The sequence below is a fragment of the Pigmentiphaga sp. NML080357 genome (assembly GCF_002188465.1).
Taxonomy (GTDB): domain Bacteria; phylum Pseudomonadota; class Gammaproteobacteria; order Burkholderiales; family Burkholderiaceae_B; genus Pigmentiphaga.
Genome location: NZ_NINW01000022.1, coordinates 1 through 226292, shown reverse-complemented (window position 1 = coordinate 226292; position 226292 = coordinate 1). Strand labels below are relative to the sequence as shown.

General features: G+C 66.9%; 199 protein-coding genes, 1 other RNA gene, 3 pseudogenes and 1 riboswitch (1 of these 204 running past the window's edge). Of the genes and pseudogenes, 107 read left to right on the top strand and 96 right to left on the bottom strand.

Going from position 1 to position 226292, the window contains the following annotated elements; all coding sequences use genetic code 11:
* The 6 genes from CDO44_RS06730 to cadR all read right to left on the bottom strand — a co-directional run.
* Window positions 1–931, bottom strand: partial view of an efflux RND transporter permease subunit gene (locus CDO44_RS06730; RefSeq protein WP_012202405.1) — the beginning only. The gene continues 2240 nt to the left of window position 1, outside the view; 931 of the gene's 3171 nt are visible here — the first part of the coding sequence; the start codon lies at window positions 929–931; its stop codon lies off the left edge, out of view.
* Window positions 928–2565: an efflux RND transporter periplasmic adaptor subunit gene (locus tag CDO44_RS06725; protein WP_012202406.1), complete on the bottom strand. Its 1638-nt coding sequence runs from the start codon at window positions 2563–2565 to the stop codon at window positions 928–930. The genes CDO44_RS06730 and CDO44_RS06725 overlap by 4 nt, the downstream gene beginning before the upstream one ends.
* 20 nt (window positions 2566–2585) lie before the next feature.
* The gene (locus CDO44_RS06720) at window positions 2586–3899 is read right to left on the bottom strand and encodes a TolC family protein (protein ID WP_012202407.1); all 1314 of its coding nucleotides are present in this window, start codon (window positions 3897–3899) and stop codon (window positions 2586–2588) included.
* 134 nt (window positions 3900–4033) lie between these two features.
* Window positions 4034–4507 (bottom strand): hypothetical protein, encoded by a 474-nt coding sequence (locus CDO44_RS06715; protein WP_012202408.1) that lies wholly within the window; start codon window positions 4505–4507, stop codon window positions 4034–4036.
* Window positions 4504–5025: a MerR family transcriptional regulator gene (locus CDO44_RS06710; protein WP_012202409.1), complete on the bottom strand. Its 522-nt coding sequence runs from the start codon at window positions 5023–5025 to the stop codon at window positions 4504–4506. Before CDO44_RS06710 ends, CDO44_RS06715 begins: the two co-directional genes overlap by 4 nt.
* 163 nt (window positions 5026–5188) lie before the next feature.
* Complete coding sequence (gene cadR, locus CDO44_RS06705) at window positions 5189–5596, bottom strand: Cd(II)/Pb(II)-responsive transcriptional regulator (protein WP_016451579.1); 408 nt, start codon at window positions 5594–5596, stop codon at window positions 5189–5191.
* Window positions 5597–5915: 319 nt separating this feature from the next.
* Here cadR and CDO44_RS06695 point away from each other — a divergent pair, with 319 nt between their 5' ends.
* The 4 genes from CDO44_RS06695 to CDO44_RS06680 all read left to right on the top strand — a co-directional run bounded on the left by CDO44_RS06695 (window position 5916) and on the right by CDO44_RS06680 (window position 12303).
* The gene (locus CDO44_RS06695) at window positions 5916–8735 is read left to right on the top strand and encodes a heavy metal translocating P-type ATPase (RefSeq protein ID WP_012202411.1); all 2820 of its coding nucleotides are present in this window, start codon (window positions 5916–5918) and stop codon (window positions 8733–8735) included.
* Window positions 8725–9231: a signal peptidase II gene (gene lspA / locus CDO44_RS06690; protein ID WP_016451581.1), complete on the top strand. Its 507-nt coding sequence runs from the start codon at window positions 8725–8727 to the stop codon at window positions 9229–9231. The genes CDO44_RS06695 and lspA overlap by 11 nt, the downstream gene beginning before the upstream one ends.
* A gap of 87 nt (window positions 9232–9318) precedes the next feature.
* Window positions 9319–10122, top strand: coding sequence for an undecaprenyl-diphosphate phosphatase (locus tag CDO44_RS06685; protein ID WP_012202413.1), 804 nt, complete (start codon window positions 9319–9321; stop codon window positions 10120–10122).
* A gap of 231 nt (window positions 10123–10353) precedes the next feature.
* The gene (locus CDO44_RS06680) at window positions 10354–12303 is read left to right on the top strand and encodes a cytochrome c/FTR1 family iron permease (protein ID WP_012202414.1); all 1950 of its coding nucleotides are present in this window, start codon (window positions 10354–10356) and stop codon (window positions 12301–12303) included.
* A gap of 63 nt (window positions 12304–12366) precedes the next feature.
* Here CDO44_RS06680 and merA read toward each other — a convergent pair whose 3' ends face one another.
* Genes merA through merT form a run of 3 tightly spaced genes read right to left on the bottom strand, consistent with a single transcriptional unit; the run spans window position 12367 to window position 14708 of the window.
* Window positions 12367–14055, bottom strand: coding sequence for a mercury(II) reductase (gene merA, locus CDO44_RS06675; RefSeq protein WP_012202415.1), 1689 nt, complete (start codon window positions 14053–14055; stop codon window positions 12367–12369).
* A gap of 11 nt (window positions 14056–14066) precedes the next feature.
* Window positions 14067–14345: a mercury resistance system periplasmic binding protein MerP gene (gene merP / locus CDO44_RS06670; protein WP_012202416.1), complete on the bottom strand. Its 279-nt coding sequence runs from the start codon at window positions 14343–14345 to the stop codon at window positions 14067–14069.
* 12 nt (window positions 14346–14357) lie between these two features.
* Window positions 14358–14708: a mercuric ion transporter MerT gene (merT, locus tag CDO44_RS06665; RefSeq protein WP_012202417.1), complete on the bottom strand. Its 351-nt coding sequence runs from the start codon at window positions 14706–14708 to the stop codon at window positions 14358–14360.
* A 71-nt stretch (window positions 14709–14779) separates the two neighbouring features.
* On the opposite strand from merT, the gene merR reads away from it, so the two are divergent.
* The 8 genes from merR to CDO44_RS06625 all read left to right on the top strand — a co-directional run bounded on the left by merR (window position 14780) and on the right by CDO44_RS06625 (window position 19460).
* Entirely contained in the window at window positions 14780–15187 is a 408-nt protein-coding gene (merR, locus tag CDO44_RS06660; protein ID WP_012202418.1) for an Hg(II)-responsive transcriptional regulator, read from the top strand.
* 175 nt (window positions 15188–15362) lie between these two features.
* The gene (locus CDO44_RS06655) at window positions 15363–15692 is read left to right on the top strand and encodes a helix-turn-helix transcriptional regulator (protein WP_016451582.1); all 330 of its coding nucleotides are present in this window, start codon (window positions 15363–15365) and stop codon (window positions 15690–15692) included.
* A 12-nt stretch (window positions 15693–15704) separates the two neighbouring features.
* On the top strand, window positions 15705–16175 hold the full coding sequence (locus CDO44_RS06650; protein WP_012202420.1) for an ArsI/CadI family heavy metal resistance metalloenzyme: 471 nt from the start codon (window positions 15705–15707) through the stop codon (window positions 16173–16175).
* A gap of 12 nt (window positions 16176–16187) precedes the next feature.
* Window positions 16188–16685 carry an arsenate reductase ArsC gene (locus tag CDO44_RS06645; protein WP_012202421.1) on the top strand — a complete coding sequence of 166 codons (498 nt, stop codon included), beginning with the start codon at window positions 16188–16190 and terminating at the stop codon, window positions 16683–16685.
* A gap of 10 nt (window positions 16686–16695) precedes the next feature.
* The gene (arsB, locus tag CDO44_RS06640) at window positions 16696–17781 is read left to right on the top strand and encodes an ACR3 family arsenite efflux transporter (RefSeq protein ID WP_012202422.1); all 1086 of its coding nucleotides are present in this window, start codon (window positions 16696–16698) and stop codon (window positions 17779–17781) included.
* A gap of 14 nt (window positions 17782–17795) precedes the next feature.
* The gene (gene arsC, locus CDO44_RS06635; protein ID WP_012202423.1) at window positions 17796–18218 is read left to right on the top strand and encodes an arsenate reductase (glutaredoxin); all 423 of its coding nucleotides are present in this window, start codon (window positions 17796–17798) and stop codon (window positions 18216–18218) included.
* Window positions 18211–18933: an arsenical resistance protein ArsH gene (gene arsH, locus CDO44_RS06630; RefSeq protein WP_012202424.1), complete on the top strand. Its 723-nt coding sequence runs from the start codon at window positions 18211–18213 to the stop codon at window positions 18931–18933. Before arsC ends, arsH begins: the two co-directional genes overlap by 8 nt.
* A 95-nt stretch (window positions 18934–19028) precedes the next feature.
* Window positions 19029–19460, top strand: a complete 432-nt coding sequence (locus CDO44_RS06625) for a hypothetical protein (RefSeq protein ID WP_012202425.1) — start codon at window positions 19029–19031, stop codon at window positions 19458–19460.
* An 83-nt stretch (window positions 19461–19543) separates the two neighbouring features.
* Here the strand turns inward: CDO44_RS06625 and CDO44_RS06620 are convergent.
* The 4 genes and pseudogenes from CDO44_RS06620 to CDO44_RS06605 all read right to left on the bottom strand — a co-directional run.
* Window positions 19544–19690: pseudogene (locus tag CDO44_RS06620) on the bottom strand (transcriptional regulator); the annotation flags it as partial.
* On the bottom strand, window positions 19690–20214 hold the full coding sequence (locus tag CDO44_RS06615) for an AlpA family transcriptional regulator (protein ID WP_012202427.1): 525 nt from the start codon (window positions 20212–20214) through the stop codon (window positions 19690–19692). The gene CDO44_RS06615 and the pseudogene CDO44_RS06620, both read right to left, overlap by 1 nt.
* A gap of 4 nt (window positions 20215–20218) precedes the next feature.
* Window positions 20219–20497 (bottom strand): hypothetical protein, encoded by a 279-nt coding sequence (locus tag CDO44_RS06610; RefSeq protein WP_012202428.1) that lies wholly within the window; start codon window positions 20495–20497, stop codon window positions 20219–20221.
* Between the two features lie 175 nt (window positions 20498–20672).
* Window positions 20673–21872: a site-specific integrase gene (locus CDO44_RS06605; RefSeq protein WP_016451583.1), complete on the bottom strand. Its 1200-nt coding sequence runs from the start codon at window positions 21870–21872 to the stop codon at window positions 20673–20675.
* Between the two features lie 337 nt (window positions 21873–22209).
* Here CDO44_RS06605 and CDO44_RS06600 point away from each other — a divergent pair, with 337 nt between their 5' ends.
* Complete coding sequence (locus CDO44_RS06600) at window positions 22210–23202, top strand: tripartite tricarboxylate transporter substrate binding protein (RefSeq protein WP_144389482.1); 993 nt, start codon at window positions 22210–22212, stop codon at window positions 23200–23202.
* A gap of 6 nt (window positions 23203–23208) precedes the next feature.
* Here CDO44_RS06600 and CDO44_RS06595 read toward each other — a convergent pair whose 3' ends face one another.
* Complete coding sequence (locus CDO44_RS06595; protein WP_198951312.1) at window positions 23209–24537, bottom strand: carbohydrate porin; 1329 nt, start codon at window positions 24535–24537, stop codon at window positions 23209–23211.
* 126 nt (window positions 24538–24663) lie between these two features.
* Between CDO44_RS06595 and CDO44_RS06590 the strand changes: the two genes are divergently transcribed.
* Entirely contained in the window at window positions 24664–25266 is a 603-nt protein-coding gene (locus tag CDO44_RS06590) for a UbiX family flavin prenyltransferase (protein ID WP_087779516.1), read from the top strand.
* A gap of 152 nt (window positions 25267–25418) precedes the next feature.
* On the opposite strand, the gene pobA is transcribed toward CDO44_RS06590, so the two are convergent.
* Window positions 25419–26588 (bottom strand): 4-hydroxybenzoate 3-monooxygenase, encoded by a 1170-nt coding sequence (gene pobA, locus CDO44_RS06585; protein ID WP_087779515.1) that lies wholly within the window; start codon window positions 26586–26588, stop codon window positions 25419–25421.
* Window positions 26589–26711: 123 nt separating this feature from the next.
* Between pobA and CDO44_RS06580 the strand changes: the two genes are divergently transcribed.
* From CDO44_RS06580 to CDO44_RS06570, 3 genes are all read left to right on the top strand, one after another.
* On the top strand, window positions 26712–27632 hold the full coding sequence (locus CDO44_RS06580; protein ID WP_087779514.1) for a helix-turn-helix domain-containing protein: 921 nt from the start codon (window positions 26712–26714) through the stop codon (window positions 27630–27632).
* Between the two features lie 129 nt (window positions 27633–27761).
* Window positions 27762–29147: an APC family permease gene (locus CDO44_RS06575; protein ID WP_087779513.1), complete on the top strand. Its 1386-nt coding sequence runs from the start codon at window positions 27762–27764 to the stop codon at window positions 29145–29147.
* A 37-nt stretch (window positions 29148–29184) separates the two neighbouring features.
* Window positions 29185–29742: a cyclopropane-fatty-acyl-phospholipid synthase family protein gene (locus tag CDO44_RS06570; RefSeq protein ID WP_087779512.1), complete on the top strand. Its 558-nt coding sequence runs from the start codon at window positions 29185–29187 to the stop codon at window positions 29740–29742.
* A 222-nt stretch (window positions 29743–29964) separates the two neighbouring features.
* On the opposite strand, the gene recQ is transcribed toward CDO44_RS06570, so the two are convergent.
* The 3 genes from recQ to CDO44_RS06555 all read right to left on the bottom strand — a co-directional run bounded on the left by recQ (window position 29965) and on the right by CDO44_RS06555 (window position 33789).
* Window positions 29965–31788: a DNA helicase RecQ gene (gene recQ, locus CDO44_RS06565; protein ID WP_087779547.1), complete on the bottom strand. Its 1824-nt coding sequence runs from the start codon at window positions 31786–31788 to the stop codon at window positions 29965–29967.
* Complete coding sequence (gene metC, locus CDO44_RS06560; protein ID WP_087779511.1) at window positions 31781–32965, bottom strand: cystathionine beta-lyase; 1185 nt, start codon at window positions 32963–32965, stop codon at window positions 31781–31783. The genes recQ and metC overlap by 8 nt, the downstream gene beginning before the upstream one ends.
* Before the next feature lie 149 nt (window positions 32966–33114).
* Window positions 33115–33789 (bottom strand): gluconokinase, encoded by a 675-nt coding sequence (locus tag CDO44_RS06555; RefSeq protein ID WP_369824542.1) that lies wholly within the window; start codon window positions 33787–33789, stop codon window positions 33115–33117.
* 108 nt (window positions 33790–33897) lie between these two features.
* Between CDO44_RS06555 and CDO44_RS06550 the strand changes: the two genes are divergently transcribed.
* The 4 genes from CDO44_RS06550 to CDO44_RS06535 are packed head-to-tail and all read left to right on the top strand — an operon-like array spanning window position 33898 to window position 38168.
* Window positions 33898–34686 (top strand): hydroxypyruvate isomerase family protein, encoded by a 789-nt coding sequence (locus CDO44_RS06550; protein ID WP_087779509.1) that lies wholly within the window; start codon window positions 33898–33900, stop codon window positions 34684–34686.
* Window positions 34687–34732: 46 nt separating this feature from the next.
* Entirely contained in the window at window positions 34733–36043 is a 1311-nt protein-coding gene (locus tag CDO44_RS06545) for a Rieske 2Fe-2S domain-containing protein (RefSeq protein ID WP_087779508.1), read from the top strand.
* Between the two features lie 40 nt (window positions 36044–36083).
* Window positions 36084–37064, top strand: coding sequence for a tripartite tricarboxylate transporter substrate binding protein (locus CDO44_RS06540; RefSeq protein WP_087779507.1), 981 nt, complete (start codon window positions 36084–36086; stop codon window positions 37062–37064).
* A 24-nt stretch (window positions 37065–37088) separates the two neighbouring features.
* Window positions 37089–38168, top strand: coding sequence for a tartrate dehydrogenase (locus CDO44_RS06535; protein ID WP_087779506.1), 1080 nt, complete (start codon window positions 37089–37091; stop codon window positions 38166–38168).
* On the opposite strand, the gene CDO44_RS06530 is transcribed toward CDO44_RS06535, so the two are convergent.
* Together CDO44_RS06530 and CDO44_RS06525 are read right to left on the bottom strand one after the other, a co-directional pair.
* A complete protein-coding gene (locus CDO44_RS06530; protein ID WP_087779505.1) occupies window positions 38159–39055 on the bottom strand; it encodes a LysR family transcriptional regulator in 897 nt (298 codons plus the stop codon). The two genes, CDO44_RS06535 and CDO44_RS06530, sit on opposite strands and share 10 nt — an antisense overlap.
* 75 nt (window positions 39056–39130) lie before the next feature.
* Complete coding sequence (locus CDO44_RS06525) at window positions 39131–39712, bottom strand: Spy/CpxP family protein refolding chaperone (protein WP_158213214.1); 582 nt, start codon at window positions 39710–39712, stop codon at window positions 39131–39133.
* Between the two features lie 152 nt (window positions 39713–39864).
* Between CDO44_RS06525 and CDO44_RS06520 the strand changes: the two genes are divergently transcribed.
* The 6 genes from CDO44_RS06520 (at window position 39865) to minE (ending at window position 46421) form a co-directional block, all read left to right on the top strand.
* Entirely contained in the window at window positions 39865–40611 is a 747-nt protein-coding gene (locus CDO44_RS06520) for a response regulator (protein ID WP_087779503.1), read from the top strand.
* Window positions 40608–42107, top strand: coding sequence for an ATP-binding protein (locus tag CDO44_RS06515; RefSeq protein ID WP_087779502.1), 1500 nt, complete (start codon window positions 40608–40610; stop codon window positions 42105–42107). The genes CDO44_RS06520 and CDO44_RS06515 overlap by 4 nt, the downstream gene beginning before the upstream one ends.
* A gap of 303 nt (window positions 42108–42410) precedes the next feature.
* Window positions 42411–44174, top strand: a complete 1764-nt coding sequence (locus CDO44_RS06510; RefSeq protein ID WP_087779501.1) for a glutamine--tRNA ligase/YqeY domain fusion protein — start codon at window positions 42411–42413, stop codon at window positions 44172–44174.
* Window positions 44175–44523: 349 nt separating this feature from the next.
* The gene (gene minC, locus CDO44_RS06505; protein WP_087779500.1) at window positions 44524–45321 is read left to right on the top strand and encodes a septum site-determining protein MinC; all 798 of its coding nucleotides are present in this window, start codon (window positions 44524–44526) and stop codon (window positions 45319–45321) included.
* Window positions 45322–45341: 20 nt separating this feature from the next.
* A complete protein-coding gene (gene minD, locus CDO44_RS06500) occupies window positions 45342–46157 on the top strand; it encodes a septum site-determining protein MinD (protein WP_087779499.1) in 816 nt (271 codons plus the stop codon).
* 3 nt (window positions 46158–46160) lie between these two features.
* Entirely contained in the window at window positions 46161–46421 is a 261-nt protein-coding gene (gene minE / locus CDO44_RS06495) for a cell division topological specificity factor MinE (protein ID WP_087779498.1), read from the top strand.
* On the opposite strand, the gene CDO44_RS06490 is transcribed toward minE, so the two are convergent.
* The gene (locus tag CDO44_RS06490; protein ID WP_087779497.1) at window positions 46393–47346 is read right to left on the bottom strand and encodes a LysR family transcriptional regulator; all 954 of its coding nucleotides are present in this window, start codon (window positions 47344–47346) and stop codon (window positions 46393–46395) included. The two genes, minE and CDO44_RS06490, sit on opposite strands and share 29 nt — an antisense overlap.
* A 115-nt stretch (window positions 47347–47461) precedes the next feature.
* Between CDO44_RS06490 and CDO44_RS06485 the strand changes: the two genes are divergently transcribed.
* Window positions 47462–48631: a mandelate racemase/muconate lactonizing enzyme family protein gene (locus tag CDO44_RS06485; protein WP_087779496.1), complete on the top strand. Its 1170-nt coding sequence runs from the start codon at window positions 47462–47464 to the stop codon at window positions 48629–48631.
* 69 nt (window positions 48632–48700) lie between these two features.
* Here the strand turns inward: CDO44_RS06485 and CDO44_RS06480 are convergent, their stop codons facing one another.
* From CDO44_RS06480 to CDO44_RS06470, 3 genes are read right to left on the bottom strand one after another with little or no spacing between them, the layout of a single operon-like run.
* Window positions 48701–50068, bottom strand: coding sequence for a HAMP domain-containing sensor histidine kinase (locus tag CDO44_RS06480; RefSeq protein ID WP_087779495.1), 1368 nt, complete (start codon window positions 50066–50068; stop codon window positions 48701–48703).
* Window positions 50065–50730, bottom strand: a complete 666-nt coding sequence (locus CDO44_RS06475; RefSeq protein ID WP_087779494.1) for a response regulator transcription factor — start codon at window positions 50728–50730, stop codon at window positions 50065–50067. The genes CDO44_RS06480 and CDO44_RS06475 overlap by 4 nt, the downstream gene beginning before the upstream one ends.
* Window positions 50731–50733: 3 nt before the next feature.
* Window positions 50734–51078 (bottom strand): PepSY domain-containing protein, encoded by a 345-nt coding sequence (locus CDO44_RS06470; RefSeq protein ID WP_087779493.1) that lies wholly within the window; start codon window positions 51076–51078, stop codon window positions 50734–50736.
* 116 nt (window positions 51079–51194) lie between these two features.
* Here CDO44_RS06470 and CDO44_RS06465 point away from each other — a divergent pair, with 116 nt between their 5' ends.
* Complete coding sequence (locus tag CDO44_RS06465; protein WP_198951310.1) at window positions 51195–51491, top strand: PepSY domain-containing protein; 297 nt, start codon at window positions 51195–51197, stop codon at window positions 51489–51491.
* A 47-nt stretch (window positions 51492–51538) separates the two neighbouring features.
* Complete coding sequence (locus tag CDO44_RS06460) at window positions 51539–51871, top strand: hypothetical protein (protein WP_087779492.1); 333 nt, start codon at window positions 51539–51541, stop codon at window positions 51869–51871.
* On the opposite strand, the gene CDO44_RS06455 is transcribed toward CDO44_RS06460, so the two are convergent.
* The gene (locus tag CDO44_RS06455; RefSeq protein ID WP_087779491.1) at window positions 51856–52656 is read right to left on the bottom strand and encodes a ferritin-like domain-containing protein; all 801 of its coding nucleotides are present in this window, start codon (window positions 52654–52656) and stop codon (window positions 51856–51858) included. The genes CDO44_RS06460 and CDO44_RS06455 overlap by 16 nt on opposite strands.
* A 237-nt stretch (window positions 52657–52893) precedes the next feature.
* Here CDO44_RS06455 and CDO44_RS06450 point away from each other — a divergent pair, with 237 nt between their 5' ends.
* The gene (locus CDO44_RS06450) at window positions 52894–53121 is read left to right on the top strand and encodes a glycine zipper 2TM domain-containing protein (RefSeq protein WP_087779490.1); all 228 of its coding nucleotides are present in this window, start codon (window positions 52894–52896) and stop codon (window positions 53119–53121) included.
* Window positions 53122–53234: 113 nt separating this feature from the next.
* Here the strand turns inward: CDO44_RS06450 and CDO44_RS06445 are convergent, their stop codons facing one another.
* The 4 genes from CDO44_RS06445 to CDO44_RS06430 all read right to left on the bottom strand — a co-directional run bounded on the left by CDO44_RS06445 (window position 53235) and on the right by CDO44_RS06430 (window position 57538).
* Entirely contained in the window at window positions 53235–54233 is a 999-nt protein-coding gene (locus tag CDO44_RS06445) for a tripartite tricarboxylate transporter substrate binding protein (protein ID WP_087779489.1), read from the bottom strand.
* 43 nt (window positions 54234–54276) lie between these two features.
* The gene (locus CDO44_RS06440; protein WP_087779488.1) at window positions 54277–55482 is read right to left on the bottom strand and encodes an NAD(P)/FAD-dependent oxidoreductase; all 1206 of its coding nucleotides are present in this window, start codon (window positions 55480–55482) and stop codon (window positions 54277–54279) included.
* Window positions 55483–55577: 95 nt separating this feature from the next.
* Window positions 55578–56636: a gentisate 1,2-dioxygenase gene (gtdA, locus tag CDO44_RS06435; protein ID WP_087779487.1), complete on the bottom strand. Its 1059-nt coding sequence runs from the start codon at window positions 56634–56636 to the stop codon at window positions 55578–55580.
* Window positions 56637–56665: 29 nt separating this feature from the next.
* Window positions 56666–57538: a fumarylacetoacetate hydrolase family protein gene (locus CDO44_RS06430; RefSeq protein ID WP_087779486.1), complete on the bottom strand. Its 873-nt coding sequence runs from the start codon at window positions 57536–57538 to the stop codon at window positions 56666–56668.
* Between the two features lie 225 nt (window positions 57539–57763).
* Between CDO44_RS06430 and CDO44_RS27825 the strand changes: the two genes are divergently transcribed.
* Window positions 57764–58762: a hypothetical protein gene (locus tag CDO44_RS27825; RefSeq protein WP_198951309.1), complete on the top strand. Its 999-nt coding sequence runs from the start codon at window positions 57764–57766 to the stop codon at window positions 58760–58762.
* Between the two features lie 119 nt (window positions 58763–58881).
* Entirely contained in the window at window positions 58882–59022 is a 141-nt protein-coding gene (locus CDO44_RS27580; protein ID WP_233146063.1) for a hypothetical protein, read from the top strand.
* A 78-nt stretch (window positions 59023–59100) separates the two neighbouring features.
* Here CDO44_RS27580 and ettA read toward each other — a convergent pair whose 3' ends face one another.
* Together ettA and CDO44_RS06415 are read right to left on the bottom strand one after the other, a co-directional pair.
* Window positions 59101–60774, bottom strand: a complete 1674-nt coding sequence (gene ettA, locus CDO44_RS06420) for an energy-dependent translational throttle protein EttA (RefSeq protein ID WP_087779485.1) — start codon at window positions 60772–60774, stop codon at window positions 59101–59103.
* Between the two features lie 25 nt (window positions 60775–60799).
* Window positions 60800–61768 (bottom strand): tripartite tricarboxylate transporter substrate binding protein, encoded by a 969-nt coding sequence (locus tag CDO44_RS06415; protein WP_087779545.1) that lies wholly within the window; start codon window positions 61766–61768, stop codon window positions 60800–60802.
* Window positions 61769–61919: 151 nt separating this feature from the next.
* Here CDO44_RS06415 and CDO44_RS06410 point away from each other — a divergent pair, with 151 nt between their 5' ends.
* On the top strand, window positions 61920–63506 hold the full coding sequence (locus CDO44_RS06410; protein ID WP_087779484.1) for a gamma-glutamyltransferase family protein: 1587 nt from the start codon (window positions 61920–61922) through the stop codon (window positions 63504–63506).
* A 227-nt stretch (window positions 63507–63733) separates the two neighbouring features.
* Here the strand turns inward: CDO44_RS06410 and yccS are convergent, their stop codons facing one another.
* The gene (gene yccS / locus CDO44_RS06405) at window positions 63734–65911 is read right to left on the bottom strand and encodes a YccS family putative transporter (protein WP_087779483.1); all 2178 of its coding nucleotides are present in this window, start codon (window positions 65909–65911) and stop codon (window positions 63734–63736) included.
* 152 nt (window positions 65912–66063) lie between these two features.
* Between yccS and CDO44_RS06400 the strand changes: the two genes are divergently transcribed.
* Window positions 66064–67035 (top strand): thymidylate synthase, encoded by a 972-nt coding sequence (locus CDO44_RS06400; protein WP_087779482.1) that lies wholly within the window; start codon window positions 66064–66066, stop codon window positions 67033–67035.
* 87 nt (window positions 67036–67122) lie between these two features.
* On the opposite strand, the gene CDO44_RS06395 is transcribed toward CDO44_RS06400, so the two are convergent.
* From CDO44_RS06395 to CDO44_RS06370, 6 genes are all read right to left on the bottom strand, one after another.
* Window positions 67123–67791, bottom strand: a complete 669-nt coding sequence (locus CDO44_RS06395) for a dienelactone hydrolase family protein (protein ID WP_087779544.1) — start codon at window positions 67789–67791, stop codon at window positions 67123–67125.
* Window positions 67792–67973: 182 nt separating this feature from the next.
* Complete coding sequence (locus tag CDO44_RS06390; protein WP_087779481.1) at window positions 67974–69026, bottom strand: ABC transporter substrate-binding protein; 1053 nt, start codon at window positions 69024–69026, stop codon at window positions 67974–67976.
* A 40-nt stretch (window positions 69027–69066) separates the two neighbouring features.
* Window positions 69067–70185 (bottom strand): ABC transporter ATP-binding protein, encoded by a 1119-nt coding sequence (locus CDO44_RS06385; protein WP_087779480.1) that lies wholly within the window; start codon window positions 70183–70185, stop codon window positions 69067–69069.
* Window positions 70186–70225: 40 nt separating this feature from the next.
* Entirely contained in the window at window positions 70226–71974 is a 1749-nt protein-coding gene (locus tag CDO44_RS06380) for an iron ABC transporter permease (protein ID WP_087779479.1), read from the bottom strand.
* Window positions 71975–72052: 78 nt separating this feature from the next.
* The gene (locus tag CDO44_RS06375) at window positions 72053–72745 is read right to left on the bottom strand and encodes a class II aldolase/adducin family protein (protein ID WP_087779478.1); all 693 of its coding nucleotides are present in this window, start codon (window positions 72743–72745) and stop codon (window positions 72053–72055) included.
* A gap of 11 nt (window positions 72746–72756) precedes the next feature.
* On the bottom strand, window positions 72757–74004 hold the full coding sequence (locus CDO44_RS06370) for an aromatic ring-hydroxylating dioxygenase subunit alpha (RefSeq protein ID WP_087779477.1): 1248 nt from the start codon (window positions 74002–74004) through the stop codon (window positions 72757–72759).
* 285 nt (window positions 74005–74289) lie between these two features.
* Here CDO44_RS06370 and CDO44_RS06365 point away from each other — a divergent pair, with 285 nt between their 5' ends.
* Genes CDO44_RS06365 through CDO44_RS06350 form a run of 4 tightly spaced genes read left to right on the top strand, consistent with a single transcriptional unit; the run spans window position 74290 to window position 77479 of the window.
* On the top strand, window positions 74290–74808 hold the full coding sequence (locus tag CDO44_RS06365; RefSeq protein WP_087779476.1) for a MarR family winged helix-turn-helix transcriptional regulator: 519 nt from the start codon (window positions 74290–74292) through the stop codon (window positions 74806–74808).
* Window positions 74809–74810: 2 nt separating this feature from the next.
* The gene (locus CDO44_RS06360) at window positions 74811–75983 is read left to right on the top strand and encodes a Gfo/Idh/MocA family protein (protein WP_233146062.1); all 1173 of its coding nucleotides are present in this window, start codon (window positions 74811–74813) and stop codon (window positions 75981–75983) included.
* A 20-nt stretch (window positions 75984–76003) separates the two neighbouring features.
* Window positions 76004–76954 carry a PDR/VanB family oxidoreductase gene (locus CDO44_RS06355; RefSeq protein WP_087779474.1) on the top strand — a complete coding sequence of 317 codons (951 nt, stop codon included), beginning with the start codon at window positions 76004–76006 and terminating at the stop codon, window positions 76952–76954.
* A 30-nt stretch (window positions 76955–76984) separates the two neighbouring features.
* Entirely contained in the window at window positions 76985–77479 is a 495-nt protein-coding gene (locus CDO44_RS06350; protein ID WP_087779473.1) for a dihydrofolate reductase, read from the top strand.
* Window positions 77480–77500: 21 nt separating this feature from the next.
* Here CDO44_RS06350 and CDO44_RS06345 read toward each other — a convergent pair whose 3' ends face one another.
* The 8 genes from CDO44_RS06345 to CDO44_RS06310 all read right to left on the bottom strand — a co-directional run bounded on the left by CDO44_RS06345 (window position 77501) and on the right by CDO44_RS06310 (window position 87948).
* A complete protein-coding gene (locus CDO44_RS06345; RefSeq protein WP_087779472.1) occupies window positions 77501–77833 on the bottom strand; it encodes a hypothetical protein in 333 nt (110 codons plus the stop codon).
* 10 nt (window positions 77834–77843) lie between these two features.
* Window positions 77844–80336, bottom strand: a complete 2493-nt coding sequence (locus CDO44_RS06340) for a penicillin acylase family protein (protein WP_087779471.1) — start codon at window positions 80334–80336, stop codon at window positions 77844–77846.
* Window positions 80337–80736: 400 nt separating this feature from the next.
* On the bottom strand, window positions 80737–81081 hold the full coding sequence (locus CDO44_RS06335) for a P-II family nitrogen regulator (RefSeq protein ID WP_087779470.1): 345 nt from the start codon (window positions 81079–81081) through the stop codon (window positions 80737–80739).
* 166 nt (window positions 81082–81247) lie between these two features.
* Window positions 81248–84349: an efflux RND transporter permease subunit gene (locus tag CDO44_RS06330; protein ID WP_087779469.1), complete on the bottom strand. Its 3102-nt coding sequence runs from the start codon at window positions 84347–84349 to the stop codon at window positions 81248–81250.
* A 5-nt stretch (window positions 84350–84354) separates the two neighbouring features.
* Window positions 84355–85503: an efflux RND transporter periplasmic adaptor subunit gene (locus CDO44_RS06325; RefSeq protein ID WP_087779468.1), complete on the bottom strand. Its 1149-nt coding sequence runs from the start codon at window positions 85501–85503 to the stop codon at window positions 84355–84357.
* Window positions 85500–86744: a TolC family protein gene (locus tag CDO44_RS06320; protein ID WP_087779543.1), complete on the bottom strand. Its 1245-nt coding sequence runs from the start codon at window positions 86742–86744 to the stop codon at window positions 85500–85502. The genes CDO44_RS06325 and CDO44_RS06320 overlap by 4 nt, the downstream gene beginning before the upstream one ends.
* An 88-nt stretch (window positions 86745–86832) precedes the next feature.
* On the bottom strand, window positions 86833–87264 hold the full coding sequence (locus tag CDO44_RS06315) for a hypothetical protein (protein WP_144389480.1): 432 nt from the start codon (window positions 87262–87264) through the stop codon (window positions 86833–86835).
* 243 nt (window positions 87265–87507) lie between these two features.
* Window positions 87508–87948 carry a MarR family winged helix-turn-helix transcriptional regulator gene (locus CDO44_RS06310; RefSeq protein ID WP_087779542.1) on the bottom strand — a complete coding sequence of 147 codons (441 nt, stop codon included), beginning with the start codon at window positions 87946–87948 and terminating at the stop codon, window positions 87508–87510.
* Window positions 87949–88104: 156 nt separating this feature from the next.
* Between CDO44_RS06310 and CDO44_RS06305 the strand changes: the two genes are divergently transcribed.
* Window positions 88105–89592, top strand: a complete 1488-nt coding sequence (locus CDO44_RS06305) for a DHA2 family efflux MFS transporter permease subunit (RefSeq protein ID WP_233146061.1) — start codon at window positions 88105–88107, stop codon at window positions 89590–89592.
* Between the two features lie 31 nt (window positions 89593–89623).
* Here CDO44_RS06305 and gcvP read toward each other — a convergent pair whose 3' ends face one another.
* The 4 genes from gcvP to CDO44_RS06285 form a co-directional block, all read right to left on the bottom strand.
* Complete coding sequence (gcvP, locus tag CDO44_RS06300) at window positions 89624–92491, bottom strand: aminomethyl-transferring glycine dehydrogenase (protein ID WP_087779466.1); 2868 nt, start codon at window positions 92489–92491, stop codon at window positions 89624–89626.
* A gap of 107 nt (window positions 92492–92598) precedes the next feature.
* On the bottom strand, window positions 92599–92979 hold the full coding sequence (gene gcvH / locus CDO44_RS06295) for a glycine cleavage system protein GcvH (protein ID WP_087779465.1): 381 nt from the start codon (window positions 92977–92979) through the stop codon (window positions 92599–92601).
* 63 nt (window positions 92980–93042) lie between these two features.
* A complete protein-coding gene (gene gcvT, locus CDO44_RS06290; protein WP_087779540.1) occupies window positions 93043–94143 on the bottom strand; it encodes a glycine cleavage system aminomethyltransferase GcvT in 1101 nt (366 codons plus the stop codon).
* Window positions 94144–94183: 40 nt separating this feature from the next.
* A complete protein-coding gene (locus CDO44_RS06285; protein ID WP_233146060.1) occupies window positions 94184–95035 on the bottom strand; it encodes a class I SAM-dependent methyltransferase in 852 nt (283 codons plus the stop codon).
* A gap of 252 nt (window positions 95036–95287) precedes the next feature.
* Between CDO44_RS06285 and CDO44_RS06280 the strand changes: the two genes are divergently transcribed.
* Window positions 95288–96286, top strand: a complete 999-nt coding sequence (locus tag CDO44_RS06280) for a tripartite tricarboxylate transporter substrate binding protein (protein ID WP_087779464.1) — start codon at window positions 95288–95290, stop codon at window positions 96284–96286.
* Window positions 96287–96334: 48 nt separating this feature from the next.
* Here CDO44_RS06280 and CDO44_RS06275 read toward each other — a convergent pair whose 3' ends face one another.
* From CDO44_RS06275 to CDO44_RS06265, 3 genes are all read right to left on the bottom strand, one after another.
* Window positions 96335–97180, bottom strand: a complete 846-nt coding sequence (locus CDO44_RS06275; protein ID WP_087779463.1) for a class I SAM-dependent methyltransferase — start codon at window positions 97178–97180, stop codon at window positions 96335–96337.
* Window positions 97181–97259: 79 nt separating this feature from the next.
* Window positions 97260–97811: a DUF3016 domain-containing protein gene (locus tag CDO44_RS06270; protein WP_087779462.1), complete on the bottom strand. Its 552-nt coding sequence runs from the start codon at window positions 97809–97811 to the stop codon at window positions 97260–97262.
* 78 nt (window positions 97812–97889) lie between these two features.
* On the bottom strand, window positions 97890–98810 hold the full coding sequence (locus tag CDO44_RS06265; protein WP_087779538.1) for a LysR family transcriptional regulator: 921 nt from the start codon (window positions 98808–98810) through the stop codon (window positions 97890–97892).
* Window positions 98811–98931: 121 nt separating this feature from the next.
* On the opposite strand from CDO44_RS06265, the gene CDO44_RS06260 reads away from it, so the two are divergent.
* From CDO44_RS06260 to CDO44_RS06245, 4 genes are read left to right on the top strand one after another with little or no spacing between them, the layout of a single operon-like run.
* Window positions 98932–100002 carry a tripartite tricarboxylate transporter substrate binding protein gene (locus CDO44_RS06260; protein ID WP_158213212.1) on the top strand — a complete coding sequence of 357 codons (1071 nt, stop codon included), beginning with the start codon at window positions 98932–98934 and terminating at the stop codon, window positions 100000–100002.
* A 2-nt stretch (window positions 100003–100004) separates the two neighbouring features.
* Window positions 100005–100640, top strand: a complete 636-nt coding sequence (locus CDO44_RS06255) for an RraA family protein (RefSeq protein ID WP_158213211.1) — start codon at window positions 100005–100007, stop codon at window positions 100638–100640.
* Window positions 100641–100693: 53 nt separating this feature from the next.
* Window positions 100694–101965: an aconitase family protein gene (locus tag CDO44_RS06250; RefSeq protein WP_087779459.1), complete on the top strand. Its 1272-nt coding sequence runs from the start codon at window positions 100694–100696 to the stop codon at window positions 101963–101965.
* Window positions 101966–101975: 10 nt separating this feature from the next.
* On the top strand, window positions 101976–102581 hold the full coding sequence (locus tag CDO44_RS06245; protein ID WP_087779458.1) for a hypothetical protein: 606 nt from the start codon (window positions 101976–101978) through the stop codon (window positions 102579–102581).
* Here CDO44_RS06245 and CDO44_RS06240 read toward each other — a convergent pair.
* From CDO44_RS06240 to CDO44_RS06225, 4 genes are all read right to left on the bottom strand, one after another.
* Complete coding sequence (locus CDO44_RS06240) at window positions 102527–103744, bottom strand: NAD(P)/FAD-dependent oxidoreductase (RefSeq protein WP_087779457.1); 1218 nt, start codon at window positions 103742–103744, stop codon at window positions 102527–102529. The two genes, CDO44_RS06245 and CDO44_RS06240, sit on opposite strands and share 55 nt — an antisense overlap.
* Complete coding sequence (locus tag CDO44_RS06235; protein ID WP_087779456.1) at window positions 103744–106005, bottom strand: arginine/lysine/ornithine decarboxylase; 2262 nt, start codon at window positions 106003–106005, stop codon at window positions 103744–103746. The genes CDO44_RS06240 and CDO44_RS06235 overlap by 1 nt, the downstream gene beginning before the upstream one ends.
* Before the next feature lie 458 nt (window positions 106006–106463).
* Window positions 106464–107027, bottom strand: coding sequence for a dCTP deaminase (gene dcd, locus CDO44_RS06230; RefSeq protein ID WP_087779455.1), 564 nt, complete (start codon window positions 107025–107027; stop codon window positions 106464–106466).
* A gap of 91 nt (window positions 107028–107118) precedes the next feature.
* Window positions 107119–107787 (bottom strand): TetR/AcrR family transcriptional regulator, encoded by a 669-nt coding sequence (locus tag CDO44_RS06225; protein ID WP_087779454.1) that lies wholly within the window; start codon window positions 107785–107787, stop codon window positions 107119–107121.
* A 154-nt stretch (window positions 107788–107941) separates the two neighbouring features.
* Here CDO44_RS06225 and CDO44_RS06220 point away from each other — a divergent pair, with 154 nt between their 5' ends.
* The 3 genes from CDO44_RS06220 to fahA are packed head-to-tail and all read left to right on the top strand — an operon-like array spanning window position 107942 to window position 110771.
* Window positions 107942–108514, top strand: coding sequence for a cupin domain-containing protein (locus CDO44_RS06220; RefSeq protein ID WP_087779453.1), 573 nt, complete (start codon window positions 107942–107944; stop codon window positions 108512–108514).
* A gap of 26 nt (window positions 108515–108540) precedes the next feature.
* Entirely contained in the window at window positions 108541–109494 is a 954-nt protein-coding gene (locus tag CDO44_RS06215) for a tripartite tricarboxylate transporter substrate binding protein (protein WP_087779452.1), read from the top strand.
* Window positions 109494–110771 (top strand): fumarylacetoacetase, encoded by a 1278-nt coding sequence (fahA, locus tag CDO44_RS06210; protein WP_087779451.1) that lies wholly within the window; start codon window positions 109494–109496, stop codon window positions 110769–110771. Before CDO44_RS06215 ends, fahA begins: the two co-directional genes overlap by 1 nt.
* A gap of 10 nt (window positions 110772–110781) precedes the next feature.
* On the opposite strand, the gene CDO44_RS06205 is transcribed toward fahA, so the two are convergent.
* A complete protein-coding gene (locus CDO44_RS06205) occupies window positions 110782–114897 on the bottom strand; it encodes a translocation/assembly module TamB domain-containing protein (protein ID WP_087779450.1) in 4116 nt (1371 codons plus the stop codon).
* Window positions 114894–116789, bottom strand: coding sequence for an autotransporter assembly complex family protein (locus CDO44_RS06200; protein WP_087779449.1), 1896 nt, complete (start codon window positions 116787–116789; stop codon window positions 114894–114896). Before CDO44_RS06200 ends, CDO44_RS06205 begins: the two co-directional genes overlap by 4 nt.
* 399 nt (window positions 116790–117188) lie before the next feature.
* On the opposite strand from CDO44_RS06200, the gene CDO44_RS06195 reads away from it, so the two are divergent.
* Both CDO44_RS06195 and CDO44_RS06190 read left to right on the top strand, forming a co-directional pair.
* Entirely contained in the window at window positions 117189–118502 is a 1314-nt protein-coding gene (locus tag CDO44_RS06195; RefSeq protein WP_087779448.1) for a hemolysin family protein, read from the top strand.
* Window positions 118503–118691: 189 nt separating this feature from the next.
* Window positions 118692–119000, top strand: a complete 309-nt coding sequence (locus tag CDO44_RS06190; protein WP_087779447.1) for a hypothetical protein — start codon at window positions 118692–118694, stop codon at window positions 118998–119000.
* A gap of 88 nt (window positions 119001–119088) precedes the next feature.
* Here CDO44_RS06190 and CDO44_RS06185 read toward each other — a convergent pair whose 3' ends face one another.
* The 6 genes from CDO44_RS06185 to CDO44_RS06160 all read right to left on the bottom strand — a co-directional run bounded on the left by CDO44_RS06185 (window position 119089) and on the right by CDO44_RS06160 (window position 125664).
* A complete protein-coding gene (locus CDO44_RS06185) occupies window positions 119089–120054 on the bottom strand; it encodes a tripartite tricarboxylate transporter substrate binding protein (protein ID WP_158213210.1) in 966 nt (321 codons plus the stop codon).
* Window positions 120055–120076: 22 nt separating this feature from the next.
* Window positions 120077–121036, bottom strand: a complete 960-nt coding sequence (locus tag CDO44_RS06180) for an amidohydrolase family protein (protein WP_087779445.1) — start codon at window positions 121034–121036, stop codon at window positions 120077–120079.
* Window positions 121037–121151: 115 nt separating this feature from the next.
* Window positions 121152–122153, bottom strand: coding sequence for a tripartite tricarboxylate transporter substrate binding protein (locus CDO44_RS06175; protein ID WP_087779444.1), 1002 nt, complete (start codon window positions 122151–122153; stop codon window positions 121152–121154).
* A 133-nt stretch (window positions 122154–122286) separates the two neighbouring features.
* Window positions 122287–123318, bottom strand: coding sequence for an esterase (locus CDO44_RS06170; RefSeq protein ID WP_087779443.1), 1032 nt, complete (start codon window positions 123316–123318; stop codon window positions 122287–122289).
* Between the two features lie 185 nt (window positions 123319–123503).
* Entirely contained in the window at window positions 123504–124484 is a 981-nt protein-coding gene (locus tag CDO44_RS06165; RefSeq protein ID WP_087779442.1) for a tripartite tricarboxylate transporter substrate binding protein, read from the bottom strand.
* Window positions 124485–124584: 100 nt separating this feature from the next.
* Window positions 124585–125664 carry a 4-oxalomesaconate tautomerase gene (locus CDO44_RS06160; RefSeq protein WP_087779441.1) on the bottom strand — a complete coding sequence of 360 codons (1080 nt, stop codon included), beginning with the start codon at window positions 125662–125664 and terminating at the stop codon, window positions 124585–124587.
* Between the two features lie 60 nt (window positions 125665–125724).
* On the opposite strand from CDO44_RS06160, the gene CDO44_RS06155 reads away from it, so the two are divergent.
* Complete coding sequence (locus tag CDO44_RS06155) at window positions 125725–126633, top strand: LysR family transcriptional regulator (protein WP_087779440.1); 909 nt, start codon at window positions 125725–125727, stop codon at window positions 126631–126633.
* A 300-nt stretch (window positions 126634–126933) separates the two neighbouring features.
* Here CDO44_RS06155 and CDO44_RS06150 read toward each other — a convergent pair whose 3' ends face one another.
* A complete protein-coding gene (locus CDO44_RS06150) occupies window positions 126934–127266 on the bottom strand; it encodes a thioredoxin family protein (RefSeq protein WP_087779439.1) in 333 nt (110 codons plus the stop codon).
* A 115-nt stretch (window positions 127267–127381) separates the two neighbouring features.
* On the opposite strand from CDO44_RS06150, the gene metG reads away from it, so the two are divergent.
* A complete protein-coding gene (gene metG, locus CDO44_RS06145; protein WP_087779438.1) occupies window positions 127382–129445 on the top strand; it encodes a methionine--tRNA ligase in 2064 nt (687 codons plus the stop codon).
* Window positions 129446–129499: 54 nt separating this feature from the next.
* Here the strand turns inward: metG and CDO44_RS06140 are convergent, their stop codons facing one another.
* Complete coding sequence (locus CDO44_RS06140) at window positions 129500–129751, bottom strand: DUF6356 family protein (protein ID WP_087779437.1); 252 nt, start codon at window positions 129749–129751, stop codon at window positions 129500–129502.
* Window positions 129752–130028: 277 nt separating this feature from the next.
* Between CDO44_RS06140 and CDO44_RS06135 the strand changes: the two genes are divergently transcribed.
* The 8 genes from CDO44_RS06135 to CDO44_RS06100 all read left to right on the top strand — a co-directional run bounded on the left by CDO44_RS06135 (window position 130029) and on the right by CDO44_RS06100 (window position 134684).
* Window positions 130029–130220, top strand: coding sequence for a DUF3460 family protein (locus CDO44_RS06135; protein ID WP_087779436.1), 192 nt, complete (start codon window positions 130029–130031; stop codon window positions 130218–130220).
* 11 nt (window positions 130221–130231) lie between these two features.
* Window positions 130232–131113, top strand: a complete 882-nt coding sequence (locus CDO44_RS06130; protein WP_087779435.1) for a ScpA family protein — start codon at window positions 130232–130234, stop codon at window positions 131111–131113.
* A gap of 68 nt (window positions 131114–131181) precedes the next feature.
* Window positions 131182–132024: a pantoate--beta-alanine ligase gene (gene panC, locus CDO44_RS06125; protein WP_087779434.1), complete on the top strand. Its 843-nt coding sequence runs from the start codon at window positions 131182–131184 to the stop codon at window positions 132022–132024.
* 134 nt (window positions 132025–132158) lie between these two features.
* A complete protein-coding gene (locus tag CDO44_RS06120; protein WP_087779433.1) occupies window positions 132159–132461 on the top strand; it encodes a hypothetical protein in 303 nt (100 codons plus the stop codon).
* Entirely contained in the window at window positions 132448–132750 is a 303-nt protein-coding gene (locus CDO44_RS06115) for a cell division protein ZapA (RefSeq protein WP_087779432.1), read from the top strand. Before CDO44_RS06120 ends, CDO44_RS06115 begins: the two co-directional genes overlap by 14 nt.
* Before the next feature lie 52 nt (window positions 132751–132802).
* A non-coding RNA gene (gene ssrS, locus CDO44_RS06110) (6S RNA) lies at window positions 132803–132983 on the top strand.
* A gap of 79 nt (window positions 132984–133062) precedes the next feature.
* Complete coding sequence (locus CDO44_RS06105) at window positions 133063–133884, top strand: sulfite exporter TauE/SafE family protein (RefSeq protein WP_087779431.1); 822 nt, start codon at window positions 133063–133065, stop codon at window positions 133882–133884.
* Window positions 133885–133946: 62 nt separating this feature from the next.
* Entirely contained in the window at window positions 133947–134684 is a 738-nt protein-coding gene (locus CDO44_RS06100) for an SIMPL domain-containing protein (protein WP_233146059.1), read from the top strand.
* 19 nt (window positions 134685–134703) lie between these two features.
* Here CDO44_RS06100 and lgt read toward each other — a convergent pair whose 3' ends face one another.
* Entirely contained in the window at window positions 134704–135489 is a 786-nt protein-coding gene (lgt, locus tag CDO44_RS06095) for a prolipoprotein diacylglyceryl transferase (RefSeq protein WP_087779537.1), read from the bottom strand.
* Between the two features lie 201 nt (window positions 135490–135690).
* On the opposite strand from lgt, the gene CDO44_RS06090 reads away from it, so the two are divergent.
* From CDO44_RS06090 to CDO44_RS06080, 3 genes are all read left to right on the top strand, one after another.
* Entirely contained in the window at window positions 135691–136020 is a 330-nt protein-coding gene (locus CDO44_RS06090) for a c-type cytochrome (RefSeq protein WP_233146058.1), read from the top strand.
* A gap of 183 nt (window positions 136021–136203) precedes the next feature.
* On the top strand, window positions 136204–136749 hold the full coding sequence (gene msrA, locus CDO44_RS06085) for a peptide-methionine (S)-S-oxide reductase MsrA (RefSeq protein ID WP_087779429.1): 546 nt from the start codon (window positions 136204–136206) through the stop codon (window positions 136747–136749).
* A gap of 13 nt (window positions 136750–136762) precedes the next feature.
* Window positions 136763–137758 (top strand): tripartite tricarboxylate transporter substrate binding protein, encoded by a 996-nt coding sequence (locus CDO44_RS06080; protein WP_087779428.1) that lies wholly within the window; start codon window positions 136763–136765, stop codon window positions 137756–137758.
* 141 nt (window positions 137759–137899) lie between these two features.
* Here CDO44_RS06080 and CDO44_RS28355 read toward each other — a convergent pair.
* Window positions 137900–138052 (bottom strand): annotated as a pseudogene (locus CDO44_RS28355) (response regulator transcription factor); the annotation flags it as partial.
* Between the two features lie 318 nt (window positions 138053–138370).
* On the opposite strand from CDO44_RS28355, the gene CDO44_RS06070 reads away from it, so the two are divergent.
* The 3 genes from CDO44_RS06070 (at window position 138371) to CDO44_RS06060 (ending at window position 141453) form a co-directional block, all read left to right on the top strand.
* Complete coding sequence (locus CDO44_RS06070) at window positions 138371–138835, top strand: tripartite tricarboxylate transporter TctB family protein (RefSeq protein ID WP_087779426.1); 465 nt, start codon at window positions 138371–138373, stop codon at window positions 138833–138835.
* Window positions 138836–138847: 12 nt separating this feature from the next.
* Window positions 138848–140350: a tripartite tricarboxylate transporter permease gene (locus CDO44_RS06065; RefSeq protein ID WP_087779425.1), complete on the top strand. Its 1503-nt coding sequence runs from the start codon at window positions 138848–138850 to the stop codon at window positions 140348–140350.
* A gap of 203 nt (window positions 140351–140553) precedes the next feature.
* A complete protein-coding gene (locus CDO44_RS06060) occupies window positions 140554–141453 on the top strand; it encodes an NAD(P)-dependent oxidoreductase (protein WP_087779424.1) in 900 nt (299 codons plus the stop codon).
* 163 nt (window positions 141454–141616) lie between these two features.
* On the opposite strand, the gene mobB is transcribed toward CDO44_RS06060, so the two are convergent.
* Genes mobB through mobA form a run of 3 tightly spaced genes read right to left on the bottom strand, consistent with a single transcriptional unit; the run spans window position 141617 to window position 144028 of the window.
* Window positions 141617–142144, bottom strand: coding sequence for a molybdopterin-guanine dinucleotide biosynthesis protein B (gene mobB, locus CDO44_RS06055; protein WP_087779423.1), 528 nt, complete (start codon window positions 142142–142144; stop codon window positions 141617–141619).
* The gene (glp, locus tag CDO44_RS06050) at window positions 142144–143436 is read right to left on the bottom strand and encodes a gephyrin-like molybdotransferase Glp (RefSeq protein ID WP_087779422.1); all 1293 of its coding nucleotides are present in this window, start codon (window positions 143434–143436) and stop codon (window positions 142144–142146) included. Before glp ends, mobB begins: the two co-directional genes overlap by 1 nt.
* A gap of 4 nt (window positions 143437–143440) precedes the next feature.
* On the bottom strand, window positions 143441–144028 hold the full coding sequence (mobA, locus tag CDO44_RS06045) for a molybdenum cofactor guanylyltransferase MobA (protein ID WP_087779421.1): 588 nt from the start codon (window positions 144026–144028) through the stop codon (window positions 143441–143443).
* Between the two features lie 115 nt (window positions 144029–144143).
* Here mobA and apbC point away from each other — a divergent pair, with 115 nt between their 5' ends.
* From apbC to CDO44_RS05985, 12 genes are all read left to right on the top strand, one after another.
* Window positions 144144–145232 carry an iron-sulfur cluster carrier protein ApbC gene (apbC, locus tag CDO44_RS06040; RefSeq protein ID WP_087779420.1) on the top strand — a complete coding sequence of 363 codons (1089 nt, stop codon included), beginning with the start codon at window positions 144144–144146 and terminating at the stop codon, window positions 145230–145232.
* Window positions 145233–145245: 13 nt separating this feature from the next.
* The gene (locus CDO44_RS06035; RefSeq protein WP_087779419.1) at window positions 145246–145803 is read left to right on the top strand and encodes a DUF3305 domain-containing protein; all 558 of its coding nucleotides are present in this window, start codon (window positions 145246–145248) and stop codon (window positions 145801–145803) included.
* A 49-nt stretch (window positions 145804–145852) separates the two neighbouring features.
* Window positions 145853–146542 carry a DUF3306 domain-containing protein gene (locus CDO44_RS06030; RefSeq protein ID WP_087779418.1) on the top strand — a complete coding sequence of 230 codons (690 nt, stop codon included), beginning with the start codon at window positions 145853–145855 and terminating at the stop codon, window positions 146540–146542.
* Window positions 146543–146560: 18 nt separating this feature from the next.
* Window positions 146561–148657, top strand: a complete 2097-nt coding sequence (locus CDO44_RS06025) for a 4Fe-4S binding protein (RefSeq protein WP_087779417.1) — start codon at window positions 146561–146563, stop codon at window positions 148655–148657.
* Window positions 148654–149283 (top strand): molecular chaperone, encoded by a 630-nt coding sequence (locus CDO44_RS06020; protein WP_087779416.1) that lies wholly within the window; start codon window positions 148654–148656, stop codon window positions 149281–149283. The genes CDO44_RS06025 and CDO44_RS06020 overlap by 4 nt, the downstream gene beginning before the upstream one ends.
* A 144-nt stretch (window positions 149284–149427) precedes the next feature.
* Complete coding sequence (locus tag CDO44_RS06015) at window positions 149428–149634, top strand: formate dehydrogenase (RefSeq protein ID WP_087779415.1); 207 nt, start codon at window positions 149428–149430, stop codon at window positions 149632–149634.
* Window positions 149635–149649: 15 nt separating this feature from the next.
* Entirely contained in the window at window positions 149650–152622 is a 2973-nt protein-coding gene (locus tag CDO44_RS06010; RefSeq protein ID WP_087779414.1) for a formate dehydrogenase subunit alpha, read from the top strand.
* A 10-nt stretch (window positions 152623–152632) separates the two neighbouring features.
* Window positions 152633–153277 (top strand): formate dehydrogenase FDH3 subunit beta, encoded by a 645-nt coding sequence (gene fdh3B / locus CDO44_RS06005; RefSeq protein ID WP_087779413.1) that lies wholly within the window; start codon window positions 152633–152635, stop codon window positions 153275–153277.
* A complete protein-coding gene (locus CDO44_RS06000; protein WP_087779412.1) occupies window positions 153277–153510 on the top strand; it encodes a hypothetical protein in 234 nt (77 codons plus the stop codon). The genes fdh3B and CDO44_RS06000 overlap by 1 nt, the downstream gene beginning before the upstream one ends.
* Before the next feature lie 12 nt (window positions 153511–153522).
* Window positions 153523–154689 carry a formate dehydrogenase subunit gamma gene (locus CDO44_RS05995; RefSeq protein WP_087779411.1) on the top strand — a complete coding sequence of 389 codons (1167 nt, stop codon included), beginning with the start codon at window positions 153523–153525 and terminating at the stop codon, window positions 154687–154689.
* A 28-nt stretch (window positions 154690–154717) separates the two neighbouring features.
* Entirely contained in the window at window positions 154718–155092 is a 375-nt protein-coding gene (locus tag CDO44_RS05990; RefSeq protein ID WP_087779410.1) for a hypothetical protein, read from the top strand.
* Window positions 155089–155970 carry a formate dehydrogenase accessory sulfurtransferase FdhD gene (locus CDO44_RS05985; RefSeq protein ID WP_087779409.1) on the top strand — a complete coding sequence of 294 codons (882 nt, stop codon included), beginning with the start codon at window positions 155089–155091 and terminating at the stop codon, window positions 155968–155970. The genes CDO44_RS05990 and CDO44_RS05985 overlap by 4 nt, the downstream gene beginning before the upstream one ends.
* A 10-nt stretch (window positions 155971–155980) precedes the next feature.
* Here the strand turns inward: CDO44_RS05985 and CDO44_RS05980 are convergent, their stop codons facing one another.
* Window positions 155981–157090: a substrate-binding domain-containing protein gene (locus CDO44_RS05980; RefSeq protein ID WP_233146057.1), complete on the bottom strand. Its 1110-nt coding sequence runs from the start codon at window positions 157088–157090 to the stop codon at window positions 155981–155983.
* Window positions 157091–157436: 346 nt separating this feature from the next.
* Between CDO44_RS05980 and CDO44_RS05975 the strand changes: the two genes are divergently transcribed.
* The 8 genes from CDO44_RS05975 (at window position 157437) to CDO44_RS05940 (ending at window position 166053) form a co-directional block, all read left to right on the top strand.
* Window positions 157437–158180: an ABC transporter permease gene (locus CDO44_RS05975; RefSeq protein ID WP_087779408.1), complete on the top strand. Its 744-nt coding sequence runs from the start codon at window positions 157437–157439 to the stop codon at window positions 158178–158180.
* Window positions 158177–158965 carry a phosphate ABC transporter ATP-binding protein gene (locus CDO44_RS05970; protein WP_233146056.1) on the top strand — a complete coding sequence of 263 codons (789 nt, stop codon included), beginning with the start codon at window positions 158177–158179 and terminating at the stop codon, window positions 158963–158965. Before CDO44_RS05975 ends, CDO44_RS05970 begins: the two co-directional genes overlap by 4 nt.
* Window positions 158962–159786: an extracellular solute-binding protein gene (locus CDO44_RS05965; protein ID WP_087779407.1), complete on the top strand. Its 825-nt coding sequence runs from the start codon at window positions 158962–158964 to the stop codon at window positions 159784–159786. The genes CDO44_RS05970 and CDO44_RS05965 overlap by 4 nt, the downstream gene beginning before the upstream one ends.
* A 185-nt stretch (window positions 159787–159971) precedes the next feature.
* Window positions 159972–162074: a TonB-dependent siderophore receptor gene (locus CDO44_RS05960; RefSeq protein WP_087779406.1), complete on the top strand. Its 2103-nt coding sequence runs from the start codon at window positions 159972–159974 to the stop codon at window positions 162072–162074.
* Between the two features lie 129 nt (window positions 162075–162203).
* On the top strand, window positions 162204–162857 hold the full coding sequence (locus CDO44_RS05955) for an isochorismatase family protein (protein ID WP_087779405.1): 654 nt from the start codon (window positions 162204–162206) through the stop codon (window positions 162855–162857).
* 1 nt (window position 162858) lies between these two features.
* The gene (locus tag CDO44_RS05950; protein ID WP_087779404.1) at window positions 162859–163824 is read left to right on the top strand and encodes a tripartite tricarboxylate transporter substrate binding protein; all 966 of its coding nucleotides are present in this window, start codon (window positions 162859–162861) and stop codon (window positions 163822–163824) included.
* Window positions 163825–163901: 77 nt separating this feature from the next.
* Window positions 163902–164831, top strand: a complete 930-nt coding sequence (locus tag CDO44_RS05945) for a LysR family transcriptional regulator (RefSeq protein WP_087779403.1) — start codon at window positions 163902–163904, stop codon at window positions 164829–164831.
* 127 nt (window positions 164832–164958) lie between these two features.
* Complete coding sequence (locus CDO44_RS05940) at window positions 164959–166053, top strand: helix-turn-helix transcriptional regulator (RefSeq protein WP_132978966.1); 1095 nt, start codon at window positions 164959–164961, stop codon at window positions 166051–166053.
* A 6-nt stretch (window positions 166054–166059) separates the two neighbouring features.
* Here CDO44_RS05940 and CDO44_RS27820 read toward each other — a convergent pair whose 3' ends face one another.
* From CDO44_RS27820 to CDO44_RS05920, 4 genes are all read right to left on the bottom strand, one after another.
* Window positions 166060–166995: a hypothetical protein gene (locus CDO44_RS27820; RefSeq protein ID WP_087779401.1), complete on the bottom strand. Its 936-nt coding sequence runs from the start codon at window positions 166993–166995 to the stop codon at window positions 166060–166062.
* A gap of 113 nt (window positions 166996–167108) precedes the next feature.
* Window positions 167109–167888: an SDR family oxidoreductase gene (locus CDO44_RS05930; protein ID WP_087779400.1), complete on the bottom strand. Its 780-nt coding sequence runs from the start codon at window positions 167886–167888 to the stop codon at window positions 167109–167111.
* An 11-nt stretch (window positions 167889–167899) separates the two neighbouring features.
* Entirely contained in the window at window positions 167900–168802 is a 903-nt protein-coding gene (locus CDO44_RS05925; RefSeq protein WP_158213209.1) for a polysaccharide deacetylase family protein, read from the bottom strand.
* Between the two features lie 31 nt (window positions 168803–168833).
* A complete protein-coding gene (locus CDO44_RS05920) occupies window positions 168834–169805 on the bottom strand; it encodes a tripartite tricarboxylate transporter substrate binding protein (protein WP_087779399.1) in 972 nt (323 codons plus the stop codon).
* A gap of 148 nt (window positions 169806–169953) precedes the next feature.
* Between CDO44_RS05920 and CDO44_RS05915 the strand changes: the two genes are divergently transcribed.
* The 3 genes from CDO44_RS05915 to CDO44_RS05905 all read left to right on the top strand — a co-directional run bounded on the left by CDO44_RS05915 (window position 169954) and on the right by CDO44_RS05905 (window position 174048).
* The gene (locus tag CDO44_RS05915) at window positions 169954–170679 is read left to right on the top strand and encodes a GntR family transcriptional regulator (RefSeq protein WP_087779398.1); all 726 of its coding nucleotides are present in this window, start codon (window positions 169954–169956) and stop codon (window positions 170677–170679) included.
* 67 nt (window positions 170680–170746) lie between these two features.
* Window positions 170747–170849: riboswitch (TPP riboswitch) on the top strand.
* Between the two features lie 120 nt (window positions 170850–170969).
* Window positions 170970–172883 (top strand): phosphomethylpyrimidine synthase ThiC, encoded by a 1914-nt coding sequence (thiC, locus tag CDO44_RS05910; protein ID WP_087779397.1) that lies wholly within the window; start codon window positions 170970–170972, stop codon window positions 172881–172883.
* Between the two features lie 379 nt (window positions 172884–173262).
* The gene (locus tag CDO44_RS05905) at window positions 173263–174048 is read left to right on the top strand and encodes a thiazole synthase (RefSeq protein ID WP_087779396.1); all 786 of its coding nucleotides are present in this window, start codon (window positions 173263–173265) and stop codon (window positions 174046–174048) included.
* 12 nt (window positions 174049–174060) lie between these two features.
* Here the strand turns inward: CDO44_RS05905 and CDO44_RS05900 are convergent, their stop codons facing one another.
* From CDO44_RS05900 to CDO44_RS05870, 7 genes are read right to left on the bottom strand one after another with little or no spacing between them, the layout of a single operon-like run.
* Complete coding sequence (locus tag CDO44_RS05900) at window positions 174061–175728, bottom strand: thiamine pyrophosphate-binding protein (protein WP_087779395.1); 1668 nt, start codon at window positions 175726–175728, stop codon at window positions 174061–174063.
* 28 nt (window positions 175729–175756) lie between these two features.
* Complete coding sequence (locus CDO44_RS05895; protein WP_087779394.1) at window positions 175757–177208, bottom strand: aldehyde dehydrogenase family protein; 1452 nt, start codon at window positions 177206–177208, stop codon at window positions 175757–175759.
* Window positions 177181–178395 carry an alpha-hydroxy acid oxidase gene (locus CDO44_RS05890; RefSeq protein ID WP_087779393.1) on the bottom strand — a complete coding sequence of 405 codons (1215 nt, stop codon included), beginning with the start codon at window positions 178393–178395 and terminating at the stop codon, window positions 177181–177183. Before CDO44_RS05890 ends, CDO44_RS05895 begins: the two co-directional genes overlap by 28 nt.
* Window positions 178396–178414: 19 nt before the next feature.
* On the bottom strand, window positions 178415–179851 hold the full coding sequence (locus CDO44_RS05885) for a UbiD family decarboxylase (RefSeq protein ID WP_087779392.1): 1437 nt from the start codon (window positions 179849–179851) through the stop codon (window positions 178415–178417).
* A 57-nt stretch (window positions 179852–179908) separates the two neighbouring features.
* A complete protein-coding gene (locus CDO44_RS05880; protein WP_087779391.1) occupies window positions 179909–180892 on the bottom strand; it encodes a tripartite tricarboxylate transporter substrate binding protein in 984 nt (327 codons plus the stop codon).
* 37 nt (window positions 180893–180929) lie between these two features.
* A complete protein-coding gene (locus CDO44_RS05875) occupies window positions 180930–182108 on the bottom strand; it encodes a mandelate racemase/muconate lactonizing enzyme family protein (protein ID WP_198951308.1) in 1179 nt (392 codons plus the stop codon).
* Window positions 182105–183091 carry a tripartite tricarboxylate transporter substrate binding protein gene (locus CDO44_RS05870; protein WP_087779390.1) on the bottom strand — a complete coding sequence of 329 codons (987 nt, stop codon included), beginning with the start codon at window positions 183089–183091 and terminating at the stop codon, window positions 182105–182107. The genes CDO44_RS05875 and CDO44_RS05870 overlap by 4 nt, the downstream gene beginning before the upstream one ends.
* Window positions 183092–183363: 272 nt before the next feature.
* Between CDO44_RS05870 and CDO44_RS05865 the strand changes: the two genes are divergently transcribed.
* The 5 genes from CDO44_RS05865 to CDO44_RS05845 all read left to right on the top strand — a co-directional run bounded on the left by CDO44_RS05865 (window position 183364) and on the right by CDO44_RS05845 (window position 193857).
* Window positions 183364–184296 (top strand): LysR family transcriptional regulator, encoded by a 933-nt coding sequence (locus CDO44_RS05865; RefSeq protein ID WP_087779389.1) that lies wholly within the window; start codon window positions 183364–183366, stop codon window positions 184294–184296.
* 201 nt (window positions 184297–184497) lie between these two features.
* Window positions 184498–186279 carry a hypothetical protein gene (locus CDO44_RS05860; RefSeq protein WP_087779388.1) on the top strand — a complete coding sequence of 594 codons (1782 nt, stop codon included), beginning with the start codon at window positions 184498–184500 and terminating at the stop codon, window positions 186277–186279.
* Window positions 186263–189652, top strand: coding sequence for a CapA family protein (locus CDO44_RS05855; RefSeq protein WP_144389478.1), 3390 nt, complete (start codon window positions 186263–186265; stop codon window positions 189650–189652). The genes CDO44_RS05860 and CDO44_RS05855 overlap by 17 nt, the downstream gene beginning before the upstream one ends.
* Before the next feature lie 39 nt (window positions 189653–189691).
* A complete protein-coding gene (locus tag CDO44_RS05850) occupies window positions 189692–192934 on the top strand; it encodes an ATP-grasp domain-containing protein (protein WP_087779386.1) in 3243 nt (1080 codons plus the stop codon).
* A 23-nt stretch (window positions 192935–192957) separates the two neighbouring features.
* Window positions 192958–193857, top strand: coding sequence for a S9 family peptidase (locus CDO44_RS05845; protein WP_144389477.1), 900 nt, complete (start codon window positions 192958–192960; stop codon window positions 193855–193857).
* A gap of 37 nt (window positions 193858–193894) precedes the next feature.
* On the opposite strand, the gene CDO44_RS05840 is transcribed toward CDO44_RS05845, so the two are convergent.
* The 4 genes from CDO44_RS05840 to CDO44_RS28020 form a co-directional block, all read right to left on the bottom strand.
* The gene (locus CDO44_RS05840; RefSeq protein WP_233146055.1) at window positions 193895–195124 is read right to left on the bottom strand and encodes an HlyD family type I secretion periplasmic adaptor subunit; all 1230 of its coding nucleotides are present in this window, start codon (window positions 195122–195124) and stop codon (window positions 193895–193897) included.
* 7 nt (window positions 195125–195131) lie between these two features.
* Complete coding sequence (locus tag CDO44_RS05835) at window positions 195132–197327, bottom strand: type I secretion system permease/ATPase (protein ID WP_087779385.1); 2196 nt, start codon at window positions 197325–197327, stop codon at window positions 195132–195134.
* The gene (locus CDO44_RS05830; RefSeq protein ID WP_158213208.1) at window positions 197320–198771 is read right to left on the bottom strand and encodes a TolC family protein; all 1452 of its coding nucleotides are present in this window, start codon (window positions 198769–198771) and stop codon (window positions 197320–197322) included. Before CDO44_RS05830 ends, CDO44_RS05835 begins: the two co-directional genes overlap by 8 nt.
* A gap of 514 nt (window positions 198772–199285) precedes the next feature.
* Complete coding sequence (locus CDO44_RS28020) at window positions 199286–201091, bottom strand: BapA/Bap/LapF family large adhesin (protein ID WP_233146054.1); 1806 nt, start codon at window positions 201089–201091, stop codon at window positions 199286–199288.
* Between CDO44_RS28020 and CDO44_RS28015 the strand changes: the two genes are divergently transcribed.
* Entirely contained in the window at window positions 201077–201982 is a 906-nt protein-coding gene (locus CDO44_RS28015; RefSeq protein WP_233146053.1) for a hypothetical protein, read from the top strand. The genes CDO44_RS28020 and CDO44_RS28015 overlap by 15 nt on opposite strands.
* Window positions 201983–202078: 96 nt before the next feature.
* Here the strand turns inward: CDO44_RS28015 and CDO44_RS28350 are convergent.
* Window positions 202079–202246 (bottom strand): annotated as a pseudogene (locus tag CDO44_RS28350) (BapA prefix-like domain-containing protein); the annotation flags it as partial.
* A gap of 744 nt (window positions 202247–202990) precedes the next feature.
* Here CDO44_RS28350 and CDO44_RS05820 point away from each other — a divergent pair.
* Window positions 202991–203842, top strand: coding sequence for an OmpA family protein (locus CDO44_RS05820; protein ID WP_087779383.1), 852 nt, complete (start codon window positions 202991–202993; stop codon window positions 203840–203842).
* A 34-nt stretch (window positions 203843–203876) separates the two neighbouring features.
* On the opposite strand, the gene CDO44_RS05815 is transcribed toward CDO44_RS05820, so the two are convergent.
* Window positions 203877–205469 (bottom strand): Mur ligase, encoded by a 1593-nt coding sequence (locus CDO44_RS05815; protein ID WP_233146052.1) that lies wholly within the window; start codon window positions 205467–205469, stop codon window positions 203877–203879.
* 233 nt (window positions 205470–205702) lie between these two features.
* Between CDO44_RS05815 and CDO44_RS05810 the strand changes: the two genes are divergently transcribed.
* Window positions 205703–208753 (top strand): CapA family protein, encoded by a 3051-nt coding sequence (locus CDO44_RS05810; protein ID WP_087779381.1) that lies wholly within the window; start codon window positions 205703–205705, stop codon window positions 208751–208753.
* 18 nt (window positions 208754–208771) lie between these two features.
* On the opposite strand, the gene thiD is transcribed toward CDO44_RS05810, so the two are convergent.
* Window positions 208772–209596, bottom strand: coding sequence for a bifunctional hydroxymethylpyrimidine kinase/phosphomethylpyrimidine kinase (gene thiD / locus CDO44_RS05805; protein WP_087779380.1), 825 nt, complete (start codon window positions 209594–209596; stop codon window positions 208772–208774).
* 186 nt (window positions 209597–209782) lie between these two features.
* On the opposite strand from thiD, the gene CDO44_RS05800 reads away from it, so the two are divergent.
* Window positions 209783–210082 (top strand): antibiotic biosynthesis monooxygenase, encoded by a 300-nt coding sequence (locus tag CDO44_RS05800; protein ID WP_087779379.1) that lies wholly within the window; start codon window positions 209783–209785, stop codon window positions 210080–210082.
* Window positions 210083–210094: 12 nt separating this feature from the next.
* Here CDO44_RS05800 and CDO44_RS05795 read toward each other — a convergent pair whose 3' ends face one another.
* Window positions 210095–212413, bottom strand: coding sequence for a bifunctional diguanylate cyclase/phosphodiesterase (locus tag CDO44_RS05795; protein WP_087779378.1), 2319 nt, complete (start codon window positions 212411–212413; stop codon window positions 210095–210097).
* A 132-nt stretch (window positions 212414–212545) separates the two neighbouring features.
* Between CDO44_RS05795 and CDO44_RS05790 the strand changes: the two genes are divergently transcribed.
* Complete coding sequence (locus CDO44_RS05790) at window positions 212546–213226, top strand: protein-L-isoaspartate O-methyltransferase (protein ID WP_087779377.1); 681 nt, start codon at window positions 212546–212548, stop codon at window positions 213224–213226.
* A 16-nt stretch (window positions 213227–213242) separates the two neighbouring features.
* Window positions 213243–214553: a TolC family outer membrane protein gene (locus CDO44_RS05785; protein WP_087779376.1), complete on the top strand. Its 1311-nt coding sequence runs from the start codon at window positions 213243–213245 to the stop codon at window positions 214551–214553.
* Window positions 214554–214557: 4 nt separating this feature from the next.
* Here the strand turns inward: CDO44_RS05785 and CDO44_RS05780 are convergent, their stop codons facing one another.
* Together CDO44_RS05780 and waaC are read right to left on the bottom strand one after the other, a co-directional pair.
* Window positions 214558–215865, bottom strand: a complete 1308-nt coding sequence (locus tag CDO44_RS05780) for a 3-deoxy-D-manno-octulosonic acid transferase (protein ID WP_369824550.1) — start codon at window positions 215863–215865, stop codon at window positions 214558–214560.
* An 11-nt stretch (window positions 215866–215876) separates the two neighbouring features.
* Window positions 215877–216818, bottom strand: coding sequence for a lipopolysaccharide heptosyltransferase I (gene waaC / locus CDO44_RS05775; RefSeq protein ID WP_369824549.1), 942 nt, complete (start codon window positions 216816–216818; stop codon window positions 215877–215879).
* A 128-nt stretch (window positions 216819–216946) separates the two neighbouring features.
* Between waaC and CDO44_RS28345 the strand changes: the two genes are divergently transcribed.
* The 6 genes from CDO44_RS28345 (at window position 216947) to CDO44_RS05745 (ending at window position 221575) form a co-directional block, all read left to right on the top strand.
* Window positions 216947–217261 (top strand): type II toxin-antitoxin system HicA family toxin, encoded by a 315-nt coding sequence (locus CDO44_RS28345; protein WP_369824522.1) that lies wholly within the window; start codon window positions 216947–216949, stop codon window positions 217259–217261.
* A gap of 17 nt (window positions 217262–217278) precedes the next feature.
* Complete coding sequence (locus tag CDO44_RS05765; protein WP_087779372.1) at window positions 217279–217698, top strand: type II toxin-antitoxin system HicB family antitoxin; 420 nt, start codon at window positions 217279–217281, stop codon at window positions 217696–217698.
* A gap of 169 nt (window positions 217699–217867) precedes the next feature.
* Entirely contained in the window at window positions 217868–218551 is a 684-nt protein-coding gene (locus tag CDO44_RS05760) for a GntR family transcriptional regulator (protein WP_087779371.1), read from the top strand.
* Window positions 218552–218729: 178 nt separating this feature from the next.
* Window positions 218730–219635 (top strand): TauD/TfdA family dioxygenase, encoded by a 906-nt coding sequence (locus CDO44_RS05755; RefSeq protein ID WP_087779370.1) that lies wholly within the window; start codon window positions 218730–218732, stop codon window positions 219633–219635.
* A 31-nt stretch (window positions 219636–219666) separates the two neighbouring features.
* Window positions 219667–220653 (top strand): tripartite tricarboxylate transporter substrate binding protein, encoded by a 987-nt coding sequence (locus tag CDO44_RS05750; RefSeq protein WP_087779369.1) that lies wholly within the window; start codon window positions 219667–219669, stop codon window positions 220651–220653.
* 61 nt (window positions 220654–220714) lie between these two features.
* Window positions 220715–221575, top strand: a complete 861-nt coding sequence (locus tag CDO44_RS05745; protein ID WP_087779368.1) for a fumarylacetoacetate hydrolase family protein — start codon at window positions 220715–220717, stop codon at window positions 221573–221575.
* Window positions 221576–221593: 18 nt separating this feature from the next.
* On the opposite strand, the gene pgi is transcribed toward CDO44_RS05745, so the two are convergent.
* Window positions 221594–223186 (bottom strand): glucose-6-phosphate isomerase, encoded by a 1593-nt coding sequence (gene pgi, locus CDO44_RS05740; protein ID WP_233146051.1) that lies wholly within the window; start codon window positions 223184–223186, stop codon window positions 221594–221596.
* A 13-nt stretch (window positions 223187–223199) separates the two neighbouring features.
* Complete coding sequence (locus CDO44_RS05735) at window positions 223200–224606, bottom strand: phosphomannomutase/phosphoglucomutase (RefSeq protein ID WP_198951307.1); 1407 nt, start codon at window positions 224604–224606, stop codon at window positions 223200–223202.
* 369 nt (window positions 224607–224975) lie between these two features.
* Between CDO44_RS05735 and CDO44_RS05730 the strand changes: the two genes are divergently transcribed.
* Window positions 224976–226073: a glycosyltransferase gene (locus tag CDO44_RS05730; RefSeq protein ID WP_087779366.1), complete on the top strand. Its 1098-nt coding sequence runs from the start codon at window positions 224976–224978 to the stop codon at window positions 226071–226073.
* Window positions 226074–226292: the final 219 nt, after the last annotated feature.

The window sequence follows — 226292 nt, the reverse complement described above, 5'->3', positions numbered from 1 at the left end:
GGCCCTGGAGCTTGCCCTTGACCGCAGCAATGGTCTGCAGCGCGTTCTTTCCCGAGCGCATCACGATCACGCCGCCGACGGCCTCTCCCTCGCCGTTGAGTTCGCCGATGCCGCGCCGCATTTCCGGACCGATCTGCACCCGCGCTACGTCGCCCAGACGCACCGACACGCCGGCGGCTGTCGTCATGAGCGGCACCTTCCTAAAATCTTCCAGGCTCCCCAGGTAGCCCGAGGCGCGCACCATGTACTCGGCCTCGCCGAGTTCGAGCACCGAGCCGCCCGTCTCCTGGTTCGCGCGCTGGATCGCCTCCACGACCTTGGTGTGCGGGATGCCGTAGGCCGCAAGCTTGTCCGGATCGAGCACGATCTGGTACTGGCGCACCATGCCGCCCACGGAAGCGACCTCGGCCACGTCGGGCACGGTCTTCAGCTCGTACTTGAGAAACCAGTCCTGCAGCGCGCGCAGTTGCGAGATGTCCATCTTGCCGCTGCGGTCGATCAACGCATACTCGTAGATCCAACCGACGCCGGTCGCGTCTGGACCCAATGAGGCTTTGGCCTGGGCGGGCAATCTCGACTGCACCTGGTTCAGGTATTCGAGCACCCGGGAGCGCGCCCAGTATGGGTCGGTTCCGTCCTCGAACAGCACGTAGACAAAGGAGTCGCCAAAGAACGAGTAGCCGCGCACCGCCTTGGCCCCCGGCACCGAAAGCATCGTCGTGGTCAGCGGGTACGTGACCTGGTTCTCGACGATGCGCGGCGCCTGACCCGGATAGGTGGTGCGGATGATGACCTGCACGTCCGACAGGTCGGGCAGCGCATCCAGCGGTGTGCGTTGCACCGCATAGATGCCCCAGGCGCTGAGCGCCACGGTGGCCAGCAGCACGAGGAAGCGGTTGGCGATGGACCAGCGGATCAGCTTGGCGATCATGGCTTGCCTCCGGCCGCCATCGGCGTGACGCGAGTGAGTTGCGGCAGGTCGTCCGCGCCCATGAAGAACTCGAAGCTCACGCGGTCGCCGACCTGCACCTTGGGTGCCGAGCCGTCAGGCGGCAGCTTGAAATCCATCGTCATCGGGCCCCATTTCAGCGTGGGGATCGCACCGTGCGACAGGGTCAGCGCGTCCTTGCCGATGCCGACGACCTTGGCCTCACCGGAATGCCGCGGCGCGCTGGCGGCCATCGGGACCGGCGGTGAAGCTGCTGCCACCGCCGACGGCGCGCTGTTCAGGCGGGCTTCGACGCCCTTGAGGCTGGCCTCCGAATCGATCAGGAATTGCGACGACACGACCACGCGCTGGCCGGCCGAGAGGCCGTGCTTGATCTCGGTCTGGCCACCGCTCTCGATACCGGCATCGACTTCGGCGGGACGGAAGCGCCCGTTGTCTTCGGCCACGATCACGACCGTGCGTTTGCCGGTCTGGATCACCGCCTCGGTAGGCACGAGCAGCGTCTTGTCGGGGCGCATGTCCACGAAGTTCATCGTCACGAACATGCCCGGCACCAGCCGGCCGCCCGGGTTGGCAAGCTCCATGCGCGCCTTCAGCGTGCGCGTGCTCGGGTTCACCTCGGGCAGGATCGCCTGCACCTTGCCATCGAAGCTGCTGCCGGGCGCGGCCGGGCTTCTGGCCTGCACCTTGGCGCCCGGTCGCAGCAGCGCGGCCTGGCTCTCCGGCACCTCGGCGTTGGCCCATACGGTGGAAAGGCTGTTGATGCGGAACAGCGTCGCACCCGGCGCCACCGTCATGCCTTCGCGCGCCAGCACTTCGACCGCCACTCCGCCGAGGGGCGCGCTCAGCGTGATGCGCGGCTGGGTCTGGCCGCTGCGCTCGACCAGCGCGATCTGGGCATCGTCCATGCCAACCTGACGCATGCGCTGGCGCGCACCGTCCACGAGTCCACCCAGGTCCGTGCCTTTCATGCGCCGTACCGACAGGAACTCTTCCTGCGCAGCAATCCAGTCCGGGACATAAAGGCTGACCAAGGGCTGCCCTTTGGCAACCGGGTCCAGCGTGGCGCGCACGTGCAGGCGCTCGACATAGCCGGTGGCACGCGCCTGCACGATCGCCTGGTCGCGCTCGTTGAAAGCGATGCTGCCAACAGCGGACAGCTGCGGCGACAGCGTGCCTTCGGTCACTTCAGCGGTTCGCACGCCGAGGTTCTGCTGGATGCGCGAGCTGACGGTGACCTTGCCCTGGTCCGCATCGCCGTCGGCGTAGACCGGCGACATCATCATGTCCATGAAGGGTGACTTGCCCGGCTTGTCGAACTTGTTCGCCGGTACCATGGGATCGTTGTAGTACAGGATCTTCTTGCCATTGGCGGGATCGACGTCGCCGGCCTTGAGGCCGGCCGCGATATGCCGCCGCGTGGCGTCCTCGCCCGACTCATTGGCAGGCGCAGCAACAGCGGGAGTCGCCGCTTGCGGCGATGCCATGCCACTGGGATTCGAAGGCGTGGCCGGCATGTCGGCTCCGTGGCGCATGCCGAGGGTGTAGAGGCCGTAGCCGGCGGCGCCCAGCACGCCGGCGGCGACGAGGGCCATCACGAGGTTTTTGGTTTTCATGGGAGGTCTCTCGGTTGTGCTCAGGGGCGGGGTGCGGCCGTGTCGTGACCAGCCGGCACCAGGTAGTTCAGTTGTGCCCACAGGCGCGCCGCGCCCATTTCCAGGCGCAAGCGTTCGACGCGCGTGTCAATCTCGGCGCGGCGTGCCTCTAGCACCGCGGTCAAGGTGCCCGCGTTGCCGCGGTAGGCGGCGATCGAGGCGCGCGTGCGCTCGGTGGCCAGTGGCAGCAGCGAGCTGTCGTAGCGCGCCAGGCGCTCTCGGTCGCTGCGCCATTCCTGCAGCATCGCCAGTGCCTCGGCCACATGGGCGCGCGTGGCTTCCTCGCGCTCGGCGCGCTTTTGCTCGACACTGGCGAGCTTGGCGGCCAGCTCGCGGTCCTGGCGGTTTTTCTGGTCCCACTGCAGCGGGATCGAAACATTGAGCGAGACCATGTTCGAGTAGGCCGGGCCGCGCTGGCTGTACATCAGCTCGACGCTCACATCGGTCTTCTTGTTGGCTTGCGCGATGTCGGCTTCGGCCTGCGCGACCTCTTCCTGCTTTTGCATCACGGCGATTTCAGGGTGGTGGGCCAACTGGGCTTCCAAATCCTGCGGGCTCAGGCGAACCATATCCAATGCCGGAACCGAGCCCAGGGGATCGCTTGCGACGGAGCCAATCCAGCGCGCCAGTTGCGTGCGGGCCGTGGCGACCTGGCGCTCGGCCTGCTCGATGCGGTCGTCGATCTGGGCGACCGCCGAACGGGCGGCGAACACATCGGCTTGCGTGCCGCGCCCGCCCCGGTAGGCGGCATCAGCGGCGTCGATCTGCAGGCGCGCTTCGTCGCGCTGGGTCACCAGCATGTCGCGCACACGCTCCTGGAAGAGACGGTCCAGCCAGGCCAAGGCGGTGTCGCGCTGCAGGTTGGCGAGCGCCAGGCTGCGCCCGGCCTCGGCGACTTCGGCCTCGCGCTCGTAGCGCCCGGCACGGGCCTTGAGTTTGTCTTCGCGTGTGAACTCCTGCATCACGCCGATGGAGCGCATGGTCATGAAGTCGCGCGTCGGGCTGAACCGATCCGCGCCGTTGACGGGCAGGTTGTTGATGCCGAGCTTGAGGGTGGGGTCTGGCCGCTGTCCGGCGGCGACCGCCATGTCCCGTGCGGCCGATGCCGTCGCATCCTGGGCCACGAGCGCGCGAGAACGGGTTTGTGCCAGGCGCAGCGCCTGATCCAGCGTCAGGCCGTCGGCGGCATGGGCTGCACCGGCGCCCATGGCGAATGCCGCAACGATGCCGGCAGCAAGCCTGCGCCATGGCACAGCGCCGCCCGGCGTGCGGAAAGAAAAAGAGTCGATGAACATGGGATCTCCAGTTGACGAATGCCATCAGGTCGAATGGAGCTTGGCGGGGGCGAGCGGAAACTCGCGGACACGCGCAAGCGCGACCGATCGGTCTGGTTCAGCCGGCTCAGGCCGGCCGCACCAGCGTCAGGAGATCAAATGCGAAAACAGCAGTGCAGGATGGCGTGCGGCGGAGACGCCGCGACGCGCCGGAATATCACGTCGGCCGAAGGCCAGCCATGCCCGAGAGGCTCGGGTTGCACCGGAAGGGTGTAGAGGGTCGTCAGCAGCGCCGCGGGTACGGTCGGGGCCGACGCATGGTCGGCGCTTTGCTGGCCGAAACGGCAGTGCTCTACGCACAAGTTGGCGGCGTTGTCGTCGATTTGGTCGCAGCTCGCCATGGCGGCCATGTCTGACGTTGCGACCATGTCGGGCGACACGGCCATCGCAGCACCGGCCTCATCACCGGGCATCGCCGCGGCCGACGCATTCAGGGCCATCGTCGGAAGCGACTGCGGCATGCCCGACAGTGCGGGGCAGGCGTAGGCAGCGATGGCCAACTGGCCGAAGACCAGCACACCGAGCATCAGCCGGCAGACGAATCGCCTGAACATGCGCGTCATCGTCATGCGGCCACCCCATCAGTGCGGTGATAGGCTTCAGCGCCCGGCCGCACGGATCTGCGTCGGCCGGCAACGCTTGCCTGCGCAACGAGGCTCGGATCGGCGATGGCCGGATCTAAGTCCTGCTCCCCGGTCAGCGCGGCGATGATCGAACAGGCCGAACCTTCTGGCGCTTTGGCGCAGCAATCGGCCAGATTTTCCAGCGCCGAGGCCATCGACTGCAGGTCGGCCACGCGCTCCCGGATCTCCGCGATGCGTTCGCGGGTGATTTCCCGCACGCGCAGCCGATCACGCTTGGTACTCAAGGACATCAGTTCGGCGATGTCCTCCAGCGAGTACCCCAATGCCTGAGCCCGCTTGATGAAGCGCAGACGACGGACATCGTCCTCCGAATACTGCCGGAAGCCGCCGTCCACGCGATCCGGCGCAGCCAGCAATCCACCGCGCTGGTAATAGCGCACCGCCTCCACGCCAACGCCTGCCGCGTCGGCGAGTTTGCGTATGGTGAATGCATGGGTCGGCATGGGGAAAAGAATGGCTCAGGCGATCGAACGACGAAAAGACTCTATGTCTGTTGTTTGGTACGTAGTTTAGGCGGTCTTGCCGGCGCATGTCAACACAGCCTTCGCCTGCTGCCAGTGCTTGCGCACAGGCGTCTTGCCCTGCGCCATCGATAGATCTGTTTGACTACGCTTCCCGCTGCGCTGCAGAGACCAGCTCGCCAAGGATGCCGCACTCTTTCGCTTGATGTCCTGCGGAGCAGCGGGCGCGCAGCGTCGTCAGTTGCCTTTCCAGTGCTTTCAAGCTGGTCAGGCGGGCACGCACCCTCGCAATCTGCTCGTCGACCAGCCGGTTGATGTCCGCGCAATCCTCATCCGGACGGGATGTGAAGTTCAGGAGCCGCCTGACATCGGCCAGAGGAATGTCCAAGGCCCGGCAGTGGCGGACAAAGGACAGTCCATCGATGTGTTCCGTCCCGTATACCCGGTATCCATTGGTCTGCCGAGCTGGCGGCGGCAACACCCCCGTCCTCTCGTAGAACCGGATCGTGTCGGTGTCCACGCCGGTGGCGTGGCTCAACTCGCCAATTTTCATCGCAGAACACTCACATGTTGTCAGGACATGCATCGTAGCCGCTTGACCTTGGAGCTACTCCAAGGTGTGAAATAGCCCTTGTAAATGAAAGCACAAGGGGAACGGCACCTGTCGCAACGCTGTCGGCGTCTGCGCTTTGGCTCTCCTGCGCGGAGACTGGCAAAGCTGGCCCGTCTCACCACCTGACTCTTGAAGAAGAACGGATCGATCCATGAAAGCAGACACCGAAACCTCCTGCACCACGGCGTGCTGTTCAGCGAGCGCCATGAGCGCAGCGGCGACCGTTGAGCCACTCGTGACCCACTTCGGGATAGCCAACATGGATTGCCCCAGCGAGGAGGCTCAGATTCGCAAGCGCTTGGCGCAGGTCGATGGCGTCCGGGATATGGCTTTCGACTTGACCCGTCGCCGCCTTGAGGTCACACGCGAACCAGCTGGACAGAACGCCATCCTGCGCGCGCTGCACGACATCGGCATGCGGGCGGTCGTGGAACCCGCGCCGCAGCAGGTCATCTACTTCATCAAGGAGATGGACTGTCCCAGCGAAGAGCGCCAGTTGCGCTCGATGCTGGAGCCACTGGCGGGCGTGCAGGCGGTGGACTTCGATCTGAAGGCCCACACGCTGACGGTGACCCATTCGCTGACCGATACAGCCCCGATTGCCAGGACCATCGAAGGCCTGGGAATGAAGCCGGTGGAAAAGACGGCGGGCAGCATGCCAATCGCTGTCGAAGCCCTCATCCCCAGCACGGCGGCGTCGCAAACCCCGGCACCGGCGACAGGGAACGGTACACGCTTCCTTATTCCGAACATGGATTGCCCTACCGAAGAGGCAACGATCCGCAAGCGCCTTGGTGCGGTCGATGGCATCGAACGGCTGGATTTCGACCTGATGGGGCGACGGCTCGATGTCCAGCACCGTCTGCCCGACCCCGCGCCGATCCTCAAGGCCCTGAACGATGTAGGCATGAAGGCCAGCATTGAGCACGCTGACGACACCGGGCCGCAGGGCCAGGCCGTGTACCTGATCGAAAAAATGGACTGCCCGACCGAGGAGGGCCTGCTGCGCAAGGCGCTCGAAGGCATGCCTGGGGTGAAGGCCCTGGATTTCAACCTGATGGGCCGCACGCTGACCGTGAGCCACGAGCTTGTCGATCTGGCTCCGGTGACCAGCGCGATCGAGCGGCTCGGCATGGCTCCAGTGCTCCAAAGCGCCTCCGACCCGGCGCCATCCGCTCCCCGTGAGTTCGGCACCGGCATCTCGCGCGGGCAATGGATTCGGATGGCGGTCTCCGGCGTGCTGGCGCTCGGCGCGGAGGCCATGGTCTTCGCGGGTGCTCCCGAGGCCTCCTGGCCCATCATTCTTGCTTGCCTCGCGGCCATCGGCCTGGGTGGGGTCGAGACCCTCAAGAAGGGCTGGATCGCGCTGAAGACGCGTTCGCTGAACATGAACCTGTTGATGACGGTCGCCGTCATCGGCGCGGCGCTGATCGGCCAGTGGCCCGAGGCGGCGGTGGTCATCTGGCTCTTCGGCATCGCCGAGATGATCGAGGCCTTGAGCCTGGATCGGGCCCGCAATGCCATCCGCAAGCTGATGGACCTGGCGCCAGAGAACGCATTGGTGCGCCAGCCCGACGGTCAATGGCGCGAGGTCAAGGCGGATACCGTGCCACTCGGAAGTGTTGTGCGGGTGCGTCCGGGCGAACGCATCGCACTGGATGGCGAAGTCGTCGCGGGACAGTCGTCGGTGAACCAGGCGCCGATCACCGGCGAAAGCATGCCGGTGGAGAAGACCGCCGGTGCCACGGTCTTCGCCGGCACCATCAACGAGCGCGGCACGCTGGAGTTCCGCGTTACCTCGCGCAAGGGCGAAACCACCCTCGACCGCATTGCACGATCGGTCCAGGAAGCGCAGGGACAACGCGCGCCCACGCAACGCTTCGTGGACAAGTTCGCCGGCATCTATACACCCGCGGTGTTTGCGCTTGCCCTTGCCGTGGCGGTCATTCCTCCGCTCGCTTTCGGGCAGCCCTGGTTCGAATGGGTCTACAAGGCGCTGGTGATGCTGGTCATTGCCTGCCCCTGCGCATTGGTGATCTCCACGCCGGTTACCGTGGTCAGCGGCCTGGCAGCTGCCGCACGCCGAGGCATCCTGGTCAAGGGCGGTCTTTACCTCGAACAAGGGCGGCACCTGAAATCGGTGGCCCTGGACAAGACCGGGACCCTGACCCATGGGCGCCCCGCACTGACCGATGTCATATCGCTGCGCGGCCTGCCGAAGGAAGAAGTTCTGCGCATTGCAGCGAGCATCGATGCTCTGTCGGAGCATCCTGTGGCCACCGCCATCGTGGCGGGCTACAACCAACCGCATGCCCAGGTGGACAAGTTCGAGGCGATCCCTGGACGCGGCGTCAAAGGCAACGTCGATGGAGATGTCTATTACGTCGGCAACCACCGGCTGATCAAAGAGCTGGGACTTTCAACACTTGAGGTCGAGACTCAGCTCGATGCGTTGGAGTACCAGGCCAAGACCGTTGTGCTCCTCGCCACGGACCAGCAAGTACTCGCCCTGCTGGCCGTGGCCGACACAGTGCGCGACACCAGCCGGCAAGCGATCGCCGAACTCAAGTCGCTGGGAATCGAACCAGTCATGTTGACTGGCGATAACGCGAAAACCGCGCAAGCCGTGGCTGCCCAGGTCGGCATCACCAGCGCCAAGGGCGAGTTGCTGCCGCAGGACAAGCTGCAGGCAATCGAAGAACTGCTCTCACGCGGGCCAGTCGGCATGGTGGGCGACGGCGTCAACGACGCACCGGCATTGGCCAAGTCGAGCATAGGCTTCGCAATGGGCGCAGCTGGCACCGACACGGCAATCGAAACGGCCGACGTCGCATTGATGCAGGACAACCTGCGCAAGCTTCCAGAGTTCATCCGGCTGTCACAGCGCGTAGCCGGCATCCTGACGGCCAACATCGTCTTTGCGCTTGGAACAAAGGCGGTGTTCATGGCCTTGGCCTTTACTGGACATGCAAGTCTGTGGCTGGCGATTCTGGCCGACATGGGTGCCAGTCTGGCGGTCGTTTTCAATGGGATGCGCTTGCTGCGGTCGTCTGAGGACATCAAGCCACATGGCCATTGATAGGGCTGTCTTGCGGATGTACCTGTTGGCCGTGACGGTGCTTGCCGCCGACGTAGCGACCAAGGCGGCCATCGTCGCGTGGATTCCCTTGTATGGCTCCCATGAAATCACGCCATGGTTCAACATCGGGCATTGGCTGAATCCAGGCGCGGCCTTCAGCTTCTTGGCGCAGGCGGGTGGGTGGCAACGCGGCTTTTTTATTGTTATTGGCGTCGCTGCTTCTGCCTTTCTCACCTGGCTCATTGCCCGCGAGAAGACTGCAACACCTGAGGCCGTGGGCTATGCAGCAATTCTCGGCGGCGCGCTCGGCAATGTTCTTGATCGAGTGCGGCATGGGGCCGTGGTGGACTGGCTCGATTTTCATTGGGGCGATTGGCACTGGCCTGCGTTCAATGCAGCCGACGTTGGCATCACCCTGGGAGCGGGGCTTCTGCTGATCGCCGCGTTTCGCGGCCGCGGCCGAAACGGCGCAGATTCCCATTCGCCAGCACGATGATCCAGATTTTCATTGACACATGCGGAGCCGTGAGCACGGCTTCGGAGAAACCGATGTCCCACTCGGCGCTACCACTGCCGCCTGCAAATGCACGCTGAACTCGTTCTCAAGACGCTAATGATGGGCGTCGTCGAAGGCATCACGGAATTCTTGCCAGTCTCCTCGACGGGGCATTTGATCCTAGCGGGCAATGCGCTCTCATTCCTTGCGAAAGAGAAGCGCGACGTCTTTGAAGTGTTCATCCAGTTCGGCGCGATGCTCGCGGTCATCTGGGAATATAGGGCTCGTCTGGCAAGCGTTGTTGTCTCAGCGCATGCCGACCAAGGCTCCCGCCGGTTTTTAGTGAACCTTGCCATTGCATTTATGCCCGCGGCAGTGCTCGGACTGCTGATTGGATCTCATGTGCAGAGGCTGCTTTTCAGTCCGGGGCCGGTGGCCGTCGCACTCGTTGTCGGTGGCATCGCGATCCTGTGGGCTGAGCGACGCCCCGTGCAAGTGAAGGCTGAGCGTGCCGAACAGATCAGCCGAATCGACGCACTGAAGATTGGTTTCGTGCAGTGCCTTGCGCTCTGGCCGGGTACTTCGCGCTCAGGCGCGACGATTATCGGCGGGCTATGGTTCGGGGCTTCGCGGCAGGCTGCGACGGAGTTTTCGTTTTTCCTCGGCATTCCAATCTTGGGGGCCGCCTCGGTATACAACCTCTTCAAGCACTGGGGCGCATTGTCGAGCGACGACATCGGCGTTTTTGCAATGGGTTTCATTGCTTCTTTCGCATTTGCGCTGCTTGCGATACGCCTTCTGATGCGTTATTTGACCGGACATGGATTTGGAGTTTTTGCGTGGTATCGCATTGCACTGGGAACGCTAATCTTGGTAGCGGTCGCCACGTAACCTTTCACTGGCGATGACGACGACCCATGTGGACGCTGTTGAAGGCCTTCTGCACAACAGGCCGTGGCGCAGGGCCATACGTGCAGCGAAAGGTGCGCGGCGTAGTTAGCCCCATCATTTTTCGCCGGCAACAGGCAAATCTTCGTTTTAGAACCTTCGCTCGCACTGCATCGTGCAACGCCCAGTGGTCCGAGTCATCGATAAAATGAGAATCAATAACATTTATACATCATGAAAATGCTTTCTCTTTGCGCCAGGCGATTCCTGGCAATAGCCGCGTTGTTCGCACTCTGGTCGGCTTCTCCCGCCTGGGCTGCCGCCCCTGCCGCCAGCGACCAGGCCAAGCAGACCTGGCAATTGCTGGACTACCTCGCGGTTGACTACGGCGGCGCGGTGAGCAACGGCCAGATTCAAAGTGCCAGCGAGTACGAGGAGATGAAGGAGTTCGCGGCAACCGCCGCACAGCAGCTTGCCGCACTGCCGAGCACTGCGGCGCTGCCCGAGTTGCAGCGGCAGGCCAAAGCGCTCGGAGACCTCATCGCCGCAAAGGCGGACGCCAAGGCCGTGGCCGACAGCGCCCATTCGCTGGCCGCAGCGCTGGTCAAAGCCTATCCGTTTCCGCTCTCGCCGACCCAGCCGCCGGATCTCGCACGCGCCAAGGTGCTGTTTGAAGCCAACTGCGCGGCATGCCACGGGGCAACCGGTGCAGGCGACGGCCCGCTCGGCGCCAAGCTCGAACCGCCGCCGATCGCCTTCACCGATCGTGATCGTGCCCGTTCGCGCAGCGTGCTCGCGCTGTACCAGGTCATTTCTCAAGGCGTGACCAGCACGTCGATGCCCAGCTTCGCCACGCTCTCCGACGAGGATCGGTGGGCATTGGCATTTTTCGCCGGCACACTGTCGCATGACGATGCCATGCGCGCACGCGGCGAACAGTCCTGGGGGCGAGACGCCAGCGCCAAGGCTGTCTTTCCCGACCTGGCTGCTGCCGCCACCTTGACCGAAGCCGCCTTGTCCGAGCGGATGCCCCCGGACGCAGCCCGCGACCTCACCGCCTATGTTCGCCGCCACCCGGAAGTCACCGCTGCCGCGAGCGGCTCGGGCGGACTGGCCTTGGCCCGCACACGCCTTCAGGAGAGCCTTGCCGCGGCGCGCGCGGGCGACCGGGCCAGCGCAACGCGCCTGGGCCTGTCGGCCTACCTGGATGGATTTGAGCCTCTGGAGCCGGCATTGCGCGCACGCAACCAGACACTTCTCACGGAAGTCGAAAACGCCATGCTGGCCTATCGCGGCGCGCTCGCCGGCGGGAAACTGGAACAAGCCGATGCCACGGCGCAGAAGCTGGACTATCTCTTTGCCCAGGTGGACGCCGAACTCGGCGCGGACAAGGCAGACCCGCTGACCACGTTCATCGCCTCCCTCACCATCCTGCTGCGCGAAGGGGTTGAAGCGCTGTTGATCGTCGTGGGCATGCTGGCCTTCCTGAAGAAGGCAGAACGGCGCGATGTGCTGGGCTATGTGCATGGCGGCTGGATGGCCGCACTGGCTTGCGGTGGCCTGACCTGGGCGGTGGCCACCTACTTCGTGAGCATCAGCGGCGCAAGCCGTGAGGTGACCGAGGGGGTTTCATCCCTGTTTGCGGCCGTTGTGCTGCTGAGCGTCGGGCTCTGGATGCACCAGAAAAGCACGGCGGGCAAGTGGCAGGCCTACCTGAAGGAAAAACTCTCCGCAGCCATGACGCGGCGTTCGGCATGGGCATTGTTCGCCTTGTCGTTCATTGCGGTCTACCGCGAAGTTTTCGAGACGGTGCTTTTCTATTCGGCCCTGGCCGGCGACGGCAACAATGGAGCCCTGCTCGGTGGATTGGTGGGCGGAGTGGCCGTTCTGGCCGTCCTCGCATGGTTCATGCTGCGCACCAGCGCCCGCATGCCGATCGGCAAATTCTTCAGTCTCAGCTCGATCCTGGTAGCGGTGCTCGCGGTCGTGCTCGCCGGCAAGGGGGTTGCCGGCCTCCAGGAGGCCGGCCGGTTGAGCGCCAGCCCGATCCATTGGCCGCGCATCGAAGTGCTTGGCATCTATCCGTCAGCGGAAACCGCCATTGCGCAAGCCGTGGTGCTTGCCGTTGCTCTGGCAGGCTTTGCCATGAACGCCGTGAAGGCGCGAAATCCCCGGCCCGCGTGAAACAAGCCGGCGTCACTGCCGAGCGTGACTCCTGGAAAAAATCGCGCTCAGCAAGAGATGACGCTATCCGGCACAGCAGGACAGCTGCTTCACGTCCTTGCTGAAGGTCTGCGCCGCGAGCTTCAGGCCCTCGACCATCGTCAGGTAGGGGAATAGCTGATCGGCCAGCTCCTGCACGGTCATCCGGTTGCGGATCGCCAGCGCCGCCGTCTGGATCAGTTCGCCCGCTTCCGGCGCGACCGCCTGCACGCCGATCAGCCGTCCGGTGCCGGCCTCGGCAACCAGCTTGATGAAGCCGCGCGTGTCGAAGTTGGCCAGCGCCCTCGGCACGTTGTCGAGCGTGAGCGTGCGGCTGTCGGTCTCGACGCCGTCGTGGCGCGCTTGCGCCTCGCTGTAGCCCACCGTCGCCACCTGCGGATCGGTGAACACCACGGCCGGCATCGCCGTCAGGTCCAGCGTCGCGTCGCCGCCGGTCATGTTGATGGCGGCGCGCGTGCCGGCCGCCGCCGCGACGTAGACGAATTGCGGCTGGTCGGTGCAGTCGCCGGCCGCGTAGATGTGCGGCGCGCTGGTACGCATGGTGTGGCTGACGAGGATGGCCCCCTGGGGATTGACCTCGATGCCCGCCGCTTCGAGGTTCAGCGTGCGGGTGTTCGGCGCGCGCCCCGTGGCAATGAGCAGCTTGTCGGCGCGCAGCTCGCCGCGATCCGTCGTCAAGATGAACTCTTCCTCTGCATGGGCGACTCGACTGGCCTGGACATGCTCCAGCACCTCGATGCCCTCGGCACGGAACGCGGCCGTGACGGCTTCGGCGACGGCGGGGTCTTCGCGAAAGAGCAGTGTGCTGCGCGCGAGGATCGTGACCTGGCTGCCCAGCCGGGCAAAGGCTTGCGCCAATTCGACTGCCACCACCGACGAACCGATCACGGCCAGCCGCGAGGGAATGGCATCGCTCGCCAGCGCCTCGGTGGAGGTCCAGTAGGGAGTGCCCTTCAAGCCAGGAATCGGCGGGAGCGCGGGGCTCGCACCAGTGGCGATGAGACAGCGGTCGAAGGCCACCGTGCGCTCACCGCCTTCCGCCAGTTGCACGGTCAGGCAGTTTTCATTCATGAAACGGGCCTCGCCATGCAGCACGGTGATAGCCGGGGTGCTCTGCAGGATGCCTTCGTACTTGGCATGGCGCAGCGCATCGACGCGGCCTTGTTGCTGGGCCAGCAGCCGCTCGCGCAGAATGGACGGCGGCGTGGGCGGCAGGCCGGCATCGAACGGGCTTTCCCGGCGCAGATGCGCAATGTGCGCGGCGCGGATCATGATTTTGGACGGCACGCAGCCGACATTGACGCAGGTGCCGCCGATGGTGCTCCGCTCGATTAGCGTCACGCGCGCGCCTCGCTCGACCGCCTTGAGTGCCGCCGCCATCGCCGCGCCGCCACTGCCGATCACGGCCACATGCAGCGCCCGCTCGCCACCACCGTGACTCGGTTCGCTGCCCAGCCAGCCCAGCGCCTTGCCCAACAAGCCCGCAGCCTTGTTCGGCGTGTCGGACACCCGTGCGCGGTAACCGAGCGCGGCCATCGCCGCGACCAGCGGACCATGGTTCATGTCCGCATCCGCCTCGACCTCGGCCCGTCGCCGCGGATAGGACACCGAGGCCGAGCGCACCCCGGGCACCTTCTCCAGCGCCTCTCTGACGTGCTCGGCGCACGACGCGCAGGTCATGCCGTCGATGTGCAAGGCGATCGCTTCGGCCATGGCGGGCAACCTCACTGCTTGACGGTGGCGGGGTAGCCCGCGTTTGCGGTGGCCTTGGCCAAGGCCCCGGCGTTGGTCTTGGCATCGTCGAAGGTCACGACGGCTTCCCGCTTTTCATAGCTGACCTCGGTCTTCTGGACCCCGGCCACCTTGAACAGGGCCATCTTGACCGTGATCGGACACGACGCGCAGGTCATATCGGGCACCGACAGTGTGACGGTCTTGGTGGCGGCCCACGCCGGAGCGCCCAGGGTAACGGCCAGGGCAATAGCGGTGGCAAGTTTCTTCACGGTGGATTCCTCTCAATAGAACAACGGCAGGACGTACGGAAAAGCGAGGGCAATCAAGACCAGCGCGACCACGATCCAGAAAATGATCTTGTAGGCCGTCCGCACGCGGGGCACGGCGCAGACCTCATCCGGCTTGCAGGCGTGAACCGGCCGGAAGATGCTGCGCCAGGCGAAAAACAGCGCCATCAGGGCCGCGCCGATGAAAATCGGCCGGTAGGGTTCCAACACGGCCAGGTTGGCGATCCAGGCGCCCGAGAAACCGAGCAAGACCAAGATGAGGGGGCCGAGGCAACAGGCCGACGCAAGAATGGCGGCGAGGCCGCCAGCGGCCAGGGCGCCACGCCCGCTCTTGGGTTCCGACATATGGTTTTCCTTCCGGGACTTCGCTTGATGCTGTAAGGTTACTTCCGTAGTCAACTACGGAGTCAAGCGTCATGGAAAGCGCCTCGGACAATCTGACCATCGGCGCCTTTGCCAAGGCGGCCACAGTCAATGTGGAGACGATCCGGTTCTATCAGCTCAAGGGCTTGTTGCCCCAGCCGGAGCGGGCCTACGGCCGCATCCGCCGCTACGGGCCGGCAGATGTGGCGCGGGTGAAGTTCGTGAAGTCAGCCCAGCGCCTGGGGTTCAGCCTGGATGAAATCGGCCAGCTTCTGAAACTTGAGGACGGCACCCATTGCAATGAGGCGGCGGAGCTGGCCTCGCTGCGGCTGGCCGATGTGCGCGCCCGCCTGGTGGACCTCACACGGATTGAGGCGGCATTGTCGAAATTGGTGGGTGAATGCGACGCGCACCATGGCAATGTGTCCTGCCCGCTGATCGCGGCATTGCACTGCTGTTGAGCGGAGAAGTTCGGCCGTTCACCTCGCGGCGAAGGGGCGGACAGGCAAGCGCGGCGCGCGAACCAGATTTAAGGTATTGAGCCGGAGGCGCGATGGGATCAAGACCGGATGGCCACAATTCGGCGCGATAGTGCCCTTTTGCACATTAATTCAATAAATGTTGTATTATCGAAATATGAAAGAGACCCAAGCCGTTTCCGCCCTCGGCGCCCTGGCCCACACCCAGCGCCTGCGGGTTTTCCGCGCCCTGGTGGTCGCCGGCCCCGAAGGGCTGACACCCAGCGCCCTCGCCGACCAGCTCGACGTGGCCCGCAATTCCCTGTCCTTCCACCTGAAGGAGCTGGCCCATGCCGGCCTGGTCACCATCGAGCAGCAGGGCCGCAACCTGATCTACCGCGCCGACTTCACCCAGATGAACGGACTGCTCGGCTACCTGACCGAGCACTGCTGCCAAGGCAGCACATGCGAGGTCAGTGATTCCTCCTCTGCCTGTACTTCCTGCTGAAAGGATCTCCCCATGAAGCGCTTTCACGTTCACCTGCACGTCGATGACCTGAACCGCAGCATCGGCTTCTATTCCCAACTGTTCGCCGCGCAGCCCGCGCGTGTCGAGGGCGACTACGCCAAGTGGATGCTCGAAGACCCGCCGGTCAACTTCGCTATCTCCACACGGGGCAACAAACCAGGCATCGACCATCTGGGCATCCAGACCGACGATGCGGAGGAATTGGCCGTGCTGAAGGCACGCGCCGAGGCGGCCGACATGGCGCTGCTCGACGAAGGCACCACCACCTGCTGCTACGCGCGCAGCGAGAAGCACTGGATCACCGATCCGCAGGGCGTGGCCTGGGAACACTTTCATACGCTGGGCAGCATCCCGGTCTTCAACGAAGCGGCGCCTGCAACGGGTTCTGCCGCAGCCTGCTGCGCCCCGGCGCGCGGCAAGCCGGTGGGCGTTGCGGTGAAGCCGGCTTCGTCCTGCTGCTGATGTGAGACATCCATGACCACCAACAAGACCTACAACGCCCTGTTCATCTGCACGGGTAACTCGGCCCGCTCCATCCTGGCCGAAGGCATCCTCAATGAATTGGGCCAGGGGCGCTTTCGCGCCTACTCGGCGGGCAGCCACCCCAAGGGCGAAGTCCACCCGCTGGCGCTTGCCACGCTGGAACGGCTGCATATGCCGATCGTCGGCTACCGCAGCAAGAACTGGGACGAGTTCGCGGCGCCCGGTGCACCGGAGCTGGATTTCATCTTCACGGTGTGCGACAACGCCGCCGGCGAGGTCTGCCCCGTATGGCCTGGGCGCCCGATGTCAGCGCATTGGGGTGTGCCTGATCCTGCAGCCGTTGAAGGCACCGACGAGCAGAAGCGCAAGGCGTTCACGGATGCGGCGCTGACCTTGCGCCGGCGCATTGAGCTGTTCCTGTCGCTGCCATTGCAGCGGCTCGATGCCATGTCGCTGCAGCACGAGCTGCGCAGCATTGGTACGAAGTGAGGTCTGCGCGATGAGTGTTGGAACCCAAACGGCCGGCCGCGTGCCGGCCACCTCCACCATGAGCGTCTTCGAGCGCTACCTGAGCGTGTGGGTGCTGCTGTGCATCGTCGCCGGCATCGCGCTGGGCCAGTTCGCACCCAACGTATTTCAGGCCATTGGCCGCATGGAGATCGCCCAGGTTAATCTGCCGGTCGGTCTGCTGATCTGGATCATGATCGTGCCGATGCTGCTGAAGGTGGACTTCGGTGCGCTGGGCCAGGTCAAGCAGCACTGGCGCGGCATCGGCGTGACGCTGTTCGTCAACTGGGCGGTCAAACCGTTCTCGATGGCGCTGCTGGCCTGGATCTTCGTCCGCCAGGTCTTCGCTCAGTGGCTGCCGGCCGACCAGCTCGACAGCTACGTTGCCGGCCTCATCCTGCTGGCCGCCGCGCCCTGCACGGCGATGGTGTTCGTCTGGAGCCGGCTGACCGGGGGCGATCCGGTATTCACGCTGTCGCAGGTGGCGCTGAACGACACCATCATGGTGTTTGCCTTCGCGCCCATTGTCGGCCTGCTGCTGGGCCTGTCGTCCATCACGGTGCCGTGGGCCACGCTGCTGGTATCGGTCGGCCTGTACATCGTGATTCCGGTCATCCTGGCCCAGCTCTGGCGCCGTGCTCTGCTGAACAAGGGCCAAGCCGCCTTCGACCGGGCGCTGGAGCGCATCGGCCCGCTGTCGATCGCGGCGCTGCTGCTCACGCTGGTGCTGCTGTTCGCCTTCCAGGGCGAGGCCATCATCCGCCAGCCGCTGGTCATCGCCATGCTGGCGGTGCCGATCCTGATTCAGGTGTTCTTCAACTCCGGCCTGGCCTATTGGCTCAGCCGCAAGGCCGGCGAGCAGCACAGCATCGCTTGCCCCTCGGCGTTGATCGGCGCCTCCAACTTCTTCGAGCTGGCTGTAGCGGCCGCCATCAGCCTGTTCGGCTTCCAGTCCGGCGCGGCGCTGGCCACCGTGGTCGGCGTGCTGATCGAGGTGCCGGTGATGCTGCTGGTCGTTCGGATCGTCAACCAAAGCAAGGGCTGGTATGAGTGCGGCCCGAACCCTGCCCGCAGATAAGCAAGGCATTTCCCATGAGCAGTATCACGATATATCACAACCCCGTCTGCGGCACGTCGCGCAACGTGCTGGCCCTGATCCGCAACAGCGGCGAGGAACCCACGGTCATCGAATACCTGAAGACACCGCCCGACCGCGAAACCCTGCAACGCCTGATCACGGACATGGGCGTGCCGGTGCGCGCGGTATTGCGCGAGAAGGGCACGCCCTACGCGGAACTCGGCCTCGATGACCCGAAGTGGAGCGATGCGCAGTTGATCGACTGCATGCTCCAGCATCCCATTCTGATCAACCGCCCTATCGTGGTGACGCCGCTGGGCACGCGGCTGTGCCGGCCTTCGGAGGCCGTGCTGGACATCCTGCCGCAATCACAGCGCGGCGCGTTCAACAAGGAAGACGGCGAAGCGGTCGTGGACGCGGAAGGCCGCCGTGTCTGAATCCAGAATCGACCTACCCAATATCGACACCGCGCTATTCCAACTGCCCGATACCCAACGGCTGCTGACACCCGAGCGCGCCACGCACGCGCCGCGCTTCCTATTGCTCTATGGCTCGCTACGCGAGCGCTCGTTCAGTCGCTTGGCCGCTGAGGAAGCGGCTCGCATCCTGCGCGCGCTCGGCGGTGAGACGCGCATGTTCAATCCCTCGGGCCTGCCACTGGTGGACGATGCACCCGCCGACCATCCCAAGGTCAAGGAACTGCACGAGCTGGCCCAGTGGGCCGAAGGCATGGTGTGGAGTTCGCCCGAGCGCCATGGGGCCATGACGGGGTTGATGAAGACGCAGATCGACTGGATTCCGCTGTCGGCCGGCGCAGTGCGCCCGACGCAGGGCAAGACGCTGGCGGTGATGCAGGTCTCGGGCGGCTCGCAGTCCTTCAACGCCGTCAACCAGATGCGCGTGCTGGGCCGCTGGATGCGGATGCTGACCATCCCCAACCAGTCCTCGGTCGCCAAGGCGTACCAGGAGTTCGACGAGGCCGGGCGCATGAAGCCCTCGGCCTACTATGACCGCATCGCGGACGTGATGGAGGAGCTGATGAAGTTCACCCTGCTCACGCGCGATGCGGCGCCGTACCTCGTGGACCGCTACAGCGAGCGCAAGGAAAGTGCGGAAGCACTGAGCCGGCGCGTCCAGCAGACGGCTATCTGAACACTCCCCCTAAAAAACAAGCACTTCACTCACCAATCCGTCGTGACGCTAATCTGATGCGCCATCGCAGCGACAGAAACGGATCGGAGAACAGAATGGGAATTTCCAGCAGCAAGGTCTACAAGCAGGCCGATGAGGCCGCTGCGTTTGCGCATATCAGGGAGCTCGCAGAAAAGGAACCCGTCGATGACGAGACGGCTTCGGAATTGTGGCTTGAGGCAGAAGCCATCGTGGACACCTACATCGAGGCCGCTGAGTCGCGGTCCATAGAGGACTTGCCCTCCAGGCAGGAACTGGGCGAGTCCTGCTTTTGGCTGTTGTTCCAGACGAAAGTTTTGCGGGAGGACGAGCATTACCGGCTGATCGTCGAACTGCTGTCGCCACAGCTCGGGCTGTCCCTGTTCGATTTGCTGCCCCGCGTCCGAAAGCTCCGCGAAGCGGCCCTTGACGCACTGGAGGCCATGGTCAAGAAGCCATCAATGGATCGTCCGACAGCGCCGCAAGCGTGCGAGGACGACCTTTTCTGATGGGAAGCTGGTGGCACCTCCGAGCCGAAATTCTCGTATCAGCGATACGAGAATTCATCGGCTGCGGAAGATCGAGCGTCAGCACCGAACGTCCGCGCCATCTGGCGCAGCACAGTCGGCAGTTCGGCCTGGTCGCCGTCCTCCAGAACACCGTTGATGACTTCGAGCGCGAGCGCCGGGTCGCTGCGGTACAGCTCGGCCATCGCTTCGTCATGGGGTCTGCTTTTCATCAGCCCACCAGCGCTTCCAGTTCCTCGAACGCCAGGCGCGGCAAGCGCCGGCCTTCCTTGGCCACGTTGACCTGCAGGGCGGCCCGCGCCACGTCCAGCACCTCCCGCGCCAGGGCATAACCGCCCTTGGCCTGCATCCAGCCCAGCACATCCGCCAGATGCCAGATCGACGCGCTGCCCTCATGCACCGGCGCCGGGAAGCTACCCGGATGGGCCAGCATCAGCTTGCGCATATTCTGCCGCGACACGCCCACGATGTCGGCCACATCGGTCAGCCCAACCAGATCAGGCGCCACTTCGATCAGCCGGGCCGAGGGTGCGGCACGGCGCACATCGGCCAGCGCGCTGCGCACTGCCTCATCTGCATCCACCGCCTCGCGGGTAAATTCCAGCGCCAGCCGCCCCGGCTGCCCGATGCCGACCAGGGCATCGTCGCAGCCGGCTTCACCCAGGCGCTCGACCAGTGTCTGCGAATCGCGGTCGTCATCGGTGAGCTGGTATTTGAGGGTAAAGGTGTATTCCATCGCGCTATTCCTGGGTGCCATCGTCATCCGCCTCGCGCTGCTGGCGGTCCATGGTGCAGTTGTCCACGGCGCGCCGTAAGGCGCGGGCATGGTTGCCGGGGTTCTTCGGCGTGCTCCATACACTGGTAATGCAGAACTCGCCGCAACGGCATTCCTCATCGTTGTACGGGCAGTACATCCGCCCCCAGGCATGGCTACCGCCGACTTCGACACGCCAGCCTTGCCCTTCGGCGTGTCGCAGCGCATCCTCGACCTCTTTCTTCGGGTGAGAGGAACGGGCCATCAGCGACCTCCAGTATGGGGATGATGCGCAAGGTTGTCAAGTGACAACCTTGCTGCAAGGCTTGGTGACCCACGCTCGAATTGTCGCGACAGCGTCGCGACAATTCGGCGGGCCTGATTTCCGACACGAAAGGCTGGCAACGCCGCGCCTGCCGCAGCCGACGGCATCTTGCCGTTCATGCGGACGCCTGCTCGGTGCGTTGCGCCCCGGTGATCGTCTTGCGCCGGTTCGCCACCAGCTCGGCGGCCTGCCGCACCGGATCGTCCTCCGTGTGGACGTACCGCATGAACATCGCCACGGTCTTGTGCGCCGTCAGCGCCATGCCCACCTTCACCGGAATCCCCGAGTTGGCGATGTCAGTGGCCGAACGGTGGCGGATGCCATGCGTGCCCACGTGCGTAGCGCCCGCCGCCTTCAGGATGCGGCACCAGGCACCGTAATACTCGCCCTCGGTGAGATGCTTGGCCGGGTCGTTCGGCGACGGCAGCACGTAGGGGCAGCCGTCCCGGCGCGGCGCGGTGGACAGCAGCCGGTAGGCTTCCTCGCTCAAGGGCTTGGACATGCCACCTGTCTTGCTATCGGGCCAGACCACGCGGCGGTTGTCCAGATCCACCCATGCCCATTCCAGCGAGATGATCTCGGAGCGCCGCCCGGCAAACTCGAATTGCAGGCGGATCGCCAGCGGGATGACGTAGTTCTCCAGCCCTTCGGCCTCGATACCGTCAAGGTGCCGGAACAGCTTGCCCATGTCCTCGTCGCTGATGAGGTGGGTGGCCTTGCCGTCGGGGTACACCGGGACGTGGCGGCATGGGTTGGTGCCGTCCGGCCGATAACCCCAGACCTCGGCCAGGTTGAACATCTTGCGCATGACGCTGAAAGCGCGGTTCGCCTCGGCGGGCTTGTGCGCCATCTTCTTCATCGCCCCGGCCACGTCCGGGCGCTTCACGTCCTGAACCTTGATGCGGCCCAGGAAGGGGACGATGCAGCGGTCGATGACGCCCTGGTAGCCCCGGCGGGTGCTGGGCTTGTTGCGTTGCTTGGAGTGATCCTCCATGAACTTCACGCACAGTTCCGTGACCGTGGGCGCCTTGCGCGCCGCCGCCTTGTCGGCGGCCGGGTCGCCGCCCCGGCGTACCTGGGCCAGCCATTCCTGGGCCAGCGAGCGGGCCTGCTCGACGGTCAGTTCGCCATACAGGCCCAAAGCGGGTTTGCGGCGCTCGCCGGCGTTCGTGCGGTACTGGAGCATGAACACCTTGCGGCCCGCTGGTGTAATCTTGCACAGGAAGCCGGGCACCAGCGTGTCCCGCAGTTCGACGGCCTGCGCCTGGGGTTGTGCCGCATCCACTGCGGACTTGGTGAGCTTGATTTTTGCCACGATGACTCCTCGGAAAGACCCGGTTTCCAGGGGCCACATGGGAGCCACGAGGCAGGAAGCCGGATCAGGTTTCAGAAAGCACCGGCATATGATGAACGCGCCTAAGTTATTGATAAACCTGCTGTATCTGGCTTCGGCGTAGTCCAGCGAATTACGGTACTGAAGTCAGTGTGAAATGAAAAATGCCCCCACGCTTGCCGCTACGCGGCTGCGCTGCCCCCCGAGGGGGCGCTTTTCATCTTGGGACGGCCCGGCGATGAAAAATGCCCCCACGCTTGCCGCTACGCGGCTGCGCTGCGCCCCGAGGGGGCGCTTTTCATCTTGGGGCGGCCCGGCGATGAAAAAACCCGCCCTGTCGCCCGCCCGCTGGTCGATTTCCGCCTGCATCGCCGCCGCGGCTTGCCTGCACGCGCCCGCCTTCGCCGCCGATGCCTGGCCCTCCCGCCCCATACGCGTGGTGGTCCCCTACGCCCCCGGCAATACCGGCGACATCACCCTGCGCTTTGCGCAGTTGCAGCTCGAGAAGAAGTTCGGCGTACGGGTGCTGATCGACAACAAGAGCGGCGCCTCCGGCAATATCGGCGCCGACGAAGTGGTTCGCGCGGCGCCCGATGGCTATACCTTCCTGCTCGGCGCCACCAACAACTTCGTCACCAACCAGTATCTGTTCAAGAACATGCGCTTCGATCCCGTCAAGGATCTGGTGCCGGTATCGCTGTTGAGCAACGGACCGTCGGTGCTGGTGGTCAACGGCTCGTCCGACATCCGGACGCTGTCGGACCTGACCGCCGAGGCCAAGAAGAACCCGGGCAAGCTCAACTTCGGCTCGCCCGGCAACGGCACGCCCCCGCACCTGGCCGCCGAGCTCTACAGCCAGCTCGCCGGCGTGCAATTGACCCACGTGCCCTATCGCGGGTCGCCTCCCGCGGTCCAGGCGCTGATGGCCGGGGAGATCCAGCTCTACGTCACCGCGCTCAGTTCGGTGGCCGGCCACGTGGCCAGCGGCAGGCTGCGCGCCATCGCGGTGGCGGACAAGGAACGGCTGCCCATCCTTCCGGCGGTGCCGACGACGGCCGAACAAGGGCTGCCCGGCCTCATCACCGGCAACTGGTGGGGGCTCGCGGCGCCGGTCGGTACCGATCCGCAAGTCATCGAGAAGTTCTCCGCCGCCCTGCGGGAGGTCTTGAAGGATCCGGCCGTGCGCAAGCAATACACCGATATCGGCGTCGCCCCCATCGGCAGCACGCCGGCCGAATTCGCCTCGCGGATCAAGGAGGAGGCCCAGGCCTGGAAGGCCGTGATCGAGAAGGCGAACATCCAGCCGGAATAGCGGCCTTCAGAACTCGGTGTGCAGGCGCACCGAGAACACCTTGGCCGGACCGCGATCGCGGTTGTACCCCGGATGGCGGATGTACTGCGCATCCGCCGATATCCATAGCCGCTTGAACGGACGCCAGCTGTAATAGGCTTCGGCTATCTGCTCCACACCGTAGTTCAGCGAGCCGTCGCCCAAGAACGCCCCCAGCCCGCCGCGGCGCAAATACTCGCGGTGCGATGCGCTCAACGCGTTGAACGCCACCGCGGCGCCGGCGGTGTCGCCCGCCCTGCCCCAGGCGGCGCCGTCGAAGACCACGCCGCCCGACACCGACCGGTCGATCTCGGTGAAGGCATAGGTCTCGGTCTTGCCGTCCGCCCAGCTGGCGCGGAAGAAAGCGGTGGCATGGTCTGCCACGGCCTGCTCGACGCTGACGCCCAGGCCGGCCTTCGCATGCTCCCTGCGCACCGCCGCCAGGTCCGGCGTGCCGCCCCGCGCGGCGGCGAGCGCGTCGTCGTAGCGCCCCATGCGCGCCTTGTTGCGGAAGGCCAGCACGCGCAGGGTCCCGGGGCGGCCCAGCGCGGCATAGGATTTCTCGAATTCGATCTGGTCCCCATAGTGGCGCGCCAGGCGCTTGTCCAGCGGCAGCCCGTTGGATTCCTTGGGCTGCATGAAGCGGCCGACCCGTAACGCCCAGCCGTCGTCGACGTACTCCAGGGCCGCGCCCCAGGTATAGCCACGGGCGTCCGCGGCATAGTCGTAGGCGCCGTGCGCCATGAAGGCCCAATTCATGAACTGGGTGCGCGGATCGTGACTGACCGAAACCGCATCGAACACGTCCAGCACCGAAATGTTGCCGGCCGTCAGCACGATGCGGCGCTTGTCGACGAAACCGGCGAGCTGGTTCATGTCGGCTTCCACCGCCTCCTGGCCTCCGCCCAGCCCCCAGGTCTGGCGCAGGAAGGCGCGGGCCCGGTAGAACGTCATGTCGGAGCCGGCGGTCTTGGCCAGTTCGCCGTTGGTCAATCCGCCCAGGCCGTGCAGGCCGGAAAACGCAATGCCTTGCGCGCCCTCGCCGTTGAGGTGGATTTCGGCGCCCCGCCACAACCGCGCGCCGAGGTCCACGGTGGCGGTCAGCGAGTAGCTCCTGGCACGCTGTCCCGATAGAGAGTTCTCCCCTTCGTACGGCGAGGCGAACGAGGGCTTGCGCTGCCAGACATAGGTCGACTGGGCATGGACTGCGAAGGGCTCGTCGCCCTGCGCGGGCGGCTCCTGGGCCAGGGCCGGCAAGGCCAGAATGCCGGCCGCCGCGAGCAACCCGCGGATTCGCGGCCGGAGGAACTCAACCATGATTCTTTTTATGCGCGCCATGCGGAAAGCCAACATACAATTGTGCGGCCCGGACGTGACACCGCAGTGACGTCCGGCCGCCGCGAACCGGGCGGTGCACACGCCCCCTTTCCCTAAGGAGAATCCATGACCTCATCGCCGGCCGACCGGCCGCGCCAGCGCCTGATCGTGGCGATAACCGGCGCGAGCGGCTCCATCTACGGCCTGCGCCTGCTCGAGGTGCTGCGCGACCTGCCCGACTGGGAAAGCCATCTCGTCGTTTCCGAAGCCGGCGTGCTCAATACCATGCACGAACACGGTCTGGGCCGCAAGGATCTCGCGGCGTTGGCCGATGTGGTGTACCACCCCGGCGACGTAGGCGCTGCGATCGCCAGCGGGTCGTTCCTGACGGCCGGCATGGTGATCGCGCCGGCTTCGATGAAAACGCTGGCGGCGGTGGCGCATGCGTATGCGGACAACCTGATCACGCGGGCCGCGGATGTGGTGCTGAAGGAACGGCGGCGGCTGGTGATGCTGACGCGCGAGGCGCCGCTCAATCTCGCGCACTTGCGCAATATGGTCGCGGTAACGGAAATGGGCGCTATCGTTTTCCCGCCGGTGCCCGCATTCTATTCAGGCATCCAGAGCGTGGACGACCTGGTCAACCATACGGTACTGCGCACGCTCGACCTGTTCGGCATCCATTCCGACCGACTCAAGCGATGGAAGGGACTAGGCGGACGGTCCTGAGACTGCCGCAGCACCGCCCCCAAACAACAGCGCAAGCCAAGAACGCCGTCCCCCATCAGCCGGGCAGTACCCCAGGATGCGGCGGATCTGGCTCCGCCAGTCCGCCCGCATCGCCCCCTGGGGGGCGCGCGTAAGCGCGTAGGGGGGTCCTATCAATACGGCAAACCGACGTAGTTCTCCGCCAGCGCCGTCGATGCCGCCTGCGACCCCACCAGATAGGCCAGTTCTGCGTGCTGGATCTTCTGGCCGAACTCGCCGTTCTCAGGGAACTTGTGCATCAGCGAGGTCATCCACCACGAGAAACGCACGGCTTTCCAGACGCGGTTCAGGCAGCGTTCGGAGTAGGTCTCGATGCCTTCCTGGTCGCCGCCATAGTGGCGGATGATGGCGTCGGACAGGTAGCGCACGTCGGAGACGGCCAGGTTCAGGCCCTTGGCGCCCGTCGGAGGGACGATGTGGGCGGCGTCGCCAGCCAGGAAGAGGCGGCCGAACCGCATGGGTTCGGCCACGAAGCTGCGCAGCGGCGCGATGCTTTTCTCGATGGAGGGACCCGTCACCAGCGACGCGGCGGCTTCGTCGTCCAGCCGGCGGCGCAGTTCGTCCCAGAAGCGGTCGTCGGACCAGTTCTCGACCTTGTCGTCGAGCGGGCACTGCACGTAGTAGCGGCTGCGGGTATGCGAACGCATGCTGCAGAGGGCGAAGCCGCGTTCGTGGTTGGAATAGATGAGCTCGTCGGAGACCGGCGGCGTATCGGACAGGATGCCCAGCCAGCCGAACGGATAGATCTTTTCGTAAGTCTTGATGGCCGAGGCCGGCACACTGGCGCGGCTGACGCCATGGAAGCCGTCGCAGCCGGCGATGAAATCGCACTCCACCACGTGCTCCACGCCATCCTTGCGGTACGTGACCTTGGGCCGGTCGGTATCGAAATCGTGCACGCTGACGTCCTGAGCCTCGTAGACCGAGGCGTAGCCGGCGGCTTCGCGCGCGTCCATCAGGTCGTGGGTGACTTCGGTCTGTCCATACACCATGACGGTCTTGCCGCCGGACAGGTTCTTCAGGTCGATGCGATGGCGCTGGCCGTCGAAGCAGAGTTCGATGCCCTCGTGGACCAGCCCTTGTTCATGCATGCGGCGATTGACGCCGAGCTCGTCGAGCAGGTTGACGGTGCCCTGCTCCAGGACGCCGGCGCGGATGCGGCCCAGCACGTATTCCTTGCTGCGCTGCTCGATGATGAGGGTTTCGATGCCCGCGCGGGAAAGGATCTGCCCCAGGAACAGACCGGCCGGCCCGGATCCGATGATTGCGACTTGGACCCTCATGGCGCGTCTCCTTCGAATGTTCTGACTGCTGGGGATGTTACGAGCCGCACACCGAACGGTGAATAGATTTTGAGCACATTTTCATGGATAATCGGAACATTTGCCGCTCCTCGAACGCCAGCCATGAAAAGCAGCGTCCCCACCTATGCCCTCTATGGGGAACACGGCAAGAACCTTGTTCCTGAAAGCCTGCATTGCGAATCCATCCCGCAGCGCAGCCGCTTGTACGATTGGGAGATCAAGCTGCACCGGCATGACCTGTTCGTGCAAATTCTGTACATACGGTCAGGCATCGCCCACATCCAGTTCGAGGACCGCCGCTTCTCGGTCCATGGACCCTGCGCCCTATTCGTCCCGGCCCTGCACGCGCACGGGTTCCGCTTCTCGGAGGACATCGACGGCGCGGTCATCACGATCGTCACCCAGCAGATGGAAAACCTGCTGGCGCACCACGCCGACCTGCTCGCCCATTTCCAGTCGCCCCGCCACGTGCCCCTGGAGCCCGGCGAGGCCTCGTACCGTGCGTTCTCGCAGTCGATCGAGCTGCTGCTGGCCGAGTATGACGAAGCCCACGCCTGGCGCCTGCCGCTGCTCGAATCGCTGCTCGGGACAGTGCTGGTCCTGCTCGCGCGCAAGATCGCCACGCTGGCCCACGTGGAGCCGGGCAAGCGCAGTTCGCGCGGCGTCATGCACCTGCACCGGTTCAAGACCTTGCTCAACCGCAGCTTCCGCGAGCAACGCGGCATTTCCTACTATGCGGAGCGCCTGGGCATCACGCCCACGCAATTGAACCGGATCTGCCGCGACGAACTGGGCCTGTCGGCCTTGGGCGTCATCAACGACCGGCTGCTGACCGAAGCCCGGCGCGACCTCGCCTATTCGTCACTAAGCGTAAAAGAAATCGCCCTCACGCTCGGGTTCTCCGACCCCAGCTACTTCTCGCGCTTCTTCACCAAGCACGCGGGAGCGTCGCCCAGCGACTTCCGCACCATGGTGCGCGACCAGTTCGACCGGGGCCGCACCTCCGCCTTGCCGGGGGCTTGACCGTCTTCGTCTTTCGCCGGTACTTTCAGCAACTTGTAAGCATGCGCGGGCCTGCGGTTCACCGGCCCGCCGCGCCTGCCGCCGTCGGCCGAGTACGCATTCCTGCCCTGCATCGAGGACCTCCCCGTCATGAGCAACGCGTTCCCCGCATCGAACAAGCCCGTGTCCGGAGCCGGCACGCCGGCGGCAGCCCATGCGCCACGGCCCATGCTGGGAACGCTGGACATCATGGCGCTCGTGGTCGGCATCGTCATCGGCGCCGGCATATTCAGCGCCCCCTCGCTGGTGGCCGCGAACGCGGGCAGCCCCGCGTCCATGATGATCGCCTGGGCGCTGGGCGGGCTGATCGCCGTGGCCGGCGCCATGTGCTATGCCGAACTGGCCAGCACCTACCCGCATGCCGGCGGCGACTACCACTACCTGCGCCGGGCCTTCGGCGCACGGCTCGCCTTCCTCTTCGCCTGGGCCCGGCTGACCGTCATCCCCACCGGCTCGATTGCCCTGCTTGGCTACATCTTCGGCGACTACGCCTCGCAGATCGTCAACCTGGGGCCGGCCTCGTCGGCCATCTATGCGGCCGCGGTGATCCTGGTGCTGACGGTGGTGAACATCGCGGGGCTGCGCACCGGCAAGTGGACTCAGAACCTGCTGACGGCGGTCGAAGTCGGCGGCGTGCTGCTCATCATCGCCGTCGGGCTGCTGTTCACGCCCGACGCCCCGGCCGCCGCGCCGCCCGCGCCCGCCACGGCGGCGACGGCCAACTGGGGGCTCGTGCTGATCTTCGTCATGCTGACCTACGGCGGCTGGAACGAGGCCGCCTATATCTCGGCCGAGGCCATGGGCCCCAGCCGCAGCCTGCCTCGCGCCCTGTTCTGGAGCCTGGCGCTGGTCGCGCTACTGTACCTGCTGGTCAACCTCGCCTACCTGAACGTGCTGGGGCAAGCCGGCATGGGCGCTTCGTCGGCCGTCGCGGCCGACATGATGCGCCGCGTGCTGGGCGAACCCGGGGCGCAGTTGATCGCCCTGCTGATCGCCGTCTCGGCGCTTACCTCGGCCAATGCCACCATCCTCATGGGCGCCCGCACCACCTACGCCTTCGGTCGCGACACGCCGGCGTTCGCAGTGCTGGCCAAGTGGCACCCGCAATGGCACACGCCCGTCAACGCCCTGTGGATACAGGCCGCGATCGCGCTCGCCCTGGTGCTGCTGGGCGCATACACCCGCAGCGGCTTCGCCACGATGGTCGAATACACCGCGCCCGTGTTCTGGTTCTTCTTCGTGTTGAGCGGACTCGCGCTGTTCGTGCTGCGGCACAAGGAACCCCAGGCCCACCGCCCCTTCCGCGTGCCGCTTTATCCGCTCACGCCCCTGGTATTCGTTGCCACCAGCGGCTACCTGTTCTATGCCAGCCTGCGGCACACCGGCGTCGGCGCACTGGTTGGCGTGGCGGTGCTGGCCGTTGGCGCCCTGGTCATGCTGATCCGGCCGCGCGACGACGCATCGGCGGCATCCTGACCCGTTCACGATCCGATCCGTCTTTGGGAGAAAGTCCATGAAGCGACGCGATTTCTGCTTGACCGCCCTCGCAGCCGCCACCGCCGCGGCCAGCCCGGCCTGGGCGCAGTCGTATGGCACCGCCAGAGTCATCCACCGTTCGCCGGACGTCATCTTCGTTCCCACCCCGCAAGCCGTGGTGGACGCCATGCTCGAGGTGGCCAAGGTGGGCCCCAACGACGTCCTCTACGACCTCGGCTCCGGCGACGGCCGCATCCCCATCACCGCCGCCAAGCGCTTCGGCACCCGCGGCGTAGGCATAGACCTCGACCCCCGGCGCATCGACGAAGCCAACGCCAATGCCCGCGAACAGCAGGTCACGGACAAGGTCCGCTTCATCCAGGGCGACCTGTTCGAACAGGACCTCACGCCGGCCACCGTGATCACGCTCTACCTGCTGCCCAACCTGAACCTGAAGCTGCGCCCCAAACTCCTCGCGCTCAAGCCCGGCACGCGCATCGTCTCCCATGCCTTCGACATGGGAGACTGGGAACCGCAGGAGCGGCTGACCGTCGATCACAAGCAAATCTTCTTCTGGACCGTACCCGGGAGGTAGGCCCCCAGGGAAGCCCACCCCCTACGCCCTTCGGGCGCCCCCTCAAGGGGGCGATGCGGGTGGACCGGCGGAGCCGGATCCACCGCATCCTGGGTCTAGGACCGCTTTCTGGGGTTGGGGCACTGGTGCTTCGCTGGCTGCCAGGGGTAGCAACGGTACCGCAAACGGAGATAGACCCAGGACGCCGCGTAGCAGCTGGGGGCTCACCATGCCGGGCGCCCGTCAGGGCGTAGAGGGGGGCTTCACCCTCTCTAGGATTTCGCGCCCATAAGCCTCCAGCTTGCGTGCTCCTACGCCGCTGATCTCGCCCAGTTCGGCCAGGGAGCCCGGGCGCGCCAGTGCGATTTCGCGCAAAGTGGCGTCATGGAAGATGACGTAGGCGGGCACGCCATGGCTGCGCGCCACTTCGCCGCGCCAGGCTCGCAGCGCGGTGAACAGCGCCTCGGCTTCGGGCGGCAGGGTCACGGCGGCGCGGGTCCGGGCGCTTTCGCGGGTGCGGGCCGGCTTGGCGGTCTCGCGCCTGAGCATCAAGGTGCGCTCGCCCTTGAGGACGGCACGGCTGCCTTCGGTCAGCGCCAGCGTGCCATAGGCGTCGTGGTCCACGGTCAGCAGGCTTTGCGCGATCAGCTGGCGCAGCACGTTGCGCCAATCCTTGTCGCTGAGATCCGCCCCTACGCCGAAGACGCTCAACTCGTCGTGGCGGTGCTGGACCACCCTTTCGGTGCGCTTGCCGCGCAGGATGTCGATGACGTGGCCGGCGCCGAAACGCTGGCCGCGCTCCTTCCATAGCCGATAGACGGCCGACAGGATTTTCTGCGCCGCCTCGGTGCCGTCCCAGGCTTGGGGCGGCTCCAGGCAGGTATCGCAATTGCCGCAGGCCTGCGAGGCCTCGCCGAAGTACTGCAGCAGCCGCACGCGGCGGCATTCCACGGTCTCGCACAGGCCCAGCATGGCTTCGAGCATTGCGCCCGAACGGCGCTTGTAGGCGTCGTCGCCGGTGGACTCGTCGATCATCCGGCGCTGCTGCACGACGTCCTGCAGGCCGTAGGCCATCCAGGCCGTGGCGGGCAGCCCGTCGCGGCCCGCCCGTCCGGTTTCCTGGTAGTAGCCCTCGACCGACTTGGGCAGGTCCAGGTGGGCCACGAAGCGCACGTCGGGCTTGTCGATACCCATGCCGAAGGCGATTGTCGCGACCATGACCACGCCGTCCTCGCGCAGGAAGCGCGCCTGGTTGGAAGCGCGCGTGGCCGCGTCCAGGCCCGCGTGATACGGCATCGCGTCGATGCCCTGGCCGCACAGGAATTCGGCCGTCTCCTCGACCCGCGCGCGCGACAGGCAATAGACGATGCCGGAATCGCCGGCATGTTCCTGCCTGAGGAACTCCAGCAACTGCCGGCGCGGGTCGTTCTTTTCGACGATGCGATAGCGGATGTTGGGCCGGTCGAAGCTGGAGACGAAATGCCGCGCATCCTGCAACCCCAGCCGCTCGGCGATCTCGTGCCGCGTGGCCTGCGTGGCGGTGGCGGTGAGCGCAATGCGCGGCACCTCGGGCCAGCGTTCGTGCAGCATCGACAGCCCGAGGTATTCCGGCCTGAAGTCGTGGCCCCACTGCGACACGCAGTGGGCTTCGTCGATGGCGAACAGGGCGATGCGGCCGCGTTCGAGCAGCGACAGGCAGCGTTCGGTCAGCAGCCTTTCGGGCGCCACGTAGAGCAGGTCGAGTTCGCCGGCGACAAAAGCGCGCTCGACCTCCCGCACCCGCGTGAAATCCTGGGTGGAGTTCAGGAAGGCGGCCCGCACGCCGAGCTCGGTCAGCGCATCGACCTGGTCCTGCATCAGCGCGATCAGCGGCGAGACCACCACGCCCGTGCCGCTGCGCACCAGCGCGGGCACCTGGTAGCACAGCGACTTGCCCGCGCCCGTCGGCATCAGGACCAGCGCGTCGCCGCCCGCCACCACGTGGTCCACGATGTCCTGCTGGGGGCCACGGAAGTGGTCATAGCCGAAGACCCTGCGCAGTACCTCCAACGCGCGTTCGTCAGCCATGCGCGGCGGCCTTGGCGGCATGCAGGCGGTCCAGCCCCTGGCGCAGGTCGGCGATGAGGTCGGCCGGGTCCTCCAGGCCGATGTGCAGGCGCACCGCGGGCCCCTCGGGTTGCCAGCGCGTGGCGGTGCGGTACGGCGCGGCATGCACCACCGTGATCAGGCTCTCGAAGCCACCCCAGCTCGAGCCGATGCCGAACAGCTTCAGGCCGTTGACGAAACGCGCCAGCGCGGCCTCGTCCACCGGCTTGAGCACCACCGAGAACAGGCCCGAAGCGCCGCGATAATCGCGCTTCCAGATCGCGTGCCCGGGATCGCTTTCCAGCGCGGGATACAGCACCCGCGACACCTCGGGCTGCGCCTGGAGCCAGCGCGCCACTTCCAGCGCATTCTTCTCGTGCTGCTTGAGGCGCACGCCCAGCGTGCGCAAGCCGCGCAGCGCCTGGTAGCAGTCGTCGGGGCTGACGCTGTAGGCGTAGTCGTACACCGTCTGCCGCACCGGTTGCCAATAGCGTTCGTTGGTGGCAACCACGCCTATCATCAGGTCGGAATGGCCGCCTATGTACTTGGTGCCCGCGTGGATCGAGATGTCGACCCCCAGTTCGAACGGCGAGGCGAAATACGGCGTGACCCAGGTATTGTCGGCCAGCACCGGAATGCCGCGCGCATGGGCCGCCGCGGCGATGGCCGGGATGTCCTGCATCTCGAAGGTGAGCGAGCCCGGGGACTCGCAGAACACCGCGCCGGTATTGTCGCGAAGCAAGTCGGCGATGCCTTTGCCGATGAGCGGATCGTAATACTCGACCTCGACCCCCAGCGGCGCCAGCCGGCGATCGCAGAAGCCGCGCGCCGGCGAATAGGCCGAATCGCTTACCAGCAGATGCTGGCCCGGCTTGAGCACGGCCAGCAGGGCCACGATGATGGCCGACAGGCCATTGGGCGTGGCTACCGCCTGATGCGCCCCCTCCAGCCTGGCCACCGCCTCCTCGAAGGCGAACGTGGTAGGCGTGCCATGCCGGCCATAGCTGACCGGCTTCTTGGTCAGGTCGCGCGGAGCCTCGTACGACTCGATCGTGGGGTGGATGACGGTGGAAGTGCGGAAGACGGGCGTATTGACCATGCCGGAATGGGCTTCGGGAGCGCGTCCGGCATGCGCCAGCAAGGTATCGGGCTTGGGCATGGCTGTTCTGGGTCTGTTACGGCGCTGCGCCGGTAACTGGCCATTTTAGCGAAGTTGCTTCCCCGGGGAGACGGGCCTCTCGCGTCCAGGACGAATTGATCCCGGTTCTCTGCGGCGCCGCGATATCTCGCGCATCGACACGGCCGTGTTCAGAGCGAAACGCCGCGATCGGAATCCCCGTCCCGCCGGCGAGCCAATCCGGCGAGGATCTGATCGACGATCTCCTCCGGCGCACGTTCCGCATCCGCCACGATCGCACACCGCGGCACCTCCAGCGCATCGAACTGGCTGCGCGCCAGTCGCGGATCGAAAAAATGTCCCTTGCGGTGCGCCAACCTGCGCATCACCGTGCCATAGGAAACGTCGAGATGGACGAACACCACATCCTCGCCAGGCCTGGCCAGCATCGTCCGATAGCGCCCCCGCAAGGCGGAACAACTGAACACGTGGGTCCTGCCCGTGGCCAGCGACGCCTCGATGGCCGTCCGCATCGAGCGCAGCCACGGCTCACGGTCCGCGTCCTCCAGCGGCACGCCGCGCGCCATTTTCTCGATGTTCGCGGCCGGATGGAAAACATCCGCATCGGAATATCCGCAGCCCAGGCGCTCCGCCAGCAACTGGCCGATGGTCGTCTTGCCGCTGCCGGAAACGCCCATGATCACCACCACCATGCCGGTCTCCCGTCGTAGTCCGTCGAGGCGGCCAGCCCGGCCGAGGCTCGCTCCGGCCGCCCTTCCGCCAGGGTAGCATCGCCGCCCCTTCCGGCAACGCTTCGCAAGAACCATGCCGTCCCGCGCCGCAACGAAGGGCCGGCCGGCAAGCATAAGGTTTGCTCATGGATCGATTGGGCAAGTTGCATTGATCCCCCGGCGCGGCGACACCTACAGTAGGCCAGCGCTGCAACCGCGGCGCGCTTGCCGACAGGAGAGTGCATGCTGCGTTTCGATCCCAACCTGAGATGGATGTTCACCGAGCTCCCGATGCTGGAGCGCTATGGCGCCGCGGCGCGAGCCGGCTTCCGCGGCGTGGAGGTGGCTTTCCCGTACGAATATCCCGCCGCTCAAATCGCGGACCTCCTGGGTGAGCACGGCCTCAGGCTCGTCCAGATCCTGACTCCCTGCGATTGGGAGCGAGGCGAACGCGGCATTGCCGCCCTGCCCGGCCGGGAAGACGAATTCCGGCGCAGCGTGGACACCGCCATTCACTATGCGGTGCAGGTGGGCCGCCCCATGATCCATGCCATGGCAGGCAACCTGCCGCCGGGCGCGGATCCCGCACGGTGCCGCGACGTCTTCCTTGGCAACATCGCCGCCGCGGCCGACGCCATGGCCGCCGAAGGCCTGACGCTGATCCTGGAACCCTGTTGCCGGGTCCGCTTTCCGGACTATTTCTACCACCGCATCGCGGAAGGACTGGATCTGGTAGGGGAATTGGGCCGCGCCAACGTCAAGCTGTGCTTCGACACCTTCCACGTGCAGACCGAAGAGGGCAACCTGACCCAGGCCTTGAAGACGGCCTGGCCTCACATCGGCCACGTGCAGATCGGCAATGTCCCGGGCAGGCACGAACCAGGGCCGGGCGAGATCCACTTCCCCTTCTTCTTCGCGCAGCTGGAGGCCCTGGGCTGGGACGGCTGGATAGGCTGCGAATTCGAGCCTTCGCGCACCACGATGGATTGCCTGGAATGGGGCGCGCCCTACGGTATCCGCGCCCCGGCCTGATCGCCGCCACATCCCCGATTTTCCTTCGCCTGTTACCCACCGTACGATGCTGACCGCCAACGACAACGACCTGCTTACCCGAACCGGGCCCGATCGGCCCATGGGGCAATACTTCCGACGCTATTGGCAACCCGTGGCGCTCTCGCGCGAGCTGGCCGAGCCCGACGGCCCGCCGCTGCGGGTGCAGATCATGGGCGAGCGATTGCTGGCCTTCCGCGACTCCCAAGGCCGGGTCGGCCTGGTGGATCCCGTGTGTCCGCACCGCGGCGCCGACCTGTATTACGGCCGCAATGAAGAGAGCGGCCTGCGCTGTGTTTTCCATGGCTGGAAATTCGGCGTTGACGGGCGCGCCATGGATTTGCCCAACGTCCCGCCCGACTCGAGCTACCACGGCGAGATCTCCATTACCGCCTACCCCACCCGCGAATACGGAGAGATCATCTGGGCCTACCTGGGCCCTCGCGCCGCAGGCGGCCAATTGCCCGACGTGCCGCAACTGGAATTCGGCGCCCTGCCGGCCAGCCACCGCTACGTCACCAAGAAGCGCCAGGAATGCAACTGGGCGCAAGCCATGGAAGGCGCGCTGGACACGTCGCACTTCTCCTTCCTGCACATGCCGGCGCCCGTCATCGCGTCCAACGAGAACCCCGACGCGCCTGCCGACGAAAAGCGCCTGGCCTGGATACGGCGCGATCCCATGCCCAGGTTCAGCATCCTCGAGCACGACGTGGGTTTCGTGGTGGGCGGCGCGCGCCGGGCAGACGGCCGCCAGGTCTACTGGCGCACCACCCAGTTCGCCCTGCCCTCGCACAGCACCACGCCCTCCACCCTGCCCGGCGAAAACTACTTCGGCTACACCTTCGTGCCCATCGACGACCACGCTTGCTGGATCTACACCTATGTCTGGAACCCCGATCGGCCACTGACCGAAGCCGAGGTCTCGCAGCTCAAGAGCGGCCATGGCGTGGTGGCCGAAGTCGGCCCCGACTACATCCCGCTGCGCAACAAGGCCAACGAATACCTGCTCGATCGCCAGGACCAGAAGTACCGGACCTACACGGGTGTGCGCGGCGTGGCGGAGCAGGATGCCATGGTGCAGGAAAGCCAGGGCGCCATCGCCGACCGGACCCGGGAGCACCTCGCCCCTACCGATGCCGCCGTGGTCCGGTTCCGCCGCATCGTCATGACGGGCGCCCGCCGCCTGGCGAAGGGCGAAGAGCCCCAGGCTCCGTGGCGGCACGAAAGCTATCGCCTGCGTTCCGGCAGTTGGGTGGCCGAGGAAGGAACGTCCTTCGAGGAAATCATGCAGGAACGCTTCGGCAGCCCGATCGGACTCGTCGGCAACGAAACACCATAGCGCGCCAGCGGCGCCCCATACGACAACGACTGGAGGAGACATGAAGAACACCCTCGCGCATCGCCTGTGCACCCTGGCCACCGTGGCCATCGCCGCGTGTCTGCAACCGGCCGCGGCCGCCGGCTATCCCGACAAGCCGGTACGCCTGATCGTGCCCTACGCGGCGGGCGGATCGACCGACTCCACCGCCCGGCTGGTCGCCAAAGAACTCGGGCAGCGCCTGGGCCAGGTCTTCGTGGTGGACAATCGCGCGGGTGCCGGCGGATTGATCGGCCAGGAAGCGGTGGCCAAGGCCCCGGCGGACGGCTACACGCTGTTGTTCAGCGCCGCGGGGCCGCTGACGGTGTCGCCCCATGCCTATTCCAAGGTTCCCTACGACCCGCTCAATGCCTTCAGGCCGGTCAAGCTGATCGCGCAGGCGCCGCTGGTCCTGGTAGCCAATCCCAAGACCGGCATCGGCAGCGTGCAAGACCTGGTCGCGGCGGCGCGCAAGAGCCCCGGCAGCATCACCTATGCCTCGTTCGGCGTAGGCAGCGCCGGCCACCTCGCAGGCGAGCTGTTCAAGTCGCTGGCGCAGGTCGATCTGGTGCACGTGCCCTACAAAGGCAGCGCCCCCGGCCTGGTCGACGTGATAGGCGGCCAGGTCAACGTGATGTTCGACGTGGTCGTTTCGGCCCTGCCCCACATCCAGAAGGGCACGCTCAAGCCGCTCGCCATCACCTTGCGCGAGCGTTCGCCCCTCTTGCCCGGCGTACCGACCATGGACGAAGCCGGCGTGCGGGGCTTCGAGGCCGGCACCTGGTTCGGGCTGCTGGGTCCCAGGGGATTGCCCGACGATATCGTCGACCGCCTGTCCGCCGCCCTCAACGACATGCTCGCCACGCCGGAGTTCCAGAAGGAATTGCAGGGCCAGGGCGCGCAGGTGGCAGGAGGCACGCCCGGCACGTTCGACACTTTTTTCCGGGCGGAATACGCCAAGTGGGGCAAGCTGGCGCAGCTGGCGGGCATCCGCGCCGACTGACGCCGCCGCGCAAGGAACGCCGACATGAAGCCACATCGCATCGCGGTCATTCCCGGAGACGGCATCGGCCGCGAAGTCATGCCAGAAGGCGTGCGCGTGCTGCAGGCCGCCGCCGGACGCCACGGCATCGCGCTCCGGTTCGAACACCACGACTGGGGCTGCCACCAGTACGAACGGCTGGGCGGATGGATGCCGCCGGACTGGAAGGAACGCCTGGCCGGCTGCGACGCCATTTACTTCGGCGCCTGCGGTTGGCCGGCCACGGTACCCGACCATGTCTCGCTGTGGGACTCGCTGCTGAAGTTCCGGCGCGAGTTCGACCAGTACGTGAACCTGCGCCCGGTACGGCTGATGCCGGGCGTGGACTGCCCGCTGCGCGGACGCGGGCCGGGCGACATCGACTACTGGATCGTGCGCGAGAACACCGAAGGCGAATACTCCTCGGTGGGCGGCCGGCTGTTCGAGGGTACCGATCGGGAAATCGCCTGCCAGCAGGCCACCTTCACCCGCCACGGGGTGGACCGCGTGCTGCGCTTCGCCTTCGAGCTCGCCCGCCGCCGCCCCCGGCGGTCGATCGCATCGGCCACCAAGTCGAACGGCATCAACATCACCATGCCGTTCTGGGACGAACGCTACGCCGCCATGGCGGCCCGATATCCCGACGTCCGCGCCAGCCAATACCACGTGGATGCGATCACCATCAAGATGGTGCTGGATCCGGGCCGCTTCGACGTAATCGTCGCGTCCAACCTGTTCGGCGACATCCTGTCCGACCTGGGGCCGGCCACCGCCGGGACGATAGGCATCGCGCCGTCGGCCAATCTCGATCCGGAACGCCGGTTTCCCTCGCTGTTCGAACCTGTGCACGGCTCGGCCCCGGATATCCACGGGCTCGGCATTGCCAACCCCATCGCCCAGATCTGGTCGGGCGCCATGCTGCTCGAACACCTGGGCCATGCGCAGGCCGCGCAGGACGTCATGGCCGCGATCGAGACCGTGCTGGCCCATGGTCCCCGCACCCCGGACCTCGGCGGGCAAGCGCGGACGACGGAGGTGGGCGCGGCCGTGTGCCGGGCCCTGGCGGAACAGCCGGTTCAGGCCTGATCGGCCATGAATTCGTGCAGGAACTCCAGGAAGCTGATGGCCGCGGGCGACAGACTGCTGCCGCGCCGGGTAAATACCGATACCTGGCGATAGATGACGGGATCGCGCACCGCGATGCCGGCCAGGCCGAACGACCTGAGCAGCGGCGTGGAATAGGCCGGCAGCGCGGTCAGGCCGTGCCCCCATTGCACCATGCCCAGGGCCGTGGTCAGGTAGGCCACGGAGTGGGCCGGCTCCAGCTTGAGCGCCTCCGACCACGCGGTGAGATCGGCCTGCAGCCGGGCGGTGAAATCCAGCGGCAGGGTGATGAAGGGATATTCCAGGGCCTCGGCCCAGGTGACCTTCTTCCTGCGCACCAGCGGGTGGTCTTGCGGACAAATCAGTTGGATGCGGTCCTGGAACAGTCGTTCCTGGGCCAGCCCGGCCGGCGTGGCACGCTGGGGCGCCACGCCCAGGTCGGCCTCGCCCGCCGCCACCCGCGCCAGTACCTGTTCATTGGGCAGGTCCAGCATGCGCACGGCGATGCCGGGAAAGCGCTCGCCGAACCGCGCCAGGATCTTGGGCATCAGCGCCTGGCCGTACAGCAGCGTGCACGCCACCCGCACGCTCCCGCGCAGGCGCTCGTGCAATTGCAAGGTGCTGTGGACGGCATGGTCCAGGTCTTCGAGCACCTTGACCGCGAGCGGGTAGAACTCGGCGCCGGCCGTGGAAAGCTCGGTGCGGCGGCTGGTGCGATCGAGCAGGCGCACGCCCAGTTCGCTTTCCAGCTCGCGCAGCAGCAGGCTCAATGCCGATTGCGTCACATACAGGCGCTTGGCCGCTTCGGTGAAGCTGCCGGCATTCACCACATTGACGAACGCACGCAACTGCTTGATGGTGAGGTTCATGGCGGCATCAAGGGTACCACCGCAAAGAAAAAACCGGCGCGTCGCCGCGCCGGTTTTCTGCCTGCCGCCGGGGGATCAGTTCTTGGCCGGCTGGTCGGGGCGGCGATGCTCGCGCATGCGGTCGCCCCGTTCGATGCGCTTCTTCACGGCGTCGGTGACGATCTGCTTCTGCTTGGCATCGAGCGAGTCATAGGCGGCCAGCCAGGCGTCGCGGGCCGCATCCATCTTGGGCTTGAGCGCCGCCCGATCCGCTTCGTGCTTGGCCGTCAGGGCCCGCAGGTCCAGCGGACCGGCATCGGCCTGCGCGCGCAGCGCCTTGATGCCTTCCTCGCGCTGGGCGCGCATGGCCTGGCCGACTTCACGGCTCTGCCCCTGGGCGGCATCCCAGAGCTTCTGCTGCGATTCGGTCAGGTTGAGCTTGGATTTCAAGTGTCCCAGCATGGCCAGCGGCGCGTGCCCCATGCCCGCATGGAACGCGTGATGGCGCACGGGACCATGGTGGCCCTTGAAGCCGCGATGGCGCTCCTGCCCGGCCTTTTGCTCGGTCTGCGTGCTATTGTCCGTCGTGGCCTGGGCGTGGGCGGCGTGGAATACGCCGGCACTTCCGGTGGCCAGGGCGAGCGACAACGCGATCGTACGAAGGGTGTTCTTGGTCATTGCGATACTCCTTGTCGACACCGCATCGGACTGCGGCGGTGACGGCATTCTGGTTCCACACCGGTTTCTGACCGGTTGCGCGGCGGGCCTCATCTGTTTCAACCGATTTCAGGCTGCTTGCCGCCGCCGGCCCGTCACGCGAACATTCCCCCATGGAAAAATCCGCCACCAAACTGCTCGTGGTCGATGACGACCCGGCCCTGCGCCAGTTGCTCGCCGACTACCTCAACAAGCAGGGCTACGACACCCTGCTCGCGCCCGACGCGACCGACCTGGAAGCGCGCATCACCCGCTACGGGCCCGCCTTGCTGGTGCTGGATCGCATGTTGCCTGGCGGAGATGGCGCGGAGGCGTGCCGGCGGCTGCGCGAACGCGGCGAGGACCTGCCGGTGATCCTGCTGACCGCCCGCGACGAAACGGTGGACCGCATCATCGGACTGGAATCGGGCGCGGACGACTACCTGGGCAAGCCGTTCGACCCGCGCGAGCTCCTGGCACGCATCGAAGCCGTGCTGCGGCGCAAGAGCGGCCCATCGGCCCTGGTCAAGGATGCCCCGGTCTCGTTCGGTCCGTTCGTGTTCGACGCCAAGGCCCGCACCCTGCACCGCGGCGCCGAGCCGGTCCGGCTGACCGGCGGCGAGTTCAACCTGCTGGAAGCGCTGCTGCGCAACGCGGGCAAGCCGCTGTCGCGCGAACGGCTGCTGGCACTGGCGCGCGACGACGAAGCCGGCGAGCGCAACGATCGCGCCATCGACATCGCCATCCTGCGCCTGCGCCGCGCCATCGAGGACGATCCGAAGCAGCCGAAGTGGATCCAGACCGTCTGGGGTATCGGCTACCGCTTCACGCCCCTCACCGCCAACGGCGACGCGGCGCCGGCTTCGCCGCCGCTTCCATGAACGCTCCCGCGCCACGCGGCTGGGCGGACCGCCTGGTACCGCGCTCGCTGCGCGCACGCCTCGTCCTGCTGATCCTGGGCTCCGTGCTGGTCGCCCAGGCCGCCACGTTCCTTGCCATCGAGCACTACCGGCGCAACGTCCTCGAGAATGTGGCGCCGGACCTCATGGCCACCACCATACGGACCTTGCGCGCCGCCATCTCCCGAATCGACGAGAACGAGCGCGCCGCCTTCGTGGCGGCCGCCTCGCAAGGCGAATGGCGGCTGGTCTCCCGTCCCATCCCGCCCCGACCGCGCTTCGGCGACGAACGCGCCCGGCGCGAGGGACGCCCCGCCCATCCCCGTTTCGAACCGCTGCCTGGCGGACGCATGCCGCCCGACTACCGGCCCGGAGAGTTCCGCTTCGGCCCCGAGCGCCGAGGACCGCGGGAAGCGCCGCGCTGGGCCGACGACGACCCGCGCCACGCCATGCGCGGCCTGATCCAGCGCCTGAACATGCAATTGGCGGATGGCACACGGGTCGCCCTGTCGCGCGGACCCGAGCCCGCCCTGTTCATTTCGCTCAATCCCGAACTCGGCAATGACGACGAACCGCTCCTGCGGTCGTGGCTGGTCATCTCGCTCGAACGCATCAGCCCTCCGGTCAGGACGCCCCTGGTCGTCATGTGGCTGGGCGGGTTGGGGGCGATCCTGCTGCTCGCCGCCTGGTTCTCCTGGCACATCACGCGTCCCATCACCTCGCTCGCGCACGCCGCCGACCGCCTGGCGGCCGGCACGCCGGAACGGGTCGAGCCGGCCGGCCCGCACGAGACCCGGGTCCTCGGCGAACGCTTCAATGCCATGCTCGATGCGCTGAATGAATCCGATCGGGTGCGCCGAACGCTGCTGGCCGGCTTGCCGCACGACCTCAAGGGCCCGCTGTCCCGGATGCGCCTGCGCACCGAGATGGTCGACGATCCGGCACTCAAGGACGGCTTGCGGCAGGATGCCGAGGACATGCAGCACATCGTCGACCAGTTCATCGGCTTCGTGCGCGGCACCGACCCGGCCACTTATCACTTCACGCCCATCGACCTGAGCGATTGGCTGCGCGAACGGCTGCATACCTGGCGGGGAACCGGCTGCGAGGTCGAACTGACGTCGGCGGCCGACGACGTGCTGGTAGCCGGCGATGCGGTGGCCCTGGGCCGCCTGGTCGACAACCTGATACACAACGCGCTCCAGCACGGCGCGCCGCCCATCCACGTCGCGCTGTCCGCTGGCGACGGCCACGCCTTGCTGACGGTGGCGGACCATGGCCAGGGCATCCCGCCCGAGCGGCGCGCCGAGGCGCTGCAGCCCTTCTCGCGCCTGGACGCGGCGCGCAGCCGGACCGGCAACGTGGGATTGGGACTCGCCCTGGTCGACACCATCGCGCGCGCCCATGGCGGCGGCATATCGCTCGAGCAGGGCCCGCACGGGGGACTGCAGGTCAACGTCAGGCTTCCCCTGGAGTGAGGGGTCCACCCCCTGGCGCTTCGCGCTCCCCCTCAAGGGGGCGGCGCTGGCGGACCGGCAAAGCCGGATCCGCGGCGCCCTGGATCTAGTACGAGTTTCTTGGTTTGTGCACCGTTGCTACCGCTGGCAGCCAGCGAAGCACCGGCGCTACATTCCAAGAAAGCGGTCCTAGACCCAGGATGCGGTGGATCCGGCTCCGCCGGTCCACCCGCATCGCCCCCTGGGGGGCGCGCGTCAGCGCGTAGGGGGGAACCCTAGATATGGCAAAATCGAACCAGGGACCCTTCGTCCACCCCATATGCGATGACCACACCCAATAAACCTGCTCCGGCTCCGGCCACCAATTTCCTGCGCAATATCGTCGAAGCGGACCTGGCCGCGGGGCGCTACGCCGAGAAACGCTGGGCCGGGCACCCCGGCCCGGCCTCGGCCCAGGCGGATGCGCCGCTCGATCCGGCGCGCATCCGTACGCGCTTTCCGCCGGAACCCAACGGCTACCTGCATATCGGCCACGCCAAGGCCATCAGCCTGAACTTCGGCCTGGCGCGCGACTACGGCGGCGTGTGCCACCTGCGGCTGGACGACACCAATCCCGAAAAGGAAGAGCAGCGCTACGTCGACGCCATCGTCGACGCCGTCCGCTGGCTGGGCTACGACTGGACCGCCTTCGGTTCCGAGCACTACTACCATGCCAGCGACTACTTCGACTTCATGTACGAAGCGGCCGAGGCGCTGGTCATGGCGGGCGACGCCTACGTCGACGAACAAAGCCCCGAGGAAATCCGGGCCATGCGCGGCACGCTGACGGAGCCGGGCACGGATTCGCCCTGGCGCGCCCGGCCGGCCGAGGAATCCCTGGCGCGGCTGCGGGAAATGCGCGACGGCAGGCATCCGGACGGCTCCATGGCGTTGCGCGCACGCATCGACATGGCTTCGCCCAACATGAACCTGCGCGACCCGGTGCTCTACCGGATCCGCCATGCCACGCACCACCGCACGGGCGACAAATGGTGCATCTACCCGATGTACACCTACGCCCACCCCATCGAGGACGCGCTCGAGGGCATCACGCACAGCATCTGCACGCTCGAATTCGAAGACCAGCGGCCGTTCTACGACTGGCTGCTGAACCGGCTGCGCGACCTCGGCCTGCTGGCCGATCCGCTGCCGCACCAGCACGAATTCGCGCGCCTGAACCTGACCTACATCATCACCAGCAAGCGCAAGCTGCTGCAACTGGTCAACGACGGCCACGTCAGCGGCTGGGACGACCCCCGCATGCCCACCATCCTGGGCCTGCGCCGGCGCGGCTACACCCCCGAGGCGATCCAGTTGCTGTGCGAGCGCACCGGGGCCTCGAAATCCGACTCGTGGATCGACTACTCCCTGCTGGAGCAGGCGCTGCGCGACGACCTCGACCCCAAGGCCCCCCGCACGGTCGCCGTGCTGAGGCCGCTCAAGCTGGTCATCACCAACTATCCCGAGGGCCAGACGGAGGAATGCTCGGCGCCGCGCCATCCGCACCACCCCGAAATGGGCAAGCGGGTGTTCCCGTTCGGCCGCGAGCTCTGGATCGAGCAGGAAGACTTCGCCGAGAACCCGCCCAAAGGGTTCTTCCGACTCTTCCCCGGCAACATGGTCCGGCTGAAGTACGGCTACGTCGTCAAATGCACCGGCTTCGTCAAGGATGATGCCGGCAACGTCGTGGAAGTCCAGGCCGAATATCTGCCCGAGACCCGCAGCGGCACCCCCGGGGCGGACAGCGTGAAGGTCAAGGGCAATATCACGTGGCTGCATGCCCCCACGGCCGTGCCCGCCGAGATCCGCCTGTACGACCGGCTGTTCACCGAGCCCAACCCCAGCGCGGGCGGCAAGGATTTCATCGAATACCTGAACCCCAACTCCATCGAAGTCGTCCAGGGCTACCTGGAGCCGGGCACCGACGGCACCCCCGGCACCTCGTACCAGTTCGAGCGCTTCGGCTACTTCGTCGCCGACCGCGAAGCCTCTTCCACCCTGGCCCCGGTCTTCAACCGCACGACGACTCTCCGCGACACCTGGAAGTAGAGGATCCCCCCTACGCGCTGACGCGCGCCCCCCAGGGGGCGATGCGGGTGGACCGGCGGAGCCGGATCCACCGCATCCTGGGTCTAGGACCGCTTTCTTGGAATGTAGCGCCGGTGCTTCGCTGGCTGCCAGCGGTAGCAACGGTGCCGCAACCCAAGAAAACCGCGCTAGACCCAGGGCGCCGCGGATCCGGCTTTGCCGGTCCGCCAGCGCCGCCCCCTTGAGGGGGAGCGCGAAGCGCCAGGGGGTGGGCTCCCCCCCCCCCCCCCCCCCCAACCGCTAACCCCCACGGCGGGGCGCCTACCGGTAGAATCTGGACTTTGCGCATTTGCGCCATCCGGCGCCGCCCATGGAAGCCAGTCCCGTACTCGACATCAAAAGCACCTCGCTCTACGCCATCCGCGTGGTGCTTCACACCTCCGACCTCCAGGCCGTCCTGGCCGCGCTGGACCAGCGCATGGAGGAAGCAGCCGGTTTCTTCGAAGACGAGCCGGTGGTCATCGACGCCTCCCGCCTGGCCGCCCCGCTGGACTGGCGGCAGCTGGTCGATGCGCTCAAGCGGCATAGCCTGCCCACGATAGGCATCATGGCGCCCGACGAACTGGCCGATTCGGCCCGCCAGGCCGGGCTGGCGCTGCTGTCGCTGCCCGCGGCGCCCGCCCGTTCGCCGGCGCCGGACCAGGCCGAGCCGGCTCCCGAGGCGAAACGCGAGGCGCCCGCTCCCGCCCGGGAGGCGGCCGCCCCTACACCGCCGGCGGCCGAGGTCGTGATCGAAACCGTGGCGGAGCAGCCCCCGGCGGCGCCGCACGCGGTGCCGACGCTGCTCATCGAAAAGCCGCTGCGCTCGGGCCAGCGAGTCTACGCCCGCCACGCCGACCTCATCGTCATGGGCGTGGTCAGCCACGGCGCCGAAGTGATCGCCGACGGCAACATCCACGTCTATGGCCCGCTGCGCGGCAAGGCCATGGCCGGGGCGCGCGGCGACACCAAGGCGCGCATCTACACCACCCAATTCGAGGCAGAGCTGGTCGCCGTCGCGGGCGTCTACCGCACGATGACCACGGCCCTGTCCCCCGACATCCAGGACAAACCGGCATTGATCCGCCTCGAGGGCGAGAAACTGCTGGTCGAACCGTTGCCCATCTAACTCATAAGGATCCACACTCCATGGCACGTATCGTTGTCGTGACTTCAGGCAAAGGCGGCGTCGGCAAAACCACCACCAGCGCCAGCTTCTCGGCAGGATTGGCGCTGCGCGGCCACAAGACCGCCGTGATCGATTTCGACGTCGGCCTGCGCAACCTCGACCTCATCATGGGTTGCGAACGCCGCGTGGTCTACGACCTGATCAATGTCGTCCAGGGCGAAGCCACCCTGAACCAGGCCCTGATCCGCGACAAGCAGCTCGAGAACCTCTACATCCTCCCGGCGTCCCAGACGCGCGACAAGGACGCGCTGACCCAGGAAGGCGTGGAAAAGGTCATGGAAGGCCTGAAAGAGATGGACTTCGAGTACATCGTCTGCGATTCGCCTGCCGGCATCGAGTCGGGCGCGCTCATGGCCGCCTATTTCGCCGATGACGCGCTGGTCGTGACCAATCCCGAGGTCTCGTCGGTACGCGACTCCGACCGCATCCTGGGCATCCTGTCGGCGAAGTCGCGCCGCGCCGTCAACGGCGAGGACCCGGTCAAGGAGCACCTGCTGCTCACCCGCTACAACGCCAAGCGCGTGGCCGAAGGCGAGATGCTGTCGCTCAAGGACGTCGAAGACATCCTGCGCATCAAACTGATCGGCGTCATTCCGGAATCCGAAGACGTGCTGCAAGCCTCGAACCAGGGCCTGCCCGCGATCCACCTGAAGGGCACCTCGGTGGCCGAGGCCTACCAGGACGTGGTCGACCGCTACCTGGGACAGGAAAAGCCCCTGCGGTTCGTCGACTACGAGAAGCCGGGTCTGTTCAAGCGTCTGTTCGGAGGGAAATAATCGATGTCGCTGCTCTCCTTTTTCCTCGGACAAAAAAAGCCGTCGACGGCCGGTGTCGCCAAGGAACGGTTGCAGATCATTCTCGCCCACGAGCGATCGGGCTCCGGCGCCTCGTCCGACTACCTGCCGCAGTTGCAGAAGGAGCTGGTGGCCGTCATCTCGAAGTACGTCAAGATCAACCCGGACGACATCAAGGTGAACCTGGAACGCCAGGACACCCTGGAAGTGCTGGAAGTCAAGATCGAGATGCCTTCGGCGACCTGACGCCGCCCGTCTCGCGCGGCCCCGGCGCCCTCGCGCCGACGGCCCGCCAGAATGCCTCGGCCGCGGCCGGTTCGGCTTCGCCCCGGCGGTACAGGCGGATGTCCAGCGCGATGCGCCAGGACTCCTCCCCCGCCTCGACCAGTCGTCCAGTTTCCAGCTCGTCCCCCGCCAGGCTGGCTGGCAACCACGCGACGCCGCGGCCGCTGCGCGCCATCGACTGCAGCACCGTCGCCAGGTGCGCCGTCACCGCCACGTCGGCCCGCAGCCGCGCCAGCGCGGGTCCGTGCACGGCCCGGACGATACGCCCCAGCCCCGATTCCGCGCTGTACGCCAGGATGGGCACGCGCCTGCCCGAAGTCGAGCCCAGCACGAAACGCGGCCGGCCCTGCCGGTCCGGCGCGCAGACCGGCACCAGCACGTCGTCGCCGACCTTGACCCAGGGATAAGCCGCCGGATCCAGCCGCGCCGGCGCCTGCTCGTGCGCATGGCACAGGAAGAATTGCGCCCGGCCCTGCGTCATCAGCGCCTCGCACTGCTGCGCCACGTCCGACACCAGCTGGATGGGCCCCAGGTTCAGGCCGGACTCGAGCCCCCTCAGCCAATCGGGCAGAAAGGTCAGCGACAAGGCATGGGTAGCCGCGAAACGCAGGGTGGCCGAACTGGCCTGCGCCACCCTGCGCGCCTCGTCAGGGATGCGTTCCACGCGCGCCAGCATGTCCTGGGCAGTGGTCCGGAACCAGAGCCCGGTGTCCGTCAGGGTGACCGGATGCGTGGCCCGGTCGAACAAGGTCACGCCCAGCCATTCTTCCAGCATGCGGATGCGGCGGCTGAACGCCGGCTGCGTCATGTGCCGCAGCTCGGCCGCGCGCGAGAAGTTGCCGCACTCGGCAAGGACGAGGAAATCCTCGAGCCAGATCAGGTTCATGGCCGATGCTTACAAGGCATGGAAAAAGAGAAAACTAGCATTGGCCGCCGCGAGCGGCAAACGGCATGATACGACCCACGCAGCCGGGCCTCCGCCCGGCCTTACGGGAGTTTCCATGTCCATCCGCATCCTCGAAATCCGCGAAGTCACCAAGCCCATCTCCTCGCCCATCCGCAATGCCTATATCGACTTCAGCAAGATGACGAGCAGCCTCGTGGCCGTGGTCACCGACGCCGTCCGCGACGGCAAGCGGGTGGTCGGCTACGGCTTCAACTCCAATGGCCGCTACGGCCAGGGCGGGCTGATCCGCGAGCGTTTCGCGCCCCGCATTCTCGAGGCCGATCCGAAGTCGCTGCTGAACGATGCCGGCACCAATCTCGACCCGCACCGCGTCTGGGCCGCTGCCATGTCCAATGAAAAGCCCGGCGGCCACGGCGAGCGCTCGGTGGCGGTAGGCACGATAGACATGGCGGTATGGGATGCCGTGGCCAAGATCGAGGGCAAGCCGCTGTTCCGGCTGCTGGCCGAGCGCCACGGCGTAAAGGCCGATCCACGCGTCTTCGTGTATGCCGCCGGTGGCTACTACTATCCCGGCAAGGATTTGTCGGCACTGCGCGCCGAGATGCGCTCATACCTGGACCGGGGCTACAACGTCGTCAAGATGAAGATAGGCGGCGCGTCCATCGACGAAGACCGCCGGCGCATCGAAGCCGTGCTGGCGGAGATCGAGGGGCGCGGCCGGCTCGCCGTGGACGCCAACGGCCGTTTCGACCTGGATGCCGCGATCGCCTACGCCAAGATGCTGCGCGAGTATCCGCTGTTCTGGTATGAGGAAGCCGGCGATCCGCTCGACTACGCCCTGCAGGCCACGCTGGCCGAATACTATCCCGGCCCCATGGCGACCGGCGAAAACCTCTTCAGCCACCAGGACGCCCGCAACCTGATCCGCTACGGCGGCATGCGGCCCGACCGCGATTGGCTGCAGTTCGACTGCGCGCTGTCCTACGGGCTGGTCGAGTACGAACGCACGCTGCAGGTGCTGCGCACGCATGGCTGGTCGCCGCGGCGCTGCATTCCCCATGGCGGCCACCAGATGTCGCTCAACATCGCGGCGGGCCTGGGGCTCGGCGGCAACGAAAGCTACCCGGACCTGTTCCAGCCTTACGGCGGCTTCCCCGACGGCGTGCGGGTGATCGATGGCCACATCACGATGCCGGAGCTGCCCGGCATCGGCTTCGAGGGCAAGAGCGACCTGTATGCGCAAATGAAGCAGTTGGCGGACTGAGCCGCGAGTTTCCGGACACGGTGCCGCGTACGTCGCACGGGCGAGGCGCCAGGCGCCTTGCAGCGCGGACTAGGCGTCACGCCGCGCGCCCGGCAGCGTGATGCAGATCCGCAGGCCGCCCAGTTCCGGGGACCGCGAGAATCCCATGGTGCCGCGATAGGCCTCGACCAGATCGCGGGCGATGGCCAGGCCGAAGCCGGTCCCGGGGCGGGATTCGTCCCAGCGACGGCCGCGTTCGATGCGCAGTGTCTCCTCTTCCGGCAAGCCGGGGCCGTCGTCCTCGATGACCAGCGTCCACCCTCCGGCTTGCGCGGCGCGCGCCGTCAGCCGGACCTGCGTGCGCGCCCACTTGCGCGCGTTGTCGAGCAGATTGCCGAGCAGCTCCATCAGGTCGCCTTCGTCGCCCGCGAAATGGAGGCCCTGGGCAACGTCCTCGTCCCAGTCGAGGGACTGCGCGCCCGGCAGCGTCTGGATCGCGCGGAGGGTCTTGCGCACGGCCTCGTCCACCGGAGCCGAGCGGTTGCCCAGCGCGGCCGCCATGCCAGCCCGGGCGCGCGCAAGGGTCCGATCGACCTGGCGCCGCATGGCATTGACCTGTTCGTCGATATCGTCCGCCAGCGCTTCCTGGCCGCCGGACCGTGCCCGCCGCGCCGCCGCGCCCATGACGGCGAGCGGGGTCTTCAGCCCGTGCGCGAGATCGCCGGCTTGCGTCCGCGCGCGTTCCAGCGAGGCATCGTGGAAGGCAATCATCCGGTTCAGCTCGTCCACGACCGGCTGGACTTCGTCGGGCACGTCGCGAGGCAGTTCGCGGCTGTGTCCGCTGCGCACGGCTTGCAGGCGGGCGCGCAGGTCCCGGAAAGGACGCAGCGCCAGGTGGATGAAGCCGGCCATGGCCACGATCAGGAGCAGCCCCAGCGCGATCAGGGAAGGAACCAGCAGGCTCAGGAACGAACGACGCTCGGCCTGCAGGTCGGCGCGATCGAGGGCCACCAGCAGATGCACCGTCGATCCGGCATCGCTGTCGTCCAGGGCGATCGTGCGCTCCACCGAGAGCAGCTGCGTCTTTTCCGGGCCGTCGATCCACCGTGCCCGGACAGGCCGGCCGGGATCGGTCACCGCCGTCGGCAGCGCCGTATCCCACAGCGACCGCGACCGCAATTGCTGCCGCCGGGGACCGTCGATCTGCCAATAGAGTCCGCCGTAGGGCTGCTCGAAGCGGGGATCGGTCGGCGACGCCTCCAGTCCCAGCGTACCGTCCGTTTCGACCCGCACTTGCGCCGCCAGCGCCTTCAGGTAGAGATCGAGCTCCGCGACGGCGCGCCGTTCCATCTGCCGGTCGAAGATCAGCGTCAGGCCCACGCCGCCTATGGCCAGCGCCAGCAGGATCATCAGCGCCGCGGCAAAGCCCAGCCTGACGAGCAGCGACCGGCGGCTCATCGGACGCTGTCGGGAATCAGGTAGCCATGGCCGCGCCGCGTCTCGATGAGATCCACACCCAGCTTGCGGCGCAGCCGGGCGACCAGGGCCTCGATGGCGTTGGTGTCGCGGTCGCTGCCGGTCTCGTAGATGTGCTCGATGAGCTCGCTCTGCGACAGGACCCGGCCCGGGTGGTGAAGAAAGTAGGCGAGCAGGCGGTACTCGAGCGAAGACAGCGTCATGGCGGTGCCGTGCACGGTCACGAGGCGGGTGCGGGTGTCGATCTCCACCGGCCCGGCGCGCAGGATGGCCGAGGACTGCCCGGCGGCGCGCCGGGTGATGGCGCGCAGCCGCGCCAGCAGTTCTTCCATCTGGAAAGGCTTGGCGAGGTAGTCGTCGGCGCCGGCGTCGATGCCCTCGACCTTGTCGCGCCAGCCATCGCGCGCGGTAAGGATCAGGATGGGCGTGGCGATATCCGCGGCGCGCAGCCGTTTCAGCACTGTGAGCCCGTCGAGCTTGGGCAGCCCGAGATCGAGCACGATGGCGTCGTAGTCTTCCGTCCCGGCGCGGAACCAGGCGCTCTCGCCGTCGGCAGCTTCGTCGACCGCGTAGTGCGCGCGTTCCAGGCCGGCCCGGATGTCGGCGGCGATGCGCGGCTCGTCTTCGACTACCAGTATGCGCATGGCTTATTTGATCTTGAGGATTTCGAGAGTGCGGGCATCGATTTCCAGTTTCTTGCGGCGGCCGCTCGAAGGCAGCACCTTGACTTCATAGACCCAGATACCGTCTTCGCGGTCGAGCTCGATCTCAATGATATCGCCCGGCACCTTGTCGCGCACCACGCCCAGCACCTCCGACAGCGGGCGGATCTCGCCGTGCACCAGCGCCGCCCGGGCGCAGTCCTGGTCCTTCTTGCAATGGTCGTCGCGCGCGGAAACGGGCGCCGCCGCACAGGCGAGTGCGATCGCCAGCAACGGCGCAGCCAGGCACGGCACGAACCGCGGGCGGCGGGGAGGGAGTCTCGAGAACATGGGACGCACACTAACAGGCGCTGGCTGATAAAACGCTGACATGGACGGTCAGGAAGACGGGGCGGCCGATGGCTATTCTGCCAGCCATAGACAACCACCCACCGATGAGGACCGCCATGCGCATGTTGCCCGCCCTGATTATCGCCCTTGCCGCCACCGGCGCCACCGGCACCGCCGCGCTGGCCGCCGACAAGTGCGCCTACGTGCCGCGCGAACGCTGGATTCCGATCGACCAGGCCATCCGCAAGGCCGAGGAGCTGGGCTACGACGTGCGCGAAGTGGAACCCGACGACGGTTGCTGGGAAGTGGAAGGCTTCGACAAGAACGGCGCCAAGGTCAAGCTGTATCTCGACCCGAGCAGCGGCGAAGTGGTCAAGCCTTCCGACTGGCTGCCCCACCGGGGCCGCAAATGACGGACCTCCATTCGATCTGCCGCACAGTCATGCCAAGGAACGATGCCGTGAACCAGCCAGCGTTTTCCGATAGCGGCGCAGCCGGCCTGTTCGACGCCGGCCATGCGCCCGGCACCATAGGCGCCGACCCCGACCTGCGCCGCCGCATCGAATCGGCGCTTGCCGAGCTCGGCAAGGCGCGCGAGGCGCGTTTCGGCTATGCAGCGTATGGTGCCGTCGTGGCCGCGCTCAAGCGCGACTTCGCCATCGCCTCTTACCTGCCATGGACCGAGATCTGGAACTGGCCGGCCGAACGCGCCGACGAGATCATCAACTACCTGCATGGCCGCCATGCCGAGACCCTGGGCCGGCCCTCGGCCGGCGCTCAACGCAGGGCGTAATGCACCATCCGCGTCAGCGGCACTTCTATGCCGTTCTGCATGCGCGGCGGCAGGTTCAGGGGCTTGAGGAACATCTTCACGCTCATGTCGGCGCTCACGTTGCGCTGGACCAGCCGCCGGGCATCGGCGTTGATGCGGTCGATGGTCGCCTTGTCGTTGGCGTGGGCGGGATCGCGGTGGTTGAGTACGTGGCGGATCGCGCATTCGGCGTCGTCGTTGCGGATCTCCAGGAGCCGCCGCACCAGCGCCCCCAGCACCTTCATCCGGCCGTTGCCTTCCAGGGTGTTGTAGCGGTTGAAATAGAGGTAGAAGTACTTGTAGTGGCGGACTTCGTCCGTCCTGATGTGAGTGGTCAGCTCGCGCAGCACCGGTTCGGGCGAGTATTCGGCCAGGCTGCGGTAAAGCGTGGCCGTTCCCATCTCGACCACGCAGCGCGCGGCCAGTTCGAGCGCCTTCGTGGGTTCGAACTCCTCCAGCGTGCAGCGTTGGGAATACTCGCCGAAGAAGCTGTTGAAGGCGCTCTCCCAGTCGAAATCGGGCCAGACGTGCTCGATATACGCGCGCAGCGCGCGCCCGTGCTGGAGTTCCTCCGGTTCCCAATGCAGTCCGAGCCAGTCGGCCACGTCCTGGTCGTCGCGATAGTAATCGACGAGGTTTCGCGTATAGAGGTCGGAACCGCTTTCTATGAACGAGGCGCTGCACAGCAGGAAGAACAGCGTCTCGTCCTGTTTGACCAAGCCCGGGTCGATGCGCGAAAGATCGATGTCTTCCAGCCGCCAGGGCATCGCAGTAGCAACAGCGTCCACCGAAAATTCTCCGAGTTCGCAGTCTTTGCAGCATAAGCCTAATCGTGGCGGGATTCGAGTCCCCACAGGCTTCCGGATGTACGCGGATGGGGTTACTTTGTGTAATGCTTGTCGAGTTCGTTCACAGACAGCGGGAGGCGAATCTGTCACTGTTATTCCAAGCAGCGGCGCCGTCATCGACGCTGCCATACACACAACGCACTTAGGGAGTCACCCATGAAAGCGAATCTTGTTGCCAAGCTGATGATCGGGGCCGCCGTCGTGGTCTCGGCTGCCGGGTGTGCCAGTTGGGACAGCATGTCCGGCCGGCAGAAAAGCACGGTGGTCGGCGCCGGCGTAGGCGGCGTCGCGGGCGCGGCGCTCACCAACGGCGGGATTCTGGGCACGGTGGGCGGCGCCGCCATCGGCGGCGTCGTGGGCGACCAGATCGGCAAGCGCCGCTAAGCCCCCCGCCGGCCTCGGCCGGCTAGCCCCGGTGCCTCGACAGCCCCGGTCCCGATGCGGACCGGGGCTGTTGCTTTTTTACGACAACATGTATCAGAGTACCGCCCCCGGGGCTACTCCGGCAGGATATTGGCGGCCTTGGTCACTTCTCGCCACTTGGCCAGCTCGGCCTTCGACAGATCCCCCAGGGCCTGCGGGCTCATCGGTCGCGGGGTGACGCCCTGCTTGACCAGCGTGGCGCGGACTTCCTGGTTCTCCAGCAGGCGGTTGAACGCGGCGTTGTAGCGCCCCACCTGCTCGCCCTTCATGCCCCTCGGCCCCCACACGGCGTACCAGGCATCGGCGTCGTAGTTGGGCAGGCCCGCCGCGGCGAGCGGCGCGATGGAGGCGTAGGTCGGGTCCTGCTCCCGCCGGGAAGCGCCCAGGATGACCAGGCGCTTTTCCTGCTGGTAGGGCACGGCCACGTGCATCGGCTGGAACATGGCCTTGATGTGGCCGGCAAGCAGGTCCGTCGTGGCGCCGGCCGACCCCTTGTAGGGCACGTGCACCATGTTCAGGCCCAGCTGCGCCACCAGCATTTCCATGCACAGGTGATGGAATGTCCCCTTGCCGGGCGAACCGTAGTTGACCGAACCCGGGTGGCGCTTGACGTATTCGATGAACTGCGCGAGCGTCGACACGCCGAGCGAGGGATGCACGCACAGCGCGAAGTTGGTCGACCCCAGCATGGCGATGGGCGCAAAGCTGTCGATGACGTCGAACGGCACCGAGGAATACACCAGCGGCAGCGTCAACGCGGTATTGGTACTGAAGGCGATGGTATGGCCGTCGGGCGCGGCCTTGGCGACCGCGGCCAGGCCGATGATGCCGGAAGCCCCCGGCTTGTTCTCGACCACGAAGGTGCGGCCCGACTGCTCCGCCAGCCTGGGCGAAAAAAGCCGTGCGCACAGGTCGGGCGTGGTCCCCGGGGTGAAGGGCACGATGACCTGGACGGTCTTGTCCGCCAGCCCCAGCGTGTCCTGGGCGGCCGGCAGGCGCCCTGGCGCGAGCGCGCCGGCGGCCAGCGCGGCGATGAATGTCCGGCGCTGCGGACGCGGTACGAAATCCTGCATGGTGGTCTCCTCTCTTTTCCTGGTGATGCGGCCCGGGCGCAGGCTACTGGATCTCGTTGGCCCGCCGCACGCTGGCGATCATGGACGAATTGATGAGGTACTGCCGGTGCGCATTCTTGTCGGCCACCGTGGCGCGCAGTTCGTCCAGGCGCTGCCGCCGCACGTCGGGATCCCGCTCTTCCAGCAGGCGCTTGTTCCGTATGGTGATGGCCTGCACGTACTCCACGTTCACGGTGCGGCGCTGCCGGTGATAGCGGTCGAGCAGGTCGTCGGGCGCGCCATGCAGCATGACCTCGGCCAGCTTCCCCGTCAGGTTCATGGCGTCGTGGATGCCGCTGTTCAGGCCCATCCCTCCCAGCGGGTTGTTCACGTGCGCGGCGTCGCCAGCCAGGAACACGCGCCGGTCGCGGAAATCCTTGGCGACACGCTGGTGCACCCGGTACACGCTCTTGTAGGGGATGTCATAGTCGCGGTCGGGCGACAGGAAGCCCTTGATCTTGCCCTGGACGAACTCGGGTGTGAGGACATCGGCCTCGTCCATGTCGGGGCCGATGGGAAACGCGATGCGCCAGATCGGCGGAGGCCCGTCGTGAGGCTGGATGAAGATGGCGCTCCACTCGTCGGGGTCGGCGATATAGGCGTTGCCGGTATAGCCCTGCTCGCGCAGGTCATAGCGGGTGGCAAAGACGAGGAATCGTTCCGGCCACGTGAAGCCCTCGAACTCGGTACCCATGGTCTTGCGCACGATGCTGCGCGCGCCATCGGCGCCGATGAGATAGCTGGCGCGAATCTCCTGCGCGCCATCGGGACCGGAGACCCGGACCGTGACGCCGTCGGCATCCTGCTCGTATCCGGCGCACTGGTGCGAGAACAGCAATCGTGCGTTGCGGTGTCCGCGCAGGGCCTCGGCCACGATGGCGGACAACTTGTGCTGCTCCACGTGCAGCCGGAAGGGATAGGGCGTCAGGTCGGCGATCATGCCCAGGTCGAACTGGGCCACGAGTCCCTCTTTGCGATCGCGTATCTGCCACTCGGGCACGCGCAGGGCCCGTCCCCGCAAGGTCTCGCCTATGCCCAGCGTGTCGAGCATCTCGACCGTGGGGGGGTGGAAGGTGCCCGCCCTGAGATCCTGCGGGATGTGGTCCTCGCTTTCGAGGATGACGACTTCCACGCCCTTCTGCGCCAGCGACAGGGCGGCCACCAGCCCTACGGGGCCGGCTCCGGAAATGACGACGGGATGCTGTTGCATGATTCGGTTCTACGGTAACTGAAGTGATTCGAGGCTGGGCGGACGGCATGGCGCCCGCCGCAGGAGCATGAGGTGATGGACGCCGGCGATCCGGGTCAATCCCGGCTTTCGCGCCACAGGCCCAGTAGTTCCTGGACCGGGCGGTCGGAGAAGCTGAACAGGACCGACGGCTCGCGCGCCACCAGCCGGTGCGACGCCCAGCTGGGGATGACGAAGACGTCATTGGGTTCGGCCACGAAGACGCGGTCGTCCAGCACGGCCTCGACCCGCCCCTCGAGCACCGCGAACACGGTGCCGGACGAGCAGCGATAAGGCGCCGTGGAAAAATCCCTGGGCAGCAGCTGCGCATAGGCGCCCATGGTCGGCATGGGCGATCCGCCGGTGAGCGGGTCCACGTAGCGCAGCTTGTAGCCGTGATGCGTGTCGGGCGCGCCGGCGGCCTGCATGCCCCGCAGCGACTCGCGCGTGCGCTGGTACGGATAGCAGAACAGCGGCGAGGCGCGATTGGCCGGAGGCGTCCAGTCCACGGGAGCCAGGCCGTTTCCATAACGCAGCAGGCTATCTCCCACCGGGCGCTGCAACTCCTGGCGGTCGGCGGACGAGGACTCGGCGAAGCTGGCATCCAGCATGCCGACCAATTGCACATCCAGTCCGTCGAGCCAGATCATGGGCGCGTCGCTGTCGTTGCCGTGGTCGTGCCAGGTCCACGACGGCGTGGTGACGAAGTCGCCGCGCCGCATGATGGTCTTCTCGCCGTCCACCGAGGTGTAGGCCCCGCTGCCTTCCAGGATCAGGCGCAGCGCGGCCTGGCTGTGGCGATGCGCCCTGGCGACTTCGCCCGGCAGGATGGCCTGCAGGCCGGCATAAAGCGACGTCGTGATGGCCGCCTTGCCCCGCAGGCCCGGGTTCTCGAGAATGAGCACGCGACGCTCGGCTTCCTCGGCGGTAATGAGCGAGGTTGCCTCGGTCAGATAGGGCCGCACCTTGGCATACGACCAATGCGCCGGCTGGCAATCGGAACGCGGCGTCCGGGTGACCAGGTTGTGCAGCTGTTCCCACAGCGGCGCGAGATTGTCCGCGCCGATGCGGGCGTAGAACGCCTCGCGCGCCGCCCTGTCGGCGGCAGGCGCCGGCTCTTGCCTGGGATTGTTCATGTGTCTCCTCCAGCCTGGGCGTCGCGACCCTAGCGCACCGCCACGTCCATTTCGCCCAGGCCCTCGATGCGGGCGTGCATCACGTCGCCGGGCTGGACCGTGTTCACGCCCTCGGGCGTCCCGGTCATGATGACGTCGCCCGGATACAGCGTGTAGACGTGCGAGGCCACCTCGATCAGTTCGGCGATGCCGGTGATCAGGTCGCGGGTGTTGGCGCGCTGGCGCGGTTCGCCGTTGACCTCGATGGAAAAGTCGAGGCTGCCCGGGTCGGCGATCTCGTCGGCCGTCACCAGGTACGGGCCCAGCACCGTATAGGTATCCGCCGACTTGCGATAGCTGCGGTCTTCCGTGCCGCGCACGGTCATGTCCAGGCCGATGCAATACCCGGCCACATAGGACATGGCGTCCCCGGCCTTGACGTCCTTGCCCTGCCGTCCGATCACCACCGCGAGCTCCACTTCGTGGTCGTTGCGCCGGCCGGGAAAGGCGATGCGCACGCCCTCGCCCGCGCCTACGACGGACTGGGCCGATTTCAGGAACACCCCGAACTTGGCGACCGGGCTCTTGAAACCCTCGTAATGGGCGATGTGCACGTTGTTGTGGATCTGGGCATCGGCCAGCGACTCGTCCACGTGGGCGTGGTAGTTCAGCGGCGCGGCAATGACCTTGGACGGTGTCGCGATCGGGCTCAGCAGCCGGACGTCGGCCAGGCGACGCGTGGCGGCGCCGGCCTTGGCGGCCTGCATGGCGGGCATCAGCTCGCCCAGCCGCTCGATGAACAGATCGCCCGGCGGCACCGGCCAGGCAAGCGCGGGCAGTCGGTCTTTCACGGACGACACGTCGTAAACGGTGTCTCCTTCCACGAGGCCGATCCGGCCTTCGTCATAGCGGCAAATCCTCATGCGATCTCCGGTGCCGCCGGATGGCGGCGATTCTTAATTTTGAGCGTGTTCAATTTTAAGGAGTACGGCGGACCCGAGTCAAGGCGGATGGCGCCGGGTGCATGACAGACGGCGGGCCGCCGCGCGCCCCCCATTTGGAGGATGCTGCGCGATGGACGACTCTCCATACTCGGCTCATCGACGACACGCGCGGCGGAACCGCGCGATTTTCAGGGGGGACCTGACATGAGCACTATCATCAAGACAGCCGGATCCATTCTTGCCCTGGCCATCCTCGCAGCCTGCGGCGGCGGCGACGGCGACTCGGGCAGTTCGGGAGGCGGCGGGAACGGGGGTGGCGCCGGCGGGGGCGGCACGCCGCCTCCCAAGTACACCAAGCAGCAGATGGAATGGGTCGGCCATGAAAGCGTCTATACGGCGCTGGGCGTCACCCAGATTCCGGGCTTCGTCGCCAACCTGGCCCTGGATTTCTTCAGCTATGCAGCCGAAGAGAAAATCACGACAGACTCGGGCACCTGCGACGGCGAGTCGGCCGGCACGCTGGTGGCCACGCTTACCGACGCCAACGGGGACGGCCTAGTCAGCAACGGCGACAAGGTGGTCTTCGATTTCAACGACTGCTATCTCGAGACCGAAGATTTGCTGCTGGACGGCACGGTCACCGTCACATTCAGCGGCGTGTCCGGCAACGTCCTGGACGAAACGGCCTCCTCCGCCGTCACCATGACCCTCCCGCTTACGGGCTTCAAGCTGGACGGCAGCGAAACGCTCGACGGTACGATCGTCGTCGCCTACAAGCACGACAACAAGGGCACGGCGAGCGACGACGACGATACCTACGCGTACAAAACCACCGTCGCGCAACTGGATATCGCCCGTTCCGAAGGCGGCAAGAGTTATGCCACGCGAATCGAGAACTATCTCAGCGACTATGTCTACGACTACGTCACCGATCTGAACACGTTTTCGGCGATCAGCTATGGCGCCAGCGGCACCGATCCGCTGCTCGGGTCGTTCGACTACGACGTCACCATGACCACGCCCCTGGTCTACTGGGAACATTCGGAAGGCGGCGAACTACAGTCGGGCGCGTTCAAATCGGTCACCGTGGGCGAGACCATCACGACCACGTTCGTCCAGACCGACACCAGGAACCAGGTAAAGATCGAATCGACCTCGGGCCTTTCGTCGACGATGGATTTCATCGCGTTCGACGATCTCTGAACGTCCGCCGTCGCGGCATCGGATCGTTCCCGCAAGCGGTCCCGGTTTTCCCCGGGGCCGCTTTTCGCTTCGAACAGGACTTTATTTAGCCAATGCGCGTCGCCGACGCCGAGGAGATCATGCGGGTCAGCCAATCCGGCGGCGACTTCCCGATCACGACCACCTTCAGCAGCCCGGCCGCGGGCACCAGCCAGGTGCTCGTCGAATCCTCGTCCGGCGTGAGCTGGAGCGGCTCATCCGACGGCCAAGGCGACCTCTGACCTCATGCCCTGAAATCGACGAGGCCCGGCTGTTCGCGCAGGGCCGGGCCTCGTGCCATGTGCTAGCCGTGGCGTCCGCTACTTCAGCGGCTTGAACCGTACCCGCTTGGGCTTGGCGCCCTCCTCGCCCAGGCGGCGCTTCTTGTCGGCCTCGTACTCCTGGTAGTTGCCGTCGAAGAACACCACCTGCGAGTCGCCCTCGAAGGCGAGGATGTGCGTGGCGATCCGGTCCAGGAACCAGCGGTCGTGGCTGATCACCATGACGCTGCCGGCGAATTCCAGCAAGGCGTCCTCCAGTGCGCGCAGGGTTTCCACGTCCAGGTCGTTGGACGGTTCGTCCAGCAGCAGCAGGTTGCCGCCTGCCAGGAGCGTCTTGGCCAGGTGCAGGCGGCCGCGTTCGCCGCCCGACAGGTTGCCGACGAGCTTGTTCTGGTCGGCGCCCTTGAAGTTGAAGCGCCCCAGATAGGCTCGCGACGACATCTCGAAGCGGCCCACCGTCAGGATGTCGGCGCCGTCGGCCACCGCGTCGAACACCGTCTTGGCGTCTTCCAACGCATCGCGCATCTGCTCGACGTAGGCCAGCTTCACGGTAGAGCCGCGCACCACTTCCCCGCTGTCGGGCTGCTCCTTGCCGGCGATCATGCGGAACAGCGTGGACTTGCCGGCGCCGTTGGGGCCGATGATGCCGACAATGGCACCGGCCGGCACCTTGAAGCTGAGATTGTCGATAAGCAGGCGGTCGCCGTAGCCCTTGCTGACGTTCTTGAACTCGATGACCTCATTGCCCAGCCGCTCGGCCACGGGAATGAAGATCTCGGAGGTCTCGTTGCGCTTCTGGTACTCGTGCGAACTGAGTTCCTCGAAGCGCGCGATGCGGGCCTTGGACTTGGCCTGGCGCGCCTTCGGGTTCTGGCGCACCCACTCCAGTTCCTTCTTGATGGTCTTCTGGCGGGCGGATTCGCTGGCTTCTTCCTGCTTGAGGCGGGCATCCTTCTGCTCCAGCCAGGAGCTGTAGTTGCCCTTCCAGGGAATGCCGTGGCCGCGGTCCAGCTCCAGGATCCACTCGGCGGCGTTGTCCAGGAAGTAGCGGTCGTGGGTCACGGCCACCACCGTGCCGGGGAACTTCTGCAGGAAGACTTCCAGCCAGTCCACGCTCTCCGCATCCAGGTGGTTGGTGGGCTCGTCCAGCAGCAGCATGTCGGGCTTGGACAGCAGCAGTCGGCATAGCGCCACGCGGCGCTTCTCGCCGCCCGACAAATGGCCGACCACCGCATCCCAGGGCGGCAACCGCAAGGCGTCGGCGGCTATCTCGAGCTGATGCTCGATATCGTCGTTGCCGCTGCCGCTGCCCGCCGCGATGATGGCCTCGAGCTCGGCCTGCTCGGAGGCCAGCGCATCGAAGTCGGCGTCCGGCTCGGCATAGGCGGCATACACCTCGTCCAGCCGTTTCTTGGCGGCGAACACGCCGCCCAGCCCGGCTTCGACCGCCTGGCGCACGGTGTGCTCCGGATCGAGCTGGGGCTCCTGGGGCAGGTAACCAATGCTCAGGTTGGGCATGGGGCGTGCCTCGCCCTCGATGTCCTTGTCGACGCCGGCCATGATCTTGAGCAGCGTGGACTTGCCGGCGCCGTTCAGCCCCAGCACGCCGATCTTGGCGCCCGGGAAGAACGACAGCGAGATGTCGCGCAGGATCTGCCGCTTGGGCGGCACGATCTTGCCGACGCGATTCATGGTGTAGACGTATTGGGCCATGGATGAACGGAAACGAAAAGGTGGACTAGTCCAGCTTGATGCCGGCCTGTTTGATGATGTCGCGGTTGTTGTCGTATTCGGCGCGGATGAGGCCGGCGAATTCGGCCGCGCTGCCGCCGGTGGGGACGTTGTCGCTGCCCACCAGGCGCGCCTTGATGTCGGGTTGAGCCAGCGCCTTGTTGATCTCTTCGTTCAGGCGGCTGCGCACCGCCTCGGGCGTGCCCGCCGGCGCGAAGATGCCGAACACCGACATCATGTTGGCCTTGGGAAAACCGGCCTCGGCGAAAGTCGGGACCCCGGGCAGGAAATCGATGCGCGCCGGCGCGCCCACGGCCAGCGGCCGAAGTTTGCCGGCCTTGATGTGCCCGTTGAGCACCGGTCCGAGGTTGGTGCTGAGCAGCTCGAACTGCCCGCCCAGCGCATCGTTCTGCTGCTGGCCGCCGCCCTTGTAGGGGATGTGCGTGATATCGACGCCCGCGGCGCGCTTGAACTGCTCGAGCGTGATGTGGCCCACCGTCGCCAGGCCGGAAGTGCCCCAGCGCAGCGCGCCGGGATGGCTGCGGGCCTGCGCCACGACGTCGTCCAGGCTCTTGCCGGTGAACGCCGGCGTGCCGAGCAGGACCACCGGCGAATACATCACGCTCACGACCGGCACGATGTCCTTGAAGGGATCGTAGTTGACCTTGCCCAGCAGCGGGTTCAGCGACAGCGGACTGATGGAAGAAAAACCTATCGTATAGCCGTCGGGAGCGGCCTTGGCCACGGCATCCATGCCCAGCGTGCCGCCGGCGCCGGCCTTGTTCTCGACGATGACGGAGACGCCGAGCTGGCCGGCGAGCTTGTCGGCCAGCGCGCGCGAGACGATGTCGCTCACGCCCCCGGGCGGATAGGCGACGATGATGCGCACGGGTTTGGCGGGCCAGGTCTGGGCCGCGGTGGCCGTGCCGGCGAGTGCCAGCAGGCCGGCACACAAATGCAACAGAGGTTTGATCATGGCGATGGCAAAGAGAAGGCCGCCTCCCAGGGCGCGGCGAACGGCGCGCCGGCGCGGCCTAGCGAACGGCCTATTGTAGAGGACGCAGGGAAAGACGCCCTCGGCCCCCGGCTTGGTATGCTGTGAACAGGACGACTTGCCATTTGCCGCCATGCTGCCCTTCGACTGGAAATTCCCCTACCCCTCGCAGAAAATGCCGCTCCTGGCCGCCAACGCGGTCACTACCAGCCAGCCGCTGGCCGCCCAGGCGGGCCTGCGCATGCTGTACGAAGGCGGCAACGCCATCGACGCGGCGCTGGCCTGCGCCATCGCGCTGACGGTCGTCGAACCGGTCATGAACGGCATCGGCGGCGACATGTTCGCCCTGGTCTGGCACGAGGGACGCCTGCACGGCCTCAGTTCCAGCGGCCGTTCGCCCGCCGCCTGGACCCTGGATCACTTCCGCGGCAAGACCGCCATGCCCGTCACCGGCTGGGACGCCGTCACCGTGCCCGGCCAGGTCGCCGGCTGGCGGGCGCTGTCCGAGCGCTTCGGCAAGCTGCCGTTCGAGCGCCTGTTCCAGCCCGCGCTCGAGTATGCCAGGCAGGGCTTCCAGGTCACCCCGCAGATCGCGCGGCTGTGGGCCCGGCAGGCGCCGAAGCTTGCGAACGAACCGGGCTTCGCCGAGGCCTTCTTCCGCAACGGCAAGACCCCGCAGGCCGGCGACCGCTGGCGCTTTCCCGAGCAGGCCGACACGCTGCAGAGCATCGCCCAGACCCGTGGCGACAGCTTCTACCGCGGCGCGCTGGCGCAGAAGATCGTCGACTTCGCCCGGCAGACCGGCGGCACCCTCACGCTGGCCGACCTCGCTGCCCACGAGGCCCAGTGGGTCGAGCCGCTGAGCCAGCAGTTCCGCGGCTATACCTTGCACGAGATCCCGCCCAGCGGCCAGGGCATCGCCGCCCTCGCCGCGCTCGGCATGCTTGAGCGCCTGGACCTCGAAGGCATGGGCCTGGACAGCCCCGCCATGTACCACGCCATGATCGAGGCGATGAAACTCGCGTTCTCCGACCTGCACGAGCACATCGCCGATCCCGCCACCATGCGCCTGGCGCCGGCCGACCTGCTGGACCCCGCCTACCTCGCCCAGCGCGCCGCCTTGATCGATCCCGCGCGCGCCTGCGCCCCGACCGCCGGCACGCCCAAGCTCGGCGGCACCGTTTACCTGGCTGCGGCCGACGAGGCCGGCACCATGGTGTCGTTCATCCAGTCCAACTTCCAGGGCTTCGGTTCCGGCGTGGTCGTGCCGGGAACCGGCATCTCGCTGCACAACCGCGGCATAGGCTTCAACCTGCGCCCCGGACACGTCAACTGCGTCGGCCCCTCCAAGAAACCGCTGCACACCATCATCCCCGGCTTCGTCACGCGCGACGGCCAGCCCGTCATGGCCTTCGGCGTCATGGGCGGCTCCATGCAGGCCCAGGGCCACGTACAGATGATGGTGCGCCTCGGCGCCTACGGCCAGAACCCCCAGGCCATGAGCGATGCGCCGCGCTTCCGTGTCGACGAGGGCATGGTCCGCGTGGAATCCCATACTCCCGCTGCCGTGGTCGAAGGCCTGCGCGGCCTCGGCCACGCGATCGAGGTGTCCGAACCGCAAAGCCTGGACTTCGGCACCGCGCAGCTCATCTACCGCAGCGAGGAAGGCTACATCGCCGCCTCGGACTCCCGGCGCGACGGGCAGGCGGTCGGGTATTGACCCCCCTACGCGCTGACGCGCGCGCCCCAGGGGGCGGCGCTGGCGGACCAGCAAAGCCGGATCCGCGGCGCCCTGGGTCTAGTACGAGTTTCTTGGTTTATGCACCGTTGCTACCGCTGGCAGCCAGCGAAGCAAAGGTGCCCCACCCCAAGATAACGGTACTAGACCCAGGATGCGGTGGATCCGGCTCCGCCGGTCCACCCGCATCGCCCCCTGGGGGGCGCGCGTCAGCGCGTAGGGGGGGCCCATAGTCGGCTGGCCACCTTCCGCAACGGTCCCAGCAGCCCGCCGATCAAGGCCAGTTGAGTCAGCACCAGCCGATGCCCGTCATCGGCATCGTCATCGGGCCGCTGCTCCAGCGCCCGCGCCAGCGCTTCTTCCTCGGCGCTGCTCGCCGCCAGCGGCGTCCGATTCGCCAGTCCCGCGGCGATCCCGTCGAGCGCATCGATCACCCCCCTCGTCATGCGGGCGATCTCCGCATCGCTCGCATGGTCGGCCAGCCCCTCCCGATGGGCCCCCAGCCCCGAAAGATAATTCAGCAGCGTGTGCGACAGCGTCAGAAACCGCAGCCCCGTCTCCGCATCCCGCCGGAAATGCCCCGGTTCGGCCAGCATGTTCGACATCGCCATTGAAAACGCCGCATCCGCATTGTGTGCATTGCGGCGCGCCAGCCGATAGGCCAGGTCGTCGCGCTTGCCGATCTCGTACTGGATCATGATCTCCCGCAGATAGCGGCTGTTGGCCGCCAGCGCATTGGCCGCCACCTGGTTCAGCCGCCTTCCTTGCCAATCCGGCAGCACCACCAGCACGGCCACGCCCGCGATCAGCGCTCCCAGCAGCGTATCCACCAGGCGCGGCACGAACAGATCGTAGCCATTGCCGATCTGGTTGAAGCACAGCAACACCAGCACCGTGATCGCGGCCGTGCCCACCATGTACCGGCTCGAACGGGTAGCGAAGAACACCACCCCCGCCGCCACCGCGAACAAGGCCTGCACCAGCAGGCTGGAAAAGAGCTTGAACAGCACCCACCCCAGCGCCAGGCCGAGCACCGTGCCCAGCACCCGCTGCACCAGGCGGGTACGGGTGGCGCCATAACTGGGCGCGCAAACGAAGAGCGTGGTCAGCACGATCCAATACCCTTGCTCGGGATGGACCAGATGCAGCATGCCGTAGCCCGCCGCCATCGCCAGCGTCAACCGCACCGCGTAGCGGAACACCGGCGCGCCGGGCGTCAATTGCAGCCGGACCCGGTCGACGGCTTCGCCGAGGGATTGGGGGGAACGATCGAAAAGGCTGTTGTCCTGCTGTTGCTCGTCGAGTTTGTCGGGGTTGCTGGCGCTGCCCAGCCGCCGGTCCAGCTCGGCTAGATTGGCCGACAGCGCCCCCACCGACCGCAGCAGCCGTGCCCACTCGGGCCGGTTCTGGCGGCGCAGGTAATCGAGCGAGGCATCCAGGTCGGCCCTGGCCTGCCGCGTCTCGTCGCCGGCGTCGAAGGGCTGCCGCATCCGGATGGCGCGCGCCAGGCGCCGGCATGCGTGCCCCTGCAGGCTCAGCAAGCGCTGGCAGCGGAACATGATGTCGCTGTGGAAAAACGCGTCGGCCAGGTCGTTGTAGGGATAATGCGAGGAACTGGCGCGCTCGTGCACGTCCTGGGCGATGAAATAGAGCCGCAGGTACCGCGCGGTCTTGCGGCCCGGGCGGCTACGCCCGAGGCGGCTGAAAATGCTCTCCTTGGCCGCGTTCAGCGCCGCCACCACCTTGCTGTTGAGCTGCGCCAGCTCCAGGCGGCGTGCCTCCACGTCGATGCCGCGCACCGGCTCGAAAAGCGCTGCCTTCAGGACCAGGTAATCGCCCAGGACCGCGTACAGGCCGGCCAGCCGCTGCTGCACCGGCTGATGCGCGAACAATGCCGACCACAGCACCGACAGCGCGCCGTACCAGGCCGCGCCGGCCATCAGCAGCGCCGGTTCGCGCCAGAAGCCGCCGCCGCGGCTCTGCTCCACGCCTATGGTGGTGTAGATGGCCAGTATCAGCGTGGCGTAGCCCATGGCGCGGTAACGCTCGCCGATGGCGCCCAGCATCGTCAGGCAGAACGTGGAGAGCGCCATTCCCGCCAGGAACAGCCATGGATAGGGGAACAGCGCTTTCACGGCGATGGCCGCGACCGCAAAGCACGCGAGCGTGACCAGCTGGGCCAGCAGCCGGCCGCGCCAGTTGTCGTCGGTTTCGGCCAGGGCGCAGGCGATGACGCCCAGGAACGCGGGAATGACCAGGTCCATGCGGCCCTGCCCCCAGCACAGCCCCATGACGCTGGCCAGCGCGATGAATACCCGCAAGCTGTAGACGAAAGTGTCGTGCGCCCACAGGCGGCGAAGCGTATTGAGCAAGGAAGCGAAACCCATGGAAGACGGCAAGGAACGAGCAACCGTAACTATCGCATGCAGGACTCGTGCCAGCGCACCGGGCGCACGGCGGCGGACCGCTCCGCCGTGCGATAATCCAGTCAGGCGGCGCCGCGCTTCCCAGGCGCCGACGCACTTCCCAGCCCAGGCCCATGAAACAATACCTCGACCTCGTTCAAGCCATCCTCGACACCGGTTCGTGGCAGGTCAACCGGACGGGCATACGCACTCTCAGCATGCCTGGCGCCGCCCTGCGCTTCGACCTGCAGGAAGGCTTCCCGGCCGTCACCACCAAGAAACTGGCGTTCAAGTCCGCCATCGGCGAACTGGTGGGTTTCCTGCGCGGCTCGCGCAGCGCCGCCGAGTTCCGTGCGCTCGGCTGCAAGGTCTGGGACCAGAACGCCAACGAGAACGCGCAGTGGCTGGCCAATCCCTATCGCGAAGGCGAGGATGACCTGGGCCCGGTGTACGGCGTGCAGTGGCGCCGGTGGCCAGCCTACAAGGTCCTGGAGGCCTCGCGCGCAGAACAACTGAGCGACGCGCTGGAACGGGGCTACGCCCGGGTATCCGAGTTCGACGAGGGCGGCGTGCGCAAGGTGCTGCTCTACAAGGCGGTCGATCAATTGCGTCAATGCCTGGACACGATCCATCACAACCCCGGCGACCGCCGCATTCTCTTCCACGGCTGGAACTGGGCGCAGATCGAGGAAATGGCCCTGCCGCCCTGCCACCTGCTCTACCAGTTCCTGCCCAACGCCTCGACGCGCGAAATCTCGCTGTGCCTGTACATACGGTCGAACGACGTGGGCCTGGGCACGCCGTTCAACCTGACCGAGGGCGCCGCGCTGCTGCACCTGGTGGGCAGGCTGACCGGCTACAAGCCTCGCTGGTTCAGCTATTTCATCGGCGATGCCCACATCTACGAGAATCACCTGCCCATGCTGCGCGAGCAATTGACGCGCGAACCCTTCCCGGCGCCGCGGCTGGCGCTGTCGGACCGGATTCCCGACTATGCCGTGACGGGCAAATACGAGCCCGAGTGGCTGGAGCGGGTCGAGCCGGGAGATTTCTCGCTGGTGGGTTACGAGCATCACGCGCCGCTGACGGCGCCGATGGCGGTGTAAAAAAAGGAGCCGCGGCAAGCGCGGCTCCCGTTCACGATGGCAGCTAGCCATGCCGGGCGTTCCGCCCGGCTAGCAATATCCCCGACATCAGCCCACGTGCTGGCGCAGGAACTCCAGCGTGCGCGAGAGCGCCAGGTCGGCGCTGGGCTTGTCGTACGATCCCCGCATGTCGCAGTTGAAGCCGTGGCCGGCCGGATACGTGTGGACGATGACGTCAGGCTGCGCCGCACGGATCTTCTCGACGTCGCTCATCGGAATGGCGTGGTCCTTCTCGCCGAAGTGCGCCATGATCGGAATGCGGGGCTTCTTGTCGGCCATGCCGGCGATGCCGCCGCCGTAATAGGGAACGGCGGCCGACAGGCCGTCCAGGCTTCCCGCCGCGGCCCACGCCACGGTGCCGCCCCAGCAGTATCCGACGATGCCCACCTTGCCCGCCTCGCTGGCGACGGCCGCGGCAGCCGCGACGTCTTTCAGGGCATTGTCGATGGAGACCTTCTGCATGAGTTCGCGTCCCTTCGCGATGTCCTCGGGCTCGTAGCCCAGTTCCACGTCCGGCTGGACGCGGTCGAAGAACCCGGGCGCGATCGCCAGGTAGCCTTCCTGGGCATAGCGGTCGCAAACGCTGCGGATGTGGACGTTGACCCCGAAGATTTCCTGGCATACGACCAGGCCGCCGCGCGGCTTGCCGGCGGGGTCAGCACGGTAAGCGGAAATGGTGACGCCATCGGAGGCGGTCAATTCGATCTTCGTTCCCATGATTTCCTTGTCGATGGATGAGTTCTTTACCTGCCCGAGCATTAAGCGCCTCGTGCCCTAGGTGCGCTTGCGCGCACGCCAACCCAGAGTTGTATCAGAATTCACCCCCGGCTGGCAGCCCGTTGTCTCACCAGGTAATACTCACGCCCGCCGCACCTGTGCTGAACGAATGGGCGGAGCGCTTATTTGCCGCGGCGCACGACCACCTCGTCATAGAATTTGATCCATTCCTGGGTCTTGTCCAATACCCTGCCGGGGTCCATGAAGACGATTTTCACGTTCTTGTACGGCGAATCGACCGTAGTGGCGCTCACGACGTAGTGCCTGTCCCGCATCACGCGCTGCCCATCGCTCAGCATGAAGTCATAGAACAACAGGGCGGCGTGCGGATGCGGACTATTCCTGGTCACCCCGAGCCCACGGAACTGTCCGATCGCGGGTTGGATCAGGAACGCTTCGATGGGAGCGCCTTTCTGCTTGATCTGGGCCGGACGATTGACATAGTTGGTCAGGCTCAACGGCACCTCTCCGGAAGCCGTCAGGTTGGTCAGCAGAGAATGTCCCTTGCGGACCGAGATACCGTTGGTCGCAACGATTTCCTTGAATAGCCTGGTGCCTTCCTCCGTGCCGAGCTGGTCGACCAACGTCGCGAACCAATGATGGTCTTCCGCCTCGATACCCAGCCGGCCCTTCCACTTCGGATCCAGCAGGTCGCGGTAGGACGTCGGCAGATCCTCCTTCTTGACGCGCTGGGTATTGTAGGCTTGCACGAACAGGTCAATAGCGGTTCCCACCCATTCCTTATGTGCGGGCACGGCCTCGGGAATGAGCTCGGCCTGCATCGGCGAGGTAACGGGCTGCAGCAGTTTCTCCCGATGCAGCGCCTCCATTTCCGGCGCGTTGTTCTCGACCACGTCCGCCTCGAAGCGGTTGGCGCGCGATTCGGTCACCACCTTCTGCAGCACCGCTTCCGAACCGGCCCTCCAGACCTTTGTCTTGATGCCGTACTTCTTGCTGAAGGCATCGGCCAGCATCTGCATGTCGTCGGCTGCCATGGACTCGTAGATGGTCAGGCTGCCTTCCTTCTTTGCTCCCTCCAGCAGCACCCTCTCGCGCTCGGCGGCGGACAGGGTCGCCACATTCGACAAGATCTGCGGCACGGGCTGTGCGCCCGCTGCGGTGACGATGCCCACGGCGGTCAAAGCAGCCGCCAGGCAGAGCCAAGTCTTCCTCATTGCTGTGTCTCCTCGGTTTCGGACGATATGCAGTCCGCGGCTACGCCGCCTGTTTGTATGCCTGGCGGTCCACGATGGTGATGCACTTCTCGGGCCTGATGCGCAGGTAGATCTGAGTACCTGCCAGCACGTTGAATGACGGATGGGCTCGCGCCAGGACTTCGCGCCCACCGGCGCGGATCTGGTAGTCGGTGGACTCGCCCAGGAAAACCTTGGCATCGACCTTGCCCGGGATGACGTTCTCGGCTTCGACGGGATGTGCGCTCAGTTCGACTTCCTCGGGCCGGACGGACAGCAGCACCTCCTGGCCCCGCACCAGCGGATCGCAGGCGCTCACGCGCAGCCGGCCGATCTCGGACTGCACCTGATACCCGCCCGCCGGATCCGGTTCCAGGACCGTGGCCCTGAGGAAGTTGCTGACGCCGACGAAATCGGCCACGAAACTGTCGCGGGGCCTCTCGTAGATGTCGCGCGGACTGCCGACCTGGACGATCCGCCCTGCGTTCATGACCGCGATCTCGTGCGACAAAGCCAGCGCCTCGCTCTGATCGTGCGTGACGTAGATGGTGGTCAGGTCCAGTTCGCGCTGCATGCGCTTGAGCTCGAAGCGCATCTTCTGGCGCAGCTTGGCGTCGAGATTGGACAGGGGCTCGTCCAGCAGCAGCAACTTGGGCTCCATCACCAGCGCGCGGGCCAGGGCCAGCCGCTGCTGCTGGCCGCCCGACATCTTCGTGGCCGGGCGATCGGCAAATTCCTCCAGGCCGACCGCCGTCAGCACGCGCATCACTTTTTCCTCGACTTCCTTCCTGCCATGGCGCCGAACGCCGCTTTCCAGCGGAAACGCGGCGTTCTGAAAGACGTTCATATGGGGCCAGATCGCGTACGACTGGAAGACCATGCCGAAATTGCGCCGATTGGGCGGCACGAATATTCCTTTCTCGCCGCTGAAGACCACCACTCCGTCCACCGCGATTTCGCCGGCGCTGGGCCGCTCCAGGCCGGCTATCGAGCGCAGGGTGGTGGTCTTGCCGCAGCCGCTCGGCCCCAGTAGCGTGAACAGCTTGCCCCGGGGCACCTCGAAACTGATGTCGAAGGTCGCCTTGACGACCTGACCTTTGTCGCCGGGATACTCGGTATAAAGATTGCTCACTCTCAGCATTGCGGTCTCCTGCCCGCGGCGGTCGCGGGCCCCGGTTGATCTAGATTTCCTTGACGCCGAAGCGCTTGCCGGCCAGTTGGGCTGCCATTACCAGCAGGAACAAGGCGACGATGAACATCACCCCGAACGCGGATAGCTCCACGTACTGGCCGTTCTCCCAAAGCTCCCAGATCGCGATCGAGATGACCCGCGTGTCGGAGCTGTACAACAGGATGGACGAGGACAGCTCGCGCACCGAGACAATCACCACGTACAGCCAGCCCGCCAGCAGTCCCGGCTTGAGCAGGGGCAGCACCACGCGGCGGAACATCATCCACCACGAAGCGCCGCTCATTTGCGCAGACTCCTCCAGTTCCTTGTGGATCTGCAGCATGGATGTGGTGCTGTAGCGGAGTCCGTAGGGCAGGAAGCGCGTCACGTAGGCGATGAACAGGATCCACAGCGAACCGTAGATGCCGATGTCGAAGCCCAGATAGAACACCATGATGGCCAGGCCCAGCACCAGGCCCGGGAACACCATGGGCAGCGACGCGAGATTGTCCAGCAGCCAGCGGCCCGGCAGACGGGTCTTGACCACGATCCAGCAGATCACCGAGGAAACGAACATGATCAGCGTGGCGCTCCCCACGGCCAGCAGCACGCTGTTGACCACCGATTCGCGCAGGCTGGGGTACTCGAATACCGTACGGTACGCGTCCAGTGTGAGGTCGCTCATGGCGGCCCAGGACGGCGCGGAATAGAAACGCTGCAGCGAGGCCCACAGCAGGACGAGGAAAGGCAGCACCACGATCAACGTGAAATAGGCGATGAACATCGCCGCCGTGGCATAGCGCCAGCGCCCGAGGTCCATGACGCGAGGGCGAAAGCCCTTGCCCGTCACCGTCGCGTACCTTCCCGATTGGGCCGTGATGCGCGACTGCAAATAGATGCCGCCGGTGGTGATGACCAACAGCGCCACCGCATAGGTGGAGGCCAGCCCTATCTGGCTCGGATACTGGTGGATGGCCTGATAGATGGACGAAGTAAGAACCTGAATGCCGACAGGCAGCCCCAATAGAGCCGGCACCTCGAACGACTCCAGCGTGCGGACGAACAACACCAGCAGCGTGGCGAAGATGGCGGGGCGCGCCAGGCGGAACGTGACCCGCCGGGCGACCTGGAACATGCTCGCGCCGCTCATCAATGCCGACTCTTCCAGCGAGGGATCCATCGCGCGGAACGCCGCGGTCATGAACAGGAATGCCATGGGCGAGTATTGCAGCCCCTCGACCCAGATCATTCCCCACATCGAGTAGACGTCGAAGAACACCGCGTCGGTGCCCAGCAAGTCCTGCAGCATGACGTTCAGAATGCCGGTCTTGGGGCTGCCGAGCATGCCCCAGGCCACCACGAACAAGACGCCGGGGATGATGAGGGGGACGATGGACAGCGCGAAGAACAGCGACTTGAATGGCGTATTGGTACGTTCATTGACCCAGGCCAGCGCCGCGCCGACCACGAAAGCGAACAGTGAACTTCCCACCGCGAACTTCAACGAGTTGGCCAGCAGCCCAAGGGTTTCCGGACTGGTATACGTCCGGACATAGTTGTCGAAAGTGAATTCGGCCGCGCGCCCGGCCACCTCCGGCGTATAGAAACTCTGCCAGATCAGAAAGCACAGCGGCATCAGCGCCAGATACGCAACCAGCAGCGTACAGGCGCCGATGATGAGCCACTTCGAATCGATGCGCCGCCAGAGCGGCAGCCGGTCTGAGGGCTGGATGGCCCTCATGGGTTCGACTGCTTCCATAGTTTGTCTCCTGCCTGTTTTCTTGTCACCGTGCCGCTCCGAGGCGATGAAGCCTGCCGCAACTGGCGGCCGGCGATCTTATCGGTACAGCTTGCGGCGTAGATACTCGAAATTGATGGCGTATTGCTCCGGCCGCGTGACGTTTCGCTGCAGGCGTTCGACCGACCCGTCGTGGAAAGAATCTCCGATTCCCGTCGCCGACTGTGCCAGCAACTGGATCTGGCAGGCATTTTCCAGCAGCAGCGTCAGGATTACGCTCTCTTCGATGGTCGCCCCCACAACTGCCACGCCGTGATTGCGCATCAGCGTCGCCTTGTGGCGGCCCAGTGCTCGGGCCACGCCCGCCCCCATCTCCCGGTCGCGGATCAAGTCCATGGTTTCCGTGAAGTACGGCACGCCGTCGGCGAAAGTGGCGCCCGGCTGACTGATGGGCAACACCGGCTGACCCGTGGCCGACAGCGCAACGGCGTGCGTGGGGTGCGCATGGATGACACTGTTGACGTCCTCGCGCGCCTTGTAGATCTCGGAATGGATGAACACCTCGCTGTGGCGGCGCCCTTCGCCGCCCACCTTTTCTCCATCCAGATTGCAGACCACGATGTTTTCAGAAGTGATCTCGTCAAAGCCATGGCTGTGTGGTTTCATCAGAAACAGCGAGGCATCGCCCGGCACGCGCACCGACACATGTCCGCGCGTAAGATCGCCCATGCCGTTGGCCTCCAGGATCTTGCCCGCGTCGATCAGCTTGCTCTTGGTTTCCTCCAGTGTCATGGCGTGTCCTTTCAGTCGAAGATCTGGGCCAGTTCCGGCGCAATCGGGGAGTACTTGGCGTGGGTCCGCAGCATGAAGTTGGCAAAACCGTCGCTGTTGTGGTGTTTCTTGCGCTCATTGGGCAGGTCGATCCGCCGATTGCGTGCGGGATCGCGCAGGATACCCATGGGGTCTTCTCCCGCCTCCACTTTTTTCAGCTCGCGGCGCAGCACGCGGCGGTACATGGCGATGCCCTGATCGGACGCGCCCAGGTTCTCACGGGTGCGATCGGCGATGGAACCCTGGGTGATCCAGGCCATCATGTCCTGCCCGTCGATGTTATCGACGATGAATTCACCGCTCTGGTCCTTGAAGGGCACCTCATAGGTGTGGACCTTGTCGTACAAATGCGCCGGAACCCGGTCGCGCGCCTCGGGCGGGGGGACGTAGGCGTTGTACCAGAGGTGCATGGTATGGTGGTCGTCCACCGGCACGCGGATCTGAAAGGAGTAATAGCGCGTGCGCTCGTCGCCGTTCCCTACCGCCAGCATGTTGGGAAAGACGATGGGATGGCCGATGCGCCAATCGTCGGAATCCTCGGAATGTCCTTCCAGCAGACGATGCTTGGTGATGCCGAACTCGAACTCCTTGAAGGCGATCTTCTCGTGGCGCGTGCTGATCGCCACCTTCACTCCTTCCTGCTCCTTCAGAAACTCGTAATGGTGGCCGTGCAGCCACTCTGTATGGATGGGATCCAGCGAGTTTTCCATCACTTGCAGCCAATTCACCGGCAGCAGCGCCCGGCCCATCATGCGGATGGTGCCCTCGGCCACGAAGCCGTCGATGCGCGGCAGCAGTGGGCGTTTCTCGGGTGGGCCCATGTAGGCCCACAGCAGCCCGCCCTGCTCATCGACGGGATAGGCGGGGGTGGCCACTTTCTCGCGGAAGGCGGGGTTGTCGATCTCATTGGGCTGGCTCAGACAGGCGCCCCGGCTGTCGAACTCCCAGCCATGATAGGGACAACGTATGCCGTTCTCGGTCGGGATGCCGTGCGCAAAGGATGCCCGGCGGTGCGGACATTGTTCGTGGATCAGGCCGAAGCGGCCCTTGCGATCCTTGAACAGGACGAGGTCCTCGCCCAACAGGCGTACGCGCTTGGTCCAGCGGCCGTCCAATTCCGACCGCGCCGCGATGGGATGCCAATAGCAGCGCATGAGCCTGCCCATGGGTGTGCCCGGACCGACCCGGGTCAACTGCTCGTTTTGCTCGGCAGTAAGCATGTCTCTTCTCCGTTTGCCTGCCCGCTCAGAAGCCGGGCCATGATTTCCGATGCGTCCCTGCCGCATCTTTTTTTCATAATATTATTTGGTACCTAAGTCGTCAACGAGAGATGAATAGACACCTACCAATCGTCTAAAGCGCCTCAGAATACGAAATAACTATTTGTTTTTTAATAATTTTTTTATAAACACAGAAACGTGACTAGATAAAAAACACATGGTAAACCCCTATTTCACATCAATTCCGTCTTTAAAGTCTTAGCTACCTAAGTTATCATTCGACACATGGAAAAGAACGATGCTTCCCATTCCCCGGAAACATGGCGGCACACCATTGCCAACGAGCGCGTGGCGCACATGGTCAAGGACGCCTACAAGAGCCTCTCTCGGGCCCTTCAAGTGCGGCTGCGCCAGCACTCGGTGCTTTACGGGCACTGGACCTTCCTGCGCATCCTCTGGCAGACCGATGGGCTCACCCAGCGTCAGCTCAGCGAACAGGCGGGCGTCATGGAGCCGACCACGTTCTCCGCGGTACAGGCCATGGAGCAACTGGGCTATGTAACGCGCCGCAAGATCCCGCCGAATCGCAAGCAGATCCGTGTTTTTCTGACCCCCAAGGGAACCGCGCTGCGCAACCTCCTGGTGCCAGCGGCAGAGGAAGTCAACCGCATCGCGCTGGCGGGCATTCCCGCCGACGACATCGCGGCCACTCGCCGCACCCTGCTGGCGATCATGGAGAACCTGGCGGTGTCCGAAGCGGCTGCTGCCGCCGCGTCACAGCTGCCCGATACCCCCCAGGAATGAGCATGAGCGCGCGAGAGCCTGTACGCATAGGCATAGCGGGCATGGGCGCGGCCGGCCGCGCCTTCATTGCTGCGCTGCAGTCCCATCCAGGAATGCACTGGGTCGCCGTGGCCGATCCGTCCACCGAGGTTCTCGCAGAGATGGCCGCCGAGCATGGCGTGGCGGGCTACGCCAGCCTCGAGGAATTGCTGCGGCACCCGGGGCTCGACGCGCTCTACATCGCCACGCCCACCGACCTGCACCCTGCCCACGTGGCGCTGGCTGCGGAGGCCGGCAAGCACGTGCTGGTGGAAAAACCCATGTCCGTCCGGATCGACCAGGCACGGGCCATGATCGCCGCGGCCGACGCGGCGCGGGTCGTGCTGATGGTGGGCCACTCGCACAGCTACGACCTGCCCATACGCGAAATGCGCAAGCTCATCGCGGGCGGAGAGATGGGCAACGTGCTGATGGCCAATACCTGGTGTTTCACCGACTGGGTCTACCGGCCGCGACGCCCCGAGGAACTGGACGATGCCCAGGGCGGCGGCGTGACCTATCGCCAGGGGGCCCACCAGGTCGACGTGCTGAGGCTCCTGTGCGGGGGGCGGGTGCGCAGTGTGCGCGCCCGTGCCTTCGATGCCGACCCGGCACGGCCCGTCACGGGCGCTCATGCCATCTACCTCGACTTCGAGGACGGACCGGTTGCCACCGCCATCTATAACGGCTACGCCGGCATGCCCAGCGCCGAACTCTGCTTCGGCATCGGCGAATGGGGCCATCCCGCCGGAATGCCCGCACGCCGCAACGCGCCGCAGGTGTCGCCCGAGGGCGTGCTGCGCGCCAAGCGCGAACGGGCGCGAGGGGCCATTCCCGCAGCCGCGCCCAATCAGCCTTTTTTCGGCCTGACAGTCGTGCACTGCGAACGCGGCGACATCCGGCAATCGCCCCAGGGCCTGTATATCTACGCCGAGGGCCAACGGCGAGAGATCGTCCTGCGCAACGACCTGTCGCCGCGCGACTTGGCCGTGGCCGAGTTCCACGACGCCATCCGCGGAATCGCGCCCCCCCTTCACGACGGCCGCTGGGGGCTGGCCAATCTCGAAACCTGCGCCGCCGCCCTGGAATCCTCGGCGACACGGCGGGAGATCTTCCTTAAACACCAGATCGCCGCGCCCGCCGGCATCGCACGCTAGGCGCGGCCAGGAGACCGTCCATGGAAACACTTCCCCTGCGGGTCCGCATCGCGCGCAAGCAATCGATCGCGCAGGACACCTGGCTGTTCGAACTGCGGCGTGAAAACGGCGAACTGCCCGCCTTCGACGCCGGCTCGCATATCGCCGTCCAGACCCCAGCGGGCCAGGTGCGCCGCTACTCGCTGAGCAACGCCCCGTTCGAGCGCTCGCACTATGCCATCGCCGTCAAGCGCGAGCCGCGCGGCCAGGGCGGATCGCTCAGCCTGACGGACCAGACGCGGGAAGGGGACTGGTTGTCCATCTCCGCGCCCCAGAACTACTTCCCGTTGGCCACCGCGGCCCGCCGCAGCCTGCTGATCGCCGGCGGCATAGGCATCACGCCCCTGCTCTCGATGGCACGCCATCTGCAGGCGGCCGGCCATCCGTTCCGCCTGGTCTACCTGACGCGCGCTCCCGGACAGACCGCTTTCCTGGATGACTGCACTCGGTCCCCCATGGCTGCCCACACCGTGCTGCACCATACCTACGGCGACCCTCGGCGCGCCTTCGATCTCGCAGCCCTCCTTGCCGAACGCGGGCAGGACGAACACCTGTACTGCTGCGGCTCTCGCCGGCTGATGCAGGCCGTACGCACAGCCGCGTCGCACTGGCCTGCCGGCACCTTGCACTTCGAGGATTTCGGCAGCGCGCAACCCACCCATGAAAGCGACCGGCCGTATACCGTCCGCCTCGCCCGCAGCGGCCTGACCGTCGAAGTCCGCCCAGGCATCACCATGCTGGCGGCACTGCGCGAAGCCGGGATTGACGCACCCAGCTCATGCGAGAGCGGCACCTGCGGGGCTTGTCGCACGCGAGTGCTGGCCGGACAGGCTGAACATCGCGATTTCATCCTGGACGAGGACGAGCAGGAGCGGGATGTGATCATCTGTGTCTCGCGTGCGCAGGGCCCCGAGCTCGTGCTAGACCTGTAAACTGCAGGCTTCGATCGACGTCCTCTTGCCATGCCCGCCCCGCTCATCCTCATCGTCGCCTACGCCAGCAACCGCGTCATCGGGCGCGACAATGCCCTGCCCTGGCGCCTGCGCGGCGATCTCGCCCACTTCAAGCGCACCACGCTCGGCCACCCCATCGTCATGGGTCGAAAGACCTGGGAATCTCTGGGCCGGCCACTGCCGGGCAGGCAGAACATCGTCGTCACCCGCGATCCCGCCTATGCGGCGGCCGGCGCGACGGTGGTGCATACCCTGGACGAAGCCCTGGCTGCCGCGGGGCAAGCCGAGCAGATATACGTCATCGGCGGCGCGCAGATCTACGCGGCGGCCCTGGAGCGGGCCGACCGTATCATCGCCACGGAAGTCCATGCGGACGTGCCGGGCGATGCGTATTTCCCGCCGCTGCCTGCGGGCCAGTGGCGCGAGACGGCCCGCGAGCCGCAGCCGCCCGAGGACGGGCTGGCGTACGACTTCGTCAGCTACCAGCGCGTGCGCGGAAACTGACCCGCGCACGCGCGGCGGGCATCATTCCGCCATCCGATGCAGCCACCCCATGTAGGGCAATCTCAATAGCAGGCTTTCTCCGCGCGTCTCCGGGCTGGTGGCCAAGGCCAACGGGCAGAAGGCGGGCGGCAGCATGACCGAGTGCAGCGGCGAACCGGGCTGCTGGCGCCGGCACAGCGTGGTCTCCGACTCCAGCCAGCCCATGCCGAGCGCCGGGCTGCGCTTGACCAGCAGCGTCGCCTGCCTGTCGGGGACGTTGAGCACCAGCAACGTCACCCGGCTGGCGGCCATGGCGCCGGCCGCCAGCAGCACCCCGAGCGCGACTGCCGCCGAGACGAGAATCCCCTTGCGCATCGCCCCCCCCTCAACGCGCCGCAGGACGCAGCGTCCAGGTGTCGGCCTTGATGCTGTCGATCGCGCCGCGGGTAAAGGCCATCGGGAAATAATCGCCCTTGGCCCAGGCCTCCAGCAGGTTGTCGTAGTACGGACTGTCAGGGTCGGCCGATTGCCCGGGGACGTTGATGGCCAGCGACTTGTCCCAATCGCCCAGGTCGATGACCTGCCGGTACGAGGCCCCGCTGGTCACCCGGAAATCGGAACTCCGGTAGGACGCGCGATGCACGGTATCGCCGGTGCCGCCGACCGGGAAACGCTGCGTCGCCAGTTGCCCGGCCAGGCCCGGCGCGAGGAATTCCGCCAGTTCGTGCTCGAACTGGATATGGTGCAGCGATCCCCACTTCCAGGCCGATACGTCGTTGCCCGCCTTCGTCTTCAGATCGGTCATCGCCGCTTTCAGCGTATCCAGCAGCAGCTTGTCGCGCCCGGCCACCGGATCGGCGCCGAATACCGCGTCCGGCGCGGCCAGGCGCGCGAACACCACGGGCTTGGACAGCGAGCCGAACACCGAACGTCCGGCGGGCGGCACCACCAGGCTGGTCACCTGCGCCGTGACCTTGGGCAGCCAGACTTCGAAGATGGAGGCCGCCACCGAATCGACGGTCGCCACGTAGTCCCAGGCGCGCAGGCGTTGCAAGGCTTCCGCGACGTCCGGATCGGCCGAGCTCAGGCCGGCGAGCATCGGCACCAGCGTACGCGCCGGGATCGACAACTGATCGATTTGCAGCTTGGCCGAGTCCTGCACCGTGTGCTGGTTCGAGGCCTTGAGCACCTCGACGATGCGGTCGTAGCGATACGGCTCGGCCCATCCCACGGTGTTGCTCAGTTCCCGGTAGGTATAGTCGCGCGGCACGTTGAACTGATTGGCGGTCGCGAAAAAGCCGTCGCTCGGGTTCAGTACACGCGGCAGCAAAGTGCCGGACAGGTGGCCTGCCCACTCGTAGCGGCCGTCGCCCGGCACCGGCAGCAGTCCGGACCAGTCGGCATTGGGACGGATGGGTACGAGCGCACCGCCGAACCATCCGATGTTGCCGTCCACGTCGGCATACACCATGTTCTCGCCCGGCGTGAAATGGCTCGCCATGCCTGCCGTGAACTCGGCCCAGTTGCTGGCCTGGTTCAGCCGCAAGCTGGCCAGGTAAGCCGCCGTGCCCGGGAACTCCAGGTAGGCCGCGCGCACTGCGTAGGCCTTGCGGCCCGCAATGTCTTCGTACACGACCGGCCCATGCCGGGTGAACTTGAGGGTGACCTTCTGGTCGGCCTGTCCGCGCACGGACACCGTCTCCTCGACCCGCTTCATCGTTTCCCAGCCCCCGTTGTAGCGGTACTGGTCTGGATTGGCGGAATTGGTCTCGTAGACGTAGAGGTCTTCCTCGTCGCCAAAGGCGAAGATCGTCAGGCCGAACGCGATGCGTTCATTGTGGCCCATCGAGACTCCCGGCAATGCCGGCTCGCCGGCGCCGATCACGTTCCAGCCCGGCGCGTGCAAGTGCACCATGTAGCGCAGCGAGGGCATGCTGATCGCCCGGTGCGGATCGCCCGCCAGGATGGGTTTGCCGGACGCGGTCCGACTGCCCGAGACGGTCCAGTTGTTGCTCTCGTGCTGCAGCGCCAGCAATTCTTCGGGCTCGCGCGCCGCCGTGCCGTTGCTGGCCGACAGGGCCGCGGCCAGTCGATCCCGCTCGGGCCCCGACAACGGGCTGCGCGGGAAATCGCCGGCCTCGAACGACAGGCCGTTGCGCGCCAGCTGGTAATCCGCGAGGATGGCGGGGGTCAGCGTCGACAGCTCCAGGCCCGCGGGCACCTGCAGCGCCTCCGGCGGCTCCTGCTCGGTCAGTTCCTGGGTCGTGGGCAGGCCCACCGCCGCGATGCGCCGCGCCATCGAGATCTCGGTGCTGACGTTGCGCGTGATGCCGTAGATGCGGATCAGCGACGAAGTGGGCGACCAGCGTCCCGGCTCGGTACCGGTCAGCCGGAATTCGATCGGCAGCTTGTCGGGATTGGCCTTCACCTCGTCGATATAGGCATTGATGCCGTCGGCGAACGCCGTCAGGATTTCCCTGCCCTTCGGATGGTAGCTGGCGAATTCGGCGTTCAGGTCGCCGCGGAACAGGAACTGGCGCGCGGCGCGGTCGGCCTGCACGAAGCGCGGGCCGAACTGCTCGGCCATCTTGCCTTCGCCGCGGCGGCGCCACTGGTCCAGTTGCCACAGGCGGTCGCGGGCGGCGTTATAGCCCTGTGCGAAAAACAGATCGCGCTCGTTCTGCGCGAATATGTGGGAGACACCGTTGCGGTCCCGGACGATCTCGACCGCTTCCTTGACCCCAGGCACCTGCGCGCCCGGCCCTCCGGGGCCTCCTGGTCCTCCTGGCGATCCGTCGTCGCCTCCCCCGCCACAGGCAACAAGCAGCAACGCAGTGGCGGCCATGGCCGACCACCGGACTCGTCTGTACCAGTTCATGGTTGTCTCCGATTTTTTTGTCGCCGGGCCGCCCCAAGGCAAAAACGCCCCCCGGGGAGCGGCGCCGGCCCGAAGGGCCTGGCGCGGGGGCATTTTTCGTCGCGACACACATCTGTCATTGCGGGCACCGCCGCGCCTCGATGCACCGGCGGCGCTACGTCATTCGCCCAAGCCCTCCTCTCCGCAAACGAATCGGCTGCCGTCGGCACACCCGTGCCCCGGCCTGTTCCTGCTTACCGTACCGAGCAGTACGCCCTCAATGCAACATCCATACCATCGAAAGCCAGCCCTGGCAGCAATGGCACATCGGCCCGGACGCCGCCATGGTTTCCGGGAAGCCGCACAAATACGCCGTCCGGTTGTCCGGCCAACCGCAATGGCTGAGCCGTTCCGTACTTTCCTATCCAGCCTGACGCCCACTCACCTGTCCAGGGTGCCAGACGTAATCGCACCGTTGTACCTCGCTCATCCAGACCAGCCCATCCCCTACATGGCCGGTGGCAGCAGCCTGCTTCAGAGCCTCGTACAACGCATCGGCATGCTCATCCGCTGCCACCATCTCGATCTGCACCTTGGGCGAGAAATCCAGGAGCTCCTCCTTCAGGTTCTGCGGCTGATGCCGCGCCGGCGCGCTGCAGCCCTCCACGTGCGCCACCGTCATCCCCGGAAACCCCGGCACCCGCATCAGCGCATCCCGCACGTCATCCAGCCGCGCCGGCCGTATCACCGCCTTGATCTCTTTCATTCGAACCTCCTTCATCTGGCCTAATCCACCCGCCCGAAATGACGGGCAACATCACCCACGGGCCCCACAAAAACGCCCCACCGCCCCAGGGCACCGCGGATCCGGCTCCGCCGGTCCGCCAGTGCCGCCCCTTGAGGGGCGCGCGCAGCGCGTAGGGGTGGGTTCGTCATGCCTCCGGCGCCTCCTCATCGAACCAGCGGTACAGCGTGGGCAGCACCAGCAGCGTGAGCAGCGTGCAGGTGATCAGCCCGCCGATCACCACCACGGCCAGCGGCCGCTGCACTTCCGACCCGGGCCCCGTGGCGAACAGGAAAGGCACGAGGCCGAGCATGGCCACGGTGGCCGTCATCATGACGGGCCGGAACCGCATGGTCGCGCCCTCGACCACGGCTTCGGCCAGCGGCCTGCCCTCGATCCGCAGCTTGCGGATGTAGGACACCATCACCACCCCGTTCAACACGGCGATGCCCCACAGCGCGATGAATCCCACCGAGGCCGGTACCGACAGGTATTCGCCCGTGACGAACAGCCCGATGATCCCGCCGATGGAGGCGAACGGCAGCACGGTGATGATCAGCGTCGCATAGCGGACCGAGTTGAACAGCAGGAACAGCAGGAAGAAGATGGCGGCCACGGTGGCGGGCACGATGATGGACAGGTGTCCCAGCGCGCGCTCCATGTTCTGGAACTGCCCGCCCCACTCGAGGTAGTAGCCGGTGGGCAGCTGGACCTTGGCCTGCACGGTCTGCTGCAGCTCGGCCACGAATCCTCCCAGGTCGCGGTCCTGCACGTTGATGGCGACCACCACCCGCCGCTTGCCGCCTTCCCGGCTGACCTGGGCCGGACCGTCGCGCACCTCGATCCTGGCCAGGCTCTCCAGCGGCACGCGCACGCCGTGCGGCGTGGTCAGCAGTATCTGCCGGATGGCCGGCACGCTGCCGCGGAAATCCTCGGGCAGACGCACCGCCGCCGAGAAGCGCCGCTCGCCTTCGAAGATCTCGGTCGCCACCTTGCCCGCAATGGCGACCTCGATCACGTCGTGCACGTCGGAAACGTTCAGGCCATAGCGGGCGATGGCCTGCCGGTCGATATTGATCGACAGGTATTGCTGGCCGCTGACCCGGTCGACGCGCACGTCGCGCGCGCCCTGCACCGTCTCGGCTACGCGGGCGATCTCTTGCGCCTTTTGCAGCAGGCGGTCGAGGTCTTCGCCGAATACCTTGACCGCGACGTCCGAGCGCACGCCGGTCACCATTTCGTCGACGCGATCCGAGATCGGCTGCGCCATGATGATCTGGGCGCTCGGGATGACATCGAGCCGCTTGCGGATCTCGTCGGCGATGGTGTCTTGCGTCCAGCCTTCCGGCCACTCGTCCTGCGGCTTGAGACTGACGATGGGCGTGGATTCATTCTGCGCCTGCGGATCGGCCGGGCTTTCGCCGCGTCCGACGCCGGAGATCGCCGATTTCACGCCCGGCACGCCCATGACGATTTTCATGGCCTGCTTTTCCAGCTCGATGGATTCCTCCAGCGAGATGTTGGGCACCCGGTTGATGCCTGGCACGATGGAGCCTTCTTTCATCTCGGGGATGAAGGCCGTTCCGAGCAAGGGCAGCATCGCGAGCGACGCGGCGAAGGCCAGTACCGCCATCAGGACCGTCTTCTTGGCGTTGCGCAGCACCCAGTCGAGCATGCGCAGGTAGTGGCGCTTCATGAAGGCGATGACCCGCGTATCGTGCTCCGCCCCGCCCTTGAGCAGATAGGAGGACAGCACGGGCGACAGCGTCAGGGACAGGACCAGCGAAATGGCGAGCGCGATGGCAATGGTGTAGGCGAGCGGCGCGAACATCTTGCCTTCCATGCCCTGCAGCGTCATGAGCGGCAGGAACACCAGGATGATGATGCCGATGCCGAACACCACCGGCGTGGCTACCTCGGCCACCGCCTTGAGGATGATGCGGGCCTTGCTTTCGCCGCTGTCCTTGGCGTGGCCCAGGTGGGCGAAGGCGTTCTCGACCACGACCACGGAACCGTCCACCATCAGCCCGATGGCGACCGCCAGCCCGCCGAGCGACATCAGGTTGGCCGAAATGCCCAGCCTGTTCATCGCGAAAAAGGTCAGAAGCGGCGTCAAGACCAGGGTCGCCACGACGATCAGCGAGGACCGCACGTCGCCCAGGAACAGGAACAGGATGATGACGACGAAGAGCACGCCCTCCATCAGCACCTTGGCCACGGTCCACAAGGCCGCGTCGACCAGTTCGCTGCGGTCGTAATAAGGCACGATCTGCAGGCCGTCGGGCAGCATTCCCTGGCTGTTGATCTCGGCCACCCGTTCCTTGATGCGCGCCACCACTTCCTTGGCGTTGCCGCCGCGCATCATCATGACGATGCCGCCGACGGATTCCGTCACCCCGTTCTTGACCAGGGCGCCATAGCGCACCTCGTGGCCCATGGTGACCTCGGCCACGTCGCGCACGTAGACCGGCGTGCCGTTGGATTCGGCCAGCACGATGTTGGCGATGTCTCCCAGGTTCTCGATCAGCCCCACGCCGCGGATCAGGTACTGCTCGGCGTAGTGCGGCAGGATGCCGCCCCCCGAATTGGCGTTGTTGCGCGCCAGGCCCTGGTAGACCTGCTGCAGCGTGATGCCATAGTGGCTCATGCGGTCCGGGTTCACGAGCACTTGGTACTGCTTGACGTAGCCGCCCTGGGAATTGATTTCGGCCACCTGGGGAATGGACCGCAGCATGGGCCGCACCACCCAATCCTGGACGATGCGCCGCTCCGTCAGTTCCTTCTGGGTCAATTCACGGTCGCCGTCGTCGGGCCGGTCCAGCGTGTACTGATAGACCTCCCCCAGGCCGGTGGAAACCGGTCCGAGCACGGGCGTGACGCCGGTGGGCATGCGCGAACCGATCTCGATCAGCCGCTCCATTACCAGCTGACGGGCGAAGTACACATCCGTGGCATCGGTAAATACGAGCGTGATCAGCGAAAGTCCCGGCTTGTTCAGGGATCGCATTTCCTCCAGCCCCGGCAGGCCGGTCATCGCGATCTCGATGGGCACGGTCACGAAACGCTCGACCTCCTCAGGCGAGCGGCCCGTGGCATCCGTGGCAATCTGCACCTGGACATTGGTGACGTCGGGAAAGGCATCGACCGACAGTTTGCGCATGGCATCCAGGCCGACGACCAGGGCCACCACCGCCAGCACGACGATGATCAGCCGCTGCTGCAGGGCAGCGCGGACGATTTTCTCTAGCATGGCCGTTACTCCGGATCGACGCCGGTGCGCTGGTTGTTGAGGTGGAACGCCCCCTCGACAGCCACGCGGTCACCTGCCTTCAAGCCCGACACGACGACGCGCTTGCCGTTGTACGTTCCCCCCGTCTGCACCTGGGTCGCGCGGAAGCGGCCCGGCTCGATCTCGACGTAGACCAGGTCCTCGTTCTCGAATCGCACCACGGCGGAGGCCGGGATCACGAGCTGTTCCGTGGGACGGCTCACGATCAGCATGGTGGCCAGCATGGCCGGCTTGAGACGGCCGTCGGCATTGTCGATGGACGTGCGGACCAGGACTGTACGCGTGCTGGGATTGACCACCTGGCCGACGTAGATCAGTTCCCCCTTGATCCTGCGGTTGCCGAGCGCGGGAACCTCGATGTCCACGGTCTGCCCCTCGGCGACCAGGTCGGCTTGCTGTTCCGGCACTTCTGCCACCGCCCAGACCCGCGACAGATCGGCCACGGTGAACAGCGCATCGGCGGGCTGGACCACCTGTCCCGGCGAGACCTTGAACTCCACCACCGATCCATGCAGGGTGGAGACCACCGGCGAGAACGAGCTGATCTCGCCGCTCTTGCCCATGCGCGCGATGGCCGAGGCCGACATGCCTAGCACGCTGAGCTGGTCATATGCCGCGCGCAGTTCGGCGGCGGCCACGGCGTACTCGTTTTCGCGCCGCTGCAGTTCGGCCTTGCCGATCACGTCCGCGGCAAACAGCAGCCTGGCGCGCTCGCGCGCGTTCTGCTGCAGTTCGGATTGCGCCTTGGCCTTCAGATAGGCCAGTTGCGCGCTGCCCAGCTCGGTGCTGTGCAGCCGAGCGAGCACGTCGCCGGGCTTGACGGTCGCCCCCAGCGTGGTCGTGATGTCGGTCACCCGGCCGGTCACCGATGCGCCGATGCGGGCCATGCGCTGGCGATCGAAGTCGATCCGCCCGGCCACGCGCAGCACATCGCTGAACGGCTCCATCGCCACCGACGCGACCTTGACCCGCGCCAGCATGGCTTCGTCGGCAACGACGATGCTGGGATCCACGGTCTCCTGCGGAGCCGCTTCGGTGGCGGGTTTGTCGCCGCACGCGGCCAGGGTGAAGCAAAGCGCGAGCAGCGCAGCACTGGAAGAAAGACGCTGGATCATGATGAGCTACCTGCGGAAGAATTGGCCAGCAGCCGCTCGATTTCTATGGCGGCCATTTGCAGATCGAACTGGGCGGCGATGAGGTCGTTGCGCGCGGTGCGCAGCACGCGCTGCGCGTCGAGGTAATCGATAATGCCCCGCTCGCCATAGCGATAGGCGGCCTCGGCCACGCGCAGCGCGGCCTCGGCCTGCCGCACGATGCCCGATTCCAGCGCCTCGACTTGCGAGGCGGCGATCTGGAACTGCTGGTAGGCGGCGTCCAGCTGCTGGGTCAGCTCGAACTCGCGCGCCTCGAGCAGGCTGCGCACGCGGATGGCGGTAGCGGCCGCCTCGTCGATCGGACCCTGGCGACGGTCCCAGAGCGGCACGCTGACCACTACGCCGAATTGCGTGTCACGCACGTCGGGATCGCGGCTCGACGTCGCCTTGAGCGCCACCGACGGCCAGCGCAGCGAGCGCTCGTAGTCCACCGCCGTCCGCGCCCGCTGGAGCTCGGCCCGGAACTGCGACAGTTCCGGATTGCCCGTGAGCATCACCGTGCGCAGCCGGTCCAGGGGCTCCAGGGGCGGGACCTCTCCCAGCTGCCCCTGCACCGCGAACCCGGCGGGCAGGATCTCGCCCACTTGCTGCCGCAGGAAAGACTTGGCCTGGTTCACGCGCAGCAGCGCGCTCTGGCTGTTCTTCTGCGCGTTGAGCAATTCCGCGGCCACCCGGATCGCCTCGTACTTGGGCGCGTCGCCCACGTCCACCCGCACCTGGGCGCGGTTGTAGAGCTGCTGGGTCAAGGCGAGATCTTCCTGGGCGGCGGCGAATTCGGCTTCGCGCCTGAGCGTTTCGTAGAACCCGCGCTTGACCTGGGCCACCAGCCTCGCCACGAAGGTCTCTTGTCCGGCGGTGGTAGCCCGCAACGTCCCGGTCGCCAGTTCGCGACGCAATTCGCGCTGGTTGGGCAGGTCGATCCGCTGGGTAATGGACAGCGTCTGGCCGATGCCCGTGCCGGCGCCGGGCTGTCGCGCCGACACCCGCCCCGTGGTGAACTCCACTTCCGGGTTGGGATAGGCCTCGGCCGTGGTGATGCCGGCCCGGGCGGCGTCCACGCCGGCCGCCGCGGCTTCCACGCCCTTGTTGCCTTGCAGGGCGAGGGACAATAGCTGGTCGAGCGTATAAGGCTGCGGCGCTGCAACCGCATGCGCGCACATGCTCGCCAGCCACACTGACAGAACGAGTGTGATGGGTTTCATGATCATTGGAAAAACGGACACGCGCGACGGCACACGGCCGCCGGCTAGGCACGTGCGGCAGCCCGGCTGCCGCAAACGGTGGCGGGAATCAGGCCGTCAGTGACGGCGGCCGGTCGGCGCGGAAGACCGGCGCCGGCGAAGGAGGTTGCTGCGACGCGGAAAAAAGCGTGTCGGCCAGCGCGGGCGCGACGACGGCAAGGCACAGCGGAAGGTCGAACTCGTGGGGATCGGGGGGCGGACCTGCCTGGGTATTGTCGTTGCCCGGCAGGCGGCACGACAGATTGTCGACCGCGACGTCGCTCCAGTCAGGCTCGGAAATCTGTTCGACGATGTCGAATTCCTCGTCGAGCTCGAATTCCCAGCCGGGCATCTCTACGGGAGGCTGCGATGCGGTTTCCCCGGGGAAAGGCAATTGCAGGGCGGCCTGCACGGCGTCGCCCGACAGGGTTCCGTCATGCAGTTCCTGCTCGCCAGCCATGGCGAAATGGGCGGCGGCGCGCGCGTGCTGGTAGCTGGTCACGGCGTTCGCGTCCGATCGGCATGCGGCGGATCCCGCCCACACCCATTGGAGAGGCAAACACAGCAATACGAGAAGCACGTACCAATAACGCATGTGCAGCATTTTAAGCGCTGCCGACGTTTTTGCAATTCACTCTCATTTCGCTCCGGCGAAGAGCCCTGTCCCGCGCCCGCGGCAGCGTCGGTCGGTCAATGGCCCCGCAATCCGACCATCCTCCGGTCGATTAAGTTCAGTGCATCGCTTTCAACGATCGGGCGGCGCCAGATTGCTCCGGACTTTCTGCAGGAGGCCGATCAGCACATCCTTCTCCTCCCGGCTCAATCCCCGCAAGGCGAAATCGTTCAGTTCATCGCCCACTTGCAGGGCTTCAGCCAGCATCTCTTCCGCCTTGGGCGTCGCGCGCACGTGGAATGCCCGCCGGTCGTTGGGCACCGGCGTCCGGACGATCCACCCTCCCTGCTGCATGCGATCGAGCATGCGCGCCACCGTCATGGGCGTGACGTCCAGCGTCTCGGCCAACTGCGCCTGGGTCATCTGGCCAAAGAAGGACAAGTACAGAGCCATGCGGCATTGGGCGCGGCTCAGTTCCAGCCTGCCGCGGGCGCGCCGGTCGAACTCGGTGCTCATCAGCCGGCCGATGTCCGACACGAGGAAGCCGAACCGCTTGTCGTAGGGAGTCGCCATGGGAAAACCGCGTGAAAAGATGGGCGACATTGTCGCCCATGGCGCCGCTGTACGTTCGGGAATTAGTAAGCAAGCATATGATATACCTGCCTATTGTCCCGTTTTCCCGCTCCGTCCCTTCCCGTGCAAGCTCCTGCCGCGCCACTGAATCGGCGCATGATCACGCTCTCCATCATGCTGGCCACGCTGATGCAGACGCTGGACAGCACCATCGCCAATGTGGCCCTGCCCCACATGCAGGGCTCGCTGTCGGCTTCGCAGGACGAGATCAGCTGGGTACTGACTTCCTACATCGTCGCCGCCGCGATCGCCACGCCGCTCACCGGCTGGCTCAGCGCGCGGCTGGGCGTCACGCGCCTGCTGGCCATCGCGGTCAGCGGCTTCACCATTGCCTCGCTGCTCTGCGGTCTGTCCGAAACGCTGGCCCAGATCGTGGGCGCGCGGCTGCTGCAGGGACTGTTCGGGGCGGCCCTGGTACCCCTGTCCCAATCCATCCTGCTGGACATCAATCCCCGCGACAAGCAGCCCCAGGCCATGGCGATCTGGGGCGTAGGCGTGATGGTGGGCCCGATCCTCGGCCCCACGCTGGGTGGCTGGCTGACGGACAGCTACAACTGGCGCTGGGTGTTCCTGATCAATCTTCCGATCGGCGCATTCGCGCTGTTCGGCGTCCTGACCTACCTGCCCAAGGCCAAGCCGGCGCAGCGCACGGCGCTGGACTTCTTCGGCTTCGCCACGTTGTCCCTGGCCATCGGCGCCCTGCAGGCGATGCTCGACCGCGGGCAGCAGCTCGACTGGTTCGGCTCCGCCGAGATCCGCATCGAGGCGGGGGTCGCGCTGGTCAGTTTCGTCTTTTTCGCGATCCATACCGCCACGGCCGGCAAGCAGTCGTTCTTTCGCTATGAACTCTTGAAGGACCGCAACTTCGTCACCGGCACCTGTTTCATCTTCGTCATCGGCGCGGTGATGTACGCCACCCGGGCCCTGCTTCCGCCCATGCTGGAAGCATTGATGGGCTATCCGGTGGCAACCACGGGACTGGTGACCGCCCCCAGCGGCGTGGGCACCATGATTGCCATGCTCGTGGCGGGCCGGCTGGTCGGGCGCATGGAGGTGCGCCTCATGCTGCTCGCGGGCTTCCTCATTTCGGCAGTGGCGCTCTACCAGATGATGGGATACACGCTGGTCCTGTCGGAAGGCGACATCGTCTGGCCCGGCGTCATCCAGGGCGTAGGGCTGGGCTTCGTCTTCGTCCCCTTGAGCGCGGTGACTTTCGCCACGCTGGCGCCCGAACTGCGGGCCGACGGCACGGCCATCTTCAGCCTCGTGCGCAACATCGGCAGCAGCATAGGCATCTCGGTGGTCCAGGCGCAGGTCACCCGCAACACGCAGGTCGTGCATGCCTCGCTGGTGGAACACCTGAATCCGGCCAACGCCACCCTGCGCGAGCAATTCGACCTGACTTCCCCTTCCGTGCTGGAATCGCTGAACCAGCTCGTGACCCGGCAAGCCTCGATGATCGCGTACATCGACGCCTTCAAGCTGATGTTCGTCGCCACGCTTTGCGTAGTGCCGCTGCTGGTGCTGGTGCGGTCCCGCCGCCGGACGGCGGAAGACGATGCGCCCCACGTGGCAATGGATTGATCCAAGCGGGGCAAAGGCCCCCGTGGCCGGCTCAGGCGTAGTCGCTCATGGGCGGGCAGGCGCAAGCGAGGTTGCGGTCGCCGTACAGGTTGTCCACCCGGCCCACCGGCGGCCAGTACTTGTGCTCGCGCAGCCACGGCAGCGGGTAGGCGGCCCGTTCGCGGGAGTACGCGTGCGGCCACGTCGCGGCCAGCAGCGCCTCGGCGGTATGCGGCGCGTTCTTCAGCAGGTTGTCGCCGCGGTCCTGCGTGCCGGCTTCGATCTCCGCGATTTCCGCTCGAATGGCGATCATCGCTTCGATGAAACGGTCCAGCTCCGCCCGGCTTTCGGACTCGGTGGGCTCCACCATCAGCGTGCCGGCTACCGGAAAGCTCATGGTGGGCGCATGGAACCCGTAGTCGATCAGGCGCTTGGCCACGTCCTCGGCATCGACGCCGCAGCGCTGCTTGATGGGCCGCAGGTCCAGTATGCATTCGTGGGCCACGTAGCCGCCACGGCCGGCATAAAGGACGGGATAGTGGTCCGCCAGCCGCCGCGCCACGTAATTGGCATTGAGGATGGCGACCTGGGTGGCGCGGCGCAGTCCCTCGGCGCCCATCAGCGCCACGTAGGCGGCCGGAATGGGCAGGATGCCGGCCGATCCCAGCGGCGCCGCCGCCACCGGGCCGCAGGGAGCGTCCGGGCCGAGACGGCCGTCTTCTCCCACGACGCCGGGCAGGTAGGGCGCCAGGTGGGCCCGCACCGCGATCGGCCCGACGCCGGGCCCGCCGCCGCCATGCGGAATGCAGAACGTCTTGTGCAGGTTCAGGTGCGACACGTCGGCGCCTATGCGCCCCGGCTTCACCAGGCCGACCAGCGCGTTCATGTTGGCGCCGTCCAGGTAGACCTGCCCCCCGCCGCGATGGACGATCTCGCAGATTTCGCCGATGGCGTCCTCGAACACGCCGTGGGTAGAGGGATAGGTCACCATCAGCGCGGCCAGACGCGCGCCGGCCTCGCCGGCCTTGCGCCGCAGGTCGTCCACGTCCACGTTGCCCTGGCGGTCGCAGGCGACGACCACGACACGCATGCCGGCCAGCTGCGCCGAAGCGGGATTGGTGCCGTGGGCCGATGCGGGGATCAGGCATACGTCGCGGCCGGACTCGCCGCGCGCGGCATGATAGGCCCGTATGGCCATCAGGCCCGCGTATTCGCCTTGCGCGCCCGAATTGGGCTGGAAACTGATGGCCTCGTAGCCGGTGATCTCGCACAAGGCGCGCGAGAGGCGGGCGACGAGTTCATGGTAGCCCTCGGCCTGCCAGGCGGGCGCAAAGGGATGCAGTCCGGCGAACCGCGGCCAGGTGATGGGCATCATCTCGGCCGTGGCGTTGAGCTTCATCGTGCAGGAACCGAGCGGGATCATCGTGCGGTCCAGCGCCAGGTCCATGTCGGCGAGCCGCCGCAGCCAGCGCAGCATCTCGGTTTCGGAGCGGATGGAACGGAATACCGGATGGGCGAGGACGGGAGTGTTCCGCACCAGGGCCGGCGCAATCGCATCCCGCGCGGCGGCCTCCGCGGCGTCGATGTCGGAGGCGGGCCGGCCGCACCCCTCGGCGAACACGTCCAGCAGCGCCTTCAGGTCGTCGCGCGTCACCGTCTCGTCGAGCGACAAGGCGAGGTGTTCCGCGTCGAGCTTGCGCAGGTTGATGCCGGCCGCTTCCGCCGCGCGCACGATGGCGGCTGTATGGCCCCCGGTGCGCAGGTGCAGCGTGTCGAAGAAACCCTCGTTCTCGGCCGCCACCCCCATGCTCGCCAGCGCGTCGCGCAGCGCCGCCGTGCGGCGGTGGACCCGCGCGGCGATCCGGCGCAGACCCTCGGGTCCGTGCCAGACGGCGTACATGGCGGCCATCACGGCCAGCAGCACCTGTGAAGTGCAGATGTTGGAGGTGGCCTTCTCGCGCCGGATGTGCTGCTCGCGCGTCTGCAACGCCAGCCGCAGCGCGGGCCGTCCCGCCGCATCGCGCGACACGCCCACCAGCCTGCCCGGCAGGTTGCGCTTCAAGGCATCGCGGCAAGCCATGAACGCGGCATGCGGACCGCCGAATCCGAGCGGCACGCCGAAGCGCTGAGCGGACCCGATCGCAATGTCGGCGCCCCATTCGCCGGGCGGCTGCAGCAGGGCCAGCGCCAGCAGGTCGGTAGCGCAGGCGACGATACCTCCGGCCGCCTTCACCTGCGCGGCGATCCCGGCATAGCGGCGCAGCTCGCCGGTGCTGCATGGATACTGCAGCAGGAGGCCGAAGCAGTCGGGCACGCCCGCGGCCTCGTCGCCGACCGCGATCTCGATGTCCAGCGCCGCCGCCCGCGTGCGCAGCACCTCGATCGTCTGCGGGTGGCAACCTGCGGAAACGAAAAAGACCTTGCTGGCGCTCGCGGCGCCGCGCCGCGCCAGCGTCATGGCCTCGGCCGCGGCCGTCGCCTCGTCCAGCAGCGAAGCATTGGCGATGTCCAGTCCGGTGAGGTCGCACACCATGGTCTGGAACACGAGCAACGCCTGCAGGCGACCTTGGGAGATCTCCGGCTGGTAGGGCGTGTAGGCCGTGTACCAGGCCGGGTTCTCCAGGATGTTGCGCTGGATGACGGGCGGCGTGTGGGTTCCGTAGTAGCCCTGGCCGATGTAGTTGCGGAACGACCGGTTGCGGTCCGCCAGCTGCGCCAGGTCGGCCAGCACCTCGGCTTCCGTGCGAGGCCCGGGCAGGTCGAGCGGGGAAGATTCGAGGATGGCGGCCGGCACTACCCGGCGCACCAGGTCATCCAGGCTGTCTGCCCCGACCTCGGCCAGCATCGCGGCCTGGTCTGATTCGGAAGGCCCGATATGGCGGGCCACGAATGCCGCATCGTCTTCAAGCGCCTTGAGCATGGGGACCTGTCCTGTCGTCGGCCTGCGATGGAATGGCGGGATGACGCGCACCCGCTTGCCAGGCGGGTGCCGGTCGCGGCCCGGGCGGACCGCGGCGTGACGTGGCGTTACTCGGCGTCGACCGACGCCCGGTAGCCCGCCGCATCGAGCAGGCCGGCGGTGTCGGCCATGTTGTCCGGCCTGAGCTTGAAGATCCAGGCGGTGTAGGGTGCCTGGTTCAGCTGTTCGGGACTCGCCGAGAGGTCTTCGTTGAAGGCCACGACTTCGCCCGCCACCGGCGCATAGATGTCGGAGGCTGCCTTGACCGATTCCACCACGCCCGCGGTTTCGCCGGCCTGGAGCCGCGCGCCCACTTTGACGTCGCCGACATAGACCAGGTCGCCCAGTTGGTCCTGCGCGTGATCGGTGATGCCCACCACCAGCACGTCGCCGTCGGCGCGGATCCATTCGTGAGTCTTGGCGTACTTGAGATCGGAAGGAAGATTCATGGGGGCGGGTCCTGATAAAGGGGTCTGGAAGAATTGTAGTGAACCTTGGACGCGGCCGCGCTTTCAGGGTTCGCCATTGTCGAGTATTCTGCCGCGCCGCACGAAGGGCAGCCTGCAGACGACCGCGGGCACCCGCCGGCCGCGGATCTCCACGTCGGCGGCATCGCCGGGCACCACGCTGTCCGGCAGGCGCGCGAAACCGATGGAGACACCCAGGGTCGGCGACATGGTGCCGCTGGTGACCATGCCGGCCCCTTCGGCAGTGTGGACCGCCATCTGGGCCCGCATCACGCCGCGATCCAGCAGCTTGAGCCCCAGCAGTTGCCACTTCAGCCCGTACGCCAGCGCCCCACGGCCGACGAAGTCGCGCTGTGGATCATGGTCGGATACCGTCCATGCCAATCCGGCCTCGGCCGGCTGGGTCAGCTCGTCCATGTCCTGCCCATACAGGTTCAGGCCGGCCTCGACCCGCAGCGTGTCGCGCGCGCCCAGGCCGCAGGGCGCGACGCCGGCCGCCAGCAGGTCGCGCCACAGGGCGGGCGCCTCGGCGCCGGGCAGCACGATTTCCACGCCGTCCTCGCCGGTGTAGCCGGTCCGCGCCACCAGGACGCCGCCCGCCCCTTCAGACGTGAAGGGAGCGAGGCCTCGCGCCAGGCTTCCCAGCGCCGGCCTTGCCTGCGCCAGCCGGTCACGGGCCCGCGGGCCCTGCACCGCGATCATCGCCAGCTCGCGGCGCGGTTCGATCGCGACATCGTAGCCGCCCGCCTGGGCGACGCGTGCCATCCACACCAGGTCCTTGTCGGCCGACGCCGCGTTGACGACGAGCCGGTAGTGTTCCGGCGTCAGCAAATAGACGATCAGGTCGTCGACCACGCCGGCCTGCGGATTGAGCATGCAGGAATACAGCGCCCTGCCCGGCTCGGCCAGCCGGTCGACATCGTTGGCCAGCAGGTGGCGCAGATAAGGCCGCGCCTGGCTGCCCACCACGTCCACGTTGAGCATGTGCGAGACGTCGAACATGCCGGCATCGCGCCGGACGGCGTGATGCTCGTCGATCTGCGAACCATACGAGACGGGCATGGACCAGCCGCCGAAGTCGATCATCCTGCCGGACAGGGCCAGGTGCTCGGCGAAGAGCGGGGTCTGTTTCAGGGGAGTTGGCACGGTCATGCGGATTCCTGGAAAGCGGGGGATGGGCAGGAGGTCAGCCGCGCACGGCAGTCCACGAAGCGGGCGAGCCGCCGGCGCGCGTGCCTTGCATGGTGTTGCCGTTTACCTTGCCCCGATAGCGTACCCCGTTCACGGTGAACGAGATCTCGTCGCCGCGCAGGCTGGCGTCGTCCAGCGGCGCGGCGTCCAGGGTGCCGCTGACGCGCTGGTACTGCTGGGCCAGCTTCAGGGTCCTGCCGCCGAGCTTCCACGTGCCTTCGACCTTGGCCGGCACGATCCACAGCAATGCCGAGCACCAGGTCTGGCACTGCTCGGTGATCGTCGCCTGCTCGTCGGGGCGCCAGTCGCCCATCGGGAACGTATTGGACACGACGCGCGTGCCGGGCTTGAGCTCCAGGAGGCGCGGGCGCAGTTTCTCGTTGATGGTAGGCAGGAGGAACAGCGTGATGACGCTGGCGCCGGACAGGTCGGTCTCGAACAGGTCCGCCTTCTCGAACGTGGCGCGGCTGGACACGCCCGCCGCCTGTGCGTTGCGGCGCGCCAGCTCCACCATGTCGGGGTTGTATTCGATGCCGTGGGCCTTGATGCCGCGCCGGGCCGCCGTGATCACCAGGCGCCCGTCGCCCGACCCCAGGTCGATCAGGGTGTCGCCCGGGGCGGCCTTGGTCATGTCTATCATCTTCTCGACCAGGGCCTGGGGCGTAGGCACCCACACCACGTCCTTGCCTTCCTGGCCGACGTCGGGCACATACGACGAACCCGGCTTTTCCGCCGCCTGGACGGCGGCCAGGACCGGCAGCGCGCAGGCAGCCAGGACGGCCATCCCGCGCGCGCACCGGCGCAACACTTGCGACTGCGACGAACTACCCAACAACGCGAGCATCATGGGTTTCCCCTTTTTTCTGGTGGACGAATGGACCGGAACGTGGGTGCGCCGGATCGATTGTGCCTGACTCGATGTCCGCGCGGAAGCAGGACTCGCGGCAAGGCGGTTCTCAATCGACGAGACAGCTGTTTGACCTGTACGCGAAGCGAATGACATAGTCGCCGACGGCATGGCGCCGTTGCTTGCAACCGCCTGCTCCGGTCGTACCGGGACTCGGCACGGCCCCTACAGCAAGAATGTAAGGAGACAGTCATGGTCGCATTCCCTTCCTCATTTGCGTGGCGGCCACTGGCCGTGCTTTGCCAGATTGCCTTGATGGCGGTCTGCGGTGTGCCCAAAGCTGCAGCGCAGTATCCTGACCGGCCTGTCCGCATCGTGACTCCCTTTCCGGTAGGCAGCGGCGTCGACGTGAACCTGCGCATGGTGACCGAGCGCTTGTCCAAGGCCTGGGGTAAGCCCGTGCTGGTAGAGAACAAGCCTGGAGCGGCGGGCTTCATCGCCATTGAAACCGTCAAGCGGGCCGCTGCCGACGGCTATACCCTGCTGCAATTGGATAGCGCGCAAATGGCCGCTCAGCCCTATCTGTTCAGCAAACTCCCCTACGACTTGAAGCGTGATTTCACACCGATCACGACATTGTTCCGCAACTATTTCTTCGTCGCGGTCCCCACGGACAGCCGATACCGCAGCGTCGGCGACTTGATCGCCGACGCCAAGGCGAACCCGGGGAATATCAACTACGGCTCATGGTTCGTGGGCAGCCCGGGACATCTCGGGGGCGCCATGCTCGATCAAGCGGCGGGCACGGCGATGACGCACATCGCGTACAAGGAAATGTCCCAGCTCTACACCGCCGTGGCGAGCAGCCAGGTTCCGTGGGCATTCGGCACGATAGGGAGCATGAACGCCCTCTATAAAGGGGGCAAGCTCAGGTTGCTCGCGGTGGCGGCCCCCTCGCGAGTGCAAGGGTTCGAGTCGATCCCCACCATGGGCGAAGCGGGTGGGCCGCAAGGCTTCGAACTCAGCGCCTGGGTCGGCATCCTCGCGCCTCAAGGCATTCCGGACGCCATTGCGGCCAGAATCCGCCGCGACATCGCTACGGCATTGCAAGACCCGGAAGTACGGGAGCGCTACATGCAGCTGGCGTACGAACCGCTGGCGATGACACCCGAGCAGTTTCGGTCACAGCTCGATGCCGATTCGCGCCGGTATGGGCAGATCATTAAGCGCTTGAACATTTCCCTCGATTAGGGGCGTGACAAAGGCGTTCTGCGTGCGGGAGGATGTCTTGAAGGAAATTCAGTTGCGCACGGCGGTCCAGGCGGCCGGAGCGGCGCCGCTGCGCGTGCCTTGCATCGTTTTTCCGTTCACCTTGCCGCGGTAGCGCACGCCGTTCACGGTGAACGAGATCTCGTCGCCCCGCAGGCTGGCATCGGCAATCTGCGTCGAGGCCAGCGTGCCGCTGATGCGCTGGTATTGCTGCGTGAGCTTCAGCTCCTGCCCGCCCAGCTTCCACGACCCTTCGACCTTGGCCGGCACGATCCACAGCAGCGCCGTGCACCACCCCTGGCAATCCTGGGTGATGGTCGCCTGCTCGTCGGGTTGCCAGTCGCCCATCGGGAAAGTATTGGAGACGACGCGCGTTCCCGGCTTGAGCTCGAGCAGGCGCGGGCGCAGCTTCTCGTTGATGGTGGGCAGCAGGAACAGGGTAATGACGCTCGCGCGGGAGAGGTCGGTATCGAACAGGTCGGCGTTGGCGAAAGTGGCACGCTGGGACACGCCCGCGGCGGAGGCATTGCGCCGTGCCAGTTCGACCATTTCCGGGTTGTACTCGATGCCGTGGGCGCGGATGCCGCGCTTGGCGGCCGTGATGACCGTGCGTCCGTCGCCCGAGCCCAGGTCGATGAGGTAGTCCCGGGGCGTGGCCTTGGCCATGTCCAGCATCTTCTCGACCAGCGGCTGGGGCGTCGGCACCCACACCACGTCCTTGCCCTCCTGGCCGACCTCCGGTACGTAGGAAGAAGCGGCCCGGTCTGCCGCGCCCACGGCGCCCGACAGCGCCAGGAAAGCGGCGGCCGCCATCGCGGCGGCCGGCTGGCGGAAAAAATTCGACTGCGACGAATTACCCAGCAACGCGAGCATCATGGGTTGTCCCCTTCTGGTAGGCGATTGGACCGGAACGTGGGTGCGTCGGATTCGATTGTGCCTCAATGTCGTCGCGAATTCAGCGCCCGGCGCCGAACTCGTCGCTCAGCCAGTCGTCCAGCATGGCTTTCTCGTAGCCGAGGGCGTCGCCGGGATAGCTGCGGGACCGCATCAGGAACGCCGGATCGCGCAACTCGCGCCGGCCTTGCCTGAGCACTTTGCCGTCGGCGCCGGTCAGGCGAAACGCGAGGTCGATGCGCGGCGGATAGACGTCACGCACGATGCGCACGTTGTTCATCGCGGCGCCGCGCCAGGGTTCGTAGGCGCCGGCCAGCGCGACGTCGGTGAACTGCACCAGCAGGTGGGCGCCCGGCGCGAGATATCGGGACGCTCGCGCCTCGACATGCCGCTGCAGGCCGTTCATCCAGTTCTGGTGGTAACCGTCGCCTTCCCGCGGGTGGTCGCGCCATTCGGAGAACTGCCGCGGCTGGACGTACTGCACGGTGACCCGTGCGTCGGGCGCGGCCTGCTCCGGCAGACGGGAGGACGGGAACAGCGTCGCGCAGCCTGCCAGCAACGCGGCCGCCAACAGGCAGAGCGCCGCGCACGCGCGCACCGGGGAATTAGGCATGGAGTTCTCCAGCGGGAAACGACGAGCCGCTATTTTATTGACGGCCCGGCAGGGTTGTCCCGCCGCGCCGGCAGGCCGCTACGGGGAATGGCGCGCCAGCATGGTGCGCAGCATTTCCACCAGTCTCGTGGCGGCGGGCGACAGCGCATGGCCGGGCAGCGTGATGATGGCCATGCGGCGCACCAGCGCGGGCCGCACGATGCGCAGCTTCCGCACGCCCGGAGCCAGGGACGCCGGCAGCGCGGTCGAAGGCAGGATCGCCGCCCCCAGCCCCGCGCTCGCCATGGCGATCAAGGTCTGGGAATGCATGAACTGGAAGCGGGTAGTCAGGCGCAGTCCCTGGGCAGCCATCGCCTCTTCCACGATCGTGCGCAAGGCGGTGCCCTGCTCCAGCACCAGCAGGGGCAAGGCGGCCAGGGCCTTGAGCGAGATCGTCTTGCTGTCGCCGTCGAGCAGGCTGCGCGGCACCAGCGCGACCAGCTCGTCGCGCAGCAGCGGCTCGAAACGGAACTCGGGAGTATCGCTCATCACGCTGATGCCGAGATCCACCTCGCGCTTGCGCACGCTTTCGTACAACGCCGCCGCGGTGATTTCCCGCACGAACACCTGGATGCCGGGATAGCGGCGCTCGAATGCCGCGAGCACGTCTCCCAGGTAGGCCCCGGCGATCGTCGGCGCGCAAGCGAGCGCGATACGGCCGCGCTGGATGTCGGCCGCCTCCTGGATGCCCTGCAGCCCGGCCTCGACCTCCTGCAGCGCTCGCCGTACGCATTGCAGCAATTGCTCGCCCTCGCGGGTCAGCACGACCTGACGGGTGGTGCGATGGAACAGGCGCAGCCCGAGCTGCTCCTCGAGCTTGCGTATCTGGCTGCTGACGGCGGACCCCGATCGATGCGCGCGGTCTGCCGCCGACCGAAAGCTCTGGTTTTCCCCCACCAGCATGAAGGTGTGCAGCAGCTTGAGATTGACCGAAGAGATGGCATCGCCTGCTCTGGCCATGGGAGGGCTCCGGTTTCCGCGAGTGAAATCGATTGTACGGAAAAACTTCTCAATCCTCACAATAATTGCGATTGTTGTTCGATGGGAGGCTTTCTACACTGCGCGGCAAGGACTACGCACGATGCCTCGCACCCGAGGCACGATGCGCACGCTCGCTTCCGGCGACGCGATCGACATACGGAGACACGCCATGTATCGTCCAAGCTCCCTCGGCCCGCGCCTGCTGGCCGCCTTCGCCTGCGCCGCCACGCTCGCGGCGGCCGTGCCGGCCGCCGCCGACGACGGCTACCCGGCCAAGCCCGTCCGGATCATCGCCCCCTTCCCTCCGGGGAACTCGTCCGACGTGGCCGCGCGCTTCCTCGGCGAGCAGCTTGCCGCCCGGCTCAAGCAGCCGGTCGTGGTGGAGAACAAGGTCGGCGCGTCCGGACAGGTTGGCGCCGCCTACGTCGCCAAGGCCGACGCCGACGGCTACACCCTGCTGATGACGTCCACCTCGGCCACGATCAGCCCGGCCATCTATAAGTCCATCCCGTTCGACATCCTCGAGGATTTCACGCCCATCGCCCGGGTGGCGGTGGCGCCCATGGTGCTGCTGGTCCGGGCCGACGCGCCGTATGCGAACCTGGAGGACTTCGTCGCGCAACTGCGCCGCGACCCTGGGCGCTATACCTATGCCACGGCCGGCAGCGGCACGATCCAGCACCTGGCCATCGCCGCCTTCCTGGCCCGGCTCAAGACCGACGTGCTCGGCGTTCCCTATAAGGGCAGTCCGCAGGCGCTCACCGACCTCATAGGCGGCCAGGTGCAATTCATGTTCGATGCCGTGCTGTCGGGCCGGCCCCACGTGGAGTCCGGCCGCCTGAAGGCACTCGCGGTCGCCAGCCTGGCACCCATCCCGCAGATGCCCGGCGTTCCCGCGGCCGCCCGGTCCGCCTTGCCCGAGCTCAAGGATTTCGAGATCGAAGGCTGGGTCGGCCTGCTCGGTCCCAAGGGGATGCCGGCGGAAATCGCCGGGCGCCTGAACCGGGAAATCGTCGCCATCCTCACCTCGCCCGAGATGCAGGACAGGCTCGCCAAGGCCAACATCGCCGTCGCCCCGGCCAACACGCCGCAGGAATTCGCCCGTTTTCTCCGCACCGACGCCAAGCGCTGGAAGGACATCGTCGCGGCCGCCCGGATTCCCCAGGAATGAGCATGGCCGAGCTCCTGGACGCCGACATCGCCCTGCTGTGCGACCGCCTGCGGGCAGCCTCGGCCGCCGCTGCCTATGAAGCCATGGAGGGGCGCGGCCACATGTCGCCGGCACTGCGCGCGCTGGTCGCCGACGCGCTGTGCGCCGGCCCCGCCTACACCGTCCGCGCGCCGGCGGGATACGGCGACGAGATCGTGCGCGCGGCCGACGAGGCGCCGCCCGGCTCGGTCATCGTGATCGACGTCGGACCCGCCCGGGATGCCTGCACCTGGGGCGGTACGGGAACCGCGGTCGCCCAGCGGCGCGGCATCGCGGGCGTCGTCAGCAACGCGCGCGTGCGCGACATCGCCGAGATACGCCGCGTCCGCTTCCCGGTATTCGCCCGGGGCACCGTCGCCAGCGGCTGGGCCCGCGGCCGCCGCGGCGCAACCGGCGTCCCCGTGTCGGTGGGCGGACAAATCGTGCATGCCGGCGACCTCGTCTGCGCGGACGACGACGGCATCGTCGTGATCCCGCGTGGCGAGGCGGCCGCCTTCATGGCGCGGCTGGAGGCGCGGCTGGCCTTCGAACGCGAGGCGGCCCGCATCGTGGACGGCGGGGGACGCTACGCCGACGTCATGGCCGCCAAGCCCGCCTGAACCGCCGTCCCGTCCATGCCCTTCCCACCAGTAGCCGCCACGCATTCTCCGACATGATCCAAGCCGCCACCCGGGTACCCCAGACCGCCGCCGAGAAAATCCTTGCCCGCGCCAGCGGCAAGCCTTACGTCCGCCCCGGGGATATCGTCGCCCCCGATCCGGAGCTGGTCATCATCCACGACGGCTTCGTGGAATCGGCCTATAACGAGCTGGCGAGCCTGGGCTACCGGCGCATCGCGCATCCCGAACGGGTGATGTTCGTGACCGACCATGACGTGGCCTACTCCAGTCCCGCCGGTGCCCTGCGCGGCACCCGCCTGCGCAGGATCGCGCGCGAGTGGGGCGTGGGCCGCTTCTTCGACGCCGGGCGCGGCGGCCACGGGCACATTTTCCCCATCGAGGCGGGGCTGGTCCGTGCCGGCATGTTCTTGTCGTGCTATGACATGCACTGCACGAACTTCGGCGCCGTGGGCGCGCTGGCCTGCGCACCCGGCCCGGAAATCGTGTCGGTGCTCGCCACCGGGACGGTATGGGAACAGGTGCCGTCGACCATCCGGTTGTCGCTGCGCGGCCCGGTGGGCGCGGGAGTCACCGCGCGCGACGTCGGCTTCTATGTCACCGCGCTGTTCGCCAGCGGCAGGCTGCCCTCCTGCGACAATCGCATCGTCGAATTCGCCGGGGACTACATCGATGCGCTTCCCTTGTCCGAACGCGTGGCCCTGTGCAATTCGCTGACGGAGATCGGCGTTGCCAACGTATGGTTCACGCCGCCAGCGGACGCGCCCCGAAGCGGCCTTGCCCTCGCCAGCGATGCCGACGCGCAGTTCGAGGCGGAACTGGAGCTCGACCTGGCCGGCATCGGCCCCCAGGTCGCGCTGCCCGGCGGGCCGCACCTGGGCGTGGAAATAGGAGAAGTCGCGGGCCGCCACGTGGACCATGCCTACATCGGCTCCTGCGGCTCCGGCATGTACGAGGATTTTGCCGGGGCCGCCGCACTGCTGCGGGATCGCCGGATTGCGGCCCACGTGCGCCTGTTCATCGTCCCCGGCACCGTCGAGACCGCGCGCAGGCTCGCGCGCGACGGACTGGTCGATATCTTCCAGCAAGCCGGCGCCATGGTGCTGCCCGCAGGCTGCGGCCCGTGCGCCGGGGGAGCGATGGGGCCGCTGGCCGACGGCGAGACCTCCATATCCACCGCCGCCACCAACCATGCCGGCCGCTTCGGCTCCAAAGAAGCCCAGGCCTACCTGGGCAGCCCGCTCACCGTGGCGGCCTCGGCTCTGGCCGGGCGGATCGCCGATCCGCGCGCGCTGCTTCCAGGCTGAAAGGACTCCCATGACCACCACCTTCCGCCGTTCCGGATACTGCCACGTCTTCGGCGACGACATTCCGCTGGACGACGGGCTCATCCCCTTCGACATGGCGATACGGCGGGTCGACGATCCCGCCGTGCTTCGCCCAGCGCTGCTCAGGATGGTCGATCCGGATTTTCCGGACCGGGTGCGCCCCGGGGACATCATCGTCGCCGGCGCCCGCTTCGGCTGCGGCAAGCCCCATTTCCAGGGCTTCGTCGCCATGGCCTCACTGGGCCTGTCGATACTGTGCGTGTCGATGCCCTACAAGGCGCTGCGCGGCGCCATCTCCAAGGGCGTACCGGTCCTGACCGGACTGCCGGCGATCGGCGAGGCCTTTCGTACCGGCGACCGCATAGAAGTGGATTTCGTCCAGGGCACCATCGCGAACCTCGACAACGCCCGCCGCTTCGAGGTTCCGCCGCTCTCGCCGCTGCTGGCCGACATGGTCCGCCGCGGCGGCACCCGCGGCATGCTGGCCACGTGGCTGGAGGCGCATCCGGAGATGCGGCAGCCGATCGACGTGCCGGAGAGTCAGACCGCCCGGCCGCAGGCCACGCCCGAGGCCCAGGCCCACTGGAAGTTGTAGCCGCCCAGCCAGCCCGTCACGTCCACCACCTCGCCGATGAAATACAGGCCGGGGACGGCCCGGGCTTCCATGGTCTGCTGGTCCAGGGCCCGCGTATCGACGCCGCCGCGCATGACTTCGGCCTTCTTGTATCCCTCGGTGCCCGCCGGGACCAGTGTCCAGCGCTTCATGCCGTCGGCCACTTCCCGCAGCACCTTGTCGGAAAGGTCCGCGATGCGCCGTTCGCCGATGCCCGGATGCGCCGCGGTCAGCCACTGCTCGGCCAGCCGGCGCGGCACCATGCCCGCCAGCACGTTCGACAGGTGCTGCCGGCCCCCCGCCTTGGCGGCGATGAGCTCGGCGGCCAGATCCACGTCCGGCGCCAGGTCGACGACGATGGGCCGGCCCGGCTGCCAATAACTGGAAATCTGCAGCACGGCGGGGCCGGACAGGCCGCGGTGGGTGAACAGCAAGTCCTCCCGGAACGACGCCGCGCCCCTGCCCTCCCCCGTGCGGATGTCCACTTCGAGCGCGATGCCGGCCAGCGGCACGAAGGGCTTCCACGACGCGGCGTCGAACGTCAGCGGCACCAGCGCGGGACGTGGCTCCACGATGCCCAGGCCGAACTGGCGCGCGATGCGCAGGCCGAAATCTGACGCGCCGATCTGCGGAATGGGCAACCCTCCGGTCGCGATGACGACGCGCGCGGCCCGGATGCCGCCCGAGCCGATGCGAAGGACGAACCCGTCCGCCCCGGCTTCGACCGCCTCGACCGTGCAGGGCATGCGCCACGCCACCCCGCCCGCGTCGCATTCGGCGCGCAGCATGCGGATGATCTCCTCGCTCGATTCGTCGCAGAACAGCTGTCCGCGATGCTTCTCGTGCCAGGCGATGCGATGCCGCGCGACCAGCGCGAGGAAGTCCCGGGGCGTGTAGCGCGAAAGCGCGGACCGGCAGAAATGCGGATTGTCGGAAATGAAATTGGCCGGGCCGGCCTCGAGGTTGGTGAAATTGCACCGGCCCCCGCCCGAGATCCGTATCTTCTCGGCCAGCTTGCGCGCGTGATCGATCAGGACCACGCGGCGGCCGCGCTGGCCGGCTACCGCCGCGCACATCATGCCGGCGGCGCCCGCGCCGATCACCGCCACGTCGAAGGCCGCGCCGGGCGGCCCGCCCGCGGCCATCAGGCGTCCTTGACGCAGTCCACGTAGAAGCGCAGGTCCCCGTTGGGCAGCACTTCCTCCACCAGGCCGTGTATGTCGGTCCCGAACCCCGGGAACTGGGCGTTGAACTTGCGCGCGAACTGCAGGTACTTGACGATGGTCTGGTTGAAGCGCTCGCCCGGGATCAGCAGCGGGATGCCCGGCGGATACGGCGTCAGCAGCACGCTGGTGACGCGTCCTTCCAGGTCGTCGATGTCGACCCGCTCGATTTCCCGGTGCGCCATCTTGGCAAAGGCTTCCGACGGTTTCATGGCCGGCACCATGTCGCTCAGGTACATCTCGGTCGTCAGGCGCGCCACGTCATGGGCGCGGTACATGTCGTGGATCCGTGTGCACAGGTCGCGCAGCCCGACCTGCTCGTACTGGGGATAGTCGTGGCAGAACTCGGGCAGGATGCGCCACATCGGCTGGTTCTTGTCGTAGTCGTCCTTGAACTGCTGCAAGGCGGTCAGCAGGGTGTTCCAGCGGCCCTTGGTGATGCCGATGGTGAACATGATGAAGAACGAATACAGGCCCGTCTTCTCGACGATGACGCCGTGCTCGGCCAGGAACTTGGTCACGATGGAGGCCGGGATGCCGGTCTGCCCGAAGGTGCCCGACACGTCCAGCCCCGGCGTGACGATGGTGGCCTTGATCGGGTCCAGCATGTTGAAGCCCGGCGCCAGGCCGCCGAAGCCATGCCAGTCCGCCTCGGTTTCCAGCAGCCAGTCGTCGCGCTCGCCGATGCCGTCGGCCACGAGGTTGTCCGGCCCCCACACCTTGAACCACCAGTCGCTGGTCCCGAACTCGGCCTCCACCTTGCGCATCGCGCGGCGGAAGTCCAGGGCCTCGAGGATGCTCTCCTCGACCAGCGCGGTGCCGCCCGGCGGTTCCATCATCGCCGCCGCCACGTCGCAGGACGCGATGATGGCGTACTGCGGGGAGGTCGAGGTATGCATGAGGTAGGCTTCGTTGAACACGTGGCGGTCCAGCCGGCGCGTCTCGGATTCCTGCACGATGATCTGCGAGGCCTGGGAAATGCCGGCCAGCAGCTTGTGCGTGGAGTGAGTGGCGTAGACCATGGCCTCGGTGCTGCGGGGACGGTCCTTGCCGATGGCGTGCATGTTCTTGTAGAAATCGTGGAAGGCCGCGTGCGGCAGCCACGCCTCGTCGAAATGCAGGGTATCGATGCTGGAGCCGAGCAATTCCTTGATCATCTCGACGTTGTAGACCACGCCGTCGTAGGTGCTTTGCGTGATGGTCAGGATACGTGGCTTGCGGCCGCCGTTGCCCTTGGCGAACGGGTTGGCGTCGATCTTCTTCTGTATGTTCTCGGGCCGGAACTCTTCCAGGGGGATCGGCCCGATGATGCCCAGGTGATTGCGCGTGGGCCGCAGGAACACCGGCACCGCGCCCGTCATGATGATGGCGTGCAGGATGGACTTATGGCAGTTGCGGTCCACCACCACCACGTCGCCCGGCGCCACGTTGGCGTGCCAGACGATCTTGTTCGAGGTGGAGGTGCCGTTGGTCACGAAGAAGCAGTGGTCCGCATTGAAGATGCGCGCGGCATTGCGTTCGGACGCCGCCACGGGGCCGGTATGGTCCAGCAGTTGCCCGAGCTCGTCCACCGCGTTGCACACGTCGGCGCGCAGCATGTTCTCGCCGAAAAACTGGTGGAACATCTGCCCGACGGGGCTCTTCAGGAAGGCGACGCCGCCGGAGTGCCCGGGACAGTGCCAGGAATACGAGCCGTCCTGCGCGTACTTGACCAGCTCGCGGAAGAACGGTGGCGGCAACGATTCGAGATAGCTCTTGGCCTCGCGGATGATGTGGCGCGCCACGAACTCCGGCGTGTCCTCGAACATGTGGATGAAGCCGTGCAGCTCGCGCAGGATGTCGTTCGGGATGTGGCGCGAGGTGCGCGTCTCGCCGTACAGGTAGATCGGGATCTCGGCGTTGCGAAAGCGCAGTTCCCCGATGAACGCGCGCAGCTTGCTGACCGCATTGGCCACGTCGTCGGGCATGCCCTCGCCGAATTCCTCGTCGTCGATGGACAGGATGAAAGCGCTCGCACGGCTCTGCTGCTGGGCAAACGACGACAGATCGCCATAGCTGGTGACGCCCAGCACCTCCATGCCCTCGGCCTCGATGGCCGCGGCCAGCGCGCGCACGCCCAGCCCGGATGCGTTTTCGGAACGGAAGTCTTCGTCGATGATGACGATGGGGAAGCGAAATTTCAATTGAAGCCCCCCCCTGCGCGCTTCGCGTGCCCCCCGGGGGCTCTACTTGCGGACCGGCGGAACCAGCTCCGCAGTGCCTGGGCGGGCACGCGCGACGGCAGGGAAATCGGTTGAAAAACGGCCGGCCGCATGCGAGTCACCTCGCGTATCGCCTCCGGGCGCAAAAAAATGAACTACTAGCGTAAAACAATTCAGTGTCGATTCAATGTCCCCCCTACGCGCTGACGCGCGCCCCCCAGGGGGCGATGCGGGTGGACCGGCGGAGCCGGATCCACCGCATCCTGGATCTAGTACCGCTTTCTTGGAATGTGGCGCCGGTGCTTCGCTGGCTGCCAGCGGTAGCAACGGTATAGCAGTTTAAGAAATTCGTACTAGATCCAGGGCGCCGCGGATCCGGCTTTGCCGGTCCGCCAGCGCCGCCCCCTGGGGGGCGCCCGAAGGGCGCAGGGGGGGCTACATCACGTCCGCGGTAGCGTCACACCCTGCTGCCCCTGGTACTTGCCGCCCCGGTCCTTGTACGAAGTCTCGCAGACTTCGTCGCTTTCCAGGAACAGCATCTGCGCGCAGCCTTCGCCGGCGTAGATCTTGGCGGGCAGCGGCGTGGTGTTCGAGAACTCCAGCGTCACGTGGCCTTCCCACTCGGGTTCCAGGGGCGTGACGTTGACGATGATCCCGCAGCGCGCATAGGTGCTCTTGCCCAGGCAGATCGTCAGCACGCTGCGCGGGATGCGGAAATACTCGACCGTGCGGGCCAGCGCGAAGGAGTTGGGCGGGATGATGCAGACGTCGCCCTTGAAGTCCACGAAGGATTTCTCGTCGAAGGCCTTGGGATCGACGATGGTCGAGTTGATGTTGGTGAAGATCTTGAATTCGTCCGCGCAGCGCACGTCGTAGCCGTAGCTGCTGGTGCCGTAGCTGACGATGCGCTTGCCGTCGTGCGCCCGCACCTGGCCGGGCTCGAATGGCTCGATCATGCCTTCGTCCGCCGCGCGGCGGATCCAGCGGTCGCTTTTGATACTCATGGGACGGGCCTCGTCAAATGACGAATGAAACAAGGCTCAGGATTGTACCCCTACGACGCCCCGGGGCGCGGCGGCTCCGGCTCCGCCGGCATCAACGCAACGAGGGCCCCTCCAGTCCTCCCACCAGGAAGTCCAGCATGCGGGACAGGGTGGTGGCGACCCCGGCCTCGGAGGCCGGCGCGGGAGCGACGTCCGGCATGAGCCGGGCGACGCGGCCGTTGTCGGCGCGGATGTACATCATGCTGCCGAAGACGCATTGCAGCCGTACGTAAAGCTCGTCGCGCGACAAATGCGGACAGGCGCGCGCCAGGATGTCGACGAACAGGCGGGCGACGTCGTCGTGGACGCCGAAGACGATGTTCTTGACCGCCGGATCGGGTTCGACCGAACAGATCGCCGACAGCCGGTTGAACCGGGCTCCCTGCTCGGTCTGGCCCACGCGCATGCCGGGGCCGATGAAGGCCTCGAGTACGGCGCGCACGTCGGGGCGGGCGGCCGGGTCGGACGGGATGCAGGCCATGAGCAGCGCCCGCCGCTCTTCGTTCATGCGCCCCACCCGCGCCTCGAAGATCGCGCGCAGCAGTCCTTCCTTGGTCCTGAAGTAGTAATGGACGGCCGCCATGTTGACCCCCGCCGTGGCGGTGATCGTGCGCAACGAGACGCCGTTGTAGCCGTGCTCGGCGAACAGCCGCTCGGCGACGTCGACGATGCGGTCGCGGGTGGAAGCGGAATCCGGCGATTCGGCGTGCAGTGGCGGCATGGGAAAAGAAGGTGGTTCGGGCGAAGACGCTATGTTACCCGCAACTTCCGGATTTTTATTCAGTCAGATGATTGAATCATTCGTTTGACTCAATCGCCGGGAATTTCTATCATGGAACGAACGCGCCGCTTGGCGTGCATGTACGAGGAAATTCATGAACGGAAAAATCCGCCGCGTCGTCACCGGCCATGACGCCCAGGGGCGCGCCGTGGTGCTGGAGGACGGCTACGCGCCCAACGTCCGCCACGATGCCAGCCGTCCCGGCTACTTTCTGACGCAGCTGTGGCAGACGCCGACGGCGCCCGCCCCCATCGACAACGGCCCGGATCCCACTCTCGGCCCGGTGTCGCTGGCGCCCCCTGCCCTGGGCACCGTCGTGCGCATCATCGAGTTCCCGCCGGCCGCGCTGGAACTGCGCAATGTGGACGCAGCCGCGGCCAAACAGGCGTTCTCCATGTTCGGCGGCCAGGAAGCCCTCACCGGCCATGGCGCCGGCAACCAGCGCCATCCGTTCATGCATCGCACCGAAACCATCGACTACGCCATCGTGCTGGCCGGGGAGATCACGATGCTGCTCGACGACTCCGAAGTCACGCTCAAGGCCGGCGAGGTCCTGATCCAGCGCGGCACCAACCATGCCTGGACCAACCGCACCGATGAACCGGCGCGTGTGCTGTTCGTGCTCGTCGACGGCAAGTTCGATCCCGCCATCGCGCAACGGTTCTGACCCATTTCCAACAGGGGAGACTCAACATGCAATTCCGGAAGTTCCTGCTCGTCCCGCTGCTTGCCGCCATCTGCGGCGCGGCCTCCGCCCAGACCTACCCCTCGCGCCCGGTGGAAATCATCGTGCCGTACTCGGCCGGGGGCAGCGTGGATGTCATGGCTCGCGCCTTCAGCCGCGAGCTGTCCGACATACTTGCGACGCAGATCGTGGTCAACAACCGCGACGGCGCGGGCGGAACCATAGGCGTGGCCGCGGTGGCCTCGGCCCGTCCCGACGGCTACACGGTGCTGTTCTCGCCCTCCTCGCCGCTGACGCAGGCGCCCTTCCTGATGGGCCGCCTGCCCTACCAGCCCGACAGCATCACGCCGATCTGTCAGATCTTCGAAAACCCGTTCGTCATCGCGGTGCGCAAGGATTCGCCGATCACCTCGCTCAAGGAACTGCTGGAGAAAGCGCGCCAGCAGCCGGGCAAGCTGTCGTACGGCCATGCCGGCCCCGGCTCGGTGCCGCACCTGGCCACGGCCAACCTGGCCAAGTCGTCGGACGTGCGCTTCAACGAGATCGCGTTCCGCGGCGACGCCCAGGTCATCCCGCAATTGCTGGGCGGGCACATCGATTTCGGCGCCCTGGGCGTCTCCTCGGTCGTGGGCAAGGATCTGCGCATCCTGGCGGTCTACGGCGACAAGCGCTTGCCGGGCATGCCCGAGGTGCCGGCCATCACCGAGTTCGGCATCAAGCACGCGGTCATCGCGCGCAACGGCCTGTACGTCAATCACGGCGTCCCGCAGGCCACGCGCGACAAACTGCAGCAGGCTTGCCACGCCGCCACCGAAAAGAGCGGGTTCCAGACTGCGGCGCGCCAGCTCTACCAGCAGGTGAACTATCTCGACAGCGCGACCTTCGCCACGCGGCTGGCCAGCGACAACGAGACCAACCGCGCGCTCATCCAGTCGCTCGGCCTGCTGAACACCGGGAACTGATGTCCGCCATGTTCGAGATCATCGATGCGTCGCTGCGGGCCTTCGTCGAGGTCGACGAAGGCAGCGACTTCCCCATCCAGAACCTGCCCTATGGCATCTTCTCCACGGCGGATGGCGGCGTGCGCGCCGGCGTGGCGCTGGGTGCCTGGGTCGTGGACCTGCATGCGCTGGACCGGGCCGGCCTGCTGCCGGTCGCGCCCGAACCAGCGCTCTTCGGCCGGCACAGCCTGAACGCCTTCGCCGCCGCCGGGCGCCCCACCTGGCGGGCGGTGCGCGCGCGCCTGGCGGCGCTGCTCTCGGGTTCCGACCCGCGGCTGCGCGACGACGCCGCGCTGCGCTCGCGGGCACTGGTGCCCATGGACGCCTGCACCCTGCACCTGCCGTTCGAGATCGCATCCTATACCGACTTCTATTCCTCGGAAGAACACGCGACCAACGTAGGCAAGCTGTTCCGCGACCCGGCCAACGCATTGACGCCCAACTGGAAGCACATCCCCATCGGCTACAACGGCCGCGCAAGCTCGGTGGTGCTGTCGGGGCAGGACTTCCATCGCCCCATGGGGCAATTGCCGGTCGCCGGCGGCCCACCCGAGTGGGGGCCGTGCCGCCAGCTCGATTTCGAGCTGGAAACCGCCTTCTTCGTGGGAACCGAGACCCGGCTCGGCACCCGGTTGTCGCCGGACCAGGCCACCGATCACATCTTCGGCATGGTGCTCATGAACGACTGGAGCGCCCGCGACATCCAGCGCTGGGAATACGTTCCGCTGGGACCGTTCCAGGCCAAGGCATTCGCCACGTCGATCTCGCCCTGGGTGGTCACGCTGGATGCGCTCGCGCCTTTCCGCGTGCCGGCGCCGGAACAGGATCCCGCGCCCTTGTCCTATCTGCGCGAAGGCGACCGCCATGCGTACGACATCGAGCTGACGGTCGAACTGCGGCCTGCCGCCGGCGACGGAACGATCATCACGCGCAGCAACTTCCGCCACCTGTACTGGACCATGGCGCAGCAGCTCGCGCACCATACCAGCAGCGGCTGCAACGTGCGCACGGGCGACCTGATGGGGTCGGGCACCATCAGCGGCCCCTCGCGCGACGCGCTCGGCTGCCTGCTGGAGATGACCGAGAACGGCAAACGGCCGCTGTCGCTGCCGGACGGCGGTACGCGCGCTTTCCTGCAAGACGGGGACGAAATCGTGATCCGCGGGCAGGCCCGCCGCGGCGCGCTGCGCGTAGGGTTCGGCAGCGTGCGCGGCCGGGTGCTCCCCGCCTTGCCGTGACGACGGCCTGTCAATCGTCGAACAGCACGAAGTACAGGAGGTCCAGGCCGTTCAACGTACCGCCCTTGGCCACCGCCGACAGGCGGTTGGTCAGGCGGTAGCTGAGCTTGACCACGCCGTCTCGCCCCGACAATGCCTGTTCGAAGCTGGCATAAATGCGATCCGACAGCCGCTTGCCGATGACCAGGAACTGGCTGTTCGACAGGGTATAGGCGGACGAGGTGCTGTCCCCGGCCACCGTACGGTCCGGCAACAGGCCGCGCGAACTGCCGACGTTGCCCGACCGCACGCCAATTTCGTCTAGCCCCAACTGGCGTGAAATGGGCTCGCTACCCTGCGGGCCGAGCAGCGAGGTGGCGGCGCTGAGCAGCAAGGTCGCGTCGGCCCCGCCCCCGCCTTCGTCGGGCCCCCGGCCCAGCAGCAGCCACGAAAGCTTCTCCACGTCGCTGACCTCGGGCGTGGATACCAGCGCGATGCGCGGCCGGCGCGCCGTGCCGCCTATCCGTACCCCCGCCTCCACGCGCGGCCCCACCCGGACGGCAACGATATCCAGGAGCGGATCGTCGATCGGCCCCTGGAAGGTCAGCACGCCGCGGCGCACGGTGAGCGTCTGGCCATAGGCGTCGAAACGGCCGCCGCGCGTACGTACCGTGCCGCTGGAAGACAGGTCGCCCACCATGCCGACGACCCGCAGGTGACCTGTAATGCCGGTGTCCAGTCCATAGCCGCGCAGGTAGAAAGCCTCGCCCAGCTTGACGCCGACGTCGATGGCGATGCCCAGCGTCTTTTTCTTCGGCTCTTCGCCGCTGCGGCGCACGTAGACGTCGTCCGACAACTTGGCGGGCGCCTGCGTGCCCAGGTCCACCCAACCCGTATCGGCCTCGAACAGCCCGGCGATGCGCATGCGGTCAGGAATGATGTCCATGTCCACGCGGCCGGATCCGGCCACGAAGCGGTCGGCGCGCTGGATCGCGGGAAAGCGGTCGGCCTTGAGTGTGGCGTGGCCGGAGGCCTCGGACATGCGCCAATCGGCCGTGATCTCGAGCTCGCCGCCCTGGCTTTCGTTCTTGATCCAGGCCTGCACGCGCGAGTCGCGCGGATTGACTCGGATGACGCTGGGAAAGCGCAGGGAATCCAGGATGATGCGGTCGTTTTCCAGCGACGCCTTGAGCGTGCCGTCGAGCAGCCGCAGGCCGTCGTCCAGCCGCACGATACGTATGCCTTGACCCTGGAAGCCGCCGGAGGCCCGCCACTCGCCGGCTTCCTGCACCACGCGCGCCGAGCCCGCCAACTTGCCGCCGACTTCGACGCTGTCGCCGACGAACAGGCTGACCCAGCTCAGGTCCTGCAGGTCGATCTGGGCCTGTATGTTGGCCGGCCGATCCCGGTCCAGGCCGATGGCGCCGCCGCGGGCCACGACGCCCGCTTCGCCGTCCACCCGCACGGTACCCACGCGCTGGCCTTCGATATTGGCCTCCAGGGCGATGCGGCTATGGCCGGCATTGCCCTCCGGGGTGGCGCGCACGCGTGCTTCGAGCGTGCGCAGGCCGAGCGCGATGGGCGGGGATCCCGGCACCCACAGGTCGCCGCTGCGGCGCTGGATGCTAGCCGTCCCTTGCAGCGAGCCGGCGAAACGCATGTCCCAGTCGGCATCCAGCACCACGATCCGTTCCGGCGGAATAGGCTTGCCGCCCAGTGCCTCCAGCAGGATCTCCGGCGCCCAGGCCAACCCCTCGGCTCGGCCGCGGGACTCCCAGCGCCCCTCGCCGCCGCGCGACCCCTCGTGGGTCAGCTTGCCGCTCTGGCCGCCCGGCAACCGCAGCGCGATCGCGCCCGCCCCGACCTCCCATTGCCATTGGGGCGCGCGGGCACCCGGCACAAAACTCAGGCTTATCGGAGATTCCAGCGACATGCCCAGCGGCGGCCGCGCGAGATCCAGCCGGTCGACGGCGCCGCGCCAGCCCGGGGCGGCGCCCTTGCCCTGCCCGGCGCTCCCCCAGCCTCCGCTGAAGCGCGTCGCCAGCGTGGCGGGCGCCGAACGATCCACCGGCACGAATTCGGCATCGACGCTGCCCTCGTGCCGCGCGACCGTGCCCTGCAGGCGCAGCGTGGCCTTGCTCATCGTCGCCTGTGGCGCTTCGGATACGGCCAGGTTCTCGATCTGAAGATCGATATCGGCCGGAGCCGCCGCAAAACCGCCCTGCGGCCGCCGCCCCGCCCCGGCCGGCGAGGCGGCGCCGAGATTGGCGTGGCCTTGCGCACGTCCCACGCTGACGCCGCCGGGCAGTTGCAGCGCGTTCGCGTCCAGCGTCATGTCGAGCACCGGCGCATCGAGGGTCTCGCCCAGTGTCCCGCGCGCCGCCAGCCGGCCCCGCAGCAGCGACGAAAGCGTCTGCAGCGTGGGCGCGTCGAGGTCGAACTCCAGCTTGTCCCCCGCTCGTCCGAAAGCGCCGCGGGCCTGCAGCCGGTTGCTGCCGGCGGTCAGCGCCGCATCGATACGCTCGACGCGCGTGCCCGCGAAGGCGAGTTCGGCGTGTCCGCCCAGGGGCTGCCCGTTCCAGCGGCTGCCCTCGTCGATGCGCACCAGTGCGGATCCCTGCAGGGCCGGCATCAACGCCCCCTTGAGTTCCGCTCTCGCCGACACTTGCGCCGGCGGCAGCGCGGCGCTGCGCACCCAATGGCCGGGGTCGAAACGATCGAGCCGAAGTTCGGCCGTGAACCGGCGCGGATCGGCCAGTTGCAGCTCGCCCTTGCCCCGGGCCCGCGCCTCGCCCGCCGACAGCGCCAGTTCCGAGACCCGCACGACGGCGTCCCGCAGGCTGGCGTCGAGCTTGAGCGCCAGCGGCACCTTGCGGGAGCGGTCGGACAACTCGGCCGTCAGCGCCTGGGCGGCCGCATCGGCGGAGAACGCCAGCGTTCCCGCCAGGCGGGTGGGCAACGCGGCGCCATGGATGCGGGAGGCGTCGACGTTCGCGGCCTCCAGCTTGCCCTGCAAATGACCGACGGCGTCGTCCGGCCGGGCGGACCGGCGCCAGCCTACCTGGCCGTTCAACCGTCCGCCGCCGGCCAGTTCGATTGCCAGGCCGGTCACGTCCAGCGTCTCGAACGTCTGCACCGGCACGTTCAGGCGTCCTGAGACCGATGCCACCGGCACGCCATTCTGGTCGAGCGGGCGCGGCGTGGAATTGGTCAAGGAGATGGGGCCCTGCAGCATCGCCGGGTCGGACCCGGGTGCCACGGCCAGATCCGCGGTCAAGCCCAGATTGGCCGCGGGGGCGCCCGGCACCCAGGCCGAGGGGTCGATGCCCCTCAGCTGCAGTTGCAGGCCACGCAGCGGAAACCCTCCGAGCAGCGCGGCCTGCCCTTGCGCGTTGACATCGACGCCGGCGCCATCGCCTCGCACCGTGAAGGCCAGTTGCTCGAGGGATCCCGAGGCAGTGGCCCCGAAGTCGAAGGGATGCGCGGCCTGGCGGCCGCTCGCATGCAGCGCGAGCGTAACGGGGAAAGGCGCATCGGCTCCGACGCGGGCTTCGCCCCGCAGGGTAGCCTGGGCCTGCGGCGCGGACACGTGCAGATTGGCCAGCAGCAACCTGTGTTCGTCGCCCGAAGAGGTTGCCCGCAGGTCGATGCCGGCAAAAGTGGCGGGCAGGCGCTCGCCGTCGGTCTCGATGTCCAGCGCGCCGATCGCGAGCTTGTCCACGTCGATAGGCAGCGGCAACCGCAGCGACGCAAGCGGCGGGCTGGGTTCGTCCGACGGCCGCAGGTTCAGCCGCACGCGCCGCGCCGACAACTCGGAAATGTGCAACCGCGCGCCGCGCAGGGCACGCCAGCGCACGTCCAGCCGCACGCGTTCGAGATCGGCATCGGCGGCCGGCAGGCGGATCTCCAGCGCATCGACCTCGAGGCCGGCCAGCAGCGACCCGCGCACGCCTTCCGCCCGTATGGTGCCGCCGGCCAGCGTTCCCCCCGTGCGCAGCGCCCAGGCGGCCCCCTCGGCGGTGGCGGCGACCCAGGCCCCGGATCCTACGACGGCGACGACGCCCAGCGCGGCCACGCCCGCCAGCGCCCATGGCCAGCGACGCCGCCGCGGCGCGGGTTTCCGATCGGAGGTGGCGGGCTGGTTCAAAATGCGATTCCCAGGGAAAAATGCAGGCGAATGTTCTTGTCGCGCAGCGCGTAGGCCAGGTCCACGCTGAGCGGCCCCGCCGGCGTGCGTACGCGCAGGCCCGCGCCCACGCCCGTGGCCAGCTTCATCTCGCTGAAGCGCGAAGCGACGTTGCCGGTGTCCACGAACAGCGCGGCGCCGAACCGGTCGTCGAAATAGCGCGTCCCTTCCACGCTGGCCACGAACAACACGGCGTCGCCGAGCACCGCATCGCCCACGTCGCGGCCCAGGCCGAGGTAGCGGTATCCCCGCACCGACCGCGCGCCCCCGGTGCGGAACGCGAAGTCGTCCGGCACCCGGTTGATGTCCTGCGCCCACAGCCGGCCGACTTCGCCGCGCACGGTGATCACGTCACGCTTGCTGGGCGACCACCAGTACTGGCCCCGCACGGAAAGCCGGCTGAAACGGTTGCTGGCGTCCAGGGCGGTGCCGACGCCGCCCCCCAGCGAGAACAAAGTGCCCTCGCGCGGATCGTACTTGTCATTGACGTCGCGGCGGATGAGTTCGGCCGTGGCGGTGGCGGTATTGGTGGTGAATGCGTTGAACCCTTCGATGTCGATCTGCTCGTGCGCGAGGCGGGCGCCATAGCGCGTCTCGTATTCCACCCGGCTCTTGAAACTCGGGGGATAGGTCTTGGCGCGGATGGCGCCGATCGCGAACCGCCTCACGCGCAGGCCCTGTATGTCGGAATCCTGCGCCAGCACGCCGAAGCTGTCGCGAAACCCGTTCTCGTTGGGCGCGAGGTGAATGTCCGCATAGCCGAGCTTGCGCAGCCGGTCGAGCCGCAGCCCGGTCTCGAGTTCGAGGGGCTGGCCCAGGACCACGTTCTGCCGATAAATGGTTTCGATGCGCGGGCCGGCTTCGTCGTCGATGCCCAGGGCGATGCTCATGCGGCGCGGTCGCGACTCCACCACCTCGGCCAGCACCGGCAGCGTCAGGTGGCTGGGTCCGCGGTAGGCCTTCTCGGTGCGCGTCTGCTCCTGGTCCAGCCCTTCCGGCATCAGGCCCGGATCCTCTTCGGGGCTGGACGAGATGCCGCTGCGGTCGATGTCGAGCTTGGCGCCGGAAAAGAACGGCGAGCCCTGCAGCGTCTGCTGCCACTCGACCATGCGGTCGCGATCGTAGGGCTCGCCGGGCCGGATCCGGACATAGCGCTCGACCACACCGGCGGGCACGCGCTTGAGGCCTCGAACCTCGACGCCCGAAAGCCGCACTGCGGGGCCGCTGTCGAGCTTGACGTGCAGGGCGGCCCGGGCACGGTCGGCATCGATGTCGGCGGCCGTGTCCACCAGCCGCGCCACGGGGAAATCGCGCTCGGAAGCGGTATCGAGCAGATCGCGTTTGGCGGTCTCCCATTCGTCGTTGCGGAAGGGGGCGCCTTGCTTCAGGCCCCAGTCCTCGCGCAGCTGCGCGGCGCGTTCCGCGTATTCGGGCTCGGCCAGCGTGCCCAGGAACGAGATGTCGACCGTTTCCACGACCGTGCGCTCGCCGGGCACGATGGAGATATCCCAGGTCGGGCCCGCCACGTCGGTGCCCGCTTCGAGCTCGACCTGCGCCGAAAAGTAACCTTCGGTGGCCAGCGCATCCAGCGTCGCCTCGCGGGCCCGCCGCCGCAGCCGGATGCCCTCGCCGCCATCCTGGTCGTCGGCCATGGCCGCCATGCTGTCCACGGCGAGGGTCACGGCCTGCAGCGCACTGGCGGGGAGGCCGCCGGGGTCGATGGTGATTTCGGGCCGGGCGGCGAACGCCGGGCGCGCCAGCAGCGCGCACAGCAACGCCGGCGCCAGGGGCAGGCACGCGCGCGCGAACGGCGCGCGGCGCGTCGATGCGGCTGCCCTGCGAAACAGGCGCATCACGTATGCGAGGCAGGCTGCGCGTTTCCGCTTGCGACCGCTGCGCCAGCCGCGCTGGGCCCCGTGGGAGGATCGATCATGCCGTGCAAGGCCGCAGGGACCCGTTCGACTGACAAACTCATGACGCTTCCGCCGTGTTGGTTCAGCCGCAAGCATAGCGGATCGGGCGCCCCTTCTGGGAACGCGGGAACGACGATTGTTTTCAAGCGTTTACGGCGGCCGCGCGGCGATAAGTAGGATTGCCCATTTGGAATATGGCCGTCCTCGGCTATGCTACGGGGTCTTCATAACAGTAGGCGATGGAAATTCGGTCAAATAAGGCCGGTTTCCCGGGCGTTGCGGGCGTTTTCCATACAAAATGACGGAACCCGCCGCGTCCGACCGAACCCGCCTGAAAACATGGAAATCGGCTTACTTCTGATTTTGTTCCTCGCCAATGGCATCTTCGCCATGAGCGAGATCGCCGTCGTCACAGCCCGCAGGTCCCGCCTCCAGCAGCGCGCCGACGAGGGCGACACCCGGGCCCGTGCCGCCCTGGAGCTGGCGGAACACCCCACCCGCTTTCTTTCCACCGTCCAGATAGGCATCACCTCCATAGGCATCCTGACCGGCATCGTCGGCGAGGGCGCCCTCGCCCAGCCGCTGGCCGAGCTCATCCGCCTCCACTTCCCGGCGCTGGAACAGGCGGCCAACGGCATCGCGCTGACGCTGGTGGTCATCGTCATCACCTTCCTGTCCATCATCATCGGGGAACTGGTGCCCAAACGGGTGGGACAGATGCATGCCGAAACCATCGCCGGCCTCATCGCCGCGCCGATGCGGCTGCTGTCGTGGGTCGCCACGCCTTTCGTCAGGCTGCTGTCCCTGTCCACCGACACGGTGCTCAAGCTGCTGGGCGCGAAAGAGGCCAACGACCAGCTCGTCACGGAAGAGGAGATCCAGGTGCTGATGGCCCAGGGCGCCACGGCAGGCATCTTCGAACAGGCCGAGCAGCAGATGGTGCGCAACGTCTTCCGCCTGGACGAGCGTCGCTTGTCGTCGCTGATGGTGCCGCGCTCGGACATCGTGTACCTGGACGTCAATGCCCCCCTCGAGGTATCCAAGGCCAAGATCGAGAGTTCGCACTATTCGCGCTTCCCGGTGGTCCGCGACGACCTGTCCGACGTGATCGGTTTCGTCCGCGCCAAGGACCTGCTCGCCCAACTCATGGCCGGCGAGCCGCTCGACCTGACCAGCCGGCTCACGCCGGTGCTGTACGTGCCCGAGACCCTGACCGGAACGGAACTGGTCCAGAATTTTCGCGATTCGCACACCCAGACGGCGCTGGTGGTGGACGAGTACGGAGACGTGCAGGGGCTGGTCACCCTGCGCGACGTGCTCGAAGCCATCGTGGGTGAGTTCCATGCTTCCACGGCGCCGGAGGAACCTTCCGCCCTGCAGCGCGAAGACGGGTCCTGGCTGCTCGACGGCCTGCTCGACGTGCACGAGATGGAAGACATGCTCGCGCTGCCCGGCCTGCCCGAGGGCGACTCGGGCACCTACCACACGCTGTCCGGCATGCTGATGCTGCTGCTAGGCCGTATCCCGCACACCGGCGAACAGGTCGACTGGGGGGGCTGGAACTTTGAAATCGTCGATATGGATGGCAAACGCATCGACAAGGTCATCGCCACCCGCGTGGAGTCGGCAGAGCCGCCGCCGGAACCGTATTGAAATCGAAGGCCGGCAGCCCCATCTACAGTACTGACGGACGCCGGCGGCGCACCAAGCCGGTGCCTGCCGGTCCCCTTGCGGCCCCGCCCCCGGCATATCGAACCGAAACCGGGAACTTTTCCATCCCCGCGGCCGACCAAACGGTTTGACCGCCCATCCCGAGCCGCCATCCGGCCAGACGCTAGACCTATGACTGACACCATCGCCAAGCTGCTCCGCACCGTATTCGTGGCAGGCATCGCCCTGGTCGGCATGATCATGGCGGCCATACTCGTCGCCTCCACGGCGGTGGCCCTGGCCATCGTCTACGTGGTGGCCAAGCTGCGCGGCAAACCTTTCGTCCCCAATACCTATTGGAAACGCTCGCAAACCCGCTGGGGCTTCGGCGGCGGCACCGCCACCGACAACGGCGGCGCGAGCCAGCCGGTCCGCAGCGGCTATGCCGGCCGCATGAAGCGCAGCGACATCGTCGACGTGGAAGTTCGCGATATTCCCTGACGTATCGGCACGCCGCTCCCTCCTCTCGACCTGCCGGCCGTTGGCGGCGCAAACCCTCCCAGACGTGCGGCGAGGCCGCCGCAGGACATCACGGGGCCGCCTTCAGTAGTCCACTGTGCGCCGCTACCCTCTGCCACTTGGGCAGGCTCTGCCGGATCTCGTCACGCAATACGGCCGGCGTGCTACCGATGGGCTCGAAACCCATCTCGCTGATCAGTTTCGCTTGCTGCGGATCCTTCATCATTCTCGCCATGGCATCGGACAACGTGTCGATGATGGCCGCCGGCGTGCCGGCCGGCGCGAACAGGCCGGTCCAGTTTTCCACCACGAAGCCGGGCGCGGCGCTCTCGTCCACGGTAGGGATTCCCGGCAACTGGCTGGACCGCTGCCTGGAGGTGACCGCCAGCGCGATCATCTTGCCGCTGCGGATATGGGGCAACAGCGGCGCGGCCATGGCCCAGATGGCGTCGACGTGGCCGCCCAGCAAATCATTGACGGCGGGACCCGAGCCGCTGTAGGGCACGTCGGTCCAGTCCAACGACATGCGTTGGCGAAACATCATGCCAGTGAACTGGCTGGCCGTACCGGTGCCGGTCGAGGCCACGCTCAAGGGCTTGGCGCGAGCGGCCTCGACGAATTCGCTGAGGGACTTGGGTCCCAGGCCGGGCCTCACCACCAGCACGCCGGGCGACGAGATCAGCAGGGACACCGGGGCAAAGCTTTTTACCGGATCGATCCTGCCGGTCTTGCTGACCACCGCCGAAGTCACCAGCGAATCGGAATTGACGAACAAGGTATAGCCATCGGGCGTAGCGGCCGCCACGAAGGCGCCGCCGATCTCGGTATTGCCGCCGGGCTTGTTTTCGACCAGAAAAGTGCCGCCCAGATTCACGCGCAGATACTCGGCCGCCAGGCGCGCCACGGTATCCAGGGTGCCGCCGGGCGCGACGGGCACGATGATGCGGACCGGACGTTCGGGATATCCGGCCCAGGCCGGAGCGGCATGGAGGAGCACAGCGCAGGCGGCGGCGAACAGCAATCGGGATTTGCTCATGCGTATCTCCAGTGGATCGGGATCAGCGTGCATACTTGGGAAAGAGCCGCAGTGCATTGCCGCGGTTGATCGCCGCATGGCGTTCCGGGCTCATGTCCAGTGCGTCCAGGTTGCGTACGGATTCCACGGTGCCGGTTTCGCCGGCCATCGGCCAGTCGGTGGCGAACAGGATGCGATCGGGCGCCGCGACCTCCCGCAGCGAGCCCATGGTGCTCGCGGTGGGCGATAGCGCCGTGTCGTACCAGAACAGGCGCAACTTGGCGTACACCTCATCGATGGACCACTGGGGCAGACGGCGATCGATGGTGGGCGAGACGGCTACGCGCCATGAGATATAAGGTAGCGTGCCGCCCGCATGGGCGAGGATGAATTTGATGTCCGGGTAGCGCCCCAGCGTGTCGGCATAGAGCATGTTGACCGCGGCTCGCGTGGTGTCGAAAAGGTACTCGACCAGGAACCCGGGGAAAGGCAGGTCGATCTTCTTGCTGTTGGGGTGGTAGGTGGGGTGGATGAAGACCACGGCGCCGCGGCGGTTCAGTTCCTCCATCAGCGGATCGAAGGCGGGATCGCCGAGAAACTTCTCGCCATAGCTGGCGAACAGCATTACGCCGTCCATTTTCAGCGTATCCAGGGCGTAGGCGATTTCTTCGCAGCCGCGGTCCAGCTCGAAGGGGTCCTGGATGGGCAGGCTGGCAAAGCCGCCGAAGCGTCCCGCCCATTTTTCGCCGATCTCGACCGCGAACTCATTGCAGCGCCGCGCCAGCTTGGCGGCCTCGTCCCGGGAGCCGAACAGGAAACCCGGATAGGCCACCGAGGTGATCAGCGTGGCGATATCGTTGGCTTCCATCATTTTCAGGGCCAGTTCGGGCGACCAGTTGGGGTAGCGGCCCTGGGCCGGTACCGCACCGGCATCGATGGCGGCCTGCCGGTAAAAGTCCGGGATCATGTGGGTATGGACATCGATGCGGCGTGCGCTGGGCATGAAAGTCTCCTCCTAGGATGGGTGGGGCGTGCGATCCTTTCCCGGCCACGACAAACCGCGGATATGGGCCGTCTTGGCAACGCCGGACTTGCGACGCGTGCCGGCGGGCTATTCCCTACTCCAGCCGGATATTGGCGCGCGAGGCCAGCTGGGAGTAGGTGGCCAGGTCCTGGCCGATCTGCTGCCGGAAGGCCTCCGCCCCGCGCGCATCCACCTCGTAATAGCGGGCGTTCAGTTCACTCTTGAACTTGGGATCCCCGAGCACCGCGGCCACTGCCGCCTCGAGGCGGCGCCGTATGGCCTCGGGCGTCTTGGCCGGCGCGAACAGCCCGAACCAGACTGTGAGGTCCATATTCTTGAACAGCGGCGTTTCCGCCATTGCGGGCACCTGCGGCATGAACGACAGCCGCTTGGCCGAGGTGACGGCCAGCATGCGCAGCTTGTTACCGGAGGCGTAGGGAGCAAGGTTCGGTATGGTGCTGAAAACGATGGGCACCTGGTCGCCCAGGCCGGCGCTCACCGCGGGGGCGCAGCCGTTGTACGGAACATGAACGAGGGCCGTGCCCGCGTACTGGTTGAACCCGGCGCCAGCCAAGTGCTGCGGCGAGCCATTGCCGCACGAAGCGTAGTTGGCCTTGTCCGGATGCGCACGGATGTAGTCGACCAGCTCGGCCAGGTTGCCGGCGGATACGCTGGCGGCTACGCCGATGGCGACGGGAGAAGACACAAGCAGCGAGACCGGCTGCAGGTCCTTGGTCAGGTCATAGCCGCGCGTATAGCCAAGCGCCGCATTGATGGTGATGGTGTTGTTGTTCAGCAGCAGTGTGTAGCCGTCGGCGGGTGCCCGGGCGACATAGCCCGAGCCGATGTTGCCCGCTGCGCCCGTACGGTTGTCCACGATAATGGACTGGTTGTTCAGGTGCGAGGGCAGGTTCTGCGCGAGCAACCGCGCAATGGTGTCCGCACCGCCTCCGGCCTGATAAGGAACAACGATGGTGATGGGGCGGGACGGGTAGGCGGCCGCCGGTTCGGCCCTCGGCGATGCCGACAGCGCCATACCCGTCAGGAGGACAGCCAAATGCGCCGCGCGGTGCGCAGCACGAACATAGGAACCCATTCTCCCGTCTCCTCGTTGTAATGCCGACTTGTTCCGGCACGATAGAGAGCGGGGTGTGGATAGGCAATGCAATACGGCTAATAGGCCCTATTGTCGAATGCCATTCCCATGGAGAAAACGCCGGAGCGGGACATCAGGGTCGGTACAGGCCACGCCGAGCCAGCCAATCGTTGATCAGTGCCGAAACCTCGAGGTTGTTCTTGTCCATCATTACCATGTGCGAATTGCCCTTGATCCCGACCTTGGGCAGATCCACCTCGTCCAACTCTCCTCCCGCCTTCCGTACCGCTTCGGCAAACTTCGCCCCCTTGGCGCGAATCGCCGGCCACCGGCTGTCCTGCTCGATGAAATCGCCATAGACCATCAGCGACGGCACGCCCTTGAGCGCCGCAACCTTGTCCAGGTCGCCGACTTCGGCCGGCTCCACCGCCACGACCGCGCGTATCTTGTCCGGCCGGGCCTGCGCCGCCTGGAAACCGAACTTGCCCGCCTGGCTGTGCACCAGCAGCACGCATGGGCAGACCTTGTCCACCAATTGCAGGTAGGCCTTCAGCGTCGGCTCGTCGGTGGTGATCCAGCGCGGCACGAACTGGCGCGCGAATTGCCAGATGTGATCGGCCGGGAACTGGTTGCCGGGCAGCAGCTTGCGCTGCGCCGGATCGTCGCTCCAGGAGCCGGCACCGCCGATGCGGAAGCGCTCGTAGGCATTGGCCGCGGTCACCAGCACCGGATCGCCCGGCCACACCGGCTTGGCCGTCGCCGGCCAGCCCGAGCGCCCGCGCTCGACCGCATCCGAGTTATAGACGGCCCAGCCCCGGCGCAGGAAATCGTTCAGCCATCCCGGGCGGCCATCCGGAGTCGTCTCATAGGTCACGCCCGACAGCCCGCCGCCGTGCCACAGCAGGAGCGGCACCGCGCCCTTGCGGTTCTCCGGAATGAAGTACTGCACGTACATCTGTCCGACCACGTACGTGCCATTGGGATCGATCTTGAGCGGAACGCCGTTGGCGGTGAACTTCACCTCCTTCACCGGCTCGCCCGACACCACGAATGTCTCGCCGCCGATGTGGAACGACCCCATGTCGCGCAATACGATGGGCTGCGCGCTCGCCGCCGCGCCCCACGCCGACAGCGCCAGCATGGCCGCGGCCATCCGTTTCTTCATGTTCTTGTCTCCACCATTAAGAAATCCCCTCCTCAATCCCGACGGCTTCGGACAGGGCACGGCGGATCAGGCTCCGCCGGCCCGCCCGCGCCGACCCCTGGCCCCGGCGCCGGGCCGCCCCAAGGGAGCTCCGCCGCGCAGCGGCTGGGGCCACCGTGCCGGGCGCGCGTCAGCGCGTAGGGGATCTACTCAGCGCTGAGCTTCGCCGCCTCGACCACCTTCTTCCAGCGTGCCACCTCGGATTTGACGAACTCGCCCAGTTCCTGCGGCGTGCTGCTCTGCGGATCGGCGCCTTGTTCCTTGAACTTGGCGATTACATCGGGATCGCGCAGCGCCGCGTTGAGCTCCTTGTTGAGACGGTCGACGATGGCCTGGTCCGTGCTGGCCGGCGCGAACAGCGCGTACCACTGGGGCACGCTGACGCCCTTGACGCCCAGTTCTTCGAGGGTCGGCACGTCCTTGAGCACTTCGGAGCGGCGATCGCCCGCCAAGGCGAGGGCCTTGATCTTGCCCGAGGCCAGGTGCGGATAGGCACTGAACAGGCTGGGGAACATGACCTGGGTAGTCCCGGCCAGCGTGTCGGTCATGGCCGGCGCGGAACCCTTGTACGGCACGTGCAGCATGTTCGTGCCCGTCACCATCTTGAACAGCTCGGCGGTGACGTGGGGCGCGGTGCCCAGGCCGGCGGAAGCGTAGCTGAGGCTGTCCGGATCCTTCTTGGCCTTGGCGATGAGTTCCTTGACCGAATTGACGCCCGCGCCGGAGGACACCACCAGCAGCGTGGGCGAGCTCGCCAGCATGCCGATGGGCTTGAAGTCCTTGACCGGGTCGTAGCGCAGCTTCTGCAGCGCGGGGTTGATGCCATGCGTGGCGATGTAGCCGAAGAGGATGGTGTAGCCGTCGCCCGGCGCACGCGCCACGTACTCGCTGGCGATGGCGCCTTGGGCGCCGGCCTTGTTGACGACGATGACGCTCTGCTTGAGGCCTTCGCCCATCTTCTGGGCGATGACCCGCGCGAACGCATCGTTGCCGCCGCCCGGCGCGGTGGGCACGACGATGGTGATGGGATGGTCGGGCCATGCCGCCTGGACGTTGGCGGCGCCAAGGGAAAGCGCGAAGGCGGTCACGCCGGCGGCAAGGGCCGGCACTCGGAATGAGGCTTGCATGAGAGAGTCTCCGTATCGTTCTTCGGTTTACCGAAGCATGGGCGTCGTCCGGCGGGCGCCAGGCTGGCGCGCCGCGGATGAACGCGTTCCTAAAACGTTCCTAAAAAAACCGGGCCGGCACGTAAAGCTGCCCTTCCATGATCTTCCTGGCGGTGCGGATCAGGCCCGCGCCGCGGACTTCCAGCGAGGACGCGCCCTCCCGCAATTCGACGTCGACATCGATGCGTCCGGCCGGATGCGCCACTTCGATGCGATGCATCCCCGCGGGGCGGGAAGCGCCGAGGTCGAACGCCACGGTGCCAGGCGTGACGAACGCCGTCGCCACGCCGATGGCGCCTGTCACCGCATGCGAGCGATGGCACTTGTGCGGCGTGAAATACCGCGACGTCACCATGTCGCCATGCGCGCCCGCGCTGACCAGCACGGGCTTGGGAATGACGCTGTCGGCCACGTCGCCCAGCCCCATCCGCCGGCCGGCTTCCCGGCGCAAGGACTCCAGCCGCTCGAGCAGCGCTTCATTGGCGTCGAGCTGGACCGGCGTCTCGTTGCCGGCCACCCCCAGCGAAGCGGCGCGCACGATCATCATCGGCATCGCGGCGTCTATGCACGTTACCGCGACGCCGTCGATCACGTCCTGCAGGTTCCCCGTGGGGAACACCTTGCCCGTCACCGAGCCCCAGGCATCGAGAAAATTCAGCCGGATGGGCGCGCCCGTCCCGGACACGCCGTCGATGCGGGCATCGCCCTCGTACTCGGTGCGGCCGCCGGGCGTCTGCACCACCGCGTCGATGGTCGACCGGGTGTTGACGTTGTAGATCCTCACGCGGGTCTCGCCATCGGTGGCCGGGACGATGCCCTGGTCGATGGCGAATGGCCCCACCCCGGACAGCATGTTGCCGCAATTCGGCCGCGTGTCGACCAGTTCCTTGTCCACCGACACCTGGGCGAACAGATAGTCCACGTCGCACCCCGGCCGCGCCGAGCGCGACACGATGGCGACCTTGCTCGTCAGGCTGTTGCCGCCCCCCAGGCCATCGACCTGCAATTCGTGCGGCGACCCCATCGCCGACAGCAGGACGCGATCGCGCTTGGCCACGTCTTCCGGCAGCCATTCGGCACGGAAGAACGGACCGCGGGACGTACCGCCGCGCATGAGGACACAAGGTATGGTCTTTTGCATGGCGGCATGATGAACCTCGCCCTTGCATTAGTGAATTGCAACTTTTATATAATTTGATGCATGGCACGCATCAATTTCGACCTCCAGGAATTGCAGGCATTCGTGGCCGTGGCCGAACGCTCGAGCTTTCGCGCCGCCGCCGAAGACCTGCACCTGTCCCAGCCCGCGCTCAGCCGCCGCATCGAGAAACTCGAAGCGATACTCGGCGCGCGCCTGCTCGACCGCACCACCCGCCACGTGTCCCTCACCAACGTGGGCCGGGTCTTCCTCGAGCGCTCGCGCGCCGCCCTGGACGAGCTCGAAGGCGCCATGCTCGGCGTGAGCGACCTCGCCGCCCAGCTGAGCGGCCTTGTCACCGTCGCCTGCGTGCCGTCGGTGGCGTACTACTTCCTGCCCTCGGTGCTGCGCGACTTCACCGCCAAGCATCCGCGCATCCGCGTGCGCGTCATCGACGAAGGCGCCAACACCGTGCTGAACGCGGTCATCTCCGGCCGCGCCGATTTCGGCGTGAACTTCATCGGCACGCAGGAAACGGAAGTCGACTTCAAGGCCATCTTCAAGGAAAGCTTCGTCCTGGCGGCGCGCAAGGACCATCCCCTGGCCAGGCGCAAATCGGTTACCTGGGAAGAACTCGCGGGCGAACGCCTCATGACCGTGGACAAAGGCAGCGGCAACCGGCTGCTCATCGAAGCGGCGCTCGCCAAGAGCGGCAAGCGCTCGCAGAACGCCATCGAAGTCAGCCACATCCTGACCCTGCTCGGCATGGTCGAAGCCGGACTCGGCGTGGCGGCGGTGCCCCAGCTGGCGCTTCCCCTCACCACCCATGCCACCCTGGTCGGCATCCCGCTCGGCCAACCCCGCGTCAGCCGCACCCTGGGCCTCATCTCCAAGCATGGCCGCGCGCTGTCTCCCGCCGCCAATCTGCTCTACGCCATGCTCAGGAGCGCGGGGCGGGCTGCTAGGAGTTAGGCTCCCCCCTACGCGCTGACGCGCGCCCGGCACGGTGAGCCCCCAGCCGCTACGCGGCAGCCCCCCGAGGGGGCCTGGGCCCGCCTTGGGGCGGCCCGGCGCCGGGCCCAGGGGGCGATGCGGGTGGACCGGAAGAGAGGCCCACCCCCTACGCCCTTCGGGCGCCCCCCTCAAGGGGACGATGCGGGTGGACCGGCGGAGCCGGATCCACCGCATCCTGGGGTACTGCCCGGCTGGCGCGAGATGGCGTTCTTGCGTCGTTCGGCTGCCGCTGTAGGGGCTGGGGCGTATTGTGAGGGGCTATACCGCCGGGTCGATCAATGCCAGGGCTTCGCGTATTGCGCCGGGTTCGGCGGGCCGCACTAGCCGCGCGACTTCCTGGCCTCGGTCGAGGAATACCAGGGTGGGCCACAGCTTCACGCCGAAAGAACGACCCAGCGGCCGCCCTTTTCCATCCTCCACTTTCAGGTGCCGGACCTTGGCGTGCCCCTCGAAGGCGGCCTCGAGCAAGGGTTGCGCCGCCTGGCAGTATCCGCACCAGGGAGCGCCGAATTCCAGGACAGCGGGCTCCTGCAGGGCGTCGATCTCGGCGCGGGTGGGTTCCTGGGTCGCGTAGACGGTATTCATGGACATGGCTGGCCTCCTGTACGCCCAGTATGGCAAAAACGGGCGAAAAGCGCGCAAGCGCCGTGCCCGCCCACCAGCTAAAATCCCCCTTTGACACACCATTTCCCTCAACCTCCGCCCCATGTCGCGCACACTCTTCGTCACCACCGCCCTGCCCTACGCCAACGGATCCTTCCACATCGGCCACATCATGGAATACATCCAGGCCGACATCTGGGTCCGCAACATGCGCATGCAAGGCCATACGGTCCACTTCGTGTGCGCCGACGACGCCCACGGCGCGCCCATCATGCTCAAGGCGGAAAGCGAGGGCATCACGCCGCGCGAGCTGGTCGCCCGCATCGCCGCCGAACGCCCGAAATACCTCCAGGGCTTTCACATCGCCTTCGACCACTGGCACTCCACCGACTCGGACGAAAACACCGAGCTTTCCCGCCAGATCTACCTCAAGCTGCGCGACGCGGGCCTCATCGAAACCCGCACCATCGAACAGTTCTACGACCCGGTCAAAGGCATGTTCCTGGCCGACCGCTACATCAAGGGCGAATGCCCCAAATGCGGCGCCAAGGACCAATACGGCGATTCCTGCGAAGTCTGCGGCGCGGTCTACGCGCCCACCGACCTGCGCAACCCCTACTCCACCCTGACCGGCGCCACGCCCGTCCTGAAAAGCTCCGACCACTTTTTCTTCAAGCTGTCGGATCCGCGCTGCTACGCCTTCCTGCAGGAATGGACCGGCAGCGTCAACGGCAACGGCACGCCGCGGCTGCAGCCCGAGGTCTACGCCAAGACCCGCGAATGGCTGGGCGAGGAAGGCAAGCTGGCCGACTGGGACATCTCCCGCGACGCCCCTTATTTCGGCATCGAGATTCCCGATGCTCCCGGCAAATATTTCTACGTCTGGCTGGACGCCCCGGTGGGCTATCTCGCCTCGCTCAAGGCCTATTGCGCGAAAACCGGCCTCGACTTCGACGCCCTGCTCGATCCGCAGTCCGACACCGAGCAATATCACTTCATCGGCAAGGACATCGTCTACTTCCACGCCCTGTTCTGGCCGGCCATGCTGCACTTCGCGCAGCGCAAGACGCCCGACGGCCTGCACGTGCATGGCTTCATCACCGTCAGCGGCGAGAAAATGTCCAAGAGCCGCGGCACCGGCATTTCGCCGCTGCGCTATCTCGACCTCGGCATGAATCCCGAATGGCTGCGCTACTACATCGCCGCCAAGCTCAACGCCCACGTCGAAGACCTGGACTTCAACCCCGACGACTTCGTCGCCCGCGTCAACAGCGATCTCGTCGGCAAATACGTGAACATCGCCAGCCGCGCGTCGAACTTCCTCATCAAGCACTTCGACGGCCAGCTCTGCTATGACGGCGGCGTGCCCATCGAACTCGAGAACGAGCTCAACGCCTCGGCCGAGATCGTCCGCAACGCCTTCGAAGCGCGCGAATACGGCAAGGCCATCCGGGAGATCATGGCCGCGGCCGACCGCGTCAACCAGGCCTTCGACGCGGCCCAGCCCTGGGTGCTTGCCAAGCAGCTCGGCGACGCGGACAAGAAGCGGGAACTGCACGACATCTGCTCGCGCACCATGGTCGGGTTCAAGGCGCTATCGGTCATGCTGGCCCCCGTGCTGCCGGCGCTGGCCCGGCGCGTGGCGCACGAGCTCTTCGGCCTGGGCCGCGACTTCGAATGGCGCGACGTGGTCGTGCCTCCGCAGCGCATCGCCCCGTACAAGCACCTGGCGCAACGCGTCGATCCCAAGCTGCTCGATGCGCTTTTCGAGCCGCCGGCGGCCCCCGCTCCCGCGGCGCCCACGCCTGGCGGCGAGGAAATCGCGCCCACCATCACCATCGACGATTTCGCCAAGGTCGACCTACGCATCGCCAAGATCGTGGACTGCCAGCATGTGGAAGGCTCGGACAAGCTCCTGCGGTTGACGCTGGATGCGGGCGAGGGCCGCACCCGGAACGTGTTCTCGGGCATCAAGTCCGCCTACAAGCCTGAAGACCTGATCGGCAAGCTGACCGTGCTGGTCGCCAACCTCGCGCCGCGCAAGATGAAGTTCGGCGTCTCCGAAGGCATGGTGCTGGCGGCCAGCCATGGGGACGAAAAGGCACACCCCGGCATCTACGTGCTCGAACCGGTGGCCGGCGCCCAGCCGGGCATGCGCGTCCGCTGACGGGCGTCGCCGCCCGCGGTTTCGCCGCGCGGCGGCGAACCGCCTGGGCTGCCCTCAGCCGTTGCGCGCCTCGGAGGGCTGGCCCGAGCCGGCCCCGCCCTTGACCCGGTTCACCACCATCCTTTCGTTCAATTGCTTGACGATGGACGAGCCGGTGGACACGCACAGGAACGGGAACAGCCCATGGACGAGGCCGGCCAGGGCCGCGGTGAACATGCGGCGGGCAAACCCCCACGATGCGGCGAGATGCTCGAAATAGCTCTCGCCCACCGAGGCTGGATGCGAGGTAAACGACCATTTACGCATGGGGAAATCGCAGTGTTGTGAAACTGCGGATACTTTATCAATGCAGCTCCGCAAAATTACTGCAAATTTCCGTCCAAACCGGGTTTCTGACGAAACGATTTTCTTCTTATTCGCTTTTTCCTGAAATTTCCTGCACTTCTGCTCCGAAACCGGAAATACCGCCAGCGCCAAGGCGGCGCGGCCCCAGGGTGCAGTAAACTCCCGAGTGCGATGAACGCCCGCCGGCGGACACGAGCTGCGCCGGCCAGGGCGCGGCATGCCAGAACAAAGGTTAGTCATGGCCAAGAGCTACGAATCCGATATCACCCAATTCCTGCAAGACCTCAAGCGTCAGCGTCCCCATCTCGAAGCCGAGCAGAAGAAGGGCCGCGCGCGCCTGTGGGACAAGACCATCGATCCGGAACTCGTCGAAGGCTTCAAGGCCGGGACGGTGCCGCAGAAGCCTTATGTCTATCAAACGGACGCCTGAACGTTCCCGACATGGGCTCATCCCCGCCCCCCAACGACGGGCTGACCGCATTGGCTGAACCCGCGGTCGACAGCACGCCGGACGTCGTCGATGGCGTGGCCATCGCGCGGCTGTACGGCGAACCGCTGTTCGCCCTGCCGCAGGACCTCTACATCCCGCCCGACGCGCTGGAGGTGTTCCTCGAGACCTTCGAGGGACCGCTCGATCTGCTGCTCTATCTCATCCGCAAGCAGAACTTCAACGTGCTCGACATACCGATGGCGGAAGTCACCCGCCAGTATCTTTCCTACGTCGACCAGATACGGCAGCACAACCTCGAGCTGGCCGCCGAGTACCTGCTCATGGCGGCCCTGCTGATCGAGATCAAGTCGCGCATGCTGCTGCCGGTGCGCAAGGCGGACACGGAAGAAGAAGTCGAAGACCCCCGCGCGGAGCTGGTGCGGCGGCTGCTCGAATACGAGCAGATGAAGCTCGCGGCGCAGAAGCTGGACCAGCTTCCCCAGCTGGGCCGGGACTTCGTCCGGGCCCAGGTGCTGCTGGAGCAGACCACGCAGCGCCGCCTGCCCGACGTCAACGCGGAGGAACTGCGCGAAGCCTGGGCCGAGATCGTCAAGCGGGCCAAGCTCAACGCGCACCATCACATCTCGCGCGAGGAACTCTCGGTACGCGATCACATGAGCCAGATCCTGCGGCGGCTGCAAAGCGTGCGCTACATGGAGTTCACCGAACTCTTCATGGAGCGCGTGCAGGACGGCGCGGGCGTGCCGGTCATCGTCGTCCATTTCATCGCCATGCTGGAGCTCGCCCGCGAATCGCTGGTCGAGATTACCCAGGCCGAGCCCTACGCCCCGATCTACGTTCGCCTGGCTTTCACTTCCGTCCACACCCATTGAGGCTTCGTCGCCGGGCGGCCCGCGAGCGGGCGCGCCGGTCCGGGCCGCTGCCAACCGTATCCAACGCCATGAAGGTCGTCCACACCATCGAAGAATTGCGCGATCAACTGCGCGGCCAATTGCGGGTTGCCTTCGTGCCCACGATGGGCAATCTGCACGAGGGCCACCTGGCCTTGATGAAGACGGCTCGCCAGCACGGCGATCCCGTCGTCGCGAGCATCTTCGTCAACCGTCTGCAGTTCGGCCCCAACGAGGATTTCGATCGTTACCCGCGCACGCTGCCGGCGGACATCGAAAAGCTCGAGCGCGATCGCAACGTCTACGTCCTGTTCGCCCCGGACGAACGCGAAATGTATCCGGAGCCGCAGAATTTCCGCGTGCAGCCGCCGGCCGACCTGGGCGGCATCCTCGAAGGCGAATTCCGCCCGGGCTTCTTCACCGGCGTCTCGACCGTCGTGCTCAAGCTGCTGTCCTGCGTCCAGCCGCGCGTCGCGGTATTCGGCAAGAAGGATTACCAGCAGTTGATGGTCGTTCGCGCCATGTGCCGGCAGTTCCAGTTGCCGGTGGAAATCGTGCCGCAGGAAACGGTGCGCGCCGAGGACGGCCTGGCGCTGTCCTCGCGCAATGGCTACCTGAGCGCCGAAGAACGCGCCGAGGCGCCGATGCTGTATGCCACGCTGCAGGACCTGCAGTCGCGCCTGCACGCGGGTAACCGCGACGCCGCGGCGCTCGAGCGCGAGGCCATCGCGACGCTGGCCGGACGTGGCTGGAAGGTGGACTATATCGCGGTGCGCCGGCAGCGCGACCTGCTGCCGCCCGCGCAGGAAGAAGTCGAACGGGGCGAACCGCTGGTCGTGCTGGCCGCGGCCAAGCTCGGCACGACGCGGCTCATCGACAACCTCGAACTATAGGCGTACCCTCGGCCATGCGCGGGGGGCGCACGGTTGCCATGCTTGCAAGCAATTGATACAACGGCGCGCGGCCGGGCTCCCGGCCGCCGGCGGTTCGCTACAATTCCCGGCACTGGATGGTTTACGATACGCCCATGATCGAAGATCTCGACCTTCTTGCCAGCCGCATACGCCAGCTTACGGAGCTCACCCAAAGCCTGCGCGATGAGAACGCGGCATTGGGCAAGAGCCTTGCCCAGCGCGACTCCCACATCCGCATGCTGCGCGAGACGCTGGCCGCCGCCCAGGCACGGGTCGAGGGCGTGCTGGCCCGCCTGCCGGGCGGCGAAGAGCCGACCGACGACGCCGAAGGCGAAGCCCAGGTGCCGGACAACGCTTCTCCCTCTGCTGCAGAAGGCGCCGATCCGGGCGCTCGGAGTCTATATGGAACGACTTGACGTCACGATACTCGGCAAGGAATATCCGCTCGCCTGCGAACCATCCGAAAAAGAAGCCCTGCTGACCGCGGCCAACATGGTCGACCGCACCATGCAGCGGATCAAGGCCAGCGGCAAGGTGGCGGGCACCGAACGCATCGCGGTGATGGCGGCGCTGCAGCTTGCCGGCGAACTGATGAACGCGAAATCTCCCGACGCACGCCTTGCAGTCGGCGACTATAAGCGTAAAATTGAAGACATGCATCGAATGGTCGATGCCGCCTTGGGAACCCAAGAAAAGCTATTTTGAGTTTTGATGTTTGTGCGGTACTTTTCGGTGCAGCACAAACGCGTATGATCAGTTTTCCCTGCCGTGCTCGTGTTTGGCCTTATATTTCTTGGACCCATGCTAATGGCATGAGGTTGTGGAAATTGCCCGCGGGCGTGATCGTCTCCAGTCAGACGAACCCGAAGCGAGGCTGACCGCGACCACCTTGAACCTCCGGTTCAGGATGCCGGCCTAGCGACACAGGCGGGGACCCTACCCAAGCCGGAGCATACTCGTGTGTGCTCCGGTGTTTTTTTGTCCCTCTCCTTCACAACACAAATAAATAGACAAGACATGGACCCCTTACTGATCGTCGCTCTGCTGGTTCTCGGCGCTTGCACGGGCTTTGCGGCCGGATTGCTCGGCATAGGCGGCGGCATGATCATGGTGCCGTTCCTGACCATGCTGTTCACCTGGCAGGGACTGCCTTCGGATCTGGTGGTCCATGCGGCGATCGCGACGTCGATGGCGTCGATCCTCTTTACCTCCATATCCAGCGTGCGTGCGCACCACAAGCGCGGCGCGGTGCGCTGGGATATCGTGGCGCGCTTTGCCCCGGGCCTGGTGATAGGAGGGCTGCTGGCGGGCGGGGCGGTGTTCGCTTTCCTGAAGACCGGATGGCTGGCACTGGTATTTGCCGTCTTCGTCGGCTATTCGGCCATACAGATGCTGTTGGACAAGAAACCCAAGCCCACCCGGCAGATGCCCGGTACGGTGGGCACGTCCGCCGTGGGAACGGGCATCGGCTTTCTGTCGGGACTGGTGGGCGCAGGCGGCGGCTTTGTTTCCGTCCCTTTCATGACCTGGTGCAACGTCCCGTTGCACAACGCCGTGGCCACCTCGGCCGCGCTCGGGTTCCCGATCGCGCTTGCCAATACCGCGGGTTACATCTGGTCAGGCATGCAGCATGAAAGCGCGCAACCCGGCATGCTCGGGTATGTCTATTGGCCGGGGCTGATCGTGCTCATCGTGTCCAGCGTGCTGCTGGCCCCGGTCGGCGCCCACACCGCGCACAAGCTGCCGGTGCGGTCGCTCAAGCGCATCTTCGCCTACCTGCTGATGCTGCTGGCGGTCTACATGCTATACAAGGCCGTCACCGCCTTGGCAGGCGCATAGCGCACGCTGCGTCGCGGCGTGTCCGGTCGGCCCGATCTTCAATCAGAACAAGGAATCACACCATGGCTCACCGCCCCGCTCTTGCTCTCACGATGCGTCGCGCTTTCTTCGGCGCGGCCCTGACCGCGCTGGCCGCGACGTCGTCCGTCGCCCTCGCCCAGGCCGCGCCCGAGGCCAAGCCCGATCGGCCGACGCTCTCGCTGTCGGCCGGGGCCACCTCCGAAGTCGCGCAGGACAAGGTGACCATCACGCTCGCCAACGAAATCGAGGGCAACGACCAGGCCAAGCTGTCGCAGCAGCTCAATCAGCTGCTCGAGGCCACGCTTGCCGAGGCCAAGCGCAATACCGCCGTTACCGCGCGCAGCGGCAACTACAACGTCTGGGCCAATACCGACCGCAATGGGCGCATCACGAGCTGGCGCGGCCGCGCCGAACTGATATTGGAATCCAAGGATTTCGTGGCGGCGTCCAAGCTCGCCGGCGAACTGAGCAAGCAGATGGCCGTGTCCAACGTGGCGTTCTCGCTGTCGCGCGAAGCGCGCGAGGCCGAGGAGCAACGCCTGCTGGCCGATGCCGCCAAGGCCTTCGGCACGCGCGCCTCGCAGGCGGCCAAGGCGTTCGGCTTCTCGGGCTATACCGTCAAGCAGCTCGATCTGAGCGGCAGCGGCACGGTCACGCCCATGCCGCGGGCCTATGCGATGGCGGCCCCCGCCATGGAAGCCAAGGCGGCCGACCTGCCGCTGGAAGGCGGCAAGTCGACGGTGACGGTTTCCGTGCGCGGCACGGTCTACCTGCAGTAACAGGCGGCCGGGCGGCGGTTCAGGCTACCGCCTGCCGCCGCGACCAGGCGAACATGGCGATGCCGGCCAGCACCATGGGCAGCGACAACCATTGCCCCATGCTGAGCCCGGCGGCCAGCACGCCCAGGAAGCTGTCCGGCTCCCGCGTGTATTCCACGAGGAAGCGGAAGATCCCGTAGCCCATCAGGAAGACCGCGCTGACCTGCCCCACCGGCCGCGGCCTGCTGGCGAACAGCCAAACGATCGCGAACAAGGCCAGCCCTTCCAGGCCCACTTCATACAGTTGCGAGGGGTGGCGCGCGACGCCGTCGCCGGCTTGCGGAAACACCATGCCCCACGGCACCGAGGTCGGCCGGCCCCATAGTTCGCCGTTGATGAAATTGCCCAGCCGCCCCGCCGCTAGCCCCAGCGGCACCAGCGTGGCGACGAAATCGCCCACTTGCAGGAACCGGAACCCGCGCCGCCGGGCGAACAGCGCCATGACCAGCAGCACGCCCAGCAGTCCGCCGTGGAACGACATGCCGCCATGCCACACCGCGAGGATCTCCAGCGGGTGGGCAAGGTAATACGCGGGCTTGTAGAACAGCACGTAGCCGAGGCGGCCGCCCAGCACCACGCCCAGCACGCTGTAGAACAACAGGTCGTCCAGGTCGCGGGTGGTGAGCGCGGTCTTGCCGTGCCGGATGCGCCAACGGCCAAGCGTCCAGGCCAGCACGAACGCCACCAGGTACATGAGGCCATACCAGCGCACGGCCAAGGGTCCGATCTCGAATGCGATGGGAGAAAACTGCGGGTGAACCAACATGTCTGCGCGCGCCTTCCAGGAAAAGGCCGGGCGCATGCCCGGCCGCGGTATCGGAATGCTGGATGATAACTCCCCGCGAGATCGCCCCCGTGACAGATCGACGCAGGCCGGCCGAAGGCGGCCTGGCGCGCTTCCCGCTTGTTTATACTCTGCCGTTCGAAGAATCCCGCGCTCCGCGTACTCGCTTTCAACGGAAGACACATGATGCCCGTTCGTACCCTGCGCCTCGGCGCACTGCTGGCGCTGGCCGCCCTGCATGCGGCGGCAGGCGCCCAGACCACCGGCCCCGATCTCGCCAAGGCGAAAAACTGCATGGCCTGTCACAGCGTGGAGGCCAAGCTCGTCGGCCCCTCCTACCAGAGCGTGGCGCAGCGCTATGGCAGCGAAGCCGGCGCGGCCGACAAGCTGGCAACGTCCATACGCAAGGGCAGCGTGCGCAAGTGGGGGGCGATCCCCATGCCCGCGCAGAATGCCGTCAACGACGACGAGGCGCAGAAACTGGCGCAGTGGATTCTCTCGCTCAAGCCGTGATAGCCGGCCGCAATCGGCGCCTTCCATCCCCGGTTGTTGCCAGCGCCGCAACGGTAATTTGCGGCGGCGGCACCATGAGACGTATATAGGCGGAGCCGCCCCCGGCTCCGGCCCGCTTCCCCGGCAGCGCATACACTATAAGCAAGGGCGCCGAGCGCGCCGGCATCCATCGCGAGGTATGTCATGCCTGCACAAGTCGAGACAGCCGTGTTCGGCGGCGGCTGCTTCTGGTGTATCGAAGCCGTATTCCAGCAGATCGAAGGCGTGCTGCGCGCCGACTCCGGCTATGCCGGCGGCCACGTGGAGCGGCCGACCTACGAGCAGGTCTGCGAAGGCAATACCGGCCACGTGGAGGTCGTGTCCATCACCTACGACCCCGCCGTGATCGACTACCACGAGCTGCTGGAGATTTTCTTCGCTTCGCACGACCCGACCACCCCCAATCGGCAGGGCAACGACGTCGGGCCGCAGTACCGCTCGGCGATTTTCTGGCAGACGCCGGCGCAGCAGGAAGCCGCGCGCGAGGTCATCGCCGACCTGCAGGCGCGCAACGTGTTCGGCGCGCCGATCGTGACCGAACTGCTGCCGCCGTCCACGGTCTGGCCTGCCGAGGACTATCACCGCGACTATTTCCTGCGCAACCCCGGCCAGGGGTATTGCGCCTTCGTGGTAGCCCCCAAGGTGGCGAAGATGCGCAAGAACTTCGCCCACAAGCTCAAGAAAACCTGAAGGAACACATTTCATGACTCGACGCCGGATCCTGCGCGCCTGCGGCGCGGCACTGGCATGCGCCTGGCTGGCACAACCGGCTGCCGCCCAGGAGGCCGCCTATCCCACCCGTCCCGTCCGCTTCGTCGTGCCGTATCCCCCGGGCGGCCCGCTGGACATCATGGCCCGCGCGCTGGCCGAGAAGGTCCGGCCGGCGCTGGGCCAGCCCATGGTCGTCGAGAACAAGGCCGGCGCGGGCGGCAACATCGGCGCCGACCTGGTCGCCAAGTCGGCGCCGGATGGCTATACGCTGGTGATGGGCGCGGTCGCCACGCATGCGATCAACCCCGCGCTGTTCCCGAGCATTCCCTATGATCCGGTCAAGGACTTCGCCCCCATCGTCCTGGTGGCGTCCGTACCCAACGTCCTGGTGATGAACCCGGCCACCGCGGCCAGGCTGCGCGTGGACACCGTGCAGGACCTGATCCGCCATGCCAGGCAGAACCCGGGCAAGCTCAACATGGGCTCGGGCGGCAACGGCAGCGCCGGACATCTGGCGGGGGAACTGCTCAAGACTCGCGCGGGCGTGTTCGCCGCCCACATTCCCTACGCCGGCGCGACGCCCGCGCAGGTGGCCCTGCTGAGCGGCCAGACCGATTTCATGTTCGACAACCTGGCGGCAGCCTCGCCGCTCATTGCCGCGGGCAAACTCAAGGCGCTGGCGGTCACCACGGCATCGCGGTCCCGCCTGCTGCCCGAGGTGCCGACCATGATGGAGGCCGGCGTGCCCGCCTTCGACCTGGGAACGTGGTTCGGCGTGTTCGCGCCCGTGCACACGCCGGCAAGTGTGATTCAAAAACTGCACCATGAATTCGCGCAGGCATTGACGAGCCCCGAGCTGCGCCAGCGCCTGGCCGGCATGGGATCCGATGCGGAGCCCGGTACGCCCGAATCGCTGGCGGCGCTGGTGCGGGACGACCTGCGCAAGTACGCAGAAATCGTCAAGGTGTCGGGCGCCAAGCTGAACTAGAACCCGGCGCCGGAGGGAGCGCGCTCAATCGGCGCGGGAGCGCCAGGCCTCGGCACGCGTGCCGGCGGATCCATCGGGGCCTCCCTCGGCCACACGCATGTCCCGCATCTCGGCCATCCGGTGGGCATGCATATGCCAAACCAGCTCCACCGCATTGCGTACGCCAAGCTTGGCCAACACCCTTGCGCGGTGGACTTCCACGGTGCGTATGGAAATTCCCAGCCGATCGGCGATCACCTTGTTCGCCCGCCCTTCGATCAATAGGTCCATGACTTCGCGCTCGCGCGGCGTCAAGGGCCGCATCCAATCCTGACCGTCGTCCTCCCAGTATTTCGACCTCATCGTCCTTCCTTTCCTTCTTTCTTAAAAACCTTGTTGTCGAGCCGGGCTTTCGATGCCCGCCAGGAAGTCTGCACGACTTTGCGAAGGAAAGAATCTGTCAAGGCTGACAGGAGTCTGAACATCCCATGGGTCAATTTGGCACAAAGTTGTGCCGATCCATCATTTTTCGGGAAAACCCCGACCCATTACGCGCAATTTCATGATTCACGCGCCCGTCGCGTGAGCTAACATGCCGGCCTTGCAAGTGAAGTCAGATAGGAGCCCGCTTCAATGCGCATACAGTCTCAACAAAACTTCTGGGCCGGGGTGATGTTCGTCGCCCTCGGCCTATTTTTTGCCGGCTTCGCCGTCGAATACCAGATGGGTACCGCGGCCAAGATGGGGCCCGGGTACTTCCCCTTCTGGCTGGGAGTGATCCTGGCGATTCTCGGCGCGATCATCGGCATCTCGTCGCTGTCGCCCAAGGCCGAAAAAACGGTGGTCCCGAAGTTCCACCTCAAGATCATGGCCATCGTGCTGGGCAACGTGGTGCTGTTCGGCATTCTGCTGCGTCCGTTGGGCCTCTACGTGTCTGCCTTCCTCCTGGTCCTGCTCTCCAGCATGGCGAGCCACGAGTTCAAGTGGAAGGTCGCGATCATCAACGGCATCTGCCTGACGATCGCGATTCACCTCATCTTTATCATGGGCCTGGGTCTCATCTTCCCGCTGTGGCCTTCGTTTCTCGGTTTGAACTAAGGAAAGCCATCCATGGAAGTGTTTGAGCACTTGGCCATTGGTTTTGAAACGGCATTATCGTTTCAGAACATCATCTACGCATTCCTGGGCTGCCTGATCGGCACCCTGGTGGGCGTGCTGCCGGGACTCGGCCCCGTCCCCACCATCGCGATGCTGCTGCCCATCACGTACGCCCTGCCCCCCGTGGCGGGCCTCATCATGCTGGCGGGCATCTACTACGGCGCTCAGTATGGCGGCTCCACCACGGCCATTCTGGTGAACCTGCCGGGTGAAACCTCCGCGGTGGTAACCTGCCTGGACGGATACCAGATGGCCCGGAACGGGCGAGCCGGACAGGCCCTGGCCATTGCGGCCATCGGCTCGTTCTTCGCCGGCTGCGTCGGCACGCTGCTGATCGCCGCGTTCGCTCCCCCGCTGGCCGAAGTCGCATTCCAGTTCGGTCCCGCGGAATACTTCTCGCTGATGTGCCTGGGCCTGATCGGCGCCGTGGTGCTGGCGTCCGGCTCGCTGCTCAAGGCGATCTGCATGATCCTGCTGGGCCTGTTGATCGGCATGGTGGGCACCGACGTGAACTCCGGCGTGGCCCGCTTCTCGTTCGGCATTCCCGAGCTGACCGACGGCATCGATTTCGCCGCCGTGGCCATGGGCGTGTTCGGCTTCTCGGAAATCATCAGCAACGTCGAGCAGAAGGAAGAGCGCGAAGTCTTCCTGGACAAGATCGGCCACCTGTACCCGACCTGGAGCGACCTGAAGGAAGCAGCGCCCGCCATCGTCCGCGGCACGGCCATCGGTTCGGCGCTGGGCATCCTGCCCGGCGGCGGCGCGGTGATGTCCTCGTTCGCGTCCTACACAGTCGAGAAGAAGCTGTCCAAGAAGCCGGAAACCTTCGGCAAGGGCAACATCCGCGGTGTGGCAGGCCCCGAATCGGCCAACAACGCCGGCTCGCAGACCTCGTTCATCCCGCTGCTCACGCTGGGTATCCCGGGCAACGCCATCATGGCCCTGATGGTCGGCGCCATGACCATCCACAACATCCAGCCTGGTCCCCAGGTCATGACCTCGAACCCGGACCTGTTCTGGGGCCTGATCGTGTCGATGTGGATCGGCAACCTGATGCTGGTGATCCTGAACCTGCCGCTGATCGGTATCTGGGTCAAGCTGCTGAAGGTTCCCTATCCCATCCTGTTCCCGGCCATCCTGTTGATCTGCTCGATCGGTGTCTACACGCTGAACTACAACGTGTTCGACATCTGGATGACGGCGGCCTTCGGTGTGATCGGCTATATCTGGTCCAAGCTGAAGTGCGAAGGCGCCCCGCTGCTGCTGGGCCTGGTCCTCGGCCCCATGATGGAAGAGAACTTCCGCCGCGCCCTGCTCCTGTCTCGCGGCGATTTCACGACCTTCGTGACGCGCCCGCTGTCGGCGACCCTGCTGGTCATCGCCGCCATCCTGGTGCTCATCGTGGCCTCGCCCACGATCCGCAAGAAGCGCGAAGAAACCTTCGTCGAAGACTGACGAAGATACCCGCCGCCTCGCGCGGCGATAAAAAGGGCGCCATGTCGGCGCCCTTTTTTTTGCCTTGGAGACGCCAGGGCGAACCCAACCCGGCCCCGCTGGCGGGCGCCCTCGAGGAGCAGCGACGGCCCGCAGGGCCCAGCGTGAGGGATTTTTACCGCCGGGACGCTATACACTTTGCCCATTGGCAACGGAGAATCAGCATGGCATCGATCGGCACCAAGACCTACGAACCCACCTCCCCGCTCAACGTCAGCTTCATCGGCCTGGGTGTCATGGGCTTCCCGATGGCTGGCCATCTGGCCCAGGCGGGGCATGCCGTCCGGGTCTACAACCGGACGCCTTCCAAGGCGCGCGAGTGGACGCAGGAATTCGTCGGCACCCACGCTCCCACGCCGCGCGAAGCCGCCGAAGGCGCCGACATGGTGTTCGTCTGCGTCGGCAATGACGACGACCTGCGCAGCGTCGTGCTGGGTCCGGACGGCGCGCTGGCCGGCATGAAGCCCGGCTCGCTGCTGGTCGACCATACGACAGCCTCGGCCAAGGTGGCGCGCGAGCTTTATTCGACGGCGCGCGACCAGGAAGTCGGTTTCATCGATGCCCCCGTCTCCGGCGGCCAGGCCGGCGCCGTCAACGGCGTCCTGACGGTGATGTGCGGCGGCGATCAGGACGCATTCGATCGCATGCGGCCGGTAGCCCTGGCCTATTCCCGTGCCGTCACCCGCATCGGCGAATCCGGAGCCGGACAGCTTGCCAAGATGGTCAACCAGATATGCATCGCCGGGCTGGTGCAGGGCCTGTCGGAAGGCATCGCGTTCGGCATGAAGGCCGGCCTGGACATGAAGCTGGTGCTGGACGTGATATCCAAGGGCGCGGCACAAAGCTGGCAAATGGAGAACCGCGGCGCGACCATGGTCGACGGCCAGTTCGACTTCGGCTTCGCGGTGGACTGGATGCGCAAGGACCTGAGCCTGGTACTGGACGAAAGCCGCAGCAACGGCGCCCGCGTGCCGGTTACCGCCCTGGTCGACCAGTTCTATGCCGATCTGCAGCAGATGGGCGGCAACCGCTGGGATACTTCCGCGCTGATAAAGCGGTTGTAGGGGAAGCCCACCCCCTAGCGGCCTTCGGCCGCTCCCCCTCAAGGGGGCGGCGCTGGCGGACCGGCAAAGCCGGATCCGCGGCGCCCTGGATCTAGTGCGAATTTCTTAAATTGCCACACCGTTGCTACCGCTGGCAGCCCGGCGCGCGTCAGCGCGTAGGGGGCTACCCCCTCAGAGCGACCAGCGTTCGGTCGAGGGGCCAGGCAAGATCCACCACCAGGCCCGCAATGCCGTCCAGATCGTCCAGGCCGACGAAGGGCAAGCCGCCGCCGGGGGGCGCCACGTCGCTGACGACGGCGCCTATGCTGGGATCGTCCGGATACAGCCAGGGCTTGCCGTTGCCCGATCGATGCACCTCGATCTTGACGTGCGGATCGCGCTTGAAACCCTCGACGAGGATCAGGTCCACCGGCGTGAACCGGGACAGCAGTTCACCCAGCCGGGGTTCGGCCTCGCCGCGCAATTCATGCATCAGCGCCCAGCGGTGGCTCGAGGCCACCAGCACTTCCGAGGCCCCCGCTTCGCGGTGCAAGTAGGAGTCCTTGCCCGGCTTGTCGATGTCGAAGGTATGGTGGGCGTGCTTGAGCGTCGACACGCTGTACCCCTTCGCCCGGAGGACGGGAATCAGCCTCGACAGGAGCGTAGTCTTGCCGGCGCCGCTCCACCCGGCCAGCCCCAGGACGCGCATCATCAGATCAATCCGTCGAAAGGCAGGACATCGACCAGGTCGCCGGCCGCCACATTGCCCTGCTCGTGGCCGAGCACCACCAGGCCGTTGGCCTGGCTCATGCTGCGCAGGATGCCCGAGCCTTGCGAACCGGTGATGCGTACTTCCCAGCCTCCGCCGGGAGCCGGCGTGACGATGCCGCGCTGGTATTCGGTGCGGCCCGGCTTCTTGCGTATCGCGCCGGCGCTGGCGGCGCGGAGCATGGGCAACGGCGCCGGCTGGGCGCCGCTCATGGCCAGCAAGGCATCGCGCACCAGCGCATAGAAAGTCACCATGACAGCCACCGGATTGCCGGGCAGCCCGAACAGGATGGCGCTGCGGCCGCCGGTCTCGATACGCCCGATGGCCATCGGCCGGCCGGGCCGCATGGCAATGCGCCAGAACAGGACGTCTCCCAGCCTGGCCATGATGGTCTTGGTGTAGTCGGCCTCGCCCACGCTCACGCCGCCCGAGGTAATCACCACGTCGGCATTCGCGGCGGCGTCGCGGAACGCCGCTTCCAGCGCCTGCGGATCGTCCCCCACCACGCCCATGTCGAGGATCTCCACCCCCAGCCGCTGCAGCATGCCCCAGAGGGTGTAGCGGTTGCTGTCGTAGACGCAGCCCGCATCGAGCGTCTCGCCGATGGAGCGCAATTCGTTCCCGGTGGAAAAGAACGCGACGCGCAGGCGGCGCCATACGGGGACCTCCGCCCTGCCGAGCGAGGCCAGCATGCCGAGATCCGCCGGCCGCAGCACCCGGCCGGCGGCCAGCGCGACGTCGCCGCGGGCGAGGTCCTCGCCGGCCAGCCGGCGGTTCTCGCCGGGCTTGACCGCGCCGGCCGGTATGGTGACCCGGTCGCCGTCGAGCTTGACGAACTCCTGCGGCACGACGGTGTCCAGCCCGGCGGGCATGGTGGCGCCCGTCATGATGCGCACGCATTGCCCCGGCGCGACGTTGCCCTGGAAACCGTTGCCGGCCAGGCCGCTGCCCACGACCTGCAGGATCGTATCGTGGCCTTGCGCGAGATCGATCCCGCAGAGCGCGTAGCCGTCCATGGCCGAGTTGTCGTGCGCCGGCACGTCGATGTCGGAAACGATGTCGCGGGCCAGCACGCGGCCCAGGGCCGAGCGCAGCGCCAGCATTTCCACGCCGTCCACGCGAGGCACCAGGCGCGCGATGAACTCGCGCGCCTGCGCCACCGGCAAGGCGTTCGGATCGTAGCCGTTGACACAGGACGAGATTTCTTCGAGCGTAGGGGCGGTCTTGTCGTTCATGGCGTCAAAGCTGCTGCAGTTCGGCCAGCGTATTGGCACCGGCAAAGGCCGCCGGGTCATCGAAGGGAACGTCGACGCAGCGGTGCGTGGCGGTCCATTTGTCGATCTTGCGTTCACCGGCCGCGGTGAACGCCACGAGGCTGTCCAGCAGTTCCGCCTTCATCAGACAGAACACGGGCTGGGTACGCATGACGCCGCCTTGGGGGGTAGCCACCATCGCGATCTCGGCATCGGCGGCTTCCAGCCCGCTCGCGAGCCGGGCGACCAGGTCCTCGGGGAACTTGGGGGTATCGCACGGCACGGTCACCAGGTAGGGCGTCTCGCAATGCTCGAGCCCGGTGAGGAACCCCGCCAGCGGCCCGGCGTAGTCGGGCAGGACATCGGGCCAGACGGGCGCGCCGAGGGATTCATAGGCGGCCAGGTTGCGGTTGGCGTTGACCAGGATCTGCCCAACCTGGGGCCCGAGCCTGAGCAACGCGTGCATGGCCAGCGGAATGCCCTGGTAGTTCTGCAGGCCCTTGTCGACGCCGCCCATACGGCTGCCGCGGCCGCCGGCCAGGATCACGCCGGTAATGGAATCTCTGTCGATCATGCGGCTGAGTATAGACGACGAACATCGGGATTTCGCCCCCTACCGGGTGGTGGTCTAATATCCCTCATCGGCCCTGCGATACGCAGCTTTCCATCCACGAGCCCGCCCCATTCCAATGGCCACAACCGATTCCATCCTCCAGGCCCTGCAAACGGTCGTCGATCCGAACACCGGCAAGGACTTCGTCTCCACCCGAGCTGTCAAGAACCTCGAAGTGAACGGCGGCGACGTCTCGTTCGACGTCCTGCTCGGCTATCCCGCCAAGAGCCAGATACCGGCCCTGCGCAGCGCGCTCATCGCCGCCGCCAGGACCGTGCCCGGCGTGACCAATGTCAGCGCCAACGTGCGCAGCGAGATCATCGCGCATGCGGTCCAGCGAGGCGTGCCGCTCCTGCAAGGAGTCAAGAACATCGTTGCCGTCGCCTCGGGCAAGGGCGGCGTCGGCAAGAGCACGACCGCCGTCAACCTGGCGCTGGCGCTGGCCGCCGAAGGCGCGCGCGTCGGCTTGCTGGACGCCGACATCTATGGCCCCAGCCAGCCGCTCATGATGGGCATCGACGCCCGCCCGGTCAGCGACGACGGCAAGACCATGGAGCCCCTGGAGAACTATGGCGTGCAGGTCATGTCCATCGGCTTCCTGGTCGCGCACGACGAAGCCATGATATGGCGCGGCCCGATGGCCGTGCAGGCGCTCGAGCAGTTGCTGCGGCAGACCAACTGGAAGGATCTCGACTACCTCATCGTCGACATGCCGCCCGGCACCGGCGACATCCAGCTCACGCTGAGCCAGCGCGTGCCCATGACCGGCGCGGTCATCGTCACCACGCCGCAGGACATCGCCCTGCTTGACGCACGCAAGGGCATCAAGATGTTCGAGAAGGTGGGCGTGCCCATCCTGGGCGTGGTCGAGAACATGGCGGTGCACGTCTGCAGCCAGTGCGGGCATGTCGAGCACATCTTCGGCGCCGAAGGCGGCAAGAGAATGGCCGCGGAATACGAGGTGGCCTACCTCGGCGCCCTGCCGCTGGACATCAACATCCGTCTCCAGGCCGACAGCGGCAAGCCTTCGGTGGTGGCCGATCCGGATGGCGAGGTCGCCGGCCTCTACAAGGCCGTGGCGCGGCAGGTGGCGGTGGCCGTCGCGGCCAAGAACAAGGACTTCTCGTCCAAGTTCCCGACCATTTCCATCAGTGCGGATTCCTGATGCCGAGGCCGGGATGAGCGAGCAGACGCCCCGCATCGATGTCGCCGTGATCATGCGCAAGGAGCGCGTGCATGGCCCGATGAGCCGGTGGCAGGCCTGGCGCTGGATCCTCGCCGACGTGGTCGCCGCCGAACCCGGCTTCGGCGACGCGCCGCATCGCCTGCGCAAGGATGACGAGGGCGAGTTGTGGCTGCATCCCGGCTACACCGTCGACCTGCTCAAGGACGACGCCGAGGGCTACTACCTGAATGCGACCACCGAGGCGCCGTGCTGGTTCGTCATGTGGCGCATGGAAGACGCCGCCTCGGTCGACGACGAGCCGCTCGCCCGCCCGGAACTCGTGACCCTGAGCTACTACCACGCCGGCCGCCTGCTCGACGCGCAGGAAACGGTCGAGCAGGTACCCGCGCCGGAACCCGTCGTCGCTTGGCTGCGGGCGTTCGTGGCCGAACACTACGTGGTCGAACCCAAGCGCAAGCGCCGGCCAGTCAGCTTCGTACCGCTGCAGGACCGCTTCGGCAATCCGGCGTCGGTCAGCACCGGGGACCGGCGCAACGGAGACGACACATGACGATCGACGCCGCGCGGCGCGGTCCGCGCATTGCCTGAGGCGGCCGGCCATGAGTCGCGATAACGAGGGCTTCTTCGGCCGCTGGTCCCGGCGCAAGGCCGAGTCGCGTGCCGACGTCGATCCGCCACGGCCGGATGCCGCCCCCGAGCGCGATGTTTCCGCGGCGCCGGCGGACGCGCACACGCCGGACCCCGCGGCGCCCGGCGGCGCTCCGCTCCAGGACTCCCCTCCGCCCCCGCGCCACACCGGCGCCGTCCCGCCCGGGCCGCACGGCGAGCCCACGCGCGTGCCGACGCTGGAAGACCTCGCCGCGCTGAGCCCGCAATCCGACTTCTCGTCTTTCATGCGGCCGGGCGTCGCGCAGGACGTCAAGCTGGCGGCCCTGAAAAAACTTTTCTCCGACCCGCACCACAACGTCATGGACGGCCTGGACGTCTACATCGACGACTACTCGTCGCCGGAAGCGCTGCCCGCGTCCATGCTGAAGAAGATGGTCAGCGCGCGCGTGCTGGCCCTGGTCGAGGACGAACCGGAAGCGGCCGCCGGCGGCGCGGCTTCCGCGCCGGAAAACGCCGCGCCGAACGCGCCCCCTGCCGATCCCTCCCCGATGGACGCCGGACAGGTGGATAACGCCCATGATGCCGCCGAAAGTTCCATGCTAGAGTCTGACGCATCGGCCGGTTCGCCCAGCGACGGCCAGGCGCATTTCGACTTTCCCGAGCCCGATCGCAAGACCTAGGGCCTGCATGAGTGCCCCATGCCCACACTGATTTGCGACTGCAACAAGACCATGCCGCTGGATCCCGCCTCTCTGGGAGAGGCGCTCGGCGAAAAGCTGGTCCAGCATTCCACCCTTTGCCGGCGCGAGGCCGGCGCCTTCCAGCAGGCCGTCGCGGGCGCCGTCCCGGTGGTCGTCGCCTGTACGCAGGAAAAGCGCCTGTTCGCGGAAATCGGCGAACACACGGAAGGCGCGGTAGCGCCGGTGCGCTTCGTTAACATCCGCGAAACGGGCGGCTGGAGCCGGGATGCGGCCGAAGCGATGCCCAAGCTGGCCGCGTTGCTTGCCGCCGCGCGGCTGCCGGAGCCGGACCCGGTTCCCGCCGTCACCTACCGGAGCTCGGGGCGGCTGCTGATCATCGGCCCGCTCGATGCGGCCGAACGCGCGGCCGCGCTGCTGGCCGATACGCTCGAGATCACGATCTTCGCGCGCGGCGCGGGACCGGTCGGCGGCGAGCAGGAACGGCGCCATCCCGTGCTCGGCGGCCGCCTGGAGTCCTTGCAAGGCTGGCTGGGCGCGTTCGACCTGGCCTGGACCCAGTCCAATCCCATAGACCTCGATCTCTGCACCCGCTGCAACGCCTGCCTCGCCGCCTGTCCGGAATCGGCCATCGGCCTGGACTACCAGATCGACCTCGATCGCTGCGATGGGCATCGTGCCTGCGTCGCCGCCTGTACGGTGGCGGGCGCGATCGACTTCCACCGGTCCTTCGAGCGGCAGCAGGCGCGCTTCGACCTGGTCCTGGAACTGGGTCCGCGGACACTGTTCGGCCAGCACGCGCCGCCACAGGGCTACTTCGCCTGGGATGGCACCGATCCCGCGCCGCTGATGAAGCTGCGCGACATGGTGGGCGAGTTCGAGAAGCCCAAGTTCTTCGAATACAAGCAATCGCTGTGCGCCCACAGCCGCAACGACACCGTCGGCTGCCGCGCCTGCGTCGACATCTGTTCGGCCCAGGCGGTCGAGAGCGACAAGGCCCGCCAGCAGATCAAGGTCAATCCCCATCTCTGCGTGGGCTGCGGCGCCTGTACGACCGCGTGCCCCACGGGCGCGCTCACCTATGCCTACCCCCCCGTTTCCGACCAGGGGGCGACGCTGCGCACACTGCTCTCCACCTACGCGCAGGCCGGCGGCCAGGCGCCGGTGCTGCTGGTCCATAGCCAGGAGGCGGGACGCCGCCTGGTCGAACGGCTGGGCCGCGAGGCCAGCCTGGGCAAGCGGCATGGCGTCCCGGCCAATGTAATTCCGCTGGCCGTCTGGCACACGGCCAGCCTGGGCCTGGAAGCCTGGCTGGGCGCCATCGCGCTCGGCGCCTCGCAAGTGGCGGTGCTCGCGACCGACGAGGAAGCGCCGCAGTATCTCGAGGCGCTGGCCGCGCAAATGAACGTAGCCCAGGCCATCCTCGACGGGCTGGGATACGCGGGCCCGCACCTGCACCTGCTGCGGCCCGCCTCGACCGAGGACCTCGATGCGGCGCTGCGCGACCTCGGCGCGCGCCGGCCCGGCGTGCCCGCGACGGCGGCCCGTTACGCCATGGTGCGGGAAAAGCGCAGCACGCTGGATCTGGCGCTGGACCACCTGGTCGCCCATGCGCCGCGTCCGTCCGGCGAAGCCGTGCCCCTGCCCGGGGGCGTGCCCGGCGCCGGATCGCCGCTCGGCAGCCTGGCCATCGACAAGGACGCCTGTACGCTCTGCATGAGCTGCGTGGGCGCCTGCCCCGCCAGCGCGCTCCTGGACAACCCCGAAACGCCCCAGTTGCGCTTCGTCGAGAAGAACTGCACGCAATGCGGCCTGTGCGTGACGACCTGTCCCGAGAACGCCCTGCAACTGGAGCCGCGGCTGCTGCTCGCCCCCGAGCGCAAGCAGGCACGCGTGCTGAACGAAACCGCGCCCTATCATTGCGTGCGCTGCGGCAAGCCCTTCGGCACCCAAAAGGCTATCGAGACCATGCTGGCCCGGCTCGGCAACCATCCCATGTTCCAGGGCGAGGGTCTTGCGCGCCTGAAAATGTGCGGCGACTGCCGCGTGGTCGACCTCTATTCCGCCGCCGGCGAAACGCGCATTACCGACCTATGACCGCCTCCATTTCCCCCGCCGACATCGGCTCCGCCTCGCTCGACGAGGAAATCGCCCGCGCCGAGATCTACGGCGTCCTGGCCCGGCTGTACTATGCGCCGCCGGATGCGGCCTTCGCGGCCCGGCTGCGCGATGCCGCCACCGACGCCCCGACCGCCGGCGCTTTTCTCGAAGGCCCGTGGCGCGACCTGGTCGCGGCGGCGCGCGCGGCGGACGATCGCGCCCTGCGCGACGAGTACGACGCCCTGTTCGGCGGCATCGGCAAGCCCGAGGTCTACCTGTACGCCTCGCACTACCTGAACGGTTTCCTGAACGAGAAATCGCTGGTCAAGCTGCGCGACGACCTGGCCGGGCTGGGCCTTGCCCGCGACCCGGCCATGCCCGAGACCGAGGACCACATCGCCTACCTGTGCGAGGTGATGCGCTACCTCATCGCCGGCGACGACGCGGCGCAGTGCAACCTCGCCTCGCAGCGGCGCTTCTTCGGCGAACACCTGCTGCCATGGATCCATGCCATGTGCGACGCGATTTCCGGGCATGCCCGGGCCCGCTTCTATGCCTCGCTGGCGGAATTCACCCGCGCCTTCGCCAGCGTGGAAGCCCAGGGATTCGACATGCTGGCCTGACCGCCGCTCCGGCCGGAGGCGGCGGCCAGGCCGAAAGCGAGGGTATACCCCCCCTTTTCAAGGACGAGCACCATTGCCTGTTACCAGTTACCAGGGGTACAGTATGCACTGCACTTCATATCTCCCGGCCCAACGGAGACAGCCATGTCGAAAAATGCCGCCAAGATATCCCGCAGGGGATTCTTCGTAGGCGCCGCAGCCGCCGGCGCCGCTGCCGTAGGCGCCGCAGTCGCCCCCTCCCTCCGCCAGGATCCGGCGCCCGCCGCGGCCGCCAAGCCGGCCCCCGAACGTGGCGGTGGCTACAGCGTCACCGAACACGTCAAGCGCTACTACAAGTCCACGCTGGTCTAACCACCGGAGCACGGCATGTTGCTGACCAAGAAAACCAGCGCCGCCGCATCCGGCGCTTCATCGTCCCCCTTCGTCCACAGCCTGCGCCGCGGCATGGCCCACGCCCTGCCGACGATGGACCGCCGCACCTTCCTGCGCCGTTCCGGCGTGGGCATAGGCGCCGGGCTGGCTGCCTCCCAACTGAGCCTGGTCAAGAAAGCCGGGGCTGCCGACGCCGAGCAGAAAGCCGGCACCGGAAAAGGCAAGGTCGAAGTCAAGCGCACCGTCTGTACGCACTGTTCGGTGGGCTGTGCCATCGACGCCGTGGTCGAGAACGGCGTCTGGGTCCGGCAGGAACCCGTGTTCGATTCGCCCATCAACCTCGGCGCCCACTGCGCCAAGGGCGCCTCGGTGCGCGAGCACGGCCACGGCGAGCACCGCCTGCGCTACCCGATGAAGCTGGTCAACGGCAAGTACGAGCGCATCAGCTGGGACACGGCGCTGGAGGAAATCTCCGCCAGGATGCTCGAACTGCGCAAGGAAAGCGGCCCCGACTCGGTGTACGTGGTCGGCTCCTCCAAGCACAACAACGAACAGTCGTACCTCCTGCGCAAGTTCATGAGCTTCTGGGGCAGCAACAACTGCGACCACCAGGCCCGCATCTGCCACTCGACCACCGTCGCCGGCGTCGCCAATACCTGGGGCTACGGCGCGATGACGAACTCGTACAACGACATGCAGAACGCCAAGGCGGCGCTCTACATCGGCTCCAACGCCGCCGAGGCCCACCCGGTGTCCATGCTGCACCTGCTGCACGCCAAGGAAACCGGCTGCAAGGTCATGGTGGTGGATCCGCGCTTCACGCGCACTGCCGCCAAGGCCGACAAGTACATCCGCATCCGTTCGGGCACCGACGTGGCCTTCCTGTTCGGCGTGCTCTACCACATCTTCAAGAACGGCTGGGAAGACAAGAACTACATCAACGCCCGCGTCTACGGCATGGAGGACGTCAAGGCCGACGTCATGGCCAAGTGGACGCCGGACAAGGTGCAGGACGTCTGCGGCGTGGACGAGGCCACGGTATACGAGGTGGCCAAGACCATGGCCGAGAACCGCCCCAGCACGCTGGTCTGGTGCATGGGGCAGACCCAGCACAGCATCGGCAACGCCATGGTGCGCGCCTCCTGCATCGTGCAGCTGGCGCTGGGCAACATCGGCGTCTCGGGCGGCGGCGCCAACATCTTCCGCGGCCACGACAACGTGCAGGGCGCGACCGACGTCGGCCCCAACCCCGATTCCCTGCCCGGCTACTACGGCCTGGCCGAAGGCTCGTGGCGCCACTACGCCAAGGTCTGGGACGTCGACTACGAGTGGATCAAGAGCCGCTACGCCTCGCCCGCGATGATGACCAAGTCGGGCATCACCGTCTCGCGCTGGATCGACGGCGTGCTGGAAAACAATGACGTCATCGACCAGGACTCCAACCTGCGCGCGGTGATCTTCTGGGGCCACGCGCCCAACTCGCAGACGCGCGGGCTGGAAATGAAGCGGGCCATGGACAAGCTCGACCTGCTGGTGGTGATCGACCCGTATCCGTCGGCCACGGCGGCCATGGCCGCCATGCCGGGCAAGAGCGAGGATCTCAATCCCAAGCGCGCGGTCTACCTGCTGCCCGCGGCCACGCAGTTCGAGACCAGCGGCTCCTGTACGGCCTCGAACCGGTCGCTGCAGTGGCGCGAGAAGGTCATCGAGCCGCTGTGGGAAAGCCGCAGCGACCACATGATCATGTACCAGCTCGCGCAGAAACTCGGCTTCGGCAACGAGCTGTGCAAGAACTACAAGATGCAGAAGGTCAAGGGCATGGACGAGCCCGTGATCGAGGACATCCTGCGCGAGATCAACCGCAGCAACTGGACCATCGGCTACACCGGCCAGAGCCCGGAGCGGCTCAAGGCCCACATGCGCCTGATGCACGCCTTCGACGTCAAGACGCTGCGCGCCAAGGGCAGCGTGGTCGACAAGGAAACCGGCTACGACATCGCCGGCGACTACTTCGGCCTGCCCTGGCCCTGTTTCGGCACCCCCGAGCTCAAGCATCCGGGTTCGCCCAACCTTTACGACACCTCCAAGCACGTCATGGACGGCGGCGGCAACTTCCGCGCCAACTTCGGCGTCGAGCGCAACGGCGTCAACCTGCTCGCCGAGGACGGCTCCCACTCGAAGGGGGCGGACATCCCGACCGGCTATCCCGAGTTCGACCACGTGCTGATGAAGAAGCTCGGCTGGTGGGACGAACTGACCGACGCCGAAAAGGCTGCAGCCGAAGGCAAGAACTGGAAGACCGACCTGTCCGGCGGCATCATCCGCGTGGTCATGAAGAACCACGGCTGCCATCCCTTTGGCAACGCCAAGGCGCGCGCGGTGGTCTGGAACTTCCCCGACCCCATCCCGCAGCATCGCGAGCCCATCTACGGCACGCGTCCCGACCTGGTCGCCAAGTACCCGTCGCACGACGACATGAAGACCTTCTGGCGCCTGCCCACGCTGTACAAGTCGCTGCAGCAGAAGAACGTCGACGACAAGCTGTACGAGAAATTCCCCATCATCCTCACGTCCGGCCGCCTGGTCGAGTACGAGGGCGGCGGCGACGAAACCCGGTCCAACCCCTGGCTGGCCGAGCTGCAGCAGGAAAGCTTCGTCGAGATCAATCCCAAGGCGGCGGCCGAGCGCGGCATCACCAACGGCTCGCGCTGCTGGGTGGTCACGCCCACCGGCGCACGGCTCAACGTGCAGGCGCTGGTCACCGAGCGCGTCGCGCCGGACACCGCCTTCATGCCTTTCCACTTCGCCGGGCGCTGGCAGGGCAAGGACCTCCTGGCCTACTACCCCGAAGGCGCGGCCCCCATCGTGCGCGGCGAGGCGGTCAACACCGCCACTACCTACGGCTACGACAGCGTCACCATGATGCAGGAAACCAAGACCACTATCTGCAACATCGAGAAGGCATAAGGAGCGCGCCATGGCCAGAATGAAGTTCATCTGCGATGCGGAGCGCTGCATCGAATGCAATGCCTGCGTCACGGCGTGCAAGAACGAGCACGAAGTCCCGTGGGGCGTGAACCGCCGGCGCGTGGTCACGCTCAACGACGGCGTGCCGGGCGAGAAGTCCATCTCGGTGGCCTGCATGCACTGCAGCGACGCCCCCTGCATGGCGGTCTGCCCGGTCAACTGCTTCTACCACACCGACGAAGGCGTGGTGCTGCACAACAAGGACACCTGCATAGGCTGCGGCTACTGTTCCTACGCCTGTCCGTTCGGTGCCCCGCAATTCCCGTCGCAGGGCACCTTCGGCGTACGCGGCAAGATGGACAAGTGCACCTTCTGCGCCGGCGGGCCGGAAGCCCACGGCAGCGAGGAAGAGTTCAAGAAATACGGCCGCAACCGGCTGGCCGAAGGCAAGCTGCCGGCCTGCGCCGAAATGTGCTCGACCAAGGCGCTGCTGGGCGGCGACGGCGACGTGATCGCCGACATCTTCCGCACGCGCGTGATCACGCGCGGCAAGGGCGCCGAAGTCTGGGGCTGGGGCACGGCCTACGGTTCCAAGCAGGCCGGCCAGCCGCCGCAGGGCGCCCAGCCGAACGGAACAGCGAACGGAGGCAAGTGATGAAAGCAGCCACCTTCCTCGCCGTCGCGCTGGTGCTCGGCACGGCGGCCTGCACCGAACGGGAACAGGCGCTCTACCAGGGCAAGGCCGAGAACGGCAAGCCCGCCTACGAAGGCACCGGCGTCTCGGCCTTCACCGCCCCGGGATGGACGGCGGGAGACCGGAACAGCTGGGAGCAGGAACTCAAGGCACGCGCCCAACGGGGGCAGAACGAATACCCCCGAGTGAACTGACCGGAGGACGCCATGTTACGGTCGCTACTCGCCGCGCTCGCATTGTGCGGCGCCACGCTGGGCCCGATGGCCGCCTCGGCGGCGGACGCCGCGTCGCAGCCTTCGGGCACCTCGATGGGCGCCATCCAGAGCGCCAATATCTTCGAAGTCAAGCCCGACGCCAGCCAGGACCCGGGTTATGCCAAGCAGACCAACGCCGAACGCGCGCAGGTTCAGCCCGGCAACAACGCGCCGAACTGGCGGCTGGTGAATTCCGGCCAGCCCGGCTATAGCAGCCTGCCCCACAGCCAGGCGCCGGAAGCCGGCGTGCTGATCCAGCGCTTCGTGCAATACCCCGGCTCGAAGTACACCTCCGCCGGCGAAGCGTGGCGCCAGGTCCGCAACGATTGGCTCATCCCGTACGGCGGGTCGCTGCTGCTGATCGTGCTCGTGGCCATCGCCCTGTTCTACTTCGCCAAGGGCCCCCTCACCGTGCACGGGGCGGAGACCGGGCGCAAGATCGAGCGCTTCACTTATTTCGAACGCGCGGCGCACTGGGTCAACGCCATTGCCTTCGTCATCCTGGCCATCTCCGGGCTGGTCATGGCCTTCGGCAAATTCTTCCTGCTGCCCATCATGGGCGAGGCGCTGTTCGGCTGGATGACCTGGGTACTCAAGACCGTCCACAATTTCGTCGGCCCCCTGTTCGCGGTGTCGCTGATCGTGGTGTTCTTCACCTTCATCCGCGACAACCTCCCCACGCGCGACGACCTGGTCTGGCTGCGCAAGGGCGGCGGCCTCTTCAACGGCCAGCACGTTCCCTCCGGACGCTTCAACGCCGGCGAAAAGCTCGTATTCTGGGGCGGCGTGCTGTTCCTGGGCTTCATCGTCATCGGCTCGGGGCTGGTGCTCGACCGGGTCATCCCCGGCCTGGTCTACACCCGCGGCACCATGCAGGTCGCGCACATGGTCCACGCCGTGGCGACCATCCTGATGATGTGCATGTTCATGGGCCACATCTACCTGGGCACCATAGGCATGAAGGGCGCCTACAAGGCCATGAAGACCGGCTACGTGGACGAGGCCTGGGCCCGCGAGCACCACGAACTCTGGTACAACGACATCCAGGCGGGCAAGATCCCCGCCCAGCGCACCCAGCCCGCCCAGAAGAAGCCGGACACCCGGCCGGCGAACGCCTGAACCGCCGGCCCCGACCAGGAGATCCTGCATGAAAACCGCCCTCGCGCTGCTGCTGGCCGTCTTCTCCACCGCCTCCCTGGCCAAGCTGCCCCCACCCAGCCCCGAGGCCCAGGCCAAGGCGGCCGAGGCGGCCGCCCGCACGGCCTGGGCCGCCAAGGTCGACGGCTACAAGCTCTGCCAGGCGCAGGACAAGGCCGCGGCCGCCTATTTCGCCAGCGCGCGCGCCGCCGGCAAGCCCGTCCACGCATCCGCGTCCACGCCGCCCTGCGCCGATCCGGGCCCGTTCGTCTACACGCCGCCCGAGGCCAAGCCGCTGGAGGCCGCAGGCGCGCACTCGCCTTCGGAAACGGCCAAGGCGCCGCACAATTCCGCGGCGCCCGACGCCACCACGCCCAAACAGTGACCGCATCGCCCCGCCACCGTCCTTTCCTGACCGATGCCCGTGCCCCGCTGACGCGCGAGATCGACGTCGTCAACGAACACGGCATACGCGATACGGTTTCCATCCCGGCCGAACGCTCGCTGACCGTCTACGTCGACAAGCGTGAACTGGTCACGCTGATGACCCTGGGCGCCATGCCCGAACTGCTGGTGCTGGGCTATCTGCGCAACCAGCGACTGGTGCGTTCGATAGACGAGGTCGAGGCGGTCACGGTCGATTGGGAAGTCCAGGCGGCGGCCGTGCAGACACGCGACGGCATCCAGGACCTGGAAGCCCGCACCTCCCAGCGCGTGGTCACCACCGGCTGCGGCCAGGGCAGCGTCTTTGGCGGGCTGATGGACGAGATCGACGACATCCGCCTGCCCGGCGAAGCGCGTCTCACCCAGGGCCAGCTCTACGGCCTGCTGGATGCCATACGGCTGCAGGAAACCACCTACAAGTCCGCCGGCTCCGTGCACGGGTGCGCGTTGTTCCAGGGCGAGCGCATGCTGAAGTTCGTCGAGGACGTGGGACGCCACAACGCCATCGACACCATCGCCGGATGGATGTGGCTGCAGGACCCGGCCCGGATGGCGGGCGACGACAAGGTGTTCTACACCACGGGGCGGCTCACCAGCGAAATGATCATCAAGGCGGCGCAGATGGGGATCCCCATCGTCGTCTCGCGCAGCGGCATCACGCAGATGGGCTACGAGCTGGCCGAGCGGCTGGGCCTGTGCGCGATCGGCCGGGCCACCAACAAGCATTTCCTTTGCTATACGGCGCCCTGGCGCCTGACGCTGCAGCCGGAACTGGCGGCGGCGCCCCGCCCCGCACGCACCGCGCCGCAGGGCGCCTGACCGCGCGGGCTCAGGCGCGCTTGCCGGCCTTGGGCGTGCGGAAACTCCACCAGGGCAGCACGCGCCGCATCGTCAACACCTCGCCGCTTTGCTGCGGCTGGTACCCCGGCATCGCCGCCAGCTTGCGCTGCCAGGACTCGCTGCGCAGGATGCCCAGCAAGGCCTGGGTCGAAGGCAGCTCCAGCGTGGATTTCAGGCACACCAGGAAATAGTTCTCGGACACCAGCGGGATGAAATCCAGCCGGCTGGCCCGCGCCGCGACCTCGATGCCCAGGCCCGCGTCCGCGGCGCCCGAGGCCACCGCATGCGCCACCGCCGCGTGCGATGGCTCGGTGTGGGCATAGCCCTGGATGGCCGACGCAGGCAAGTCGTGCCTGGCCAGCAGTTCATCCAGCAGCACCCGCGTGCCGGTGCCCAGCGGACGATTCACGAAGCGCACAGCGGGCCGCGCGAGATCGGCCAGCGAAACAATGCCCAGCGGGTTGCCCCGCGCCACCATCAGCCCCTGGCTGCGGCGCGCGAAGCCGATGATCTTGTGCTGCCCGGGCCGCAGCAGCGGCTTGTACGTGCGCTCGGCCAACGACCCCGGCGGGGAATCGGCGGGGACATGGAACCCCGCCATCACGCACCGGCCCTCGTTCAACGCCTTGATCGCATCGACGCTGCCGGTGAAACGTATGTCCAGGTGCAGCTTGTCGCTGGCCACGGCGTGCTCGCGCAGCGATGCCAGTGCGTCGTCATGGCTGGCATGCAGGGCCACCACGTGGGCGGCATCGTCGAACGCCACCGCGAAGGCGCGCTCCAGGTCGGCGTACAAGGCGCCGATCTGCGGCGCCAGGCGCGCCTGCGCCTGCCGCTCGGCCCATAGCAGCTTGTTGCCGAACTCGGACAGCCGGGCCGGCTGGCCCTTGTCCCAGACCACCAGCGCGTGCCCGAGACTCTTTTCCCAGCGCTTGAGCTCGCCCCAGACGTGACGATAGGACAGGTCCAGGGCCTTGGCGGCGGCCGAGATCGAACCCTGCTCGCGTATGGCATGCAGCAGGTCCATCAGCGGATTGCGGATGGAGGCGGCGTTGGCGCGCGGTACGCCGAAGGTGTAGGAGAGTTCGATTTGATGCACTGAAGGAGTATATATGACCCCCCCCTACGCGCTTCGCGCGCCCCCCAGGGGGCGATGCGGGTGGACCGGCGGAGCCGGATCCACCGCATCCTGGGTCTAGTACCGCTATCTTGGGGTGTGGCTCCGGTGCTATCGCTGGCTGCCAGCGGTAGCAACGGTGTGGCGTACCAAAAAAAACGGTACTAGATCCAGGGCGCCGCGGATCCGGCTTTGCCGGTCCGCCAGCGCCGCCCCCTTGAGGGGGAGCGGCCAAAGGCCGCTTGGGGGTGGGACACCTATGCACGCTGCTTCATATCGCTTCGGCTGTCGCACTCCGTTACTCTGGGGCGGCACATTTGAAGACGGCATGAACACTCTTGCGGAAAGCGCGGGCACAGCGCTGCGCCTTATCACTTCTCTCGATCCCGTCCTGCTCGACATCGTCCGGCTGTCGCTGGCGGTCAGCGCCTGCGCCTGTCTGCTGGCCTGTGCCGCCGGGCTGGTGCTGGGAGCATGGCTGGGGGTGGCGCGGTTCCCCGGGCGGGGGGCCGTGCTGACGCTGCTCAATACCATGCTGGCGCTGCCGTCCGTCGTGGTGGGGCTGCTGGTCTATCTGCTGCTGTCGCGGTCGGGCCCCCTGGGCTTTCTGGGCTGGATGTTCTCGTTCCAGGCCATGGTGGTGGCGCAGTCCATCCTGGTGCTGCCGGTGGTCATGGCGTTGACGCGGCAGGCGGTCGAGGATGCCGACCGCAGCCATGGCGAACAGTTGCGTTCGCTGGGCGCGGGCACTTTCATGCGCGGGCTGCTGCTGACCTGGGACGAGCGCTTCGCGCTGCTGACCATCCTCATCGCGGCATTCGGCCGCGCCGTCTCGGAAGTGGGCGCCGTGATGGTCGTCGGCGGCAACATCGAAGGCTATACGCGGGTCATGACGACGGCCATCGCGCTCGAGACCAGCAAGGGCGACCTGCCGCTGGCCGTGGCGCTGGGCATGGTGCTGCTGGCCGTGGTCCTGCTGCTGAACACGCTGATCTCGCTGGTGCGCCGCTGGCGCGAACGGCGCGACGCGGGCCTGTCCGCCTGGCTGCGCATGCCGGACCCGGCCGCATGAAGCGCGCGACCTCGATCATGCCCCTGGGCGTCGACACGGATGCCGCGCTCCCGGCCGTGCCGGACCTGCGGGCGCCGGCCCCTGCCCCGGTCCTGTTCTCGCTGCGCGGCGTCGACCTGCACTACGGGCCGGTGCGCGCGCTGCACGATGTCGACCTGTCCATTCATGCGGGGGAACGCGTCGCGCTGGTCGGCACCAACGGCAGCGGCAAGAGCACGCTGCTGCGCGTGCTGCATGGCCTGCTCGCTCCCTCCTCGGGCACCGTTTCCTGTCTGCCGCGCAACCGGCAGGCCCTGGTGTTCCAGCGGCCGCACATGATGCGCACCTCGGTGCGCAACAACGTCGCGCTGGGGCTGTGGCTGCGGGGCATGGGCTGGCGCCGGGCGCGGCAGGCCGCCATGGGCGCGCTGGCGCGCGTCGACATGGCCGAACTGGCCGGCCGCAATGCCAAGGCGCTGTCCGGCGGACAGCAACAGCGGGTGGCCCTGGCCCAGGCGTGGGCCATGGACGCGGACGCCCTGCTGCTGGACGAGCCCACCGCCAATCTCGATCCACACGCCAAGCGCGAAGTGGAAGCCTTGATGCAGGAATTCGCGCAGCCGCGTTCGGGACGCACCATGACCATGGTGTTCAGCAGCCACAACCTGGGCCAGGTCAAGCGCCTGGCAAGCCGGGTGGTCTATCTGGAGCGGGGCCGCGTCCTGGCGGACCTTCCCGTCCATGCTTTCTTCAACGGGCCGCTGCCCGAGGAAGCCGGTCTTTTCGTCAAAGGAGAAAAAATATGAAGCTCTTCCACCGCCTGCGTCCGCTGGTCCTGGGCTGCCTGCTGCCTGCGGCCGCCGCCCTGGCCAGCCTGCCCGCGGCCGCCGAAACCATCGTCATGGCCTCGACCACGTCCACCGAGCAGTCCGGCCTGTTCGCCCACCTGCTGCCCGCCTTCAAGAAGGCCAGCGGCATCGACATCAAGGTGGTCGCGCAGGGTACGGGCCAGGCGCTGGACACCGGCCGGCGCGGGGATGCCGACGTGCTGTTCGTGCACGACCAGGCCGCCGAGGAGAAATTCATCGCCGAGGGCTACGGCGTCAAGCGCTATCCGGTCATGTACAACGACTTCGTGCTGATCGGTCCCGCCGCCGACCCCGCCGGCGTCAAGGGCAAGGACATCGTCCAGGCGCTGAAGAAGCTGTCGGCGGCGAACGCCGAGTTCATCTCCCGCGGCGACAAGAGCGGCACGCACTCGGCCGAGCTGCGCTACTGGAAGGAAGCCGGCCTGGACGACAAGAAGGGCACCGGCTACAAGGCCTGCGGCTGCGGCATGGGACCGGCGCTGAACATGGCCTCGTCCACCGGCGCCTACGTGCTGTCGGACCGCGGCACCTGGCTCAGCTTCAAGAACCGGGGCAACCTGGCCATCCTCGTGGAAGGGGACGAACGCCTCTTCAACCAGTATGGCGTGATGGTCGTCAACCCGGCCAAGCATCCGCACGTCAAGGTCGCGGCCGCGCAGAAGTTCGTGGACTGGGTCATTTCCCCGGCCGGGCAGCAAACGATCGCCAGCTACAAGATCGACGGCCAGCAGCTGTTCTTCCCCAACGCCAAACCGTGACGGCCGGCCCGGCCTCGCGCCGGGCCCTTGCCACGCCTGACCCGGGCGGCCTTTCCAGGCCGCTTTTTTTCGTCCGTGCATCTTGTGCCGACCACTCCAGCGTTTACAAATTCACTATTGAAATAGAATTGATAATAATTATCATTAAAAGATTTATTCCCCATAGATACCGGAAATCGCACCCCATGCCGCCCTTCTCCACCCCACTGCGCCGCGCGGGCCTGGCCGCCGCGCTGGGCGCGCTCCCCGCCGCCCTGCCCGCGCAGACCACCGAACCGGCCACCTTGCAGGAAATCCGCGTCGAAGCCACTCCCGAGCGAGAGACCGCCACCGGTCCCGTCTACGGCTACGCCGCCAAGCGTTCGGCCACCGCCACCAAGACGGACACGCCGCTGCACGAGACGCCGCAGTCGGTCACCGTGGTCACGCGCGACCAGTTGACGGACCAGGGGGCCACCAACCTGCAGGACGCGCTGGGCTACGCGGCCGGCGTGCGATCGGACGCCTACGGCATCGACTCGCGCGCCGACTCGGTGCGCATACGCGGCACCGAACCCACCCTGTACCTGGACGGCCTGCGCCAGCACTACGACTACTACACCAGCACCACCCGCACCGAGCCCTATACGCTGGAGCGCCTGGAAGTGCTGCGCGGTCCCGCCGCCATGCTGTATGGCCAGGGCAGCACCGGCGGCATCATCAACATGGTGAGCAAACGCCCGCAGTCCGAGTTCCAGGGCGAAGCGGGCATACAACTGGGCAACCGCGGCCGCAAGCAGGCCCAGGTGGACCTGACCGGGCCGCTGACGGCCGACGGGCAGTGGCTGTACCGGCTCGTCGCGCTCAAGCGCGATGCCGACACCCAGGTCGACTATGTGAAGGACAACCGCAGCCTGGTCATGCCCTCGCTGACGTGGCGCCCCAGCGCGTCCACGTCGCTCACGCTGCAAGGCCTGTGGCAGAAGGATGAAAGCGGCTCGACCGCGCAGTTCATGCCGTGGTCGGGCATGCGCACCGACAATCCCAACGGCAGGATCCCCACCAGCCGCTTCATCGGCGAACCCGGCCATGACCGCTACGATTCGCGCCGCACCTCGTTCGGCTGGCTGTTCGAGCACCGCTTCAACGACCAATGGTCCTTCAGCCAGGGCTTGCGCCATGCCAACAACAAGGTGGATTACCTGACGCATTATGCGGATTCGTTCACCGAACCCGGCGGCTGGGCCGCCGATCCGATCAACCAGCGCCGCATCGGCCGCTATGCGGACGACGCCTTCACCAAGGTGCGCATCGACACCCTGGACCAGCACCTGACCGGCAAGCTGCAGACCGGCATCGTGCAGCACCAGGTATTGCTGGGCTTCGACTGGACCCGCTACCGCCGCGACCGCCGCAGCGGCACCGCCGACGGCGGCACCATCGACGCCTACGATCCGGTCTACGGCAACTACACGCCGCCCGTGCTGACCGACGAGCCGCGCTATACGCTGCGCCAGGCGGGCCTGTACCTGCAGGACCAGATGAAGATAGGCAGGCACTGGATCGTGGCCGCCGGCATCCGCCACGACCGCACCACGGCCGGACTGGCCGGCAGCGCCGACGAGAAGGACAATGCCACGACCAAGCGCCTGGGCGTGATGTACGTGGCCGACAACGGCCTGGCGCCCTACCTCAACTACAGCGAATCCTTCACGCCGGTACCCGGCACCGACAAGAGCGGCGCGCGCTTCAAGCCCCTGCGCGGCGAACAGTGGGAAGTGGGCGTCAAGCACCAGTCGGCCGACGGCCGGCGCATGGCCACCGCCTCGGTCTACCAGCTCAAGGAAAAGAACCAGTTGGCGGGCGACCCGGCCAATCCGCTCTATTCCATCCAGGTGGGCGCGACCAAGACCAAGGGCCTGGAGCTCGAGTATCGCGGCGCGATCACCCGCAGCTTCGACCTGATCGCACACTACAACTACATCGACCTGGACAAGTCGCTCGAAGGCATGCCGCGCCACCAGGCCGCAGCCTGGGGCAAGTGGCGCTTCGCGCTGGGTGGCGTCAACGGCTTCGCGCTGGGAGCCGGAGTGCGCTGGATGAGCTCGTTCCGCGATGGCGTGGCCCCCACCACGCCATCGGTCACGCTGTTCGACGCCATGGTCTCGTACGAGACCGACCACTGGCGCTACGCGCTCAACCTGAACAACCTGACCGACAAGACCTACGTGGCGACGTGCCTGTCGCGCGGGGATTGCTGGTACGGCGCGCGCCGCAGCATCATCGCCAGCGCGACCTACAAGTTCTAGCCGCCGGCGCCAGCCATACCCCGCACGTATGGCTTCCAGCCGAAACCCGTCTTGGACAGGGCCGCCTCCCGCGCGGTCCAATTCTCCTCCAGAGCCACCGAGTGGCCGTTCACATTCCATGGAGGAGAAATGGACCAGGACTTGCAGATCGACGACCCCTTGTTCAAGGAAAAGGGCTTCGGGCGCCGCATCGGTTTCGGGCGCCACTGCGCGCTGATCGTCGTCGACATGATCCGCGGCTTCACGGACCCGGCGCAGCCCCTGGGCGCCGACCTGAAGCAGGCGGTGCTCGCCACCAACCGCCTCGTCGCCGCATGCCGCCGGATCGGCGCGCCCATTCATTTCTTCACGGTGGGCTACCGGGCCGACCTGTCCGACGCCGGCGTCTGGCAGCGCAAGATGGGCGGCATGGCCAGCCTGCTGGAAGGCAGCGACAACGTCCGACTCGATCCGCGCCTGGACACGGTGGATGGCGACTCCATCATGTCCAAGAAATACGCGAGCTGCTTCGCCGGCACGGACCTGGCCGCGCGCCTGGTCTCGCAAGGCGTGGATACCGTCATCGTGACGGGCTGCACCACCAGCGGCTGCGTGCGGGCGACGGTGGTGGACGCGGTGCAGAGCGGCTTCCGCCCCATCGTCGCGCCCGAAGCCGTGGGCGACCGCTCCGGCGCGGCCCATCGCCAGAGTCTGCTCGACATGGATGCGAAGTACGGCGACGTCGTCCCGCTAGACGAGGTCATCGCCCATCTTTCCCGCATCGCGCAACCGGTGGAGGCCTGACATGAAAAAGCCAGCTCTATTCGCCGCCCTGCTGCTGGCGATGGCTCCCGCCGCTGGCCATGCCGACGCCGGGTTTCCCAGCCGTCCGATCAAGATGGTGGTGGCCGCGCCCACCGGCGGCGTGCCCGACGTCATCGCGCGCCTGGTGGGCCAGCACATGTCCGCCTCGCTGGGGCAGCCCATCGCCGTCGAGAACAAGACCGGCGCGGGCAGCATCATCGCCCTGGAATCGGTGGCCAAGGCCAATCCCGATGGCTACACCCTGCTGGTGGCCGACTCCAGCCCGCTTACCATCAACCCCACGCTGTACAAGAAGCTGCCCTACCAGGGCATGGACAGTTTCGAGCCCATCGCCTTCCTGGGCGCCGCCCAGCTGTTCCTGACGGCCGGCCCCTCGCTGAAGGCCAACTCGTTCCGGGAGATGGTGGCACAGGCCAAGGCCGCTCCGGGCAAGCTCACCTACGGCACCATAGGCATCGGTTCGCTGCACCACGTCATGTTCGAGGAGATCCGCCGCTCGGCCGGCATCGACATCATGCATGTCCCGTTCCGCGAACAGCCTTCCGCCCCCGTCGCGGCGGGGACGGCCGACATGCTGCTGGCCGGCCTGCCCTCGATAGAAGGGCTGGTGCGGGCGGGCCGCCTGCGGCTGCTGGGCGTGACCAGCAAGGCGCGCGTCGCGCAGTTGCCCGACGTGCCGACGCTGGAGGAAAGCGGCCTGCCCGGCTACGTATTCACCGCCGACATCGGCCTGCTGGCACCGCGCGGGACGCCGCCCGAACACCTGCGCAAACTGGCCGAAGCCGCCCGCCACGCCGTGGCCCAGCCCGACGTGCGGCGCAAACTGGCCGACCTGGGCATCGTCCCCGACGGCCGCGTCCTGGCCGAGTACGGGGACTACATGCGGCGAGAGATCGACCGGTTCGGCGGCATGGTCCAGCGGGCGGGGCTGGCCGGCACCCAATAGCTCGCCACCTTCCGCCGCGGTGCCGGCCGCGGCGGAATCGGCCTACTATAGGGCGGAATCCCCCATGCCTGCCGCCTATGATCACGCTGAAGCGACTCGAATACTTCGCCAAGGTCGTGGAGACGAGAAACATCACCCGCGCCGCGGAACAGCTGCACATCGCCCAGCCGGCCCTGGGCACCCATATGCGCGAGCTCGAGGCGGCCCTGGGCGTTCCGCTGTTGTCGCGGCATTCGCGCGGCGTGGATCCGACGCCGGCCGGCAGCCTGCTGCTGGAACGGTCGCGCCAGATCTTCGAGCTGGTCGCACGGACTCAGGATGACGTACGGCGCGCCGACCAGGCCGCGCCGGTCCGCTTCAACCTGGGGCTGACCTCCAGCACCATGCTGCTGATCGGCTCGGACCTGCTGCTGACCCTGAAGCGCCGGTACCCCCACATCGACCTGCAGCTGTACGAGAACCCGAGCTTCCTGCTGGTGGACGCGCTCGAGCGCAAGGACATCGATGCCGCGCTGGCCTATTCCGTATCGCCCCACCCCGGCTTGTCCACGACCCCGGTGCTGAAGGAACGGCTGCTGCTGACGGTCCGGGCCGACCTGGCGCCTTCCTGCGGCCCCGTCACCATGGACGAAGTATTGGCGCACGAGCTGGTGCTGGGCAACGAACGCGACGTCGCGCGCCGGCTGGTCGAAGCCAGCGCCTTCGAGAAAGGCACGCAGCCCCGCATCCAGTGCGAGACGCACTCCATCACCAGCCAGCGCGACCTGGTGCTGCGCGGCGCGGCGGCGGCCGTCATGCCCCTGGGCGCCATCGTCCGCGAGTTGGAGCGGGGCGAGGTCGTCGCGCGCCCCATCACCGACCCGGGCATGCACATCACGCTGTTCATCGTTCGCCGGCAGGCGCCGGACGAGGCCAGCCTCCAATATGTCGACCAGACCGATCCCATCGTCCGGGCCTGCGTGGACATGATCGCGGGGCGGCTGGGGGAACTGGGCAGCCCGGTGTAGAACCGCACGAGTTGCGCATGCCTCTCGTTTGCGGCTATGGTGACCGTTACCCTTCGACACATCCCGGGAATTCCGCCAGGCATCTGCGGCCGCGGCGGTCCGCCCCGGACACAGAATAGATATACCGATGGATACGAAAGGGACTGCACTCCACTTGCTGGAGCGGCTCTATGACGGCGTCCTTTCGGAGGACCAATGGCGGCAGTCGCTGCGTGACATCAGCCTGTCGCTCGGCGCGGCCAGCGCCGGTCAGGTGGCCCTGCACGTGCCGACGGACTCGCTGGAACTGGACGAGCTCATCGGCCTGCCGCCCAAGGTCATCGCGCATTTCAACGAAATGCAGGACCTGGACCCTGGCCGCGCGGCATCGTCGCTGCTCGCATCGGGCCGCATCTACCTGGACTACGAATTCCATGGCCAGGCGCGCCTGCAGCGCGAACCCTTCTACCAGGAGTTCCTGAAGCCGAACGGCCTGGGCACCTATGCCCTGCTCCCGCTGGGACAGGACGAAGAGCGCATGTACACCTTTTCCGTGCAAAGGGAAAACGGCCGTCCGCCGCTGGACGACGATGAGACCCGGCTGATGCATGCCGTGTTGCCCCATCTGCGCACCGCCTTGCACCTGCAACTTCGATTCCGCCAGCAACAAGCCGAATCGCTGCTTCTGCGGCACATGCTGGACCGGCTCGGCTTCCCGCTGCTGGTCTGTTCCGCGCGCGGCCGCATCGTGCAGTCCAACCACCTGGGCGACATCTGGCGGCAACAGCCCGACTGCCCCCTGGGCGCCCGCGCCTCCAGCCTGCCCCAGCCCATCCGCCGGCTGCTGGACAGGGCCTGCGGCCACGGCGCCGAGGCCCCCTCGGCCGGCTCGCTCGCGCTACCAGACGGCGGCCGGCTCATCGTCCTGCCATGTCCGCTCACCCAAGACCTGCGCGGCGGCGACGCCCTGGCGCTGCTTGCCGCGCAGGGGCCGCAATGGCGTCCCACCCCGAGGGGCACGCTGCTGCGTACCCTGTTCCGGCTGACGCCGGCGGAAATCCGCCTGGCCCACCACCTGGCCCGGCACGACGATCCGCTGCCCACCGTTGCCGAAACCCTGGGCGTTTCGCTCAACACACTGCGTACGCAGCTGCGATCGATCTTCGACAAGACCCAGACCCGGCGGCAGGCAGACCTGGTGCGGCTGATGGGACACCTGGGCCTGCTGACGCCGGGGGACTGATCGTGATTACAGGTCGTCGAATTCCCCGTAGGTCATCGTCTTGCTGCCGCCCAGGCTGGACGAGAAGGTGACGGTGCCCGGCGCGTTGCCATTCGCCTGGAAGCGGGTGGTGATCGTTTCGGCCGCGGTCTTCGTGGCGAACGCACCCGCCAGGAAACCGCCCGCCTCATGCGAAAAGCGGACCGTCTCGGTCATGCTGGCGTCGTAGGCGTAGTCGGGGCCGAGCACCGGATCCGAGCCGCTGACCGAGAACGAAATGCGCGAATAGGTATCGGCATCCGTCGTGGGATCGTAGGCCACGGCCACGGCGTAGTCCTTGAACTTCATCGTCACGGCACCGCCATCCTCGGTCAGGACGATCGCGGGAATATCGAACTCGGCGCGCTGCCCCTTGGGTTCGGCCGAACTCACGTCGTTGGACGCCTTCACCGATGCCGTTCCCGACGCGGACGTCCCGTCGAAGGACGCGCCCTCGCCCAGCGTGACCCTGGCGGCCAATGTCCAGTCCGACTCCTCTTCCAGCAGGTCGCCCTCCACCTCGTCGAAATCGACCGTCGCCTTGCCCGTGAACGGAATGCCGTTGTCGGACACGCGACAGTCGTTCATGGTCAATGCCACCGAGTCCCCGGCCGACAGGGTGCCGCTGTCATCCGCATCGGTCCAGACGCCCGAGACCGTCCCGCCGTCCAGGCACTCGGGCGTGCCGTCCCGGCCAATGACGATTCCGTTCTCGAGCATGGGTTCGAACGCCTGGTGCAGGGACACGGCCGAGAACGCCGTCTCGTGGCCGTACCAGATCTGTTTCTCGCTGAGCGTCTTGCCGTCGCCGCCGCCCCCACCGCCGCCTCCGCCACCGCCCGAATCATCACCGCCGCCGCCCCCGCAGGCGGCCAGCGATGCCGCCATCAAGGCGGCGCAAAGTGCGGTCAACGATTTCGACATGCTCGACTCCTTACTGAATGAATAGGCAATGTCGGCATTCTCGAAAATCGCGCCGCCCGGCGCATCACAGGATCCAGTGAAGAAAACCGAGCGGGCCCGGCTGGCGGTCCTGTTCAGAACACGCCGCGATACGACCCTCCATCCAGTTGCAGGTTCTGCCCCGACAGATAACCTGCCTGCGCGCTGCACAGGAAGGCGCAGGCGTCGCCGAATTCCCGCGGCTGCCCCAGCCGGCCGGCTGCGATGGTATCGACGATGCGCTGCCTCGCTTCTTCATAGCTCAGGCCTTGCTCGCGCACCATGCGCTCGGCCATGAAGCGCTGGCGGTCGGTGTCGAAGCGCTCAGGCAGCAGGTTGTTGATGGTGACGTTGTCGGCCACCACCTCGCGCGAGATGGCCTTGCACAGCGCCGTCAGGCCGGTGCGCGCGGACGTCGACAAGCCCATGGCCGGGCTGGGCGACTTCACCATGGCCGACGTGATGTTGACGATGCGGCCGAATCTCCGGGCTCGCATGCCGGGCAACAGCGCGCGGATCAGCAGGGCGGGCGCCAGCATGTTGGCCTCGATCGCCCGCAGATAGTCTTCGCGCTCCCAGTCGACGAAGCGCCCGGGCGCCGGCCCCTCGTTGTTCGTCACCAGGATGTCGGCGTCCGGGCAGGCCGACACCAGCGCCGCGCGGCCCGCGTCGGTATTGATGTCCGCCGCGATCGCGCGCACGGCGCCGCCGGTTTCGGCGGCCAGCTCCCGGGCGGCGGCGGCCGCCGAATCCGGCGAGCGGCCGTTGATCACGACATGCACGCCCTCGCGCGCCAGCGAGGCGGCGCAAGCCCGCCCCAACCCGCGCGTGGACGCGCACACGATGGCCTTGCGGCCGCGAATCTGCAGATCCATGAGTCTTCCGCCTATGGCTGTTGGTGGGCCGGCACGGGGCGGCCGATGGCCTGCATCAGGTGCCGGGCAAGCTCGGCGCGCGTGCCTATCCAGATGTCGTCCGCCGCCGTGGCGATCTCCAGCAGCCGCTGGAACGCCGCCATCCCGGCCGGGCGCCCGCATACGTGGGCATGCACCGTGGGATCGATCTTCTGCGGCGTGCGTTCCCACTTGCGGACGTAGTCGAGCCAGTCCTCGAAGATGTCCACCATGGCGCTGGGCGGCTGGCCATGGCGCATCACCAGCGGCAGGTCGTTCACTTCCATGGTGCCGGGCACGGCCACGATCGCGTGGTCGCCGAAATCCACCAGGTAGGGCATGTCGTCGTTCAGCGTGTCGCCATGCCAGAGATAGCCGGCCTGGGCCAGCAGGCGCGCCGTGCGGTGGCTGGGCGTGCCGCGCGGACTGATCCACCCCAGCGGCGCCGTGCCCGTCGCCGCCGCGATCAGGTCGGTCGTGCGGCGGATGTTGTCGCGCTCCTGCGCCTCGTCCAGATAGGCGGGGATCACGTCCATCGCGTACGAATGCGCGACGACGTCGTGGCCGGCCTGGGCGATGTCCTTCACCTCTTCCGGATAGCGCTCGGCCATGATCCCGCTCACCAGGATCGAGGCCCGGACGCCGTTGCGCGCCAGCGCCTCGAGCACGCGGTGCACGCCGCGGCGATGTCCGTACTCGGCCCAGCCGACCGCGTTCAGGTCGGGAATGCCGCCCTTGAGCGGATTGCCCATGGGGCCGATGCCCGGCCACGCGCCGTCCGACCACCATTCGTAGGCCATGCGGAACACCACGCCTATGCGCTTGCCGCCGGGCAGCAGGAAGCCGGCGGGCGGATGGATCTCGGTCGCGCCGGCGTGCAGGTTCAATACATCCATGTCGTTTCCTCGTTCGGTCATGGTCATCGGATCATTGGGCTTCGATACCGGCGCGCTTGACGGCTTCCGCGTAGCGGGCGGAATCGGCGCGCACCAGTTCCGCGAACGCCTGGCCGGCGCGCGGGTCGGGTTCATAGCCGCCATCGCGCAGCATCTTGGCGAACGCCGGCTGGGCGACGATGTCGCGCACGGTGGCCGCGATCGTGTCGATCGCCGCCTGCGGCGTTCCGGCCGGCGCGAACAGGCCCTGCCAGGCCGCCGGCAGCACGAAGTCGGCAACGCCCGCCTGCGCCATGGTCGGCGCATCCGGATACTCGGGCGTGCGCTGCTCGCCGGTGAAGCCCAGCGTGCGCACCTTGCCCGACTGGACATAGGGCAGCGCGATCGTGGGCGGAATGAACATGATGTCCACGTCGCCCGCCGCCACCGCGTTCAGCGCCTGCGAGGCGCTCTTGTACGGCACGTGCAGCATGCTCATGCCGGCGCGCGCGGCGAACAGCTCGCCCGCCAGGTGCAGGGTGTTGCCTATGCCGGGCGACGAATACGTGATCGGCTTGGCGGCCTTGCGGCCATAGTCCACCAGCTCGGCCACCGTGCGCACGGGCAGCGCGGGATTGACCATCAGCAGGTAGCCCGTGCCGGTCGCCACGTTCACCACCGGCACGAAGTCCTTGCCGATGTCGTAGGGCAGCTTCTTGTAGACATGGGGATTGATGACGAACGAGGTCGTCACGTGCAGCAGGGTGTAGCCGTCGGGCGCGGCCTTGGCCACGTCGGCCGCCCCGATGACGCCATTGGCGCCGGGCTTGTTGTCCACCACCACGCGGGTCCTCAGCCGCTTGTCCATCTCGGCGGCCAGTTGCCGCGCCACGGTGTCCGGCGTCCCGCCCGCCCCGAACGGGACCACCACACGGATCGGATGCGAGGGATAAGGCGCCTGCCCATGGGCCAGCGGGCCCAGCGCCATCATCGCGGCCAGGCACCACCATCGGATCGTTTTCATTGCGCCTCCTTTTTTATCGATAAAAAATATTCATTTTTTATTTTTATCGATCACAAGAGAAAAGAAGAACCACGGAGAAACCCGGATATGCTTCGCAACAGCCGCCCCCCCCCCGGCTGTGTATGATTTATCGATAAAATTCGACCTTATGCTGGAACCCGACGACTCCCTTCCCGCTGGCCGCATCGTGCCCGCCACCCTCGCCTCGCAGACCTACGAGCGTCTGCGGCGCGACATCGTGGACGCCCATTACGCGCCTGGCCAGAAGCTGGGCACCCGCCAGTTAAGCGAACGCTACGACGTCGGCCTCGCGCCGCTGCGAGAGGCGCTGACGCGGCTGTCGCGCGAGGGCCTGGTCGTACAGCACGACCGGCGCGGTTTCGCCGTGCCCAACTTCGGCGGCGCGCACCTGGAAGAGCTCTCGCGCACGCGGTCCTGGCTCAACGACATCGCCCTGCGAGCGTCCATCGACTACGCGGACCAGACCTGGGTCCAGGGACTGGTCCAGGCCTACCACCGCCTGGCGCGGCTGGACCGCTATCTGAAGGGCAAGGACGGCCTCCGCGAGAATCCCGAGTGGGAAGCCGCGCACCGGGACTTCCATACCGCCCTGATCGCCGGCTGCCGCTCGCGCTGGATGATCGACTACTGCAACCAGATGTTCGAAGCCTCCACCTACTACCGCCGCTACTCCCGCATCACGGCCGAGCATCGCAAGGGCCGCGAGAACGAACACGAAAAACTGTTCCAGGCGGCGGTGTCGCTACAGGCAGACGAAGCCGCGCGCCTCATGCGCAAGCACGTGATGGAAACCGCCCAGCGCGTGCAGGAGCGCTTGCTGACCGAGTCGGCCAGGCCAGGCCTGCGGTCCTGACACGCTTCATGGTGCAACGCGCAAGAAACGCGCGCTGGACATTGACCGCCGCCGGCCTATACTTACGCCCGTGACGCAGGGGTACTCATCGCCGGTTCGGCGTGGGTTGAGATGACACCCTCAGCACCTGTACGGATAATGCCGATGCAGGGAGCGTTTTCCGGCGGAACCTCGCGTTCCCGGCATGCGGCCCCAGGCCGCCCCCCCAGTCCGTGCACGGACGTCCCCGGGGGCCACCCGGAAAATCCCTTCCTTCGTTCGGCTCCGGAAACCTTTTTCTTGGAGCTTCCATGAACGCCAATCCCAAGTTCATCGCCGCCACGGCCCAGGTCGACCAGGCCGCCATCCAGCCGCTGCCGAAGTCGCGCAAGGTCTACGAACAGGGCTCGCGCCCCGACATCCGCGTGCCCTTCCGCGAGATCGAGCAGGCCGACACGCCCACCATGTTCGGCGGCGAAAAGAACCCGCCCATCACCGTCTACGACACCAGCGGCCCCTATACCGACCCCGACGTCAAGATCGACATCCGCTCGGGCCTGGCGCCGCTGCGCGAGAACTGGATCGCCGAACGCGGCGACACGGAACAGCTCGACGGCCCCAGCAGCGCCTACGGCCGCGAACGCCTGGCCGATCCCAAGCTGGCCGAGCTGCGCTTCAACCTGCACCGCGCCCCGCGCCGCGCCAAGGCCGGCGCCAACGTGACGCAAATGCACTACGCCCGCCGCGGCATCGTCACGCCGGAAATGGAATTCGTCGCCATCCGCGAAAACCTGCGGCGCGAGCAATACATCGAGTCCCTGCGCACGAGCGGCCCGCAGGGCCAGCGCCTGGCCGAGCTGCTGGGCCGCCAGCATCCCGGCCAGTCCTTCGGCGCTTCGATCCCGGCGCGCATCACGCCCGAGTTCGTGCGCGACGAAGTGGCCCGCGGCCGTGCGATCATTCCCGCCAACATCAACCACCCCGAAATCGAGCCGATGGCCATCGGCCGCAATTTCCTGGTGAAGATCAACGCCAACATCGGCAACTCGGCCGTCAGCTCTTCCATCGCCGAGGAAGTCGAGAAGATGACGTGGTCCATCCGCTGGGGCGGCGACACGGTCATGGACCTGTCCACCGGCAAGCACATCCACGAAACGCGCGAGTGGATCATCCGCAACTCGCCCGTGCCCATCGGCACCGTGCCCATCTACCAGGCGCTGGAGAAGGTCGACGGCAAGGCCGAGGAGCTGACCTGGGAAATCTTCCGCGACACGCTCATCGAACAAGCTGAACAGGGCGTGGACTACTTCACGATCCACGCCGGCGTGCGCCTGCCCTTCGTGCCGCTGACCGCCAAGCGCATGACGGGCATCGTCTCCCGCGGCGGCTCCATCATGGCCAAGTGGTGCCTGGCGCACCACAAGGAAAGCTTCCTGTACGAACGCTTCGAGGAAATCTGCGAGATCATGAAGGCCTACGACGTCAGCTTCTCGCTGGGCGACGGCCTGCGTCCGGGCTCGATCTACGACGCCAATGACGAAGCGCAGCTGTCCGAACTGCGCACCCTGGGCGAACTGACCCAGGTCGCCTGGAAGCACGACGTCCAGGTCATGATCGAAGGTCCCGGCCATGTGCCCATGCACATGATCAAGGAGAACATGGACCTGCAGCTCGAGCATTGCCACGAAGCGCCCTTCTACACGCTCGGCCCCCTGACCACCGACATCGCGCCCGGCTACGACCACATCACCTCGGGCATCGGCGCGGCGCAGATCGGCTGGTACGGCACGGCCATGCTCTGTTACGTCACGCCCAAGGAACACCTGGGCCTGCCCAACAAGAAGGACGTCAAGGACGGCATCATCACCTACAAGATCGCCGCCCACGCCGCCGACCTCGCCAAGGGCCATCCCGGCGCGCAGATCCGTGACAACGCGCTGTCCAAGGCGCGCTTCGAATTCCGCTGGGAAGACCAGTTCAACCTCGGCCTGGACCCGGACACCGCCAAGGACTTCCACGACGAGACCCTGCCCAAGGACTCGATGAAGGTCGCCCACTTCTGCTCGATGTGCGGACCGCACTTCTGCAGCATGAAGATCACGCAGGACGTGCGCGAATACGCGGAGCAGATCGGCGTCAGCGAGGCCGAGGCCCTGAACAAGGGAATGCAGGAGAAGGCGGTGGAGTTCGTGAAGAAGGGGGCGGAAATCTATCACCGCTCCTGAGCGGTCCAGGGCCGCTTGATACACTGGCCGGATGGCATGTGCGCCGGCCCGCTACACAGGTAGACGCTCCGGCGGGCATAGGCCGCGGCGGCGCCGGGGCGGGCCGGCTGGCGCGGCGTTGGGCCAGCCGGGTCCGGAGACGAAATCGGGGAAGCAAGGGCGAAACTGTTTGAGCGCGGCAGTAGGGACAGTCCGGGGGACTGTCCCCGCGCGAGTTTTTCGCCCGCCCCGATTTCGTCTCCGGACCCGGGAAGTCCCGGCGCAGCCGGGACCTGGACCGTCGCCGCGCCAGCCGGCCCGCCCCGGCGCCGCCGCGGCCTATGCCCGCCGCATGCGCCCCGGATGCCGCTATGAACACGCAAGCTTTCAGGATTTCATCATGACAGACACATTCACCCTTGCCGGCAAGACCTACTCCTCCCGCCTGTTGGTGGGCACCGGCAAGTACAAGGACTTCGACGAGACCAAGGCCGCCATCGACGCCAGCGGCGCCAACATCGTCACCGTGGCCATCCGCCGCACCAACATCGGCCAGAACGCCGGCGAACCGAGCCTGCTGGACTACCTGCCGCCCAGCGAATACACCATCCTGCCCAATACCGCCGGCTGCTATACCGCCGATGACGCCGTGCGCACGCTGCGGCTTGCGCGCGAACTGCTGGATGGGCATGACCTCGTGAAGCTGGAAGTGCTGGGCGACTCGCACACCCTGTTCCCGAACATGCCCGAAACCCTGAAGGCCGCGGAAACGCTGGTCAAGGACGGCTTCAAGGTCATGGTGTATTGCACCGACGACCCCATCCAGGCGCGCATGCTGGAAGAGATCGGCTGCGTCGCGGTCATGCCGCTGGCCTCGCTGATCGGCTCGGGCATGGGCATCCTGAACCCGTGGAACCTGCGGCTCATCATCGACCAGGCCAACGTGCCCATCATCGTGGATGCGGGCGTGGGCACGGCCTCGGATGCGGCGATCGCCATGGAGCTGGGCTGCGACGGCGTGCTGATGAACACCGCCATCGCCGCGGCAAAGGATCCGGTGCTGATGGCCAGCGCGATGAAGAAAGGCGTGGAAGCCGGGCGCGAGGCCTATCTGGCGGGGCGCATGCCGAAGAAGCTGTACAGCGGATCGCCCAGCTCGCCGACGACCGGGCTGATCCAGTCGTAAGGCCCGGCCCCGTCACCCCTGCCGCAGTTTGGTAATCGTCGCCCGCGGCGAGATCACGTCGGGATCGGTCTTCAGCGCCAGCAGGGCCGGCCTGCCGGCCTCCAGCGCCCGGGCGAACGCGGCGGGGAAATCGGCGGTCGCCGGGACCTGCTCGGCGTGGAGCCCATAGGCCGCCGCCAGCGCGACGAAATCGGGATTGCGCAGATCGGTGCCATGCACGCGGCCCGGATAGTGCCGCTCCTGGTGCATGCGTATGCTGCCGTACATCCCGTTGTCCACCACGATGAACACCGCATTCGCGCCGTACTGGACGGCCGTCGCCATCTCCTGCGAGTTCATCAGGAAACAGCCATCGCCGGCGAAGCAGACCGCGGGCCGGTCGGGATGGACGAGCTTGGCGGCGATGGCCGCCGGCACGCCGTAGCCCATGGTCCCGCTGGTGGGTGCGAGCTGCGTGCGCCAGCCGCGATACTGGTAGAAGCGCTGCACCCATAGCGTGTAGTTGCCGGCGCCGTTGGTGATGATGGATTCGGGCGGCAGCACCTCGCGCAGGTGGGCCATGACCTCGCCCAGGTCCACGGGCCCCGGCATGGGCGCGTGCCGCAGGTTGTCGAGGTAGTCCGCGCGGGCCTGCGCCGTCCACTCGGCCCATGCTGGCGGCGCGGATGGCGCCAGTTGCGCGGCCGCCGCGGCGAAGGAAGCCATGTCGGCGTTGATGGCGACGTCGGCGCTGTAGACACGCCCGAGTTCGCCGGCGTCCAGGTGGACGTGCGCCAGCTTCTGGCGCGGCCGGGGCACGTCCAGCAGCGCATAGCCGTTGGTGGAGGTCTCGCCCAGTCGAGGCCCGACCGCGACGAGCAGGTCGGCCTGCCCGATGCGGCCGGCCAGGCGCGGATCCATGCCCAGGCCGGCCTCGCCCACGTAGCGGTCGTTGCGGTTGTCGAAGAGGTCCTGCCGGCGGAAGGAGCAGGCCACGGGCAGGTCGAAGGCGCGCGCGAAATGCTCGATGTCCTCGCAGGCCGCGCGCGACCATCCTCCGCCGCCCAGCAGCATCAGCGGCCGGCGGGCCTCGGCCAGCAGCTCCGCCAGGCGCGCCATGTCCGGCGCCGCGGGAGCCTGTGCGATGCGCCGGTAGCGCGGGGCGTCGTCCGCCACCGCCATCTCCGCCAGCATGTCCTCGGGCAGCGCCAGCACCACCGGGCCGGGACGGCCCGAGGTCGCGACGTGGAAGGCGCGGCTGACGTATTCGGGAATGCGGCGCGCATCGTCGATCTGGTCCACCCACTTGGCCTGGGTGCCGAACATGTGGCGGAAGTCGATCTCCTGCCAGGCCTCGCGCCCCATGTCGCCGCGCGCCACCTGGCCGACGAACACGATCAGCGGCGTCGAATCCTGCCGCGCGGTATGGATGCCGATGCTGGCGTTGGTCGCACCCGGCCCGCGCGTCACGAAGCAGATGCCGGGCTCGCCGGTCAGCTTGCCATAGGCTTCGGCCATGTGCGCCGCCCCGCCCTCCTGGCGGCACACCACCAGCCGTATTGCGTCGCGCGCCTCGTACAGCGCGTCCAGCGCGGCCAGGAAACTTTCGCCCGGGACGCAGAAGGCGGTATCCACGCCGTGCGTCCGCAGCGCGTCCACCAGGATCCGGCCGCCGCTGCGTGCCTCGGATGTTCCACTCATGTCGGTTCCTTGAAGTTCGTCCGGCGCCTCAGGCCACGCCGGCGCTGCGATAGATGTGTTTGGTCTCCAGGAAATCGCCCAGTCCCTCGTAGCCGTGCAGCCGGCCCAGTCCGCTCTGGCGGTAGCCGCCGGTTTCCGCCTCGGCGAACAGGCGATTGTGGTCGTTGATCCAGACCGTGCCGTTGCGCAGGGCGCGCGCCACGCGCAGCGCGCGATCGCCGTCGGCGGTCCAGACACTGGCGGACAGCCCGTACACCGTGTGATTGGCGCGTTGCACCGCTTCGCGTTCGTCTTCGAAGGACTCCAGTACCACGAAGGGGCCGAAAATCTCCTCCTGGCAGAAAAATGCCGAGCTGTCGCGATGCGCGACCAGCGTGGGCGTGAGATAGCTGCCGCGAGCCAGCGCCCCCTGCGGCCGTCCGCCGCGCAGCAGGACTTCGTCGCATTCGTCCAGCGCCCGCCGCACCGCCTCGTCCACGGTTCGCACGGCCTGCCCGTCGATCAGCGGTCCCATGCCGGAAGCCTCGTCGGCACCGGGGCCGACCACGATGGCGGACAGGGCCTCGGCCAGGGCGTGCTTCATCTCGTCCAGGCGCGACGCGTGGACCAGCACGCGCCGCGCGGCCGTGCACTGCTGTCCGGAAATGATGGTGGCCGCCGCGGCCAATTGGCGCGCGGTCTGCGCGATATCGGCATCGGGAAAGACCAGGCAGCACGACTTGCCGCCCAGTTCCAGCGACAGCTTCTTCATCGTAGGCGCGGCCGCCGCCATGATGTGCTGGCCGACCAGGTTGGAACCGGTGAAGCTCAACACGTCCACGTCGGGCGAGGCGACCAGTTCCTTGGCCGCGTCGCTGCCGGTCTCGCACACCAGGTTCAGCACGCCGGGCGGCAGGCCGGGCACCTGCGCCAACTCTTGCAGTACGGCCGCCGTGATCTGTGCCGTCTGCTGCGCGGGCTTGACGATGGTGGTACACCCGGCCGCCAGCGCGGGCGCGAGCGCCCGGATCAGCAGCACGACCGGGGCGTTCCACGGAATGATGAGCCCCGCGACGCCCGCCGGTTCGCGCAGCGTGGCGGCGTAGGCGCCCGGCTCCACCTCCATGAAATGCCCGGGCATGTGGCGCGCCAGCCCGGCGTAGTAGCGGATCTCGGAAATGGCGCCGGCCATCTCGCCGCGCGCCTCGCGCAGCACCTTGCCGTTCTCGCGCGTCAGCAGCGCCGCGAGATCCGTACGGCGCTCGAGCCGGTCGGCCCATTGCAGCAGGACGTTCTGCCGCACGCGCGGGCTCTGAGGCCAGGGCGTCGTATCGAAGGCGCGGCGGGCGGCGGCAATGGCCGCCTGCGCCTCGGCGCGACCGCCGTCGGCCAGCGTGCCGATGGTCTCGCCCGTGGCGGGATCGATGCTGGCGGCTGCGCGGCCGTCGGCGGAAGGTTGCCAGCGCCCATCGATCAGATGGCGGGCGTCGAGCAAGTGCATGAGCAATCTCCGGAATGGGTTCGGAATTCGGAAGGCGGGCCGGGCCGCACCAGATACCTGCGATCCAGGCCGGCAACGTCGGCGCACCCCAGGAGGGCGAGATCGACGTCGATCTCGCGCTTGAGCAGGGCCAGTACGTGGGCGACGCCCGACTGTCCGCCCACGGCCAGGCCGTACATCGCGGGACGGCCGATGAAGACGAAATCGGCGCCCAGCGCCAGGGCCTTCAGGATGTCGGTGCCACGGCGAAAGCCGCTGTCGATCATGATCGACAGCCGCGGTGCCGCGGCCGCGATGGCGGGCAAGGCATCGAGCGGGGCCTGCGCGCCGTCGAGCTGCCGGCCGCCGTGATTGGAGACGATGATGCCGTCCGCGCCGATGGCCTGGGCCCGCCCGGCGTCCTCCGGGTGCAGCAGCCCCTTGATCACCAGCCGGCCACGCCAGCGGTCGCGCACCCAGGCCATGTCGTCCCATGACAGGGCGGCCCGCCCGGCGCGGTGGTCGCCCGGCGCCGCGGTGATGATGCGGTTTCCGCGGGCCGCGGAAAAATTCTCGAATCGCGGAATGCCCTGGCACAGCAACGTGCGCAGGAAGGTCTGCGCCAGCCAGCGGGGCCGGGCCAGGCCTCCGGCCACCAGGCGAGGCGTGAGCCGCAGAGGCAGGCTGAAGCCATTACGCAGCTCCACCTCGCGTGTCGAGGCGATCGGCACGTCCACCGTCACCACCAGCACCCGCACCCCGGCCCGCTCGGCACGCTGCAGCAAGGCGCCGATCAGTTCGCGATTGGATGGAACGTAGGCCTGGAACCAGCTTGCCGGCGCCTGTTCCAGCACGCGCTCCATGGGCGTGGTGGAAGCGCCGCTCAGCACGAACGGCACCTGTGCCGCCGCCGCGGCGCGCGCCAAGGCAAGGTCGCCGTCGAAGCCGCAGATGCCGGCCACGCCCATGGGCGCGATGCCGAACGGCGCGGCGTATTGCGTGCCGAACAGGCTCCTGGCCTGGGAGCGGCGCGACACGTCCCCCAGGAAGCGCGGCACGAACCGCCAGGCATCGAAAGCCTGGCGATTGCCCCGCAGCGAGCTTCCGGTTTCCGAGCCGCCCGAGACATAGCCGTACACGCTGGGGGGCAGGCGCCGCCGAGCGGCCTGTTCCAGATCGTCGGTGGACAGGATTGAAGCCAGGGTCATCGCCGTTCCTCGTGCGTCGCTAACCGACCGCGCCGGTTTCCCAGTCGACGACGGCATTGGGCACGATCTGCGCGGCGATGTCTATCTCCTCTTCGCCCGGGATCCGGACCTTGGTGAAGATGTGGCCCGCATAGGCCAGCGGCCGCGTGGCGTCCAGCCCCATCTTGGCGCCGATGCCCTGCAGGGCCGGGGGCAGGTTCTCGATGTCGTCCACGCCCACGGTGGTGGAGGGGTCTAGCACCGACCCCTGGGCGCCGCCGATCACCACCAGGTCGCGGTCGGCCTGGAAGCGCGTCGCCACGGCCCACTCGACCTGCCTGGGATCGTGCACGTCGACGTCGTCGTCCACCACGATCACCTGCTTGATGTCGTAGTGCGCTCCCAGTGCGCACAGCAGCACGTTCTTGGGCTCGCCCTCGCGGCGCTTCCTGAACTTGACGAACAGGTGGTAGCGCCCCACGCCGCCCATGCTCAGGTGCACGTCCAGCACGCCGGGAAAGCTGCGCTGCAGGTGGGACAGCAGCGTGGCCTCGCGCGGGATGGACCCGAGCAGCAGATGCTCCAGTTCGGCCGGCACGATGGTGTGGAAAATGGGCGCGCGCCGGTGCGTGATGGCGTCGACCGCGATCACCTCGCGCTTTTCCTTGGCGCTGTAGTAGCGCGGGAACTCGCCGAACGGCCCTTCCTCTTCCCGGATGCCGGGCAGCAGGCGCCCCTCGATCACGATCTCGGCGCGGGCCGGGACGCGCACGTCGTGGGTCAGGCACTTGACCACTTCGAGCGGCTCGCCGTGCAGCGCGCCGGCGATCCCGAGCTCGTCGTAGTCGATGGGCGTGATGGCCTGCGACGCCAGCAGGGTCAGCGGGTCGGCGCCGATCACCACGGCCACCGGCAATTCCAGGCCGCGCGCCTCCGCCTCCTGGTAGAACGCGTGCAGATGGCGCGGCAGCATCAGGATGGCCATGCGGTCGCGCGCGTGCACCTGGATGCGGTTGATCGAGACGTTCTGCACGCCCGTGACGGGGTTGCGCGCGATCACCATGCCGGCCGTGATGTACGGGCCGCTGTCGAACTCGCTGTGCGTGGGTATGGGCAATTGCGCCAGCAGGTCGACGTCGCGCAGCGCCACTTCCTGGCAGGGCGCCGAGGCGGCCTCGACCTCCCGCCACGGCAGCGGCGACTCGGCCGCCTTCCGGAAGGCCTCCAGCAGCCCGGCCGACTCCACGCCCAGGGCTTCCGCGATCCAGGCGCGTTGCGCCATGAAACCCGACACGACCGGCATGGCGTGGCCGCCGGGCCGCGGGAAATAGGCGGCCTTGCGGCCGTCCAGCAGCTTGGCCATGGCCGCCAGCGTGTGCTTGAGCGGCACGCCCTCGCGCAGGACCGCGAGCCTGTCCGTCTCTGCCAGGTGCGCCAGCCATTGCCGCAGATCCCGGGGCGTGTTCTTGCCTGTCATGATTCCATTTCCTCTTCAATTGCGGCGACACCCGCGCGCGACACGCGCCGGGCGCCGCTACTCCAGTGACACCTTGGCGTCGTGCACGACCTTGGACCAGCGCTGGGACTGTTCCTTGAAATAGGCCGAGAAGTCCTCCAGCGATCCGCCCAGCGGCTCCACGCCCTGGTCGGCGAAGATTTTCCTGACCTCGTCGGTGGCCAGGATCCGGTTCAGCTCCCGGTTCAGCTTGTCCAGGATCGCGGGCGGCGTCTTGGCAGGAGCGGCCAGGCCGTACCAGACCGCGACCTCGAAGCCGGGATAGCCCTGCTCGGCGATGGTGGGAAGGTCGGGCGCGAGCGGCGAGCGCTTCGCGCCAGTGATGCCCAGCGCGCGCATCTTGCCGGCGCGCACGTGGGGCAGCACGTGCGGCATGTTGTCGAACATTACGTCCACCTGCCCGCCCAGCAGGTCGGTCACCATGGGCGCGCTGCCCTTGTAGGGCACCTGAGTGAGGTCGATGCCCGCCACGCTCTTGAAGTACTCCATGGTCAGGTGGTTCGAGGTGCCGTTGCCCGCGGTGGCGTAATTGAGCTTGCCCGGACGGCGCCGGGCCTCGGCGACGAGGTCCTGCACGCTGCGGATGCTCGACGTCGCGCTGACGACCAGCAGATTGGGCGAACGCGCGCCCAGGATCACCGGCGCGAAATCCTTGACCGAATCGTAGGGCAGCTTCTTGTACAGGAACTGGTTGGCCACCAGCGGAAAGCCCACCACCACCAGCGTGTAGCCGTCGGGCTCGGCGCGGGCGCCCTGCTCGGTCCCGATGATGGTGCCCGCCCCCGGCTTGTTCTCGACGATCACCGGCTGGCGCCAGCTCTCCTGCAGCTTGCGCGCGAATACGCGGGCCATCGCGTCGTTGAAGCCGGCCGGCGTGTAGGGAACGATGATGCGTATGGGCTTGTCCGGGTAGGCGTCGGCCGTCCTGTCCGCCATGGCCGGAACGCTTGCCGCCACGGCGGCCGCGCCGGCCGCGATCTTGATCCACCTCGTAAAGTGCATGGTCTGTCTCCGTTGGTCTGATGGGTGTGTCGCTGCGTCATACGTAGGCCGGCCCTTCGATGGCCGGATGGGCGCGCAGGAAGTCTTCGTCCACCTCCACGCCCAGGCCCGGCCCCTCCAGCGGCCGGACACAACCGTCGCCGCCGATGGCGAACGGCGCGCTCGTCAATCGGTCGCGGAAGAGATTCACGCGCGACACGTCGGCCTCGAAGTACCCGCCGTTGTCCAGGGCGGCCAGCACATGCACGGACGCGGCCAGGTTGATGCCGGTCATCGACGAATGCAGGTGCACACGGAGCTTGTGGGCCGAGGCCATGGCGGCGATGCGCAAGGTCTCGGTGATGCCGCCCGCCTTGGACAGGTCGGGCTGCAGCACGGTGACCACCCCGTCGTCCACGAGCCGGTTGAACTCGTAGCGGGTGTAGTGGTTCTCGCCGGCCGCCAGCGGCACCTTCCCGAAGGTCCGGGCATGCGCGTAGCTGCGATGATCGTGCGGAGGAAAGGGCTCTTCCAGCCAACCCACGCCCAGCTCGTCCAGCCCCGGCATGACGGCACGCGCATCGTCCACGCCGTAGGCGGTATTGGCATCGGCGAGGATGGCCAGATCGGCGCCGAATGCTTCCCGCACGGCGCGCACGCGAGCCAGATCGCGCGCCACGCTATCCCCCAGCCGGAGCTTCACCGCACGGTACCCCGCTTCGACGTGGCGGCGCGCCTCCTCCACCAGCGCGGAAGGGTCCTGCCAGCCCAGCGCCACGCCGCCGGCGTAGGCGGGCACCGCGCGCGGGCCACCGCCCAGCAGCCGGTACAACGGCCATCCCACGGCCTTCCCGCGGATGTCCCACAGCGCCATGTCGATGCCGCTCATGGCCATCGCGCAGGCGGCGCCCAGGCCATGGCTGGCGAGCTGGCGCATGTAGATGTGGTGCCAGGTTCCGTTCACGTCGGCCGCGTCCCGCCCCACCACGAATGGCCGCAATGCGCTGTTCACGAGATGGGCGATGGTGGTGTGGGCGCGTCCGTGATGCGACTCCCCATATCCCGCCAGCCCGCATTCGGTCGTCACCTTGACCACGACGGCATCGCGCTTGATCACCCGCCCCACGCCCAGCGTCACACTGCTGGCGGCCGGAACCGGAAACGACGTGGCGTAGGCCTGCACATCGCGCACGATCAGCGGTGCTGCGGCTGGGCGGGAGGATACGGTTCGGTTCATTGCGGCACGATTCCCGCCTGGCGGACCACCTGCTTCCAGAGGTCCATCTGGCTCGCGATGAAGGACCGGAACGCATCCGGGGTTCCGCCATCGGGCACGACGCCTTGCTGCCGGAATACCTTGCGCACGTCTTCCATGGCCAGGATGGCGTCGATCTGCGCGTTGAGCTTGTCGACCACGGGGCGGGGCGTGCCGGCCGGCACGACGAATCCGTGCCAGGACGACACTTCGTAGCCGGGCACGCCGGCCTCGGAAACGGTGGGCAGCTCGGGCATGAGCTCCGACCGCCTGGCATCGGCGATGGCAAGCGGTCTTACCTTGCCGGACTGGATGAAAGGCAGCACGTGGGGAAAGGCATCGAAGGCCAGGCCGACCTGGCCACCGGCCAGGTCCGTCAAGAGCGGTGTGCTTCCCTTGTACGGCACCGACGTCATCTTCACGCCTGTCATGCCGGCGAAACGCTCCATCGCGAGGTGATTGGAAGAGCCGTCACCCGATGTGCCGTAGTTCAGGCTGCCCGGCCTGGCGCGCGCCGCGGCCAGCACGTCGGCCACGGAACGTAGCCGGGACTCGGTGTTCACCACCAGCAGCATGGGCGAGCGCCCGGCCAGGATCACCGGCGTGAAATCCTTCGCCGTGTCGTAGGGCAGGCGCTTGTACAGCCACGGGTTGGCGGCGAATGGAAACTGCACGACCAGCAAGGTGTAGCCGTCGGCCGGCGCGCGGGCCACGGCCGCCGAACCGATCTGCGTGCCCGCGCCCGGCTTGTTCTCGACAATGACAGGCTGTCCCCAGGCTTCATGCAGCTTGGCCGCGACCAGCCGTCCCAGGGTGTCGTTGAAGCCGCCGGTCGGATAGGGCACCACGATGCGCAGAGGCTTGGAGGGAAAGGCGTCGGCCGCCGAGGCGGCGATCCCGGTCAGGGGCAGGCCGGCTCCGATCAGGATGGCAAGGGCACGCCGGCGCAATGGGGAACGGGTCATGTCGCGTCTCCACTTCTCTTTCTTGTGGAGCGAAAGTCTAAGAGCGCGATATGATCAATTCAATTAATATTTAATTATCATCTATATCATTTTTACTGAATATAAAAGTGGGCCCCGGCTATTCTTGTCAAGAAAAAATCACCTAACATTCCGGTGAATACGATCACTTGAATCCGATCATCCATTCATGCCTTTTTATGAATTCCATCAGAAAATGTGATGGCATATTCAGGCCCTGAACCGTCGCCATCCACGCTTGCGAGGACCCCTGCATGGAATTCCGGCAAATCCAATACTTCATCTGCCTGTTCGAGGAAGGCACGGTCACCAAGGCCGCGCGCCGGCTCAACATCGTCCAGCCCGCGCTCAGCATGCAGATATCCAAGCTCGAGCAAGAGGTCGGACAGCGACTGTTCGAACGCAGCCCGCAGGGCATGCTGCCCACCGCCACGGCGCGTCACATGTACCGGCTGTTCCTGCCCATCATGCGCGACTTCTCGCAAGCGCGGGACGAAGTGCTGTGCAACGACGGGGAAATCGCGGGCCACGTCAACATCGGCCTGATTGCCTCGATCACAGAAGGCGTGCTGGCCGAGACCATGACGACTTTCTCGGCCCGCCATCCCAAGGTCTCGGTCACCGTGGCCGACGGCTACAGCGCCACGCTCAGCGACTGGGTGGCGGGCGGACAGATCGACGCCGCCATCATCAACAAGCCGCGGCGGCCGCTGGCGCTGAGCGTGGATCACATCGTGGACGAGGAACTGGTGCTGATCACCAGCACCCGGCATGCGGGCAACCTCCCCGCGCGGCTCACCCTGGGCCAGATCGCCTCGCAGAACCTGTCGCTGGTGTTGACCACGCGGCGCCACGGCCTGCGCCACATCATCGACAGTTTCGCCCAGCACGACAACGTCGAGCTGGCTCCCTCGCTGGAAGTCGATTCCCTGGTGACGGTGGTCAAGCTGGTCGAACAGAACCAGTTGGCGACGATCCTTCCCCGCATCGCCGTGCACGACCGGCTCCGGGCAGGCATCCTGCAGGCACACGCCATCGTCTCGCCGCGGCTGATACGGCAGGTGGTGTCGGTGGTCCATCCACGCCGTCCGTTGAATCCGGCGGCGGCGGCCTTCATGGCGATGCTGACCCGGCAGATCCGGTTGCGGGCGCAGGAACAGGCGCCCGGGGCGTCACCACCGGTCTGAGCGGCAGCATCTGCTGCTTCGGCAGATGCTGCAGGAACCGCATGTGCTGGCGGTTCCAGCTGGACGGCGTGCCTTGCGGCCATAAAGAAGATCCCAAGTTTGGGAATACTTTCCTTTTGCCTAAAATCGAGGTGGATCTGGTGTGGCGCGCCAGGCCGGCCGCTGGCAGCCACGAACGCACAATAGCGAAGGCAGTGAAAGATGACGGTTCCCGAATGCAGCCCGTTGCTTGCGCGACCGTCAGCCATCAACAGCCGGCGCCATTGGCTCGCCGGCGTCCTCCTTTCGCTGATGCGGCTCACGCCGATGCATGCCGTGTCGTGCATCGTGCTCCACATCGTGTCCCAGCTCGCGCTCCTGGCGGCTGTCCTCTTGCCCTGGAAGCTGCTCATGATCCTCGGCTCGGATACGCTTCCGCGGCTGCTACCCGCCTTCCTGCGCGGCTACCCGGCCGGCGACCTCGCATGGATCCTCGGCGCCGGCGCATTGGCGGCTTTCCTGGCGTACGCGCTGTGCGAAATGGGCATCGGGAGCGTCTGCGGCCGCGGCGCGCGGTCGATCCTTTCGCGCCATCGGAAGACCGGGCTGTTCGGCAGCCACAGGGAGCTGGCGACCGCCCTCTACCGGCGCCTGTTGCGCTCCATGGGCGCCGCCGTGTCCTGCGCGCTCATCGCAGTCTGGCTGCTGCTTTTCTACCCCCTGCTGCTGCTCGCGCTCGCCACTTATCTGTGCGGAGGCCTGATGGCGGCGCGATGGTGCAAAGGCCCCGCCCGCCAAGCATGGCTCGCGCGCCAATCGCCCCAGCTCCGGGCAAATGGCTGGTGGGGCCTTGGCTTCCTGTATGCGGTGGGGTGGGTAGTCGCCGATTACTCGCGCGACAGCCTGCCTGATACCATCGTCGTCTTCATTTCGCTGCTGCTGGTTCGCCAGGCGCTTGTGCTCTCGGCCCACATTCATCGCACATATGGTCTCCTCGAGCAACAGCGCAGCAAGGCCGGCGCGCTGTTCCTCGCCGACATTCCCTGGCAGCCGGCCGCGCCCGCCGACGACGCCTTCCAGTCACTGCTGGAACGGGATCGCCTGCGGGACTGGGTCGGCGACGTCTTCGCCACGCACGTTGGACGGCCCGAGGGAGAAATCGCCACCCAATGCAGGCTGGCCGGCGGCGCACGAATCATCTCCGTCACGGCGAGCGGCCTGGCGGGCGGCCACAGGCAGTCCGTGCTGCTCAAGCTCTATCACGCCAGCCGGGAAGAGCTAGCCCAGCACGAAGGGGAAATCCTCCGGACGGCCGGCGGAAACTGGCCGGCCCCCGCGCTCGTCGCCGACCACGGGGTTGACGGCCATACCTGCCTCGTTTTCCGATGGCATGCCGACGCCCATTGGATGACCGCGGAAGAACGGGCCGTGCGGCTGCCCGTCATCCGCGAAAGCCTGCTCGAATGCGAACTTCCCGAGGATCTTGCCGACCGCTACGATCGCAGCCATCCTCACCTCGCCGGCCGGCTGGGCGCCGTCGACCTGGCTTTTCTGGAAACGCTGGTTCCCGCGGGGTCGGCCGAGGCATTCGGCCGGTTGCGCGAACACTGGCCGGCGCTACAAGCCATGCTGTGGCAAATGCCTCGGCAAGTCGTCATTCCCCGGTTGCATCAGCAAAGAATCGGCAGTCTCGAAGGCCGGCCCGTCGTCTGCAACTGGTCCGGCTGGCGCTGGGAACCGGTCGGGGCAGGCTGGCCCCGGAGCGCCCATGGGCTGCTTCGCGCAGCGCTGGCGCGTGCGGCTGCAGGCCGCCGGGCATTGCGCGAAGTCATCCCGGGCCAGGCTTGCCTGGCCGCCCTTCTCTATGAGTTCGATCACTTCATGAAAAACAAGGACTTCGCGCCGGCGGTAAGACTGATCGCCCCGCTCTCCGACGCTTTGGGCCACGGCCCGGCCGCCGCAGATCCGGAGACAGAAGGAGGGACGCTTGTCTACCAACGTTGAAACGTCGGCAGCCATGCGTACCGACGCACGCTCGCAGGAATACCGTGTTGTCTGGCAAGCGGACGAGCTGAGGGCCCTGCTCGGCGGCGAGTGGCTCAACGCGCCCGGGGAAGGATGGCTGGCGCGCGATATCGCCATCACGGCGAACAAGTCGGATCTGCAGGGGGAGCGGTGCCTCTTCGTCGCGATCGACGAAGATACCTGGCACAAGGGCTCGGGGAACACCGGCATCTATTCCGGCTGGCCCGACACGCACGAAACGCTGAAGACCATCTATAAGCGATGCTGCGGCGCCATCGTGCAGCGGCCCGTCGAGGGCTTGCCCGACACGTTTCCCCAGCTCGTGGTGAAGAATTCCTACGACGTCCTGCGCATCATGGCCGACGAAGCGCGCCGGCGGATGACCGGCAAGATCGTCGCGATCACCGGAACCGTGGGCAAATCGACCACCAAGGACATGCTGGCCATGGTCCTGGGATACGAGGGATCGGTAATCGCCACCCGCAGGAACCACAACACGCGCACCGGAACCTCGATCACGCTGGCGCGATGCGTCGTCGACCCGGACTTTGCCGTGTTCGAGGTCGCCCTGTCGGCCCTCTGGATGCGCAATGGCGGAGTAGGCCCGCGCATCAAGCCGCATATCGGCATCGTCACGGAAATCGGCATTACCCAGGTCGGAGCCAACGTCCGGGACGAACGGGATACGGCCCGTTTCAAGGCACGCGTATGCAACGGGCTCGTTCCCGGCGGCCACGCGATCCTGAACCGGGACATGAACGAGTTCGACTTCGTGGCGAGCGAAGTCCGCAACTACGGCGCCCAGGTCCTCACCTACGGGTTCCACCCCGAGGCAGACATCCGCGTTATCGATCACCTCGCCGATCATCAAGGCTCGACGGTGCGTCTCCTGATCGAGGGGGAGGACATCGCATACCGCCTCGAAGTCCCGGGCAAGGGCATGGTGTCGAACTCGGTAGCCGTGCTCGCCGCGGTCAAGCTGCTTGGCCTGGATGTCGCGGCGGCAGCCAGGCGGCTGGCGGAGTACCGCAGCATCGGCAAGCTGGAAAGCAAGCCGCTGCCCCTTCGCGCCGGCGGCCAGGCGAACATGATCGACGACAACTACAACGCCGCGGTTCCGTCCATGAAGGCGGCGTTCGAGGTGGCGGCAATGCACCCCGTCGCCCGGGGCGCGCGGCGCGTCGCGGTGCTGGGGCGCATGGTCAATCTGGGAGAACGGGCCGCCGAACTCCACGCCTCCCTGGTCGAGCCGATCATTGCCGCCGGCTTCGACAAAGTATTCATGCACGGCGAGGAAATGGCGGCCGTGCATGAAAGGCTGCCCGAGCCGATGAACGGCGGGCTGTTCCAGGATGCGCGCCATCTTGCCGACACCGTGATGGACTACCTGCGCGACGGCGACCTGGTTCTCGTCAAGGGCAGCGTGCGCGCTTCCGAATTCCGATCGATGCCCAAATTGCTGCAGGAGGCGGCGGACCGGCCCGCATCGAAACCCCGGCTGCAGGCCCTGCCAGCCGGCACGTCGGCGGGCATGCTGGTCGACCTGGAGACGGGCGAGGTTCTGCGCGCGACCAACGAAGCCTGCGTGTTCTCGCCACGGCACCTGAGCCAGCTCCTGCTGGTGGCGCTGTGCGCCGAGCGCATGGCGCAAGGCGATGTCGCCGCGGCCGATGCTGCCGCCGTCCGCCCGGTTTCCCCGAAGGCGGCCAAGGGTGGCCCGCTCGTGGGCGTGCCCGCCGGAAGCGCCATGGCCGTCGGCGACCTCATCCGAGCCATTGCCGTGTGGAACGCGCGGGATGCGGCGGTTTCCCTGGCCGCCCACCTGCACGGGTCGGCGGTCGCCGCGCTGGACAAGCTGCAGGCCTTCGCTAGCGCGCTGGGCATGGAACATACGGTCCTCAAGAACGTTTCCGGCCGGATACAGACCGGGCAAAGCACCACGCTGGCCGATATCGCGCGCCTCGTCCGCCATTTCTGGAAACACTATCCAAACCGCCTGCACTGGTTTTCCGCCAGCGAAGCGGTATTCGCCAACCAAAGCTTCCGGAACTCGAGCAACCTCCTGGCCGATGGCCGGGCGAACTTCTCGTTCAATTCGGGAGGCAGCCCGCGCTGGGGTTTCGCCATCAGCCGCATCGGCGGTCGCGACGTGCTTGCATGCGCAGCGGGCGCGAGTGGCGCATTCAATCTCGACTATCGGCTGGACGGACTCCTGAGGGCAGCGCAAGCGACGTTCTTCCCCGCAACGGACGGCAGCCCGTCCGGCGGACCGGTCATGCTCCAGGCGGGCAGCGAGGGCCGGACCGCGCAGGTCAACGTCCTTGGCGATACCTATTTCGGGGAGTGGTACAGCGCGCGGCGGCAACGGCGGGGCGTCGAAGACGGGCTCACCCGCTACGGCTATGGACACTCCTTCGCGGGGCTCGGGGAAATGCTGGCGGAAGGCGATTTCAACATCGCCAATTTCGAGGCGGCGTTGTCGCGGCGCCGCGCCGCCGAGCTGGCTGGCCGCAAGCCCTTCCTGCTGACGGGGGACCCGGAGCTTTCCATCGCCGCATTGCGCCGAGCCGGCATCCACGCGGTGGCCCTGGGCAACAACCATGCCGTCGATGCGGGACTGGCGGGCCTGGCGGAAATGCTTGCGTCGTTCGACGAGGCAGGCATCGCGCGCTTCGGCGCCGGCCGGGATGCCGACGAGGCGGAGGCGCCGCTGGTCCTCCAGGCCGGCGGCAGGACTTGCAAGTTCTTCAGCGCATATTGGTTCCGGCAGTACATGGAACACGATTGCCGGTACTACGCCATGCCCGCCAGGGGCGGCGTGGCATGCCTTGCCGGCGGCCTGCTCGATGCGATACGGGCGGAAAAGCGCCAGGCCGATCCCGCAACGATCGTCGTGCTCGCGCACTGGGGCAGCGACTTCACCTGGACGTCCGACGCGCAACGCAAGCTGGCGCGGGAACTCGTCGGAGCCGGCGCCGACGTCATCATCGGATCCGGCCCGCACATGCTGGGTGAATTCGAGCGGATCGATGGCAAATGGGTCGTCTACAGCATCGGCAACGGCGTCTTCAACAGCGACGGCGAATATCGGGCGCGGGGCATGCCTCCGTATGGGTTTCTCGCCCGCCTGGGCATAGACGCAAGAGGAATCGAGATCGGCCTGTATCCCATCCTGGCTGACAACCTCCGGACGTTCTGGCAACCCCGGCCGGTGGATCCCACGGAATTCCAGCACGTGCTGACCGTGCTGCGGGAACGAGGCGTCGCGATATCGGACGCGCCCTTCGGCAAGGATGCCGCCCAGTGGGGAACGGATGACGCCGGCCGCCCGCGCATCGTGCTGCCCGCCTGACCAGGAGGAAATCGACGGCAATGGTATGGAGCGAAAGAGATGAACGATGAGAACGTAACGTATCCATATTCATTCAAGTGGTCGAAGGAGATCGAGGACTTCTTCGCCGAGCAGAACATCTATCTTCTCCACCCTTTCAAGATCAGGGGCGTCTATCGCGAAGGCGAGACGGTAACGATCAAGTCGCCCATCGTCGTCGAACCGTTCTCGACCATGTCGGGCAGGAATGGCTTCAGCAACTGCGGCGCATTCACCTACATGCACACCGCTTTCGGCAGCCGTGCCGAAGTCGGACGCTATTGCAGCATCGCGCCCTATTCGAGGCTGATGGGGAACGAGCATCCCCTGGACCGCATCAGCACGCATCCGTTCGCATGCCGGGACTACTATGCGGCGTGGATGGAGAAGCGTTTTCGCGTGGCGACCTCGGTCCCGCCCTTCGAGCAGACCGATCGCGGCCCCCTGATCGTGAAGGACGACGTCTGGATCGGCAACGGCGCGCTGATCCGCAGGGGCATCACCATCGGCCACGGCGCGGTGGTTGCCGCGGGCGCGATCGTCGTGAAAGACGTGCCGCCGTTTGCGGTCGTGGGCGGCGCACCCGCAAAAGTGATCAAGTATCGCTTCGACGACGCCACCATTGCGCGCATACTCGACGTAGCTTGGTGGCGCTATCACGTACGCGACCTCGCCGGGCTGGACGTATCGGACATCCACGGCTTCCTCGATGAGCTGGAGCGCCGCGTGGCCAGCGGCGAAGTCAAGGAATACTCGCCGCCCAGGATCGATATCGCCGCCGCGCTGTTCGAACTTGCGCGAAGGCGGGACAGAGGCGCCGCCGGCATGGGACGGGAGCGCCCCCGCGCCGCGCCGGAGACGCCGGCGGCGCGCGCGGACCAGCGCGAGCCCGGGCAAAGACCCGCCTTCGACGCCGGGGCCAACGCCAGAATCATCGACGAAATCATGGCCGGCGGCGCCAACGATTTTTCGGCGTCCGATTATCACGGCCGCAAGGGCGACATTGCCCGCCACCTGATCGGCGACGAAGTCGCACGGCGCGGATGGCGCATCGAAAGCATCCGGAAACTGAGCTATCGGGTCGTGACTCCCGACGGCGATATCGTGTTCCAGCAGAATGCGCCGGACGTGGGAACCGGCTCGAGCCGGATCACCTTGGACAAGGTGGCCACCAAGGACTTACTGACGCGGAACGGCATCGCGGCGCCGGCTGGCCGGGTCTTCACCGACAGGGACGCGGCGGCCGCCTACTTCAGGACATGCTCCGTGGCCCAGGTCGTCAAACCGGCGGCGGGAGCCGGGGGAGATGGCGTCACCGCCGGCGTCGCCGACGAGCCCTCCTTCGTGCAGGCGTGGGAGCGGGCGACCGCCTTCGGCCGCCGCGTGATCGTCGAGGATTTCGTTGCCGGCGACGAAGTCCGCATGATCACGGTAGGCGGCAAGCTGGCCGCCGCCGTATGCCGCGTTCCCGCCTACGTCATCGGCGACGGCGTGCGGACGATCGAGGAACTCGTGGCCGAGAAGAACAAGCTGCGCCTGCAGAACCCTCTTCTCAAGCTGTACCCCATCAGCAGTTTCGACCAGCTCGAGCTGGACGGACGAAGAAAATCGGAAGTGCCGGGCAAGGGCGAACGGGTCCGTCTGTCCACGGTATCCAATATCGCGATGGGCGGAGAAAGCGTGAGCGTCATCGACCGACTGCATCCGTCGATCGTCGCCGTGGCCGAGCAGGCCGCCAGGTCGGTACCCTGCGCCATCCTGCTCGGACTGGACGTCTTGATCAAGGATTTCTCCGCGAGCGCCGAGGACGGCAACGTATCCATCATCGAGATCAATTCCAACCCGGCCATCGCCACGCTCTATTTCGCCGCTTTCGGGCCGCCCGCGTCGCATCTTCCCCGGACGCTGCTGGACTTCAGCCACCAGCGCCTCAGGGAAGAGAAAGGTAACGCGCCGGGCGCGCCGGCCATCGTGCCGGCGGCGCCCTATCGGGCCCCATGCGGCGGCGGTTCATTCAGGCGCGATTATTCGACCCAGATGCGCCTGATCCGCCAGGCCGCCTATGCGCGCAATCTGTCGGTGCATGCCCTGAGCAACGAACTCACCGTTCTTTCGAACGGCGACAGGCAAGTGGCCTTCTTCCAGGGAATGTCGGACCACACGCGATCGATTTCCCGCCGCGCCACCAACAACAAGGAGTGGACGAAGAGCCTGCTCCGCGAGGCGGGGATCAACACGCCGCAAGGGGCGATGTTCGCGCGCGACGCCGTCAAGGCGGCCTGGGAATTCGCCCAGTCCCTGGGCCAACCGGTAGTGGTCAAGCCGCTGAGCGGATCCGGGGGAGCGGGCGTCAGCACGGACATCTCGACCCTGCCCCATTTCCAGCAGGCCTGGGACCACGCACGCGCCGCCGGCTCGTCGGCGATCATCGTCGAACAGTACTGCCAGGGGAAGGACTACCGGATCCTGACAGTGGGCAATACCATAGCCGCGGCGGCGGAACGCGTTCCCGCCCATGTGGTGGGCGATGGGAAGCACACCATCGATGGATTGATTGCCATCAAGAACAGGCGGCGCGCCAGAAACCCCTACGACGGCTCCAAACCGATCAAGCTGACGCCGATGATGCTGCGCAACCTGGCGCAGCTGGGCATGGACGGGCGCACCGTCCTGGAAAGCGGCCGCTATCTGCAGTTGCACAGCGTCGCCAACATCGGCTCCGGCGGAGAAAGCACGGACCTTACCGAAACCGTCCATCCGGATTGGGCGGAAGTCGCCGTCAAGGTGCGCCGCGCGGTCTTCGACCCCCTTCATGTCGGCTTCGACCTCCTCGCGGAAGACATATCCAGATCCCCGAAGGATCAGCGCTGGGTCGTCATCGAGGTCAATGCGAACCCCGACATGGGGCTGCATCACTTCGTGACCCATGGCACGCCCCGGGACGCGGCCGGAGCGATCGTCGATGCGTTGTTCCCCCGATCCTCCGGCGCGGCGGACGAAGCGCGCAAATCGGTCCGGATCGTGGGATCGTGCCGCGGAAACGTGAAAATCTCGGTCCATCGCATCTGGCGCCACGCGCATCTGCGCATGCTCGACGGTTCGATCCGCCCATTGTCCGGACGCGAGCTCGAGCTGGTGATTTCCGGCGCGGGTAACGCCGTCGACGACATGCTGTCCGCATGCGCCACGGGGCCGCTGCTGGAGAAAAGCCGGCACTCCGCATTCCATGGGGACATCCCGCGCGGCTTTGCGGTGGCCAAATGACGGCGATGGCGAGGAAAAGCGATATGGCATACAGGCTGGTTTCGATATTCCTTGCGGCCTTGCTGGGCTGCTCGCTGGCGTTCGCGGACGACCAGGCGGATGCGCCGCTTCCATGGAATGGAAAGGCCGACAAAAGCACCTGCCCCATCTCGTCGGGTGCCGTCTGGGCCGACTACCATTCCGGGCAAGACTGCATCCGCTACTTCGCCGCCGGCAACATCGAGCACGCTCCCGTCGCGGTCATCGTCTTCGGGGGGGACCGCCACCGGGCGGCCCGGATGAAGCCCGAGGAAATCCGGGACAACACGGTGCGCAAGCAGCAGGCCATCGCGGACCGGGTCGCGCGCCGGCTCGGACTGCCGGTCGTCATCGTCGCCAGGCCGGGTACCTATGGATCGAGCGGCAATCATCTCCGGACCCGGCACATCGCGGAATTCCTGGCCCTGGACGCGGCGCTCGACGCAATCAAGGACCGCTACCGCATAGAGCGCTTCGTGGTCTACGGCCACAGCGGCGGGGCGACGGCCGGCGCGGCCTTGCTCACGATGGGACGCACCGATATTTCCTGCGCCGTGCTGACGTCGGGCGCCTTCGCGCTGTTCGAACGGGCCCGCATCCTGGACGAAGCCAAAGGAAGAAAACCGCGCGACAGGGAAAACAACCCCAGGTATGCGGACTTGTACGACCCGCTGGATCACGTCGACGGCATCGTGCGCGACCCCACGCGCAAGATCTTCGTCATCGGCAACGAGAAGGACCAGGTGACACCGTTCGACCTGCAGAAGATGTTCGCCGACAAGGTGCGGCAGGAGGGTCACCAGGTGCAGCTCGTAACCCATGCGGCGGTCGGGCCCGCATTCCATGACCTCAAGGATTCCATCGGGCTGACGACGGCCGCGAGCTGCGCGCGGCCCGGCCGGTGAGGCGGCGCCCGCCCGGCCGGCCTCGCGCCCTCCGTCATCACCGCTCGCGCAACGCCTCCCGCGCGCGGTTCATGGGCTTGATCAGGTACTCGAACACCGTTTTCTGTCCAGTGCGGATGTCCACGGTGGCGATCATCCCGGGCACGATAGGAAAGCGCTTGCCGGCCTTGTTGATCAGCGCATCGGTCGTCGTCTGGATGAACACCCGGTAGTAGAAGACTTCAGGCTTGACCTCGTCCTGGATGGTGTCGGGCGAGATCGTGGTCACCACGCCGTCCAGGCCCCCGTAGACGGCGTAGTCGTAGGCGGTGATCTTGACCATCGCCTCCTGCCCCGGATGGATGAAGGCGATGTCCTGCGGCGAAATGCGTGCTTCGACCAGCAATTTGTCGTCGATCGGCACGATTTCCATCAGCATGCCGTTCGGCGGAATGACGCCGCCTATGGTCGTGACGCCGATCTGCTTGACGACGCCGCGCACCGGCGAACGATGGGTCAGCCGCGTGAGCGAGTCGGCACGGCCCTTCACCACCGACGACAGCGCCTTGACCTCGGCCTGCGCCTTGGTGAGCTCGTCGCGGGCGCGCACCCGGTACTCGGACCGCAGCTCGCTGATCTTGAGCTCGAGATCGGCGGCCTGGCGCCGGAGCCGGATCACCTCCACGTCGCTCGCCGCGCCGTCCTTCACCAGCGATTCGGTGATCGACAACTCGCGGCGGACCAGCTGGAGCGACTGCACCACCAGCGCCATCGACTGTTCGAGGCTGCGCTTGCGCGCTTCGAAAAGCTGCGTCTCGGAGGCAATGAGCTCGGGGTAGGACTTGAGCTCGTCGGGAAACCGCGGCGCGCTCTCGGCCACTTCGGCGCGCAGGCGGGCGACGCTGGCCAGCGCCGCCCGGTATCGCGCCGCGCTCTCTTCCACGTTGGAACCGATCTTCGTGGGATCGAGCTGCGCCAGGACCTGCCCTTGTTCGACGATGTCTCCCTCGGCCACGTTCAGCTCGGCAAGAATGCCGCCCTCGAGCGACTGGATGGTCTGCTCGCGCGAAGTGGGGATGACCTTGCCGGTGCCGGACGAGACCTCGTCGATGACGCCCACGTAGCTCCATGCCAACAGCGCCGCGAACAGCACGACGATCACCAGCACGATGCGCCCGGAGCGCACGATGACCGCATCGTCGCGGTCGCCGAACGCATCGATGGCTCCCGGCTTCCACGGCGCGCCACCGAGCGCCTGCGTCGCATTGCCCTTCATGATGGACTCCATGTCTCTTTCATATCGCCGCCAGGCGCGCCTTCGACCGGCGATTCAACTCGGCGATCACCTCATCCTTCTGGCCGTCCAGGGCGATCATGCCGTTCTCCACGACGATGATCCGCTGGACCGCGCTCAGCACGCTGGTCCGGTGCGTGGCCACGACCAGCGATCGTCCCGGCTCCAGCCCGGCCAGGTAGCGGATGAACCGCTTCTCGGTCGTCTCGTCCATGCTCGCCGTCGGCTCGTCCAGCAGCAGGATCTGCGGATCACGCAGCAGCAGCCGGGCCAGAAGCAGGCTCTGGCGCTGGCCCCCGGAAAGTCCCAGGCCGCCTTCCTGCACCATGTGGTCGAGGCCTTTGGGAAGCCGGCGCAGGTAGCCCAGCGCCCCGGTCCACTCGAGCGCCTGCAGGATGCGCTCGTCGCTGGTGCGGGGCGCGCCGAGCAACAGGTTGTCACGCAGCGTCCCATGGAAGAGACGGGCATTCTGGGTCAGTATCCCGACGTCGCGCCGCACGTCGGCCGGATCGATGTGCGCCAGCCGCACACCGTCCAGCATGAGCTCGCCCATGGCGGGCTCCAGCAGCCCCGACATGGCCTGCAGCAAGGTCGACTTGCCGGCGCCATTGCGTCCCAGCACGCCGATGCGCTCGCCCGGCTGGATGCGCAGGTTCTTGATCTGCAGGGTGACCGGGCTGTCGGGCGTATAGCGGAATGCCGCCATGTCGAAGTGGAAGGCGCCCTGGATCGCGGGGCGATGGATGCGCTGCTCGTGTTCGGGCTGGTCCACCGGCAGCTGCATGATCTGGTCCACGCTCTTGACGCCGACCTTGGCCTGCTGCCACCTGCCCAGTACCTGGGTGACCCGGGCCATGGGGCCCATCATGCGCGACGAGAGGATGGACGCGGCCACCAGGACGCCGGTCGTCATCTCCCCTTCGATGACCCGCGGGGCGCCGAAGAAGATCACGGTGGCGAACACGCCGGTCTGCACCGTCTGGGTCCACCCGACCAGCGTATTGGTCAACGAACGGGTCCGCAGGTTCGCCTCGGCGGTGACGGCGTTGTAGTGGTTCCAGAGATTCTGGAAACGGTCCTCGGCCTGCATCGTCTTGATGTCTTCATTGCCCTGCACCGACTCGACCAGCATCGCATGGCGCAGCGAGGCTTCCCGCGTCGCCGTCTGGGCATATTCGCGCAGGCGGCGCTGCGCGAGCAGGCCAGGCACCACCATCAGGACCATGGCCACCAAGGGGACGCCCACGAGGGGACCGGCCATGTACCAGAACACCACCAGGAACAGTATGAAGAACGGCACGTCCGCGAGCGCGGTCACGGTCGTGGAGGTCATCATCTCCCGGATCGATTCGAGATCGCGCAATTGCGAGATGAAGGTGCCGGTGGAAGCCGGACGAGCCGTGTTGCGAACGCGCAGCGCATGCCCGAAGACGCGATCCGATATGCGCATGTCGGCGCGCTTGCCCAGCAGGTCGGTGACCGTCGCGCGGACGCGCCGCAGGATGAAGTCGAACAGCAGGACGACCAGCACGCCGATGAACAGGACGTAGAGGGTCGGCAAGGATCCGGCCGGGACGACCCGGTCGTACACCTGCATGGAGAACAGCACGGTCGACAGCGTCAGGATATTGGCGACCAGGGACCCAAGCATGATGTGCCAATACGGGCGCATGTCGCGCAGGACGATGTTGCGCAGCCAATGCGACTGGTATGGCGAGATGTACGCGTCCACGCGCGCGTCGGGCACGCCGCCCAGGGGACGCATGATGGCCACGAGCTCGGCCTGGTCCTGCAGCTGGCGCACGGAAACCCGGGTCAGCTGTCCATCGTCCCCGCAGTACGCGACGCTGGCCGAGCCGTCCGCCCCCAGCGCTTCCAGGATGCCGATCTGCCCGTCCGTCATCCGCACCGCCACCGGCAGGCGCCAGTTCGAGATCTCGGCCAGCGCACCCTTGCCGCGCATCAGGGCCAGCCCCAGGCCGGCCCGGCGCGCGAGATCGCGCAGCGCCTCTTCCTCGTCGCCGTCGTCGGCCCATTGGCGGGCGATACGCAAGGATTCGGGCGAGCACGGCAGCCGGTAATGCCTGGCAATGGCCTGCACCGCTTCCATCCACGCTTGCTCGCGTACACGTGCGGCGGCTTCCTGGCTGGGATCGCCGGGCACGGATAGGTCTTCTGCTGCGGTCGTGCTATTCATCGTACATGTTCCCGGCCACTCGCGCGGCGTCCTCCAGGCCGAAGGCCCGGCGCATCGCTCCTGTGGCATATAGACAATCGACACCGAGGCCCATCAACTCGTACTTCGTATTCACCTGGTCGAAGCGCGACTGATGGAACTCCTGTTCCGCGTTGAGCAGGTCGATCAGGGACCGCGTCCCGAGCGACAGGTACTGCTGGCGATACAGGTCCTTGGTCTCGCCGATGGACCGGCGCCGGCCATCCAGCACGGTCATCCGCTCCGCGAGTCCGAACGTCTGCTCCCTGGCATCGGTCAGGGCCTGCACGGCCGAGAGCCTGGCGTTGTCGCGCGAGGCGTCGGCGGCGCGCAATGCGAATTCCGCGGCGGCGCTGCGGGCGTTGAGGGCGCCGCCCTGATAAACGTCCATGGAAACGTTGAGCGCCAGCGTGAAATCGTCCCGCCGCGTCGCATTGCCGTTGAGCGCGCGCCCCACGCCCGCATCCAGCGACAGCGTGGGAAGGCGGTTGGATCGCGCCGCCTCAAGCAGCGCCCGCGCCTGGTCATGCTCCGCCTCCGCCACCCGGACCGTCGGCACTTCCGACCAATCGGGCTGGTCTACCCGGCAGGCAGCCAGAAAGTCGGGCGTCAGCTCGATGGACAACTGCGGCAGCGTGGAGACTCCCAAAAGCGTGCGCAGCACACCTCGCCAGCGCGCGAGCTGGGAGGCGTATTGCAGGGCAATCGACTGCGAGGCCGACACGCGCGACTGCGCCTGCATGACGTCGGATCGCGTACTGGCTCCGCGCTCGTTTCTCGTCCGCACCAGCTGGCTGATCTCTGAGACGCCCTTGACCTGCTCGCGCGCGGCAGCCTCCAGCTCTTCGTAGCGCTTGAGCTCGATCGCCGCCTTCGCCGCGTCCACCGCGACCTGGTCCACGGCCAGGGTCACTCTCGCCTGGCTCACGCGCGCGGCCGCGCGCGCGGCTGCGACGCTGCTGTCCACCTTGCCGAAGTCATACAGCATCTGCGAGGCCGACATGCTCAGGCGCTGGACCCGGCTGTCGGCAAGCGTATTGTCCCGGCCGGCACGCAAGCCGGTCGACACGCGCGGATAGTAGCCCGCGCGCGCCACTTCGATTTCTTCGCCGCTTTGATTCAACCGCCCCATCGCCGCGGCAATGTTCGGGTGCCAGCTGACCGCCTGACGCGCCACGCCGGCCAACGTCAACGCGCCCGGGCGGCCGCCTTGCGCCACCTCGCTGGCAAAGACGGCGTTTCCTGCCGCGCCTGGCCCGTCCTGCATCAGCCGGCTCGCGGCCACCGCGGGCGCCATCGCGCCCAGGCGGCCGGGGTCGACCGGACGGGGAGCGGACTTGCCGGCCTCCGCGCTTGCGCCTGGCCGGCCGGCCACGCTGGCGGATGCCTTCGGCTCGGGCCGAGGGCTTTCGACAGGGGCATTCATGCTGGAGAAATGCGCGGCCGGCGCGGTTCGTCCGGATGCGGACGTACGCGTGGCCGGCGTCGCTTCCGGGCGCGCGGCAGCACTGGCGACAGGCGCTCGGCGGGCAGGCTCGGGACTCGCATCTGCCGGAGCGCCGGCAGGCATGGCAACGGTTTCGGCAGGGGGACGGGCCGCCACGGGCGGATGGGCATCGAGAGACGGGTCCTCGGGCGTGCCATTCATCGACGACGACGGCGGCTGCACGCGTTCCCCGGCGGCAGGCACCCCGCCCTGCCGCGGCGCCGCGGCACCGGATCCGGCCGCATCCGGCGGCCCCGACCAGGCGTGCATTCCCCCGGCGCCTTGCGCTCCTTCACCGGCAGCATCGGCTGCTCCGATGGCCAACAGCCCGACCACGTACAACGCCGCGCGGCATGAACCTCTCATGAATACTCCCGACAACTTCTCATGCGAACGGCCGGACCTGGACAATCCAGGGCCGGCCGCTCTTCGGGTCAACTATCCGAATCGACGGTTAGATTCCCGATACATCGTGCTGAGACCAGGCCTGGTCTTCCGGATCCTCCGTATACACAGCGGCCAGGACGGTAGTCTCGGCCTCGGGCGACGGCGCCGGAAGCAGACTGTCGTCTTCGTCCTCCTCGGCGAAGTACGCTTCGATCGGATCGGGCTCGGGCTGCAGCACGTCCTCCAGCGCGATCTCCTGCTCGTCGTTCTGGTCGTCCGGGACGTCGTCGGCATCGTCGCTGTCGTCGTCCTGGTCCAGCCCGTCGAGCGGTACGGCGAACGCCTCGGCCGCATCGGCATCGCCGTCCCCGGCCGCAGCGTCCTCCGGCGGGGGCAGCGTGTTGTCGATCTCGCCGATGTTGACGGTCAGCGTGCCTTCCGACACCTGGCCGTTGGCATAGTGCAGCTGGTAGGTGAACACGTCGCTCTGGCCGATGCTGTCGAGCTCGGCCTTCGGCTCGTAGGTCCAGCTACCGTCCGCATGCATGGTCAGGGTGCCGTAGGTTCCCTCCAGCACGACCGGATCCACGCCCGGATACCGCACTTCGCCGCTGGCGTCCACGCTGACGGCCACCGGCCCATCGACGGTGACGTCGATGCCCGCCGCCTCCAGGACGTTCCCTTCGGCCGGATCGACGCCTGCGGCGACTTCGTGGCCGAAATGGGTCACGTCCTGGGACATGACGACGCTGACGTTGCCCGGCAATGAGACAAGGGAGGCATTCGACACATTCAGGCGGTACTCGCCGGGCCCGAGGTCCTCGATGCGCGCAGTGATCTGGGTCGGGAAGATGCCGATCAGGTCGATCAGTCCACCGCCTTCGGAACCTTCGACTTCCACCCAGTTGCCGTTTGCATCGCGGACCTCCAGGGTGAACTCCAGGCCGTTGAGCAGCGACGCGAGGCCGGAGCCGGTGATGTCCAGGTTGACCGTCGATGTCGTCCCTTCCTCTACCGTGAACACGTGACTGCCCGAGGTCTCGCCCAACACGATCCCGAGCGCGCCCAGCAGCCACGAGTAATCGATGACCTCCGACTCCGGCACGTGCTCGACCTCGGTCTCCACGATGACCTCGGCGTCCGCCGTGGCTTCGACCGCCGGCACGACAGTGGCGTCCTCGCCGGGGTTCTGGTCGTCCCACACCAGGTCGACCTGATCGCTGTCGAGGCGCACGTACAGCTTGCCCGAGTCCTCGCCGGCGGTGGGGTGCACCAGCTTGTAGTCGAAGACATCGACCTTGCCCACGTTGGCCGCCGCGTTTTCGGTATTGGCCTGGTAGGAATAGCTGCCGTCCGGCTTGATGGTCAGCGTGCCATACAGGCCGACGATCACCGTTCCCGCCGCATCCGGCGTGACGAAGACGCCGTCGGCATTCTTGACCTGGAGCACCGCCGCGTCGTCGGGTCCGAGGTCGTCCGGCGCCCCCTCGCCGAAGCTCGGATCGGTGATCACGTTGCCGGTGACGGGGTCCGCCTTGGTGACGTCGAACTCGGTCAGGCTCGTGCGCTCCAGGTTCATGCTCCATTCGACCGCTTGTACGACCGAGAGCACTCCGGTGCCGCCATAAACCACGCGGTATTCGCCGGCCGGCAGATCCTTCGCCTCGACCACCAGGTTGTCGCCGTTGAGACCGATCAGGTCGATGAGCTTGCCGTTCTCGGTGTCGGCCACGTTCACCCACTCGCCGTTCTGCAGGACTTGCAGCGTGATGTAGGACGTGCTGAGCAACGAGAGCAGGCTGCCTGCGTCGACGGAGAACTCCAGGTTGCCCAGGGTGCCTTCGGCGATCTCGAATTCGTGAGTCTCGGACACGTTGCCGATGCTCAGGATGAGCGTATCGGTACCCGAATCGCCTTCGGTAGCGATGACTCGGTGGCTCAGTTCGAGCTCCGCGGTGGCGAGGTCGTCGTAGGCGTCTACGTCGGCGTCGGCGTCAGCATCAGCATCAGCATCAGCATCAGCATCAGCATCCGCGTCGGCATCGGCATCGGCATCCGCGTCGGCATCGGCATCGGCATCCGCGTCAGCGTCAGCGTCAGCGTCAGCGTCAGCATCGGCGTCAGCATCGGCATCGGCATCGGCATCGGCATCAGCGTCGGCATCGGCGTCGGCATCAGCGTCGGCATCAGCATCCGCATCCGCATCCGCATCGGCATCTGCCTCGGCGTCCGCATCGGCATCGGCGTCGGCATCCGCATCGGCGTCAGCGTCGGCATCCGCATCAGCATCAGCATCGGCATCAGCATCCGCGTCAGCATCGGCGTCAGCGTCCGCATCCGCATCAGCATCGGCGTCAGCATCCGCATCCGCGTCAGCATCCGCATCCGCATCCGCGTCCGCATCCGCATCCGCATCCGCATCCGCATCCGCATCCGCATCCGCGTCAGCATCCGCGTCAGCATCCGCGTCCGCATCAGCATCGGCATCCGCATCAGCATCGGCATCCGCATCAGCATCAGCATCGGCATCCGCATCAGCATCGGCATCCGCATCAGCATCGGCATCCGCATCAGCATCAGCATCGGCATCCGCGTCAGCGTCAGCATCCGCGTCGGAATCATCATCATCGTCGTCGCTCAGGACGGCTGCGGCAATGCCGACGGCCGCCAGACCGGCGAACAACCAGGCGGGGATCGCGCTTCCGGCCGGAAGCATGCCCATCAATTGTTCCGCTGCAGTGATTTCAGTGAACGAGAAGCCTGACCACGGCGAGCTGTACTGCCCCCACCAGAGCACCCCATTCGCGTCTTCGAGTATGAGCTCGCTGCGCGAGCCGTCGGGCGCGACCTGGAAGAAGTTCGCGATCGTCACTTGCTGGCCCGACTTGAGCCGGAGCACGAGGTTCGAGCCGCTGCGGTCGAAAGCCGCGACCGATTCTGGCCCGAAAGGCATTTTGACGATGCCCGCCGAATTCAATGTGAGGTTGCCCACCGGAAGTTCGGTGGTCGCCCCATCGGCCTTGTTCATCACTGTTATGTTCATGCAGCTACCCTTGCATTGTCCTGTTCTATATGGTTGAGCCGCCTAACACCGGCCCAAGCGAGAATCCTCTGCGCAATATCACACGCGCAAAACATGGCATCCCCGAAAAGGGACGCGGCCGCCAACCGGCATCCAAAGCCACGGCGCACGCAAAAACGTGCCGACTGCGCTTCGAAAATCGGCGCGGCAATCAAAAAACGGAAAGAACGGGCTTTGTTTTTGTTCTTGCCCAGGACAGAGCACACTACGGGCAAAATATCTTGCGATAAATCAATATTTATTTCTTTCCGCAGAGATATTCGAACAAACGAGATATCTCATTTATCGAACTAATAAACTCCGGATCTTCGCATTTATATTTTCCTCCCCGCGGATCTCAATTTTGAGCAACCTTACTTGAGTCTCCAACCAGGCGTATTATGGATTTCCCTAATACGAGGTTTTGTTCTTACCGTTGTTTACGATAATAGAACTCCACGACTCCTATTATTACCGCGGAAATAGGAAACCCGCCATTTCATATTCAAAAGAAGCTCGTTTCTTATATTCAGACTAAATAGAAGTTCAGAAACCCTGATTATTCGAAAATGTACGAATATCGCTTCTGGAGGGGAATAACCAATACATCGGGCCCGCACATTATTCGGTGCCGAGGCGATCGTCGCTTCCGCCGGATGGCCGCCGGGCACTCCCTTGACCGTTTCATCCGGTTTTAATCAAGGACACCACATGAGAATCGCTACAGTTGCAGCCACCGTAGTCGGTACGCTGATCCTCGCCGCTTGCTCCGCTCCGCCCAAGAGCGAACCCAAGAATCCGGTACAGATCACGCAAGACCCGTCGGGCTTCCAGAACATCGAAGCGCAGGTCGGCCAGCTACCGGCCCAGTTCCTGCGCAACGGCAGGCCGCTGGACATGACCCGTTTCGCCCAGGTCAGGCCGGGGGCCACAAGGCAGACGGTCGTCAGCGCACTTGGCGAGCCCGTGCAGCGCAGCACCGACAACCGCTGGTATGACTATGATCTGACCCTGCCGCTGCAAGGCCAAAGCAACCTGGTGTGCCAGTACAGGGTGAACTTCGATGCTCAGGGTGCGGTGACGTCCACACAATGGCGCAGGCCGCAGTGCGAGGCGGCGGCCAACGCCATGCGGCCCGCGCCCGCGCCGGTTCCCGTGCCCGCCCCGGCCCCCGTACGGACGATTTCCGTCTCGGCCGATGTCTTGTTCGAGTTCGGCAGCGCGCGGCTCAGCGTCGATGGACAGCGTGAGCTGGACCGGGCCATTGCCCCGCTACGTACGGAAACGACCCCGTACGAAGTCCAGATCGTCGGGCATACCGACCGGATCGGCTCGGTAAGCGCAAACCAGCAACTTTCGCTGGAACGGGCCGAGGCCGTGCGCAACTACCTCGTCGCGCGGGGCCTTCCCTCGTCGCGCCTGAGTGTCGCGGGCCGCGGCTCCGCCGAGCCCGTGGTGCAGTGCCAAGGTAGCCGGGTGACGACCCAGCTCAAGGAGTGCCTGGCGCCGAACCGTCGGGTCACGCTGAACATCCGCAGCGTTCCGGGAGCTCGCGGTCGTTAAGCGCCCTTCGGGACGTGGAAACGCGCGCGGCGCTTCAAGCCGCGCGCAAGCGCAGCGCGCGTTCCCGTCCTCCGGCCCGCAGGTATGCGAGATAGGCGACCAGGCCGGACAGGTAGTGCTCCACATCGTCGATACGAACACGGAAGGCATGGTGCCGGATGAAGAAACTTCCGACTATGCGGCGAGGGTTGCGAAAGAACATCGCGTACTCCGGCCAGAAATGACCGTTCTGCAGATAGTGTGCGCGTCGCTCCAATGCGACGTAGAAGGCGCCGAGGTCCAGCGATTCCAGCAGCGCGCGGGTCTCGGGATAGGCGGGAAGCTTGTGAAGCATGGCTTCGGCGGCCATCATGAGCTCAAGCAGGGTCGGAAAGGTCGTGATGCGGTCCCGCACGAAATCGAGATATCCCGAAAAATTCTTGACGCCGAATTCGAAGTACCTGGGCTCGGGCCGGTGGGAAGTCAGCTCATTGACGCAATAGCTCAACCAGTGGTCGTGCGCCTTCCAGTGCTCCGCGGTCATGAAATAGTCGAACGCCTTCACGACCGCCTCCAGCCAGCGGGGGTCGCGCGTCAGGCCGTACAGCCGCATCAGGCCGAAAGCCGCTTCGCCATCGTAGTAGATGATCCGGAACGGATCCTTGACCGACAGGTCCGGATAGTTCAAGACGTGGTTGAACCGCCCCGTCGCGGGGTCCTGCATGGACAGTATTCCGACGGCCAGGGACTCCAGGATCCCATGGTAGCGATCGGTTCCGGTCACGCTTGCGTACTTGGTCAGGGCGAGGAGGCACACCGCATTGCCCCCGAGCTTGACCTCGGTGCCGCCGTCGACCAGAAACGCGGCGCGCCGCCCCCCTTCGAGCTCCCGTTCGACAATCAACGAACCGGTCAGGCAGGCCAGCGAGCGGTCGATGGCCTGCTTGAGGCTCTCGTCGCGAGTCACTTCCCAGGCCTCGATCATGGCGTAGGTCGTGCTGGCATGACGCAAGCTGTTGTAGGCCTCGATCGACCGGTCGAAGCAGGGATGCCACCCGTAGTGGAACATGCCGCTGTCCTGGACCTGGGAGGCGAGGTAGCGCGAGCCGCGCTCGATCATTCCCAGCACGTCGCTTTCCGTCAATTGCTCGATCACCCTGCGGCCGGCGTGCCGCCCGGGGCCGTACAGGAGGCGGGTCTCTTTCTCTTGGACATCGCGGAAAACGCCCCGCGTGGAGAGCACGTAGAGTTCGCGCTCGCCGCCAAGGTCGATCGCGGTGTCGGCGCCGTAGCGCGTGGATGCGTAGACCTTGAAGTTGTGCGGATTGATCGTTGCGTGCGCGACCGTGTTGCCGCCATAGAGCATGGCGTTGCCGTTGAGCTCCTGCTCAAGGAAGGCGATCTTCAATTCGCGGTCGAACGCCACGCCGTGGCGGTAGTAATTACGCTTGGTCTTGGAAAGTTCCTCGGACCAGCCCGCAATGGTCGTGGCCCGGACCGCTTCCACCCAATCGATGCGCAGCCAGCGCACCTGCATGGCGCGCCGCTTGACCAATCGCTCGAGCGCCTCGGCGCCGGCGCGCCAAGCGCCGGCGAAATCGGATGCGCTGGCGTGGCAGACGCGGGCGCGCGTGGCGCCGTCGGACACGGAGAAGAACAGTGTGCAAGCCGGCCAGTCTCCGCCCGGCGTTCGAAAGTTCGCTTCAACGTGAGGACGAATATCGGCAAGAAGCGTGGAAAGTTGCATGGCAGGAAAGCGACCGGCGGATGGAGAGGTTCGTCACGTTGCAGCGAGCGCAATCCTAACCTGCGTGCCGCGAGCCAGTCCATAGCGGGTGCGCCCCACGCGCCGCGCACCGCATCGGCCAAGCGCGAGGCGCCATGATGCGAGCGACCTTAGCGTGGGGCGGGAACGTCAACCTCGGCCGAAGGCAGCACTATCTGACGCGATTGATTGCGCCGGAACGCCCTTTGCAAGCGCCCGCGCTGGATGCGGCGGATCTGCGCATCGTGAACCTGAAGTGCGTCGTGGCCGCAAACGGCGAAGCCGTCCGCGCGAAGGACGTCCACGGTCCATCGTATTGCCGTGCTCGTCCGGAGATGCTGCGCATACTGACCGACGCCGGCATCGACATCGTCGCCACGGCCACCGACTGCAGCGGGGCCTATGGCGCCGCCGCCTTGCAGGAACAAGCCTGGTGGCTCGATGCGATAGGCATCGGTCATGCGGGTTGCGCCGCAACGCTCGACGCGTCGCTGGCGCCCGCCATTCGTGCAGCGGGGGGTCTGAACGTTGCCGTCTTCTCCGTCGATGCGACGTCGCCGCGGTTCGCGGCGACGGGCCGGCAAGGCGGCAACGCCTATCTGCCGGCGGATGACCTGCGAGCCTGGCGGGAGACGTTCACGCCCCGCCTTGCCGCCGCTCGCCGCCTGGCTCACGTCGTCCTGGTCGCGGTGCATTGGAACACGCGCACAAGCGGATCACCCGCTCAATCGGCCAGCGCCTTGGGCCGCCTGCTCATCGAGGCGGGGGCGGACGCGGTACTGGGGTGCGGGGGAGAAACGGTCCAAGGCGTCGAACTGCACCAGGGGCGCCCCATCCTGCATGATGCCGGCGACCTGCTGTCCGATACCGCCGTGCGCAAGGACGCGAGCGGCGGCGGCGTGTTCCATCTCGTCGTCACGCCGGACGGCGTGCAGCAGATCCGCTTCCATCCCATGGACATCGGGCAGGGGCACAGCCGGCGCGCAAGCGGCAATCGCGCCGCGGCCATGGTCGCAAGCTTCGCGCAACGATGCGCGCAGTTCGGCACGGACGTGCTGCCAGAGGCGGACGGCAGCGGCCGCATCGACCTCCCGGCTCCATCGCATGCCAGGCCGCGGCCCGACATGGCGGCCGGAACTGCCGGGACGACGCGCTACGCCCTCTCCGTGCTCGAGCGCACGAGCCGCACGGTGCCTACGAGGTGCAGCGTCGCGCAGGTGCCCCGCGAGGCCGCGATCGCGCCCATGGCGCTGGGCCCCTTGACGCTGTTGGGCGTGCGGATCAGCCCCGGTGCGCTCGGCGGGCCGGAGTGGCTGTGGGTCGAGAGCTATTGGCGGGCGGATGCGCCGATGGACAAGGACCTGCGCCTGGACATACGGGCAGAACCGACGCGCCGGGGCCGCCGATGGGGCGCCGGCATGGACCACGATCCGTGCGACTGGATGCTGCCGACCTCCCGGTGGGTGCCCGGCACGATCTACCGCGATTGCGTGGGCCTTCCCCCTCCGCCGGACAATCTGCTCTGCGACGGCGAGCTGCGGCTGCACGTCGCGCTTGCCGGCGCCGGCGTGCCCGTCGCTGCCATTACGCCGCCCATTCCCCCGGTCCCGATCCGGCTTGCCCCCAAGGCCGCTCCCCACCTCGCTCCGGTGCCGGCCGCCATCGGCGATCCGGACATGACCTGGACAGCCGAAGAGCTGTGCGGCATCGTCGGCGGAACCTGGATCACGCCGCCCCCGCCCGGCTGGGGAGTCCGGTCGATCCTGCCCGGCACGCACGCGCTGGGACGACGGCCCGCGCCCGCCATGCTCGCGGCGCACAGCAGCGAGGACCGCAGCCGCCACGAGGGATCCATACTGGCGCGCCCCCACTGGGATTTCCACGATCGCCTGCCGCGGCTGGCGCGCCATCTGGCCGGGGCCATGGTCTCGCGCATGGTGCCCGACCTGCCCCGCGGCTTTCCGCAGCTGTGGGTGCCCGACCCCTTGAAGGCCGCGATGGAACTGGGCCTGGCCGCCAGGCGCCGGTTCCAGCGCGACGTCGTCGCCATCGCGGGCACGGCCGGCAAGACGACCACCGCGGCCATGATCCAACACCTCCTGGCAGAGCAGAACCAGCCCTGCGTCGCGACCGTGCAGAATCACGACTCGCGAGTCGGGGCCCAGGTCACGCTTGCCAGCCTGCCGCGATCGGCTCGCGCCGCAATCCTCGAAATCGGCCAGAGCGCGTTGTGGCGGCGCGAGGGGCCGGTCACCCGCGAGGTCCATCCCACGATCGCCGTCATTCCCCACCTGGGCCTGACCCATCTCGCCCGGGTCCGTTCGATACGCGACACCGCGCATTGGACCTCGCGCGTGTTCCAAGGTCTGCGCGGCAATGGCACCGCCATCCTGGGCGACCACCTGCCCTGCTTCGACGAACTCCTGCGGACGGCGAACCGGCATGCGGCCCGTACGCTTACCTACGGCACGCGGCCGCATGCCGCCTTTCGGCTGCTCGACGTGAAAGAGACTCCCGCCGGGACACGCATCCTGCTTCGGCCACCGCAAGGCCGCACGCTGGCGCTGCAATTGCCGGCCCGCTCGCCCGGCCTGGTCCATAGCGCGCTCTGCGCCCTGGTGGCGGCCTACGCCATGGGCCTGGAGCTGCCGCGCACCGCTTCGGCCATGGCGAGCCTGCGGCCGCAAGGCGACGGCTTGCGCCATACCTCGCTGGATGGCGACGGCCGCCACGTCGACGTCTACGAAGACGACGGCACCGGATTCAATTCGCTGCTCCACGCCCTGGAAAGGCTGGCGGGCATCCCGGCCGGCGGCGCGCGCAAGATTGCGGTACTGGGTTGCCTGAGCCCCGGGGGCGAATGGCTGGCGCGCCTTGCGGATCCCCTGCGGCGCGCGGGGATCGGCTACGTCGCAACCTATGGCGACGAGATGCAGGCCCTGAGAGCCCGGCTACCGGCAAGCCTGCTGGGACCGCACTTCGATGCCGGATCGGCGCTGGCCGATCATCTGGCCGAAATGCTGGCCGACCAGGACATCGTGCTGATCAAGGGGCCGCGCGGACAAACGGACTTCTGCGGCATCCTGCCCAGGCTCAAGCAGCGCCTGGAGGAACGGCCGGCGGACGAAGCGACGACGCAATATGCGCTGATGGACGTCGGCGGCTGACGCGCCGCACCGCCGCCGTTACCACCACCCGTGGAAATGGTGCACGGGTCCGTTCCCCGACCCCACGCCCAGCCGGTCCGCATGGCGGATGGCCTCCGTCAGGTAATGCTTGGCGCGCCGCGCGGCGTCGGGCACGTCCCGGGCCTGCGGCAACAGCGCCGCCAAGGCCGCGGACAGCGTGCAGCCGGTACCGTGGGTGTTCCTGGTATCGATGCGCGGCGCGGCGAGTTCGATCATCCGGTCGCCGTCGTGCAAAAGGTCGATGGCCATATCCCCCGGCAGATGACCGCCCTTGAGGAATACCCAGCGCTCGCCGCTATGGGGCAGTTGTTCGCGCAGCCGCTCGGCCACGCGCCGCATTTCCTTGACCGTCTCGACCGCCCGCTGCTCGAGCAGGACACCGGCCTCCGGCAGGTTGGGCGTAATCATCGTTACCTGGGGCAGCAGCGCTTCGCGCAGTGCGCCGACGGCTTCGCGGGCCAGCAGCGCGTCGCCGCTCTTGGCGACCATGACCGGATCGAGCACCACGTGGGGAGGTTTCCAGTGCGCGAGGCGATCGGCCACGGTTTCGGTCACCGGCCGGCTGCCCAGCATGCCGATCTTGACGGCATCGGCCGGCACGTCGGCGAACAGCGTATCGATCTGCTGGGCGACGAAGGCCGGATCGATGGGCAGCACGCCCGTCACGCCCTGCGTATTCTGCGCGGTCAGCGCCGCGATGACGCCGCAGCCATAAGCGCCCAGCGCGCTCATTGCCTTGATGTCGGCCAGCACCCCCGCGCCGCCCGACGGGTCGACGCCCGCGATGGTGAGGGCCTTGGGAATGGGGCGAACGGCAGACATGGGAATCCTCGTGCGAATGAACGACGCCGCCCCGCGGCGGCGCATGCCGCCAGTATAGTCGGCCCTACCTCCCCGTGCGGGCGGCGCGCCGTTTGCACGACCTCCAGCCGTGCCCGGCAAGGCGCGAAGGCAGGTAACATAGCAGCCCGCTCCCATGCAATCGCCCCCGTAGGCAAGAGGCTCGCCATGATCTACGAACTCGCGCACATCGAAATCCAACCCGGCACGCAGGAAAAATTCGAGGCCGGCGTCCAGGCGGCCGCGCCGCTGTTCCAGCGGGCCAAAGGCTGCCACGGGATGGAGCTGCACCAGACGCTGGAGGATGCGAACGCCTATCTGCTGGTGGTGCACTGGGAGACCCTGGAAGACCACACCGTGCATTTCCGCGGCTCGGAAGACTTCAAGGCGTGGCGGGCCCTGGTGGGTGAATATTTCGCCAAGCCGCCGCAGGTGCGCCACACCACGACCGTCGCCAAGCCTTTCTGACCCCCGGGGCCGCTAGCTTTCCGCCGAAGCCACGCCGTATTTCTCGAAGTAAACCCGGATCTCGCCCGGCGGGCACGGCCGCCCCACGAAGTACCCCTGGATCTCCGTGCATCCGGCCTGGCGCAGCTGGTCCCATTGCGCCTGGGACTCGACTCCCTCGCCGGTCGTCTGCATGCCCAGGCTGTGTCCCAGATTCACGATGGCCTGCACGATGCGCGCCGATTCGGCGTTGGTGCAGACGTCGGCCACGAATGCCATGTCGATCTTGATGCGATCGGCGGGAAAACGCCGCAGGTACAGCAGCGAGGAATAGCCGGTGCCGAAATCGTCGAGCGCGATGCGCACGCCCATGGCGCGCAGTTCGTCCAGCGTGGCATGGATATAGGCGGTATTCTGCAGCAGCACCGTCTCGGTAATCTCGAGCTCCAGCCGCTCGGCGGGCAGGTTCGCCGCGCGCAGCGCTCCACGCACCTGGTCCATCAACTCGCCGCTGCGGAACTGCCACGCCGACACGTTGACCGCCACCCGCACTTCGCCCGGCCAGGCAGCCGCCTGCGCGCATGCAGTCTCGAGCACCCACTTGCCCAGCGGGACGATCAGGCCGGTCTCCTCCGCCACGGCGATCAGCTGCGACGCCCCCAGTTGGCCAAGGCCAGGCTCGCGCCAGCGCAGCAAGGCCTCGAAGCCTTCGAGCTGCGCGCTCCCGGTATTCACCAGCGGCTGGAAATGCAGCTCGAACCCGTCGGTATCCAGGGCGTCGCGCAACGCCTTCTCGGCGGCGCGACGCATCGCCTGCTCCTGCGCCATCTGCGCCTCGAAAATGCGCCACTGTCCGCGCCCCTCGGCCTTGGCGCAAAGCAGGGCCATTTCGGCATTGTTCAGCAGCTCCCCGGTATCGCGGCCCTGGTTCGGAAACAAGGTGATGCCCACGCTCGCGTCCATGGCGATGCGATAGTTGCGGACGAACCAGGGTTGGGCGACGGCGGCGATGATGGCCCCGGCCAGCGCCCCCGCGGCCGCCGCGTCCGACGGGTGCCGCACGACGGCGAACTCGTCGCCGCCGACGCGGGCCACGAGGTCTTCCGGCGCCACCGCGGCCCGGATGCGCTGCGCCACCGTCGTCAGCGCCTGGTCGCCCACGGCGTGCCCCAGCCCTTCGTTCACGTCCTTGAAGGCATCGAGATCGATCAGCATGACGGCCGTCTGCCCTTCCCCCGGCGCCGCCAGCCTCCGCGTCAGCGCCTCGGTGAACATCAGGCGATTGGGCAGCCCCGTGACGGTGTCGCAACGCGCCATGTCGTAGGCCGCGCGGGCAATCTCGTACTGGGTTCGGATCTGCCGGCGGCCGAGGACCAGGCACAGGGCGATGATCAGGGACAACAGCGCGGCCCCCGCGCCAATGGCCCACGCATCGCCGCGCCAACTTGCCGTGACCGTGGCCATCGGGACGCTGACCTCCATCGCCACGGGATACGTCGCCTGCAGGGCGGCGGCGGCAAGACGCGGCACGCCATCGATCGCGCTCGCCGTCTCGACGGCCAGTCCGTCATGCAGCACCGGCAGGCCGTGATCGCCTTCGCGCAGCGCCACCAGGCGCCTGCCGATGGCGTCCGGGCGCAGGGGATGGCCCGCGAGCAGGCGGCCGTCGGTGCGGAACATCGCGATCGCGGTCTGGTCGCCGGCCTTGATCTGTTCGTAAAACTGCTCGAAATATTCCACCCGCATACTGCCGACCAGCAAACCCAGCATCTCGCCCTGGGCGTCGCGGACCTTGCGTGCGAGATAGAGCGTCCACTTGCCCGACGAGGGATTGCGGGCGGGCAGGCTCAGGTAGGTGTCCATGGCGGGGTCGCCGCGCAGGGCCTGGAAATAATCCCTGGCGGCCACGCTGGCCCGAGGAACTTGCCTGGAGCGGGAAAAATTGAGCAGACGGCCGTCTCGATCCATCACCGACAGCGCATCCACGTACGTCAGGCTGTCGGCCTTGGCCTCGAGGAGCTGGAAGATCTCGGCGCCGCGGGCCAGGCGGTCGAACGCTTCCGGCGTGGCGCCGCCGCGTTCCTTGATGCGGTCGGCGATGTCCTGCTGCGCGCCCTCGAGCGCCTGGAAAGCCCTTTCGGTTTCCTCGGACAGCACCATGGCGAGATTGGTCAGCTCGCGCGACTTGCTGGCGAGCGCCCGCTGCTTGAGGTTGCCGATCAGCGCCGCGGCGGCGGCCATCACCAGCACGATCAGGCCGCATGCCAGCACGGTCAGCAGCCGGGCGCGCGCGGCCCTGGGGGCCGCCGGAGCCTGCGGCAACGTGCTTGCCTCGGGTGTCGGAGCATGCATGGGAACTCGGCCGGCCGCCCCTGAATCCTGTGATATTGCTAGACTAGCATCCGCCGCGCCGGCCACAGATGTCACAGGCCGGTTAAAATTGCCCGTTTTGTTACGGTTTTCGTTACTTCCTAGTTGCCTGCCATGAACGTAGCCTCTCTTCCAGACGTCGAACACGCCCGCTTCAATATGGTGGAACAGCAGATCCGCCCCTGGGATGTCCTCGACCCCAATGTGCTGGAACTGCTCTTCAAGGTGAAGCGGGAAGAATTCGTGCCGCCCTCCATGCGCGCCCTGGCTTTCGTCGATACCGAGATCCCGCTGCGGATCGACGACTACGACAGCGGCGAAAACATGCTCGCTCCCAAGGTGGAAGCGCGTCTCCTGCAGGAACTGGCCCTCAAGCCCAGCGACAGCGTGCTGGAAATCGGCACCGGCTCGGGCTACCAGACGGCGCTCCTGGCCAGCCAGGCGCAAACCGTCACCTCGGTGGAGATCCTGCCCAAGCTCGCCGCCTTCGCCCAGGCCAACCTCAAGCGCGCCGGCATCGCCAATGCCACGGTCCAGGTGGGCGACGGCAGCAAGGGCTGGGGATCCACCGAATACGACGCCATCCTCGTGACCGGCTCGGTGCCCGAAGTGCCCGACAGCCTCAAGTACCAGCTGCGCGTGGGCGGCCGCCTGGCGATCATCGTCGGCCAGGCGCCCGTCATGACCGCGCTGCTGATCACCCGGACGACGGCCGCCAGTTTCGAGACCATCTCGCTGTTCGAGACCCTGGTCAAGCCTCTGCGCGGCATCACCGTCTCCAAATTCAAATTCTGAACGGAGCCCCGTGCCGATGCGCGCAAGGCTGTATGCCCCCACGCTGTGCGCGCTGCTGAGCGCCTGTGCGTACCTCCCCGCAGCATCGGCACTGGACCTGGAACAGGCCTATCAATCGGCCCTGGCGCATGACGCCACCTTCGCATCGGCGCGTGCCGCCTATACCGCGACGCTCGAAAAGCTGCCGCAGGCGCGCGCCGGCCTGCTGCCGTCGGTGGCGCTGACGGGCAACCGCGCGGAGGCTTCCACCACCCGCCTGCCCGGGGTGCAGTACACCAGCGAGAGCTATACGCTGCAATTGATACAGCCGCTGTTCCGCTGGGCCAACTGGCAGAGCTACGAACAATCCAAGCTGCAGCTGGCCATCGGGGAAGCGCAACTGGCGCAGGGCCGGCAGGACTTGATCCTGCGCGTCGCGCAGGCGTATTTCGACGTGCTGGCGGCGCAGGACAACCTCACCTTCATCGGCGCCCAGAAGGCCGCCATCTCGGAACAGCTCGAATCGGCCAAGCGCAACTTCGAGATCGGCACCGCCACCATCACCGACACCTACGAGGCCCAGGCGCGCTACGACCTCGCCCAGGCCCAGGAAATCCAGGCCGAGTCCGACCTGGCGGTGCGCATCAGCGCCTTGCAGCAGATCATCGGCGCGCCCGCGGGCGACCTGGCCAAGCTGCCGCCGGCCGTCAACGTGCCCGCGCCGCAGCCGGCCAAGATCGATGCCTGGACCGAGCAGGCCGCGGCCAACAATCTCGCCGTCGCGCAGGCCAGCCTGGCGAGCGAGATCGCCCAGCGCGACATCGAAATCGCCAAGAGCGGACACTACCCGACGGTGGACCTGGCGGCCAACATCGGCCGCACCCGCGGGCTGGTCGGGCAGAACGTGGTCAACGACTTCTACACCACGCGCTCGGTGGGCGTGCAGGTATCCGTTCCGATCTTCTCGGGCTTTGCGACCACTTCCAGGGTGGACGAGGCCGTGGCGCTGTCCGAAAAGGCCCGCAGCGACCTCGAGGCGGCCCGCCGCGCCGCCGTGCAGAACACGCGCGTCGCGTTCCAGGGAGTCAATGCCGGACTGGCCCAGGTCCGCGCGCTCGAAGCCGCGCAAGTCTCCAGCCGCAGCGCGCTCGATGCCAACAAGACCGGCTACGAAGTCGGCGTGCGCATCAACATCGACGTGCTCAACGCCCAGCAGCAGCTCTATTCCACCGAACGCGACCTCGCCAAGGCCCGCTACGACGCGCTGATGTCGGGCCTGCGGCTCAAGGCCGCGGCCGGCATCCTGTCGGAAGAAGACGTGGCGCGCGTCAACGCGCTGCTGCGCTAGGCCCCTAAGCCAGCCAGCCGTTCATCGCCCGTATCACCCGTTGCGTCGCGCCGGTATGCGTGGCGCTGAACCGCGCCGTCGCCTCCCGCATGGCGTCCCGGCGCGCGTCGTCGTCGATCAATTCCAGGGCCAGCCGCCAGGCCGCCTGCGCGCTGTCCGCCCGCAGCGCGGCGCCGGCCTCGATCGCATCTTCCGACGCCTGCGCGAAATTGAAGGTATGCGGTCCTACGATCACGGGCACGCCGCAGGCACAGGCCTCGATCAGGTTCTGCCCGCCCAGCGGCGCGAAGCTGCCGGCCACGATGGCGACATCCGAGGCGGCATAGTAGAACGGCATCTCGCCCAGGCTGTCGCCCAGCAGCACCGCCACCTGCGGTTCGACGGATGCGAACGGCATGCCGGCCATGCCCGAGCGGCGCCGCATGGACAGGCCCGCCGCCTCGACCATCGCCGCCACGTCGTCGAAACGCTGGGGATGGCGGGGGATCAGCACGGCCAGCGGCGCGATGCCCGCCTGCGTGCGCGGCATTTCCCGCATCGCCGCCAGGATGGCCTCTTCCTCCCCTTCGCGCGTGCTCGCCCAGGCGATGACGGGCCGGCCCAGGCGCTGGCGCCACGTTGTGCCCGCCTGCACGAGGTCGTGCGGCAATTGCAGGTCGAACTTCAGGTTGCCGACCACCAGCGGATCGCGGGCGCCCACGGTGCGCAGCCGGTCGGCGTCGGCCTGGGTCTGCGCCAGCACGGCGTCCAGGCGGGAATAGGTGCGGCGCGCAAGACTGGCGACGCGCAAGGTCTTGCGCGCCGACGCAGCGGACAAACGCGCGCTGACCAGGCCGAGCGGCACCCCATAGCGCCGCGCGCCCGCCACCAGGTTGGGCCACACCTCGGTTTCGATCAAAAGGCCGCAGCGCGGCGCGAAGTACCGGTAGAAGCGGCTCACCGCGCCCGGCATGTCGTACGGCAGCCAGGCCTGGCGCAGGCGCCCCTGCGCGATGTCCTGCTCGAACAGCCGCGCGCCTTCGGTGCGGCCGGTCGCGGTCATGTGGGTCAGCAGCACCGGCAGGCCCCGGTTCAGCAGCGCGCGGATCAGGGGCTGCGCCGCGCGCGTCTCGCCCAGGCTGACCGCATGCACCCATACCGGCGCCGCGCGGAATCCCGCGCGCGCCGGCGCGGCCTTGCTGTTGCCGTAGAAGCCGAAGCGCTCGGCCGGGAAAACGCCGTACACGGGTTCGCGCCGCGCCCGGCGCCAGATGCGCCACAGCAGGAAAGGCGTGGCGATGCGCCACAGCAGCGAATACAGCGCCTGCAACACCGCGCCCCGCATCAACGCTCCACTCCCGCCGCGCCGTCGGCCGGCAGCGCCTGGCCCACGGCGGCCAGCACCTGCTCGCACGAAGGCGGCGTCCCGCGCCCCCCCAGGCTGGCGGTGAACGCCGGGCCCGTCACCGGCGCCAGCGCCGGATCGTAATCCGCATAGATGCCTATCGTCGGCCGCCCGAGCGCGCCGGCAAGGTGCGTCAACCCGCTATCGAGCCCCACCACCACCGCGGCCCCCGCCAGCACGCCCGCCACCTCGGCCAGCCCCATGCGGGGCAGCGCCCGCGCGCCGGCAATACCGTCGATCAGGCGCCGCGCACGCGCCGCCTCGTCCTCGGTGCCGGCAAATACCAGCGGGGCATAGCCGGCTACCGCCAGGCGCTCCAGCACCGTGCGCCACGATGCCTCGGGCCACAGCTTGGTCGCCCGGCTGGCCGACGGCATGATGGCCGCATAGCGCGCCGGCAAGCCGGCCGGCGGCTCGGCGCGTATGCCGAAATCCGGCGGCCCCGCCAGCTCGTATCCCAGCGACAAAGCCGCCAGCTCGCGCATGCGCACCACCGCCGACTGCTCGAACACCACGCGATGGCGGTAGCGGTAGAAGAATGACGCGAACGGATCCCGCGCCGACCGCAGGTCACAGCCGTGCAGCGGCCCGTTGGCCATCCGCGCCACCATGGCCGACTTCCACAGCCCCTGCATGTCGATCACCGCGTCGTAGCGGTGCTCCTGCAGCCGCTTCCTGAAGGCCGCGCGCTCGGCCTTCACCGACGCCGACCACCATGCCTTGCGCCAGCGGCGCAGCGCGACCGGGATTACGGCATTCAACTGCGGATGCAGCCCGGGGATGGCGGCGAACGCCTCTTCGGCCACCCAATCGATCGAGGCGCCCGGCACGTGGCGGGCGATGTCGGAGACAGCGGGCAGCGCATGAACGATGTCGCCCATGGACGAGGTCTTGACGAGCAGGATGCGGGGCACGGACGAAAGCCGGGGCGGGCCGGCTGCGGGGAAAGGGCGGATTTTAACCGGGCGGGCGATCCGACGACGAGCCTCGACGGCAGGCTGCCGAGGCCATGCAGAGCAAACAGCAACTCCGGATGGACAAAAGAGCCATCCCGCCCCTTGTACCAGCTATCTCACCGCTTCACCATGGCGATCCGGATTTCGCAACATTTTTGTTATATTTCTCATGGTCGCCACACATGAAATATTCCGAATTCAGGAAATGGTTACGAGAGCAAGGCGCCGTATTTCAGCGGCATCGCAGCGGAAGCAGCCACTATCGAGTCACACTGAACGGCAGGTCCACGATTTTTCCGGATCATGGAGCCAAAGAGATAGGCAAGGGCCTGGTCGAAACGATCAAAAAGCAATTGGGTCTTAAGTAGTCCCGCCGGAGCATGCCATGTTGAAGTACTCCTACACGTTGACCCGCGACACCAACGGAACATTCCTCGTCCAGTTTCCGGATATCCCGGAAGCCGTTACTGTGGGCGATACACGCGAAGACGCGCGCATCAATGCGCGGGAAGCACTGGAAGCCGCGCTCGAAATCTACTTTGACCAGAAACGCGCCATTCCCCTTCCCTCGACTACGCCGCGCGGCAGCGAGTCGATCGTGCTGCCGGCGCTCGTCACGGCCAAGGTCCTGCTCGCCAACGAAATGATCGCGCAAGGCATACGCAAGGCCGAACTGGCTCGCCGCATGGGGCTGCACATGCCGCAAATCGATCGACTGCTCGACTTGCGGCATTCATCCAAGATAGAAACGGTGGAGGCGGCCCTGCAGCAACTCGGCAGGCAACTGGACGTTCAAGTCGTGTAGCGCCCCTGGTTCGGCAAGCCGGTCGACCGTCGGCGGGCGACGCTCGTAACGCCACCCGATTTATTGGACAATACCCCGGCCGGCACCGCCCCGCTCAGGGGAAGCTGCGCAAGGCCTTGCGCCAGGCCAGACAGCCGGCCTGTTTCCATCTCCAACGAGCAACCGCTTCATGGCTCTCGACTCCCTGCTGCTGCGATCTCCTCCCAACCTCACGAGCCTGCCCGAGCAGGTCGCCAAGGCGATCGCCGAAGCGATCATGAAGAACGAGATCGCGCCCGGCGCCAGCCTGCGCGAGATTCCGCTGGCCAATTACTTCGGCGTCAGCCGCAGCAGCGTGCGCGAGGCGCTGCGCATCCTCGAGCGCGACGGCGTGGTGTCGATCCAGCCCCGGCACGGCGCGAAGGTCACCGCGCTGAGCCACGACGAAATGGTCGAGATCTACCAGATCCGCGCCGCCCTGCTGGGCGTGGCCTGCGATCTGTTCGCACGGCTGCGCACCGACGCCCAATTGCGCCGCCTGAACGATACGCTGACGCGCATGTCGGCGCTCGAGGGCGCGGACGAACAGGCGCGCGCGCTGGAACACGCCGAGCTGTCGGCCGGCATGGCGCGGCTCATCTGCGAGCACTGCGGCAACAAGAAGCTGGCCAATATGCTGAACCAGATGTCGCTGCAAATCGCCCGCTATACCACCCTGGGCCTGTCGGCCGCGTCCCGTCGGCAGCAATCCCTGGGCAACTGGCGCAAGCTGCTGGATGCCCTAGAGGCGCAAGACCACGAAAGCGCCAACCGTTGCGGCCAGAAACTGGTGCACGACAACCTGGCCTACGCGCTGGGCTTGCTCGAGGACTGATCCCTCGTCCGCTCCCGGCCGGCGCGACGGGACAGTCGATGTCGACAAAATAACAATTCGTAGACAATATTTTCTGGCTGGCGACAAGCCCTGAAAGAATCTTGCCTTATACCAGGTAATAACCCGGATATTGACACCTCTTCCATCACTGTCGACAATCAAACAAAACAGAGGAGACATGATGCAGACCGAATCGATCCGCGACACCTACCGCACCGCCAGCGGCATCACCGTCCGCAAGCTCACCGAACACATCGGCGCCCAGATCGAAGGCGTGGATCTCTCGCGGCCCGTGCCGGCGGACGCGATCGCGGACATCAAGGCGGCATGGGAGCGGCACGGCGTGGTGATCTTCCGCGGCCAGGACCTGCCCCCGCCCGCCCACCGCGATTTCAGCGCGCACTTCGGCCCGCTGATCGGGCACGTGGTCAACCGCTTCAACATGGCCGACTGCCCCGAAGTCACCATCCTGTCCAACATCACCAATGAAAAAGGCGAAAAGATCGGCGCCGATCGTGCCGGCATGATCTGGCACTCCGACATGTCCTTCCTGCCGCGCCCGAGCATGGGCTCGCTGCTGTACGGCGTCGAATGCCCGCCGCAGGGAGCGGACACCGAGTTCGCCAGCATGTTCGCCGCCTACGACGCGCTGCCGGCGGCAGACCGGCAGCGGCTGGCCAGGCTGCGCGGCATCCACGACTACCCCTGGCATTACCGCACCTACCTGACGCACCGCCAGCCGCTCACGCCGGAAGAAGAAGCCAAGACACCGCCCGTCGCCCATCCCGTCGTGCGCACCCATCCGTCCACGGGCCGCCAGGCGCTGTACGTCGGCGAGGGCCTGACGCGCACCATCGAGGGCATGGACGACGAACCGGGCCGGCGCATGGTGATCGAGCTGAGCGAGTTCTCTACCCAGCCCGCTTTCGTCTATCGCCATAAATGGCAACCCGGCGACCTCGTGTTCTGGGACAACCGCTCGACCATGCATCGCGCCACCGAGTTCGACAACACGTATCGCCGCCTCATGCGGCGCACGACGATCCAGGGCGACGCCCCGTTCTACCGCCCCGCCGAGCACTGAAGCCGCGCACGCACGCAAGGAAACCGCAATCATGAAACGCCGAACCTTTTTCGGGCTGGCGGCCGTGGCGGCCGGCGCGCCCGCCGCATGGCCGGTCCACGCCAGCGAAGACAACTGGCCGAACCGGCCGGTACGCATGATCGTTCCCTTCCCCGCCGGCGGGGCGACCGACATCATCGCCCGCATCCTGGCCGAGAAGCTGTCCGCCTCGCTGGGCCAGTCCTTCATCGTCGACAACCGCGCGGGCGCCTCGGGCATCATCGGCCAGGAGGCCGCCGCCCGCGCGCCGGCGGATGGCTACACGCTGCTCCTGACCGGCAACGGGCCGCACGCGATCAACATCAGCCTGTTCGAGCGCATGTCCTACGATCCGCTGAAGGACTTCACGCAGATCTCGCTCACGTCCATCCTGCCGCTGGTGCTGAACGTGCATCCGTCGGTGCCCGCCAAGACCCTGGCCGAATTCATCCAGTGGGTGAAGGCCAATCCGGGCAAGCTCAACTACGCCTCGCCAGGCATGGGCTCCCCGCCCAACCTGACGATGGAATTGCTCAAGAGCCAGCAGGGGCTCGACATCGTGCACGTGCCCTACAAAGGCAGCAGCCTCGCGCTGGCGGACCTGATCAGCGGACAGGTCTCCGTGATGTTCGACAACGCCCTCGCGTCCTACCAGCACATCAAGAGCGGCAAGGTGCGCGCGCTGGCGATCGGCGCGGAACAGCGCCTGCCTTCGCTGCCCGAGGTTCCCACCTTCGTCGAGTCCGGCATGGCCGGCTTCGAGGCCTACACCTGGACCGCGCTGGTCGGGCCGGCAGGCCTGCCCCGCCCCATCGTCGAGCGGCTGGCACGGGAAACGGCGCGCGCCTTGACCGACACCTCGGTCAAGGAAAAACTGGCTGCACAGGGCGCCATCGCCGCCAGCTCCACGCCCAAAGAACTGGAGGACAAGACCCGCCAGGAAATCCGCAAGTGGGCGGGCGTGATCGAACGGGCGGGCATTCCGCGGATTTCGCTCTAGCCGGCCCTCTCCTCGTCGCGCCCGGCCCCGCCGGGCGCATCCTCCTTACTACCTTCCCACCATGAAACTCCTACGCCATGGCCCCAAGGGCCAAGAGAAACCCGGCCTCCTGGACACGGCCGGCAAGCTGCGCGATCTCTCCGCCCACCTGGACGACATCACCGCCGCCACGCTCGCCCCCGCCGAACTCGATCGGCTGCGCAAGCTGGACATCGAAAGCCTCCCCATCGTCCCCGCGGGCACGCGGCTCGGCGCCCCGTACCGCGGCACGGGGAAATTCATCTGCGTCGGCCTGAACTACAACGACCACGCGGCCGAATCCAACCAGCCCGTGCCGGAAGAACCCATTCTGTTCGCCAAGTGGAATAGCTGCATCCAGGGGCCCGACGACCCCATCGTCATGCCGCGCGGATCGACCAAGACCGACTGGGAGGTCGAACTGGGCATCGTCATCGGCACGCGCGCCCGCTATGTCGAACCCGAGGAAGCCCGTCGGCACATCGCGGGCTTCTGCGTCATCAACGACGTCTCGGAACGCGAATACCAGCTCGAGCGCTGCGGCCAATGGGACAAGGGCAAGGGCTGCGATACCTTCGGCCCCATCGGCCCGTGGCTGGCGACGGCCGACGAGGTGCCCGACCCGCAGGGCCTGCACCTGTGGCTGGACGTCAATGGCAAGCGCTTCCAGGACGGCAACACCCGCACCATGATCTTCGGCGTGGATTTCCTGGTCAGCTATATCAGCCGCTTCATGACGCTCGAACCGGGCGACCTCATCTCGACCGGCACGCCGCCGGGGGTGGGGCTGGGCCAGAAGCCGCCGGTCTACCTCAAGGCCGGCGACGTCGTCACGCTGGGCATACAGGGGCTAGGCGAGCAGCGCCAGGTCGTCCACGCCTGGGACCCGGCGCTGCTGGATTGAAGACGGCGGGTTAGCGCTTCACAGCGCGGCCCGCCAGGCCTCCACCCAGTGCGCCGTCGACGGGTCGCGCTGGCCGACCGGCGCCTTGCCGGCCAGTTCCTCGGCTATCCCGGTCGCCAGCACCTTGCCGTACTCCACGCCCCACTGGTCGAAAGGATTGATGCCCCAGACGACGCCCTGCACGAACACCTTGTGCTCGTACAAGGCCAGCAGCGCCCCCAGCGAGTGCGCCGTCAGGCGCGGCAGCACGATGAGGGTGGACGGGCGGCCGCCCGGATGCGCCTTGTGCCGCGCCAGCCAGGCGGCGCGCTCGGGATCGCTTTCCTTGGCGGCCAGCTCGGTTTCCAGCGTGGACGCGGGCTTGCCGCGCAGCAGCGCTTCGCGCTGGGCCAGGCAATTGGCCACCAGCAGGCGATGGTGCTCGGGATAGGGATGGTCGGCCTCGCGGCATATGATGAAATCCACCGGCGCGCCTTCTGGCCCCTGGTGCAGCCACTGGAAAAAGGTGTGCTGGCCGTCGGTGCCCGGCATGCCCCAGACGACGGGGCCGGTGGGCACCGAGACCGGCTGCCCGTGCAGGTCCACCGACTTGCCCAGCGACTCCATCTCCAGTTGCTGGAGGTAAGGCACCAGGTGGACCAGGCGCGCGTCGTAGGGCGCGATGTTGAGCGAGGCATACCCGAACACGTTGCGGTTGGCCAGGCCCGTAAGCGCCAGCTGCACCGGCGCGTTCCGCTCGAGCGGCGCCTGGGCGAAATGCGCGTCCATCGCCGCCGCGCCTTGCAGCAGGCCATCCAGCGCCTCGGCCCCCAGGGCGAGCGCGATCGGCAGTCCGATGGCCGACCACACCGAATAGCGGCCGCCGGCCCAATCCCAGAACGTGAAGATCCGTTCCGGCGCCACGCCCATGCGCTTGGCGGCCTCGGCATTGGCCGTCACGGCCACCACGTGCTCCCACGGATCGGCAATGCCCGCCTCGCGCAGCCAGCGCAGCGCGCACTGGGCGTTGTTCAGCGTCTCGGTGGTGTTGAACGACTTGGACGACACCACCACCATCGTGCGCCGCGGATCGAGACCCAGGAGGCCTGCTTCGATGGCGTGGCCGTCGATGTTGGACACGAAGCGCATCTGCCGGCGGGTGCCGGCATAGCCCAGCGCCGACACCACGAGCTTGGGCCCCCAGTCGCTGCCGCCTATGCCGATGTGGACGACGCTGTCGTAGCGGCCCTGGGCATCGATGTGCCGCACGAACGCCCGCACCCGGTCCCGCTCGGCCAGCACGCGGCCGGCCACCCGCCCCGGCGGTTCTTCCGCGCGCAAGGCGGTGTGCCAGGCGGCGCGGTTCTCGGTACAGTTGGCAATGCCGCCTTCCAGCAGCCGTTCGCGCCAGGCGCCGAAGTCGCGCTCGGCCAGCAGCGCCAGGCCCGCCTCCAGCAATTCAGGCGATTGCGCCTGCGTGCTCAGGTCCACGGCCAGGCCCGCCGCCTCGAGCACCCGCAAGGTGCCCGCACCGCGGTCGGCGCGCAGCGCGGCCTCCGCGAACGCCTTCCAGGCCGCCGTATCGGCAAGCGGCGCAAGGGCTTGCGACAGATATGCGGGGGCGCCTTTCACTCTCGGTTCCTCCTTAGAACGGCAACTTGGCATCGGGGGCGACACGCAGCAGCTGGGTGCGGAAATCCTGCTGGATGCGCGCGAGCGCGGCATCGTCGTCCGCCTCGAAACGCAGCACCACCACCGGCGTGGTGTTCGACGGCCGCGCCAGGCCGAACCCATCGGGATATTCCACGCGCACGCCGTCGATGGTGATCACCTCGCGCGCGCCCGTGAACTGCCCTTGCTGCTGCAGGCGCTTGACGACTTCGAACTGTTCGCCCTCGCCGGTTTCCAGTTTCAGTTCCGGCGTGGACTTGGCCTGCGGCAGCGCCTCGAGCACCGCCGAGGGATTGTCCGAACGCGACACGATCTCCAGCAGCCGGGCGCCGGTGTACAGCCCGTCGTCGAAACCGTACCAGCGCTCCTTGAAGAAGATGTGGCCGCTCATCTCGCCCGCCAGCGGCGCGCCGGTTTCCTTGAGCTTGGCCTTGACCAGCGAGTGGCCCGTCTTCCACATCAGCGGCTTGCCGCCCGCGGCGCGGACCTCTTGCGCCACATAGCGGCTGCATTTCACGTCATAGATGATCTCGGCGCCCGGGTTGCGCGACAGCACGTCGCGCGCGAACAGGATCAACTGGCGATCGGGCCAGATGATCTGGCCGGATTTCGTGACCACGCCCAGGCGGTCGCCGTCGCCGTCGAAGGCCAGGCCGATCTCGCAATCGGTCTCGGCCAGGCAGCGGACCAGGTCCTCCAGGTTGTGCGGGTCGGCGGGATCGGGGTGATGGTTGGGGAAGGTGCCGTCCACGTCGCAGAACAGCTCGACCACCTCGCAGCCCAGCGCCTTGAACAGTTGCACCGCCACCGGGCCGGCCACGCCGTTGCCGGCATCGACCGCGATCTTCATCTTGCGGGCCAGCTTCACGTCGCCCACGATGCGCTCGAGGTATCCGGGCACCACGTCCCATTCCTTGCGCGCGCCCGGCGTGGCCGCGTCCGCGCCCTCGCCCTTCAGCATGGGCTCGCGCAGCGCCGTGATGGCATCGCCGTACAGCGTGGTGCCCGCCATCATCATCTTGAAGCCGTTGTACTGCGGCGGATTGTGGCTGCCGGTAATGGCCACGCCCGAACCGGTGCCGCTGACGTTGGCCGCGTAATAGACCAGGGGCGTCGGCACCATGCCGATGTCCAGGACGTTCACGCCGCCGGCCATCAGGCCCGCCTGCAGGGCCTCGGCCAGGTCCGGGCCGCTCAAGCGGCCATCGCGGCCGACCATGACCTCTTTCACGCCGGCGCGCCGCGCCTCCAGCGCCAGCGCGGCGCCGAGGCGGCGCGCGAATTCGGGGCTCAGGGGAGAGGGGACGACACCGCGGATGTCATAGGCCTTGAAGGCGGAGGCGGCGATGTCGGCGGATGATGATGAAAGGGTGGTCCCCACGAAAAGCTCCTGATTTGAATACGGTGAGTCGTCCGGGCGGGCGGTGTCCAATGACCGATGAAAGCACTTACGCACGAGCAGGCGCAGTACCGGTGGTAATCCATATACAGCCTCGTCGCCGCCCAGTATCCCAGGCAATATAGTCCCGCGCGAGTCGGACAAGTTCACTAGGGACTATAGATGAAGTTTGGCGGAGAAAACCCCGTTTTCTTGTCCTAAGTAACGGCGCGTTACGGCACAATAATTGTCGTTTGTGGAGAAAAGTTAGAACGGCGTGACAGGTCACAGGGTTGTCGTATATACAGGTGCCAGCTCGACAATCACCCTTTTCCGCCGGCAGCGCACCGGCCCCAACTGCGGCGAGCATGCATGCTCAACCTGACGATCAGTTTCATTGTTTCCTTTCTTGCCACCATGCTCATCGTGCGCTTTGCCAATCGCAATAGCGCGGCGGCGGACCACGACCTCGACGGCGTCCAGAAATTCCACGTCCGGCCCGTTCCCCGGGTAGGCGGCATCGGCATCGTCGCGGCCTGTTGCATCGCGGTGGCCGCCCTGACCTCGCGCGACCTGCCGCTGGCCATCAACCTCGGCCTGCTCCTGGCCTGTTCGGTCGTGGTGTTCGGCATCGGCCTGGCCGAAGACTTCACCAAGCGCATCAGCCCCACGGTGCGGCTGCTGTGCGCGCTCGTGGGCGGCGCCCTGGCCACGCTGGCGCTTCACGCCACCGTCGTGCGCCTCGACCTTCCCTACGTCGACGACTGGCTCGCCATCCCGCTCGTCGCGGGCGTCGTGGCCGTCCTTTGCGTGGCCGCGCTGGTCAACGCGGTCAACATCATCGACGGGTTCAACGGCCTGGCCTCGGCCGCGGCCATGACCATGTTCGCCTCACTGGGCTACGTGGCCTTCAAGGTGGGCGACCCACTGGTCCTGGGGGGCGCGCTCATCATGATCGGCGCCATACTGGGCTTCCTGGTGTGGAACTATCCCTATGGCCTCATCTTCCTGGGCGATGGGGGGGCTTACTTCCTGGGTTTCATGCTGGCCGAGCTCGGTATTCTGCTGGTCGCGCGCAACCCCTCGGTCTCGGCCTGGTATCCGGCCCTGCTCTTCATCTACCCGATTTTCGAGACCGTTTTCTCCATATATCGAAAGAAATATCTCCGCGGCATGTCGCCCAGCATGCCGGACGGCGTCCATTTGCATATGCTTATATACAAGCGCGTCATCCGCTGGGCCATCGGCACCCACAACGCGCGGCTGCTCACCCAGCGCAACGCCGTCACCTCGCCCTACCTGTGGGCGCTCGCCTTGGTGGCCATCGTGCCGGCCACGGTTTTCTGGGACCGCGGGGCGGTCCTGGCGGTTTTCCTCGCGCTGTTCGTCGCGGTCTACACCTGGTTGTACACTGCCATCGTGCGTTTCCGGACCCCGCGGTGGCTGGTCCTGCACAAGGCCGAGGAATAGACTCATCCGTGCGCGACATTCCCAGCTGGACCAAAACCGCAAATTTCGGAACATTAGTTAAACAGCGTAACCAGTTGTAAATTCTATCCTTCCTAGGGCGTGTTCACACTAAATGAATTTGCTCGTATACTTCGGGTATGGAAATCACCGAAGCCCAATATCAGCAGATCGAGCACTGTTTGCCGCGACAGCGCGGCAACGTCAGCCTGACGAATCTGC

Excerpts from the sequence above, each read along its gene's own strand:
- CDO44_RS05950 (WP_087779404.1), top strand. The coding sequence starts at position 162,859 with ATGAAAAAGCCAGCTCTATTCGCCGCCCTGCTGCTGGCGATGGCTCCC.
- CDO44_RS06570 (WP_087779512.1), top strand. The coding sequence starts at position 29,185 with ATGAAGCGACGCGATTTCTGCTTGACCGCCCTCGCAGCCGCCACCGCC.
- CDO44_RS06540 (WP_087779507.1), top strand. The coding sequence starts at position 36,084 with ATGAAGAACACCCTCGCGCATCGCCTGTGCACCCTGGCCACCGTGGCC.
- CDO44_RS05925 (WP_158213209.1), bottom strand. The coding sequence starts at position 168,802 with ATGGATGTATTGAACCTGCACGCCGGCGCGACCGAGATCCATCCGCCC.
- apbC (WP_087779420.1), top strand. The coding sequence starts at position 144,144 with ATGGCCACAACCGATTCCATCCTCCAGGCCCTGCAAACGGTCGTCGAT.
- CDO44_RS06510 (WP_087779501.1), top strand. The coding sequence starts at position 42,411 with ATGACCACACCCAATAAACCTGCTCCGGCTCCGGCCACCAATTTCCTG.
- CDO44_RS06395 (WP_087779544.1), bottom strand. The coding sequence starts at position 67,791 with ATGGGAACGAAGATCGAATTGACCGCCTCCGATGGCGTCACCATTTCC.
- CDO44_RS06480 (WP_087779495.1), bottom strand. The coding sequence starts at position 50,068 with ATGAGCCGCCGGTCGCTGCTCGTCAGGCTGGGCTTTGCCGCGGCGCTG.
- minC (WP_087779500.1), top strand. The coding sequence starts at position 44,524 with ATGGAAGCCAGTCCCGTACTCGACATCAAAAGCACCTCGCTCTACGCC.
- CDO44_RS06555 (WP_369824542.1), bottom strand. The coding sequence starts at position 33,789 with ATGCTTGCCGGCCGGCCCTTCGTTGCGGCGCGGGACGGCATGGTTCTT.
- CDO44_RS05790 (WP_087779377.1), top strand. The coding sequence starts at position 212,546 with ATGAACGTAGCCTCTCTTCCAGACGTCGAACACGCCCGCTTCAATATG.
- CDO44_RS06000 (WP_087779412.1), top strand. The coding sequence starts at position 153,277 with ATGAAAGCAGCCACCTTCCTCGCCGTCGCGCTGGTGCTCGGCACGGCG.
- CDO44_RS06680 (WP_012202414.1), top strand. The coding sequence starts at position 10,354 with ATGAAAATGCTTTCTCTTTGCGCCAGGCGATTCCTGGCAATAGCCGCG.
- CDO44_RS05850 (WP_087779386.1), top strand. The coding sequence starts at position 189,692 with ATGAACGATGAGAACGTAACGTATCCATATTCATTCAAGTGGTCGAAG.
- CDO44_RS05975 (WP_087779408.1), top strand. The coding sequence starts at position 157,437 with ATGAACACTCTTGCGGAAAGCGCGGGCACAGCGCTGCGCCTTATCACT.
- gtdA (WP_087779487.1), bottom strand. The coding sequence starts at position 56,636 with ATGAACAATCCCAGGCAAGAGCCGGCGCCTGCCGCCGACAGGGCGGCG.
- CDO44_RS05785 (WP_087779376.1), top strand. The coding sequence starts at position 213,243 with ATGCGCGCAAGGCTGTATGCCCCCACGCTGTGCGCGCTGCTGAGCGCC.
- CDO44_RS06715 (WP_012202408.1), bottom strand. The coding sequence starts at position 4,507 with ATGACGATGACGCGCATGTTCAGGCGATTCGTCTGCCGGCTGATGCTC.
- CDO44_RS06645 (WP_012202421.1), top strand. The coding sequence starts at position 16,188 with ATGACCACCAACAAGACCTACAACGCCCTGTTCATCTGCACGGGTAAC.
- CDO44_RS06250 (WP_087779459.1), top strand. The coding sequence starts at position 100,694 with ATGATCCAAGCCGCCACCCGGGTACCCCAGACCGCCGCCGAGAAAATC.
- CDO44_RS27580 (WP_233146063.1), top strand. The coding sequence starts at position 58,882 with ATGCGGGTCAGCCAATCCGGCGGCGACTTCCCGATCACGACCACCTTC.
- CDO44_RS28345 (WP_369824522.1), top strand. The coding sequence starts at position 216,947 with ATGCAGAGCAAACAGCAACTCCGGATGGACAAAAGAGCCATCCCGCCC.
- CDO44_RS06080 (WP_087779428.1), top strand. The coding sequence starts at position 136,763 with ATGACTCGACGCCGGATCCTGCGCGCCTGCGGCGCGGCACTGGCATGC.
- gcvH (WP_087779465.1), bottom strand. The coding sequence starts at position 92,979 with ATGAATCTTCCTTCCGATCTCAAGTACGCCAAGACTCACGAATGGATC.
- fahA (WP_087779451.1), top strand. The coding sequence starts at position 109,494 with ATGTCCGCCATGTTCGAGATCATCGATGCGTCGCTGCGGGCCTTCGTC.
- CDO44_RS06575 (WP_087779513.1), top strand. The coding sequence starts at position 27,762 with ATGAGCAACGCGTTCCCCGCATCGAACAAGCCCGTGTCCGGAGCCGGC.
- arsB (WP_012202422.1), top strand. The coding sequence starts at position 16,696 with ATGAGTGTTGGAACCCAAACGGCCGGCCGCGTGCCGGCCACCTCCACC.
- cadR (WP_016451579.1), bottom strand. The coding sequence starts at position 5,596 with ATGAAAATTGGCGAGTTGAGCCACGCCACCGGCGTGGACACCGACACG.
- pobA (WP_087779515.1), bottom strand. The coding sequence starts at position 26,588 with ATGAGGGTCCAAGTCGCAATCATCGGATCCGGGCCGGCCGGTCTGTTC.
- CDO44_RS06060 (WP_087779424.1), top strand. The coding sequence starts at position 140,554 with ATGGCATCGATCGGCACCAAGACCTACGAACCCACCTCCCCGCTCAAC.
- CDO44_RS05930 (WP_087779400.1), bottom strand. The coding sequence starts at position 167,888 with ATGGATCTGCAGATTCGCGGCCGCAAGGCCATCGTGTGCGCGTCCACG.
- CDO44_RS05920 (WP_087779399.1), bottom strand. The coding sequence starts at position 169,805 with ATGAAAACGATCCGATGGTGGTGCCTGGCCGCGATGATGGCGCTGGGC.
- CDO44_RS06200 (WP_087779449.1), bottom strand. The coding sequence starts at position 116,789 with ATGCGCCTGTTTCGCAGGGCAGCCGCATCGACGCGCCGCGCGCCGTTC.
- CDO44_RS06065 (WP_087779425.1), top strand. The coding sequence starts at position 138,848 with ATGGAAGTGTTTGAGCACTTGGCCATTGGTTTTGAAACGGCATTATCG.
- gcvP (WP_087779466.1), bottom strand. The coding sequence starts at position 92,491 with ATGCTCAAGGCGCTTGAAGACGATGCGGCATTCGTGGCCCGCCATATC.
- CDO44_RS06155 (WP_087779440.1), top strand. The coding sequence starts at position 125,725 with ATGGCACGCATCAATTTCGACCTCCAGGAATTGCAGGCATTCGTGGCC.
- CDO44_RS05810 (WP_087779381.1), top strand. The coding sequence starts at position 205,703 with ATGATGCGAGCGACCTTAGCGTGGGGCGGGAACGTCAACCTCGGCCGA.
- thiD (WP_087779380.1), bottom strand. The coding sequence starts at position 209,596 with ATGTCTGCCGTTCGCCCCATTCCCAAGGCCCTCACCATCGCGGGCGTC.
- CDO44_RS06255 (WP_158213211.1), top strand. The coding sequence starts at position 100,005 with ATGGCCGAGCTCCTGGACGCCGACATCGCCCTGCTGTGCGACCGCCTG.
- CDO44_RS06385 (WP_087779480.1), bottom strand. The coding sequence starts at position 70,185 with ATGCTGAGAGTGAGCAATCTTTATACCGAGTATCCCGGCGACAAAGGT.
- CDO44_RS06025 (WP_087779417.1), top strand. The coding sequence starts at position 146,561 with ATGCCCACACTGATTTGCGACTGCAACAAGACCATGCCGCTGGATCCC.
- ettA (WP_087779485.1), bottom strand. The coding sequence starts at position 60,774 with ATGGCCCAATACGTCTACACCATGAATCGCGTCGGCAAGATCGTGCCG.
- CDO44_RS06470 (WP_087779493.1), bottom strand. The coding sequence starts at position 51,078 with ATGTTCTCGAGACTCCCTCCCCGCCGCCCGCGGTTCGTGCCGTGCCTG.
- CDO44_RS06035 (WP_087779419.1), top strand. The coding sequence starts at position 145,246 with ATGAGCGAGCAGACGCCCCGCATCGATGTCGCCGTGATCATGCGCAAG.
- CDO44_RS06615 (WP_012202427.1), bottom strand. The coding sequence starts at position 20,214 with ATGGAATACACCTTTACCCTCAAATACCAGCTCACCGATGACGACCGC.
- CDO44_RS06280 (WP_087779464.1), top strand. The coding sequence starts at position 95,288 with ATGGTCGCATTCCCTTCCTCATTTGCGTGGCGGCCACTGGCCGTGCTT.
- CDO44_RS06650 (WP_012202420.1), top strand. The coding sequence starts at position 15,705 with ATGAAGCGCTTTCACGTTCACCTGCACGTCGATGACCTGAACCGCAGC.
- CDO44_RS05820 (WP_087779383.1), top strand. The coding sequence starts at position 202,991 with ATGAGAATCGCTACAGTTGCAGCCACCGTAGTCGGTACGCTGATCCTC.
- CDO44_RS06610 (WP_012202428.1), bottom strand. The coding sequence starts at position 20,497 with ATGGCCCGTTCCTCTCACCCGAAGAAAGAGGTCGAGGATGCGCTGCGA.
- CDO44_RS27820 (WP_087779401.1), bottom strand. The coding sequence starts at position 166,995 with ATGTCGAAATCGTTGACCGCACTTTGCGCCGCCTTGATGGCGGCATCG.
- CDO44_RS06185 (WP_158213210.1), bottom strand. The coding sequence starts at position 120,054 with ATGAGCAAATCCCGATTGCTGTTCGCCGCCGCCTGCGCTGTGCTCCTC.
- CDO44_RS05730 (WP_087779366.1), top strand. The coding sequence starts at position 224,976 with ATGCTCAACCTGACGATCAGTTTCATTGTTTCCTTTCTTGCCACCATG.
- CDO44_RS05940 (WP_132978966.1), top strand. The coding sequence starts at position 164,959 with ATGGATACGAAAGGGACTGCACTCCACTTGCTGGAGCGGCTCTATGAC.
- CDO44_RS06710 (WP_012202409.1), bottom strand. The coding sequence starts at position 5,025 with ATGCCGACCCATGCATTCACCATACGCAAACTCGCCGACGCGGCAGGC.
- CDO44_RS06140 (WP_087779437.1), bottom strand. The coding sequence starts at position 129,751 with ATGCGTAAATGGTCGTTTACCTCGCATCCAGCCTCGGTGGGCGAGAGC.
- CDO44_RS06350 (WP_087779473.1), top strand. The coding sequence starts at position 76,985 with ATGCCCGCCCCGCTCATCCTCATCGTCGCCTACGCCAGCAACCGCGTC.
- lspA (WP_016451581.1), top strand. The coding sequence starts at position 8,725 with ATGGCCATTGATAGGGCTGTCTTGCGGATGTACCTGTTGGCCGTGACG.
- CDO44_RS06375 (WP_087779478.1), bottom strand. The coding sequence starts at position 72,745 with ATGACACTGGAGGAAACCAAGAGCAAGCTGATCGACGCGGGCAAGATC.
- CDO44_RS06590 (WP_087779516.1), top strand. The coding sequence starts at position 24,664 with ATGACCTCATCGCCGGCCGACCGGCCGCGCCAGCGCCTGATCGTGGCG.
- CDO44_RS06285 (WP_233146060.1), bottom strand. The coding sequence starts at position 95,035 with ATGATGCTCGCGTTGTTGGGTAGTTCGTCGCAGTCGCAAGTGTTGCGC.
- CDO44_RS06445 (WP_087779489.1), bottom strand. The coding sequence starts at position 54,233 with ATGCAGGATTTCGTACCGCGTCCGCAGCGCCGGACATTCATCGCCGCG.
- CDO44_RS06260 (WP_158213212.1), top strand. The coding sequence starts at position 98,932 with ATGCCTCGCACCCGAGGCACGATGCGCACGCTCGCTTCCGGCGACGCG.
- CDO44_RS27825 (WP_198951309.1), top strand. The coding sequence starts at position 57,764 with ATGAGCACTATCATCAAGACAGCCGGATCCATTCTTGCCCTGGCCATC.
- CDO44_RS06455 (WP_087779491.1), bottom strand. The coding sequence starts at position 52,656 with ATGCCCTGGCGGCTGGAAGACATCGATCTTTCGCGCATCGACCCGGGC.
- minE (WP_087779498.1), top strand. The coding sequence starts at position 46,161 with ATGTCGCTGCTCTCCTTTTTCCTCGGACAAAAAAAGCCGTCGACGGCC.
- CDO44_RS05905 (WP_087779396.1), top strand. The coding sequence starts at position 173,263 with ATGACAGACACATTCACCCTTGCCGGCAAGACCTACTCCTCCCGCCTG.
- CDO44_RS05960 (WP_087779406.1), top strand. The coding sequence starts at position 159,972 with ATGCCGCCCTTCTCCACCCCACTGCGCCGCGCGGGCCTGGCCGCCGCG.
- lgt (WP_087779537.1), bottom strand. The coding sequence starts at position 135,489 with ATGTTGGTTCACCCGCAGTTTTCTCCCATCGCATTCGAGATCGGACCC.
- CDO44_RS06485 (WP_087779496.1), top strand. The coding sequence starts at position 47,462 with ATGTCCATCCGCATCCTCGAAATCCGCGAAGTCACCAAGCCCATCTCC.
- mobB (WP_087779423.1), bottom strand. The coding sequence starts at position 142,144 with ATGATGCGCGTCCTGGGGCTGGCCGGGTGGAGCGGCGCCGGCAAGACT.
- CDO44_RS05755 (WP_087779370.1), top strand. The coding sequence starts at position 218,730 with ATGATGCAGACCGAATCGATCCGCGACACCTACCGCACCGCCAGCGGC.
- CDO44_RS06325 (WP_087779468.1), bottom strand. The coding sequence starts at position 85,503 with ATGATCCAGCGTCTTTCTTCCAGTGCTGCGCTGCTCGCGCTTTGCTTC.
- mobA (WP_087779421.1), bottom strand. The coding sequence starts at position 144,028 with ATGATCGACAGAGATTCCATTACCGGCGTGATCCTGGCCGGCGGCCGC.
- CDO44_RS06100 (WP_233146059.1), top strand. The coding sequence starts at position 133,947 with ATGGCTCACCGCCCCGCTCTTGCTCTCACGATGCGTCGCGCTTTCTTC.
- CDO44_RS06320 (WP_087779543.1), bottom strand. The coding sequence starts at position 86,744 with ATGAAACCCATCACACTCGTTCTGTCAGTGTGGCTGGCGAGCATGTGC.
- CDO44_RS06525 (WP_158213214.1), bottom strand. The coding sequence starts at position 39,712 with ATGACCAAGAACACCCTTCGTACGATCGCGTTGTCGCTCGCCCTGGCC.
- CDO44_RS05915 (WP_087779398.1), top strand. The coding sequence starts at position 169,954 with ATGCTGGAACCCGACGACTCCCTTCCCGCTGGCCGCATCGTGCCCGCC.
- CDO44_RS06450 (WP_087779490.1), top strand. The coding sequence starts at position 52,894 with ATGAAAGCGAATCTTGTTGCCAAGCTGATGATCGGGGCCGCCGTCGTG.
- CDO44_RS06465 (WP_198951310.1), top strand. The coding sequence starts at position 51,195 with ATGCGCATGTTGCCCGCCCTGATTATCGCCCTTGCCGCCACCGGCGCC.
- CDO44_RS06345 (WP_087779472.1), bottom strand. The coding sequence starts at position 77,833 with ATGCGCAAGGGGATTCTCGTCTCGGCGGCAGTCGCGCTCGGGGTGCTG.
- CDO44_RS06265 (WP_087779538.1), bottom strand. The coding sequence starts at position 98,810 with ATGGCCAGAGCAGGCGATGCCATCTCTTCGGTCAATCTCAAGCTGCTG.
- CDO44_RS06175 (WP_087779444.1), bottom strand. The coding sequence starts at position 122,153 with ATGGGTTCCTATGTTCGTGCTGCGCACCGCGCGGCGCATTTGGCTGTC.
- CDO44_RS06335 (WP_087779470.1), bottom strand. The coding sequence starts at position 81,081 with ATGAAAGAGATCAAGGCGGTGATACGGCCGGCGCGGCTGGATGACGTG.
- CDO44_RS06380 (WP_087779479.1), bottom strand. The coding sequence starts at position 71,974 with ATGGAAGCAGTCGAACCCATGAGGGCCATCCAGCCCTCAGACCGGCTG.
- CDO44_RS06275 (WP_087779463.1), bottom strand. The coding sequence starts at position 97,180 with ATGATGCTCGCGTTGCTGGGTAATTCGTCGCAGTCGAATTTTTTCCGC.
- CDO44_RS05900 (WP_087779395.1), bottom strand. The coding sequence starts at position 175,728 with ATGAGTGGAACATCCGAGGCACGCAGCGGCGGCCGGATCCTGGTGGAC.
- CDO44_RS05895 (WP_087779394.1), bottom strand. The coding sequence starts at position 177,208 with ATGCACTTGCTCGACGCCCGCCATCTGATCGATGGGCGCTGGCAACCT.
- CDO44_RS05795 (WP_087779378.1), bottom strand. The coding sequence starts at position 212,413 with ATGCATGCTCCGACACCCGAGGCAAGCACGTTGCCGCAGGCTCCGGCG.
- CDO44_RS06355 (WP_087779474.1), top strand. The coding sequence starts at position 76,004 with ATGGAAACACTTCCCCTGCGGGTCCGCATCGCGCGCAAGCAATCGATC.
- CDO44_RS05865 (WP_087779389.1), top strand. The coding sequence starts at position 183,364 with ATGGAATTCCGGCAAATCCAATACTTCATCTGCCTGTTCGAGGAAGGC.
- CDO44_RS06070 (WP_087779426.1), top strand. The coding sequence starts at position 138,371 with ATGCGCATACAGTCTCAACAAAACTTCTGGGCCGGGGTGATGTTCGTC.
- waaC (WP_369824549.1), bottom strand. The coding sequence starts at position 216,818 with ATGGGCGACATCGTTCATGCGCTGCCCGCTGTCTCCGACATCGCCCGC.
- CDO44_RS05890 (WP_087779393.1), bottom strand. The coding sequence starts at position 178,395 with ATGACCCTGGCTTCAATCCTGTCCACCGACGATCTGGAACAGGCCGCT.
- thiC (WP_087779397.1), top strand. The coding sequence starts at position 170,970 with ATGAACGCCAATCCCAAGTTCATCGCCGCCACGGCCCAGGTCGACCAG.
- CDO44_RS06310 (WP_087779542.1), bottom strand. The coding sequence starts at position 87,948 with ATGGCGACTCCCTACGACAAGCGGTTCGGCTTCCTCGTGTCGGACATC.
- CDO44_RS05745 (WP_087779368.1), top strand. The coding sequence starts at position 220,715 with ATGAAACTCCTACGCCATGGCCCCAAGGGCCAAGAGAAACCCGGCCTC.
- CDO44_RS05870 (WP_087779390.1), bottom strand. The coding sequence starts at position 183,091 with ATGACCCGTTCCCCATTGCGCCGGCGTGCCCTTGCCATCCTGATCGGA.
- minD (WP_087779499.1), top strand. The coding sequence starts at position 45,342 with ATGGCACGTATCGTTGTCGTGACTTCAGGCAAAGGCGGCGTCGGCAAA.
- merR (WP_012202418.1), top strand. The coding sequence starts at position 14,780 with ATGGAAAGCGCCTCGGACAATCTGACCATCGGCGCCTTTGCCAAGGCG.
- CDO44_RS06685 (WP_012202413.1), top strand. The coding sequence starts at position 9,319 with ATGCACGCTGAACTCGTTCTCAAGACGCTAATGATGGGCGTCGTCGAA.
- CDO44_RS06410 (WP_087779484.1), top strand. The coding sequence starts at position 61,920 with ATGCTGCCCTTCGACTGGAAATTCCCCTACCCCTCGCAGAAAATGCCG.
- CDO44_RS05830 (WP_158213208.1), bottom strand. The coding sequence starts at position 198,771 with ATGAATGCCCCTGTCGAAAGCCCTCGGCCCGAGCCGAAGGCATCCGCC.
- CDO44_RS06490 (WP_087779497.1), bottom strand. The coding sequence starts at position 47,346 with ATGAACCTGATCTGGCTCGAGGATTTCCTCGTCCTTGCCGAGTGCGGC.
- CDO44_RS06270 (WP_087779462.1), bottom strand. The coding sequence starts at position 97,811 with ATGCCTAATTCCCCGGTGCGCGCGTGCGCGGCGCTCTGCCTGTTGGCG.
- CDO44_RS06150 (WP_087779439.1), bottom strand. The coding sequence starts at position 127,266 with ATGTCCATGAATACCGTCTACGCGACCCAGGAACCCACCCGCGCCGAG.
- CDO44_RS06580 (WP_087779514.1), top strand. The coding sequence starts at position 26,712 with ATGAAAAGCAGCGTCCCCACCTATGCCCTCTATGGGGAACACGGCAAG.
- CDO44_RS06340 (WP_087779471.1), bottom strand. The coding sequence starts at position 80,336 with ATGAACTGGTACAGACGAGTCCGGTGGTCGGCCATGGCCGCCACTGCG.
- CDO44_RS06530 (WP_087779505.1), bottom strand. The coding sequence starts at position 39,055 with ATGAACCTCACCATCAAGCAGTTGCGTGCGTTCGTCAATGTGGTGAAT.
- CDO44_RS06655 (WP_016451582.1), top strand. The coding sequence starts at position 15,363 with ATGAAAGAGACCCAAGCCGTTTCCGCCCTCGGCGCCCTGGCCCACACC.
- CDO44_RS06515 (WP_087779502.1), top strand. The coding sequence starts at position 40,608 with ATGAACGCTCCCGCGCCACGCGGCTGGGCGGACCGCCTGGTACCGCGC.
- CDO44_RS06030 (WP_087779418.1), top strand. The coding sequence starts at position 145,853 with ATGAGTCGCGATAACGAGGGCTTCTTCGGCCGCTGGTCCCGGCGCAAG.
- CDO44_RS05840 (WP_233146055.1), bottom strand. The coding sequence starts at position 195,124 with ATGGAGTCCATCATGAAGGGCAATGCGACGCAGGCGCTCGGTGGCGCG.
- CDO44_RS06400 (WP_087779482.1), top strand. The coding sequence starts at position 66,064 with ATGAAACAATACCTCGACCTCGTTCAAGCCATCCTCGACACCGGTTCG.
- CDO44_RS06595 (WP_198951312.1), bottom strand. The coding sequence starts at position 24,537 with ATGGTTGAGTTCCTCCGGCCGCGAATCCGCGGGTTGCTCGCGGCGGCC.
- dcd (WP_087779455.1), bottom strand. The coding sequence starts at position 107,027 with ATGAGTATCAAAAGCGACCGCTGGATCCGCCGCGCGGCGGACGAAGGC.
- CDO44_RS06160 (WP_087779441.1), bottom strand. The coding sequence starts at position 125,664 with ATGCAAAAGACCATACCTTGTGTCCTCATGCGCGGCGGTACGTCCCGC.
- CDO44_RS06180 (WP_087779445.1), bottom strand. The coding sequence starts at position 121,036 with ATGCCCAGCGCACGCCGCATCGATGTCCATACCCACATGATCCCGGAC.
- CDO44_RS06415 (WP_087779545.1), bottom strand. The coding sequence starts at position 61,768 with ATGATCAAACCTCTGTTGCATTTGTGTGCCGGCCTGCTGGCACTCGCC.
- CDO44_RS06135 (WP_087779436.1), top strand. The coding sequence starts at position 130,029 with ATGGCCAAGAGCTACGAATCCGATATCACCCAATTCCTGCAAGACCTC.
- CDO44_RS05965 (WP_087779407.1), top strand. The coding sequence starts at position 158,962 with ATGAAGCTCTTCCACCGCCTGCGTCCGCTGGTCCTGGGCTGCCTGCTG.
- arsC (WP_012202423.1), top strand. The coding sequence starts at position 17,796 with ATGAGCAGTATCACGATATATCACAACCCCGTCTGCGGCACGTCGCGC.
- CDO44_RS05990 (WP_087779410.1), top strand. The coding sequence starts at position 154,718 with ATGAAAACCGCCCTCGCGCTGCTGCTGGCCGTCTTCTCCACCGCCTCC.
- CDO44_RS05860 (WP_087779388.1), top strand. The coding sequence starts at position 184,498 with ATGACGGTTCCCGAATGCAGCCCGTTGCTTGCGCGACCGTCAGCCATC.
- CDO44_RS05800 (WP_087779379.1), top strand. The coding sequence starts at position 209,783 with ATGATCTACGAACTCGCGCACATCGAAATCCAACCCGGCACGCAGGAA.
- CDO44_RS06225 (WP_087779454.1), bottom strand. The coding sequence starts at position 107,787 with ATGCCGCCACTGCACGCCGAATCGCCGGATTCCGCTTCCACCCGCGAC.
- CDO44_RS06600 (WP_144389482.1), top strand. The coding sequence starts at position 22,210 with ATGAAAAAACCCGCCCTGTCGCCCGCCCGCTGGTCGATTTCCGCCTGC.
- recQ (WP_087779547.1), bottom strand. The coding sequence starts at position 31,788 with ATGGCTGACGAACGCGCGTTGGAGGTACTGCGCAGGGTCTTCGGCTAT.
- CDO44_RS06090 (WP_233146058.1), top strand. The coding sequence starts at position 135,691 with ATGATGCCCGTTCGTACCCTGCGCCTCGGCGCACTGCTGGCGCTGGCC.
- CDO44_RS06120 (WP_087779433.1), top strand. The coding sequence starts at position 132,159 with ATGATCGAAGATCTCGACCTTCTTGCCAGCCGCATACGCCAGCTTACG.
- CDO44_RS05885 (WP_087779392.1), bottom strand. The coding sequence starts at position 179,851 with ATGACAGGCAAGAACACGCCCCGGGATCTGCGGCAATGGCTGGCGCAC.
- CDO44_RS05875 (WP_198951308.1), bottom strand. The coding sequence starts at position 182,108 with ATGAACCGAACCGTATCCTCCCGCCCAGCCGCAGCACCGCTGATCGTG.
- CDO44_RS05760 (WP_087779371.1), top strand. The coding sequence starts at position 217,868 with ATGGCTCTCGACTCCCTGCTGCTGCGATCTCCTCCCAACCTCACGAGC.
- CDO44_RS06695 (WP_012202411.1), top strand. The coding sequence starts at position 5,916 with ATGGATTGCCCCAGCGAGGAGGCTCAGATTCGCAAGCGCTTGGCGCAG.
- CDO44_RS06520 (WP_087779503.1), top strand. The coding sequence starts at position 39,865 with ATGGAAAAATCCGCCACCAAACTGCTCGTGGTCGATGACGACCCGGCC.
- CDO44_RS06010 (WP_087779414.1), top strand. The coding sequence starts at position 149,650 with ATGTTGCTGACCAAGAAAACCAGCGCCGCCGCATCCGGCGCTTCATCG.
- CDO44_RS05765 (WP_087779372.1), top strand. The coding sequence starts at position 217,279 with ATGTTGAAGTACTCCTACACGTTGACCCGCGACACCAACGGAACATTC.
- CDO44_RS06015 (WP_087779415.1), top strand. The coding sequence starts at position 149,428 with ATGTCGAAAAATGCCGCCAAGATATCCCGCAGGGGATTCTTCGTAGGC.
- fdh3B (WP_087779413.1), top strand. The coding sequence starts at position 152,633 with ATGGCCAGAATGAAGTTCATCTGCGATGCGGAGCGCTGCATCGAATGC.
- CDO44_RS06430 (WP_087779486.1), bottom strand. The coding sequence starts at position 57,538 with ATGAGGATTTGCCGCTATGACGAAGGCCGGATCGGCCTCGTGGAAGGA.
- CDO44_RS05880 (WP_087779391.1), bottom strand. The coding sequence starts at position 180,892 with ATGCACTTTACGAGGTGGATCAAGATCGCGGCCGGCGCGGCCGCCGTG.
- CDO44_RS06440 (WP_087779488.1), bottom strand. The coding sequence starts at position 55,482 with ATGCAACAGCATCCCGTCGTCATTTCCGGAGCCGGCCCCGTAGGGCTG.
- CDO44_RS06105 (WP_087779431.1), top strand. The coding sequence starts at position 133,063 with ATGGACCCCTTACTGATCGTCGCTCTGCTGGTTCTCGGCGCTTGCACG.
- CDO44_RS06390 (WP_087779481.1), bottom strand. The coding sequence starts at position 69,026 with ATGAGGAAGACTTGGCTCTGCCTGGCGGCTGCTTTGACCGCCGTGGGC.
- CDO44_RS06720 (WP_012202407.1), bottom strand. The coding sequence starts at position 3,899 with ATGTTCATCGACTCTTTTTCTTTCCGCACGCCGGGCGGCGCTGTGCCA.
- metG (WP_087779438.1), top strand. The coding sequence starts at position 127,382 with ATGTCGCGCACACTCTTCGTCACCACCGCCCTGCCCTACGCCAACGGA.
- CDO44_RS06330 (WP_087779469.1), bottom strand. The coding sequence starts at position 84,349 with ATGCTAGAGAAAATCGTCCGCGCTGCCCTGCAGCAGCGGCTGATCATC.
- CDO44_RS06220 (WP_087779453.1), top strand. The coding sequence starts at position 107,942 with ATGAACGGAAAAATCCGCCGCGTCGTCACCGGCCATGACGCCCAGGGG.
- CDO44_RS06545 (WP_087779508.1), top strand. The coding sequence starts at position 34,733 with ATGCTGACCGCCAACGACAACGACCTGCTTACCCGAACCGGGCCCGAT.
- CDO44_RS06170 (WP_087779443.1), bottom strand. The coding sequence starts at position 123,318 with ATGAAGAAACGGATGGCCGCGGCCATGCTGGCGCTGTCGGCGTGGGGC.
- CDO44_RS06305 (WP_233146061.1), top strand. The coding sequence starts at position 88,105 with ATGATCACGCTCTCCATCATGCTGGCCACGCTGATGCAGACGCTGGAC.
- CDO44_RS05835 (WP_087779385.1), bottom strand. The coding sequence starts at position 197,327 with ATGAATAGCACGACCGCAGCAGAAGACCTATCCGTGCCCGGCGATCCC.
- CDO44_RS06625 (WP_012202425.1), top strand. The coding sequence starts at position 19,029 with ATGGGAATTTCCAGCAGCAAGGTCTACAAGCAGGCCGATGAGGCCGCT.
- metC (WP_087779511.1), bottom strand. The coding sequence starts at position 32,965 with ATGCCCAAGCCCGATACCTTGCTGGCGCATGCCGGACGCGCTCCCGAA.
- CDO44_RS06365 (WP_087779476.1), top strand. The coding sequence starts at position 74,290 with ATGGAAAAGAACGATGCTTCCCATTCCCCGGAAACATGGCGGCACACC.
- CDO44_RS06130 (WP_087779435.1), top strand. The coding sequence starts at position 130,232 with ATGGGCTCATCCCCGCCCCCCAACGACGGGCTGACCGCATTGGCTGAA.
- CDO44_RS06115 (WP_087779432.1), top strand. The coding sequence starts at position 132,448 with ATGGAACGACTTGACGTCACGATACTCGGCAAGGAATATCCGCTCGCC.
- CDO44_RS06190 (WP_087779447.1), top strand. The coding sequence starts at position 118,692 with ATGACTGACACCATCGCCAAGCTGCTCCGCACCGTATTCGTGGCAGGC.
- CDO44_RS05845 (WP_144389477.1), top strand. The coding sequence starts at position 192,958 with ATGGCATACAGGCTGGTTTCGATATTCCTTGCGGCCTTGCTGGGCTGC.
- glp (WP_087779422.1), bottom strand. The coding sequence starts at position 143,436 with ATGAACGACAAGACCGCCCCTACGCTCGAAGAAATCTCGTCCTGTGTC.
- yccS (WP_087779483.1), bottom strand. The coding sequence starts at position 65,911 with ATGGGTTTCGCTTCCTTGCTCAATACGCTTCGCCGCCTGTGGGCGCAC.
- CDO44_RS05970 (WP_233146056.1), top strand. The coding sequence starts at position 158,177 with ATGAAGCGCGCGACCTCGATCATGCCCCTGGGCGTCGACACGGATGCC.
- CDO44_RS06215 (WP_087779452.1), top strand. The coding sequence starts at position 108,541 with ATGCAATTCCGGAAGTTCCTGCTCGTCCCGCTGCTTGCCGCCATCTGC.
- CDO44_RS05995 (WP_087779411.1), top strand. The coding sequence starts at position 153,523 with ATGTTACGGTCGCTACTCGCCGCGCTCGCATTGTGCGGCGCCACGCTG.
- CDO44_RS06195 (WP_087779448.1), top strand. The coding sequence starts at position 117,189 with ATGGAAATCGGCTTACTTCTGATTTTGTTCCTCGCCAATGGCATCTTC.
- CDO44_RS06360 (WP_233146062.1), top strand. The coding sequence starts at position 74,811 with ATGAGCGCGCGAGAGCCTGTACGCATAGGCATAGCGGGCATGGGCGCG.
- CDO44_RS06550 (WP_087779509.1), top strand. The coding sequence starts at position 33,898 with ATGCTGCGTTTCGATCCCAACCTGAGATGGATGTTCACCGAGCTCCCG.
- CDO44_RS05750 (WP_087779369.1), top strand. The coding sequence starts at position 219,667 with ATGAAACGCCGAACCTTTTTCGGGCTGGCGGCCGTGGCGGCCGGCGCG.
- CDO44_RS06245 (WP_087779458.1), top strand. The coding sequence starts at position 101,976 with ATGACCACCACCTTCCGCCGTTCCGGATACTGCCACGTCTTCGGCGAC.
- CDO44_RS05955 (WP_087779405.1), top strand. The coding sequence starts at position 162,204 with ATGGACCAGGACTTGCAGATCGACGACCCCTTGTTCAAGGAAAAGGGC.
- msrA (WP_087779429.1), top strand. The coding sequence starts at position 136,204 with ATGCCTGCACAAGTCGAGACAGCCGTGTTCGGCGGCGGCTGCTTCTGG.
- CDO44_RS06725 (WP_012202406.1), bottom strand. The coding sequence starts at position 2,565 with ATGAAAACCAAAAACCTCGTGATGGCCCTCGTCGCCGCCGGCGTGCTG.
- merT (WP_012202417.1), bottom strand. The coding sequence starts at position 14,708 with ATGTCGGAACCCAAGAGCGGGCGTGGCGCCCTGGCCGCTGGCGGCCTC.
- CDO44_RS06370 (WP_087779477.1), bottom strand. The coding sequence starts at position 74,004 with ATGCTTACTGCCGAGCAAAACGAGCAGTTGACCCGGGTCGGTCCGGGC.
- CDO44_RS06165 (WP_087779442.1), bottom strand. The coding sequence starts at position 124,484 with ATGCAAGCCTCATTCCGAGTGCCGGCCCTTGCCGCCGGCGTGACCGCC.
- CDO44_RS06240 (WP_087779457.1), bottom strand. The coding sequence starts at position 103,744 with ATGGCCGCGGGCGGGCCGCCCGGCGCGGCCTTCGACGTGGCGGTGATC.
- CDO44_RS06475 (WP_087779494.1), bottom strand. The coding sequence starts at position 50,730 with ATGCGCATACTGGTAGTCGAAGACGAGCCGCGCATCGCCGCCGACATC.
- CDO44_RS06535 (WP_087779506.1), top strand. The coding sequence starts at position 37,089 with ATGAAGCCACATCGCATCGCGGTCATTCCCGGAGACGGCATCGGCCGC.
- CDO44_RS05945 (WP_087779403.1), top strand. The coding sequence starts at position 163,902 with ATGATCACGCTGAAGCGACTCGAATACTTCGCCAAGGTCGTGGAGACG.
- merA (WP_012202415.1), bottom strand. The coding sequence starts at position 14,055 with ATGGCCGAAGCGATCGCCTTGCACATCGACGGCATGACCTGCGCGTCG.
- CDO44_RS06020 (WP_087779416.1), top strand. The coding sequence starts at position 148,654 with ATGACCGCCTCCATTTCCCCCGCCGACATCGGCTCCGCCTCGCTCGAC.
- panC (WP_087779434.1), top strand. The coding sequence starts at position 131,182 with ATGAAGGTCGTCCACACCATCGAAGAATTGCGCGATCAACTGCGCGGC.